This window comes from Paenibacillus ottowii (genome assembly GCF_050516475.1).
Taxonomy (GTDB): Bacteria; Bacillota; Bacilli; order Paenibacillales; family Paenibacillaceae; genus Paenibacillus; species Paenibacillus ottowii.
Genome location: NZ_CP191577.1, coordinates 2239992 through 2470677, shown reverse-complemented (window position 1 = coordinate 2470677; position 230686 = coordinate 2239992). Strand labels below are relative to the sequence as shown.

The 230686-nt window shown below is 46.8% G+C and carries 207 protein-coding genes and 2 riboswitches (2 of these 209 only partly in view); of the genes, 154 read left to right on the top strand and 53 right to left on the bottom strand.

Annotation, left to right across the window (positions count from 1 at the left end; genetic code table 11):
- From ACQQ6X_RS11760 to ACQQ6X_RS11750, 3 genes are all read left to right on the top strand, one after another.
- Window positions 1–1959 carry the 3' portion of a glycoside hydrolase family 127 protein gene (locus ACQQ6X_RS11760; protein WP_305165465.1) on the top strand. It extends 366 nt beyond the left edge of the window, so 1959 of the gene's 2325 nt are visible here — the last part of the coding sequence; its start codon lies off the left edge, out of view; its stop codon occupies window positions 1957–1959.
- Window positions 1960–2312: 353 nt separating this feature from the next.
- The gene (locus ACQQ6X_RS11755; RefSeq protein WP_305165464.1) at window positions 2313–3254 is read left to right on the top strand and encodes a stalk domain-containing protein; all 942 of its coding nucleotides are present in this window, start codon (window positions 2313–2315) and stop codon (window positions 3252–3254) included.
- Between the two features lie 4 nt (window positions 3255–3258).
- Window positions 3259–6540 carry a DUF5704 domain-containing protein gene (locus tag ACQQ6X_RS11750; RefSeq protein ID WP_305165463.1) on the top strand — a complete coding sequence of 1094 codons (3282 nt, stop codon included), beginning with the start codon at window positions 3259–3261 and terminating at the stop codon, window positions 6538–6540.
- A 258-nt stretch (window positions 6541–6798) separates the two neighbouring features.
- Here the strand turns inward: ACQQ6X_RS11750 and ACQQ6X_RS11745 are convergent, their stop codons facing one another.
- The 5 genes from ACQQ6X_RS11745 to ACQQ6X_RS11725 form a co-directional block, all read right to left on the bottom strand.
- Window positions 6799–7806: a DUF5643 domain-containing protein gene (locus tag ACQQ6X_RS11745; protein WP_305165462.1), complete on the bottom strand. Its 1008-nt coding sequence runs from the start codon at window positions 7804–7806 to the stop codon at window positions 6799–6801.
- Between the two features lie 65 nt (window positions 7807–7871).
- Entirely contained in the window at window positions 7872–8846 is a 975-nt protein-coding gene (locus ACQQ6X_RS11740; RefSeq protein ID WP_305165461.1) for a DUF5643 domain-containing protein, read from the bottom strand.
- A gap of 159 nt (window positions 8847–9005) precedes the next feature.
- On the bottom strand, window positions 9006–9587 hold the full coding sequence (locus ACQQ6X_RS11735; RefSeq protein ID WP_305165460.1) for a hypothetical protein: 582 nt from the start codon (window positions 9585–9587) through the stop codon (window positions 9006–9008).
- 61 nt (window positions 9588–9648) lie between these two features.
- Window positions 9649–10854, bottom strand: a complete 1206-nt coding sequence (locus tag ACQQ6X_RS11730) for a DUF4179 domain-containing protein (RefSeq protein WP_305165459.1) — start codon at window positions 10852–10854, stop codon at window positions 9649–9651.
- The gene (locus tag ACQQ6X_RS11725; protein ID WP_305165458.1) at window positions 10826–11410 is read right to left on the bottom strand and encodes an RNA polymerase sigma factor; all 585 of its coding nucleotides are present in this window, start codon (window positions 11408–11410) and stop codon (window positions 10826–10828) included. Before ACQQ6X_RS11725 ends, ACQQ6X_RS11730 begins: the two co-directional genes overlap by 29 nt.
- A gap of 367 nt (window positions 11411–11777) precedes the next feature.
- Between ACQQ6X_RS11725 and ACQQ6X_RS11720 the strand changes: the two genes are divergently transcribed.
- The gene (locus ACQQ6X_RS11720) at window positions 11778–14249 is read left to right on the top strand and encodes a rhamnogalacturonan lyase (protein WP_305165457.1); all 2472 of its coding nucleotides are present in this window, start codon (window positions 11778–11780) and stop codon (window positions 14247–14249) included.
- 320 nt (window positions 14250–14569) lie between these two features.
- Here the strand turns inward: ACQQ6X_RS11720 and ACQQ6X_RS11715 are convergent, their stop codons facing one another.
- On the bottom strand, window positions 14570–15610 hold the full coding sequence (locus ACQQ6X_RS11715) for a substrate-binding domain-containing protein (RefSeq protein ID WP_305165456.1): 1041 nt from the start codon (window positions 15608–15610) through the stop codon (window positions 14570–14572).
- 511 nt (window positions 15611–16121) lie between these two features.
- Between ACQQ6X_RS11715 and ACQQ6X_RS11710 the strand changes: the two genes are divergently transcribed.
- From ACQQ6X_RS11710 to ACQQ6X_RS11675, 8 genes are all read left to right on the top strand, one after another.
- The gene (locus ACQQ6X_RS11710; RefSeq protein WP_013369665.1) at window positions 16122–17084 is read left to right on the top strand and encodes an ABC transporter permease; all 963 of its coding nucleotides are present in this window, start codon (window positions 16122–16124) and stop codon (window positions 17082–17084) included.
- A gap of 15 nt (window positions 17085–17099) precedes the next feature.
- The gene (locus tag ACQQ6X_RS11705) at window positions 17100–17981 is read left to right on the top strand and encodes a carbohydrate ABC transporter permease (RefSeq protein ID WP_013369666.1); all 882 of its coding nucleotides are present in this window, start codon (window positions 17100–17102) and stop codon (window positions 17979–17981) included.
- Window positions 17982–18045: 64 nt separating this feature from the next.
- On the top strand, window positions 18046–19635 hold the full coding sequence (locus tag ACQQ6X_RS11700) for an ABC transporter substrate-binding protein (RefSeq protein ID WP_305165455.1): 1590 nt from the start codon (window positions 18046–18048) through the stop codon (window positions 19633–19635).
- Window positions 19636–19661: 26 nt separating this feature from the next.
- Window positions 19662–21125, top strand: a complete 1464-nt coding sequence (locus ACQQ6X_RS11695; protein ID WP_305165454.1) for a glycoside hydrolase family 32 protein — start codon at window positions 19662–19664, stop codon at window positions 21123–21125.
- Window positions 21126–21166: 41 nt separating this feature from the next.
- Complete coding sequence (locus ACQQ6X_RS11690) at window positions 21167–24421, top strand: GH32 C-terminal domain-containing protein (RefSeq protein ID WP_305165453.1); 3255 nt, start codon at window positions 21167–21169, stop codon at window positions 24419–24421.
- Window positions 24422–24650: 229 nt separating this feature from the next.
- Window positions 24651–26387 (top strand): ABC transporter ATP-binding protein, encoded by a 1737-nt coding sequence (locus tag ACQQ6X_RS11685; RefSeq protein WP_305165644.1) that lies wholly within the window; start codon window positions 24651–24653, stop codon window positions 26385–26387.
- Complete coding sequence (locus ACQQ6X_RS11680) at window positions 26368–28206, top strand: ABC transporter ATP-binding protein (protein ID WP_305165452.1); 1839 nt, start codon at window positions 26368–26370, stop codon at window positions 28204–28206. Before ACQQ6X_RS11685 ends, ACQQ6X_RS11680 begins: the two co-directional genes overlap by 20 nt.
- Before the next feature lie 152 nt (window positions 28207–28358).
- Entirely contained in the window at window positions 28359–29270 is a 912-nt protein-coding gene (locus ACQQ6X_RS11675) for an AraC family transcriptional regulator (protein ID WP_305165451.1), read from the top strand.
- Window positions 29271–29378: 108 nt separating this feature from the next.
- Here ACQQ6X_RS11675 and ACQQ6X_RS11670 read toward each other — a convergent pair whose 3' ends face one another.
- From ACQQ6X_RS11670 to ACQQ6X_RS11655, 4 genes are all read right to left on the bottom strand, one after another.
- Window positions 29379–30779 (bottom strand): sugar porter family MFS transporter, encoded by a 1401-nt coding sequence (locus tag ACQQ6X_RS11670; RefSeq protein ID WP_063212478.1) that lies wholly within the window; start codon window positions 30777–30779, stop codon window positions 29379–29381.
- A gap of 227 nt (window positions 30780–31006) precedes the next feature.
- Window positions 31007–32344, bottom strand: coding sequence for an AraC family transcriptional regulator (locus ACQQ6X_RS11665; protein ID WP_305165450.1), 1338 nt, complete (start codon window positions 32342–32344; stop codon window positions 31007–31009).
- Window positions 32319–33764, bottom strand: coding sequence for a sensor histidine kinase (locus ACQQ6X_RS11660; protein WP_305165449.1), 1446 nt, complete (start codon window positions 33762–33764; stop codon window positions 32319–32321). The genes ACQQ6X_RS11665 and ACQQ6X_RS11660 overlap by 26 nt, the downstream gene beginning before the upstream one ends.
- Window positions 33761–34759, bottom strand: coding sequence for a sugar-binding protein (locus ACQQ6X_RS11655; RefSeq protein WP_305165448.1), 999 nt, complete (start codon window positions 34757–34759; stop codon window positions 33761–33763). The genes ACQQ6X_RS11660 and ACQQ6X_RS11655 overlap by 4 nt, the downstream gene beginning before the upstream one ends.
- Before the next feature lie 217 nt (window positions 34760–34976).
- Between ACQQ6X_RS11655 and ACQQ6X_RS11650 the strand changes: the two genes are divergently transcribed.
- The 8 genes from ACQQ6X_RS11650 to ACQQ6X_RS11615 all read left to right on the top strand — a co-directional run bounded on the left by ACQQ6X_RS11650 (window position 34977) and on the right by ACQQ6X_RS11615 (window position 47658).
- Complete coding sequence (locus ACQQ6X_RS11650) at window positions 34977–36491, top strand: alpha-glucosidase/alpha-galactosidase (RefSeq protein WP_305165447.1); 1515 nt, start codon at window positions 34977–34979, stop codon at window positions 36489–36491.
- 588 nt (window positions 36492–37079) lie between these two features.
- Complete coding sequence (locus ACQQ6X_RS11645; protein ID WP_305165446.1) at window positions 37080–39242, top strand: glycoside hydrolase family 6 protein; 2163 nt, start codon at window positions 37080–37082, stop codon at window positions 39240–39242.
- 179 nt (window positions 39243–39421) lie between these two features.
- The gene (locus ACQQ6X_RS11640; protein WP_305165445.1) at window positions 39422–40357 is read left to right on the top strand and encodes a nucleoside hydrolase; all 936 of its coding nucleotides are present in this window, start codon (window positions 39422–39424) and stop codon (window positions 40355–40357) included.
- A 126-nt stretch (window positions 40358–40483) separates the two neighbouring features.
- Complete coding sequence (locus ACQQ6X_RS11635; protein WP_305165444.1) at window positions 40484–43159, top strand: PAS domain S-box protein; 2676 nt, start codon at window positions 40484–40486, stop codon at window positions 43157–43159.
- Window positions 43160–43321: 162 nt separating this feature from the next.
- Window positions 43322–43711: a GntR family transcriptional regulator gene (locus tag ACQQ6X_RS11630; RefSeq protein WP_305165443.1), complete on the top strand. Its 390-nt coding sequence runs from the start codon at window positions 43322–43324 to the stop codon at window positions 43709–43711.
- Window positions 43704–44606, top strand: a complete 903-nt coding sequence (locus tag ACQQ6X_RS11625) for an ABC transporter ATP-binding protein (protein WP_142611555.1) — start codon at window positions 43704–43706, stop codon at window positions 44604–44606. Before ACQQ6X_RS11630 ends, ACQQ6X_RS11625 begins: the two co-directional genes overlap by 8 nt.
- Window positions 44581–46680 carry a DUF6449 domain-containing protein gene (locus tag ACQQ6X_RS11620; protein ID WP_305165442.1) on the top strand — a complete coding sequence of 700 codons (2100 nt, stop codon included), beginning with the start codon at window positions 44581–44583 and terminating at the stop codon, window positions 46678–46680. Before ACQQ6X_RS11625 ends, ACQQ6X_RS11620 begins: the two co-directional genes overlap by 26 nt.
- A gap of 213 nt (window positions 46681–46893) precedes the next feature.
- The gene (locus tag ACQQ6X_RS11615; RefSeq protein ID WP_305165441.1) at window positions 46894–47658 is read left to right on the top strand and encodes a class I SAM-dependent methyltransferase; all 765 of its coding nucleotides are present in this window, start codon (window positions 46894–46896) and stop codon (window positions 47656–47658) included.
- A 58-nt stretch (window positions 47659–47716) separates the two neighbouring features.
- Here ACQQ6X_RS11615 and ACQQ6X_RS11610 read toward each other — a convergent pair whose 3' ends face one another.
- Window positions 47717–47989, bottom strand: coding sequence for a hypothetical protein (locus ACQQ6X_RS11610; protein WP_305165440.1), 273 nt, complete (start codon window positions 47987–47989; stop codon window positions 47717–47719).
- A gap of 101 nt (window positions 47990–48090) precedes the next feature.
- Between ACQQ6X_RS11610 and ACQQ6X_RS11605 the strand changes: the two genes are divergently transcribed.
- The 4 genes from ACQQ6X_RS11605 (at window position 48091) to ACQQ6X_RS11590 (ending at window position 52421) form a co-directional block, all read left to right on the top strand.
- Window positions 48091–49545, top strand: coding sequence for a PstS family phosphate ABC transporter substrate-binding protein (locus tag ACQQ6X_RS11605; protein ID WP_305165439.1), 1455 nt, complete (start codon window positions 48091–48093; stop codon window positions 49543–49545).
- Between the two features lie 148 nt (window positions 49546–49693).
- Entirely contained in the window at window positions 49694–50986 is a 1293-nt protein-coding gene (locus tag ACQQ6X_RS11600) for a hypothetical protein (RefSeq protein ID WP_305165438.1), read from the top strand.
- Window positions 50987–50999: 13 nt separating this feature from the next.
- Entirely contained in the window at window positions 51000–51869 is an 870-nt protein-coding gene (locus ACQQ6X_RS11595; protein ID WP_305165437.1) for an aldo/keto reductase, read from the top strand.
- Between the two features lie 15 nt (window positions 51870–51884).
- On the top strand, window positions 51885–52421 hold the full coding sequence (locus ACQQ6X_RS11590) for a mismatch-specific DNA-glycosylase (RefSeq protein WP_305165436.1): 537 nt from the start codon (window positions 51885–51887) through the stop codon (window positions 52419–52421).
- Window positions 52422–52517: 96 nt separating this feature from the next.
- Here ACQQ6X_RS11590 and ald read toward each other — a convergent pair whose 3' ends face one another.
- Window positions 52518–53648 carry an alanine dehydrogenase gene (ald, locus tag ACQQ6X_RS11585; protein WP_305165435.1) on the bottom strand — a complete coding sequence of 377 codons (1131 nt, stop codon included), beginning with the start codon at window positions 53646–53648 and terminating at the stop codon, window positions 52518–52520.
- 289 nt (window positions 53649–53937) lie between these two features.
- Between ald and ACQQ6X_RS11580 the strand changes: the two genes are divergently transcribed.
- The 7 genes from ACQQ6X_RS11580 to ACQQ6X_RS11550 all read left to right on the top strand — a co-directional run bounded on the left by ACQQ6X_RS11580 (window position 53938) and on the right by ACQQ6X_RS11550 (window position 63588).
- Entirely contained in the window at window positions 53938–55602 is a 1665-nt protein-coding gene (locus ACQQ6X_RS11580; RefSeq protein ID WP_305165434.1) for a PucR family transcriptional regulator, read from the top strand.
- Window positions 55603–55703: 101 nt separating this feature from the next.
- On the top strand, window positions 55704–57227 hold the full coding sequence (locus ACQQ6X_RS11575) for a copper amine oxidase N-terminal domain-containing protein (RefSeq protein WP_305165433.1): 1524 nt from the start codon (window positions 55704–55706) through the stop codon (window positions 57225–57227).
- A 197-nt stretch (window positions 57228–57424) separates the two neighbouring features.
- On the top strand, window positions 57425–58735 hold the full coding sequence (locus tag ACQQ6X_RS11570; protein WP_305165432.1) for a galactokinase: 1311 nt from the start codon (window positions 57425–57427) through the stop codon (window positions 58733–58735).
- 113 nt (window positions 58736–58848) lie between these two features.
- Window positions 58849–59766, top strand: coding sequence for a RecB family exonuclease (locus ACQQ6X_RS11565; protein ID WP_305165431.1), 918 nt, complete (start codon window positions 58849–58851; stop codon window positions 59764–59766).
- A gap of 145 nt (window positions 59767–59911) precedes the next feature.
- Window positions 59912–60571, top strand: coding sequence for an SGNH/GDSL hydrolase family protein (locus ACQQ6X_RS11560; protein WP_305165430.1), 660 nt, complete (start codon window positions 59912–59914; stop codon window positions 60569–60571).
- A 140-nt stretch (window positions 60572–60711) separates the two neighbouring features.
- Window positions 60712–62055, top strand: coding sequence for a hemolysin family protein (locus ACQQ6X_RS11555; protein WP_305165429.1), 1344 nt, complete (start codon window positions 60712–60714; stop codon window positions 62053–62055).
- A gap of 261 nt (window positions 62056–62316) precedes the next feature.
- Complete coding sequence (locus ACQQ6X_RS11550) at window positions 62317–63588, top strand: methyl-accepting chemotaxis protein (RefSeq protein WP_305165428.1); 1272 nt, start codon at window positions 62317–62319, stop codon at window positions 63586–63588.
- Between the two features lie 101 nt (window positions 63589–63689).
- On the opposite strand, the gene ACQQ6X_RS11545 is transcribed toward ACQQ6X_RS11550, so the two are convergent.
- On the bottom strand, window positions 63690–63902 hold the full coding sequence (locus ACQQ6X_RS11545) for a hypothetical protein (protein ID WP_305165427.1): 213 nt from the start codon (window positions 63900–63902) through the stop codon (window positions 63690–63692).
- A gap of 151 nt (window positions 63903–64053) precedes the next feature.
- On the opposite strand from ACQQ6X_RS11545, the gene ACQQ6X_RS11540 reads away from it, so the two are divergent.
- The gene (locus ACQQ6X_RS11540) at window positions 64054–64836 is read left to right on the top strand and encodes a TIGR02206 family membrane protein (RefSeq protein WP_305165426.1); all 783 of its coding nucleotides are present in this window, start codon (window positions 64054–64056) and stop codon (window positions 64834–64836) included.
- A 125-nt stretch (window positions 64837–64961) separates the two neighbouring features.
- On the opposite strand, the gene ACQQ6X_RS11535 is transcribed toward ACQQ6X_RS11540, so the two are convergent.
- Window positions 64962–65753, bottom strand: coding sequence for an SDR family oxidoreductase (locus ACQQ6X_RS11535; RefSeq protein ID WP_305165425.1), 792 nt, complete (start codon window positions 65751–65753; stop codon window positions 64962–64964).
- Window positions 65754–65956: 203 nt separating this feature from the next.
- On the opposite strand from ACQQ6X_RS11535, the gene ACQQ6X_RS11530 reads away from it, so the two are divergent.
- Together ACQQ6X_RS11530 and ACQQ6X_RS11525 are read left to right on the top strand one after the other, a co-directional pair.
- Window positions 65957–67390 (top strand): N-acyl-D-glucosamine 2-epimerase, encoded by a 1434-nt coding sequence (locus ACQQ6X_RS11530; protein ID WP_305165424.1) that lies wholly within the window; start codon window positions 65957–65959, stop codon window positions 67388–67390.
- Window positions 67391–67475: 85 nt separating this feature from the next.
- Window positions 67476–68147, top strand: a complete 672-nt coding sequence (locus ACQQ6X_RS11525) for an MgtC/SapB family protein (protein ID WP_305165423.1) — start codon at window positions 67476–67478, stop codon at window positions 68145–68147.
- 214 nt (window positions 68148–68361) lie between these two features.
- On the opposite strand, the gene ACQQ6X_RS11520 is transcribed toward ACQQ6X_RS11525, so the two are convergent.
- Window positions 68362–69039 carry a peptidylprolyl isomerase gene (locus ACQQ6X_RS11520; RefSeq protein ID WP_305165422.1) on the bottom strand — a complete coding sequence of 226 codons (678 nt, stop codon included), beginning with the start codon at window positions 69037–69039 and terminating at the stop codon, window positions 68362–68364.
- A gap of 329 nt (window positions 69040–69368) precedes the next feature.
- Window positions 69369–69626 carry a YqkE family protein gene (locus ACQQ6X_RS11515; RefSeq protein WP_305165421.1) on the bottom strand — a complete coding sequence of 86 codons (258 nt, stop codon included), beginning with the start codon at window positions 69624–69626 and terminating at the stop codon, window positions 69369–69371.
- Between the two features lie 131 nt (window positions 69627–69757).
- On the opposite strand from ACQQ6X_RS11515, the gene ACQQ6X_RS11510 reads away from it, so the two are divergent.
- Together ACQQ6X_RS11510 and ACQQ6X_RS11505 are read left to right on the top strand one after the other, a co-directional pair.
- Complete coding sequence (locus ACQQ6X_RS11510) at window positions 69758–70990, top strand: MFS transporter (protein ID WP_305165420.1); 1233 nt, start codon at window positions 69758–69760, stop codon at window positions 70988–70990.
- A gap of 87 nt (window positions 70991–71077) precedes the next feature.
- Complete coding sequence (locus ACQQ6X_RS11505) at window positions 71078–71257, top strand: aspartyl-phosphate phosphatase Spo0E family protein (protein ID WP_305165419.1); 180 nt, start codon at window positions 71078–71080, stop codon at window positions 71255–71257.
- A 98-nt stretch (window positions 71258–71355) separates the two neighbouring features.
- On the opposite strand, the gene ACQQ6X_RS11500 is transcribed toward ACQQ6X_RS11505, so the two are convergent.
- Window positions 71356–72255: a DMT family transporter gene (locus ACQQ6X_RS11500; protein ID WP_305165418.1), complete on the bottom strand. Its 900-nt coding sequence runs from the start codon at window positions 72253–72255 to the stop codon at window positions 71356–71358.
- A 155-nt stretch (window positions 72256–72410) separates the two neighbouring features.
- Here ACQQ6X_RS11500 and ACQQ6X_RS11495 point away from each other — a divergent pair, with 155 nt between their 5' ends.
- A complete protein-coding gene (locus ACQQ6X_RS11495; RefSeq protein ID WP_305165417.1) occupies window positions 72411–73271 on the top strand; it encodes a TrmB family transcriptional regulator in 861 nt (286 codons plus the stop codon).
- A 143-nt stretch (window positions 73272–73414) separates the two neighbouring features.
- On the opposite strand, the gene ACQQ6X_RS11490 is transcribed toward ACQQ6X_RS11495, so the two are convergent.
- The 3 genes from ACQQ6X_RS11490 to ACQQ6X_RS11480 form a co-directional block, all read right to left on the bottom strand.
- The gene (locus ACQQ6X_RS11490; RefSeq protein ID WP_149035628.1) at window positions 73415–74497 is read right to left on the bottom strand and encodes a bifunctional 3-deoxy-7-phosphoheptulonate synthase/chorismate mutase; all 1083 of its coding nucleotides are present in this window, start codon (window positions 74495–74497) and stop codon (window positions 73415–73417) included.
- Between the two features lie 456 nt (window positions 74498–74953).
- Complete coding sequence (locus ACQQ6X_RS11485; RefSeq protein ID WP_430493581.1) at window positions 74954–75118, bottom strand: hypothetical protein; 165 nt, start codon at window positions 75116–75118, stop codon at window positions 74954–74956.
- 107 nt (window positions 75119–75225) lie between these two features.
- Window positions 75226–75486 carry a hypothetical protein gene (locus ACQQ6X_RS11480; RefSeq protein WP_305165415.1) on the bottom strand — a complete coding sequence of 87 codons (261 nt, stop codon included), beginning with the start codon at window positions 75484–75486 and terminating at the stop codon, window positions 75226–75228.
- A 183-nt stretch (window positions 75487–75669) separates the two neighbouring features.
- Here ACQQ6X_RS11480 and ACQQ6X_RS11475 point away from each other — a divergent pair, with 183 nt between their 5' ends.
- Window positions 75670–75957 carry a hypothetical protein gene (locus tag ACQQ6X_RS11475; RefSeq protein ID WP_149035631.1) on the top strand — a complete coding sequence of 96 codons (288 nt, stop codon included), beginning with the start codon at window positions 75670–75672 and terminating at the stop codon, window positions 75955–75957.
- Between the two features lie 132 nt (window positions 75958–76089).
- Window positions 76090–77979 (top strand): sensor histidine kinase, encoded by a 1890-nt coding sequence (locus ACQQ6X_RS11470; protein WP_305165414.1) that lies wholly within the window; start codon window positions 76090–76092, stop codon window positions 77977–77979.
- A gap of 98 nt (window positions 77980–78077) precedes the next feature.
- On the opposite strand, the gene ACQQ6X_RS11465 is transcribed toward ACQQ6X_RS11470, so the two are convergent.
- Together ACQQ6X_RS11465 and ACQQ6X_RS11460 are read right to left on the bottom strand one after the other, a co-directional pair.
- Complete coding sequence (locus ACQQ6X_RS11465) at window positions 78078–78314, bottom strand: NHLP leader peptide family RiPP precursor (protein WP_149035633.1); 237 nt, start codon at window positions 78312–78314, stop codon at window positions 78078–78080.
- Window positions 78315–78389: 75 nt separating this feature from the next.
- On the bottom strand, window positions 78390–79325 hold the full coding sequence (locus ACQQ6X_RS11460) for a hypothetical protein (protein ID WP_305165413.1): 936 nt from the start codon (window positions 79323–79325) through the stop codon (window positions 78390–78392).
- A 191-nt stretch (window positions 79326–79516) separates the two neighbouring features.
- On the opposite strand from ACQQ6X_RS11460, the gene ACQQ6X_RS11455 reads away from it, so the two are divergent.
- On the top strand, window positions 79517–79996 hold the full coding sequence (locus ACQQ6X_RS11455; RefSeq protein ID WP_149035635.1) for a hypothetical protein: 480 nt from the start codon (window positions 79517–79519) through the stop codon (window positions 79994–79996).
- A 49-nt stretch (window positions 79997–80045) separates the two neighbouring features.
- Here ACQQ6X_RS11455 and ACQQ6X_RS11450 read toward each other — a convergent pair whose 3' ends face one another.
- The 3 genes from ACQQ6X_RS11450 to ACQQ6X_RS11440 form a co-directional block, all read right to left on the bottom strand.
- Window positions 80046–80540 (bottom strand): hypothetical protein, encoded by a 495-nt coding sequence (locus ACQQ6X_RS11450; RefSeq protein ID WP_305165412.1) that lies wholly within the window; start codon window positions 80538–80540, stop codon window positions 80046–80048.
- 86 nt (window positions 80541–80626) lie between these two features.
- Window positions 80627–81133 (bottom strand): DJ-1/PfpI family protein, encoded by a 507-nt coding sequence (locus ACQQ6X_RS11445; RefSeq protein ID WP_305165411.1) that lies wholly within the window; start codon window positions 81131–81133, stop codon window positions 80627–80629.
- A 244-nt stretch (window positions 81134–81377) separates the two neighbouring features.
- Window positions 81378–81731 (bottom strand): AbrB/MazE/SpoVT family DNA-binding domain-containing protein, encoded by a 354-nt coding sequence (locus ACQQ6X_RS11440; RefSeq protein WP_305165410.1) that lies wholly within the window; start codon window positions 81729–81731, stop codon window positions 81378–81380.
- A 203-nt stretch (window positions 81732–81934) separates the two neighbouring features.
- Between ACQQ6X_RS11440 and ACQQ6X_RS11435 the strand changes: the two genes are divergently transcribed.
- Window positions 81935–83329 carry a helix-turn-helix domain-containing protein gene (locus tag ACQQ6X_RS11435; protein ID WP_305165409.1) on the top strand — a complete coding sequence of 465 codons (1395 nt, stop codon included), beginning with the start codon at window positions 81935–81937 and terminating at the stop codon, window positions 83327–83329.
- Between the two features lie 193 nt (window positions 83330–83522).
- Window positions 83523–83777 (top strand): aspartyl-phosphate phosphatase Spo0E family protein, encoded by a 255-nt coding sequence (locus ACQQ6X_RS11430; RefSeq protein WP_305165408.1) that lies wholly within the window; start codon window positions 83523–83525, stop codon window positions 83775–83777.
- 201 nt (window positions 83778–83978) lie between these two features.
- Here the strand turns inward: ACQQ6X_RS11430 and ACQQ6X_RS11425 are convergent, their stop codons facing one another.
- Window positions 83979–85202, bottom strand: coding sequence for an acyltransferase (locus ACQQ6X_RS11425; RefSeq protein ID WP_305165407.1), 1224 nt, complete (start codon window positions 85200–85202; stop codon window positions 83979–83981).
- A gap of 207 nt (window positions 85203–85409) precedes the next feature.
- Here ACQQ6X_RS11425 and ACQQ6X_RS11420 point away from each other — a divergent pair, with 207 nt between their 5' ends.
- The 4 genes from ACQQ6X_RS11420 to hcp all read left to right on the top strand — a co-directional run bounded on the left by ACQQ6X_RS11420 (window position 85410) and on the right by hcp (window position 91145).
- Complete coding sequence (locus ACQQ6X_RS11420) at window positions 85410–86417, top strand: substrate-binding domain-containing protein (RefSeq protein WP_305165406.1); 1008 nt, start codon at window positions 85410–85412, stop codon at window positions 86415–86417.
- Between the two features lie 34 nt (window positions 86418–86451).
- A complete protein-coding gene (locus tag ACQQ6X_RS11415; RefSeq protein WP_305165405.1) occupies window positions 86452–88452 on the top strand; it encodes a cache domain-containing sensor histidine kinase in 2001 nt (666 codons plus the stop codon).
- The gene (locus ACQQ6X_RS11410) at window positions 88403–89704 is read left to right on the top strand and encodes a response regulator (protein WP_305165404.1); all 1302 of its coding nucleotides are present in this window, start codon (window positions 88403–88405) and stop codon (window positions 89702–89704) included. Before ACQQ6X_RS11415 ends, ACQQ6X_RS11410 begins: the two co-directional genes overlap by 50 nt.
- A gap of 148 nt (window positions 89705–89852) precedes the next feature.
- Entirely contained in the window at window positions 89853–91145 is a 1293-nt protein-coding gene (hcp, locus tag ACQQ6X_RS11405) for a hydroxylamine reductase (protein ID WP_063212429.1), read from the top strand.
- Between the two features lie 50 nt (window positions 91146–91195).
- On the opposite strand, the gene ACQQ6X_RS11400 is transcribed toward hcp, so the two are convergent.
- A complete protein-coding gene (locus ACQQ6X_RS11400) occupies window positions 91196–91543 on the bottom strand; it encodes a helix-turn-helix domain-containing protein (protein WP_305165403.1) in 348 nt (115 codons plus the stop codon).
- Window positions 91544–91752: 209 nt separating this feature from the next.
- On the opposite strand from ACQQ6X_RS11400, the gene ACQQ6X_RS11395 reads away from it, so the two are divergent.
- The 7 genes from ACQQ6X_RS11395 (at window position 91753) to mmsB (ending at window position 99283) form a co-directional block, all read left to right on the top strand.
- The gene (locus ACQQ6X_RS11395) at window positions 91753–92256 is read left to right on the top strand and encodes a hypothetical protein (protein WP_305165402.1); all 504 of its coding nucleotides are present in this window, start codon (window positions 91753–91755) and stop codon (window positions 92254–92256) included.
- Window positions 92257–92360: 104 nt separating this feature from the next.
- A complete protein-coding gene (locus tag ACQQ6X_RS11390; protein ID WP_305165643.1) occupies window positions 92361–93197 on the top strand; it encodes an AraC family transcriptional regulator in 837 nt (278 codons plus the stop codon).
- 105 nt (window positions 93198–93302) lie between these two features.
- Entirely contained in the window at window positions 93303–94520 is a 1218-nt protein-coding gene (locus tag ACQQ6X_RS11385; protein ID WP_305165401.1) for a multidrug efflux MFS transporter, read from the top strand.
- 18 nt (window positions 94521–94538) lie between these two features.
- Window positions 94539–95135 carry a hydrolase gene (locus ACQQ6X_RS11380; protein WP_305165400.1) on the top strand — a complete coding sequence of 199 codons (597 nt, stop codon included), beginning with the start codon at window positions 94539–94541 and terminating at the stop codon, window positions 95133–95135.
- A gap of 332 nt (window positions 95136–95467) precedes the next feature.
- Window positions 95468–96553: a multiple monosaccharide ABC transporter substrate-binding protein gene (gene chvE, locus ACQQ6X_RS11375; RefSeq protein WP_305165399.1), complete on the top strand. Its 1086-nt coding sequence runs from the start codon at window positions 95468–95470 to the stop codon at window positions 96551–96553.
- 32 nt (window positions 96554–96585) lie between these two features.
- On the top strand, window positions 96586–98136 hold the full coding sequence (mmsA, locus tag ACQQ6X_RS11370; protein ID WP_305165398.1) for a multiple monosaccharide ABC transporter ATP-binding protein: 1551 nt from the start codon (window positions 96586–96588) through the stop codon (window positions 98134–98136).
- Complete coding sequence (gene mmsB, locus ACQQ6X_RS11365) at window positions 98120–99283, top strand: multiple monosaccharide ABC transporter permease (RefSeq protein WP_305165397.1); 1164 nt, start codon at window positions 98120–98122, stop codon at window positions 99281–99283. The genes mmsA and mmsB overlap by 17 nt, the downstream gene beginning before the upstream one ends.
- Before the next feature lie 106 nt (window positions 99284–99389).
- On the opposite strand, the gene ACQQ6X_RS11360 is transcribed toward mmsB, so the two are convergent.
- The gene (locus ACQQ6X_RS11360; RefSeq protein ID WP_305165396.1) at window positions 99390–100295 is read right to left on the bottom strand and encodes an SDR family oxidoreductase; all 906 of its coding nucleotides are present in this window, start codon (window positions 100293–100295) and stop codon (window positions 99390–99392) included.
- A gap of 78 nt (window positions 100296–100373) precedes the next feature.
- Complete coding sequence (locus ACQQ6X_RS11355; protein WP_305165395.1) at window positions 100374–101126, bottom strand: MBL fold metallo-hydrolase; 753 nt, start codon at window positions 101124–101126, stop codon at window positions 100374–100376.
- A 157-nt stretch (window positions 101127–101283) separates the two neighbouring features.
- Here ACQQ6X_RS11355 and ACQQ6X_RS11350 point away from each other — a divergent pair, with 157 nt between their 5' ends.
- The gene (locus ACQQ6X_RS11350) at window positions 101284–101709 is read left to right on the top strand and encodes an Lrp/AsnC family transcriptional regulator (RefSeq protein WP_064795507.1); all 426 of its coding nucleotides are present in this window, start codon (window positions 101284–101286) and stop codon (window positions 101707–101709) included.
- A 63-nt stretch (window positions 101710–101772) separates the two neighbouring features.
- Here ACQQ6X_RS11350 and ACQQ6X_RS11345 read toward each other — a convergent pair whose 3' ends face one another.
- A complete protein-coding gene (locus ACQQ6X_RS11345; protein ID WP_305165642.1) occupies window positions 101773–102249 on the bottom strand; it encodes a GNAT family N-acetyltransferase in 477 nt (158 codons plus the stop codon).
- 132 nt (window positions 102250–102381) lie between these two features.
- Here ACQQ6X_RS11345 and ACQQ6X_RS11340 point away from each other — a divergent pair, with 132 nt between their 5' ends.
- Complete coding sequence (locus ACQQ6X_RS11340) at window positions 102382–103305, top strand: EcsC family protein (protein WP_305165394.1); 924 nt, start codon at window positions 102382–102384, stop codon at window positions 103303–103305.
- 112 nt (window positions 103306–103417) lie between these two features.
- On the opposite strand, the gene ACQQ6X_RS11335 is transcribed toward ACQQ6X_RS11340, so the two are convergent.
- Entirely contained in the window at window positions 103418–104686 is a 1269-nt protein-coding gene (locus ACQQ6X_RS11335; protein ID WP_305165393.1) for an MFS transporter, read from the bottom strand.
- Between the two features lie 416 nt (window positions 104687–105102).
- On the opposite strand from ACQQ6X_RS11335, the gene ACQQ6X_RS11330 reads away from it, so the two are divergent.
- From ACQQ6X_RS11330 to ACQQ6X_RS11310, 5 genes are all read left to right on the top strand, one after another.
- Window positions 105103–106872, top strand: coding sequence for an acid phosphatase (locus ACQQ6X_RS11330; protein ID WP_305165392.1), 1770 nt, complete (start codon window positions 105103–105105; stop codon window positions 106870–106872).
- A 273-nt stretch (window positions 106873–107145) separates the two neighbouring features.
- Window positions 107146–108552: a sucrose-specific PTS transporter subunit IIBC gene (locus tag ACQQ6X_RS11325; RefSeq protein WP_305165391.1), complete on the top strand. Its 1407-nt coding sequence runs from the start codon at window positions 107146–107148 to the stop codon at window positions 108550–108552.
- An 18-nt stretch (window positions 108553–108570) separates the two neighbouring features.
- Complete coding sequence (gene bglX / locus ACQQ6X_RS11320; protein WP_305165390.1) at window positions 108571–110829, top strand: beta-glucosidase BglX; 2259 nt, start codon at window positions 108571–108573, stop codon at window positions 110827–110829.
- Window positions 110822–112213 carry a glycoside hydrolase family 32 protein gene (locus ACQQ6X_RS11315; protein ID WP_305165389.1) on the top strand — a complete coding sequence of 464 codons (1392 nt, stop codon included), beginning with the start codon at window positions 110822–110824 and terminating at the stop codon, window positions 112211–112213. The genes bglX and ACQQ6X_RS11315 overlap by 8 nt, the downstream gene beginning before the upstream one ends.
- Before the next feature lie 215 nt (window positions 112214–112428).
- Window positions 112429–113262 carry an AraC family transcriptional regulator gene (locus tag ACQQ6X_RS11310; RefSeq protein ID WP_305165388.1) on the top strand — a complete coding sequence of 278 codons (834 nt, stop codon included), beginning with the start codon at window positions 112429–112431 and terminating at the stop codon, window positions 113260–113262.
- A gap of 194 nt (window positions 113263–113456) precedes the next feature.
- Here ACQQ6X_RS11310 and queF read toward each other — a convergent pair whose 3' ends face one another.
- The 6 genes from queF to ACQQ6X_RS11280 form a co-directional block, all read right to left on the bottom strand.
- The gene (queF, locus tag ACQQ6X_RS11305) at window positions 113457–113954 is read right to left on the bottom strand and encodes a preQ(1) synthase (RefSeq protein WP_007429143.1); all 498 of its coding nucleotides are present in this window, start codon (window positions 113952–113954) and stop codon (window positions 113457–113459) included.
- 435 nt (window positions 113955–114389) lie between these two features.
- Window positions 114390–115268, bottom strand: a complete 879-nt coding sequence (gene queE, locus ACQQ6X_RS11300; RefSeq protein WP_305165387.1) for a 7-carboxy-7-deazaguanine synthase QueE — start codon at window positions 115266–115268, stop codon at window positions 114390–114392.
- Complete coding sequence (gene queD, locus ACQQ6X_RS11295) at window positions 115261–115752, bottom strand: 6-carboxytetrahydropterin synthase QueD (protein WP_142611603.1); 492 nt, start codon at window positions 115750–115752, stop codon at window positions 115261–115263. The genes queE and queD overlap by 8 nt, the downstream gene beginning before the upstream one ends.
- Window positions 115745–116428 (bottom strand): 7-cyano-7-deazaguanine synthase QueC, encoded by a 684-nt coding sequence (queC, locus tag ACQQ6X_RS11290; protein ID WP_305165386.1) that lies wholly within the window; start codon window positions 116426–116428, stop codon window positions 115745–115747. The genes queD and queC overlap by 8 nt, the downstream gene beginning before the upstream one ends.
- A 135-nt stretch (window positions 116429–116563) precedes the next feature.
- Window positions 116564–116607: riboswitch (PreQ1 riboswitch) on the bottom strand.
- Window positions 116608–116692: 85 nt separating this feature from the next.
- Window positions 116693–117397, bottom strand: coding sequence for an AIM24 family protein (locus ACQQ6X_RS11285; RefSeq protein ID WP_142611605.1), 705 nt, complete (start codon window positions 117395–117397; stop codon window positions 116693–116695).
- Between the two features lie 24 nt (window positions 117398–117421).
- On the bottom strand, window positions 117422–117862 hold the full coding sequence (locus tag ACQQ6X_RS11280; RefSeq protein ID WP_305165385.1) for a hypothetical protein: 441 nt from the start codon (window positions 117860–117862) through the stop codon (window positions 117422–117424).
- 313 nt (window positions 117863–118175) lie between these two features.
- On the opposite strand from ACQQ6X_RS11280, the gene ACQQ6X_RS11275 reads away from it, so the two are divergent.
- The 3 genes from ACQQ6X_RS11275 (at window position 118176) to ACQQ6X_RS11265 (ending at window position 120378) form a co-directional block, all read left to right on the top strand.
- The gene (locus ACQQ6X_RS11275) at window positions 118176–118331 is read left to right on the top strand and encodes a hypothetical protein (protein WP_187360597.1); all 156 of its coding nucleotides are present in this window, start codon (window positions 118176–118178) and stop codon (window positions 118329–118331) included.
- Window positions 118332–118555: 224 nt separating this feature from the next.
- Window positions 118556–119323 (top strand): hypothetical protein, encoded by a 768-nt coding sequence (locus ACQQ6X_RS11270; RefSeq protein ID WP_305165384.1) that lies wholly within the window; start codon window positions 118556–118558, stop codon window positions 119321–119323.
- A 71-nt stretch (window positions 119324–119394) separates the two neighbouring features.
- Window positions 119395–120378: a helix-turn-helix transcriptional regulator gene (locus ACQQ6X_RS11265; RefSeq protein ID WP_063207609.1), complete on the top strand. Its 984-nt coding sequence runs from the start codon at window positions 119395–119397 to the stop codon at window positions 120376–120378.
- A gap of 40 nt (window positions 120379–120418) precedes the next feature.
- Here ACQQ6X_RS11265 and ACQQ6X_RS11260 read toward each other — a convergent pair whose 3' ends face one another.
- From ACQQ6X_RS11260 to ACQQ6X_RS11245, 4 genes are all read right to left on the bottom strand, one after another.
- Complete coding sequence (locus ACQQ6X_RS11260; protein ID WP_064795493.1) at window positions 120419–121090, bottom strand: 3'-5' exonuclease; 672 nt, start codon at window positions 121088–121090, stop codon at window positions 120419–120421.
- Between the two features lie 245 nt (window positions 121091–121335).
- The gene (locus tag ACQQ6X_RS11255; protein ID WP_305165383.1) at window positions 121336–123258 is read right to left on the bottom strand and encodes a 5'-nucleotidase C-terminal domain-containing protein; all 1923 of its coding nucleotides are present in this window, start codon (window positions 123256–123258) and stop codon (window positions 121336–121338) included.
- A 199-nt stretch (window positions 123259–123457) separates the two neighbouring features.
- Complete coding sequence (locus ACQQ6X_RS11250) at window positions 123458–123883, bottom strand: ImmA/IrrE family metallo-endopeptidase (RefSeq protein ID WP_305165382.1); 426 nt, start codon at window positions 123881–123883, stop codon at window positions 123458–123460.
- A gap of 11 nt (window positions 123884–123894) precedes the next feature.
- Window positions 123895–124368, bottom strand: coding sequence for a helix-turn-helix domain-containing protein (locus tag ACQQ6X_RS11245; protein WP_305165381.1), 474 nt, complete (start codon window positions 124366–124368; stop codon window positions 123895–123897).
- 278 nt (window positions 124369–124646) lie between these two features.
- Here ACQQ6X_RS11245 and ACQQ6X_RS11240 point away from each other — a divergent pair, with 278 nt between their 5' ends.
- From ACQQ6X_RS11240 to ACQQ6X_RS11110, 27 genes are all read left to right on the top strand, one after another.
- On the top strand, window positions 124647–125135 hold the full coding sequence (locus ACQQ6X_RS11240; protein ID WP_305165380.1) for an ArpU family phage packaging/lysis transcriptional regulator: 489 nt from the start codon (window positions 124647–124649) through the stop codon (window positions 125133–125135).
- 106 nt (window positions 125136–125241) lie between these two features.
- Window positions 125242–126096: an aminoglycoside 6-adenylyltransferase gene (ant(6), locus tag ACQQ6X_RS11235; RefSeq protein WP_305165379.1), complete on the top strand. Its 855-nt coding sequence runs from the start codon at window positions 125242–125244 to the stop codon at window positions 126094–126096.
- Window positions 126097–126420: 324 nt separating this feature from the next.
- Complete coding sequence (locus tag ACQQ6X_RS11230) at window positions 126421–126555, top strand: hypothetical protein (protein ID WP_305165650.1); 135 nt, start codon at window positions 126421–126423, stop codon at window positions 126553–126555.
- Window positions 126552–127412: a hypothetical protein gene (locus tag ACQQ6X_RS11225; RefSeq protein WP_305165378.1), complete on the top strand. Its 861-nt coding sequence runs from the start codon at window positions 126552–126554 to the stop codon at window positions 127410–127412. The genes ACQQ6X_RS11230 and ACQQ6X_RS11225 overlap by 4 nt, the downstream gene beginning before the upstream one ends.
- 10 nt (window positions 127413–127422) lie before the next feature.
- A complete protein-coding gene (locus ACQQ6X_RS11220; protein ID WP_064795486.1) occupies window positions 127423–127641 on the top strand; it encodes a hypothetical protein in 219 nt (72 codons plus the stop codon).
- A gap of 2 nt (window positions 127642–127643) precedes the next feature.
- Window positions 127644–129110, top strand: a complete 1467-nt coding sequence (locus ACQQ6X_RS11215) for a phage tail sheath family protein (RefSeq protein WP_305165377.1) — start codon at window positions 127644–127646, stop codon at window positions 129108–129110.
- A gap of 122 nt (window positions 129111–129232) precedes the next feature.
- A complete protein-coding gene (locus ACQQ6X_RS11210) occupies window positions 129233–129640 on the top strand; it encodes a phage tail tube protein (RefSeq protein ID WP_013369776.1) in 408 nt (135 codons plus the stop codon).
- Between the two features lie 99 nt (window positions 129641–129739).
- On the top strand, window positions 129740–130174 hold the full coding sequence (locus tag ACQQ6X_RS11205; RefSeq protein ID WP_007429164.1) for a phage tail assembly chaperone: 435 nt from the start codon (window positions 129740–129742) through the stop codon (window positions 130172–130174).
- Window positions 130175–130197: 23 nt separating this feature from the next.
- Complete coding sequence (locus tag ACQQ6X_RS11200; protein WP_305165376.1) at window positions 130198–130326, top strand: hypothetical protein; 129 nt, start codon at window positions 130198–130200, stop codon at window positions 130324–130326.
- Between the two features lie 20 nt (window positions 130327–130346).
- On the top strand, window positions 130347–132227 hold the full coding sequence (locus ACQQ6X_RS11195; RefSeq protein WP_305165375.1) for a transcriptional regulator: 1881 nt from the start codon (window positions 130347–130349) through the stop codon (window positions 132225–132227).
- Between the two features lie 16 nt (window positions 132228–132243).
- Window positions 132244–132885, top strand: coding sequence for a LysM peptidoglycan-binding domain-containing protein (locus tag ACQQ6X_RS11190; protein ID WP_305165374.1), 642 nt, complete (start codon window positions 132244–132246; stop codon window positions 132883–132885).
- Window positions 132882–133859 (top strand): XkdQ/YqbQ family protein, encoded by a 978-nt coding sequence (locus ACQQ6X_RS11185; RefSeq protein WP_305165373.1) that lies wholly within the window; start codon window positions 132882–132884, stop codon window positions 133857–133859. Before ACQQ6X_RS11190 ends, ACQQ6X_RS11185 begins: the two co-directional genes overlap by 4 nt.
- Window positions 133852–134259 (top strand): hypothetical protein, encoded by a 408-nt coding sequence (locus tag ACQQ6X_RS11180; RefSeq protein ID WP_305165372.1) that lies wholly within the window; start codon window positions 133852–133854, stop codon window positions 134257–134259. The genes ACQQ6X_RS11185 and ACQQ6X_RS11180 overlap by 8 nt, the downstream gene beginning before the upstream one ends.
- Window positions 134246–134716 carry a DUF2634 domain-containing protein gene (locus ACQQ6X_RS11175; protein WP_305165371.1) on the top strand — a complete coding sequence of 157 codons (471 nt, stop codon included), beginning with the start codon at window positions 134246–134248 and terminating at the stop codon, window positions 134714–134716. Before ACQQ6X_RS11180 ends, ACQQ6X_RS11175 begins: the two co-directional genes overlap by 14 nt.
- On the top strand, window positions 134716–135867 hold the full coding sequence (locus ACQQ6X_RS11170) for a baseplate J/gp47 family protein (RefSeq protein WP_305165370.1): 1152 nt from the start codon (window positions 134716–134718) through the stop codon (window positions 135865–135867). Before ACQQ6X_RS11175 ends, ACQQ6X_RS11170 begins: the two co-directional genes overlap by 1 nt.
- Window positions 135860–136534, top strand: coding sequence for a YmfQ family protein (locus ACQQ6X_RS11165; protein WP_305165369.1), 675 nt, complete (start codon window positions 135860–135862; stop codon window positions 136532–136534). The genes ACQQ6X_RS11170 and ACQQ6X_RS11165 overlap by 8 nt, the downstream gene beginning before the upstream one ends.
- 1 nt (window position 136535) lies before the next feature.
- Window positions 136536–139076: a hypothetical protein gene (locus ACQQ6X_RS11160; RefSeq protein ID WP_305165368.1), complete on the top strand. Its 2541-nt coding sequence runs from the start codon at window positions 136536–136538 to the stop codon at window positions 139074–139076.
- A gap of 13 nt (window positions 139077–139089) precedes the next feature.
- Window positions 139090–139701 (top strand): hypothetical protein, encoded by a 612-nt coding sequence (locus ACQQ6X_RS11155; RefSeq protein WP_305165367.1) that lies wholly within the window; start codon window positions 139090–139092, stop codon window positions 139699–139701.
- 58 nt (window positions 139702–139759) lie between these two features.
- Window positions 139760–140026: a hypothetical protein gene (locus ACQQ6X_RS11150; RefSeq protein ID WP_305165366.1), complete on the top strand. Its 267-nt coding sequence runs from the start codon at window positions 139760–139762 to the stop codon at window positions 140024–140026.
- An 86-nt stretch (window positions 140027–140112) separates the two neighbouring features.
- Entirely contained in the window at window positions 140113–140559 is a 447-nt protein-coding gene (locus ACQQ6X_RS11145) for a phage holin family protein (RefSeq protein WP_305165365.1), read from the top strand.
- Window positions 140560–140711: 152 nt separating this feature from the next.
- Complete coding sequence (locus tag ACQQ6X_RS11140) at window positions 140712–141680, top strand: glycoside hydrolase family 25 protein (protein WP_305165364.1); 969 nt, start codon at window positions 140712–140714, stop codon at window positions 141678–141680.
- A gap of 745 nt (window positions 141681–142425) precedes the next feature.
- On the top strand, window positions 142426–144081 hold the full coding sequence (locus ACQQ6X_RS11135) for an ABC transporter substrate-binding protein (RefSeq protein WP_305165363.1): 1656 nt from the start codon (window positions 142426–142428) through the stop codon (window positions 144079–144081).
- A gap of 29 nt (window positions 144082–144110) precedes the next feature.
- On the top strand, window positions 144111–145115 hold the full coding sequence (locus tag ACQQ6X_RS11130) for an ABC transporter permease (RefSeq protein ID WP_149035679.1): 1005 nt from the start codon (window positions 144111–144113) through the stop codon (window positions 145113–145115).
- A gap of 35 nt (window positions 145116–145150) precedes the next feature.
- On the top strand, window positions 145151–146062 hold the full coding sequence (nikC, locus tag ACQQ6X_RS11125; protein WP_305165362.1) for a nickel transporter permease: 912 nt from the start codon (window positions 145151–145153) through the stop codon (window positions 146060–146062).
- 211 nt (window positions 146063–146273) lie between these two features.
- The gene (locus ACQQ6X_RS11120; protein WP_305165361.1) at window positions 146274–147689 is read left to right on the top strand and encodes a deoxyguanosinetriphosphate triphosphohydrolase family protein; all 1416 of its coding nucleotides are present in this window, start codon (window positions 146274–146276) and stop codon (window positions 147687–147689) included.
- A gap of 71 nt (window positions 147690–147760) precedes the next feature.
- A complete protein-coding gene (locus ACQQ6X_RS11115) occupies window positions 147761–148705 on the top strand; it encodes an MsnO8 family LLM class oxidoreductase (RefSeq protein ID WP_305165360.1) in 945 nt (314 codons plus the stop codon).
- A gap of 22 nt (window positions 148706–148727) precedes the next feature.
- On the top strand, window positions 148728–149714 hold the full coding sequence (locus ACQQ6X_RS11110) for an RNA methyltransferase (protein ID WP_305165359.1): 987 nt from the start codon (window positions 148728–148730) through the stop codon (window positions 149712–149714).
- A 4-nt stretch (window positions 149715–149718) separates the two neighbouring features.
- Here the strand turns inward: ACQQ6X_RS11110 and ACQQ6X_RS11105 are convergent, their stop codons facing one another.
- Window positions 149719–150675 carry a D-2-hydroxyacid dehydrogenase gene (locus ACQQ6X_RS11105; RefSeq protein ID WP_305165358.1) on the bottom strand — a complete coding sequence of 319 codons (957 nt, stop codon included), beginning with the start codon at window positions 150673–150675 and terminating at the stop codon, window positions 149719–149721.
- A gap of 225 nt (window positions 150676–150900) precedes the next feature.
- Between ACQQ6X_RS11105 and thpR the strand changes: the two genes are divergently transcribed.
- The 25 genes from thpR to ACQQ6X_RS10980 all read left to right on the top strand — a co-directional run bounded on the left by thpR (window position 150901) and on the right by ACQQ6X_RS10980 (window position 182708).
- Window positions 150901–151467, top strand: coding sequence for an RNA 2',3'-cyclic phosphodiesterase (gene thpR / locus ACQQ6X_RS11100; RefSeq protein ID WP_305165357.1), 567 nt, complete (start codon window positions 150901–150903; stop codon window positions 151465–151467).
- A gap of 111 nt (window positions 151468–151578) precedes the next feature.
- Window positions 151579–152391: a cell wall hydrolase gene (locus tag ACQQ6X_RS11095; protein WP_305165356.1), complete on the top strand. Its 813-nt coding sequence runs from the start codon at window positions 151579–151581 to the stop codon at window positions 152389–152391.
- Window positions 152392–152557: 166 nt separating this feature from the next.
- Complete coding sequence (locus tag ACQQ6X_RS11090) at window positions 152558–153241, top strand: metal-dependent hydrolase (RefSeq protein ID WP_063207697.1); 684 nt, start codon at window positions 152558–152560, stop codon at window positions 153239–153241.
- Between the two features lie 463 nt (window positions 153242–153704).
- On the top strand, window positions 153705–158303 hold the full coding sequence (gltB, locus tag ACQQ6X_RS11085; protein ID WP_305165355.1) for a glutamate synthase large subunit: 4599 nt from the start codon (window positions 153705–153707) through the stop codon (window positions 158301–158303).
- Between the two features lie 324 nt (window positions 158304–158627).
- Window positions 158628–160265, top strand: a complete 1638-nt coding sequence (locus ACQQ6X_RS11080) for a sensor histidine kinase (RefSeq protein ID WP_305165354.1) — start codon at window positions 158628–158630, stop codon at window positions 160263–160265.
- 115 nt (window positions 160266–160380) lie between these two features.
- Window positions 160381–161025 (top strand): response regulator, encoded by a 645-nt coding sequence (locus ACQQ6X_RS11075; RefSeq protein WP_149035690.1) that lies wholly within the window; start codon window positions 160381–160383, stop codon window positions 161023–161025.
- A 286-nt stretch (window positions 161026–161311) separates the two neighbouring features.
- The gene (locus ACQQ6X_RS11070) at window positions 161312–162055 is read left to right on the top strand and encodes a YveK family protein (protein ID WP_305165353.1); all 744 of its coding nucleotides are present in this window, start codon (window positions 161312–161314) and stop codon (window positions 162053–162055) included.
- Complete coding sequence (locus ACQQ6X_RS11065; protein WP_064795464.1) at window positions 162039–162677, top strand: CpsD/CapB family tyrosine-protein kinase; 639 nt, start codon at window positions 162039–162041, stop codon at window positions 162675–162677. The genes ACQQ6X_RS11070 and ACQQ6X_RS11065 overlap by 17 nt, the downstream gene beginning before the upstream one ends.
- A gap of 42 nt (window positions 162678–162719) precedes the next feature.
- Window positions 162720–163610: a UTP--glucose-1-phosphate uridylyltransferase GalU gene (gene galU, locus ACQQ6X_RS11060; RefSeq protein WP_187360703.1), complete on the top strand. Its 891-nt coding sequence runs from the start codon at window positions 162720–162722 to the stop codon at window positions 163608–163610.
- Between the two features lie 16 nt (window positions 163611–163626).
- Complete coding sequence (locus tag ACQQ6X_RS11055; protein ID WP_305165352.1) at window positions 163627–164325, top strand: sugar transferase; 699 nt, start codon at window positions 163627–163629, stop codon at window positions 164323–164325.
- Window positions 164325–165260 (top strand): glycosyltransferase, encoded by a 936-nt coding sequence (locus ACQQ6X_RS11050; RefSeq protein WP_305165351.1) that lies wholly within the window; start codon window positions 164325–164327, stop codon window positions 165258–165260. Before ACQQ6X_RS11055 ends, ACQQ6X_RS11050 begins: the two co-directional genes overlap by 1 nt.
- Before the next feature lie 10 nt (window positions 165261–165270).
- Window positions 165271–166608 (top strand): O-antigen ligase family protein, encoded by a 1338-nt coding sequence (locus ACQQ6X_RS11045; RefSeq protein ID WP_305165350.1) that lies wholly within the window; start codon window positions 165271–165273, stop codon window positions 166606–166608.
- A 4-nt stretch (window positions 166609–166612) separates the two neighbouring features.
- Window positions 166613–167383 (top strand): WecB/TagA/CpsF family glycosyltransferase, encoded by a 771-nt coding sequence (locus ACQQ6X_RS11040; protein WP_063207728.1) that lies wholly within the window; start codon window positions 166613–166615, stop codon window positions 167381–167383.
- A 5-nt stretch (window positions 167384–167388) separates the two neighbouring features.
- The gene (locus tag ACQQ6X_RS11035; protein WP_369425855.1) at window positions 167389–168831 is read left to right on the top strand and encodes an O-antigen ligase family protein; all 1443 of its coding nucleotides are present in this window, start codon (window positions 167389–167391) and stop codon (window positions 168829–168831) included.
- A gap of 5 nt (window positions 168832–168836) precedes the next feature.
- A complete protein-coding gene (locus ACQQ6X_RS11030; protein ID WP_305165348.1) occupies window positions 168837–170216 on the top strand; it encodes a lipopolysaccharide biosynthesis protein in 1380 nt (459 codons plus the stop codon).
- 22 nt (window positions 170217–170238) lie between these two features.
- Window positions 170239–171078, top strand: coding sequence for a glycosyltransferase family 2 protein (locus ACQQ6X_RS11025; protein ID WP_305165347.1), 840 nt, complete (start codon window positions 170239–170241; stop codon window positions 171076–171078).
- Window positions 171065–172252 (top strand): glycosyltransferase family 4 protein, encoded by a 1188-nt coding sequence (locus ACQQ6X_RS11020; protein WP_305165346.1) that lies wholly within the window; start codon window positions 171065–171067, stop codon window positions 172250–172252. The genes ACQQ6X_RS11025 and ACQQ6X_RS11020 overlap by 14 nt, the downstream gene beginning before the upstream one ends.
- Complete coding sequence (locus tag ACQQ6X_RS11015) at window positions 172249–173397, top strand: glycosyltransferase family 4 protein (RefSeq protein ID WP_149035699.1); 1149 nt, start codon at window positions 172249–172251, stop codon at window positions 173395–173397. Before ACQQ6X_RS11020 ends, ACQQ6X_RS11015 begins: the two co-directional genes overlap by 4 nt.
- Before the next feature lie 28 nt (window positions 173398–173425).
- The gene (locus ACQQ6X_RS11010; RefSeq protein ID WP_064795460.1) at window positions 173426–174526 is read left to right on the top strand and encodes a glycosyltransferase; all 1101 of its coding nucleotides are present in this window, start codon (window positions 173426–173428) and stop codon (window positions 174524–174526) included.
- A 5-nt stretch (window positions 174527–174531) separates the two neighbouring features.
- Window positions 174532–175860, top strand: coding sequence for a UDP-glucose dehydrogenase family protein (locus ACQQ6X_RS11005; RefSeq protein WP_305165345.1), 1329 nt, complete (start codon window positions 174532–174534; stop codon window positions 175858–175860).
- Window positions 175861–176126: 266 nt separating this feature from the next.
- Window positions 176127–176384 carry a hypothetical protein gene (locus tag ACQQ6X_RS11000; protein ID WP_305165344.1) on the top strand — a complete coding sequence of 86 codons (258 nt, stop codon included), beginning with the start codon at window positions 176127–176129 and terminating at the stop codon, window positions 176382–176384.
- 261 nt (window positions 176385–176645) lie between these two features.
- On the top strand, window positions 176646–178019 hold the full coding sequence (locus ACQQ6X_RS10995; protein ID WP_305165343.1) for a sugar phosphate nucleotidyltransferase: 1374 nt from the start codon (window positions 176646–176648) through the stop codon (window positions 178017–178019).
- Between the two features lie 158 nt (window positions 178020–178177).
- Window positions 178178–178259: riboswitch (cyclic di-GMP riboswitch) on the top strand.
- A gap of 13 nt (window positions 178260–178272) precedes the next feature.
- Window positions 178273–179874 carry a glycosyl hydrolase gene (locus ACQQ6X_RS10990; RefSeq protein ID WP_305165342.1) on the top strand — a complete coding sequence of 534 codons (1602 nt, stop codon included), beginning with the start codon at window positions 178273–178275 and terminating at the stop codon, window positions 179872–179874.
- Window positions 179875–179921: 47 nt separating this feature from the next.
- Window positions 179922–182216: a hypothetical protein gene (locus ACQQ6X_RS10985; RefSeq protein WP_305165341.1), complete on the top strand. Its 2295-nt coding sequence runs from the start codon at window positions 179922–179924 to the stop codon at window positions 182214–182216.
- A gap of 309 nt (window positions 182217–182525) precedes the next feature.
- Complete coding sequence (locus ACQQ6X_RS10980) at window positions 182526–182708, top strand: hypothetical protein (RefSeq protein ID WP_149035705.1); 183 nt, start codon at window positions 182526–182528, stop codon at window positions 182706–182708.
- Window positions 182709–182759: 51 nt separating this feature from the next.
- On the opposite strand, the gene ACQQ6X_RS10975 is transcribed toward ACQQ6X_RS10980, so the two are convergent.
- Window positions 182760–183128 carry a helix-turn-helix domain-containing protein gene (locus tag ACQQ6X_RS10975; protein WP_305165340.1) on the bottom strand — a complete coding sequence of 123 codons (369 nt, stop codon included), beginning with the start codon at window positions 183126–183128 and terminating at the stop codon, window positions 182760–182762.
- A 327-nt stretch (window positions 183129–183455) separates the two neighbouring features.
- Here ACQQ6X_RS10975 and ACQQ6X_RS10970 point away from each other — a divergent pair, with 327 nt between their 5' ends.
- The 16 genes from ACQQ6X_RS10970 (at window position 183456) to ACQQ6X_RS10895 (ending at window position 200525) form a co-directional block, all read left to right on the top strand.
- Window positions 183456–184205, top strand: a complete 750-nt coding sequence (locus ACQQ6X_RS10970) for a YveK family protein (RefSeq protein ID WP_305165339.1) — start codon at window positions 183456–183458, stop codon at window positions 184203–184205.
- The gene (locus ACQQ6X_RS10965; protein WP_149035708.1) at window positions 184186–184863 is read left to right on the top strand and encodes a CpsD/CapB family tyrosine-protein kinase; all 678 of its coding nucleotides are present in this window, start codon (window positions 184186–184188) and stop codon (window positions 184861–184863) included. Before ACQQ6X_RS10970 ends, ACQQ6X_RS10965 begins: the two co-directional genes overlap by 20 nt.
- A gap of 84 nt (window positions 184864–184947) precedes the next feature.
- Window positions 184948–185646, top strand: coding sequence for a sugar transferase (locus tag ACQQ6X_RS10960; protein WP_149035709.1), 699 nt, complete (start codon window positions 184948–184950; stop codon window positions 185644–185646).
- Between the two features lie 33 nt (window positions 185647–185679).
- Window positions 185680–186618, top strand: coding sequence for a GDP-L-fucose synthase (fcl, locus tag ACQQ6X_RS10955; protein ID WP_305165338.1), 939 nt, complete (start codon window positions 185680–185682; stop codon window positions 186616–186618).
- Window positions 186619–186638: 20 nt separating this feature from the next.
- Window positions 186639–187628 carry a GDP-mannose 4,6-dehydratase gene (gene gmd / locus ACQQ6X_RS10950; RefSeq protein ID WP_063207772.1) on the top strand — a complete coding sequence of 330 codons (990 nt, stop codon included), beginning with the start codon at window positions 186639–186641 and terminating at the stop codon, window positions 187626–187628.
- 123 nt (window positions 187629–187751) lie between these two features.
- Window positions 187752–189095 (top strand): flippase, encoded by a 1344-nt coding sequence (locus ACQQ6X_RS10945; RefSeq protein WP_305165337.1) that lies wholly within the window; start codon window positions 187752–187754, stop codon window positions 189093–189095.
- A complete protein-coding gene (locus tag ACQQ6X_RS10940; protein ID WP_305165336.1) occupies window positions 189082–190350 on the top strand; it encodes a hypothetical protein in 1269 nt (422 codons plus the stop codon). Before ACQQ6X_RS10945 ends, ACQQ6X_RS10940 begins: the two co-directional genes overlap by 14 nt.
- Before the next feature lie 785 nt (window positions 190351–191135).
- On the top strand, window positions 191136–192350 hold the full coding sequence (locus ACQQ6X_RS10935) for a glycosyltransferase family 4 protein (protein ID WP_305165641.1): 1215 nt from the start codon (window positions 191136–191138) through the stop codon (window positions 192348–192350).
- Complete coding sequence (locus tag ACQQ6X_RS10930) at window positions 192347–193588, top strand: glycosyltransferase family 4 protein (RefSeq protein ID WP_305165335.1); 1242 nt, start codon at window positions 192347–192349, stop codon at window positions 193586–193588. Before ACQQ6X_RS10935 ends, ACQQ6X_RS10930 begins: the two co-directional genes overlap by 4 nt.
- Window positions 193566–194375 carry a WecB/TagA/CpsF family glycosyltransferase gene (locus tag ACQQ6X_RS10925; RefSeq protein ID WP_305165334.1) on the top strand — a complete coding sequence of 270 codons (810 nt, stop codon included), beginning with the start codon at window positions 193566–193568 and terminating at the stop codon, window positions 194373–194375. The genes ACQQ6X_RS10930 and ACQQ6X_RS10925 overlap by 23 nt, the downstream gene beginning before the upstream one ends.
- A 53-nt stretch (window positions 194376–194428) precedes the next feature.
- Window positions 194429–195769 carry a UDP-glucose dehydrogenase family protein gene (locus ACQQ6X_RS10920; RefSeq protein ID WP_305165333.1) on the top strand — a complete coding sequence of 447 codons (1341 nt, stop codon included), beginning with the start codon at window positions 194429–194431 and terminating at the stop codon, window positions 195767–195769.
- Between the two features lie 13 nt (window positions 195770–195782).
- Window positions 195783–196760: an LCP family protein gene (locus ACQQ6X_RS10915; protein WP_305165332.1), complete on the top strand. Its 978-nt coding sequence runs from the start codon at window positions 195783–195785 to the stop codon at window positions 196758–196760.
- 179 nt (window positions 196761–196939) lie between these two features.
- Window positions 196940–197374, top strand: coding sequence for a hypothetical protein (locus ACQQ6X_RS10910; protein WP_305165331.1), 435 nt, complete (start codon window positions 196940–196942; stop codon window positions 197372–197374).
- Window positions 197375–197488: 114 nt separating this feature from the next.
- Entirely contained in the window at window positions 197489–198409 is a 921-nt protein-coding gene (locus tag ACQQ6X_RS10905; protein ID WP_305165330.1) for an ABC transporter ATP-binding protein, read from the top strand.
- Window positions 198402–199184, top strand: a complete 783-nt coding sequence (locus ACQQ6X_RS10900) for an ABC transporter permease (protein ID WP_305165329.1) — start codon at window positions 198402–198404, stop codon at window positions 199182–199184. The genes ACQQ6X_RS10905 and ACQQ6X_RS10900 overlap by 8 nt, the downstream gene beginning before the upstream one ends.
- A gap of 255 nt (window positions 199185–199439) precedes the next feature.
- Window positions 199440–200525, top strand: a complete 1086-nt coding sequence (locus tag ACQQ6X_RS10895) for an AI-2E family transporter (RefSeq protein WP_305165328.1) — start codon at window positions 199440–199442, stop codon at window positions 200523–200525.
- Between the two features lie 39 nt (window positions 200526–200564).
- On the opposite strand, the gene ACQQ6X_RS10890 is transcribed toward ACQQ6X_RS10895, so the two are convergent.
- Together ACQQ6X_RS10890 and ACQQ6X_RS10885 are read right to left on the bottom strand one after the other, a co-directional pair.
- On the bottom strand, window positions 200565–201041 hold the full coding sequence (locus ACQQ6X_RS10890) for a bactofilin family protein (RefSeq protein ID WP_305165327.1): 477 nt from the start codon (window positions 201039–201041) through the stop codon (window positions 200565–200567).
- Between the two features lie 45 nt (window positions 201042–201086).
- Window positions 201087–202118 (bottom strand): M23 family metallopeptidase, encoded by a 1032-nt coding sequence (locus ACQQ6X_RS10885; protein WP_305165326.1) that lies wholly within the window; start codon window positions 202116–202118, stop codon window positions 201087–201089.
- Window positions 202119–202240: 122 nt separating this feature from the next.
- On the opposite strand from ACQQ6X_RS10885, the gene cls reads away from it, so the two are divergent.
- Together cls and ACQQ6X_RS10875 are read left to right on the top strand one after the other, a co-directional pair.
- Window positions 202241–203671 (top strand): cardiolipin synthase, encoded by a 1431-nt coding sequence (gene cls / locus ACQQ6X_RS10880; RefSeq protein WP_305165325.1) that lies wholly within the window; start codon window positions 202241–202243, stop codon window positions 203669–203671.
- A gap of 194 nt (window positions 203672–203865) precedes the next feature.
- Window positions 203866–204810 (top strand): YitT family protein, encoded by a 945-nt coding sequence (locus ACQQ6X_RS10875; RefSeq protein WP_081276708.1) that lies wholly within the window; start codon window positions 203866–203868, stop codon window positions 204808–204810.
- 69 nt (window positions 204811–204879) lie between these two features.
- Here ACQQ6X_RS10875 and ligD read toward each other — a convergent pair whose 3' ends face one another.
- Entirely contained in the window at window positions 204880–205782 is a 903-nt protein-coding gene (gene ligD, locus ACQQ6X_RS10870) for a non-homologous end-joining DNA ligase (RefSeq protein ID WP_305165324.1), read from the bottom strand.
- A gap of 211 nt (window positions 205783–205993) precedes the next feature.
- Between ligD and ACQQ6X_RS10865 the strand changes: the two genes are divergently transcribed.
- From ACQQ6X_RS10865 to ACQQ6X_RS10830, 8 genes are all read left to right on the top strand, one after another.
- Window positions 205994–207280 carry a sulfotransferase family protein gene (locus ACQQ6X_RS10865; protein ID WP_326402244.1) on the top strand — a complete coding sequence of 429 codons (1287 nt, stop codon included), beginning with the start codon at window positions 205994–205996 and terminating at the stop codon, window positions 207278–207280.
- Window positions 207255–209180 carry an asparagine synthase-related protein gene (locus ACQQ6X_RS10860; RefSeq protein WP_305165322.1) on the top strand — a complete coding sequence of 642 codons (1926 nt, stop codon included), beginning with the start codon at window positions 207255–207257 and terminating at the stop codon, window positions 209178–209180. The genes ACQQ6X_RS10865 and ACQQ6X_RS10860 overlap by 26 nt, the downstream gene beginning before the upstream one ends.
- A gap of 52 nt (window positions 209181–209232) precedes the next feature.
- A complete protein-coding gene (locus ACQQ6X_RS10855) occupies window positions 209233–209361 on the top strand; it encodes a paeninodin family lasso peptide (RefSeq protein ID WP_013369856.1) in 129 nt (42 codons plus the stop codon).
- Between the two features lie 133 nt (window positions 209362–209494).
- Complete coding sequence (locus tag ACQQ6X_RS10850) at window positions 209495–210544, top strand: dephospho-CoA kinase (RefSeq protein WP_305165321.1); 1050 nt, start codon at window positions 209495–209497, stop codon at window positions 210542–210544.
- The gene (locus ACQQ6X_RS10845) at window positions 210522–210824 is read left to right on the top strand and encodes a lasso peptide biosynthesis PqqD family chaperone (RefSeq protein WP_305165320.1); all 303 of its coding nucleotides are present in this window, start codon (window positions 210522–210524) and stop codon (window positions 210822–210824) included. Before ACQQ6X_RS10850 ends, ACQQ6X_RS10845 begins: the two co-directional genes overlap by 23 nt.
- 1 nt (window position 210825) lies before the next feature.
- On the top strand, window positions 210826–211311 hold the full coding sequence (locus ACQQ6X_RS10840; RefSeq protein ID WP_305165319.1) for a lasso peptide biosynthesis B2 protein: 486 nt from the start codon (window positions 210826–210828) through the stop codon (window positions 211309–211311).
- 50 nt (window positions 211312–211361) lie between these two features.
- Entirely contained in the window at window positions 211362–212684 is a 1323-nt protein-coding gene (locus ACQQ6X_RS10835) for a nucleotidyltransferase domain-containing protein (RefSeq protein ID WP_430493580.1), read from the top strand.
- Window positions 212685–212704: 20 nt separating this feature from the next.
- Window positions 212705–214564, top strand: a complete 1860-nt coding sequence (locus tag ACQQ6X_RS10830) for an ABC transporter ATP-binding protein (RefSeq protein WP_305165640.1) — start codon at window positions 212705–212707, stop codon at window positions 214562–214564.
- Window positions 214565–214582: 18 nt separating this feature from the next.
- Here the strand turns inward: ACQQ6X_RS10830 and ACQQ6X_RS10825 are convergent, their stop codons facing one another.
- Complete coding sequence (locus tag ACQQ6X_RS10825; RefSeq protein WP_305165317.1) at window positions 214583–215497, bottom strand: Ku protein; 915 nt, start codon at window positions 215495–215497, stop codon at window positions 214583–214585.
- A 172-nt stretch (window positions 215498–215669) separates the two neighbouring features.
- Between ACQQ6X_RS10825 and ACQQ6X_RS10820 the strand changes: the two genes are divergently transcribed.
- Window positions 215670–215909, top strand: a complete 240-nt coding sequence (locus tag ACQQ6X_RS10820; protein ID WP_305165316.1) for a hypothetical protein — start codon at window positions 215670–215672, stop codon at window positions 215907–215909.
- A 54-nt stretch (window positions 215910–215963) separates the two neighbouring features.
- Window positions 215964–216143 (top strand): H-type small acid-soluble spore protein, encoded by a 180-nt coding sequence (locus tag ACQQ6X_RS10815; protein ID WP_063207844.1) that lies wholly within the window; start codon window positions 215964–215966, stop codon window positions 216141–216143.
- Between the two features lie 154 nt (window positions 216144–216297).
- Here ACQQ6X_RS10815 and ACQQ6X_RS10810 read toward each other — a convergent pair whose 3' ends face one another.
- The 5 genes from ACQQ6X_RS10810 to ACQQ6X_RS10790 all read right to left on the bottom strand — a co-directional run bounded on the left by ACQQ6X_RS10810 (window position 216298) and on the right by ACQQ6X_RS10790 (window position 220622).
- Window positions 216298–216954, bottom strand: a complete 657-nt coding sequence (locus ACQQ6X_RS10810; protein ID WP_063207847.1) for a 3-oxoacid CoA-transferase subunit B — start codon at window positions 216952–216954, stop codon at window positions 216298–216300.
- On the bottom strand, window positions 216947–217615 hold the full coding sequence (locus tag ACQQ6X_RS10805; RefSeq protein ID WP_305165315.1) for a CoA transferase subunit A: 669 nt from the start codon (window positions 217613–217615) through the stop codon (window positions 216947–216949). Before ACQQ6X_RS10805 ends, ACQQ6X_RS10810 begins: the two co-directional genes overlap by 8 nt.
- Window positions 217616–217653: 38 nt before the next feature.
- Complete coding sequence (locus ACQQ6X_RS10800; RefSeq protein WP_149035732.1) at window positions 217654–218394, bottom strand: acetoacetate decarboxylase; 741 nt, start codon at window positions 218392–218394, stop codon at window positions 217654–217656.
- A 53-nt stretch (window positions 218395–218447) separates the two neighbouring features.
- Window positions 218448–219632, bottom strand: coding sequence for an acetyl-CoA C-acetyltransferase (locus ACQQ6X_RS10795; RefSeq protein WP_305165314.1), 1185 nt, complete (start codon window positions 219630–219632; stop codon window positions 218448–218450).
- A gap of 459 nt (window positions 219633–220091) precedes the next feature.
- Window positions 220092–220622, bottom strand: coding sequence for a cysteine hydrolase family protein (locus ACQQ6X_RS10790; protein ID WP_305165313.1), 531 nt, complete (start codon window positions 220620–220622; stop codon window positions 220092–220094).
- A 134-nt stretch (window positions 220623–220756) separates the two neighbouring features.
- Here ACQQ6X_RS10790 and tsaE point away from each other — a divergent pair, with 134 nt between their 5' ends.
- The 4 genes from tsaE to tsaD are packed head-to-tail and all read left to right on the top strand — an operon-like array spanning window position 220757 to window position 223669.
- Complete coding sequence (tsaE, locus tag ACQQ6X_RS10785) at window positions 220757–221236, top strand: tRNA (adenosine(37)-N6)-threonylcarbamoyltransferase complex ATPase subunit type 1 TsaE (RefSeq protein WP_305165312.1); 480 nt, start codon at window positions 220757–220759, stop codon at window positions 221234–221236.
- Between the two features lie 3 nt (window positions 221237–221239).
- Window positions 221240–222076, top strand: coding sequence for a tRNA (adenosine(37)-N6)-threonylcarbamoyltransferase complex dimerization subunit type 1 TsaB (tsaB, locus tag ACQQ6X_RS10780; RefSeq protein ID WP_305165311.1), 837 nt, complete (start codon window positions 221240–221242; stop codon window positions 222074–222076).
- Window positions 222077–222092: 16 nt separating this feature from the next.
- Window positions 222093–222608 carry a ribosomal protein S18-alanine N-acetyltransferase gene (gene rimI / locus ACQQ6X_RS10775; RefSeq protein WP_305165310.1) on the top strand — a complete coding sequence of 172 codons (516 nt, stop codon included), beginning with the start codon at window positions 222093–222095 and terminating at the stop codon, window positions 222606–222608.
- On the top strand, window positions 222605–223669 hold the full coding sequence (gene tsaD / locus ACQQ6X_RS10770) for a tRNA (adenosine(37)-N6)-threonylcarbamoyltransferase complex transferase subunit TsaD (RefSeq protein ID WP_305165309.1): 1065 nt from the start codon (window positions 222605–222607) through the stop codon (window positions 223667–223669). The genes rimI and tsaD overlap by 4 nt, the downstream gene beginning before the upstream one ends.
- Before the next feature lie 546 nt (window positions 223670–224215).
- On the opposite strand, the gene ACQQ6X_RS10765 is transcribed toward tsaD, so the two are convergent.
- Window positions 224216–226180, bottom strand: coding sequence for an ABC-F family ATP-binding cassette domain-containing protein (locus ACQQ6X_RS10765; protein WP_305165639.1), 1965 nt, complete (start codon window positions 226178–226180; stop codon window positions 224216–224218).
- Between the two features lie 268 nt (window positions 226181–226448).
- On the opposite strand from ACQQ6X_RS10765, the gene ACQQ6X_RS10760 reads away from it, so the two are divergent.
- The 7 genes from ACQQ6X_RS10760 to groL all read left to right on the top strand — a co-directional run.
- Window positions 226449–227096 carry a 5-formyltetrahydrofolate cyclo-ligase gene (locus ACQQ6X_RS10760; RefSeq protein ID WP_305165308.1) on the top strand — a complete coding sequence of 216 codons (648 nt, stop codon included), beginning with the start codon at window positions 226449–226451 and terminating at the stop codon, window positions 227094–227096.
- A gap of 45 nt (window positions 227097–227141) precedes the next feature.
- Window positions 227142–227630, top strand: coding sequence for a cyclic pyranopterin monophosphate synthase MoaC (moaC, locus tag ACQQ6X_RS10755; RefSeq protein WP_064795433.1), 489 nt, complete (start codon window positions 227142–227144; stop codon window positions 227628–227630).
- Between the two features lie 113 nt (window positions 227631–227743).
- Complete coding sequence (locus ACQQ6X_RS10750; RefSeq protein ID WP_013369877.1) at window positions 227744–228226, top strand: MogA/MoaB family molybdenum cofactor biosynthesis protein; 483 nt, start codon at window positions 227744–227746, stop codon at window positions 228224–228226.
- Window positions 228227–228328: 102 nt separating this feature from the next.
- On the top strand, window positions 228329–228589 hold the full coding sequence (locus ACQQ6X_RS10745; protein WP_149035740.1) for a twin-arginine translocase TatA/TatE family subunit: 261 nt from the start codon (window positions 228329–228331) through the stop codon (window positions 228587–228589).
- Between the two features lie 112 nt (window positions 228590–228701).
- A complete protein-coding gene (gene tatC, locus ACQQ6X_RS10740) occupies window positions 228702–229466 on the top strand; it encodes a twin-arginine translocase subunit TatC (RefSeq protein ID WP_064795431.1) in 765 nt (254 codons plus the stop codon).
- A gap of 250 nt (window positions 229467–229716) precedes the next feature.
- On the top strand, window positions 229717–229998 hold the full coding sequence (gene groES / locus ACQQ6X_RS10735; RefSeq protein WP_007429271.1) for a co-chaperone GroES: 282 nt from the start codon (window positions 229717–229719) through the stop codon (window positions 229996–229998).
- A 73-nt stretch (window positions 229999–230071) separates the two neighbouring features.
- Window positions 230072–230686: the beginning of a chaperonin GroEL gene (gene groL, locus ACQQ6X_RS10730; protein WP_063207884.1), read on the top strand. The gene runs 1014 nt beyond the window's last position; 615 of the gene's 1629 nt are visible here — the first part of the coding sequence; the start codon lies at window positions 230072–230074; its stop codon lies off the right edge, out of view.

The window sequence follows — 230686 nt, the reverse complement described above, 5'->3', positions numbered from 1 at the left end:
GGGAAGGAACTTTTTGAGGAGGTATCTGCCGGAAATATTCGTTCGAAGGGTTTTGACCTGAACGGTGCCTGGGCTCCTTTGTATACATTACACAAATTATTCGCTGGGCTGCGTGATGCATATCATTTGACAGGCTGTGACAAAGCAATAGATGTAGAACGCAAACTGGCGGACTGGCTCGAAGGAATTTTGAAGCCGATGAGCGATGATCAATTACAGCAGATGATGTTCTGCGAATACGGAGGCATGAATGAGGTATTGGCGGATTTGTATGCGGATACCGGGGAAGAGCGTTACTTGCAGCTGGCTGAGTGCTTCTGGCACAAGCTGGTGCTGGACCCGCTTAGCTCACAGGAGGATTGTTTACAGGGTATTCACGCCAATACACAGATACCGAAGCTGATCGGGCTTGCCAAGGAATATGAGCTCACGAATGACACGAAACGCCGGAAAACAGTGGAATTTTTTTGGGAGCGAGTGGTGAATCACCATTCGTATGTCATTGGCGGCAATAGCTTTGGAGAATATTTTGGCGCGCCGGATGGTTTGAATGATCGCATCGGACCGCATACGACGGAGACGTGCAACACCTATAACATGCTCAAGCTGACTAACCATCTGTTCCAGTGGAATGTTTCTGCCAAGGAAGCGGACTTTTATGAGCGGGGGCTATTCAATCATATTTTAGCTTCGCAGGACCCGGTTCACGGGGGCGTTACGTATTTTCTGTCGCTGGCTATGGGCGGACACAAGCATTTTGAAAGTAAATTTGATGATTTTACGTGCTGTGTGGGCACAGGGATGGAAAACCATGCGAGCTACGGTAGTGGCATATATTTTCATGATCACGACAAGCTGTATGTCAATCAGTTCATAGCTTCCACGCTGGAATGGAAGGATACAGGTGTTACGCTAAAACAAACTACGTCCTATCCGGACACAGATCATACCACGCTGGAAATTCAATGCGATCAACCTGCACCATTTACACTGCTCATCCGCTATCCTTATTGGGCTGAAAAAGGGATCACTATCTGTGTAAACGGTAAGGAACAGCCGATTGCATCGGAACCGGGTAGCTTTGTCTCTATCGCTAGAACCTGGCTTGACGGTGATGTTGTAGAGGTGACAATTCCGATGTCGCTCAGACTGGAGCAGATGCCAGATAATCCGGATCGGGCGGCTGTCATGTATGGACCGTTGGTGCTGGCAGGCGATCTGGGCCCCTTAGAAGATCCTAAAGCCAAAGAGTTCCTGTATACCCCGGTATTCATTCCTCCAACAGAAGAACTGGAACATTGGATACAGCCTGTGGAGGGCACAACGAATACATTCCGTACCTTGAATACAGGACATCCCCGAGATGTGGAACTATCTCCTCTGTATAAAATGCATGACCGTACGTATTCGGTCTATTGGGACATTTTTACGAAGGAAGCGTGGCAGGAGGCGGAAAGGGAATATATAGCAGCACGTGAAAAGCTGGCAATTCTGGAGCAGTGCACGATTGACTTTGCCCAACCCGGAGAAATGCAGCCGGAACGGGATCATAACTTCCAGGGAGATGCCTCGACCCGCACCGGATATGTGAATAACCGACCTTACCGGAATGCGGGAATTGACGGCTGGTTCTCGTTTGATTTGAAGACAGACCCGGTTGCTCCGATGCTGCTGGTGATCACCTACACGGCTACGCTGGAAATGCCCAACTGTAATTTTGATATTTTGATTAACGATCATCTGCTTGAACATTTTAGTGAAGGCTTTGATGAGGCTGACAAGTTTTACAACGTGAATGCCGCTATCCCAGCTGCATATCTGGAAGGTAAGGATAAAGCTACAGTGACCTTCAAAGCCAAGCCAGGACAGCGCATCCGCAGATTGTTTGGGCTGAGGATGGTCAACAAGGATGTGTATGAGCAGCTATATCAAGCTGGAAGTCCAGGTGTGCGTGAATGATCTTTTCTTTTGAGCTGTTTCGTGAGAAAAAGTAACGTTTGATTTTTAGGTAGTAATGATTTATGATGTAAGAAATATTGGATGATGCTGGAACAATCCATAGGATATAAACTGATATATTCATAGTTTTCGCGCGTGAAGCACACGGGCTGTTTCTTCCTTATAGGGGAGAGGCAGCCCTTTTTTGTTGCTATATTAGTCACTTTTCTTATAGATTTTGTAATTGGTAAACCCTATAATATATAAGTTGTATCCAGTATTTTCCGAAAGTGGGGATGCGATAAGTTTATGAGTTATGAGATTAGGGATGATATACATAGTTTGAAAGTTAAGTAGACAAAGGGGATCGAGAGATGCGTATGAAAAAATGGATATTGAGCTTGACCGCTGTCACATTACTATGGGCCAGTGCAACGATTCCAACGACAGAGGCGGCGAGCAATCCCAAACCGATTGAAGTCTTATTAAATGGGAAAAAAATACAGTTTCCAGATGCTAAACCTTTTCAGGATGGTAATGATTATGTCATGGTTCCAATCCGGTTTGTATCCGAGGCATTGGGAGCTAAGGTGGGTTGGGAGAAAACCGGCAGCCAGTTAGCCGTGTCGATTAAAAATGATGCACATGCCGTTAACATGACAGTGGGGCAAAATACCGCTACTGTGGATGGGCAGACCAAAATATACGAGACGAAAATTATTTTGAAGCAAAACCGTACTTTTGTGCCGCTGCGGCTAGTGAGTGAAGGTTTGGGACAGACGGTGGAGTGGGATAAGATCAGCCGCTGGGTCTGGATTGGGAAGAAGGAAATTGCTGCGCTGGAGGACAAGGGGCTTCAGGCGGTGAGTATTGAGCCGTATAAAAAGGCGATTGCTACTGTACCGAACCTCATTAACGATATTACAGGTAAACCATATGATAAAGTAGTACTATTTAAACAGTCTGACTTGCCTGTTAAGTTACTGCATGATATTTACTCTGTTGAACCCTACACGTCTCCAAAAGGTGTGCCCTATCTGAAAATTAGAGTAAAGACCACCTCCACTGCAGGGAGTATCTTCTTCCTGACCAAGGGCAAGGATACACGCCTTCGTTCTCCATTGAGAGAGATTACACAAGATAATGGAGACGGGACAAAGATGATATACTACCCAATTTATTCGTCTGATGATGAACTCTTTCAAGGCATAAAAAACTATAAATCCTTCAAACTGCAAGACATAGAATACATTGCATTTGACCTTGCATCAACGGAATATATCCCAATGATGATCAACCCGTGGCAGGATAACTAGGCCGATGAGCAAAGTAAAACAAATTCTGGCCGTATTACTGGTGGGGGTACTTCTCTTGTTGCAACTCCCACCTTTTTCTTTTCCCACCGACAAGGCGGCAGCCGATACAGAGATCACACCGCTATCCTATTTTGCTGATGGGAATGATCGCTACTTTGTAGGCATGATGTATTTTGACATGTGGAAGAATACCGCTGGGAATTGGGTCACTGATGGCGGGAAGCAGCCTGACAAAGACATGCAGGGCAAAGCTAAGTTCACCTACAAATTTATTTTTCCAGGTCGTAAAATCAAGAAGGTAACAGCTCGCTTGTATACAGCCGAAGACTATGTGAGTCATGGTGAATATTTTCTTAAGTCCCGTGCTGATAATTATATGGATTATGCACGTGCCATGAGTAAAGGAACAGATAATGAGAAGGACATTCATCCTTTTCAAGAACAGGGGATTGGAACGGATACCACCATTATTCCGATAACTGTAAATATAAGATTGAATGCAATGGTTCGAGCTGAAAATATCAAGGAACAGAGCTGCCCTACCTGTGCCAAAGAAGTAGAGGCATACCGCATTTACCAGCCCATTCTATTCAAAATTGAACTGGAGAGCGCACTCATCGTCAAGCATTTTACAACTGACGGAAAGTCTCTTAACAACGTATTTACACCATTAGAAGACGAGCTAAAACCTAACCAACTATATGATTTTACCCCGCCGACCAACCCCAGATATGAATATGTGGGTTACAAGAAAAGCACGACAGGTAAACCGCCTAGTGGAGATATTTTGCCGGGGATTGTACCTGGGTTTACCTATGACGGTTCTTTTGAGCAGTTTACCGCTTATTTATATTACAAAGAAGCTCAGGGCTGTCCGAAGCCTGGAGAAAGCCAAGAGGGAGTGTCCTCAGATTGCCAGGATAATGAACAGCCAACGAAAGGCGTTGTCTGCTCTCGTCCAGTCCCTGGGTTGCGCTTGGAAACTGCTGAACTCGACCCGTCAGTATCTGCCGTGATCAAAGCGGACCAGCGTGGTCGGGAACGATTTGACGTATCCAAAGGTATTCCTACCTCTGAAAGCCTGTATGGTCATGTGCAAACCAAGAGATACCTTTTTCAACATAAGTTTGTGAACATGACGGGCCAATGTACATATACGGTGAATGTAAAACGAGAATACCGGTTGAGCTGGCGGCCTAAGAAAAAATCTCGGCGGAATGAGACGGTGAAGCGAACTTATACTTACCAAATCGTCCGCTCATACTCCTATTGGAAGATAGACAATTTGGAGGTATATGGCATCAAGGAGGCTGCGCTCCGAAACTATGCGTTACCCAATGAAGCCATCACCCTGCGTCCGCAATCCTATACGCCCCCATCCTATATTGCAGCGACCCAGGGCAACTTTTATCCCCCTCCTGCACCAGGTACAGTGGATGGCGGCAGTCGCAGCAAAAACGGCGGCAGCAGCAAGCCGAGTGTACCCGATGACAGCAGTGAGCTGAAATCCAAGGCAGAGGAGGCCGTTAAGGAAATAGAGGTGGAAAACGATACTCTGACCTTTGAGAACAAGACCATTATGAATCCGGTGCGCGTCAAGGTAAATGGCCCTAAACCGGGTGTTATTCCCTCTTCCGGAGCAGTTGGGCCGGATGTGCTGTACAGTCCGGATCATGTGATTGATAAGCACAAGATTAATAAATCCAATACGCCCAGTAGCGGTGACATCACTTACGCTGTTCTTAAAGGGAATATCAATGGAGGTGCTGATAAAACGTTTCCGATCCAGGGAATCAATACAGTGACTGTCCATACTCCCGTAGTGAATCTGTCTAGTGTATCAGATGATGCTGCTCATAATCAGAAAACTCGACCTACGAAGGGGCGATCTGCGCTTATTTTGGAGCGTCCTTTCCGGGTAACGATTTCGACAGCAGGTCCGCATTTGAATATTCCTGGCTACGGTGATCGGGAGTATGCCAAATATGTACGAACCAAGCAGGTGCGCTTTCCGTTCGATGTGTATGACAAAGGGAAGACGCATTTTTATCCGCGAGATACTTGGATCGGCATTCCGGTGCTGCAGCTGGATACTGACTTTTATTTGCCCGTATGGGTCGATGAAGGCAATTATACAGTCGAGTTCCGCACCATTGCCGAAAATGCACCGGATGGATTCACTGAACAGCGCCATGCCAACAAGGATATTGCCCATCATGTTGCTAATGATGTGGTGAATATTGAGGTCATCGGACGAATGTATGATTTTCATATCACGGATATTGCAGATTACCATTGGGAGCGGGTATTTCGGCAGCGAAAAGGAAGTCCCGTGCATATCGGCTTGTCCTATTGGACAGGACTTGGCAATATTGACGGGCTGCCCAGAGGAAACCCGGAGCCTTTCACATTGCCCATTCGCCCTGGCAGTCACCCACATGAAGGTTACGCAAATGTGGCGGTCAAGACAGGCTATCATTTCAAGTTTGATCTCAAAACCAAGGGCAATATGTTCAGCGCCGAGGATGGAATTCGCATTATCCCGTCATTCTATTGGGTGAGCAAAGATGGGCGACAACGGGAAGAGGTGGATCTGTATACTCATTCCAGCAGCCGAAAATTTATCCGTCTGGGATCAGCGGAGGATCGGGAGAAGCGATATGTTATTTTGAATGAACGGCTGCGCAATGTCCCCGTGGAGGAAATGCAGGATACAGCAGCCTACCGATATCAACATGAACTGAGTGAGGAAGAGCGGAGTCAATTAACGCTGGAACGTTATATAACGCTGTATGCCCAGCGTATTACACGCAGCAAGACCTGGATTGGACGCTATGACTGGCTGGTGCTACCCGCGGCTGTACGTACCTTGATCGGTCCCAAGACAGACCTGCCGAATGGGGTTGATGCCGATCGTGCGAATGCGGCGATTCAGCGCTGGTACGGCGAATATAGTCTGCCTGCCGATGTGTATGCCGTCACCAAAGGGACGGATTTACGTAGTGAAAGCCGTAGGCAGGAGCTAAACGAGCATACAGATATATTCAAGAAGACGGGCTTTATTGTCGTTCGTTTTAATTTGGAGTCACTCCGTCAGGGGGATATCGAGCATCCACATTTGCAATATATTAATGGCCCACTACTGAACCAATGGCAACTGGAGGGATATCGCAGAGAGATAAAAGACCCGTACGGACACGCCTTTCATTTACAGGACGGAGATGTCATGTTTTATCATGCAGACCAGTCGAGTCGGGACGATTTTAGTTCATTTGTTCCTCACTAATTGGGGTTTAACCTTAACTTATCTCAACCGATGTGTACAAGTTTGACAAGCTCCTGTCAGAGCGTTCGATCGGTTTTCAGCTTTTTTCCCGATATTACTGGTGTAGTTGCAATGTGAGCGGATAATTGGAGCCACTTCGGCACTTGTATAACCAGTAGAATCAGTGAAGTAAGCAGGGGAAGGAATGGCTTAAAGTAAAATAAACAAAACGAGCAAGCCTGGATTCTCATTCAGGCTTGCTCGCTTTTTGCATGGATGTTATTGGGCTGGCACGGGAATGGTCATTTCGAGTTCCTTAATGTATGTTTTATCTCCGGTTTTAAATTTCCCGTCAGCCCCTTTGCCTTGACCGACAATACTCCAATCAGAGGGGTCAACTGTAAATGTATACGGTTTGATCGTCACATATTGGGGTTTGCTGCCTATAGCACTGTACAGCTCGTCAGTGTGATACTTTGTTCTAGGCTTTTTGTTTAAGAAGCCGACTTTCTGCTGTTGTAGCATTTTTCCCTGATCATCTACAATGTCATAATACATCATGGATGGAGCGTACTTTCCTGTCTGCTTGGAAGATGCAGGCACTTGACCTTCGCTATCCAGCACCAGCCGGGTTGTACGGGAGGCAATATCGAGCTGTTTGACTGTATAACTGAAATCCCCGCTCTTTTGGGTTTTATTCGGCTTGATACTCACCATATTACCGTCCTTTTTAACAGGGACTTTAAACTCAAAAGGCTTGCTGATTCGGGTAACCCCTACCTGGATAGTCATTTCAAAATCGTCTGGAAGTGCATCCAACTGATTGTATTCAGCTTCTACGGTGTTCTTTTGAGTTACTTTGTCTCCAAACATGGAGTGGCTGCTTTTCAATTTGTTCCCGTCTATCAGAACCTCGGGGGTCTTGAGATAGCCCTTCTTCTGATCTTTCTCAGGAACCATGCGTTTTTTGATTTTTTCATTAGTCTCTTTGGGATCTATTGGAAAATATGGGCTGATAACTTGTTCGGGTAAATTTTTGCCTTCCCGTTCGATCGAAAAGGACAGCCGCGTGCCATCATAGAACACATCGCCAAGCTTCAGTGTAACCCCGTCCTGCGTCAGGCTTAGATTGGAAGAGGCGGTTTTTACAGCTGCTTCGGCACTGGCGGCTGCTGCAATGGGGGAGATGAATTTTGGCATCGCTGCCCCTGATCCCAATATCGCGAAAGCCGATGTTGTAAGTAATACCCGTTTTAGAAATGTGGATTTTAAGTTTGTTTGTTGCATTAGACATTCTCTCCTCTCGAAAGCTTAAGATTTTTAAATTCATGTAATGAATAATAAATTTGTGATCAGTCATTCAGGGGAATCTTCATTTCGAGTTCCTTGATGTAAGTCTTACTGTCAGCCCCCTGGCTGACAGGTTTCCAATTTGAGGAATTGACTGTAAATGTATACGGTCTGATCGTCACATATTGGGGTTTGCTGCCTATAGCACTGTACAGTTCATCAATATGGTACTTTGTTTTAGGCTTGCTGTAGAAGAAGCCGGCTTTTCGTTGTTGTAGCGTTTTTCCCTGGTCATCTACGATGTCATAATACATCATGGATGGAGCGAATTTTCCTGTTTGTTTGGTAGACGCAGGCACTTGACCTTCACTATCCAGCACTAGACGGGTCGTATGAGAGGTAATATCAAGCTGTTTGACTGTGTAACTGAATGATCCGCTCTTTTGGGTTTTATTTGGCTTGACACTCACCATATTGCCGTCTTTTTTAACAGGGACTTTAAATTCAAAAGGTTTGCTGATTCTGGTAACCCCTACTTGGACGGTCATTTCAAATTCATCTGGGAGCGAACCTAACTGGTTGTATTCGGCTTGTACTGTGTTCTTTTTGGATACTTTATCTCCGAACGAGCCAAAGCCTTTAAATGCCTTCCCATCGATCAAAATTTCAGGTCTCTTGATATAGCCCTTCTTTTGATCTTTTTCAGGAACCATATACTTCTTGAGGCTTTCACTTGCCTTTGCATCCATTGGAATATACAGGCTCACGACTCCTTCAGGCAAATTTTTGCCTTCCCGTTCGATGGAAAAGGACAGCCGCGTGCCATCATAGAACACATCGCCAAGCTTCAGTGTAACCCCGTCCTGTGTCAGGCTCAGATTGGAAGAAGCGGTTTTGGCAGCTGCTTCAGCACTGGCTACTGCTGCAATGGGGGAGATGAATTTTGGCATTGCTGCCCCTGATCCCAATATCGCGAAGGCCGATGTTGTAAGTAATACCCGTTTTAGAAATGTTGATTTTGAGTTTGCCTGTTGCACTCTAAAATTATCTCCTCTCTGAAAGCTGTAATATTTAATCCTTACCATTGGATAATCCGGCGACTTTGCCTTGTCTCATCCGTCTGTATAACACTCCTGGTGTTGTACAGGAGAGCAATTGCGTAAGCTCTCCCATTGACCAGCACTCACGCATGATTCTCAGGAACCTTTGTTGACTTTTTTGACAGGGACCTTGAATTCAAAAGGTTTGCTGATTCCGGTAACGCCTACCTGGATGGTCATATTAAAGCTGTCTGGAAGTGAATCCAGCTTACTGTAGAGAGCTTCTACCGTGTTTTTTTCGGAAATTTTATCCCCAAACATGCCAAGGCTTTTCAGTTTGTTCCCGTCTATCAGAACCTCAGGGAATATTTTGATATAGCCCTTTTTCTGATCTTTTTCAGGAACCATATATTTCTTGAGGCTTGGATTGCTTAGGTTTTGGGCATTTATTTCAACATACGGGCTTAGGACTTCCTTAGGCAAATTTTTGCCTTCCCGTTCGATGGAGTAGGTCAGGCTTTTGCCATCATAAGACACATCGCCGAGTTTCAGTGTAACCCCGTTTTGCGTCAGGCTCATCTTAGAAGAAGCGGCTTGTGCGGGTTTCGTGTTACTAGCGGCTGCTGCAATGGGGGAGATAAATTTTGGTATCGCTGCCCCTGATCCCAATATCGCGAAAGCCGATGTTGTAAGTAATACTCGTTTTAGAAATGTAAATTTAAAGTTTGTCGGTTGCATTAGATATACGCCCTTTCATAAACGCTTGTGATGTGAAATTCCTGTATTAAATCATTTGTAATTAATTATTCAGGGGAATCTTCATTTCAAGTTCCTTGATATACGTTTTGTCGCCTTTCTTTACTTCGTTGCCATGCTCATCATTCACTTCGCCAACGATGCTCCAGTCGGCAGGCTTGACGGTCAAGGTGAACGGCTTAATCGTGACGTATTTCGTACCCGGCTTAAGAGCATCATACAGCTCATCCACATGGTATTCTGTCCTAGGCTTGCTGTGGAAATAACCGAATTGGCGCTGCTTAAGCATGTTGCCCTGATCATCTACAATGTCGTAATACATCATTGTTGGCGCATACTCTCCCGTTTGCTCCGGAGAAGCAGGTACTTCACCTTTACTGTCCAGCACCAGACGAGTTGTTGCTGAGGTGGATTTCAGCTCCTTCACGGTATAGCTGAAGCTGCCGCTGTTTTTTGTTTCATTCGGCTTGACAGTAATCATGGTGTTGTCTATTTTCACCGGAACCTTGAATTCATAGGGTTCATCAACACCCGTCATCGAAGTTCTGATTGTCAACTCAAACTCGTCCGGCAGGGAGTCCAACTGCGTGAACTCCCCTATGACTGAATTCATTTTTTTTGGATCATCACCATACAATTTTAGGTGAGAGTCTATATTTTTTCCATTAATCAATACTTCGGGGAAGTATTTAAAGTATCCCTTAAGCTGATCCTTCTCAGGCACTTTATGCTTCTTTAACCATTCCTTATCGCTACTTTCAGTTTTGACACCTGTAGGCAGATAGGGACTCACAGAGCCTTCCGGCATATTCTCGCCTTGACGCTCAATGGAGAAGGACAGGCGTGTACCGTCGTACAGCACATCACTCAAGGTCAGTGTAATCCCGTCATGAGACACAGTTTCATTAGGATGAGTGAGGATACCCTTATCTACAGCAGTCTGAATTTCATCTGCACTCAAACCATAAAAAATAGTGCCAATTCCGGGAATCTGCTTGAGTGTGGCCGCCATCGTGGGTGATACAAACCCGGCGCCTACTACTCCAGCCCCTAATATGCCAACTACGGATGCCGCCAGGACAGCACGTTTTGCAAATTTCGATTTCGTCGTCTTTGTTTGCATGGATCTTTCTCCGATCTTTTTCATAATTTGATCACTCATACTGCCTCTAGGCATGACTGATTCATTGATCCAATTTTCCAATTGGTCCATTTCGCGCTCATAAGGTGGTGTTGGATGTTTGTCCATTAACAAGTCCTCCTTTGCTTCTCTGGTCCAGCAGCTTGCGCCGAAGCCGCTCGTATTTTTTACGGATGGTTGCTGACTTTAAACCCATGATGTTGCTAATCTCCTCAAAGCTGTATTGCTCAACAGCTTTCAGTAGCAAAATATGACGCTCTTCCGGTGTAAGATAAGTCAGCAGTTCTTCAATGACAGTTTTATGAGGGGATACCTGAGCGATTGGCTCTTGTTCCTTGACCTGCTGAACCAGTTTGAGCCAGCGGCTGTGTTTCCTTTTGATGTTCATTAAGTGATGATAGGCCATCTTGTATAGCCATGCCGAGAAGCTGGTCTGTTTACTGTATTGATGAAGATTCTCATAAGCTCTGATGAAAATGTCCTGAACAGCGTCCTCTGTGGCTTCATGATTCTTCAAAATATAGAAGCAGTAGGTGTACATCTGCCGCTCGAATTGTCGAATAATGATTTCATAAGCCTGCTGTTCACCAGCCTTGACGCGCTCTACGGCCAGCTCAATCTGGCTGTATTTATCCTTTGTATCCCCGGGGATGGTTGCCTGCAAGAGCTCACCTCCTTGTATTTATGTCTATATAACAATCGCAACGGGTCGTTTTGTGACATCATTTTTGTGAAACCTTGATAGGTATGTATGTTTTGATCACAGCTCGTCCATTTTATCATCTTATGATATTCAGATATGCTCACTTCAACTAATATAGTTGGTTCACGAAATGGACCGTTAGTAGTGGGCTAATGGGATATTTTAATTGAAACGAACAACAACACGGATTTGTGTAGAGAAATACACGGATATTTAAACGCGTTTGGAGGAACGGCAAAACTATAATAATAAGGAATTTAAATTATGTAAGCGCAATCATTTTGGGTATTTGCTTGTCATCACAATACAATTGAGGAGGACGAATTGGATGGCTCAAAGGAAAGGCGCATGGCGAAAGGGAACCTTGACCGCCGCGTTGGCAGCGATGCTGGCGATGACAGGCACGACTGGAGGAGTGGCTGCGGAAGACTTGTCCGAACCCACGCTGCAGGCAGAATTATCAATCGCTGTAGAACAGAACCGTAGCGGCAGCATTCAGCTGGAAAAACTGGATCGCGGACTGGTAGCTGCTGCCACGCAAGAGGGTGTATTTTTAAGCTGGCGGTTATTGGCTCAAGAAGTGAATGGCTACAGTTCAACGGGGCTGACAGGAGCCGACTTTAACGTATACCGTGACGGCAAGAAAATCGCGACGGTGACGAACAGCACCAATTATCTGGATAAGGAAGGAAACCGAAATGCGGTGTACAGAGTCGCTTCAGTCGTTAACGGGAAAGAAAAGGATCGCAGTGCCAAAGTGAAGCCATGGCAGCAGGGTTATTATGAGCTTCCGCTGCAAAAGCCTGCTGATGGCGTAACACCTGCAGGTGAATCCTATACTTATTCGGCCAACGATATGAGTGTGGGGGATGTGGACGGAGACGGACAATATGAGTTTTTTGTTAAATGGGACCCTTCCAACTCCAAAGATGTATCTCAGAAAGGGTATACCGGAAATACGTATGTCGATGCATATACGTTCGAGGGCAAGCTGCTGTATCGGATTGACCTCGGTGTGAATATTCGCTCAGGTGCGCATTATACGCAGATGATGGTGTATGATTTTGACGGCGACGGCAAAGCCGAACTGATGTTCAAGACGGCTCCTGGAACCAAAACGATTACTTTTGACAAAAAGGGCAAGCCCAAAAAAGAAAAATATATTACCCTGCCCCGTGAAGATCGCAAAGCTGGAATTACACATAAGGATGATTATCGCTTGAGCCGCACGGATTATTATGAGCATGTAGTGAACATGTTCATGAACTGGACGAAGCATGAAGAAGTGGTTAAGGGGCAGTGGCCTGCTACGCTGGAGGAGTGCTTTGGCATTGCTCCAAAGTATAGCTACCCGTTATCCCGAAAGGATGCGGAAAGCCTGACGGATTACTTTATGGATGTGTATGCTCCTGCGCGGAGCGACAAAAACAAGCTGAGAGAATTTGAAGGCTTCATTGTAGATGGACCAGAGTATTTGACCATTTTCAATGGAAAAACGGGCACTGAGCTGGAGACGATTCGCTATGAGCCAGAGCGCCACGACGATGGTCTTATGTGGGGAGATTATGCCATGGCCCGGATTGAACCCGCTAATCGTGTAGATCGTTTTCTGGCAGGGGTAGCATACCTGGATGGACGTAAACCATACGCCGTATTTGCACGCGGCTATTATACTCGCTCCACCTTGGCTACTTACACGTGGGATGGTCGTCATCTCCAAAAACATTGGATGGTGGATAGTGGTTGGGCACCGATGACCAATCCGTTTAATGATAGCCCGCACGGACGGGATGGAACGGACCCGAAATTCGGCACCTTGACTACACAAGGAGCGCATTCGCTGAGTGTCGCAGACGTGGATGGAGACGGCAAAGACGAAATTGTATATGGCTCCGCCACGATCGACCATGATGGCAGCCTGTTATACAGCTCATTTGATGTTATGCCTCCTGAAAGCGCAATTCCAGGCCAAACCGCCAGATTAGGGCACGGTGACGCACTGCATGTGACGGATATTGACCCTGATCGGCCGGGAAAAGAAATCTTTATGGTGCATGAAGGCGGCACCTATGCCCCATATGGTTATTCGTTGCGGGATGCCAAAACGGGCAAAGTCATCTACGGTGGATATTCCGGTAAGGATACAGGCCGGGGGATGGTCGGTGACATAGACCCGGATCAGCGAGGACTGGAGACTTGGGCCATAGGCTTGTGGACCGCTGCCGGCAAACCATTGGATACCAAGATGCCGGGTACCAATATGAGTATCAAATGGGCTGCCGATATGACCACACAAATCGTGAACGGAGCGATCGACGTAACCCCAACCATTGAAGATTGGAAACGAGGCACGCTATTAACCGCATCAGGCACCAAAACGAACAATTATACCAAGGGAACGCCATCGTTGGTCGCTGACATTTTCGGAGATTGGCGTGAGGAAATGCTTGTCCGTACAGCGGATAGCTCGGCGATTCGTATCTATTTGAGCACCGAGCCTACAACGCATAAATTGTATACGTTGATGCATGACCCGCAGTATCGTGCGGATGTGGCGCGTCAAAATACTGGCTATAATCAGCCGTCCTACACGAGCTTTTACTTTGCTTCCGATATGGATTGGGCGAACGTGCCCATTCCCAAGCTCTATACACCAAAAGCCTTGATGAATGAAGAGAGCAGTGACGAAGCGGATGAGGTAGAGGCAGCGGAGGTAGATGAAAAAGAAGTGGATGAAACAAAAATTGATGGAGCGGAGGTAGAAGCAAAGAAAATAGAGGAAGAGCCAGCAGTCCTGTAGTTCCAACAGAGGGTCTATAAATGACTAGCTGAAGATTAAGACTTTATTTCTGCGTAAATTAGTTCATGGACTTAGAAAAATGGCAAGCCTCTGATGATTTAGAGGTTTGCCATTTTGTATTCTTAAAGTTTGAGAGTATAGACTATTCGATCTATGGTCGGCGTTTCTGGTTTTAGAACATTTCTAAAATAGCAAATTTGCTGGAAGCAGCGGAGAGGACGGCCACTAAGCTATTCAATAATAAAATCTGGATACAACAGCGATTGGAACAACGTTCCGCTCGCGGAGTGCCGATAGAACACCTCTATTACACTCACCATCTAGCTCAATGTCGGAGTCGATTCTCTAAAAATTGGCTCTGTCCTGATATGCGTAATCTGATAAGGTCTGGAAGGATCTTTGACCCGAGCCAATAGCATCTCAGCCGCCGTAACACCCATTTCGTTGTTGTAGATATGCACGGTGGATAAATGAGGCTCTACAATTCGGGATTCAGGAGCGTTATCAAACCCAAACACGGCAATATCCTCAGGAATTTTCATGTTTTTATTTTTGAGCGCTTTCATGACACTGACGGCGATAAAATCATTGGCACACACGAACGCAGACGGAAGCACGCTCATGCCCTCCAATTGTTTATCCATCCAATCCGATTCGGAGAAATAATTTCGGTCCTGATCAATAATGCAGCTAGATAAATCCACACTTAGACCTGCTTCGATTAAAGCACGGTTATATCCCACCCACCGCTCGTTGAAGCTTTTGCAATGTTTATAATCCCCGACAAAACCGATCCGCGTCAAACCACGATCAATCAGGCTTTTGGTAACAGAATAAACGCTATGTTCATTTTCCATCAACAATAAATCCGCTTTCAAATCAGGGTAAAAAATGTCCACCGAGCAATCAATAAAGATTGTGGGCAGTCCCAAACTCGTAATGAGCTCACTATACTGTGGATCAAACATTTCAATACAAATGATTCCATCAACCTTGGAGGCTTCAAAATTATTGGGAAGTGTCCCCGCTTGGGTTTCATTTTCCCGCACAATATGAATCGACAAATTATATCCTTCTGCACTTATTCTTTTTTCCAGCCCACTGATCAGAAAGGAGCCAAAATGCGAGCTGTTCGGCAGATTGCATGTAAACAGGGCAATGTTACCTTGGTTTTTAGGGATGATGCTGTCTGTTTCCACATAGGCAAATTGCTTATATTTGAGTTCGATCGCTTTTTTAATGACCTTGTTCCGAGTATCAACCGGAATGCTGTCACTACCGTTAATCGCTTTGGATGCGGTATTTCGGGAGATTCCCAAAGCGTCAGCAATGTCTTGAATGGTGACTTTTTCTTTCTTCATAGACAGGTTCCACCTTCACTTAATAAATGGATTGCCTGAGAGGTACAGTTGCCTCTGCCAGCTCTCCGTTCAGACCTAAATTGTATCCTAAATGTATAATAGTTCGCATAAAATAGCAATGTTAACTTTACAAATGCACAAATTATTTTTACATTTATATAATTATTTTATGACTTGTATTTGCTTTATCGAATTGAAAGTTCAACTTCAAAGTTATCTTCTAACCAGCAGAGGAACAAATGCACATAGGAAATATAAAATCTGAGTAATACCAGCTATATAAAACAATTATTGTTCATGAGCAACTTTAAAAATTCAGAATGTAGGATTGGATTGTATTATTTAAGGTTACAAAATCGAATTTTATCGAAAAATATTTTGGTCAAATGTAAATAATTTGTTTTACAAAAGTTATTGACGATGATAATTTGATTTGGTAAATTGAAGATGAAAATTGTAAGCCTTTTCAATTGTGTTATACAGACGGCTATTACAGATGGGGGGAAGGCAAATGGCCAACTTGGCTAAGGCAGCTCAGAGAAATGTCGCACTGGGGGAGCAAAGGACCATTCGCAGTAAATTAGACTATATTCGTAAGAACTATTTTCTTTACGTACTGCTGGCGCCTGCGCTGATTCTTACGATTCTTTTCAAGTATGTTCCGATGTACGGGGCGATTATTGCATTCAAGGATTTTAGCCCGCTCAAGGGGATTTGGGGAAGTGACTGGGTTGGACTGAAATACTTCACTAAATTTTTAGACTCGCCTAATTTTACGGATATTTTCTTTAATACGCTGAAACTGAGCTTTTATGGACTTGTACTCGGGTTTCCTGTACCAATCCTGTTAGCGGTGATGCTGAATCAAATCCGCAAGGCGGGATTGAAAAAGAATATCCAGCTTGTTTTGTACGCCCCTAATTTTATCTCGGTCGTTGTCATTGTGGGTATGCTGTTTATTTTCTTGTCTCCGACAGGGCCCCTGAATCAAATCATTGCATCGGTGACCGGAAACCCTGTGATCTTTATGACAGAGCCTGAATATTTCCGCTGGATTTATATCCTGTCTGGAATTTGGCAAGGGGCGGGGTGGTCTTCAATCATTTATGTAGCTGCGCTCGCTAATGTTGATCCCGAGCTGCATAATGCGGCAAGTCTGGACGGAGCCAACCTGCTTCAGCGCATATGGCATATTGATTTGCCAACGATTAAACCCATTATGGCGATTGTTTTTATCCTGGCAGCAGGAGGAATCATGTCGATCGGGTTTGAGAAAGCGTATCTTATGCAGACCTCCATGAATTTGCCTACTTCTGAAATTATTCCTACCTATGTGTATAAAGTCGGCTTGCAATCCGGCAATTATGCTTATTCTGCGGCGGTCGGGCTGTTTAATTCGGTGATTAATGTGGTTTTGCTGCTGACCGTTAACTTTATTGTCAAGAAGCTCAATGAGGGAGAAGGGCTTTATTAGGAAAGGAGCCTCTTTATGCATGTCAAACATTCCAATCTGGACCGCTTCATCCTAGGTGTGAATTATATTGTGCTCACTCTGGCTGTACTGATTATCGTAGTTCCCTTGGGTTATATCGTGATTGCTTCGTTTATGGACCCGACCGTTTTGTTAAGCAAAGGGCTATCCTTCCGTATTTCGGATTGGAGTGTGGAGGGGTATCGGAAAATTTTGTCCAACCCGGCCATGCTTCGTGGGTTTGCCAATTCGGTCTTCTATTCTTCGTGTTTTGCCTTGATTTCTGTGACCGTTTCGATTTGTGCTGGCTATGCCTTATCGGTGAACAGCCTGGTGGGGCGAAATTTCTTTATGACATTGTTTATTATCACCATGTTTTTTAGTGGAGGGCTGATTCCAACTTACCTGCTGGTCAAAAATTTAGGGATGCTGGATACCGTGTGGGCTATTCTTCTTCCCGGTGCGATCAATGTGTGGGATCTGATTTTGGCGCGAACGTTCTTTAAAGGTGTACCTAATGAATTAAAAGAAGCTGCCAATGTGGACGGAGCCTCCGACTGGACGATATTTTTTAGAATTGTCCTGCCGCTGTCCAAACCCATTATCTTTGTCATTGCGCTATATGCCTTTGTTGGTCAGTGGAATTCTTATTTTGATGCCATGATTTATCTGGATAATGCACAGCTGCATCCGCTTCAATTGGTGCTGAGATCGATCCTGATCCAAAATCAGACGATGCCTGGCATGATTAGTGATCAATTGGCGATGGCAGAACTAAAACGTCTTTCGGAAATGATCAAATATTCATCGATTGTCATCTCCAGTCTTCCGTTACTTGTGATGTATCCCTTTTTCCAAAAGTATTTTGAAAAGGGTGTTATGGTTGGCTCTTTAAAATAAAAGATGCCGCACACTTCATTTGCTACACGTGCATTTTACCTTTTATCCGATGGAGGTCATCTAGATGAAAACAGTCAAAACTGCCTCATTTGCCGCACTGGCGGCGATCTTGGTTCTTTCCGGCTGCGGCAGCAGCAATTCCTCTAATGAGAGCGATGCAACAGATGTGAATGGAAAAGTGACGCTTAACTTTATAACCCAAAGCTCTCCACTCGCTCCGGCAGACCCGAACGACAAGCTGATCAACAAACGGCTGGAAGAAAAAACGGGCATTCATATTCGTTGGAAGAACTTTACCAGTGACCAGTTTGTGGAAAAAAGAAATCTGGCCATTGCCAGCGGTGATTTGCCGGATGCGGTATTTGACGCGGGCTACTCGGATTACGATTTGCTCAAGCTGGCCAAAGACGGTGTCATTATTCCGGTGGAGGATTTGATTGAACAGCATATGCCGAATTTTAAAAAGGTATTGGAGCAATCACCGGAATATAAAGCGATGTTAACTGCGCCGGATGGACATATTTATTCCTTTCCGTGGATTGAAGAATTGGGAACAGGAAAAGAAGCAATCCAGTCCGTAGATGATTTGCCGTGGATTAATGTGGAGTGGCTGAACAAGCTGGGCTTGTCCATGCCGACAACGACCGAGGAGCTGAAGCAGGTCTTAATTGCTTTTAAAACCAAAGATCCCAATGGCAACGGGCAGGCGGACGAGATTCCATTATCGTTTATCGATAAGCCTGGCGGCGAGGATTTGGCCTTTTTATACGGGTCCTTTGGGCTGGGAGAGAACTGGGATCATACAGTGGTGACCAACGATGGGAAAGTCGTATTTACGGCAGCGGATAACGGATATAAGGAAGCCGTCAAATATATTCATGATTTATACAAAGAGGGACTGGTGGACATAGAGTCTTCCCAGCAGGATTGGAACACCTATCTAGCCAAAGGGAAAGATCACCGCTATGGTCTGTACTTTACATGGGATAAGGCTAATATTACAGGCCCAAATAAAAAATACGATCTCATGCCGCCGCTGGCTGGCCCGAATGGACATGTAAATGTTACACGGACGAATGGCATCGGCTTCGATCGTGGGCGCATGGTGATCACCAGTGCTAATAAGAAGCTGGAGGCGACTGCCAAGTGGATTGATCAGCTGTATGATCCGATCCAGTCCATACAGAACAACTGGGGAACTTACGGGGATACCAAACAGAAAAATATCTTTGAGTATGATGAGGCAAAGGGAATGTTGAAGCATCTTCCGCTGGAAGGCTCGGCTCCGGTGGAAATCAGACAAAAGACGAACATTGGCGGGCCGTTAGCTGTATTGGATGAGTACTACGGAAAATACACAACCCAGCCAGAAGATGCCACATGGCGATTGGGTTTGCTCAAAAAGGTGATGGTTCCTCATATGCAAGCAGATCATAATTACCCTAAAGTATTTTTCTCTATAGATGAGCTGGACCGCTTATCCACCATTGAAACCGATCTATTCGCCTATGTTCTCCGCAAACGTACGGAATGGTACCAGAATGGCAAGGTCGAAGAGGAGTGGCCGGAATATTTGCAGGAGCTGAATAGTCTGGGATTACAGGAATGGCTGCAAATCAAACAGGCTGGCTATGACAGAAACGTAAGTAAATGATTCTTATTTCGAGGGAGATGGAATATATGAACGTTGTTAGGCAAGAGAAATACCGCCCATCCTATCACTTTTCACCGAAAAACGGATGGATGAATGATCCGAACGGAATGGTTTATTTTGCAGGACGTTATCATTTGTTTTATCAGCATCATCCATTCGGCACAACGTGGGGTCCTATGCATTGGGGGCATGCGGTCAGTACTGACTTGGTGAACTGGGAGGAGCAGCTGATTGCTTTGGAGCCGGATGGGCTAGGAACGATTTTTTCCGGGAGCGCCGTGGTGGATGAGCGGGATACGTCCGGTTTTTTTGAAGGCAAGCCGGGGTTGGTAGCTATTTACACTCATCATTATTCGCTTCCAAACACGGATCAGATACGCCAATACCAGAGCCTTGCCTATAGTACAGATTCAGGTGAAAGCTGGATTAAATATGCGGGCAACCCTGTACTGGAAGATGAGCATTGCGTTGATTTTCGTGACCCCAAAGTGTTCTGGCATGAGCCTACAGAGCAGTGGGTGATGGTGCTGACCTGCGGTCAGACGGTTCGAATCTATCATTCTCCGAATCTGAAGGAATGGGTGTTTGCCAGTGAATTTGGACACGGTATCGGTAGCCATGACGGGGTGTGGGAATGTCCGGATTTATTTCCGTTATGGGTTGATGGGGAGAGGTCACAGGTAAAGTGGGTTATGCTCGTAAGTATCGGTGATAATCCGGAGATTCGGGAAGGGTCCAGAACACAGTATTTTACGGGTGAATTTGATGGGACGACATTTGTGGCAGATGTGGAAAGTGAAAAAGTCCGCTGGCTCGATTATGGCAGAGATAACTACGCAGGTGTGTGCTGGTCGGATATTCCGGCAGAGGACGGACGACGCCTGTTTATGGGCTGGATGAGCAACTGGAGATATGCCAATCAGACACCGACGGAACGCTGGAGAGGTGCCATGTCCATTCCGCGTGAACTCGCACTGGAAACGAGAAAGGGCACAGTTGCACTTATTCAGCGCCCTGTTCGGGAACTGAACGGATTAAGAACTCCTGTCCTGTCACTCACAGAGCCATCTTGGGAGGAAGTGCAGAACGCATTGTCTGCCTTGCAACTGGATTGCTACGAACTTGTGGCTGAATTTGCAACCACCGGAGACCTTGGTTTTAAGGTGCGGGTATCGGATGAACATGAACAAGAGACACTCGTCGGGTATACTTCCGCCACGCAGGAAGTATACGTGGATCGGACACGGTCAGGCTGTTCGGATTTTCATGAAGACTTTGCAGGCAGACATGGGGCCTCACTAGGAATCTTGCCAGATCGAATGGACATCCGCCTCTATGTGGATCGCTCGTCTATTGAAGTGTTTTTCAATCGCGGACAGGTAGTCATTACTGATTTAATATTTCCTGATGGAGAAGCTAAGGGTCTTGAAATATGCCCGGCGGAAGAGCAGGTCACTTTATTTTCACTGGAGCTTTATGCGCTGAAATGAGATTTTCTTCATAATCCGTACTGGAAGGTAGGAAATTGGCGATGAGGATAGAGCTCACATACACGCGAACGAACCTGACGGACTGGCAGATTAAAGGAAAGGGACGCATTGAAGATAACGTTCAAGGACTTTTGCTAAGATCGGAGCCACGGGAAAACGTGATGGCTATGTCTGGAACCACATCACAGGATTTTATTTTTGAAGCGGATGTGATGGTCACAGACATACAGGCAGATGCTACCCTCGTTTTCCGTTCCAGTGAGGACGGATGGTCTTCCTATATGCTTCAAATCGTGCCGTCTGCCGGATTGGTGCGGCTGCGGGATGCTGCTGGAGATATCGAAAGACTCAAAGAGGAACGGCCAGTGGAATTACAAGAAGGAGATATTTATCATCTCAAGGTGAAGGTAGAAGGCTCGCAGCTTAAAGTGTACTGGGATGAAGGATATCGCCCGATTATAGATGTGGTCGATACGACGTATGCCTCAGGATATTTGGGATTGAATGTCTGGAATGGATCGGCATTATTTCAAAACATTCAAGTCAGTGATATGGATACGAATGCAGGTGAACGGCTTTTGACCCGTGGGAAATGGCAACCGGACCTAAAAGGGCAGAGAGCCGAGGGAACCAGTATGGAAGGTGCGCTCAAAATATACGGTGTCGCAGCTGCTGACCTGGTGCTGGAAGGCAGTGTGACGCTGAATCCTTCCCAACCAGGCATGGAAGCAGGACTATTTTTCAGAGGGAATCAGGTGGGAACGGAGGGCTATATTGCTTCTGTGCAAGGAGAGAATCATCAGATCCGGGTACATCTGAAAAAAGCGAACGGAACGTTGATTACAAGCTCGGCGATGACGTATCCGGATACATCGGGCAGTAAGCACAGTTTGGAAATCATTGCACACGGAGAGCGGATTCGCGTGTTTGTGGATGGCTACACTCCTGCGGCGATGGACATCGTGGATAGCAGTTATTCCAGTGGTTTTACAGGCATGAAGGCAATTGAGGGGACGGCTTATTTTCAGGATTTCTACCTTACCTCTATCTCGAATTACTATACCGAAAAATATCGCCCGCAGTATCATTATTCCCCTGCCAGAGGTTCAGCCAGCGATCCGAACGGATTGGTATATTTCGAGGGAGAATATCACCTGTTCCATCAGGATGGTGGACAATGGGCACATGCGGTTAGTGTGGATTTGCTGAATTGGAGAAGGCTCCCTTTGGCATTAAAGTGGAATGATCTGGGTCATATCTGGTCCGGCTCGGCTGTAGCTGATCTCACTAATACTTCCGGCTTGTTCACCGACTATGGCGGGAAAGGGCTGATTGCTTATTACACCTCCTATAATCCTGATCAGCCCAGGGGAAACCAGAGAATTGGCCTTGCTTACAGCACAGACCGGGGACGGACATGGCAATACTCAGTAGACCGTTCGATTGTAATAGAGAATCCGGGTCAGAGTGAAAACGATCCCGGCAACTGGGATTTTCGTGATCCGAAAGTAGTATGGGACGAAATCTATCTGCGCTGGATCATGGTGGTGTCCGGAGGGGATCATATTCGTTTTTTTACTTCCACCAACCTGATAGATTGGAGCTGGACGGATAACTTTGGCTACGGCGAGTATATACGTGGAGGGGTATGGGAATGCCCGGATTTATTTCAGGTGGCGGTAGATGAGAAGGATGCCTATAAGTGGGTTTTGATGATTAGCACCGGAGCCAGCACGAATACTCAAGGTTCGGATGCGGAATATTTTATCGGTGAAGTGACGGCTGACGGGAAGTTTAAAAATGATCTTTCACCAGGTAAGGTGCTGAAAACCGATTGGGGGAAAGAGTTCTATGCCTCAATGTCTTTCTTTAATGTGCCCGGCGGGCGGCGTATTATGCTGGCATGGATGACGAATTGGGACTATCCGTTCAGCTTTCCGACTGCTCCTTGGAAGGGACAGCTCAGCATCCCACGCCAGTTATCGCTAAAAACAACCCGTGAAGGCATCCGTTTGATACAGCATCCGATAGCCGAGCTGACTTCGCTGCGTTCTCATTTATTTTCGCTAAAACATGAGCGTATCACGGAATCTTCTCCGAATATACTGGAAGGTTTGAAGGCGGGTGCCTATGAGATTGAAGCGGAGTTCGAATGCCCTTCCGTTAGGAGAGCCTCGACTTTTGGCTTTTATGTACGGGAAGGCGGTGAGCAAAGAACGGTAGTCGGCTATAAAACAGACGTCCAACAGATGTTTGTAAACCGTGCTGAATCAGGACTTACTGATTTCTCTACCTTGTTTTCAACACTTCATGAAGCATCGCTGGCACCGACCGGGAATCGAATTCAAATGCGTATATTTGTGGACGAATCCTCAGTTGAGGTGTTTGGTAACCATGGGGAAGTCGTATTTTCCAATATCATTCTTCCAGATTCGGCACGTAGAGGAATGAGCTTGTTTACTCAAGGTGGTGAGGTGAAAATTGTTTCTCTTCATGTGTATGCGCTACGCAATAGCTGGAGGGCTACAGAGGCTTCACCCATCAGACTGATGATGGATTACACCCAATTGGAGCTTGCGAAAGGACAGTCGAAACGTCTGTATGCGAGTGTGGAGCATTCTGTGCAAAAAGAACATTTGCTGAACTGGGAATCCAGCAACTCCGCAGTTGTCAAAGTGATCCCGTCCAATGAGGGCTTTGCGACTGTGGAGGCACTTTCCCCTGGAGAAGCTGTTGTTACAGCCACCATCACGGGAGATACGGTGAGAGCAAGTACCTCGGTTACTGTGTACGGAGGGATGTTTTATACCAATCTTTCAGGTTGGAAGGCGGATGTCTCTGCATCCCGCTGGATGGTGACGGCAGATGGTATACGCGGAAGCTGTATCAGCGATGCAAATTATATGGCTTCTGAGCAGGCGAAAGATTTTACGTATAGGGCTGAGATGAAGCTGGATGGAAATGGGAGTGCTGGTTCCATGATTTTCCGTGCCAACGCGGACGGGTCGAGTGGCTATTATTTCAATTTGGACCCGAACATGAAATCGATTCGTCTTTTTTATAAAAAAGAGGGTCGATTTGAGCAGCAACAGGTGCTCGCCAAGGTTCCAAGATTTGTATTGCCGGGAGTAATCTATGCTGTCAACATCCAGGCAGAAGGATTACGCCTGCGTATCGAGATAGATGGTGAACAAGTAATTGACCTGGAAGATGATACATTTGCCGCAGGGCATTTTGGTGTCAATGTATTTGGCGGGCAGGCTTTTTACCAACATGTACAGGTCGAGAAAGTCTGATTTGAATTTCGTATTTTTGAAAGAGAGCTGTATTTTACGAGCTCTCTTTTTTGCGTCTTTTTCGCTGGAGTCTCCAAATTGCTGGTTAAACGAAGCCGTTCAGAAGGGTATAATAAAATATAGGCTGTATAAAGTGCGTATATGGTGTTACGGCAGGTTTGGATTTATACAACGATTAGGCGCTGATCTGGAAGGACGGCTATGGGCAATTGGAGGAATGCTTGTGGGGATGATGTTCTCTTTTCTAAAAAAATATCGGGTTCCAGCTATCGCGGCGCTTGTGATGATGTTGCTGGAACTGACGGTAGAGTTATCGCAGCCGTATTTGATCTCCAAAATCATAGATGAGGGCATTCGGCAGCAGGATTTGCCTGTCGTCTGGTTATGGGGCGGTGTACTGGTGGGCAGTGCCGTTATCGCTTTTATGGCGGGAATATCCAGCTCTTTCTTTGCATCGCATGCAAGTCAGGGGTTTGGCTATGATGTGCGGGAAAAGCTGTATCAAAAGGTGCAATCCTTTTCTTATCCGGTGTTCAAACGGTTTGCTACTTCGTCGTTGATTACCCGCCTGACGGGAGATGTCACGCAAGTACAAGATACGGTGTTTATGAGCTTGCGATTTATGACACGGGTTCCGCTGGTGGTCATCGGCAGTATTGTAATGGCCCTGGTTGTACATTTTAGGCTTGGACTGCTGCTGGCGGTGATGGCTCCGGTGTTGTTCGTATTTGTGCTGGTAATGATGCGGAGGACGGTCACTTTGTTTAAGGGTGTTCAGCGGCGCTTGGATGATGTTAATGGAGTAATCCAGGAGAATCTGACAGGCATTCGGCTTATTCGGGTTTTTGTGCGGATGCGGCATGAAATTGAACGCTTTGCCCATTACGGAAGCGAGTTGATGAAAGGGACGGTGTCTGCTCTACGCTGGACAGAAACGACAATGCCGTTCATTTTATTTACGATGAATGCAGGGATTATTGCAGTACTTTGGTTTGGGCGCAATCAGATTTCCACTGGAGATGCCAGTGTAGGACAGGTGGTTGCCGTCGTCAATTATTCCCTGCGGACGATTGGAGCTTTGTCTGCCTTATCCGGTATCGTTGTTGTATTTTCCCGGGCAACAGCATCTACAGGGCGGATTCGAGAGGTTTTGGAAACGCCTAATGAAGAGGGACGCGAGCTGGAGGCTGTTCCAACACCTAACACACGGATTGAAGGACAGGTGGAAATGGATGGGGTGAGCTTTCATTATCCGGGCAGTGATTTGGCTGTATTAAAGGATATCTCCTTTAAGGCACGGCCGGGTGAGCGGATCGCTATTATGGGGGCTACTGGTTCGGGCAAATCCTCACTTGTGCAGTTGATTACACGTCTGTATGAAGAAGATGAAGGTCATGTGCGCTTTGACGGAAAGGACGCTCGTCAACTGGATGGTTCCATTCTCCGTGAGGCGATTGGTTATGTTCCTCAAGAGGTACTGCTATTCACAGGCTCGATTCGGGATAATATTGCTTGGGGGCTGGAAAATGCCAGCCTGGAGCAGATTCAGGAAGCCGCACGCATGGCACAAATCCATCCTATGATTGAACGCTTGCCGCAAGGCTATGACACCATGCTCGGGCAGCGTGGCGTTAATCTGTCCGGCGGACAGAAGCAGCGGCTTTCGATTGCCCGCGCACTGGTGCGCCAGCCGGCGGTGCTGATTCTGGACGACAGCACAAGCGCGCTGGATGTAGGGACAGAAACAGCATTGCTGAATGCACTCGATGGCCTGTCCTGCACGACATTTCTCATTACGCAGAAGATCAGCTCGACGGCTTCCGCAGATCAGATTTTACTGCTGGATGAGGGGCGTCTGATCGCAAGTGGAGATCATGAGCATCTCATGAGTAGCTCAGAACTGTATCGACGTATCTATAAATCACAATACGGAAAGGAGGAGTCGCATGCTCAAGGAACTCATTGAACCATTCCGTCAGCCTACACCGGAATCCGGTGTACTGCGAAACCCGGCAGGTGCTGAAGGACGACGCAAGGCCAAAGCGAAGAACTGGTCTGGTACGGTAGGGCGAATTTGGGCTTATCTGGCCCGTCGCAAGGCCAAGCTGATGCTGGTACTGTTCATGGTGTTGCTCAGCTCCGGGCTGTCGCTGCTGGGACCATATCTGGTCGGCGTAGCGGTGGATGATTTTCTCGAAGGTCCGGGTGGGCGCACATGGATTTATTTTCTCCTCGGATTAGCGGCTGTGTATCTGCTGAATTCGCTGACCTCCTGGCTGCAAAACATCTGGATGATCGAGATTGCTCAAGAGACGGTGTACCGCATGCGTTTCGATCTGTTTTCACATTTGCATCGACTCCCCATCCCTTTCTACGGAAAACGTCAGCAGGGAGAGATCATGAGCCGTCTGACCAATGATATCGAAAATGTCAGTTCTACGCTGAACAGCTCGGCCATTCAGATTTTTTCCAGCATATTGACGCTGATCGGTACACTCACGGTGATGCTGTGGTTAAGCCCGCTAATGACTTTGCTAACCTTTATCGTGGTGCCGTTAATGTCAGCCGGGATGCGCTGGATTACACGCCGCACCGGGCCTTTATATAAGGAAAAACAGAAGAACTTGGGTGAACTGAACGGATACATTGAAGAAACGCTGTCTGGTCAGCAGATTATTAAAGCATTTTCACAGGAAAAAAGAGTCATCCGTGGCTTTCGTGAGCGTAATGATCGTATTCGGCTGTCGGGCTTCTGGGCGCAAACGATTTCTGGCTTTATCCCCAAGCTGATGAACGGATTGAATAATCTCAGCTTTGCCATTGTAGCAGGGATCGGTGGAATTTTGGCCATCCACGGCTCGATTACTATCGGGACGATTATCGTATTTGTAGAATATGCTCGCCAGTTCACTAGACCGCTGAACGATTTGGCTAACCAGTGGAATACACTGTTGTCTGCTATTGCCGGAGCTGAGCGTGTATTTGAAATATTGGACGAAGATGAAGAGTCCAAGGATGAACACGGCGCAGTCAAGCTGAAGCATGTAGAGGGAGCTGTACGGTTTACGGATGTTTCCTTTGGTTATGATGAGGGAAGCGCTACACTGGAAGCCATCTCTTTTGAAGCTGAACCAGGTGAAATGATCGCGCTGGTCGGTCCGACCGGAGCAGGAAAAACGACACTGATCCAGCTTCTTTCTAGATTCTATAGCCCAGACAAGGGAACGATTACGCTGGATGGGCGCGACATTACAACCATAGAACGTGAAAGCTTGCGTTCCCATATGGCATTTGTGCTACAGGACACCTTTCTGTTTCAGGGGACCATTCGCGAAAATATCCGCTTCGGCAGGCTGGATGCCACCGATGAGGAGGTTGAACAGGCATCGAAGCTGGCTAACGCCCACTCCTTTATCATGCGGATGAAGGACGGATACGACAAGGTGCTGGCAGCGAACGGCAGTGGTATCAGCCAAGGTCAAAAGCAGTTGCTGGCGATTGCTCGTGCGATCTTGACCAACCCCTCCATCCTGGTCCTCGACGAGGCGACGAGCAGCATTGACACCATCACCGAGATGAAAATCCAGGAAGGACTGGAACGGCTCATGCAGGGGCGAACAAGTTTTGTCATTGCGCATCGGTTGAATACCATACGTCAGGCTGACCGAATTTTGGTCTTAAAGGACGGCCGTCTGGCCGAGCAGGGCTCTCATGAGGAGTTGGTGGCTCACAAAGGATTTTATAGTGATTTATATTATGGTCAGTTGAGAAAACAAAGCTCATAAGCAGGCTTGATCAACAGATTTACAGGCATATGTAGAAAGGACTATCTTGAGACTCCTTTTCTAAATTCAACTATGGTTTACACAGAGTAAAGGATTACGTAATGTATTATACGTTGCCATATTAGCTTGATCTATTTCGCGGAGGTGCGGGGATGAACGGAAGCCTGTTTGAGCCAGGACTGCGGGACGGGGATTATATTCCCCGTTTTTTTGCTTACTATTACAAGCAATGGCGTGATTATACCATGTCTTATCATGATCATCATTCCACTGAGATTATGTATATGATTTCCGGCTTGTGCAGGGTAGATGTACAAACCGGAGAAGATACGGAAGAGAGCATTACACTTCGCAAAGGCGAGTTTATTATGCTTGACGCAGGCGTCCCACATCGGTTGGTGGTGGAAGGAGAACAACCGTGCCGGATGCTGAATGTAGAGTTTGGCTTTAAGGAAGGGGTGAGGGTAGGCCCGTCTATCCAACAAATAGCTGCGGAGGAACAGGAGCTCACGGTCTTTATGTCGCGTCCATTCCCGTATCTGGTGCTATCAGACCCGGAAGAGGTATATTATGCGCTGAAAAGTCTCGTGCTGGAGCTGGATCAACGTAAAGAACAGCCAGGTGCCCTGGCAGAAATGCTTTTTATGCAATTGCTCGTACGAATTGCACGTCTACGGGAAGAAGCAGAGCGCAGCAATACGCAGCAAACAGATTTGTACATCAAGCGATGCATTGAGTTTCTTCATCTGAACTATGACCGGGATATTGCAGTCAAGGACATGGCCGCGGCCGTCAATCTGCATCCGGGGTATTTGCATCGAATTTTCAAAAAACATACAGGGCTAACGCTTACCGCATATTTAACGATGCTGCGAATGGACAAGGCCTGTATGCTGCTTCAGCAAACGGACATTCCCATACAAGAAATTGCTGATTATGTTGGCGTCGCAAGTAGACAGTATTTCCACATGTTGTTTAAAAAGCACACAGGTCAAACCCCTGTTGAATACCGCTCTGCCGTCGAGCGCGATGTGAGGAACTATGGGGAGGAGGGAGGAAGCTAATAACAAGAAGCCTCTGAACCATTGCCGATTTAGGTCGGTATGAATTCAGAGGCTGTGTGATTTCAAGCATTATAACACGTGTGGGGCTTCTTGCGAGCTAAAATAGTGTCATTTTCCGAGCCACATATTTTCCATCTGTTCAAGTGATCTCCCCTTGGTTTCGGGAACCTTACGCCATATAAAGACTACGACGAACAACGAAATGGCTCCGAATATCCAAAAGGTACTGGACGGACCGGCTGAACCCAGCAGGGGAGGGAATGCCTGGGACACCAGATAATCGCCGGCCCATAATGCCATCGAAGCAATGGCGACTGCTTTGCCGCGAATGCGGTTTGGAAAGATCTCCGAGATCATAACCCATACGATTGGTCCAAGCGATATGGCGTAAGAGGCCACGTAGATCAATATCATGATCAGCACGAGCGGTCCGGTAGTTAAACCCATTTTGAATGCGGCTCCAATAATGATCAAGCAGAGGGTCATTAACGAGGTGCCGATCATCAATAGAACCTTTCGCCCCACTTTGTCGATTAGCCATACGGACACGATGGTAAACAACACATTGATCAACCCGATCCAGATGGTCTGGGTCAGAGAAGCGTCCGTACCGAGTCCCATTCCTTTAAAGATAACTGGCGCATAATATAAAATGGCATTAATGCCGGTAATATGCTGCATAACAGCGAGCGCGATACCGATAAAGAGAGCGACCCGAATACCGGGTGCGAACAATTGTTTAAATGAGTTGTTTTCATTTTTGAATGATTCCTTGATATCACGCACTTCCTGCTTAGCGGCTTCTTCACCGTGAATTTTTAGCAGAATCGGCAAGGCTTCATAAGGTCGATTCTGTTTGATCAGCCATCTCGGGCTTTCGGGTATGAAGAGCATCAAGAGCATAAAGATTAGTCCGGGAACAGCCCCCACTCCGAACATCCAGCGCCAGGCGGTTGAGACACCCCAGGCTTCATCCCCCAAGCTGACGATCCACGAATTCTGAAAATAAACCAGGAAAATGCCCGTTACGATGGCCAGCTGATTTAAAGCAACCAAACGGCCTCGGTATTTGGCGGGAGCGATCTCTGCGTTATACACCGGACAAATAGTGGAAGTGATTCCTATGCCGACGCCGCCGATCATGCGAAAGATAACATACCCGGTGAACGAATCTTGAATCGCAGAGCAAATCGAGCCGACGACGAATAAAAATCCGGCAGCCAGCAATACCTTTTTTCTGCCGATTCTTTCACTCATGTAGCCAGAGAGAGCCGCTCCTGTGATACTCCCTACAATCAGACTCGACACCGCCCAACCAACCTGAAATTCGCTCAGCGAAAAACGCTGCTGTAGGAATTCAACTGCCCCCGAAACAACCGCGATATCAAAACCGAACAGTATGCCTCCAAGAGCAGCTACGATGGATACCAGCGTCACAAACAGCATACTGGGTTTTTCTGATTGAAGCGCTTTCTGTTTAGCGCTTTCATTATGGATGATTACTCCCATATGATCATCTCCCCTCAGATTCCTAGAACCTCATTCCGTTCTTCGAGGAGAAGTATAACACGCACCTGTAAAAGAAAGGTCGGTGATCGTCTTCAATAAACGGACCTTTTCATGCACGATTTTGACTTCGATTCCCGAATTGGAGATGAAGGGGCCAAAGCTAGCATTACCTTGTCATTTGAGCTTAAAAAAATCCATGTCGAGGGTCGACATGGATGAATTTTATGCTATTTTTGGCCTTTGAACTCTGTGGGAGGAACGCCCGTTATCTTCTTAAAGACGCGGCTAAAATAGTTCGGGTCCTTATAACCCACTTCAAAGCTGATTTCCTTAAGCGCAAGGTTGCCCTCCTTGATCAGAGCAATAGCTTTATCAATCCTTAGCCGGGTTACGAAGTCGATGAACGTTTCTCCGTATTCCTGCTTGAAGATTTTGCTGAAGTAGTGAGGATTCAAATGGACGAAATCAGCCACTTCTTCCAGTGAAAGATCATCGTTAAACCGTTCCTCGATATACATTTTTGCCCTGCCCAGCATAGTGTGTGTTTGAACCTCTCGCTGTTCGCGTATCCGTTGCAGTGCTGATATGACGTACGTTTGCTGAAGCATTCCTTTCTCCGCTTTGACGGCAGGCACGGACGCATTTCCAGTCTCTGAAGACTTTAGTTCGTCAAAGTAGCAATAACCTCCATCGCGCTTGCGTAGGGTAGAGGCAAAAACGGCTTCGAAATAGGACTTGCGAAGTCCTTCCTCGCCGCTATGCAGCGATCCGATTCCGATAGCCGCCTTGATACCAAATTGCTGCTGGGCAAGCTCGGAGAGCTGCTGAACAAGGTGTTTTAGCAGCTGCCGCCAGTCGTCCTCGCTAGTGGTAGGCGGCTTTTGTAAAAAAGCGGCTACATGATGGTCAATCAAGGAGCTTACAATGGAATTTGGACCATGTGTTTTTACATAGCTTCGAAAATGGTCGTAAATTTTCTTTTTATCCTGCTCGTCCGTATATCCGTCAAAGGCGGCAATGATGGCGCTTCCCTGATCAAGAGGGAAGTCCAGCCATTCCGACAGCTGGGAAGCACTCGAATCCACCGTCTGGTCGACCATAAGCATTAAGGCCAGCTCATTTTCTGCGAGTGGCATTAGCTGTGAAATTTTGTGCCTAAGCTCCAATTCTTCCGTACGTGTCCGCTTCTCGCACTCAATTTCTTCAATCAGTCGTTTCAATGTGCCGATGATGAGTTCTCGCTTTGCCGGCTTCAGAATATATTCTTTCACGCCCAAAGAGAGCGCCTCCTGGGCATAGGCAAAATAATCATAGGCAGTGACGAGCACAAATCGGGTATCGGGAAGACGCTCCTTTAATTCACGAAGTGCCCCAAGCCCGTCGATTCCGGGCATATTAATATCCAGAATGGCAATATGGGGACGGTGCTCTTCCGCACATTCGATTGCCATGCGGCCATTGCCGGCATGAATAAACCGGAATACCCCTGGCATCGCTCGTTCCACTGTTAATTCCAGTCCTTCCCTTTCCAAAGCCTCGTCATCCGCGATTAACAACCGATACATTCGTCTGCTCACTCTCCTGCTTGACTGGAATTCGTATTGTTATGGTAGTACCTCGTCCGGTACTGCTACTGATTTCAACCATTCCTTCTTTTCCGTAGAATAACTGCAATCGCCTAAACACGTTTTGCATTCCAAGTCCCGTGGAACTGCTGCTTTCAGCTCCGCCCTCAAGACGAAGCACAGACAGTCGGGTTTCCTCCGCCATGCCTTTTCCATTGTCCGAAATTTCAATTTGCACATCCTGGTCAACTCTCGACAGCGTCAATGTGATCATAGCTCCGTTTTCCATATCCGCCACACCATGAAGAAAGGCGTTTTCAATCAACGGCTGGATCGTCAGGGCCGGAATTTGCTGCTGTAGTACAGAAGCGTCAAAGTGAAAATCAAAGCGAATTCGGTCCCGGAAGCGCGCCTGCTGGATGGTTACGTATTCGCTTATATGATCCAGTTCCTCCTGGAGCGTTACGGGTTTGTCCAGCTTTTGCAGACTGTACCGTAGTAAATTAGACAGCGAAACGATCAGGTCGCTGGTCTTCTCCGCCCCTTCCAGGATCGCTAGTTTGGAGAGCACATTTAAGGTATTGAATAAGAAGTGTGGGTTAATTTGATTTTGCAGGGCCAGCAGCTCTAGCTCCTTCACAAGCCGCTGCATTTCCAGACTCTGTTTATCCTTTTCGATGAGGATGCTCAAGTCAGCGGACATTTGCGAAATGGCGTCCGCCAATACGCCTAATTCGTCATCCCGCCGCGGTTGGGGCTCGATATTCAGGTCACCTGTGGCGATCCGCTTGGCGAGTCCGACAAGTCTGCCGACAGGACCAGTAATGCTGCGCGAGACCCAGATTGCTAGCAAAACCCCCATCAGCGCGTTCATGCCGAACAACGCAACTCCCAAACCGTTCATTTGCTCATTCTTGTTCCGAATGTTCTCGATGATCGGCCGGTAATAAGCCAGTTCAGCATCGATTAGTCGCTGCCCCTCCTCATGAATATAGCTGACGGTTTTTTCCGCTTCAATATAATGTTCAAAAGCCGATTGAGGCTCTTGTGCCTTTGCATCCAGAACTGCGGCTTGTTTCTGCTCCAGAAATGTGGACAACAGATTCACGTAGTCCTCCTCGGCGAAAGAAGGGTCGGTCGAGTCGGAGACTTCCTGGATTTTGCCTTTCAACTGCTTTAATTGGTATTCTGTCGGTCCCTGTACATTCTTATCGCCTCTTGGATTGAGTAGAAAGGCATATAGGAGATTTAAGTTGCTCTCCGCCGCTTCGGAGGTTTGCTCGATGAGAAGAATGCGGCCAAGCATTTCATCGTAGCTTTGTTGTACGACCTTTCCGCTTTGGAATACAAAATAAGCGATGATATTGGCAAACACAACTAGAAGCGGGATGAACAGAAGCAGCTTCTTTCTGATCGTCATCGTCTGTCATCTCCGGACTTGTCGTCGGAAGTGTCTGCATGCACTTCATATACTCTGGTGTATGTTAATTCCTGAGGATGATTCCCCTTTAGATAATCATTTAGCAATTTTATGGCCTTGGCCCCCATTTCCTCTGGCTGTTGCACAATGGTCAGTTCGATTTTGCGATCTTTAATAGCTTTCAGCGTCTCGGCCATATCGTCAAAAGCGAATATCTGCAAACTCTGCGCTCCGCGCCGGTCCGAGGCCTCCAGAATGCCAAGGCCGTCCAGTGCACTGAATCCGACCATGTAGCGGATTTGCGGATACCGGGTGAGCATGTTCTGAGCTTGCTGGGCTGCCTGAAGCCGTGAAATATTGGAGGAGCGAATCTCCACAATGTGGAGATTGGGATAGCGGCTGATCACGGAACGAAAGCCGGCAAGCCTGAGGCGCTGATTCTCAACGCGCTCGTTGCTGATCATCACTCCAATGTCTCCATGCTCTCCAGAAGTTTTCGCCAACAGCACGCCCATCTGTTTTCCTGCTCCTTCATTATCCGTTCCGACGTAAGCCAGCCTCCGGGAGTCCGGCTCATCCGTATCGATCGTGATGACAGGTATGCCCAGTCCGGCCGCTTTGTTGATTAACCGGCGATACTCCGGATCATTTATCCCTTGTACTAGAATGGCATCCGCCTTACTGGCGATGGCTTTGTCCAGCAATTTGATCTGCTCGGACGGATTAATGCGGTCTGGTCCGATATAATCGAGCCGCATACCGTACTGCTTCGCTTCCTTTCGAGCTCCTTGTTCGATGGACCGCCAGTAATAATTATCTAACTCTTGTGATATCAATACCACTTTGGTATCGGGACCCCCGTCTTTTGGTGAAACCGTCTTCAATTGTTCAGCAAATTGATGAATTTGAAAAGAAGACAGAGTGAACTGAAACAACAGCCAGCCAAATAGCAGCAAGACGGGGATAAGGATAAATGTCCATTTACGGTTTGACATGTCTTGCTCCTTTAGGAATATTTAGAGACTCTACTCATTATACAGCAATAGAAGAAGCGTTCGCAGCTATCGTCAAGGCAAGCAGTATCTGTTGATGCGAAAGTTAGGATTTTTGACACCTAAGCACGAATCTGGTCATGATTTTGATAACGCTTTCTACTGGCATGTTGCTACAATGACGGTATATTACAATTCTAATTACCGGAGGTTGAATGCCGTGTCATTTAAAGTAGCTTTTATTGGAGCAGGGAGCATCGGTTTTACCCGTGGAATTTTGCGAGATCTGTTATCGGTACCAGAGTTTAACGATATTGAAGTAGCTTTTACGGACATCAGTCAGCACAATCTGGATATGGTTACTGAACTGTGCCAGCGGGATATTCGTGAAAATGGTTTGTCCATTCAAATACAGTCCTCTACGGATCGAAAAGTAGCTTTGAAGGATGCCAAATATGTCATTTGTACAATCCGTGTCGGCGGTCTGGCGGCCTTTGCGACCGATGTGGATATTCCGCTAAAATACGGTGTAGATCAATGCGTGGGCGATACACTTTGTGCAGGAGGCATCATGTATGGTCAGCGTGGCATCGCTGAAATGCTGGAGATTTGCAAGGATATTCGCGAGCTAAGTGCACCGGATGTGCTATTGCTGAACTACTCGAACCCCATGGCGATGATGACCTGGGCCTGCAACAAGTACGGCGGCGTGCGTACGGTTGGTCTATGTCATGGCGTTCAGAATGGGCATCACCAAATTGCCGAGGTGTACGGTCTGGAAAAGCAGGATGTGGACATTGTATGCGCCGGAATCAATCACCAAACATGGTACATTCAGGCGTCTCATAAAGGCAAGGATTTGACAGCCGGGCTGCTGGAGGCTTTTGAACAACATCCTGAATTTAGCTGCACCGAAAAGGTACGCATCGATATGCTTCGTCGTTTTGGCTACTACAGCACAGAATCGAATGGTCATCTTAGTGAATATGTGCCTTGGTATCGGAAGCGTCCGAGCGAAATTCTGGACTGGATTGATCTAGGGAGCTGGATCAACGGAGAAACGGGCGGTTATCTGCGTGTATGTACGGAAGGACGCAACTGGTTTGAAACAGATTTCCCCAACTGGATGAAGGAAGACCCACTGGAGTACAAGGCGGAAAATCGCGGTGAAGAGCACGGCTCATACATTATCGAAAGCCTGGAAACAGGACGTGTATACCGGGGGCACTTTAATGTCGTGAATAACGGTGTAATTTCCAACTTGCCGGACGATGCGATTATTGAAGCTCCTGGATATGTGGATCGGAATGGCATTTCCATGCCGCAAGTAGGAGAACTGCCGCTCGGTCCTGCTGCTGTGTGCAACGTTAGTATTTCCGTTCAGCGTTTGGCTGTCGAAGCGGCTGTACATGGTGACGATAAGCTGCTGCGCCAAGCGTTTATGATGGACCCGTTAGTGGGTGCGGTGTGTAATCCGAAAGAAATTTGGCAGATGGTCGATGAGATGGTGGTGGCACAGGAAGCATGGTTACCGCAATATGGAGCAGCGATTGCCGAGGCGCGCCAACGTTTGGCTGCAGGCGATCTGATTCCAACCCGGCCTTACGAGGGAGCAGCACGACTTAAGGTAAAGACGGTTGAAGAAATGCAATTGGATCGGGATGCCGCCAATAAAAATGCAGGACAATCCGACAAAGGCAAGGATCGCGAAAAAGTACAGAACAGCAATGCGTAACAGCTACTTGGTATAATCGCAGTAACGCTCATTCCATGGTCCTGTTTATGAGCAGAGATGGACTGGACAACAATAAAAGGGTGTTTTCATGGTCGTAGGCCTGGAACACTCTTTTTGCTATCGATAGGTTTAACGATTTTGGTGTAGCTGGTAACGTGAGGTTTAGCATTGTCGATTTGGGCTGACGGAAATTAAAGAATACAGTCTTGTTTTTTTAGAATTCGACTTTTTGACTGTCGACCCTGAATCTCCTGGGAGCTTATCCTAGCAGGGAAGTTCAACAAATGATAGAACGGATCGTAGAAAAAAAGAGGTCTTCCCGAACCGTCGTTGTGGCAATTCATAGGCCTAATTAATAAATGTACTCCTTAATTTATTCAATTTACAGGAGATTTCCAGCTCACTATAATCTAACATAGGAGGTGACAAAAAGGGGAAAATGTGAGCGCATGAACAAATAGAAAGCGCTTACCTTTTACAGCTATGAACGCCGCTTTTTTGTAGAAAGAGAGTAGGCGTAACACACATCTAATCATATAACAATCAGGTGCCGACATAGGAAGATTAACAAAATCTATGGAAAGATAGGTGAAGCAATTGAAAACAAAGCAAGTGCTTCGTAAAGGAATGAAGTATGCTTTTGCGCTATCACTCGTCGCAAGCAGCTTTCTACCAGGTGCAGGATTTACGGATAAAATACATGCAGAATCCCATGTCGATAATCCTTACCAAGGGGCGACAAAATACGTTAACCCTGATTATGCGGCTAGTGTCGACACATCGATTGCCAAGGTTACGGATGCGAACCTGAAGGCAAAAATGCAAACGGTCAAAACGTTCCCGACAGCCGTATGGCTTGATCGTATCGCTGCTATTAACGGTGGTGGGGGCAAGCTTGGCTTGGAAGCGCATTTGGACCAAGTATTGGCGCAAAAGAAAGGTAATACACCGATTACGGCGGAATTCATTGTGTATGATCTGCCCGGACGGGATTGTCATGCCTTGGCTTCCAATGGTGAATTGCCGTTGACCCAGGCAGGTCTGGAAACGTACAAAAAGGATTATATTGACAAAATCGCTTCTATCTTTGCGAATCCCAAATATAAGGATATTCGCATCGTAGCGATCATTGAACCGGACAGTTTGCCAAATCTGGTAACCAATCTGGATACTCCCCAATGTGGACAAGCCAAATCTACAGGAATTTATGAAGCTGGCGTTAAATACACAATGAATAAGCTGAACGAAATTCCGAATGTGTACAAATACGTGGATATCGGTCACTCTGGCTGGTTAGGTTGGGATAACAACCGTGCAGCAACGGTATCTCTGTTTACAACTATCTTCAAAGATACTAGCAAAGGTTTGTCCAGTGTGGATGGCTTTATCACGAATACAGCCAATACTTCACCGTTGACAGAACCGAATCTGCCTGATCCCAACCTGAATATTGGCGGGCAGCCGATCAAATCGTCCAAATTCTACGAATGGAATCCTAATTTCGATGAATCGGATTTCGCAGAGTCCTTGCATAGAGATTTTGTCAATGCAGGCTGGCCAAGCTCGCTCGGCATGTTAATTGATACCGGCCGTAATGGATGGGGAGGACCTAACCGTCCGACTTCCGCAGTCGGCAATGATATTAACTCCTATGTAAACTCAGGTCGTGTGGACAAACGTTCGCACCGTGGTAACTGGTGTAATAGTAGCGGAGCAGGGATGGGAACACCGCCACAAACGGCTCCGGCTGGCCATATCGATGCCTATGTCTGGGCGAAACCTCCAGGGGATTCCGATGGTTCCAGTTCACTCATTCCGAACGATGAGGGCAAAGGCTTTGACCGTATGTGTGATCCTACCTATACAACCAAGGATGGCACTTTAACGGATGCTTTGCCGAATGCACCTATTTCAGGAGCTTGGTTCCATGATCAGTTTGTAATGCTGGTACAAAATGCGTACCCTGCAATCGTGCCTTCCAGTGGTGGTGTGGACCCAGCGCCTACAGCTCCAGCTGTACCTACAGGCTTAAAGGCTGTTGTGGGTAATGCCCAAGTAACGCTGACTTGGAATGCGTCTACTGGTGCCGATAGCTACACGGTAAAACGTGCCACTAGCGAAGCAGGTCCTTTTACAACCGTTGCACCTCTTGTTACTGCAAGAGAGTACACGGATAAAGGGCTGACGAACGGAACAACTTACTTCTATGTTGTAAGTGCTACGAATGCAAAAGGAACTAGTAAGGATTCCGCAACGGTAAGCGCTGAACCAAAAGGTACACCGACCGATCCAACCGACCCTACTGATCCTACAGAACCAGCAGGTGATTTGGTTGTCATGTATCGGGCGGGGGACACCGATCCAGCGAATAACGCTGCCAAGCCTTTTTTTAACCTGAAAAATAAAGGGACAACACCCGTGAAGCTGAGTGAGCTTAAAATCCGCTACTACTTCACAAAAGATGGCAGCCAAGAGCTGCAATCTGCGGTAGACTGGGCGCAAGTAGGTAATGATAACGTACTGCGTACCATTACAGACAAGTATATCGAAATCGGTTTCAGTGCTGCTGCCGGTACGCTTGCTGCTGGGGCGCAAACAGGTGATATTCAGATCCGCATGAACCATAGCGACTGGTCTAATCTGAATGAATCCAATGACTACTCCTTCGATCCAACCAAAACCTCTTATGCTGAATGGAACAAAGTTACGTTGTTCCACAACGATAAGCTGGTATGGGGGATCGAGCCTTAAGATTTAGGTGGAATGTACATTGTACACTTGAGTAGTTGAAATTGTTAAAAAAGGTTGCGGCACAATTGCCGTAGCCTTTTTTAACGTCTTCGAATAAAGAATTCGATGACCAAGGGAATAAGCATTCAAATTGTGTATAATGAAAAAAAAGAATGCTGTTCTACTAATGGAGGGTCATCATGAGCAAAAAGTTAATTCTAGATGTAGATACGGGCATTGACGATGCGCTTGCTATTGCGTACGCGGTCCATTCGCCGGAATTGGAGCTGCTCGGTATTACAACCACCTTTGGCAACATTTCGGTAGAGGAGGCAACACGTAACTCACTGATTCTGCTGGAAAAACTGGGGGTAGAGGCTCCGGTCGTGTCTGGCGCTCATAAGCCGTATGCCCGAGAGCTGTTCAAGCCATATTCCCGCCATATTCATGGTGAAGACGGCATTGGCAACCAGCTAAAAGGAGCGCCGTCCCGTCAGGCAGCGTCTGGTGATGCGGCTGATTTTATCATTGGACAGGCCCGCCGCAATGAAGGGAAGCTGACTCTGGTAGCAGTGGGACCGCTGACTAATCTGGCGATTGCGCTGGATCGTTGTCCAGAACTGCCCCAATTGCTGGATCGCCTCATTATCATGGGCGGCGCGGTCACGGTGAAAGGGAATGTAACTCCGACGGCAGAAGCGAATGTTTATGCCGATCCAGAAGCAGCAGCCTATGTGCTGGGAGCAGGCTTTTCGCTTACGCTCGTGGGGCTCGACGTTACCATGCAAACCCTGCTTCCCCAGCAGGAAGTGGACAAGTGGCGTGAGCAAGGGACTGAGCTTGGCATATTTATGGCAGATATGACCGACTTTTACATGGAAGCCTATCGCAATTTCAAACCTGGTATTGCAGGCTGTGCATTGCATGATCCATTAGCTGTAGGGCTGGCTATTGACTCCAGTTTTGTGGAGACGCGTCCAATGCACATTGCCGTTGAGGTGGGGGATTCCGCTGAAGTAGGTCGCACTCGTGAGGTGCAGAATGAGAGTGAAGCTCAAGCACCGACTACGGTAGATGTGGCACTTCAAGTAGACGCAGAGCGATTTTTGCGTCATTTTCTTAGTCGGGTGGTATAAAAAAATAATCTAAAGATTGCCGATGAACCTGCATCGGCAATCTTTGTGCATATATGTTTTAATGACTTTCATATTAGAATAGGGCTAGTTAGAAAAACTGCCGGACCACAAAGGAGGAGATTCATTGTGTTTTCTGCTGCTCGACGACTGCCTTTGCTGGAACATATGTATAATCATGCCCCGACAGGAATCGTGATTTTGTCGAGGGAGGGGAAGTGTCTATACGTCAATCCCGCCTTTTGCAAAATGGTCGGATATGAGCAGGAGGAATTACTGGATATCCGATATTATCATCTTTTGTATCATGAGGCTCAGGATCAGCAAGGGTTAAGGGAGGCCTATGCAGGCTGGCTAAAGGCAACGGATCAAGTCTACAAGACAGAGCTGCGTTTAAAGCATAAACGGGGAACAACCGTCTGGCTAGCGCTGGAATTAACCATATTTGATGATAAGGCTACCGAGCAATCTTATTTGATTGCGTATGCAATGGATATCACGGAGAAAAAGGACATGGAGCAGGTGCTTTCGGACAATGAGGATTTGTACATGTTGATTACCGAAAATACGCCGGATGTCATCTCTTACAGCACGGCAGACGGCGTACTCCAATATATTTCTCCTTCGGTGGAAAAACTTCTTGGCTATACGAAACAGGAGATGCTTGGGAAAAAACGATTGCAATTTTACCATGTCGAAGATGCCGATTATATGCGTGTACATGGAATGTTCAAGGAAACAGGCATCATGAAGCGGCGTGTCCGTCATAAGGACGGGCACTATTTGTGGCTGGAAGTATCATTCCGCGTTATTCGGGATGAACAGGGCAAAATCAAGCGGGTTCTGTCCATTGGTCGGAATATCACAGAGCGGCAAAAGAGCGAGGAGAACCTGGCCAAAGCTCAACAGTTGGCGATGTTCGGCTCTTGGGATTGGGATCTGGTCAACAATGTTATGCATTTTTCCAAGGAATTTCGCAGTATATTTGGCTATCTCGTCAAGCCGGTTGAAACAAGTATTGATGCCTTCATGAAGGCGGTTCATCCCGAAGATACAGAACGGATGAAACAGATTATCAATAACGTTATCTTAAAGGGAATTCACGAAGAAACCTTTTACCGGATTGTATTGCCCAATGGGGAACAGAAGGTACTGCGTTCGATCTGGGAATCTGAGATGGACGAGCAGGCAGGCAAGCCTGTTCAAGTGGTCGGGATGATACAGGATGTTACAGAGCACCGGGAAATCGAGCAGCGTCTTCGTGAAAGTGAAAACCGTTATAAGTCACTATTCCAGCATAATCCGCTTGGGATATGCGCTATGGATATGGAAGGTCATATTTTGAGTGTGAATCCAAGTCTGGAGCAGCTTACGGGTTATACGAGGGATGAGCTGCTTGGATCTGAACTCCTTGTAATGGCTTCCTCTGAGGAACAGGACAAAATCAAGCGTCATATGGAACTGGCCAGGCAGGGGGAGACACAAACCTATGAATCGGAATTCATACATAAGGAGGGGGAGCGTCTATTCATCAAGATGACTAATATCCCGATTTTCGTGCAAGAGGACATTGTAGGCTGCTACGGGATTATAGAAAATGTGACCCCTCTTAAAAACTACATCGCTCAAATTGAAAAGCTCAGCAACGAGCATTCGCTGATTTTGAATGCGGTATCCGAAGGAATTGTGGGTTTGAGTACCGAAGGACATGTCCGCTTTATGAATCCGGCAGCTGTCGAGATGTTCGGCGTAGGCTCAGCCAACCCGCTGAACAGTTCATGTATAGACATGATTCGCCATGCTAACGAAATAGGCAGCCATTTTCCAGACGAGCAGGCTTCGATTCTGCAAGCGATTCGCAGCGGCGCTTCTTATCAGGCAGAGGAAGCTGTATTTTGGAAAAAAGACGGGTCCAGTTTTCTGGCCTCCTACCGAATCAGCCCTTTGATGGATAACGGTGAGCGAAAAGGAGCTGTGATGGTTTTTGTAGACAGGACGAATGAAAAGGAGATTATTCGGGCCAAGGAGTCGGCCGAACGTGCCGATCGGGCCAAGTCTGAATTTCTGTCTGTGATGAGTCATGAGCTGCGTACACCGATGAACGGCATTATAGGTATGGCAGGGTTGCTGGCAGACACCGAATTAGATGAGGAGCAGCGCAGCTATATTGATATTATTACCAGCAGTAGCAACGCTTTAATGCAGATATTGAATGAGATCCTGGATTTGAGCAAAATCGAAGCTGGCAAAATGTCATTGCTGCATGAGTCTTTTGTGCTGGAGGAAGTGGTTGGCAGTGTAGCCGACCTTTTCATGACGCAGGCTATGGAAAAAGGCATCCAGCTAGAATGGCATGTAGATCAGGAAATGCCAGGAATGCTGGTCGGTGACCATGTGCGTATCCGACAGATATTGGTGAACTTGGTGAGCAATGCGATCAAATTTACGGAGCGGGGGCGTGTAAATATTTTTGTGGAGAGAAAGGCTTACAGCCGCCGTAAAAAGAAATGCCTGATTGAGTTCAGTGTAACCGATACTGGAATCGGCATCCCGGCAGATCGTCAGCATCTATTGTTTCAGCCTTTTTCCCAGCTTCATCCGGCATTGAACCGGAAATATGGAGGGACAGGTCTCGGCTTGTCCATTTGCAAAAACCTGGTGAAGCTAATGGGGGGGGCTATTGGCGTGGACAGCGATGAGGCCAGAGGAGCAACATTCCGGTTCCAGCTGGACCTAAAGCTGCCGGAAGGGCAGACGCTTGCGAATATAGACCGTGATCAGCCTTATGATTCAAAGGAAGGCTAAAAAGAAATAGCCGTGATGCAACCTGCATCACGGCTATTTTTGTAAGAAAGCAGCAAAGAAAAGGTTGACAAACTGTTCTAACTGTACTATTAATGATAGTACAGTTAGAACAGTTGAACCTATATAAATTGAATTTGAGTCAGTGTTGAAAGGAGGAAGTCCATGTTCGAGCTGGATATCCGCAGCCGTAAGCCGATCTATGAACAGCTTATGGAAAAGGTCAAGGAAATGGTCGTGTACGGATCGCTTCAGCCGGATGAGCAATTGCCTTCTGTACGGGCGTTGTCCGCTCAACTTACGGTGAATCCGAATACGATTCAGAAGGCGTATCGCGAGCTGGAACGTGAAGGATATATCTATTCCGTTCAAGGCAAAGGCAGCTTTGTCACGCCTACCCAGCAGCAGCCGCAACAAATAAAGCGAGATGAGATCCGGGCGGCATTGTTAAAACAGATGATCGAAGCTGTCCATTTCGGTTTTACACAGCAGGAAGTGGACGACATATACGTGGAAGCTATGCAAACAAAGGAAAGGGGGATGTCCCTTGATTGAATTAAGGGAAGTCACAAAGACATTTACAGAAGAAAAAGCTGTTGATCAGCTAGCCCTTACGGTAAAGAAGGGCTCCATTTTTGGACTACTGGGCTCGAATGGGGCAGGGAAAACAACCTTGCTCAAAATCATTGCCGGAATTTATCGACCCGATGCTGGCAAGGTGTTAATCGGGGGACAGCCGGTATATGAGCAGCCTGAAGTCAAGCAGCACATTCTGTTTTTGCCGGATACCCCCTATTTCTTCCCGCAAGCGACAATTCGTCAGATGGCCAGGTTCTACCGCTCCATTTATCCAAGTTGGAGTGAGGAACGTTACAAACAGCTTACAGATATTTTCAAGCTGGACCCGAAGCGCAAGCTTCACCGTTTTTCCAAGGGGATGAAGCGTCAAGCTGCTTTTTTGCTTGCCTTGAGCTGTATGCCTGAGCTGCTGGTTTTGGATGAACCCATTGACGGTCTGGACCCGGTGATGCGTAGAATGATCAAAAATCTCTTGTTCCAAGAAACCGCTGCACGTGAGATGACTGTCGTAATCTCATCTCATAATTTGCGTGAGATTGAAGATATGTGTGATCATGTCGGCATTATGCACCAAGGACGGATGCTGCTGGAAAAAGAGGTTGACGACCTCAAATCTGATACGCATAAGGTGCAGGTTGCTTTCCGGGACAGCATGCATGAGGAAGCTGTCTGTGGTCAACTTTCGGTCGTACATAAGGAGCGAAGGGGCAGTGTTCTGCTGCTTATTATCCGGGGTGAGCGAGAGCGGATTACCGAGACGATTGAAGCGTATGAGCCGCATGTATTCGATTTGCTGCCGCTGACGCTAGAGGAAATTTTCATTTATGAAATGGAGGACGCAGGTTATGACATCCAACCGATTCTTCTGTAGCGGCGGCGTAATTCGCCAATGCCTGAGACAGCATGGCTGGATCGGTCTATTGTACTTGGTAGGATTACTGTTTACAGTACTGCTGCCATTGTTTATGAGCATTGGTGATGAACAGCCACGAGTGGTTTTAAAAAGCTTGTTCGATAGCACTAACTCGGGTAATGAATTGCAAAAATTAATTTTAATGACCGTACCCGTGCTGGCAGGTGTGATGCTGCTTCGTTTTGTTCAGCGACAGGGGCCATCCGATTTGTATCACAGCCTACCTTTGCGTAGAGAGCATTTATTAACATCACATGTAATTAGCGGTCTTATTCTTTTACTTGTACCTGTATGGCTGACTGCGGGAGTAACCGCTTGGGTTAACACGTCAGTCGAACTGCCTTATATTTTTCAAATTAATGACGTTGGATCGTGGGCTTTGGTCGTGTCCGTCCTTACGATTTTCCTATTTACTTTTACGGTGTTTGTAGGGATTTGCGTGGGACAATCGTTGCTACAGACCGTAGTAGTGTATGTTTTGCTCCTATTGCCTCAGTTTCTATTCATGATGATAGGGCGTTTTCTGGAACGTAATTTATACGGATATGTGCGGGTGCGAGAAACCGTTGTTCAATATATTAACGGCTCGGAGTTTCGCAGCAATAATAATGTTTGGGAAAACTTATCGCCGTTTGTACGCATTATGGACAACTTGCCGCAGCGTGCCTTTTCCTACATGGAGCTACTTGCCTATTTAGGTGTCTCTCTGTTGTTTGTTGCCTTGAGTTATGGTTTGTATCGTAAACGCTTGGTCGAGAAGGCGACTCAGGCCATAGCATTTCCTTTCTTACAGCCTTTGTTCAAGGCAGGAGTCACATTATGCGCCATGCTTATACTAGGCGATTATTTTTATAATGCAGGTACAAGAGGAGCAGCAAATTGGTCGATTTTTGGGTATGCACTTGGGGCTGTTCTAGGCTATATCGTTGTAGAAATGGTCATCCGCAAGACGTGGCAAATTGTGCGTGTTCGAGCTTTGGTGGAAATGGTCGTGTACGGTGTGATCATGGGGCTGGTACTATATATCCCGATATCAGGTTGGTTGGGTTATGAGGGGCGGATTCCAACAGCACACTCCGTAGAAAAAGTTTATGTCGGACGAGAGGAACCTCTAGGGGGAGATGCACAGACAGAAGCTTATTACTCCCAAGACAGGGCCTATATCGCCTCTGTGCTGAATTTACATCGTGAACTCGTACGTGCACATGCAGCTGGCGAGAAAACATTGTCCAAAAACCTGGCCGTCGAATCGGCATTCATAGTCTACCGTTTGGATGATGGTTCCACCATGACTCGGCGTTATACATTCCCGGAGAAGCCTTTCCGGACAGAGCTGGCTAAAGTGATGGAAGCTGAGCCTTATAAAACGGTAAGATACAAGCTGGATAAGCTACAAGAAAAAGCGGAGACGATTAATATCCAATCCGTAGATGATAATGAAAGACGAGTGGTTTTAACCAATCCAAAAGAAACTCGTGAATTTAAAGATATACTCAGAGAAGAAGTATTAAATATGAGTTATAGCGAAATGCAATCAGAGGAATATCCATTGGGGAGTATTTCTATTACAAATAAAGAATCATCTTCTACCCATAACGAACCGAGATGGCAGCGTGAAATTTCATTTAATTGGCCGGCTTCCTACCACAAGCTTACAGGTTGGCTAGAGCAAAAGGGGTATGCGGATAAGGTGACCATTAGTTCCAAGGATATTTTTTCGATACGGGCTGTTCCTATTATTTCTGAAGAGCTTGAGCCTTATCAACCCAATCAGTATATTGAAGACTATAAACTATTTAAAAGCATCCAACAGAAGCACAAAGCAATAACGATTGAAGATCCGAAGCTGTGGAGCACTGTACTGGAAAAGCGTAGATCTAATAGCTATACTCCAAATATGGCGAAAGGCACTTACCTGGTTCAGGTCAAGATCAAACCTTTATTTAGTTCAGATCCCCACACAGGCTATTACTATTTTACTCCAAACGATATGACACCGGAGCTTGCCAAGGCTTTACCAGCAGTTCCTTAAGCTCTAACGAAGGACATGATCTGGTTTGGATAGCATATGGACGGAGGTAGATGAACATGGGATGGTTCGGACACGATATATAACAACCTTATCGACGAGCAAGAGCTCCTCCACATCAGGGCTGACATCATAAAGGCACAGAGAGATATAACGTAGAACATATAAAGAGAAGAGTTCAATTATGTACAGTCCAATAGTGGAGGAGCAAAAAATATGAAATATACAGAAGATCGTGAATTTCTACAGTTGTTGGAGCATCATAGGCAGCCATTTTCCGGATGGGATTTTTCATTCATTTCGGATACGGGACGAGTGGCGAGCGAGCCTTTGGACTGGTCTTATACCAGCAAGGCTTTGGCATTGATCCATTCCTCCAAAGCGATGCTGGATATGGGCACAGGCGGGGGAGAGCTTTTGTCGCGGTTACGCCCTTTTCCAGAGATCGCTTGTGCGACAGAGGCATATGCACCAAACGTTCCTATCGCCAAGGAAAGATTGGAGCCGCTGGGTGTGCGCGTGATGGCTATACATGATGACGACTCCCTTCCGTTTGGCGAGGCCGGGTTCGATCTTGTGCTGAACAAGCATGAGTCATTTTCGCCAGCGGAAGTGCGCCGTATTATGCGTCCAGGAGGTACGTTTTTGACTCAACAGACGGGAGGTCTGGATTGTGCAGGCATTAACGCACGATTGGGAGCGCCTGATTACATGTATGCGGACTGGACTCTTTCTAAAGCACTTGCAGGTTTGAAAAGCAATGGTTTTGAAATCGTAGAGCAGCGGGAACAGTTTCCGACACAGCGATTTTACGATATTGGAGCGATTGTCTATTACTTAAAAGTAATTGAATGGCAGATTGCAGACTTCCAGCTAGAGAAATATATAGAACAACTGTATGGTCTGTATTTGGATATTAAACGTGATGGGTACTGGGACGTGAAGCAACATCGTTTTTTGATCCATGCCAGAGCAATATAAAGAAGATTCGATACCAAAAAGGCCTTTCCCGCGGGAGAGGCTTTTTGGGTTATACATATTAGGGTAAGAACAAGATCAGAAGCCACATGGCGGTTGGCAGTGATATACCAATGGCTATTGCTATATAGGGCAGGGGGGTTCTGAGGTAACTTTTAAAGTCCTCCTCCTTGTCCTTTTTCTCATGATAGAACGCTACCTGTGTTGCAAAGCTGTGAAGTAGCTTGAGTGCTTCGTCGCTGGGAAGGGGCTGTAGGGAATGCCATAGATCATCGTGTGCTTTTTGGAGCAATGTAGCATCTGATGTATGGTTTGGCTGATCGGTTAAGGACATTTTTACCATCCTTTCGTATACTAATCTTTACCATAATTGTACAATGAAGAAGCAATGGCTGACAGGCTCATTTTCATTTATAAGATTATAGGGGGATGTACATGTCTGAACCAAAGGGAGTTATAAGCAAGCCAGAAGAGGGCAATTCTGTGCGGATCGCATGGTTTTGGCCATGGCTGGTCGGCACGTTTATGTTTGGATTGTTTTCAGTCATGTTTAATGTTATTTGGAGTCTGCTTGTAGCACCTCAGGTACAGTATTTGCTGAGGCACGAAGGTGTGACAGATATAACTGTGATTGTAGTATTGCTGCTATATGCATGGCTGGTTGGTCTCATTTTTGCGGCTTATGGTGCTTTGAGTGCGCGTATGTCCAGCATGCATAAGCTTCCGCTGATGCTGACAGGGCTAGCATCATTATTATGCGGGCTGTGGTTGTGGATTATCGGAATACAAGGATCTGGTGGCCAACTTGCCGAAATGTCTGGGGGAGCGTGGGAGCTTTTTTCACTCTATCACGCTTGGGCGGAACCTGTACTGGAGGTATTGGGTTTATACACACAGCGTAGTGGAATTTGGTTTTTGCTGACTGCACTGCTACCCATAGCTGGCATGGTAGTCGGGGTTGGGGTAGACCGTTATCCTGCGGTGACCGACAAGCACGGCAAGGTGGATCATAGATGGCAATGGGTTGTAGCTGCAGTATCTGCTGCGCTCATCATTGTACTCATGATTACGATTATGCTTCCTCAACGTCCGTACATTGCGGAGAGGGATTTTCCGGTAGTAGATGGAGCTACAGCGGCCATTCCATTCGCGCAGGATATGCTGCATGAATTGACCGGGATGAGCAGGGTTCGTGCAGCCCACGAACTGAAATTCAACACAACACATCAGGCTTATGTCAATCTGATTGAAAAGAAGGCGGATCTCATTCTGGTGACGGGTCCATCCGATGAAGAATTGCGTCTGGCGAAAAGTCGAGGAATTCAAATGAAGCTCACACCCATCGGGTGGGATGCATTTATTTTTCTCGTACATAAAGGCAATCCGGTTACCGGACTTTCTTCGGAGCAGGTGCGCAGCATATATGAAGGATCTATTCGTAACTGGAGTGAGGTAGGGGGAAAGAATCAGCCGATCATTGCTTATCAGCGGGAGGAAAACTCAGGTAGCCAAACCTACATGCAGAAGAAAGTGATGAAAGGCCATGACATGGCTGAACCGCCTCGGGAACTCCGAATTGGTATAATGGGTGAAATGATTAATGCAGTTGCTGATTTTAACAAGGATCATAATGCGCTCGGTTATTCATTTTATTATTTTGCAAATGTGATGCATAATCGTCAAGAGGTCAAATTTTTATCTATTGACGGAGTGGTGCCCGACAAAGAACATATTCGTTCGAAACAATATCCATTCACAGCTCAACTGTTTGTAGTTACACGCGAAGGCGAGAAACCACGTGCGTCGATGCAACGATTGCTCGAATGGCTGCAAAGCGAAACAGGAACGCAGGCTATCGAAAAGGGCGGCTTTGTTCCTGTAAACTCGTAATCCTATATCGATAATCCTTATTCAGACAGTATCGTATTTTCACCATAAGAGTGAAACCAATACAGTAGGGTAATACATAGAGTATACTTTGCTGTGAATACATGACCCACGCAGCAAGTATATCAACAACATAAGGGGATGAACAAAAATGAAGAAAAAAACATCGGTTTGGGTGCTTTTGCTCGCCGTAGCCATAGTGGCAGCAGGTTGTGAAACAGGTTCACAAACAGGACAATCGGCTCAGAACAAACCAAAGGATTCTGCATCAGCACAAGTCAATGGTTCGGGAGCCACTGTAGCTACACCGGAACAACAGACTGCTTCTGACGGTAAAAATAGCACCACCCCGTCCAGCACTGGCAAACCAGTGGAGACAGGAGGACAGGCTTCGACAGGCGCTAATATAGCAAAGGTACGCATGGACAATATTACTGCATTGCGATTGATCGACGGCCAATCCGGCTGGATCGGCGGTAATGGATGGATTGCCCGAACAGACGCGGCTGCATCTGGCTCAGTCGGTTCGGCTTGGAATGTGCAGTATCAAGGCAAGGGTACAATCCAACAGATTTTTGCCTTGAATGGAGAGCAGGCCTGGGCTGTTGTGGAAGACAGCGGTTCATTGCTGGCAACTTCCGATGGCGGCAAGCGTTGGGAAGCTGTCGGGACTGTGCCTAAGCAAGGACAGGCGGGATTTTTACACTTTGTATCATCCAAAGAAGGATTCAGTGGCAACCAATATACCAAAGATGGAGGGCAAAGCTGGTCGTCGCTCCCCGTTCCTGACCACACGGTAGGGCAACCGTATTACCATGATCGGCAAAACGGCTGGGCGGTAGCTCAGAAAACAGAAGGTTCGATCCAGATTTTACATACCGTTAACGGGGGCCAAAATTGGACTACCGTCATGTCGCGAACATCCGAAGGACCTCTAAACGGAGTAACTATTCGTTCGGTAGAGCGGGGCAATGCATGGATTGAACTGGTTGGAGACACGGGGATGAATCAGACATCGTATTCGCTTTGGCATACTGCTGATCGTGGACAAAGCTGGCGCACTGTACTGGCAAATTCCACCGCTGGCGGCGGCCCGGCACCAGGTGTTAGCCAGCAAGACAACCAGGTTCCTAAAAATGAAGGGACAGCACCAGGCATGCTCTATGCGGTTAACAGCAGTACCGCATTGATGGGAGGCTACTGTGCACCGTGCGACAAGCCTAATACGATTGGTTGGACCCATGACGGTGGCAAGACGTGGAATAACGGCAAGCAAGGCTTTGATGGTTATGGCAATCAGCAAATCGGGATGGCCAATGCCAAGGAAGGCTGGGCTATTTTCTCGGATTCAGAGAAGGCTCCAATCATGTATACCACTTCGGATGGCGGTCAGCACTGGACGCAGAGTCATGTATTTGACAAGCCTGTGACACCAAGCTCCTAAGGAGGGAATGTATATGGGTCAAAGTCAACATAAGAAAAGTGCGATTACCTGGACGGACGGTCGTGAAGTACCACTCATCGGACAGGGCACGTGGAATATGGGTGAAAAAGCCTCGCTCCGGCAGGAGGAGGTACGTGCGCTTCAACTTGGCTTCGAGCTGGGGATGACACTGGTGGACACGGCTGAAATGTATGCGGAAGGCGGCGCAGAAGAGATCGTCGGGGAGGCCATTCGGGGCCGCCGGGACGATGTATATCTCGTCAGCAAAGCTTACCCTCATCACGCGGATCGCCAAGGATTGGCTCAAGCCTGTGAAGCGAGCCTAACCCGGATGGGAACTGAGTATGTGGACATGTACCTGCTGCATTGGCGCGGGAATATTCCACTGGAAGAAACAATACAGGGCATGGAAAAGCTGCGTGAGCAGGGCAAAATCCGTAACTGGGGCGTGTCCAATCTGGACAAGTCCGATATGGAGGAGCTATGGAGCCTGAGTGGGGGCGAAGCCTGTGCTGTCAACCAAGTGCTGTATCATGCAGCTTCACGAGGTATCGAATATGATCTGCTCCCCTGGAGCCGTACGCATGGGGTACCTGTAATGGCCTATTGCCCGATAGCCCAAGGTGGACGCCTGCGGCGGGGGCTGCTGGAGCATCCCGTTATGTTGGACATTGCTGCCAGCCATGGGGTAACACCATCGCAAATTGCACTCGCATGGGTCATACGGGACGGTGATGTGTGGGCAATCCCCAAGGCGGTGCAAGAATCGCATGTACGAGAAAATGCAGCGGCAGCAAACATTCGGCTCACCCCTGAACAACTTGAACAAATAGACAAAGCTTTTCCGTCGCCAACGAGAAAGCAGCCGCTGGATATGGTTTGAGGAAGGAGGGAGCCGATGACAGAGCCAGAGACTGAACTTCACGAGGTAGATGATCATCTCGACTATGGATTATCCGTTGTATTTATCGGTTTTAATCCCAGCTTGAAATCAGGCGAGGTAGGGCATCATTATGCGAATCCACGCAACCGCTTTTGGCGCATATTGGAGGGGGCTGGCTTGACGCCTCGCTTGTACGATCCATCGGAAGATCGAGAGCTGTTAAAGCTGGGCTACGGTTTTACCAACATTGTCTCTCGTCCCACTAGGGGAGTGGAGGACATTACCCGAGAGGAATACGCCGAAGGACGTCTGAAGCTGCATGCGAAGCTAATGGAGTATCGCCCGAAGGTCGCTTGCTTTGTCGGCAAAGGCGTGTACACCGAATATAGTAAAAAATCCAAAGCAGATTGGGGATTCCAGCCTGAACCGCTAATCCCTGAAATGTATGAATTCGTGGCACCCTCGTCTAGTGGATTGGTGCGCATGTCGCTGGAAGAAATCACAGATATTTATCGCCGTCTCCAAGCGTTCCTTTCGTCAGAAGCCGTCTAAATGCGGTTAAATATGTTAGATGCAGTTAGCATACAAAGAACCACACACTTCAACCCCTGTGGGAAAAAGTGTGTGGTTCTTTGTGCTGCTTCGATTCTATTGCAAGGCTTTAGTCTGCCATGCCTGTTCCGCAGGAACATAAGGATACCCCAGATCACGGGCGACTGCTTCGTAGGTGATATGTCCATTCAGGACATTGGCACCGCTAAGCAGCGGCTTGCTTCTGCGAAGCGCCTCTTGCACGCCAAGATCCGCGAGTTGGAGAGCATAAGGAAGCGTCGCGTTCGTCAGAGCGAGCGTGGAGGTTTGTGGCACCGCACCGGGCATGTTCGCTACTGCATAGTGAATGACGCCATGCTTTACATAGGTTGGCTGATCGTGTGTCGTGATATGGTCAATCGTCTCGACAATGCCACCTTGGTCAATGGCGACATCGACAATCACTGATCCGGGTTGCATGGTCTGCACCATGGCCTCTGTTACGAGCCGTGGGGCTTTGGCACCGGTGATCAGGACAGCGCCGATCAGCAGATCGCTTTGTGCTACGGCTTCCGCAATGTTAGAGGGGGTCGACACCAGCGTATGAAGCTGGTTGCCAAAAATATCGTCCAGCTGGCGCAGTCTTGGCAGGCTCAGATCGATCAGTGTAACATCTGCGCCGAGACCGATGGCGACCTTGGCCGCATTGGTGCCGACCACCCCTCCGCCAATAATAGTCACTTTACCGCGTTTGACCCCCGGCACACCCGCCAGTAGGATGCCTTTACCTCCCTTTGGTTTTTCCAACAGCTGTGCTCCGATTTGTACAGCCATTCGGCCTGCAACCTCGCTCATGGGTGTAAGCAGCGGCAGGCTTCCTTCAACATCTAGAGTCTCATAGGAAATGGCAGCTACACCGTTGTCTGTTAAAGCCCGGGCGAGTGGGGGCTCGGCAGCCAGATGCAGATAGGTGAATAAAATCAAACCTGGTCGAAAATACCCGTATTCAGAGGGGAGCGGTTCTTTTACCTTGATAATCAGATCCGCCTGGGACCACACATCTGCAGCTTGCTGTACAAGGGTAGCCCCTGCAGTGGCATAATCTCCGTCTGTAAAGCCGCTTTCAGCACCTGCACGGCTTTCTACAAACACATGATGTCCGTGTTGAATCATTTGAGCAGCCCCCGCGGGTGTCAGAGCGACGCGATTTTCATTGTTCTTAATCTCTTTTGGAATCCCGATTTTCATTTCGTTCACCTCTCCTAAAAAATAATTGTTATCCCACGGCAAATAATTCTTTTTAGGGCAGCTATGCTGCAAAATCAAAAATGGCACTATCATTTGTATGCAGTTTACCGATTAGTTACATGGACTCAAGCCGATAAATGCAATTCATGTTAGATTAGGTACAGTTTACAAGGGGGTAAACTCCTTGGCATCATACATTTTGTCGGATTATCTGACTTAAAGGCTCGACTTTTTGATGAATATATGTCATATAAAATGACATAAAAACATACACATAAGGAGAATGCCGATGAAGGGTAAAAAAACATTTACCATTGCGGATGTGCTGGAACGTCCTGTATTCCGGCGGGCGAAGCTGGCTGCTGGGGAACAGGGCGTGAATCGTCGGGTGGGCTGGGTTCATGTGTTAGAAATCACCAATGTATCCCCCTTTGTGAGCCGTCACGACCTGATTTTGACGACCGGTCTGTGGCTAACTCGGAAGGGGGAAGAACGCGCCGAGTATATGGAACAACTGATCCGCTCGGCAGCCGCAGGATTGTGTGTAGAGCTCGGCACGAGCATCCATGAGATTCCCTCGGAAATACTGGAGTTGGCGGAACGGCATCACTTCCCGGTCATCGTATTTGAGCAGCCGGTGCGTTTTGTTGAAATTACACAAGATATTCACTCCCTACTTATTAACCGACATCATGAACTGTTAAAAGATCTGGAGCGATTTTCACGTCAGCTTCAGCAGGAAACTCTGCGCAGCACCGATATGAACGCCCTCTTGCGTGTGCTTCATGACTATGCTGCCCGGCAGGTCATCTACATGTCCTCCATTGATACCAATCGATTCGTGCCCTCCGTCCAGGCGGATGTGGCAGACCATATTGCAGATTTTTACGCCAATGAAGTGGAATCAAGTATGACGGCCGATCGGGAAGGGCACCTGCTGTTTCACCTGAATGAATCCACTGCTGTCTTGTTTCAGCCTGTTGTATGCTTCGGTCAGGTGTTTTCTGCGGTAGGTGTGGTCCTGCATAGTGAAATGCCGACTGAAGAAATGTCGCTGCTCATTGATTACACAGCCAAGGCGGCCGCTACATTGGTACTGAGAACACAGTTTCTTGAAGACCGATTGCTGCGTAATCAAAATGAACTGATTCAGGATGTGTTGAACGGCCAGCTTCCGAGTGAAGAACAGGCCCAGACCCGGATGGGACTGCGATTGTTAACGAAGGGACGGTATTTATTTTGGGCAGGGGTCATTGAGGTAGAGCATCAGGACAAGGACGCCAGTCAGGTGCGCAAGGAATCCATCAATCAGGATGTATTAGTGCTGCTTCGTTCTCTGTTGAAAAAAGAAGCGTTGCACAATTTGTTAATGATGAAGGGAAGTCAGTGCTACATCCTTTGTGCCAAGGAGGAATTAACGCTGCGTTCCGCAGCACAGATGAAAAAGGTGCTGGCCCATACGGTCCAGTATATTCAAAACTATGCCGCAGGACAGCTTGATAAAGTGCGCATTCATGCAGGTTTTGGCAAGCTGAGACATCGCATGACAGGGATGGACCGTAGTTTTGAAGAGGCCTATCAGGTCATTGAAGTCGCGCGAAGCGTCCCGGTCATGAAGGATCAGCTATTTTACGACACCATCGGAATCTATCAATTGTTGAAAGCAGTGCCTCGTATTCCTTTTCTACAAGAATTTGTACAAGACCATTTGGGGGAGCTGATTGCACATGATCGTGAACACCATATGCAGCTTCTGGATACGCTGGATGCCTACTTTCAATGCCATGGCTCCAAGCGTGATACTGCCGGAATTCTGTATATTCATAGGCAGACCCTCTATAATCGGCTGGATAAAATCAACGAAATTGTAGAAGGAAATTTGACAGACCCTGATAAGCGCCGTTGCCTGGAGATGGCACTTCTGGCTTACCGGATGCTTCAGGCTGAAAATTGATCCTAAATGACTAGCTCTATTTTCCATTCTACTCATTTACAATGCGTATTAACACTGAGATAATAGAAGGGATCAGGGAAATATTTTGAAAGGGGATTAATATGAATATAAAAAAATGGATTGCCGTCCCTCTTATTCTGTTAATGGTAGCTTTGACAGGTTGCCAGGCAGTAGGCGGATTTGATGTAAGTAAAAATTTATTGGGAACACTTGATGTGAAATCCCAGCAAACAACGGAGAAGATTTCACTTAAATTAACTCCAAGAGAAGGAATCACACAAGGAGATCAGGAAATCATAAATTTGCTTAATTCGATTTCGGTGACTGTAGATGAAGCCAAGGTACAGTCGGAGGAAATTGTTTCTGCCAAGGGTACATTGCACATTGATAAGTATAATCTGCCATTTGAGCTTGCTTTGGATCGCCAAGGTATCGCTATTCAATTGGAAGGTGCTAAAAAACCTTATTACATATCTTTAAACTCGCAAGAGCGTTTGAGCGGTCTGCCTGCTGGGTTTGATCCGTATGTATATTCCAAAGATGTGAGAGCCCTGACCAAAACAGCGGCTGCACTTATGCTCAAACATGCTCCTAACCCTTCGACCATTTCTGCAACGTCTGTAACCGAAGAAGTGTACGGTGAAAAAGACAAGGTAAAACTGACTCGTCTCCATGCAGAACTGCGCGGTGATGAACTGGTTGCATTGGTAAAACCGTTTCTGGAAAATCTGGCCAAGGACGAGGCAGGCTTGAAAGAACTGATCAGTCAAGCCATTGATGTGACTAAAACGATCACTTCCGGTATGGCTATTGAGGGTAGTGATAAAGTAACAACGGAACTGAATGAAAACAAGGAAAAACTGGTCAACGAGGCTTATACCGAGGTTAAAAAGTATTTGGATCTGGCTGTGGCGCAGTATGATGCAGGAGTTAGCACTATGTATGCACAGGCACCTGAAATTAAAACAGTTCTGAGTGCAAACACGGTGCTGAAAAGCGACATGTATTTTGATGAAAAAGGAAATGTTCGCAAAGCGCTGTCAGACCTGACAGTTGCATTGCCAGACATCGACGGCCTCCCAGTGAAGTCCTTTACCGTTCTGACCGAGACTCAAGCCTGGAACGTCAACGGTAGTGTAACGGCCGATAAAGTAGATATTTCTAACGGTGTGATTGACTTGAATAACCAAGCTGAATTAACACCTGGAGCAACGCTGCGTAACTTTGAAACAAATTCTCCGATCTACAATATTTTAAAAAATGATTTGGAAATTACAAAAGTAGAAACCACTTTCGATCCTAAAGACGATTACTATGTCTTGGAGAATCGTAAAGGTACGGCTTTCATCCCATTGCGTGAACTGACAGGCGAACTAAGCGCAGAATTAAAATGGGATGCAGCTGCCAAACAAACAACAGTAATTGATGATATTACGGGTAAAACGATTAAGCTGAAAAGTGGCTCCAAGCAGGCTGTATTGGAAGGAAGCACATTGACGTTGCCACAAGCTCCATATACGGATGAATATGGCACATTGTATGTTCCTTTCAAATCTGTTGCGGAGGCGCTAGGCGCCACTGTAACTCGTAACAGTGCTGGAGAATATGTGTTGAAACGCGATTAAAAAGAAATTAAGCACATCTTGGAACCGGCCCCGATTGGGGGCTGGTTCTTTTTTAGTTATATTGGTAAAATGCTCAGTAAAGCGATTAAAATAAGCGCTTACAGATTGAAATTGTGCCATACTTTTACGTAGGGAAAATTGAGATAATTAAAGCATCATTCCGAGTGGAAGCACACATACAAGTAGGGGGATATACGATGAAAGATATGGAGCTATTGAATTCAAGCGAGGGACAGATTGTTCTCGCACGGATGTACGGCCGGCAACAAATTTCCGAGCAAACCTCTCGATATCAATCACTTATACAGGCGTATCAGGAGCATTTTGGTGTAGGAAATATTGAATTGTTTAGTGCTCCAGGGCGCTGCGAAATTGGAGGGAATCATACAGATCACAACCATGGAAAGGTGCTGGCCGGCAGTATTACACTTGATACGATCGCTGTGGCTGCTAAAGTAGAGGAATCCGTTATAACATTCTATTCTGAAGGCTATCAAACGAAATACGTCATTGATTTAAACGACTTGACGCCAAAACCGGAGGACGACGGTACGATGTTGCTGGTTCGTGGCATTGCGGCAGGTTTGCTTGAATTCGGGTATCGCATCGGAGGCTTTCAAGCTTATATATCAAGTAATGTATTCTCTGCTTCAGGTTTAAGCTCTTCCGCTTCGTTTGAAATGCTGATATGCACGATATTAAATCATTTTTATAACGAGGGCGCGTTAGACACTGTTGCTACATCCAAAATTGGTCAGTATGCGGAGAATGTCTATTGGAACAAGCCTTCAGGGCTGCTCGATCAGATGGCTTGCGCATATGGCGGCTTGATTTCCATCGACTTTGAAAATCCGAAGGAACCGATCATCAAACCAGTCCATTGGAATTTTGAGCAAAACGGATATTCCCTGGTTATTGTAAATACAGGTGGAAATCACGCTGATTTAACAGATGATTACGCAGCGGTGCCGAACGAAATGCGTGCTGTGGCCCAGTCTTTAGGCGCTTCTGTTTGCCGTGAGTTATCGCCTGAGGATCTGTATGCCAATCTCAAGTTGGTCAGGGAAAAAGCTGGGGATCGGGCAGTACTTCGTGCTTTGCATTTTTTTGAAGAAAATAAGCGTGTGGATGAGCAGGTGAAATCGCTGGAGGAAGGGCGCTTTTCTGATTTTTTAAAGCTTGTCACTGAATCCGGTAATTCTTCATGGAAATGGCTACAGAACGTATATAGAAGTGGGATTGATCGGGAACAAGATGTATCGGTTGCACTGGCCCTAACGGAAATGTATTTAAAATCAATTGACGACAGCGCATGCAGAGTACATGGTGGTGGCTTTGCCGGGGTGATCTTGACGATTCTTCCAAATGATCATGTGGATGATTACAAGGAGTGGATCAGCGAAATGTTGGGAACTCCGGTACTTGTAGTCAACGTCCGTGAGGATGGCGCGGTTAATGTAAGTGAATTGATCAATGCTGAACGGACTCGTAGCGGGTGTACTAACTAGTCAGTCGGAGACTTTAACCTATGGGTTAAAGTCTTTTGTCGTTTTTATAGCCGATACAGCTTAGGGATGCGTTATAATAGAGGGATGGAAGTTCTAATGAAGGAGGGCCTGTCATGGCAATATATCCGTCCTGGTCCTATTCACAATCGAGGGCCCAAACGTTCGATGAGTGCTTACGCAAATACTATTATCATTATTACGGCTCGCATAACGGCTGGAATTCGGCACAGGGCACTGAAGAGCAAGTGACGTTGTATCGGCTTAAGCAACTGAGCAACTTATATATTTTATTCGGAAATATTACGCACCAAATGTGTGAATCGGTCATACGCGGGTGGATGGAAAAAGGGGCAATCCCGCGCCCCGCATTTCTGGAGACAGCTATGAAGAACATGCTGAATAATAGCTACAAGGAATCATTACACCGTGAGCTATGGCTGCAAGATCCCAAAAATCGCGTCATGCTGGCAGAGATTTATTACGGAGACGAGGTGCTTCCGGAACGAATTGCCCGGATTAAGGAGCGACAGCACGCGGTAGTGCACAATTTGTACCGTACCGCCGTTTGGCGGGAACTGCAACAGGGTCAGGCTCGAATCGTTGAGGTGGAAAAATGGGATACGATGCTCCTACATGAAACGAAAGTATATGTCAAAATGGATTTGCTTTATCGCAGAGACAACGGAGACATGGTGATTGTAGATTGGAAAACAGGTAAGGAAGGCGACTTCTCCGACCAGTTATTTTTGTATGCTTCCTATGTTCAGGAGCACTATCAGCTTCCGTTGGAGAAGATTGAGGTGCGCGTGGAGTACCTGATGACAGGAGAGCATGAAGTATATCGCCCCACACCAGAGGAGATCGACAAGGTAGTTAGCAATGTAGGGCGTTACATCGAGGAAATGAAGTCCTGCCTTGATGACGATTACTATAATCGCCCCAAGCCTGAGTCTTTCTTTACGCCCATGCCTTCACGCAGGGTATGTGGAGGCTGTAATTTTCGCGAGGTGTGTAAGTACCGAGCGGTGTGAGAATGGATGGAATTTTTCCTAGAAGTTGCGGAATGAGCGATGGCGATCGCCTTTGCTCCCGGATTCCCTGAAACCGCTTTCCAATTTGGAGAATACGAGGTATGATAAGGGTATTATTGGAAATTGTGAAGGGGGACCATGGAAAATGTCGAGTACAGGACACACACGTATTCTTTTTCAAGGAGATTCCATTACAGATGGGGGAAGGGGACGGAATGAGGACGCCAACCATTGGCTGGGGCAGAGCTATGTGTATCTGATCGCTGGGGCACTTGGGAGCCGCTTGACTGCAACGCAGCCTGAATTTGTGAATCGGGGAGTTTCAGGGGATCGGGCTTCGGATTTGTATGCACGTTGGAATGAAGACACGTTTAGTCTACAGCCGGACTTGCTCAGTATTCTGATCGGAGTGAACGATGCCTGGCGGATCGTGGAGCAGGAGCCATCCGGGGTGACGGACCGATTTGAACGAGCCTATAGCCACCTGCTGGAGGAAACACGTGAAGTGATGCCTAATATAGGGCTGGTATTGTGTGAGCCGTTTATTTTGAAAACGGGAGCTACTGAGGCGCGCTGGGATATTTGGCAAGAAAAAATAACGGGATACCAGCGTATTGTACGTCAACTTGCCGACCAATATGGGGCCGTATTTGTGCCGCTCCAAAGCATGTTGAACGAAGCTGCTACGAAGGCGGACGCTTCCTATTGGCTGCATGACGGGGTTCATCCGACAGCGGTTGGGCACCAGCTCATAGCTGATCAATGGATAGATATCGTGCAAAAGAGTCCGCTGGCGATTCGTTAACAAAGTCATACATAGTCTATTCCTTGTCATTTTTGGGTAATACACGATTATGGGCATCATTATTCATACGATGATTCCATCCAAAAATGAATGTCAAAGGGGGTGCTTCTTGCTCGTCATCAACGGGGCAAGAGAGGGCTATGGAAACGATAAATATCATTCTAGTTATTTTACTTATCACCTTAACTGCTTTTTTTGTGGCCTCGGAGTATTCCATTATTCGTGTACGGGTATCCCGTATCAATCAATTGGCCTCAGATGGCAATAAAAACGCGAAAGCCGTTAAAAATATTCTGTCTCGGCTCGATGAGTATTTATCCGCTTGTCAGCTCGGAACTACACTAACTTCAATGGCGCTGGGCTGGTTAGGGGAATCTACAGTTGAGAAGCTGCTGCATCCCCTGTTTGTGTTGGCGCATATTCCGGCTGGATTAACGGGGGTACTCTCCTTTTTGCTGGCTTTTCTGATTTTGACCTATTTTGAGGTGGTCGTTGGGGAACTGGTGCCCAAAACATTTGCCATCCAAATTGCCGAACCGATGGCATTGTTTTTTGCCCGTCCCATTACAGTGTTCTATAAAATAACGTATCCTCTGAACTGGGTGCTCAGTCGCTCTTCACGTGTCATTACGGGTCTTTTTGGGCTGAAAAAGGTATCTGAAGAAGATGCAGCACTCAGTGAAGCTGAGCTTCGTCTGGCGTTATCTGAAGGCTTTCGTAGTGGTGAAATTACGCCGACGGAATATCGATATCTGAACAATGTATTTGATTTTGACGACCGTGCAGCCCAGGAAATTATGGTACCGCGCATCCACATTCGTTCCATTTCTCACCAGGCAACGGTAGCCGAGTTTATGGAGCTGATCGAGGACAAGGTCTATAATTTTCTACCTGTTGCTGAACATGGGGACCGGGACCGTATTATCGGGATGATTCGCGTGAAGGAAGCACTGCATGATTTGGCCCGTGGACATAGCACAGGGAACACAACGATGGCATCTTACATTCATCCAGTGCTTCAGGTGATCGAGACGGTTCAGGCTCGGGATCTGCTAATTCAGATGCAAAAACGACGTATTCCAGTAGCGGTGCTGGTGGATGAATATGGTGGTACCTCTGGGCTTGTCACCCTGGAGGACATTATGGAAGAGATTGTGGGAGACATTCCTTCTTATACAGATACCGAAATCCCTACAGCGCTAACACCACTCATTACCAAAAAAGATGATCATCGTTACATACTCAAATCACAGGCGCTTATTCATGAAGTCAATCGGCGCTTGGAGACGGATATTGAGGTCGGGGACGTATATACGATTGGCGGTTGGATGCTTTCAGAACGTTTTGATATCCGGCAAGGAGACAAGCTGACCAGCGGATTATGGGAGTTTACTGTACTGGAAAAAAACAGTCATCAAATAGACACAATTGAAGCGGTTAAAAAGGCGATTGTTGAGCAGGAAGACAACAATGATTCTCAATAATGGAAAATGGCATTGCGGAGCAATAGAGCGTTTTAGATGTGGCGAATAGCCTGCAACGTAAGCGGCAGCGCGATTCGTCCGCTTTTTTGGCGCAAATTTCTGTCTGAATAACATATTGTTTTTGTAGTTAGGTCAGGGGACTTAGGGACCTGCATCTTTATGCTTATAAATATAGGTGTCTGTGAAAAATACTACTAGAAATGTAGCAATTTTATGGTAAAATGGAATCAAATTTGAGTTTTTTGGGGTGGGCTACAGTACATGAAGATGTCACTAGGTACGAAAATGGTTACTGCATTTGTCTCAATTTCAGCAATAACCTATGGAACAAGCGCTTTTTTTATTTTTGTACTCAAGGACTGGCTTGCTCAAGGTACACAGGAATGGGTGTATACTTCGATCATTTTGTTATTGGGCGTCCTGTGGAGTGGCATTTTGGGCTGGTTGATCTCAAAATTACTTACACGGCCAATTGTTAGATTGGCTAAGGCGGCAGAGGAAGCTTCGGCAGGCAACCTGTCTGTCGTCATTCCAGAGCGTCGTTCTGATGATGAAATCAAAGTGTTGTACGATGCATTTCGGCATCTGATGCTGAACATTAAAGATATGTTCAATGAGATCTCGTATAGCACCAGAACAACTTCACAAAGTGCGGAAAATCTGAGCTTGGCTATTGTGCAGGCTACGGCGCAAATCGAGTCCATGTCTACGGTGGTAGAAGATATTCTGAATGGCGTGGAGCAGCAAAAGCAAGCATCTGCCCAATCTATTAAAACAGCGGATCGAATGCTGGGCGATTTTAAATTGATGCGCAACAAATCGGGGCATATGCTGGAACTGTCAGGCCACATGGAGCATTCCGTGGATTCGACACAGACTGTGTTTTCATCCCTGATGGATGGAATGGGTGAGCTGACAGCTTCACATAGCCGTTCACAGCAGGTGATTGCACGACTGGAAAAAGAAGCTTCTCAAATTGAAGCGATTACAAGCACTGTGAAGGATATTGCTGAACAGACCCATCTGTTGGCGCTGAATGCTTCCATAGAAGCAGCGCGTGCGGGAGAAGAAGGGAACGGCTTTGCTGTAGTGGCGCACCAAATCCGCGCACTTGCCGCCCAAAGTACGGAATCTGTACAGCAAATTAATGCCATCGTTAGCCGTGTACAGTCGCAAATCGTAGAGACCGTGGAGTTGATGCATCAGCAAACGTCCTTGGTCAGTGCTGAGGCGGAACGGACAAGCTCTGTCGATCAGACACTGAACCGTTTGAACGCCATTGTACGTGAATTTGTCGAAAGCATCCGCACCATGGAAGAAGCCGTAACAGAGCAGACGAATCGGGTGGATCAAACCTTTGAGCAGATTCATCGTATTCAACAAATGTCAGGGGCGTTCTCTGAGGGGGCTCACAAAATTTATAAGGCTGCTCATGAGGAGACGGCAATTATGCAGGAAATCTCATCTTCTTCCGAGGATTTGAAAGTGCTTACGAATAAACTCATGCTGAAAACACGCGGAATGCAGCTATAACTACAAGTGTCAAATGAGACATAATGCACACCAATAGAACAACTAAACTTAGCCGCTGTACACCGAAAAACGAAGCAGCATCGTTTTCCGGTGTGCGGTGGCTATTTTTTAATTTCAAAAAACTCACATTGTTTTCTGGAATGGTAGGCCAGATCACTGACGCTGGACTGCACAACGATGGTCTGATCGTCAAAACGGATAATATTCCCGCCCGAGCCAATCAATTGGTCATCTTGAAATACCCGGACACGAAGATGACGCTCCAGTGCTTCGCTGAAATCCTGATCTGTAATTAATCGGCGATTAATAGGCATGAGGGTTCTCCTTTGAATATGATATCTTTTATCATAAAGGTTAAGGTATGGAACAAGCAAGAAAGAGGGCTAGAACATGTTCAACTATTTGGTATAAAATGGAGGATATAAGGTATGAAGAAAAAAAGAGATCGATCGAAGGGGGCTTCCTATGGACTGGCTAGGGTCAGGGTCTTGGGTGGATGCATACGCGCCGGAAGGGTTCGAGGCTTTTACTCCGTCGCATGGGTTGGCTGTGTTGGGGCTTATTGTATGCGTTTTGCTGCTGTGGCTGACGCGGGGATGGATTGGGTCGCATAAGCCTGTAAGTGAGGGAATTCGCTGGCTATTAATTACGATCCTCATACTTTCAGAGGTGATATTGAATATATGGTATGTGGCGCAGCATATTTGGGATGTTCAGACCTCATTGCCCTTGGAACTGTGCAGTGTGACACTGCTGTTGTCTATCCTCATGCTTATTTTCCGCAGCCGCTGGTTATATCCGATAATCCTATTTGCCGGAATTGGAGGAGCGATTCAAGCAGTACTCACGCCTAATTTGGCTTATGCATTTCCGCACTATCGTTTTATCCATTTTTTCGTAGCTCATAGTGCTATTATTTTGGCCGCCCTATATATGACCTGGATCGCTGGATTCCGACCGACGTGGAAGAGCGTAGGGGGAGTTATGCTATTTCTCAATGGCTTGGCGTTGATGGTGTGGATTGTAGATCGTGCTCTCGGTGCCAACTATATGTTTCTGACCGGAAAGCCGTCGACACCGTCGATACTGGATGTCTTGGGGCCATACCCTGTTTATATTGTCGCAGAAGAGGTCATTGCACTGTTATTCTTTTCTCTTCTGATGCTGTTGTTTGAGGTGCTGCCAGGAGGTAGGCTGTATGTCCGCCTTCGCAAAGGAGCTGTGTATGGTGATGACGGAGTGCTATAGAAGCATGGTAAAGCCATGCACAAGTCATGCAAAAAACAGCCTTTTCCACTAGTAATGACTAGAGATAAGGCTGCTAGGAATGCCTAAACAATAGTTTACCTGGGTACAACGTTCTCCTTTAGACTTTAACGCAACAGGGATTCCGCTCCGTCTACATAGATTTCCGTACCCGATACATGTGACGACTCGTCTGAGGCGAGGAACAGGACCAGATTGGCCACCTGCTCTGGCTCACCTGGAGCATCCTCTAGCGGATGCTGTCCGCCCTTTGGAAATTCGACAGGGATTTGTACCTTTTTCAAGTCTTCGGTAGGGTACGTGTTATCATCAATTTTCGTGTCGATCGCTCCCGGACATATCGCGTTGACCCGAATTTTGTAACGGGCCAGCTCCAGCGCTGCCATTTTCATAAAAGCAACCTGAGCTGCCTTGGTGGAGGCGTAAGCTGAGAATCCAATACCCGAAAAGGTTCGGTTACCGTTGATCGAGCTGGTAATGATAATGCTGCCGCCGCGTTCTTTCAGGTATGGAACGGCATATTTAACGGTGGCGAAGGTGCCGCGTAGATTAATGTTCATCGTGCGGTCCCATTCCTCCAGCTCCATAGTCTCAATAGGGGCCATGGTGCCATTAATGCCTGCGTTGGCGAACACGATATCCAGCTTTCCGTAGGTTTCCACAACTTTAGCGAACCCCTGCTGAATCATGTCTGGCTTGGAAATATCACATTCCAGAACAAGTGCTTCACCGCCAGCCTGTTCAATGATTGCTTTGGTTTCCTCCGCGTGCTCGGGTGTCCGATCCAGCAAGACCACCTTGGCGCCTTGTTCTGCAAAACGAATAGCGGTTGCTTTACCGATTCCTGAACCTCCACCACTGACCACTGCTATCTTTCCCTGCAATCTCTGCTCTGCCATTGACTATTCCTCCTATTCGGTTCATAAGCTAAACCTGACTCGTTATTCCAATACCTCTGAACGCTAATGGTGAAACAGTAGCAGCTGTATTTCACCCCATTTGCGAAATATGGTAACATAGGCGAACCAGTACGAACATATAGCCCAAACCTATAGATTCTGAGCAAGTATCGGAGAAAGGGGAATGACGGAGGTGGATCGAATTGGACAATAAGCGAGATGACCGATCCGAATCGACAGGCGCTATAGCACAAATTGGAAAAATGAAGCCATGGGTCCTGAACGGCCCCAGTATTCAAATTGATCCGTTGTTTCCCTATTACGCCAATCGGTCGCGGGATAGCATAGCGGATGAGATCGCCCTTGCGGGCTACCAGACCGTGCATTATTTTGTTGTGCGTGAAAATGAAGTGGATGGAGCGCTTGTGGCTGCTTTTCAGCGCAGAGGCATAGCGGTGTGGGCGATGGTGCTGGGCAATGGTGCTTTTAGCGTGTCCCAGCTGCCGCCAGCGTGGAAGGAATGGCGTATGGAGTTGCTGCGCGAGCCGAACGACGGCTTTCAGCGGCTTTCCCATTTTGCACAGGAGTATGTGGAATGGAAAAAGAAAGCCGCTGCCCGGCTCGTCACCGATATTCCGTTTGACGGTTTTGAGGTGGCGGAGCCTTATTTCCCCGAATGGAATGGGCTATGTAGTGGAGTGTACGGGGATATTGGGCCACATGCACAGCGTGCCTTCCGCGCGCGCAGCGGTGAGGACATTCCGAATTTCCGCGATAAGCATGCGCGGAATTACTACCGGAAGGTCCCGAAGCTGTACGCGCAGTGGGTCGATCTGCGCGTGGACGCCGTGAACGGGCTTATCCGTGAACTGGTGAATAGCGCAGGCGGTGTACGTGATGTCCGGCCAGACATCTGCGTGGCGACATGGTCGCTTGCTGTGAGCGGGCGTGGCGATATTCCCGGTCAGCTGCGGGAATGGCAGGGTCTGGATGCGGTAGCCATGATCGGTTGCGTAGCCCCGGATATGCACGTACTCCAGACCCATTGGCCGGACTGGATGCGCCGCCGTCTGCCGCCACAGTATACTCGCGGCTACGCTCGCATCGCGCAGTCCATACGCGCCGATTATCCCGATCTGCCCCTCGGGGTGCAGGCGGATATCGGTTCACTCGCGCGGATGGTGCGGGACCGCGAGTGGACACGGCAGTTTGGAGCTGCCGCCCTGGAGGGCGACTACAACGCCTGGACTGCCTATGAGTACCATCTGGGAGGCTACATGTACGATGAACCTCCTGTGCCGCTTAAGGCAGAACGTTCAGCCGATGACGAAGTGGTTATTTCTTTTAGCAAGCGGATTGCAGCTCCGTCTGTGGATGAACTGCGTATTTGGAGTCGGGAGGACACAGCAGGTGCAACTCACAGTCTGGGTCACAGGCTAAGGAATGATTCATTAACATTACTAGAGCTTGTAGATGCAGCAGCAGACGGAAACCGTCTATGGCTGCGTGTACGTAATCTGCCATCAAGGGCGTTTAGCTTACGTCTGGATGGTGTGCAGGATACACCGGAGCTGTGGCTGCTCAAGGGCAGAAAGGCACATCGCAACCTTCCCGAGCATGAAGTGAAGGTTCCTTAAAGGGTTTGGGTAATAACTAAATAACAGCTGGATAAAGGCTCATTTGCCTGAGTATAAACATAAACAATAGTGGAGTGAAAAAAGTATGTGGGATTGGGATTACCTGATTCGGGTCATGTTTGCCGGGTTGTGCGGCGCGTTAATCGGTTATGAACGCAAAAGCCGGATGAAGGAGGCCGGCATACGCACGCATTTCATTGTCGGGATCGGGGCATCGCTTATGATGGTGGTATCCAAATATGGTTTTCAGGATCAAACGGTCTGGTCTAACCTGTCGCTGGACCCTTCCAGAATAGCAGCGCAGGTCATAAGTGGAGTTGGCTTTATCGGCGCAGGAATGATTTTCACACAAAAAAATAGAATCAAAGGGCTTACCACCGCTGCGGGCATCTGGACTACCGCCGGGATTGGGATTGCTGTCGGTGCAGGAATGTATGGGCTTGGCGCGGGTGTAACGCTGTTTATTTTGGCGGCTCAGTCCTTGCTCCATAGTCGTTTTTATCAAATGGCTACTCCCTCTACACGGCAAGTAGTTGTGCAGGTCGATAATGAGCCTGGCGCACTAACTCGAATCAAAGAGCTGCTAGAAGACAAGAAGCTGACCATTCACAGCTTTCACGCCGAGCGCATCAATAACGGTGAGCAATTGGTTGTTCATATGCTTCTAAAGCTGTCACGGTCAGAGGGAGTGGAGGAATTGTTGTCACTGCTGCAAGAGATGGAAGGTATTCGTTCAGTCGAGACCAAATCCAATTAGACGATTTTACTGCATAACTGGTGATTTTTGTCGAATGCTGACAGCCCATGTAACAGTAAAATACTCTAAAAATAATGATTGAAAACGCTTCCTTTTGTGTATATACTCTTACTACATCCTAGAGGCAGCAGCTTAGAAAGCATCAGGGGATCAGCAAAAACGACCTCATGCCTATGCACAAGGTCGTTGCTGTTATCCCGTTTTGAAAGACGGGTTATTTTACTTTGACGGGTTCTGGATATTTTTTACCCAGCGTATCAACAGTAACTTTTTTCATCGTAGCCGGTTTGATGGGTTTGTCATTGCTATCCCGCTTGGAGTTGACGATAGCATCGACCACGTCCATCCCGGACGTTACTTTACCGAAAGCGGCATATTGACCATCGAGGTAGTCCGCATCGGCAACCATGATAAAGAATTGCGATCCAGCGGAATCCAGATCCGCCGAGCGGGCCATGGATAATACGCCACGTGTATGTTTGAGTGTATTGTTAAAGCCGTTACTCTTGAATTCCCCTTTGATACTGTAACCTGGGCCACCTGTACCGTTACCTTGCGGATCACCACCCTGAATCATAAAGCCGGGGATGACGCGATGGAAAATGGTACCGTTATAAGCTCCCTTTTGCACCAAGGAGATGAAATTGTTAACCGTGTTCGGTGCTACTTCCGGATACAGCTCAAGCTTGATTTTCTTGCCATCATTCATGACAATCGTGACAATCGGATGTGAAACAGCCTTGCTTTTGTCTTTAGTTGCAGCGGGAGTTGTGGTGCTTGTCCGACTTGCAGCTTCCACATCGGTCGCTTTTGTGCCACATCCGGCAACCAGCACGAGCATGATGGCCAGCAGGCACAACGTGTACCATGGGCGTATCGATTTTCGGTTCATTGATATTCCTCCTGAAAGGTTGGATGGGTAACATCCTAATTTATAGTTTGGGGACAGCGCAGAACACTTTTCCATGTACTATCATACCTTTTTTGCTAGGAATAAGGAAATACGGGTTTGAAAGCCGTATTCTTGACCCATACTGCTGCTATTCCCAAGGAAAGGGGCAGGATCATGATGGAGGTAGACAAAAAGCTGGCTAAAGGTCTCATATGGGGTATGGCGTTCAGTCTGCCGGTTTGGATAGGGGTGTTGTACTCAGTACAACATATTCGTGACTGGCTATAACATAAAGTGTAAAGATAGGCCAAAACCGCAATGGTTTTGGCTTATTTATATTTGTGCCAGTCCAAATCGCTGTTATTCAACAGGTGTTCAAAGTTGTTGTCCAGCTTCTTTTGTTCAGCTTTTTTTGCTTCGAGGGCACGTTGTCGTTCGTCTTCTTTACGCTTATCCTGTTCTGCTTGTGCTTCATTGGCCTGAGCCTTAAGTTTGTTCAGCACGTCCTGACTTAATAGATCCTTTAGCGTAGCAGGTTTGTCCTGAGCTGCAGGAGCAGGGAAAGCCGAATTTCTCTTCTTAGCCATCTCATCATCTCCATTCCATTCGATTATATCAGCTTCTTCGTGGTTGTTCCACGATGAAAGGCTAAGGGTTACGGTAGACTTTTCTAATTTAGAGGGTAATAATGGAATGAACAGAAGGGACGTGTGGCAGCATGCATCTATATTGGAGGCGCAATCTGATTGTTTTGTGGATCGGTGTATTGTTTTGCAGCATGGCCTATTCCGTGTCGATTCCGTTTTTACCTATTTTTCTGAATACGGAACTGGGCGTAAACAATCAGCTGGAACTATGGTCAGGGATTGCTTTTGGAGTCACCTTTTTAGCGAGCGCGCTGATTGCTCCGTTTTGGGGCTCGCTTGCAGATAAGTATGGACGTAAGCCGATGCTGATTCGATCAGGCTTTAGCCTGGCGATATTGTACCTGGTATGTGCTTTGGTGACAGACCCATACGTATTTGTAGGAGTTCGTTTGTTTCAAGGACTCCTCTCTGGATTTATTCCTGCGGCGATTGCGCTGGTCGGAACGGGCTCACCTGAAGAAAAAACGGGCTATGCCCTTGGCATTATGGCGACTGCTGGAGCGACGGGCAGTATTATAGGCCCATTGATTGGCGGTGTAGTGAGTCATTATTATGGCAATCGGAATGCCTTTTATTTCTCTGCGGCTCTTGTATTGGTATCTGCGTTAATCGCGACATTTGGCGCTAGAGAGGATAGCTTCAAGGGGACCAGTACCCGCTCGCATGTGCGTGATGATATCAAAGAGGCTATTGCGAATCGGCCGCTGTACTTTTTGCTTATTCTCGCTGGGTTAAGCACCTTTTCCGTCATGATATTGGAACCGCTAATTACGGTGTATGTGCTTGAAATGGGTGTGGACCGCAGTCATGCATCTTTAAGCTCCGGGATTGTATTCTCAGCGGTAGGTATCGCGGCGGTGTTGATGGCTCCCCGATGGGGCCGGATTGGAGAGAAAATCGGTTTTGCACAAGTGCTGCTGATTGGGCTAATCGGTTCCGGAATCGGGAACATCTTGCAGTTTTTTGTAACCAATTTTGTTGGTTTTGGTGCGCTGCGGTTTGGATACGGATTGTTTTATGCGTCTGTGATGCCAGCGATCAATGCAATGACTGTGGAGGTCACCAAGCCGGAGTTTCGCGGACGAGCCTTTAGCCTGAATCAATCAGCTACCCAGCTCGCGACGATGGCGGGGCCGCTGATCGGCGGCATGCTTGGCAGCTGGATGCCCATTCGCTGGATCTTTGTATTAAACGGGGGCATCTTGCTGGTTGCAGCATTGTTGCTATGGGCGAAGGGAAAAAACGTTTTTATGGCTTCAGCCCAAAATAAAGCAACGGATCAGAATATTCATTCTGCCGGATAGGCGAATTAGATAATTATCCCAAACCCTTATTTTTAGTGTATTATTCATAACCCTTTACACTGATATTACGACAGGGAGGGATATATTATGATAAGAGACGACATTTTGCGTCAACAGCTTGAGAATGCTCGTCAAAAGCTGTATATTTTACAAGCAAAACATGGTTTTAATCATGCCAGTGTGCTTAAACAGTCTGTAATTATGGATAACCTCATCAATCAATATAACCACCTTTATTATATAAAAGAAAAAATGCCGACTGCATAGATATAACTGACTGGGCGAGAAACTTTTAGAAAGGCCGCTCGCCCTGGTATTGTAGGATTGAAACATATATTCAAACAGGACTAATCTGTAATATCGTTTCAGGTATTTTTTTGATGTGCACTCATGAGTACACCTATAATTACGACCAGACCGCCAATCATTTGGCGCCATGAAACTGTTTCATGCAATAGCACGACAGAGAAGATCACCCCGAATATCGGAACCAAATTCATTAAAGAAACGGAACTGCTCGGTGACAGCTTGATTAATCCGTAATTATAAAGCAAAAATGCGATAACAGAGCAGAACACACCCAGATACATAAGCAACATAAACGATCCCGTGGTCGGGGCCTGCCAGCTATCCTTTTCTAATAGGGCTAATGGTATGAAAAAGATACTCCCTGCAACGGTTTGATAAAAAGATAACGTCACTGGTGGATATTTGTCCACCACCTTGCGCGTCATAAAAGTATAAAACGCCCATGCAAATCCAGTTCCAATCAATATTAAATTTCCGATGAGTTGATTTTTGCCATCCGGGCTTTCGCCAACAGAGGTTAAGAAATATACCCCAATCATGGCCAGTGCTATACCGCAGATTTTATATTTGGATAATTTGACCTTGTACAAAATAAATTCAAGCAGTGATGTAATTGCGGGATACGATGCGACAATTAATGCTGCGTTGGAAGCGGTAGTCAGGCTAACCCCTATATTCTCCATTGAAAAATAAAGAGTGATTCCCAAAACTCCACTAAACGAAATCGTAGCCAAATCTTTTGGTTTTACTTTGACATGTTCTTTTTTGATCAGTAAAACGATACCTAATACAATAGAAGCTATTATAAATCTGGATAGACCCAAGGTTAGAGGAGGAAACGTCGTATAGGCTGCTTTGGTAGCAATAAACGAGGTGCTCCAAATTAATAGGGCTAGAATCGTAGAACTGTAGTAAATCCGGTTGCTTTCGCTGTGGTGAGCTATGACTTTGTTCAAGTTAAATCCTCCCTGAGGTCATCCCCTATGAAAATACGATAGTAGCTACTATAGTTACTACTATAAAAATACTATTAAAAAGATAGTTTGTATATCAGTTTTTGTCAAGGGGAAGTGATATAGTAAGGAAGAACATGAATTGAGGAGAAGACGTCATGAAATCAAAACCAAACATATTAGAAATTCTGCGTGATTTGAATTTTAGTGAATATGAAGCCAAGGCTTATGTGACCTTATTGGAAAGCTCTCCACTTTCGGGATATGCCGTTTCATTGAACTCTGGAGTCCCAAGATCCAAAATTTATGAGGTTTTGTCGGGGTTGGTCAACCGTGGCGACATCATGGTCAGTCAAGAAAGTACACCTCTGTATGTGCCGCTTCCTCCACATGAATTAATTGCCCAGAGAAAACGCAAAGCAGAGCAGATTTTTAATGTGGCGCAAGAGAGTCTGGAGCAGTACACAGCATCGTTTCAAAATAGAGAGAACATTTGGAATATTTCGGGGTATGAAGCCATTATCAACCGCATCAATGAAGGTGTGAAGGGAGCCAAACACCGAATTTTACTGGAAATTTGGAAAGAGGATGCCGAGGTGTTCCGAGATGCCCTGGAGCAAGTCGCTCAGCAAGGAATTGAAGTGGTCATTGTAGCATATGGTGATCTTAACTTTGATTTTGCTACCGTTTACCGCCATGATATGAGTGAGGAGATTACAGCCGAAATCGGTGGTCGGTGGATTGTGCTTAGCATAGATGATCGGGAGGTTGTGGCTGGCATACTTTCACTTGGGGATGACAGCCGCGCTGCCTGGACGCTGCATCCGGGTCTTGTGATGCCGATAACGGAAGTGATTATTCATGATATTTATATCATGGAAATCCTATATGAGTTCCGTGAAGAATTGGAGGCAAAATTTGGACCTAATCTAATCCACCTTCGCAATAAGTTCGCTATGGGTCCGAATGGAAAGGGATATTATGTTCCTTTGACTGAAAAAAGCATTAAACGTGTATAGAGATCGTGCGAGATCCAATTGCACAAATAAAAAGGCCCATGGATATGATTCCATGAGCCTAATTTGTTGAATGCTGTGTTTAGGATTATAACCTTTTATTTTAGGTATTCTTTTTATTGAAGGTTTTAGGTGGAAAATTAGTTTTACGCTTTGAACAAACCGGATTCTTTGACTTCAGACAGGAATTTGTGGAACTCAGGTATGTTCAGCTGTTGCTGGGCGTCGGACAAAGCGACCGCCGGGTTCGGGTGAACTTCTACCATGATTCCGTCGGCACCAGCTGCCAGGGCAGCTTTGGCGCAAGGGGCCAAGATGTCCTTACGTCCTGTAGAGTGAGTCACGTCCACCAATACAGGCAGATGGCTCTCTTTTTTCAAAATCGGAACCGCGGAAATATCCAGCGTGTTGCGTGTCCATTTTTCATACGTACGAATACCGCGTTCAATCAGCATGACTTGTGTGTTGCCACGGGAAACGATGTATTCGGCAGCATGCAGGAACTCCTCCATTGTCGCAGCCAGTCCGCGTTTGAGCAGAACCGGAGTTCTGGTTTCACCCGCAGCTTTAAGCAATTCAAAGTTATGCATGTTGCGCGCGCCAATTTGAATAATATCGATGTATGGGATGGCTTCCTCCAAATGTCTTGGATCGACGATTTCGCTGATTGTAGCCAGCCCGAACTCGTCGCCTACGCGTTTGAGGATTTGCAGGCCTTCAATACCTAGCCCTTGGAAATCGTACGGAGAGGTACGTGGTTTGAACGCACCACCACGCAGAATCGGTACACCGGCTTCCTTGAGAGCCGCACCTACCTCGCGCGTTTGCTGGTAGCTTTCTACCGAGCAAGGCCCTGCAACCATGATGGAGGCTTTGCCGCCCACCAGCGTATCCTTAACCTTGATAACCGTGCTATCTGGCTGATTTTTACGGCTGACGATCAGATGTTTTTTATGTTCCTCTTTTTGATAGTTCAGAGAAGCCTTAAAAATATCTTTGAACAACTGGCGAATCGTAGCATCGTCGAAAGGTCCACGATTAGCTGCGATCAGCTTGTCCAGCATTTGTTGCTCACGCACTGGATCAAAGTCAGGTACTCCTTGAGCTTCTTTCAATTTTCCAAGCTGTCCCGCCAGTTCAGCGCGTTGGGACAGCAGCTCCAGCAATTGCAAGTTGGTAGCATCGAGCTGTTCCCGCAACAGTTCCAAAGATTTTTCATTGGTTGACATACAGTACACCCTTCCCGAATTTAAATTGTTTTTTCTTTAAAGCCTAAAGACTTTTGCAGAAAATAACACAAAAAGGCACTCGTCGCAAGGGACGAATGCCGTGGTACCACCCTAATTACAGAAGTATACATACAAGTCGTCAACGTCATTCAATTGACGGCAGTAACCTCTGAGCTTGATGCCCATAACGGGGGCCTCCGGATGCCTCTACAGCGGACAAAGGAATGAATCCTTCTATCGGTTCAAGGCTCGACTCGGGAGTGAATTTCAACGCAGGATTGCGGTACGCTCTCAGCAATACGTACCTTTCTGTGGGAATCCGCTAGACGTTTACTTGTCTCCGTCCATGTCTTTGTTCATGGTATTCAAAAGATTTGACCTTATTTTAAACAAAGTGGATGCAGAAGGCAAGCCCTGATTTCCGATTCTAGTTTTTGCATTCCCTATCTGTCCTTTTCATTTTGCCTGATCTTTGGGTTCAGGCTCCGCAGATGCTACTCCTCGTGGGTTATCTCCGGTAGAGGTATCGTCGGTATGGGTTTTATCCGCAGTCCTGCGGTCGTCTGCTTCCACAGGATTCAGGACTTTATAGCGTTTGTACTCCATATCAGCCTGAGACATCGGATCTTTGTACATAGGAGATCGGTCAACTCCTTTCAGTGTATACCCTTCATTACCCGCAGAGCAGGAGGGACAACCGCTTTCTTGCCCCTTATAATGTCAAATGATTAATCCAGAATATCGTCGCTATCCAGTTGTTCTTCTTCATCCCCATCGGTACCGTTCAGCAAATCTGTACCATGCAGGAATTCAGCAGGCGCAGAGGGATCAGCAGGGCTGTTGGGAACCAGTTCATCAGCATCTGGAACGTCCTCCAGAGGTGTATCCGGTCCCTCGATCAGATTCTCCCAGTTTGTTTCTGCATTTTGCAGGGAAGGCTCAAAATCATGATCCTGTAGCTCCGTATTTGGATTGTCGCGATTGGCCATCTAACTCAGCTCCTTTACTTTTTGCTGCTTATTTCGACCTTACCCAAACCGCAGAACGGCTAAACCTTGTGTTAGTGTGTCTGCAAGAAGTTAAAATCATGCGATTAGGGAGTTGCTATTTCCCAATTCGCGTTTTTTTGATAAATGCTGTGATATGATAAAGAAGAGCTGGAGGGATATGAATTGGAATGGTACATGTTTGGTCCGATGATTAGCCGGATTCGAGTAGGTCAAAAGGCATCTACCCCAGGCTATTCGCGTACCGTTATTCGGCGCCCGGATGGTTTATACTGGACAGATGGCGGACAGGCAGGAAAAATAGTAGAAATACGCGATTATTTATTCTCTGATATTTGGACGATATATGAGGATGAAGAATGTGAACCTTGGATTAGAGTCAGAGATCAGATGGAGCGGCGTGAACAGGAAATGATCATTAATCAATATGAAGATTTTACAAATAATGATTAAAAAGAACATGATACCCTTATTATGAAGAAGGTATGAACATCATCGTATAGAATAATATAATTTTAGGACGAGGAAAATGTTAAAACATATACAAACTTGTAAATCCTACTATGTAACTTTGAGGTGCTTAATATGAGGCATGTGCCCAAAGCTGTCGCCGCTCTGCTAGCGGTCATTGTGATACTCTTGTCGCTGGACCCTACTGGCTATGCAGCCAAAATGACCCCGGAAATAGAGTATAAGATACCCTCCTGGGATATGAGATGGGGAGCAGAAAACGAGGATGGCTCTTTAGATGAGGTGAAGGATCCCAGTAAGGTGTGGACGCATATTGAAGATGATACACAACTGCTCAAGCAGCCGGGTAATAGAGGCACCGCGTGGATTCGTATTAAGTTACCTTCACTAAATGATGAGACACCAGCGGTACTTTTTGAAAATATTTATGGCAGACATATTACGCTGTATAAAGATGGTACCAATTTTTATGAATCCTACCGTGGATACAATTATGAGAATAATCGCATTCTGATTCCGCTGAAGCCAGATGACAGCGGCAAAACATTATACATATGGACGGAAAGTAGCAAGCATAGACTGGGCATTAGCGGTAATGTGTTGACCGGTGATTATCGTGACTTGTTGGGGATCTTGGTCAGAATTGATATTTTGGATATTGTTCTAGGCAGTACATTTATCTTTATCGCGTTGGTACTGCTAATCTGCTCGTTCTTCCTGTTCCGCCCGAGCATGGCCATGTGGCTGTCCCTAAGCGCGATTGTATTGTCTATCGGTCTGATGATCGTAACGTATTCGCCATTTTTGTACACGTTCTACCGCAGCTATGGCAAGCTGTATTTACAACTGTTTGATGTGGCGTTGTTTATTCTGCTGCCTTCCTTAGCCTTCTTTTTTGAACAAAATATCAATTCGATTATACTGATTCGCAAATTTAGAAAAGTGTTAACCGCCTACTCTTTGTTCTGCTTCACCATGATGATTGTGAATCTAGGAGCACAGGAACGGCTGAACGATATATATTATTTTTTCAGTGTCAATGTCCTCAGTGTATTACTCGTAGCTTTACTGGTACTTTTGGTATTCGCTTCGGTTCGCATGGCCCTTAAGGGAGACCGTGAAGCGATTATTTTATCAACAGGATTTGCATTTTTTGCTGTCATCTCTATTACAGAACTAAGTTGGTTCTTCATTCGGGACGGACACTACAATATGTTTCTATGGAAATGGGGCGTGTTTGGCTTTGTCCTGGCATTGATTGCGATCTTGGGCAGAAGGCTGGCGGAAAAGCACAAGCAGGTCGTTCGGTATTCCAGAGAACTGGAGATGTTCAATAATGAGCTTCAACGTTCAGAGAAAATGGAGATTATTAGCGATTTGGCTGCATCTGTAGCTCATGAGGTACGCAATCCGCTCCAGGTTACACGTGGATTTCTTCAGTTGATGAGCAAGCAGGAGGATGGTAAGAACAAAGACTATCTGCATATCGCTCTGGAGGAGCTGGATCGCGCTTCCGCGATTATTACCGATTTTCTGACTTTTGCTAAACCAGAGTTTGAACATACCAAAACGTTGACCATTTTGGATGAGTTCAAACATATTGAAGGAATCATCAGTCCGATGGCTAATTTGCAAGGTGGCAAAATTTCGCTGGATATTCCCCAGGAAATCAAAGTTCGTGGGAATTCTTCCAAATTCAAGCAGGCATTCATCAATATCATCAAAAACAGCATTGAAGCGCTGCGAGAACAGGGACATATTCATATATGGGCTTATGTAGACAATGGAGAAGCAGTCATTCATATTCGAGATAACGGTGAAGGGATGGATGCTCAGACCTTATCCAGACTAGGCGAACCTTATTTTTCAAATAAGACTAAAGGAACGGGTTTGGGGATGATGGTGACCTTTCGGATTATTGAGGCGATGAATGGTAAAATAACTTTTACAAGTGCAAAAGGGGTGGGAACAGAAGCAACCATCCGCTTCCCCGTAGCCGGATAAGATCCGGCTTTTTTGCGTTCGGAGAAAGCGGAGGATGCTTGCTGAGCCCACCCGCATGAGACTAAAAGGTATAGCTTAAATAAGCTGCAACGCACCAATTACCACTGGGAGCGAGGTTTCTGGGATGCAGCCAGCACGCCGGAAGGGTCTGGAGGGATGACCAGGTAAAACTGATCAGGCGTTTCCTCTACCGTTTTGATCTGGATATGATCGGGGATCACGACTCCTAACACATCACGAATTGCAGATTTAGGATCTGCCATCAGTTTTTCTCTGAAACTGGCATCCTCCCAAGCTTTTTGAATGACTTGTGTTTGAAGAACTTCAGTAGCCATCAAAAATCACCCTCTCATTCAATTGGTTATAATTACCTAGTTAGTATATCACGAAAGACTCGGAAAAATCTAGCGCTATTTCATATTTTTGGAGAGCCAATAGTCAAGGCCGCCTCTTCTCAAATGCGAGCGTCCGCCTTCAATTTCTGCCGCCTCTTCGCCCAGTTCTGCTGCGATGGAATGCGCAAAACTATGCAGATCATGGATGGAAGGCTCCATGGAATCCAACTGCCGGACTGCATGATCAGCAATGCTCACATAGCTGGCGAGCGCACCACGTACATAAATCGCTTCCTGAATTTGTTGGGGTCCTAGTCCTTCACAGTACGCTATCTTCTGTTCGGCACTGATATGGGACAATAGGCAGTTATAGCTATGTTCCACCAAATCTTCTGCCCAATCCGCCCAATCATCCGACATTTGGAGGACCAGCAGTGCTAAATCCGTCATATGGGTAACAGTTTGAATCAGATCAGCATGGCCTGCGAGTAGTAAAGCACCCGTACCAGCCATTTTAAGCGGGCTTGCTTTCAGTGCGACCTTATGTCGTTCCCCTTGAAAATAGTCCTCTGTTCCTTCGGATGTCACACTAAGGGCCCATTCGTTCACATATGTCCGGGCATAAGACCAAAAAGGAGAGGTTGCCGGAAAAAGGTCCTGATAAATGCTCAGACACTCGGTATAGAAAAGCTGGCTTAAGGCGAGTTGCATTTTACGGTTGCCTGCTGCTGTGTCCATCACGTCGTCTTGAATAAAATAGTGCGCCATGATGAACACGTTGCCGAGTGACAGCTTGCGACATGTTTCGGGGGAGAGTCCTGTGAGTTCCTGCAGCCAAAATGGAAGCAGATAGCATATATAATTACGCGTACTATCTTCCCGCAACGGATTAAACCGTGCCAGGAAGTCTAACCCCTCTTGTTGAAAGGGGACTGGAAATGCGGCCGTCCGTTCCTCCGCTTGGCGGAATACCTTTTCCAATTCTTCTTTGTATGCAAAATACCATTCCATGGCTATCACCCGCATCTCTTATAAATGTTTTTATAGCGACCTCTGGTTGTTACCCGCCATTATACAACAGATTGCAATTTTCAAGAATTTGTTATTTTTGCGTAAAGAATGTTGTGAAAAGCATATAAAATGAATAAAAAAAGCTGAAAGAGAAAATATAGATGAAAAAGGGTGAAAGAAGGGTCTGCAACATGAATAAACAATGGAAATTGACCGCTGCTATCCTCTATGGAGGAGTGATGATGTACAGTACTGCGAGTATTGCGGGAGCGTCCGGTATTGAATCGGTTACTTCGTTGCAAGTTCTCACTCCCAATGTTTCGGTCCAAGGAGAAGCCCGCCAGTGGAAGCTTGAACCACAGGACAACGATCATGATCACGGGCATGTGCACAGACATAGACACGGTAAAAGACCTGGCGGCTTGAATCACCATCTCAACGAGAAAGTAGCCAGACTGCTGGGGATCACACCTGTCCAGTTAGAAAAAGAGCTGGGACAAGGAAAATCGTTGGCCGAAGTCGCTAAAAGCAAAGGCATTCGAGAGGATCAGCTTATAGATAAATTGAAGAATGAAATGACCGTGGATTTGAAGCGGATTGTGAACCGTAAAGGTCCGATTACATTCGATCGTAAGTCTGGAACTTCGAAGGAAGCTCAATTGAAGCGATAGTCTGGGAGTAGGATCGTTTTATAAAAAAAAGGATGGGGAATACCCATCCTTAAATTGCCACTTCTTTATCCTGCACAATGTCATATTTAGTTACTTTACCAGTGAATTTGTCTACATAATAGAATCCATAAGTAGCAATGTGATCAGGAAAATCTTCGTATGCTCTTAAAGAGTATTTTGTTCCTTCGATCCCTTCAACCATTACGTGTAACTTATATTTAGTGGCTTCGTTTTTTATTTTATCCAAAAGAATAGTGATTGCTTGATTTTCTGTAATAATATTTTGCTGTTTACCTAAATACAGTTTATTACCATTGATGGTGATTTGTCTGCTTTCTGCAGTTCCAAAATCCTTAACAGAGATGTACGTGTTTCCGTTGTAAATTAAGCCCTCGGCAGTATTCTTTTTTGTACCCTCTAAAAATACATCAAACTTTTTCACAACAGCATTTACACTTGTTCCAGATGCAGCCATTGCAGTTGCACCCGTAATCATCATACCCACGATTAAGCCCACGAATAGCCCCTTTAATTTGTCCTTCATTCTAATTGCCCCTTTTATGTATGTAAATTTATTTATTAATAATATCCCAAATATCACCATGTATAAAGTGGTTGTTGTGAGGAGAGTCAGCTATCTTTAAAAAGCTTGAAAAAATCGATGGTTTCATTAAAATCTTCATCATCCGTATAAATGTTCATGACCTTGCCTATTTCGATTGCAAAATCTACATACTTATTGGGTTTAGCAGATATGATATTCTTGTGTATCTCCAGACCCGATGGATGACTCACATGGTTTTTAGAAGATACACCTGCTAGCTCCAATAGTTCAGTGGCAGAACAAATGGTCGCGATTACTTTATGATCATTATTCAGTGCATTAATGAGAGCTAGCAGCTGCTTGTTCGTCTTTAATTGAGTGTTATCTCCACCAGGTATAATCAGAAGTTGAATGTCCTCCGCAGACACTTCATCAAGGGCTACCGAAGGCGTAACTTTAAAATCCTCATAGGAAATGACAGGATCTTTGGTTACTCCAATCGTAACAATGTCCCCTTTGGTTTTCATAAAATAGGTCGCTAACATAATTTCAAAACTAACATAACTATCATAAATTAGAACATGTGACTTCATTGAACACCTACTCACAACGTTAATTTTTTTAGCTTCGAGTCTGGGAAATGCCTGTTTAGGAAGTTTGTATATAGACCGAATATATCATCTTGACGAGTTTAAATCCATATTTTGCAGCAATATCATTTAGAAGTTTTGGTGATTTTAACTTGTTAAATTTTGATAAGTATGGATTCGAAGTTAAAAAATAACCAGTCGCCTTGAGATAAACAGCGACTGGTTATTGGAGTTTACTGGGATCAAGTTAATCAATATGTTCAACCAAATGTTGCGACGATGATCGTTTTATGCTTTTCTCACTTTCTCCAGCTTCCTTAACAGCAAGAGCAGGTATTGGACATACCTCGATGTTTCCCTTCAACTCTTGTATGCATTTTTTACATAAAAATGAATCTCTGAAATAGCTTAAATCCTGGACCGAATGGCATAAGTGACAGCAGACACCAATATACTTCCGCATACTTAACAATCCGGTTTCAACATCCAAATAAAATTCTAAAGACTCGCCAGCTTGAATACCCATAGAGGTTCGCAATTCCTTTGGAATAACAATCCGGCCTAAAGAGTCCAAGGGACGTGTCATACCTGTATTTTTCAAGTGACCTTCTCCTATCATAATAATCTATCATCCAATGATCTCCTAATAAAAAGATAATAATCTTATAAAGTAAAAGTATTTATTGATGTTCCAAAAGATGGTATTATCATGAATGAAAAAACAGTAATTATACTATTTGTTTCAAAACTATATGAATTATTGAAAATGGGAATCTATGAAGATGCTGAAAGGGTGGTTTATCCATGGAAATCACACCTACGATACAGGCAGAAGTTCAAACCTATCTGAAACGAAAAGGCTTAACCATGACCGAGTTTGGTCACACGATCGATTTGAATGTAGGTACAGTTAGTGGTATTGTGACGGGCAACCGATCTATTTCTGTTCACCAACTGGATAGTATTACTGCGGGAATGAATTTACCACCGGATTATTTTTACGAACGCTACATTGAAGAATGCATTGAAGAATGTCCGCTCAACTGGAAAAAAATCAGTCCGTTCCTGTACCGATGTATTGAGCTAGGGCGATTGGACTGCTTGCAGCGAGTTGTCATTCTGTTATTGGATAATCCTAATTATCTGCCATCGCTCTTTGAAGTCGCCGAAAATGTATACAAAGACGGTTACAACGAAGCAGCCGCTTACTTATACAAAAAGGTAGCTGAAAGTGAGAAGCAGCAGCATTCAGAGCGATTGGCAATCTGCCAGTATCGCTTGTTCCAAATCAAAGTTGCACAGGATCGGGCTGTAAATCTTCAAGCTGCCATTGAATTTGCCCCCTTTGTGGATCGCTTAGACGAGATAGAGCAATTAGATGCTCTAAAAGATTTAGCGAATGTCTATAGGTCATTAAGCATGTGGGACAAGGTGTATGAATTTGCACATCGGATGGGTCAGTTAGGACAGCTTCAATATCATTTGGTTCACAATTCCAAGCGCAAAGGAACAGAACAACGAAAAAAGCTAAGCAGACCACTTTTTACTTACATAACGTACTCCGATCTACTGTGTGCTAACGCTTTCGATGCAAAGGGAGATCATGAGCAGGCATTAGATCACATTCATCGTTATGCCGATCTGAGTTGGGTGAAGGAAAGAGACACCGAGTCTCAGTACTGGAAGAAGCAATATCTGCAATGGGCGAAAATTAATACGTATGTGAATAGACTGATGTCTGGGGACATCAGTGTTCTCCCGGATTACGTGGAACATATGGCTGCCGAAGAAGAGATCTTTGCCGAGCTACTGAACGTCCTTGAAGTGGCTAATCGATACAATGTAGATGTAGATCATATTCTTCAGCGCTTTAAGCCCCAAATTGAAGCCTATCAAGAACCGTCATCTTCAGACATGTATACACAGCAGGTTTTACCGGAAGAATACGTACGATTCTGGTACAAAATGGCTAAGTACAATCTGGATAAAGGCAGATATTCTTATGGTTTCAAATGTCTATTAAATGCTTGGAATAAGGCTGAAATTCTTAATAAAGGGCTGCTTATGCATAATTGTGCAATGCTATTTGAACGCTTCAGGGCTTATGCCGTTCCAGAAACAGAAGATAAATTGCAAAGTCTATGGGAAAAAGTCGATCAAAAAGATGGCTTTCTTCTTGATGGTAAAACTTATTACTGATCATTGTGCTAGCTTAAGTGTAAAAAAATTTGAGGACATGTTGGTGGATCTTGATCAAGCACTAATTCATTTACTCTAGGCCAGCTTAATGCTGGTCTCTTTTTGTATTATTTTGTAATTTTTTGCTTCAAAATTGATCCTGACGTATTTGTACATCCTTTCTTAAAATGAGATTCAAGAGGAGGTATGTAGGATGAACAAGGATGAAAAGAAAACGTTAATTCAACAAATGGAATTCGCCAGACAACGCCTACATGATCTGTACACAGAGTATGGCTTAGGAAATGCTTGTGTACTGGAACAGTCTATGCTTTTGGATGAACTGATTAACCAGTTCAACCGTATGTTTCAGACCAGGAAGCAGCCTCACCAAGTTGTGGATCAGATCATGAGCAGCGACAATGGTATGTTGAGTTCATCCCCCCATTCTTTTTATGCAAAAGTGTGACTTCTCCCACGTAATGCTTATGATTATTCTATATAATGACTTATTTTAAAATAAAATACATATCCATGTCATAAAATGTTAATCAGTTTGGGATATGATTTAGCATACTTTGACAACAAAAAGCAGAGCTCAATACATGAGCCCTGCGAAAGTCTTTTGATGTAGCTTGGAATCCCTATGCTGAAACGCTGAGACAGAAGATTAGCCAAGCTCCTGTGTGCTTTTGGAAGCACGTTTGGAGGAGAGAAACTGAAAATGAAGCCGCCAGTTCAATCGCTGTCTGCCTTTGGAGCCAACAATCCAGTTGCCGCCGGGCAGATGGGCAAAGAACCAACTGATGCCCAGAGAAGCACTTGCCACGACGACAAACGTAATGAGCGTAGCTGTAAAATGATGATCCCCCAGTGCAAGCGGACGGGTATAGTAGGATATAAAGGACAGCACGAGCGCATGGACCAGGTACCCTCCAAAGGAATAGCGTCCGATCCAGTTCAGCATACGGCGAAACGGCTCGGACCGCTGGTCTTTTTGCAAATGAAGCAGTAGTCCGTACAACAAAAGCAACTGGGAGACAATCAGCACAAAGGTGCTTGGCTTCAGATAAGTAGAAATATTGAGATTGATCGTATCACCCGACTGGATCAGCATGGTGTGACCCATGAGCATGAACAGACCGATAAAGACAAATACATTCCACGGCAACGTCTGTTGGGCCAATCCCCGCCAGGTGTCCGTCATATAGGCGCACACGGCGCCCAGCATAAAATAGAAAAAATACATAACAAAGTTATACGTACGGTAATCTAACAGAGTCTGCCCAAAAGACGGCAACCAAGTGCTCCATGCAGACATGTCGTAGTAGGACCAATGTAACAGCAACGCATAAGCCGCAGCAGCAATCAGCATCACAGCCAGAACAAGCTGCTTGCGCCTTTTTGTGCTATAACGACGTAGAAACGTCCGAACCTGCTCGGTTGCTTTTGCAAATAAAGGAAACCAAATATAAAACTGAAAGATCATAACCACAAACCATAGATGATATCCGCTGACAGGGATAATCATTTCCTCGAACATGCCTTTATAAAAGGATATATTTCCCCACTGCGCGGTTGACCAGTTCTGAGTACATACCCAATAAACAACCGTCCAGCAGAGAAAAGGAACATAAATATCTCGAAACCGTCTGCCAATATAACGGGAATAGCCAATCGATTTATTACCATTATAAAATAGCAGCGCCGCAGACAGGAAAACGAACGTCGGTGTGCCAAAACGTGTCAAATGGTACAGCATCGCGAGCATAACGGAATCCGGCTGTTGGATGTCGCTGCGATAAATATATTCGCCAATGCAATGCTGAAGCACGACAGCGAGGTAGGCAAGGCCCCGTAGTTCTGTCCACTCCGCGATACGCGGCTTGCTCATCCATATCACTCCTTTTTCTCAAGATTCGCACCTGTATTCCCCAGCACAATTGTAGGTATTGTACCGCAGGAACATTAGTGCAAGATTAACGCTACCTGAAAGTATGGAGAGTGAAGTGGTTCCAATTTGATATGATTGCGTTTACAATCTAAATGAAAACAAAGTAAATTTAAATTAAAGGATACGCATAGGAAGAGGAGAGGAAGGATGAAAAAAACGCTGCTGGTGTACATGCTGTTAATTGCGGCCTTTGCTCTCTATGTGTTCAGATATGAACAATCCGAGCGGTTGAATGGAGCTTGGGAGGAAAAAGGGCTGCGAGGCAGCATCGGAGAAACGTATATGATGATTACGTTCCAGTCCGGTTTGGAGTATTGGAAAAGCGGGCTCAAAGGCTTTGAGGATGCTGGGGATGCCTTGGGAGTAACTGTGGAGTACCGGGGGGCTACCCGGTATGATGCTCAAGAGCAGATGACTGTCATTGAGCAGGCGATTGCTCGTAAACCCGCAGGCATTGCCATATCAGCGATTGATCCACACTCCCTGATCCCGGTCATTAATAAGGCGCTGGATGCGGATATTCCTGTAGTGCTGTTTGACGCCGGAGCGCCAGGGAGCCGGGCGTATACATTTTTGGGCACGGATAATTATAAGGCGGGCGTGACCGCTGCGGAAAAAATGGCAGAGCTGCTGGGACGTGAAGGCCAAGTTGCTGTTCTGACACTGCCGGGGCAGCAGAATCATGAGGAACGCTCGCGCGGCTTTCGCGATACCATTCAGCGGCAGTATCCTGCCATGAAGGTGGTGGAAGTGGTGGATGGTCACGCTGACGTGATGATGTCCAGGGATGAATCACTAAGGCTGATGAAAGCTTATCCGAAACTGGCGGGTATTTTTGTGACCGAAGCCACCGGAGGAACAGGTGTGGGGGAGGCAGCACTAAGCCAAAAAAACAGTCATCCGCTGAAGATTATTTCTTTTGATACGAATAAAGCGACACTCGATATGATTCGTGATGGGACGATCTCGGCCACAATTGCGCAAGGGACATGGAATATGGGCTATTGGTCACTCCAATATCTGTTCCATCTGCATCATCATTTGACGGTTCCTGCACCTTCTTCATCCGGAGATAACACCCCGCTGCCCGTGCGGGTGGATACCGGGATTTCCGTAGTCACCCAAGCGAATGTAGATGATTATTATGCAAAATAAATATTGGAAGCGTATCCAATTAGAGATGCATCAAATGATGCCAAGGTTACGCTTGCGCAATATGCCTTTACGTTATCAGCTCATGCTGCTGTTCCTGCTGTTTGGCATCGTGCCTTCGCTGGGACTAGGCCTGTTGGTGAATTGGACGGTGGAGCGGATTGTGGAGCGGCAGGTGGAAAACCATACGATGCAGTTGATTGGCAAGGTGAACGAAGCACTCGATACCAAAATGGAAAATTTGCAGAACATGACGTATCTGATTGCGTTTAACCCTGAAATTGGGGAGTTCTGGAAAGGGTGGACGCTGGCTGATGGCCATGCGGGTCATACAAGTGGTGCTACGACAGAAAATCAAGGGAAGCAAGCACAGCAGCCCCTCCTTAACCAGGCTCCAGGCTCCAAGCAGGCAGTAAGTTCCGTACAGGAGCAGGATACACTGTATGAAATGAAGCAATTTTTGCAGGGTTTTACCACCTTATATCCTGAAATTGCCGGAATTCTGATCGTGAACGAAAAAGGCGATTATATCAGCAATGAAATGTATGCTCGAAGTACGCGCAGCCTGACGGAAGAAGACTGGTACACACAGGCGGCGCAGCATGTAGGGATATTCACGGTGCTGGGACAGCCAAGTCACCGTAATGTGACCACTCATGTCCGGTATAAGGACAGCGAAATTGTATCTGTCGTTCGCTCGGTCACGGACTCGGAGACGGGACATGTACTGGGTGTGATTATGATCGATCTCAAGCTGCGGGCAGTGTCGCAGGCCGCCAGAGATGTAACCTTGGGCAAAAGCGGGTATGTCATGGTGACAGATGCTGAGGGACGCAGTGTATACATGCCGGATATGCCTTTGATTGAACGCATTCCGCCGCAATGGTTTGGCACAGGGGACAGCGGGATGTTTACCCGTGAAGCCGGAGGTAGGGAATTGCTGTTCATGTTTCAGGCTTCTGAGTTCACGGGCTGGAGAACCGTGGGAGTATTCCCAGCGCGCGAGTCTACACTGGAAGTGCGGCAAATTCAGTTCTATGTCGTTTGTTTTGTTTTCATTGTATGCCTGTTTGGCTTAACGGCATCCTTGCGATTGTCCAGTTCCATCGCGCAGCCGATTTTCCGGCTTATGTCTTATATGCGTAAGGCAGAGACAGGGGATCTTACGGTTCGCCAGTGGAGTGAGCGCGGGGATGAGATCGGAATGCTGGGCCGGAGCTTTAACCGGATGCTGGAGCAGATCCGCCGTCTTATGTCGCTTAGCGAACTGAGGGAACGGCAAAAACGGGATGCCGAACTGCGCAGTCTTCAAGAGCATATTAAGCCGCATTTTCTATACAATACGCTAGATACCATTCATTGGATGGCCCGAAAAAATGGAGCAGACGACGTATCTGACATGGTGGGGGCGTTATCGAAATTGTTCCGCCTTGGGCTATCCAAAGGGGATGACTTTATTCCGCTGCACTCCGAGATTGAGCATATTTCAAGCTATATGCAAATCCAGCAAACCCGTTATCGTGACCGGCTTCGCTGGGAATTGAATGTTCCCGACGAGCTGAAGGATCTATTCGTATTGAAGTTGATGCTTCAGCCTGTGGTGGAAAATGCCATTTATCACGGTATTAAGGCCAGACGCGGTCCAGGCACGATTTGCGTAGAAGCTAAAGCCGAGGACGACAAGCTGCTGCTGACGGTACGTGACGACGGTGCAGGGATGACAGCGGAACGTCTGCGTGAGCTGCGTGAATGGCTGGAAAGGCCACTGGAAGCGATGGAAGGAAGACAGAAACAAAAGGGAGTTCGTGCAAATGGCAGGAGCTACGGCATGCTAAATGTGCAGGCGCGTATCCGATTGTCTTTTGGCGAGGAATATGGAATTGCATTGGACAGTAAAGAAGGGGCAGGTACCTGCGTAACAATCACTCATCCGTTGCTGCTGGATATGGCGCAACTGAAGAAGCCTTATGACAGAGGAGAGGGTCAGGATGACGAAATCCAAGGGAACAGACAACGCGACAACGGCGAGTCTGATTGACCAAGCCATACCAGAAGTAGGCATAGCCACGGCCAAACGTTATCAAGTACTGATCGCAGATGATGAGCCGATCATTCGTGAAGGGATTCGAGATTGCCTCGACTGGGCGGCTCTGGGCATGGAGGTTGCAGCAGAGGCAGAGGACGGTGAGGAAGCGCTGGAGCTGGTTGCTCAGCTTGGCATCGACATCGTACTGGTCGATATGAATATGCCGTTTATGGACGGGATTGAACTGATTCGGCGACTGCGGGAAGAACGCCCGGAGTGCCGTTGCCTGATCATTTCCGGGCATGATGAATTTGCTTATGCACAGGAAGCTGTCCGGCTTGGCGTAGAGGATTATATTTTGAAGCCGGTACATGCAGAGCAGCTTCACGCTGCATTGTCGCGCCTTCGTGAACGACTGGACGAGGAGCGCAAGCGTGCGGTGTATATAGAGCAAGCTGCCGGGCAGATTGAACGGAATATTCCGCTGCTGCGCCAGCGGTTTTGCCTGGAATGGCTGGAAGGACAGCACACGGGAATAGACATCATGGAGCAGTTAACGTTTTTACGTCTTCCATCCCGGCCGCCTGCTCAGATCGGTGTGGTACGGTGGCCAGCGGTAGAGGCGCGGCAGACGATGATGCGCGAGAATGATCGCCAGTTGTTTCTTTTCGCCGCCGAAAATATTATTGGCGAACTGCTGGAGAACCGATCGCATGTGTTGTTCCGCGATGCGAACGGGCTGATCGGTATATGCCTGTGGCAGGAGGCGCACGAGACGATCGGTGCTTCCATAGAACAGGCCATTGGACGCTATCTGAATATAGCGGTTCACACACATGTGGAGCCCAACACGGGTGGGCTCGAAGGCGCAATCGATGCGTATCGGATCAGCCGGGATCGGGTGCACGGTGAATCGCAGCTATCTCCCATCGTGCGCCGGGCCCGCCAGCTTATTCAGGAAGGTTATGCTGATCGGGAACTGACGCTGGAAGCTCTGGCCTCGCGTCTACAGGTCTCTGCTGTATATCTCAGTCGTGTGCTCAAAAAGGAGCTCAACGATAGCTTCGTGACCCTCGTCACGCGTGCCCGTATCCGCAAAGCAGTGCAGCTGCTGGACTCTACGACGTTGTCTGTGCTTGAAATAGCAGAACGCACGGGATACGACAGTCAGCACTATTTTAGCACTGCTTTTAAAAAGGCTATGGGCGTGTCGCCTGTGCAGTACCGTAAGAACGGAGGAATTCAGGAAAATTCGTTGGAGTAGGAATGGAATGTTGGAATGCGGAATTGCCCTGCACCGTCCCATGATAATCTGTGCTAAAAAGTGTGTGTGTAATCACACCCGCGCATTCAGGGGTTTGTTACGCTGTAGATAACGAACAAATATCTATCAATATTTGGAGGAAAACAATATGTTTTGTTATCAGTGTGAACAGACGCCGAGTGGCGGGTGTAAAGTCATTGGAGTATGCGGAAAAAATGAGACGGTAGCGAGTTTGCAGGATACAATGATTTTTGCATTAAAAGGCATTGCTGCCTATGCTACACATGCACGTCAGTTGGGGTATAGCGATCCTGAGGTGGATCGGATCACGCATGAAGCGTTATATATGACCTTAACTAATTCTAACTTTAATGTACAAGAGCATTTGGAAATGGCGATGAAGGTCGGAAATGCAGCTGTACGGATCATGGATGTGCTGGATCGTGCGCATACAGATCGTTTTGGCATTCCACAGCCGATTACCGTCAGCCAAAATAAAATCGAAGGCCAATGCATTGTCGTGACCGGACATAATTTGTACGCGCTGGAGGAATTACTGCGGCAGACCGAAGGAAAGGGCATCAACATCTACACTCACTCAGAAATGCTGCCTGCCCACGGTTATCCGGCGTTAAAGAAATATGCACATCTCAAGGGCAACATCGGCAAAGCCTGGTACGATCAACGCAGATTGTTCGAGGAATTCCCGGGCGCGATTCTTGCCACGACCAACTGTGTTATGCCGATTAAAGGCACCTATGCAGACCGCTTCTTCTCATATGAAGTAGCAGGGCTGGAGGGTGTTGCTAAAATTGTGAACGACGATTTCTCTCCACTGATTGAACGCGCGTTGGCCCTGCCAGCCGCAGATGTAGACTCTGAACAGGTGCTTACGACAGGATACCATCATGAGACAGTCATCGGGCTGGCACCTGAGATCATTCAGGCAGTCAAAGACGGACATATCCGCCGTTTCTTCGTCATCGCGGGCTGCGACGCACCAGGCAAAGGTGGCAACTATTACCGCGAGCTGGCGACATCCTTGCCGAACGACACGGTCATTTTGACCACGTCATGTGGTAAATTCCGCTTTAATGATGTGGACTACGGCACTGTTGGAGATACTGGCATTCCGCGTTATATTGATTTGGGGCAATGCAACAATTCGGGTTCTACTGTGAAAATCGCTCTGGCATTAGCAGATGCGTTCGGCTGTACAGTGAACGAGCTGCCTGTTAGCATCGTGCTGTCCTGGTTTGAGCAAAAAGCGGTTGCCATCCTGCTAGGCTTGTTCAGCCTGGGCATTCAGGATATTCGCATTGGACCAAAGCCGCCTGAGTTTATTTCTTCTGGTGTACTGGATGTACTGGTGGAGATGTTTGGCTTAAAGCTCATTACGACTGCAGAGGAAGATATGAAAGCGATGCTGGCGTTATCGTAAGGAATAGAGATGGTGGGGGAACTGCAAAGCGCAGTTCCTTTTTTTCTGCTTCATCGTTGATCGATTCTCATAAAAATGTCTGTAAGAATCTTTAAGGCCAGTTCAGTATCTTTGGATTCACGAGTTCTTAGGAGAGACAAAATGGCTTTTATACTCGAATCTTCTTCGGTAAGCTCATCATTTTCCTTCACATATGTAAGTAACTGATAGACGCTCACGTTCAATGCCTTTGCTATTTTCTCCAGATTTTTTAAAGATATATTTCTCTCCGCACGCTCGATGAAACCAATGTAGCTCGAATTGAATCCTGCTTGTTCGGCTAAAGCTTCTTGGGAAAGCCCTTTAGACTTTCGAATATCTCGAATACGTGTACCGACTAATTCTAAAAGTTCTGACATGTTTACACCTCTCTATAGTTAGAAGTGTAGAGAAAGAGTTACATCTAATTAATATGCGTTAGTAAGTAAATTGAATTAAAAACTACTATATAGTAATATTCATTATGAAGCTTGTCCGATAGCTAGAAAATTATACATTTTAGTGGTCCAATGATATGCTACGTTGCTCACACTGTTTGTGAAATTTTAATTCAGGAGTTGATTCCCCCATGAAACATTACTCCTTAAGCAACCAACTACATAGTGAAGCTGATTTCAAATTGCCTAAGTATAGCGATACCCACATATTGAATTGCATGCTGGATTTTCAAAAGCTTGCCCAATACCAAATGCAGCTTGCCCAGATGATGCGTGACCATAATCAATGGCTAAACTGCCTCATTCTTTGTGATCGTGCCATGTTTTCTATGGCGAAGGCCATATATGTACATCGAAATCAAATCATACCTTTATCCATTAGCCTATCCATGAACGATCTGCTTAGGCTAATTCGCTCGGATGCGGAGCCGTGTTTAGATGTGGTGCTGTTTATGGGCACCGTGCATTATCTGGTTTCCGGAGAGGATGAAGCATCTGAGGAGTCGATGAAACAGGAGGAAGTAGACATGTTGCTTTATAAAACAGACTCTATTCTAGAGCGTCTATCGCGGCGGATTGTAACGAATCCATCGAAGCGGTATCCGTCTATTTTTAAAGAAAACCCGTTGCATTAAAATGTTAAATTCTTTAACCTCACATTAGAAAGGGTGTTATTTGATATGACTACATACAACAAGCTGGTGCGAGACCGGATTCCAGGAGCGGGTGTTCTTAATTGATGCAGATGAATATCAATAAACTTTACTTTCACATTCACTACTGTAATGGCAGGAAATTCAAAGAAACCGGAAAAATTCTGAGAAATTTTACGAGAACCCTCTCACATCATGAGTTCGTTCTTGTTACCGAAGGGGCGGGTAGTATCGCCATCGGGGGAAAAACCTATCTGCTCAAACAAGGAATGCTGTTTTACATTGGTCCGGGCGTGCTGCATTCTTTGCAGCCAGATCCGAATGAACCTCCCCGTTTCCTAACTGTACATTTTAGCTATGCGCGAGTGAATTTCAATGACGGCCAATGGGACATTACAGATGAGCCTCGAATGCTTCCCCTGCATGCTGCCCAAGAATTAAAGGATAGTTATTCTATTCAGGATATTTTCCATAAATTAGTGGACTGCTGGGATGCAAAGCTTCCGGGGTACGAACTAATGAGCAGGACTTTGCTTCAGCAATTAGGTGTTTCCATTTTTCAGAGCGTAAGAAAGCAACAGTGGAGTGGCTCCAATTCTCGAAAAATTGAAAACATCATTCAATACATGCATCAACATATAAATAGTAAGGTCACCTTGACTGAATTGTCGGAGATGGTACAGTTAGCGCCTACGTATCTATCAAGGACTTTTAAGGAGACTACAGGATACTCTGTCATTGAATTTTTTAATAAGATTAAAATGGATAAAGCTAAAGAGCTACTGATCGAAGGGGATAAAAAAGTAAAGGAAGTGGCACAAGCGCTTGGATATACGGATGAATTTTATTTCAGTAGAATATTTAAAAGAATGGAAGGCATAAGCCCGTCAGAGTATTATAGCAAAAATGTCCATGGAGTTTAATATTGTGCATGGTATAAGGCCGAACCACAAGCTATTATGAGGGTGTTATTGTTCATGATTTTTGTACAGGGACACTTGCATATGGTAGAGGGGAGGTCTTTATTCATGCCGATGTGGAGACGGAATTTAATCGTTTGCTGGTTCGGAATGTTTGTAACAGGACTGGGGATGAGCCAGGTTGCGCCGATATTGCCGCTTTATATCAAGCAGCTTGGAGTTCATAATACAGCCTTAATTGCACAATTTTCCGGAATTGCGTTTGGCATTACCTACATCGTTTCAGCTGTTTTCTCACCCATTTGGGGGCAGGCCGCTGACAGGTTCGGACGCAAACCAATGCTCTTGCGGGCAAGTCTCGGGATGGCTGTAGTCGTAGGCTGCATGGGTTTTGCACACAATGTATATGTATTGATCGGGCTCCGAATATTGCAGGGTGCTATCACAGGTTATAGCACAGCTTGTACTACGCTGATTGCAACCCAGACGGACAAGGAACACGCGGGTTGGGCCTTGGGTACACTTTCAACGGCCAATATTGCCGGTTCTTTGCTCGGACCTACGATCGGCGGGTTTATAGCAGAGCACTTTGGATTACAGGATTCATTTTTTATCACAGGCGTGCTGCTGATGATTGCTTTTTTGACGACCCTTTTATTTGTACAGGAAACGTTTGTCCGTGAGCACCAAAAAACGCTTGGGATCAAGGAAGTATGGAGCATTGTTCCTGAAAAGAATTTGACGCTTACGATGTTTATCACTTTTTTTGTATTAACGGTGGCCTTATATTCGGTAGAACCCATTATAACCGTGTATATAACGGAATTATCCGGCAATACCCATCATATCGCTCTGTTAGCTGGATTGGCCTTTTCGGCATCAGGGCTGGCGAATATCATTTCAGCACCAAGACTTGGGAAACTCTCTGACAAAATAGGAGCACATAAAGTGATATTAGTGGCCCTTATAGCGGCAGGACTCATTTTCATCCCACAAGCCTTAGTACAAAATGACTGGCAGTTCATAGGTTTACGCTTTTTATTTGGATTAGCAGCGGCCGGATTGATCCCCTCTGTTAATATCCTGATCAAAAGAATTACACCGGATGCTCTGACCGGCAGAGTTTTTGGTTTTAACATGTCGGCAGGGTATTTGGGCGTATTCGCAGGTTCTATTTTAGGCGGACAGGTGGCAACCTGGTTTGGAATTCGATCTGTATTTTGGATTACAAGTGTGTTGTTACTGATCAATGCGGTCTGGGTTTATTTTAAAGTATATCTAAAGCTAAATCACCATGAATTGGCTTTAGGACAAAATGCAGACTAGATGAAGGGAGAAAACAATATGGAACATGTAAAATCAACGGAGGCGGAAAAGTTAAACGCAGAAAAGACGGCACTGGTAGTTATAGACTTGCAAACGGGGATCGCAAACAGCGGTCGTTTGCTAGCCCCTTATACGGGGGAGCAGGTTGTTCAGAAAGCCAGTAAATTAATTGATGCATTCACGCAGAAAGGCGCGTTTGTGGTTTTGGTACGAGTTTCGTCGGTAGATGGGAAAGATATGTTAAAGCCATATACAGATATGGAAATGAATCAGATGCAATGGCCAGAAGGCTGGGATCGTTTTGTACCAGAAATAGCTGATACCCAAATTGCTCATACGATTACCAAACGACAATGGGGTGCATTTTTTGGTACTGACCTTGATTTGCAGCTTCGTCGTCGTGGAATTGACACTATTGTACTTTGCGGTATTTCTACTTCCATTGGCGTGGATACTACAGCAAGAGAAGCCTACCAGCATGGATATCACCAGATTTTTGTGGAGGATGCCATGACAGCTTCTACGAAAGAGGAGCACGATTATGTTTGTAAATACATCTTTCCGAGAATAGGCCGGATTCGAACAAGTGAAGAAGTCGCTTTGTCATTAAGATAAAATGGATAAAGAATGAAAAAAAAACTTTACCAGATCTAAACTGGTAAAGTTTTTTTATTTCTTTCTTTTCATACCATTGTCCACCTTAACCACCCCATTCCTCCTCCCCCCATCACAAAGGTTAAAATTTTATAAAAAAAGTTCAAAACCTGCAAAGACCTTCCCTAGCCTGGAATGATACCATGTGTTTGCACATAAAAAAAGAGAGGTGCTCATCGCCTCACTTATGTAAGCGCTATCTAATTTCTAGTCTAATTAGCACTGACTTGAGGATTTTCTCAAAATCCTTACCTTCAAATGACCTGCATCACATGAGGAAAGGGGAACTTCATATGAAAAAAGGAGCTGTTGTCGTTTGGCTTCTGATTTTGGCCTTGATGCTTTCGGCCTGCAATCTGGCGGAGAGTGGAACGGGCAGCAAGGAAAAAGGCTATGTGGGTATTTCCATGCCGACCAAATCGTCCGAGCGTTGGGTAGGGGACGGGGAGAATATGGTTCGGTTGTTTCAGGAGCAAGGCTATAAAACGGATTTACAATATGCCGAGGACGTGGTGGAAAATCAAATCTCCCAAATCGAAAATATGATCACCAAGGGCGTCAATGTCATGGTCATCGCTTCGGTCGATGGGAACACGCTGACGGATGTAATTCAGAAGGCACATGACCGAGGGATTCAGGTCATTTCTTACGACCGTCTGATTCGCAACACACCGTATCTGACGTATTATGCGACCTTTGATAACTTCAAGGTGGGCGTATTACAGGCGGCATATATTGAGAAAAAGCTGGGTCTCAAGGAAGGCAAGGGACCTTTCAATATCGAGCTTTTCGGCGGATCGCCAGATGATAATAATGCCTACTTCTTCTTTAATGGTGCGATGTCCGTACTTAAACCATACATTGATTCCGGCAAGCTGGTCGTACGCAGCAAGCAGATGACAATGGCGCAGATCGCTACGCTGCGGTGGGACGGAGCTTTGGCACAGTCGCGGATGGATAATCTGCTGAGTGCCTACTATTCAGGGGCCAATCTGGACGCGGTGCTCTCCCCGTATGACGGCATTAGCATCGGTATCATTTCATCCCTGAAAGGGGTCGGATACGGAACAGCGAACAAGCCGTTGCCGATCATTACGGGACAGGATGCGGAGCTGGCTTCGATCAAGTCTATTGTGGCTGGAGAGCAGACCCAAACCATATTTAAGGATACCCGCAAGCTGGCTGAGCAAACGGTCGTGATGGCCAATAGCATTTTACAGGGCAAGCAAGCAGAAGTGAATGATGTCAAATCCTATAACAACGGGAAAAAGATAATCCCTGCTTACTTGCTTGATCCAATCTCGGTGGATCGGACGAATGTAGAGAAGGATATTGTAGGCAGTCACTATTACACCAAAGAGCAAATTGGACTCAAATAAGAGTAGGAATCCAACCGAAAGGAGTGTAACCCATGACTGGAATCATTTTGGAAATGAAGGGAATTACCAAAACCTTTCCCGGCGTAAAGGCATTGGAAAATGTAAATCTCAAGGTCAAGGAAGGCGAGATTCATTCGCTGTGCGGCGAGAACGGTGCAGGCAAATCGACGCTGATGAAAGTACTGAGCGGTGTATATCCGCATGGAACCTACGAAGGCGATATTATTTTCCAGGGCAAAACATGTGAGTTTAAGGATATCAAGCAGAGTGAGGAATTGGGCATCGTCATTATCCATCAGGAGCTGGCATTAATCCCGTATCTCTCGATTGCGGAAAATATTTATCTGGGCAACGAACGCGCCAGCGGCGGTGTGATTGATTGGAAAGAGACTTTTGTGGGGACACGCGAGCTGCTGTCTAAGGTCGGTTTGAGTGAAAATCCCAATACCTTGGTTACGAACATCGGGGTCGGCAAGCAACAGCTAGTCGAAATTGCGAAAGCGCTCTCTAAAAAGGTAAAGCTGCTTATTCTGGATGAACCGACAGCCGCCTTAAATGAGGATGATAGTGAAAATCTGCTTAATTTGATGCTGGAATTTAAAAAACAGGGCATTTCCTGCATTCTCATCTCCCACAAGCTGAATGAGGTCGCCAAGGTGTCGGATTCAATTACGATTTTGCGGGATGGGAAGACGATTGAGACGCTGGATATGAAAAGGGATGAGGTCACAGAGGATCGGATCATTAGCGGGATGGTTGGACGCGATCTGACCAGCCGTTATCCAGAGCGCCATGCCAAGATTGGCAAAGTCATTTTGGAAGTGAAGGACTGGACGGTGTATCACGAGCATCATGCAGACCGCAAGGTGCTGGATCAGGTGAATCTGAACATCCGCCGTGGTGAAATTGTCGGTATTGCCGGGCTGATGGGTGCAGGACGGACTGAGCTGGCGATGAGTATCTTTGGCAAGTCATACGGACGCAATATCTCGGGTCAACTGATTAAGGACGGCAAGCCGATCCAGAACAACACGGTTACGGACGCGATTAACAACGGCTTTGCCTATGTGACGGAGGATCGCAAGGAGTACGGACTTATTTTAATGGATGATATCAAGCGTAATATCTCGCTAACCGGTCTGAGCAAGCTGGCGAAGGGCGCTGTGGTCAATGAGCAGGAGGAAGTCGTCGTTGCAGAGGAAATGAAAAAAAGCATGAACATCAAAGCACCGAGTATTTTACAGAAAACCGGTAATCTGAGTGGCGGAAATCAGCAGAAGGTAGTACTGAGCAAATGGATTTTTGCCGGACCGGATATTCTGATTCTGGATGAGCCGACGCGCGGGATCGATGTGGGTGCCAAATATGAAATCTACACGATTATTCATCGACTTGCCGCTGAGGGCAAAGGCGTGCTGGTCATTTCGTCTGAGCTGCCAGAGGTGCTAGGCTTGTGTGACCGGATTTATGTCATGAATGCCGGGCGGATCACCGGAGAGGTTAGCCGTGAGGACGCTTCGCAGGAAACGTTGATGAGATATATGACCAAGTCAGGAGGCGTGAAGCATGGAAACCATAACTAAACTATTTAAAAATAACATCCGCCAATACGGCATGATGATTGCGCTGGTCGTTATTATGATTTTGTTCGAGGTGCTGACAGGCGGTCTGCTGTTGAAGCCGATTAATATTACCAATCTGATTTTGCAAAACAGCTACATTCTCGTGCTGGCGATCGGGATGGTGCTGGTTATCATTACTGGGCATATTGATTTGTCCGTCGGCTCCATAGCCGCTTTTGTCGGTGCAGTTGCCGCCATTATGATGGTCGATTGGCAGCTTCCAGCGTGGGTCGCTGTGATTGCAGCTTTGCTGGTCGGAGCGTTAATTGGGGCATGGCAAGGGTTCTGGGTCGCTTATGTACGGATTCCGGCATTTATCGTTACCCTGGCGGGAATGCTGCTCTTCCGCGGATTAACAATGATCGTGCTGGAAGGTCAATCGATCTCTCCTTTTCCAGGGGGATTTCAGAAAATCAGTTCAGGCTTCCTGCCGGATTTTTCAGCTACCGGTTATAACCTGGTATCCGTCATTGTAGGGATTGCACTTACGGTATGGTTTATTGTGAATGAACTTCGTGAACGCCGCTCTCAGCTTAAATATGGATTCGAGGTTCCTTCACAGGCGTTATTTATACTCAAATTGATCGTAGTGGCTGCTGTGATTAATCTGTTCACCTTCATGCTCGCAAGCTATGCGGGGATACCGAACATTCTCGTCCTGCTGTTCATCCTGATCGTGGTATACTCCTTCGTCATGAACCGCACGGTTATGGGCCGTCATGTGTATGCGCTGGGTGGAAATGAAAAGGCAGCGGGCCTGTCTGGTGTCAAAACGAAAAAAGTAACATTCTGGGTATTTGTCAACATGGGCGTATTGGCTGCTATTTCCGGTCTCATCTTTGCTGCACGTCTGAACGCGGCTACGCCGAGAGCGGGTACAAACTTTGAGCTGGATGCCATCGCGGCTTGCTTTATCGGTGGAGCTTCAGCGTCAGGCGGGATCGGCACGGTTTTTGGAGCGATTATCGGTGGCTTGGTTATGGGCGTACTGAATAACGGCATGTCTCTGATTGGCCTCGGTATTGACTGGCAGCAAGGCATCAAGGGCTTGGTACTACTGCTGGCGGTTGCCTTCGATATATACAACAAAAACAAAAGATCAGTCTAAGCTTATATTCAATATGGTAAAATAAGCAAACCTCCAGTCCCACTTAACTTGTGGATACTGGAGGTTTGCTTGTATGTTAGGCCTTATGGCTATTAGCCAACTCCAACTATGTCGTCACCATTTGTCCGCCGTTCACATGCAGCGTTTGGCCAGTAATGTAGGAGCCATCATCCGAAGCCAGCAGGACATAGGCAGGAGCCAATTCATAAGGCTGCCCGGCCCGCTTCATCGGCGTATTGCTGCCAAAGGTGCGGATGACTTCGGTCGACTGTGTGGCCGGATTCAGCGGAGTCCAGATCGGACCGGGAGCAATGGCATTCACGCGAATACCCTGATCGACCAGATTGTTAGCCAAAGCGCGCGTGAAGCTGACAATGGCTCCTTTGGTAGCTGAATAGTCGATCAGATTCTTTTGCCCAACATAGGCTGTAACTGATGCCGTATTGACGATACTGGCCCCAGCCCGCATATATGGCAAGGCTTCTGTGGTCATATGGAAGAAGGAAATAATATTCGTATCAAACGTATCACGAAGCTGCTGCTCGCTGATGTCCAGATACGATTCACGCACAAACTGAACCCCCATATTATTAATGAGGATATCAATTCGACCGAAGGTTTCCATCGTTTTTTGAACAACCAGACAGCAGTTGCTTCTAAGCCTTAGATCACCTGGAATTAGCAAACAACGTCGGCCAAGCCGGTGAATGACATCACGGGTTTCCATAGCATCTCGATGCTCATCGAGATAGGCAATGACCACATCGGCCCCTTCCTTGGCAAATGCCACCGCAACCGCGCGACCAATGCCACTGTCTCCGCCGCTGATAATAGCCACCCGATCCTGGAGCTTTCCCGTGCCGATATACTTTGGATTATCAAAGATAGGGCGTGGAACCATTAGATATTCCAGCCCCGGCTGTCTATATTGATGCTGGGGAGGAAAAGCAATTGGAACTTCTTTACATTGGGTTTCTGTACCATAATAAGGATGTTGATATTGCCAATTCATTTAATAATCCCTTCTTTTAGGCGTTTTGAAATCCAATATATGCAAAATGGGCGCAAACGGTGACTCAGGATGATCGCCTTATGCCGAAATTGTCGCTCCATCCACCGGAATATGGACTTGCTCCTTCAAACCTTCACGGTGGATATGTTCTGTAAGCTCGGAGCGAGTCAGTATACAATGGTTGATTGCTTCCATATGGACAGCAACGACTTGGGTGTAAGGGGCATGCTGTGCAACAGCTGTTACATCTTGGGCAGTCATAATAATAGGATCGCCCACTATAAACCGCGCTCCTCCAGCGTTCACGATCGTCCAGTCAGGACGGTATTTATCCAGTGCTTCCGCAACTTCACTGCACCAAATGGTATCCCCAGCCACATAGACGACAGGCTCGCCTGGAGCCTGAAATACAAAGCCGGATACGGGTCCCATCTGTTCCCCGATTTCTCCAGTTCCGTGATGCCCGGTTGTACGGATAATCTCGATTTTCCCGACTGAGCCAGCCACTGCAATCGGAGTAACCTGTGTAAAACCGTCGGCTGTGATTTGTTCTTCATTTCCGGGCTGGCAGAATACAGGGATTTGCTTGTCCAGCCAGCGTACTGCCGCCGGGTCCCAATGATCCAGATGCAAATGTGTGACGATGACTACGTCAGGCTGGCCAAGCGTCTGCCATTGCGGCGGCAAGGGAACGAGCGGATTACGGCGGGTATTTTCTGTGTTCGGAACTGGTGGGTTTATCCCAGCATCACTTAGCATCGGATCAATCAGAAATTTCACTCCAGCGTATTCGATCCATAGGGTTGCGTTGCGGATTAGTGTGATTTTCATATATCGAAGCTCCTTTGATCGTAATGTTTTTTGACCGACTGTATTTTCGGCTGTTCTTTGTTTCTGCTACAATCATACATGACGCAAGAAGATGCAGGCTACGGCCTGCTGAAAGGAAAACCAGCATTCTCGTTTCATCATGAAAGGAAAAATAACTATGGAACTATTCGTACCTGATGAGACCGACCTGCGCATCCTTCATCATCTGATTGAAGACAGCTCTTTAACGCATAAGGAGGTCGGTCAGCTTGTTCATTTGACGGGTCAAGCAGTAGGGGCACGCGTTCGAAAAATGCAGGACGCGGGCATCATCGAGGGTTATACGTTGCGCTGGAACCCTGAAAAAATTGGACAGACGATCCATGCCTTTATTACGGTTTTTTTAAATTCAGGAACGACTCACAGTGCTTTTCAGGCTTTTGCACGGGAGCATCCCTCTATTGTCGAAATCCATCGGGTGAGTGGGGAGGGCTGTTATTGGATGCGGGTACGCATGTCTTCACAGTCAGAGTTAAATACGATGCTGGATGAGCTTACGAAGTTTGGTAACTACAAATTGAGCTTTTCCATTGGCGAAATTTGAGGATAAAAGCTTTCGGCGTTTGTGCCGAAAGCTTTTGTTTTACGAGGGCAAACGAAGTCAGCGTTATAGGCACATTTTAAAAATATGCTGCAAGCCGTGTTGTCCCATTTTAGTGTTACCTTCATCGATAAAGCCGCATTTGAGATATAGACTTTGAGCAGAAAGATTACGGGCATTGACGCCCAGTACAATCTCGCGAATATGTGGAAAGTGTGTAGAGATAAACTGTGGTAGCAAAAGCAGTCCTTGTTTAGCAAACCCTTGTCCTTGATCTGCGTAGTTAATTGAAAATGCACGCAATAGCAGTGCCTCAGAAGTATTCGTATAGTTTGCTAATTCATCTCCATCATATAAAATGAAAAATCCAACCGGTCTTCCGGTAGCCGTAATCACGACAGGATGGCGATGCGGGTCTTCCTGGGCCAGTGCCAGCATGTCATCTGGCATTCCAGTAAATTGCTTTTGCTCCTCAGGCAAATAAAAGGTATGTAAAATAGCATCATGCTCACAATGGTAAGGAACAAGCTCTATATTATTCATCATTACACTCCGATCTGAACAAATTTTAATCTACTATATCAATCTTGTTTGCTAAAAAAAGAACCTGAACTCGTCTTACTTACGTATTATCCATACATAAACTAGCATAGTCAAAAGGAGACATCTACGCTTATGAAGCCGCTGATAGAATATCGTGAAAGTCAGGATATATTGCACCGAGAGCTAAAGCAGATTGAGAAGTGGGAGAAGGAGCAGAAGGATATTTTTTTCTGGGAAAAAATCGGCAGGTGGCCCTTTATGCTGCTGGATCGGCTGACGCCGAAAATCATTAAAGACAAGCTGGAGCAACTGCTAAACGAGCTGGGCAGCTTCATTCAGAATGGCGGCAAATATTTGGTGAAAGAAGAAACGATTCTGAGCAGGCTGAACAAAACGGCACGTGAATATATGATTAAGCAAAATGGTATAGATTCCGTCTTAGATACGGAGGATCAGCCCCGTGTCGGGGAAAATGCAGTTGCGGAGCATAGTGACGATTCTGTGTGGGATTTGAAGCAGGTGGCTGAGCTACCGCTAACGATCATGGATCAGACGGCGGACGATATAACGTCAGGGCGTATTACCTTTGCCACCGCTCAGGGAGCAACCACGGGGATTGGCGGTGTGTTTACGATTGCGGCGGATATCCCTATTTTGCTCGGCTTGTCACTCAAGGTGCTTCAGGAAATCGCTTTGTGCTATGGCTTTAACCCCCAAGATAAGCAGGAACGCATTTTTATTATTAAATGTATGCAATTTGCTTCATCTGATATTGTGGGGAAAAAGGCTGTATTAGAGGAACTGGCCTTGTTCGATGATCCTTCACGTCAGGCACAGGTTTTTTCCCAGATGCAGGGTTGGAGAGAAGTCATTAACACCTATCGCGATCAGTTCGGATGGAAAAAGCTGCTGCAAATGGTCCCAATTGCGGGTATATTGTTTGGCTCCATGGCCAATCGAAGTGCTATTCATGACGTAGCTGAAGCGGGGAAAATGCTGTATCGGAAGCGTCGTATTTTAAAGCGTTTGTCAGAAGTAGAGAATGGGTTGGAGTAGAAGTAAGGAATGAAGGAGAGGTGAAGAGTAGGGAAGAAGTGAGGAATGTAGTTTGAGTTAGTTGTTTATGAAGGTGTGCAGCGGCCAATGATAGCCGCCGCACGTTAGCCTGTTACACTTCGGCTCCATTTTCTTCCGCCCAGCGATTGAGGGTTTTGTCTGTAGGAAGCAGAAATGTTAAAATGCCGAGCAGTGGCAAAAAGCCACACAGGAACATGATGTTGGTAATGCCTACTTTGTCGATCCAACTGCCGAGCACAAGTGCGCCCACCCCACCCAGACCAAAAGCCAAGCCTGTAATGAGACCAGACACCGTTCCGATTTTGCCAGGCACGAGCATCTGTGCATATACGACTGTGACCGAAAAGCTGGACAACATAATAAATCCGATAATCGCTAGCAGGATTGCCGTCCAGAATTGGTTGGCATAAGGCAATAGCAGGGCCAGTGGTGCAGCTAATACCATGGACAGAAAAATCATATTGCGTTTACCAAACCGGTCTGCCAGCGGGCCGCCAAAGAAGGTGCCCAGCGCTCCAGCTCCGAGGAACAGGAAAATGTACAACTGTGCATCTGCCAATGGCATTTTAAATACTTCCATCAGGTAAAACGCATAGTAGCTGCCGACCGAGGTCGAATACCACGAACGAACAAATACCAGCAGAATGAGGACAATCATGGCAAACATAATACGGCTGCGCACCTCGGGCTTCATGCGGCGTGTTGCCGCTTTTTTGCGTGCAATGCCCTCTGTACGCAGGACGTTACCGTACCAGCGGGCAATGAACGATTGCACTACAATCCCGGCTGCCGCAATACCTGTGAACCAGATGGCGCCAAATTGCCCCAACGGGATAAAAATCCAGCTTGTGAGCATCGGTGCCAGTGATTGACCAGCATTGCCGCCGACCTGGAAAATGGATTGTGCCAATCCCCGGCGTGATCCTGCCGCCATATGGGATACGCGCGAGCCTTCCGGGTGAAAGGCAGCTGAGCCTAGACCCACGAAGATGACTGCGACTAGCACCGCTTTATAATCGGCAGCATAGGCGAGCAGCAGCATACCAGTCAGCGTAAAGCCCATACCGATAGGAAGGATAGCGGGCGTAGGCCGTTTGTCCGAAAACAAGCCAATTACAGGCTGCATGATCGAAGCTGTGAAGTTGATGGCGAATGAAATCCAGCCGATCTGCGTGTAGTTCAGACTCATAGAATCCTTCAGGATCGGAAAGATCGCTGGAATGACCGATTGAATCGAGTCATTGAACAGATGAACGAAACTGATCGCAATCAGAATCGCAAAAACGGTGCCTTTCGCTTGTGGTCCCGGGAGGGGGAGCGATTGGCCCGTTTCTTTTTTTGTAGCCGATTTAGTAGTCATGGCAACCTCCGGGTATGTATGTATATTTTAAGATATAGGAAGCAATCCACTTGCAGCAAATGGCTGAAAGGGGGATAAAGCCCCCCTTTACTCCTCGCTGCTTGCCCATTCTGCTGGATACTCTTTATTGCTCGATCCTTTAATTCACAACAGATTAACTTGCCCTGAGTGTATTATATCTGCATAAAATATCCTTTACTGATCAATTTTACTCTCTAATATGCATGAATTGGTTTCATGTTGAATGTTGTTGATATTTTTTTACATATAAATAAGCAAGCAGAATTTAACAGAACGAAGCTCTTTATTTAACAAACTTAAGATATGATTCTTTATGTCATACATCTTGTTGTATAGATAATAGCTCCGTAGAAACAGTATGCAGAGCACAAGAGAAGAGAGGATCTGATTTGAGAATGAAATTGCTAAGGAAACCACTATCAGTTGCGTTATTATCTTTACCTTTACTTCTAGGTTCTCTAGGTGGAAGTTATGCGAGTGCGGCCACGCTGCCAACAACAGTAACTCCAACAGAACCGTCATGGGGGTATTTTGTAGATCATTATAAAAATAATAGTGCCGCTAATAAGACGGAAAGCTCCAATCCGACTCTCGGATTGCTTTCTGAATTTAATAAGCTTTGGACTCCCGGCGCTACCTGGGACACAGGCACCAAGCTAAACAGCAGTGTACTGGACGCTAATATTCAAAAGGTGATCGATATCGCTGCCCGTCGCACTGCCAGTGAGGCCGATGCGGCTTATTTGGATGATCGCCGAAATCAGAGCTACAGTGTAATCGACGGTCTGGGTTCGCTTACTGATATATATCGAAAGAAGGCAGGCGCGACGACAACAATCAACGACGTCCCGGCCGATGCCACAACTAAAAAATATGAAGATGAGGGAACGAATGCAGGGGACACAAGCTCCAGTCTTGGTAACATCGTGAAACTGGTCAATACCTTGCGTGGGGATTACTCTACGACCAACCCGGCTAAATCTTACTTTAGTTATCCTCGTCCGTTTCGCTGGAGCGATAATTCAGTGGTTGTCCCGAGTCTGATCCCTGCGCTCAAATCTGATGCTACTAATGATGGCGGCTTCCCAAGCGGTCATACCAATGCTGCGTATCTCAGTTCTATTGCCATGGCCTATGCCATGCCAGAGCGTTATCAGGAATTGCTGACACGAGCTTCGGAGCTGGGCAATAACCGCGTTGTTGCTGGCATGCATTCCCCACTTGATGTTATGGGGGGACGAGTCATGGCAACAGCGATGGCTGCTGCCATCCTGTCTGATCCAGCCAATAGTAGCTTGAAGAAAGCAGCTTATCAGGATGCTCATACGCAATTGTTGTCCCAAAAGGGTACAGCCCCAGATCGATACAGCAACTATGCCACGAATAAAAAGAATTATAATGAACGATTAACGTACGGATTCAGCCTAATTAATCCAACGACGAAGCCAATGACAGTGCCTAAGGGAGCGGAGGTATTATTGGAGACACGCCTGCCTTACCTTGATAGCACACAACGCCGTTGGGTATTGGCCACTACAGGTCTTCCATCTGGATATCCTGTGCTTGACGATACCGAAGGATGGGGACGATTAGACCTGTTTTCCGCTGCGGATGGCTACGGTGCTTTCGTCAATAATGTTACAGTCAATATGGACTCCTCCAAAGGCGGTTTTAATGCATTGGATCGCTGGCGTAACAATATTTCAGGGGTTGGAAAGCTGACTAAAAAGGGCACAGGCACGTTGAAGCTCATAGGTAACAATACGTATTCCGGCGGTACACAGATCGATCAAGGCATACTTGAAGGGAATTCGGAGACAGCTTTCGGAAGTGGCGATGTTACAAATAACGGGGGAACTCTTCTTAAAAACAATTCTGGAAAGCTGGTTGTTGGCGGGAATTACAAACAAACTGCCGAGGGAAAACTTGAGCTCAACCTGCAAAGTAAAAATGATGTGCTCAAAATTAAGGGTACAGCCCAACTTAACGGCAAATTACGCCTGAATTTTTCTAACAAATATGTACCAGCTAACGGTGCAACCATTTTAACCTACGGTAAACACAATGGGACATTCTCTTCCATTGATGCAGCAGGTTTACCAAGCAATTATAAAGTGAAGGTGGTCTATACAGCTAATAGTGTTCAGTTGAAAGTCACGAAGTAAAATAGGACAATTAAAGGTGCACCTTTGGAATACATCGGATCAACTATGAAGTTATCCAGTGCTCATTCTGAAGGTGCATTTTTTATTCCCGTACAAAGCCGATTTCTCGAAGTTATTTATAGCCAAGGGTATAAAAAGGTCAAAATTTGACCTTAATGTAGTAAAATAATCGCGCTGTTTGAAAGCGCAGTCATGTTATTCTTAAGAGGCATATTAGTCCAAGTTTTAAAGGTTCAGACTAACTAAGAGGAACAGAGGAAAGGAAGAAGACCGATGAGTCTTGAGAAAGAATACGTTAAAATAGCCCAGGATGTCATTAAAGGGCTTGGCGGAGAAGACAATATTATTTCTATGGCACATTGTGCTACACGGTTGAGATTGATTGTAAAAGACAGAGAAATTATTGATGATGAATTTATTGAGAATATTGATAAGGCAAAAGGGGTGTTTTTTACCTCCGGACAATATCAAATTATTTTTGGAACCGGTACCGTGAACAAGGTTTACGAAGCGATGGTCGGCCAGAACGTATCTGCGACATCAAAGGCAGAGCTGAAAGAGAAGGCCTCAACCCAAGATGATAACTTTTTCAAAAGAATGATCCGGGTTTTCGGAGATGTATTTGTTCCCATTATCCCTGCATTGGTAGCTACCGGCTTGTTTATGGGAGTTAGGGGCTTGGTAACTCAGCCTGCACTGCTTCAGTTATTTGGACTTACACCGGATGATATTTCTGCGAATTTCATATTATTTACGCAAATACTGACTGATACCGCGTTTGCCTTTTTACCTGTGCTGGTATGCTGGTCAGCATTCAGAGTGTTTGGCGGGTCGCCGATCTTGGGGATTTTACTTGGACTCATGCTGGTAAGTCCTTCTTTACCTACATCCTGGGATGTCGCTCAACATGTGAAGGAGCCCCTTTTATTTTTGGGCTTCATCAAAATCGCAGGCTATCAGGGCTCCGTTCTGCCGGCGTTCATTATAGGGATCGTGGGAGCGATGATGGAGAAAAGAATCAGGAAATCCGTTCCCGAAGCACTGGACTTGATTTTGACACCGTTTCTGACATTATTGCTCACACTGGTACTGGGCTTGTTCGTGATTGGTCCCATCTTCCATGAAGTAGAGGTTTTAATATTATCGGCAGTTACAGCTATTTTGAAGTTGCCGTTTGGCATTGGCGGGTTTATTTATGGTGGCATTAATCAGATTATTGTTGTTACCGGGCTGCACCATGCGCTCAACCTGATCGAAATACAAATGCTGGTAGATGGCGGCTGGAATATGGTTAACCCGATTAGCTCGGCATCTATTTGTGCACAAGCGGGTGCGGCGTTAGCTGTCGGCCTGAAATCCAAAAGATTAAAAACCAAATCTATTGCTTACCCGTCTGCCGTGTCTGCACTGCTCGGCATTACAGAACCGGCTATTTTTGGGGTGAACATTCGATATGGCAAACCATTCATGATGGGCTTGATTGGGGGAGCGGTTGGAGGATTCTTTGCACGTATCTTTAATGTTCAGGCCACAGGCATGTCGATTACAGCTATACCTGGTTTGTTGTTGTATCTGAATAATCAGATTTTTCTGTATGCTTTCGTTTGTTTAATCGGTTTTGGTGTCGCATTTGCGTTGACGTGGATCTTTGGATTTAAAGAAAAAGTAGAGAACAAATAAAATTTAGTGGAGAGAATCATGGACAACAAAACATTGCTTCGAAAATTGAACACCCTTTCAATAGAAGAGAAAATCGGTCAGCTTATTCAACTGACCGGTGATTTTTTTGAAGGAGACATGGATACGGTTGTGACGGGCCCTGTGAAAAAGCTGGGGCTAAATACGGACTATAATATTTATAATACCGGCTCCATATTGAATATTACCAACCCGGAAAAAATAATTCGATTGCAAACCGATTATTTGGAAAAATCGGCTCATAAAATCCCACTGTTATTCATGGCAGATATTATCTATGGATATCGAACCATTTTCCCGATTCCGATCGCTCAAGCGTGTAGCTGGAACTATGAGGGGATAGAGAATGCGGCTTCGATTGCTGCCCGGGAGTGCTACGAGGAAGGCATTCATGTAACCTTTTCCCCTATGGTAGATTTGGTGAGAGATCCTCGCTGGGGGCGGGTGATGGAATCGCCTGGTGAAGATCCCTTGCTGGCAATGAAATATGCCCAAAGCGTAGTGCTGGGAATCCAGGGAAGCAACTTGGAAGGTGGAGCCGTACCAGCCCATAAAATTGCTGCTTGCGTCAAGCATTTTGCCGCTTACGGAGCACCTGTCGCCGGACGGGAATACAATGCCGTGGATCTATCGGAGCATGCATTGCGAGAATATTATTTGCCCGGATATCAAGCTGCAATAGAAGCAGGTGCTAAGCTTGTCATGACGGCTTTTAATACGTTGAATGGGATCCCTGCGACCGGAAACGAGTGGCTTAACCGTAATGTATTAAGACAGGAAATGAATTTTGACGGTGTATTGATCTCGGATTACGCCGCTATTGAAGAGCTAATCATGCATGGTTATGCCGAAGACGAGGCCTCTGCTGCCAGGCTGGCACTATTGGCAGGTGTGGATGTGGATATGAAGACGGCAGTGTACGCTAATCAATTGAAAAATGTAATATCAGGTAACGATTATATGCTGGAGCTTCTGAATGAAGCTGTATACCGTATCTTAAAGCTGAAAAATGATTTGGGGCTGTTTGAGGATCCATTCCGCGGATTACAGGAAATCGTTAAACGTTCAACAAGCAGCATTTTGTCAGACGATCATAAACAAGCGGCATTGTCCCTGGCAGAGGAATCTGTGGTGCTGCTGAAAAATGAAAATAATGTATTACCGTTATCAAAGGAAATGAAGGTTGCTTTAATTGGTCCCTATGCAGAAGAAAATTCTACCCTGGGCATGTGGGCGATTAAGGGGGAGGAGACAGACACTATAAATTTGAAAACGGGGTTGTTACAGCTGGTTGACCCCGACAATCTCTCGGTATGCAGGGGAAGTTATCTGCTGCCTGTTGATGCAAGGAAAACGTTCGATAAATATGCGGACAAACTGGCGGTGGAAACAAGCTCGGAAGAAGATCTACTGCAAGAAGCCATTAGGAATGCAAATGAAGCAGAAGTCATAGTCCTTGCCTTGGGAGAAAGTATTTATCAGAGCGGAGAAGGTGGATCACGAACGAACCCGACGCTTCCAGAGCCGCAGTTGAGACTACTTCATGAATTAAGCTTATTGGGCAAAAGGATCGTTCTGATCGTATATAGTGGAAGACCTTTGATCCTTACCGATGTTGCTGAAAAGGTGGACGCGATTGTTCAGGCCTGGTATCCGGGAACGATGGGCGGAGAAGCGCTGGCCAATATACTGTATGGAGAAGTAAATCCGTCTGGGAAATTAGCGATGACCTTTCCACGTAGCGTCGGTCAGATTCCGGTATACTACAATGAGCTGAATACAGGCAGACCAAATTTAAAGGAAAATGGCTCTTACCGCTTTGCGTCCCGATATATAGATGAAGTGAACGAACCCTTGTATCCGTTTGGCTCTGGCCTATCCTATACCTCATTTGAATACAGTCTATTAACCGTCAGCCAAAAGGAAATGAAAACAAATGAGTCAGTGGATATCCGCATTTCTGTATCCAACACTGGAACGTATGATGGGAAAGAAACGATTCAATTATATATTCGCGATAAATTTGCAAGTGTGGCAAGGCCAGTGAAGGAATTAAAAGACTTCAAAAAAGTATTTTTGCACAGCGGCGAGACTACAATTGTGGATTTTTCAATAGATGAAGACATGCTTAAATTTTATGGACGTGAAATGGAATATAAGAGTGAGCCTGGCGAATTTGAGGTTTATATCGGTTCAAGCTCGCAGGAAACTTTGCTAAGCTTTAGTTTTACTTTGTTACGGGAGGATCAACATGAATAAAAGCGACGCTTATCATCTTAAATATCATATTACTCCTTCCTACGGGCTATTAAATGATCCTAATGGACTTGCCTTTTTCAAGCATCAATATCATGTGTTCTATCAGTGGAACCCCAAAGGAACCGAACATCGAAATAAATGCTGGGGTCATGTTGTTTCCAGCGATCTGGTGCATTGGCAAAGGAAAAGTGTTGCGCTAGAGCCTTCGGAATGGTATGACAAGGACGGCATTTATTCCGGCGGGGCCATAGTTCATCAGGGAAAGCTGTATCTGTTTTACACAGGAAATGTAATCAGGGATGACGGTGTCAAGGAGAGCTATCAATGCGCAGCCATCTCGGAGGACGGGGAGCATTTTCAGAAAATGGGCCCCTTATTCGAACATCCCAAGGGCTATACCAGACATGTCCGAGATCCAAAAGTATGGAGAGATCGGAACGGGAGCTGGTGGCTGATCGTGGGCGCTCAAAGAGAGGATTTGATTGGAGATACGCTTATCTACAAATCCACAGATTTGTCTGTTTGGGAATGCCAAGGATCATTTTTGGAGCATGATCGTGAATTCGGGTATATGTGGGAATGTCCTGATCTACTTCATTTTGCGGAAAATGATATTTTTGTCTTCTCTCCTCAGGGTTTACCGGAAGCAGGCGAATATTATAGAAACCCTAACCAATCGGGATATATTGTTGGGAAATTTATGGATACAGGAAAATTTAACGGGAACCTTGCCCATTTTAAAGAGCTTGATCGGGGGTTTGATTTCTACGCGCCACAGTCATTTAAGGTGAATGACAGAACCATTATGTTTGGGTGGATGAGCGGCATGAATGAAGAAGCAGAGAGGGCTGTTCCCACCATTCAGGAAGGCTGGATTCATGCGCTGACTTTACCTAAAGAAATAGTGCTATCTAACGGTGTGCTCTACCAGAAACCATTGCCGGAATTACAATTGTTAAGACTGGATGGTGAACATTCCCAGAAGGACATACACAAAAATGGGGTTTGGCTGCTGCCTTCTTTGCAGGTGGAATGCATTGTTCATTTTTCGAAGCTTACAGAAAACTTCAAAATGATAATAAGAAATGCTGTGGAAATTAACTATGATTCGGCAGAAAACAGTATAACCGTATGGAGAACAAACTGGTTGACCAACCAGAGGGAATACAGAAAAGCAATGTTAGCCAATCAACTTGCAGACATGCAAATATTTATAGAAAGCTCAAGTCTGGAGATTTTTCTGAACGAAGGCGAGGAAGTATTTACTCTGCGGTATTTCCTGGAGGATACGGAACAACGCAGTGTGGTACTTGAAGCAGGAGATAATGAAGGGAAAATTGAGATTTATCAGCTGCAGGAATGTGATGTCATAATCCATCCTTAAAACGATATGAGTATCTTTCACCTGTAGAGCTACAAGCAGGCAAGAAAAGGCTGTTCAAGACTCCGTTTGCGAGAAGAACTGCCTTTTTTTGTGTTGGTCGACTGAATAGATTTCAGCTTGTGTAGGCATTTTACTATCGGTATAGTATGAGTATTAGAGTATATGACTGAATATAATTACTGTTGATTACTCATAGCTGGTTACTGAGGTGTCGTATGAAAAAAATATATGAACATATCGAAATAGACAGAAGAAAAATGATTAACCTCTTTATGTTTCAATCGACAGATACAGAAAGAGTCATCCCTATGCATTTTCACAGCAATATGGAATTAATCTATTGTACAAGTGGAAGTTTGAAGGTGTGGCATGAAGGAAAGATAACCATTTTGAAGGAAAAGGATGCACTGTTTATTAATAGCAATGTACCGCACTCCACCCAAAGCATCACGGAAAACCAAGTCGTTGTATTGCAGTTTCCAGCTACCTTTTTTGCCAATGAACAAGTATTCATTCAATTAAACACGCAAGAGCGAGAAGTTGAACATACTATACTTTCTAAATTAAGAGAGTTGTTTATGGATATATATAACCTGCATGTTTCCAAAGGCAAATATGACTATATTTTAGAGCAAAGTCGAATTATTGAACTTAAGTATTTGCTTGTTAATCATTTTAGTCAGGCCGCAGACTTACAGCCAGAAATATTTAGTGAAAAGCAGCAAAAGATAAAGACCATTATGGATTTTATTAAAGAGCATTATGCTGAAAATATTAGCCTGGCGAAAACAGCTCGAATCTGCGGCTATTCGGAGGCCTATTTGTCGAGAATGTTTCATGAATATACAGGTCAGACGTTTACGGAGTACAAGCAAGTTCTTTGTTTGGAAAAGGCAATTGATTTATTGGAAACAACGAATAAGCCACTTACAGAAATTTCTTACGAGGCTGGCTTTCCAAATGAAAAATCATTTAGAAAAGCTTTTAAGGAAGTTATGGGCAAAACCCCTTATGAATATAAAAAATCAAAATTTGATCTGAGTGTGTAAACGTCACAAGTACGACCGGCATCTTGAGTTCATGTTCTGAAGTCCATTTTTGCCAAATTCCAAACCTATAATTTTATGAGTGCATAAATTCATCCTCCTTTTTGTAAATACCAAAGGGCTGTCCCTGAGTCATTTTAAGACTTTTACAGGACAGCCCCTTGGTATTTTTACGCTGTGTCAGGAAACCTATAAGCTTATCGGTTATCTACAGTCTCCGGGTACATATCATGGTTCATCATGCGATGCTCGGCCATTTGCTCATACTTGGTTCCCGGTTTGCCATAATTTGTATAGGGGTCAATGGAAATGCCGCCGCGTGGCGTGAACTTGCCCCACACCTCGATATAACGCGGGTCCATCAGCTTGATCAGGTCATTCATGATAATGTTGACGCAGTCCTCGTGAAAATCACCGTGATTGCGGAAGCTGAACAGGTACAGCTTAAGGGACTTGCTTTCAACCATTTTAATATCAGGAATATAGCTGATGTAGATGGTTGCAAAATCAGGCTGCCCTGTAATCGGGCACAGGCTGGTGAACTCCGGGCAATTAAACTTCACAAAATAATCCCGGTACGGATGTTTATTATCAAAGCTTTCGAGAATGGCAGGATCATAAGCAAAAGTGTATTGTGTGCCTTGGTTGCCAAGCAGGGTAACGTCGGTCATTTCTTCGGGTTTTCTTCCGGTCATATTGAGTGAGGCTCCTTAAAGTTGATTTAGTGGTAAAAAGGTAGGGAGTTATGGTGGTGGAGAGGTCGCTCCGCGAAGGATTTGAGCTTCCGATCGCTGTTGAAATGGGATTCTCGCTGATCATTTAAAAGATGCATAGGTTATAATCCCATTTCAAAGGCGAACGCTATCGCTTCTCCAGCTTCAAATCCTCCGCTCCGCTGGCCGACCGCCGTCATCACCATAAAGTCCCTGCTCGTTTGCTTATATAGATTGGTGTAGAAGAGAATAATGCACGCTCCTATAAGAAAGGAGCAATATACTGAGAGAAACCCCGTCCTCACGGACGAGGGTTTCTCTTGTTTTATAGCTTTGAGGTGTCGAGGGTGTACTCGACTAATTTGGCGTATCTTGTGTATCACATACCGCTCATATGGAATATATTATATATGCATGTTATACGCCGCGTTTGTTGCCCCATACGAGGGTGTGGAGCTGCGGGAGGACTCTTACATCGTTGAGCCGGGTATCGTCCATGACTCGGTCGATAAGCCATTCATAACGATGTAAAAGAGACTCTGCGATCTGTCCAGTATTCTCCGTGTTCACATCTGGATTACCCGTCTGGAGGAACAACGGTATATGTGGATAGCGCTCGTGAATGGTGCGGGCATAGGCGAGATCGGTGTCGTCGAAGATGACGACCTTCAAACTGCATGCTCCAGTGTAGAGTCTGACTGATTCATCCTTCGATTGCTTGCTGCACGTTGTGATTGAGACGTTTGACGCAGACTTGGACGCTCCAGCTATCTTTTGGCTTGACAGACGGGCTACGATATCATCCAGCACGTCCCAGTTGGTCGTCATGCCAGAGCTGGGCGGCTTCGGGGATAAGGTCACCTCATCGATATCGTACAGCCATTCCTGCCAACGGGAGCCTTGCGTTTCGACGGCGATGGCCATGCCTTGACTACGTAGCAGGGTAACTAGCGCCCCAAGCTGTGGCAGCAGGGCAGGATTACCTCCGGAAAGGGTCACATGCGAGAACCGTTCGCCGCCGATGGACTGTAGTTCCTGCCATATCTCAGTGGCACTCAGACGGCGGATTTGATCTTTGGCGCTGCCGTCCCAGGTAAAAGCGGAGTCACACCATGAGCAATGGTAATCGCAGCCTGCGGTACGCACAAACATCGTTTTACGACCAATGACCATCCCTTCGCCCTGAACAGTGGGACCAAACACCTCCAGCACAGGAATAAGGGCTGCTTTAGCCTTGTCGGGTGTAGTCATAGGTTGGTGCGTATTTATGGTATTAGCAGTTATAGTATTACTCATCGAACATCCACTCCCGTCGGAACTCGGCGTAGCTGGTAGGTGTCTCGAACAGCCGTACAAACTCGGTACGTCCCCCTTCAACACGATTGCAGTATACATCCGAGGTCAAGGCTGACTCCATTTGTTCAAAAATCCAGACGACCATATTTTCCGCCGTTGTATTCATTGGAGGAAGCGTCTCATTCAAGTAACGGTGGTCCAGAAAAGGCTCAATTCGCTCTTTCCAGATCGTTTTGATATCGCCAAAATCCAGCGTCAGCCCTGTTTCTCCCGGTATACCGCTTATGCCAAATACGACGACATAGGTGTGACCGTGCAGGTTTTTGCATTTGCCTTCATAACAGTGCAAATGGTGTGCTGCATCGAACGTAAATTGTTTGCTGACGAGTACACGTTTGCGGTGATACCGCAGCTGAGAGCGCTCAATGTCTGTCCCAAACTGCTGGAGCTTGTCGACAATACGAAAGGTACCTGGCTCACGCATGGCCTTCAACTCCCTGGGATGAAGCGCCGCGAACCGTGAGATACTGCTCCAGTCCGGCACGGCGGAGATTGCAGGCAGGACATTCGCCACAGCCATCGCCAATGATGCCGTTATAGCATGTTAATGTACGGGTTCTTACAAATTCAAAAGCCTTCAGCTCATCGGCCATTTGCCAGGTTTCGGCCTTATTCAACCACATGAGCGGGGTATGAATCACAAAGGGATAGTCCATTGAAAGGTTCAGTGTAACGTTCAGCGATTTAATGAAGGAATCCCGGCAATCGGGATAGCCGCTGAAATCTGTCTCGCATACGCCTGTAATAATGTGGCGCGCTCCTTTTTGCTTGGCGAGAACCGCTGCAAAGCTCAGGAACAATAGGTTGCGACCGTCTACAAATGTGCTAGGCAGTTCGCCTTCCTCTTGAGTAATATCAATGTCGGTGCGTGTGAGGGCATTCGGGGCAAGTTGATTGAGCAGGCTCATATCCAGTACCGTTTGCGGAACACCTAGCTCTTTGGCAATTCCGGCGGCAACTTCGATTTCCTGCTTGTGGCGTTGACCATAATCGAACGTCACAGTTTCTACTTCGGCAAAATGTTTTTTTGCCCAAAATAAACAGGTTGTGCTGTCTTGGCCGCCGCTGAATACGACGACTGCTTTTTCGTTTGCAAACATAAAAAAACCTCTCGATCTTCTTGGAATGGTGTAAGACACAGCGTCTTGTCACTTGGAAGAAAGAGAGTTCTTGAACCGGCTTCAACAAAAAACAGGCCTTGCCCCGCAAATTCATTTTTCAATGCGGAGGACAAAGCATCGTTAGTTTTTTATAGAGGGAGTTCGCGAACCTCTCCCATGCGCTAAGCATGGATTTTCTTCATTAGCATCTGTCACGAGGACAGACCGCTTCATTGATAGCATTGCCATTATAGCATGGCAGGGCTATTTGATAAACACTCCACCAAATGGAATGACTTCCCTTAAAAATCGTTTGATCACGCCATCGTCATTCATATCCTGCTGAAGCCGCCGATGATGCTCACCGGCATGAAAAAGTACGGTACCGTGTCCCGTCATTTTAAACTGGTAGTTCATATGCTGGCTGGCCAGATGATTACCGTATACGGTTAACTCCAGCTTGGCGTTTTCGGGATAGGCGATGACGCTGCTCGCATCGACATAGATCGGCTCTGACGGATGAAGCTGTTCTTGACATACCAATCCCTGTGTCAAAATACCAATGTGACCTGTCCCGTCAAATTTCATTTTAATGACATCACGGCTAAACAACATGTTTTTCATGCTTAGCAGCTTGGTACGCATCTGGATGCCGGAGCTGTACCAGAACAGGTTGCGAAAATCGTATAAGAGATCATCGCTTCCTTCAAGCTTGATCATCTTCAAACTAAAGCCAGGAGGAAGGGCGGCAATTAGCCGGCAAGCCCCTGTGAAATCGGCCTGAATCAGTTTGTGCTTGCGATACATGCCTTTAATATTCATCAGCTTATCACTGCGGCCTGAACTGGGTCCGCGATATGCGATGATTTGCTGCGGATGCAGAACATGCAGCTTCTCTCCTTCAGCCAGATCGAGCGTTATGACCGAACCGACGCTTTCATCATGGTGTTGTCCTGCTTGTATATCCATGCAGACTTTTCATCCTTTCAGGCGTTAGTATCTTCCCGAACGTCGACGCATCCCGTAACGCAACAGTCGGATACCGATAAAATAACCAGCCAGCAGAATGATAGCCGTGATGATGAGCATTTTATTTCGGTGTGAAGCCTGATCGCGCTGGGCTTGCAGATTTTTTAGTTCTGTAACGGTGTTATTCAGCTTTCGGTTTTGCTCCAGCAGCTGGGCGTTTTGCTTCTGATAGGTTTCAATGCTGGAACGGGCCTTTTCCAGATCTTCCTGGGTTTGGCGATAGCTTTCCTTGAGTTGGTACACATCGCCGGGCAAGCGTGAAAACTGCTCAAAGCCTTGATATACATCATCCCAATAAGCAGCATGAACTTCGGGTACACGGGTGACTCCAAAAATAAACAAAAGCGCTATAGCAGCGCAGACAATGCGGCGGTATAAAGCAAAGCGACAAGTTGCTCGTGCCAAGAGATATCCCCCTTTTGATAAACCAGGATGTTAGATGATATAGATCATTACCCACATCACATGGTTACGTACTATATCAGGATTTGGGTGCAGATTTAGAATATACAAACGACAAATTCGGGAAAAGATGATCAAAAAAACTCGATATATTAGTTTAAGTGTACCCTAAAACGGGTATATCAAGGAAGCGGCAACATTCCGGCATTTTTCCCAGCAAACGAGTCAAGAATAATCCGCACCTGATCAGGGCTTGAATAGAAATATGTATGAACTGAAATATATGAAAAATAGATATAAAAGGAGATTTTGAAAGATGAACGAAAGAGAACAAAACTATACCATTTTAAAAATTACTGTCAATGGAAAACCATTATCAAAGGAGCTTATCGTGGACAGCACTACTTTTGCTCCTATATCCGATATTTGCACAAAGACGAATGTTTCTTTAACAGAAACTACAATTTCATAATTTAAAATATATGAAGTAGAATATCATGTAGCCCGGCTTTTGCCGGGCTATTTTTGCGTATTTATGCAATTGAAAAGGATTAAAATGTTATTTTACGAATTAGGTCCCCTTTCATAAAGATTACCATGTATAATTTTCACAATCAAACGTATGTTCCCTGACAATATAGTGTCAGATAACACTGTTAATTTAGAGTTACATGTTCTTTTAGGGGGAATTTACCAGTGGTGAAGTCAATGCTCAATGTAACGTATACATGGGACAAAGAGTCTATATCTGCGAATGGGTCCAAACAAGTAAATCTACTGATAGAATGGGGCTATGGAGCTATACGTAAAAGAAAAGGGAACCTAATACCGAAGGCAGCGGGATGTGACCTTCAACTTCAGTTCAATCCAGAAAACGGGGTAAATCTATTAAAAGCTGAAGGGGTGAGGCTCGGGTTTAAACAATCAGAAAACGGTGATTGCATGATTGTTCACTGTGGCGATGTGCGGCGGGGCAAATATAGACAAGCTATTTTGACGTTTTCTATCCCGGCTCACGCGTCCGGAAGACATACGATTGGAATGATCGAGTGGAGCTGGCGCAAGCCATCGCAGGAAAAGCGGACGCTGATCCGGACAGACCAGCTCTATATCCATTACACGCATCATCTGGGTTTGCTGAGCATGCCATCCAACCCGAAGGTGGAAAAATACATAAAGCTGAATGAGACGTCCCCAATTGTGAAAAAGGCGTTGCGTATGTACGAGAAAGGGGAGCCTGAGCGAGGGGCGTTCATCCTTACGAGACAAGCAGATGAATTGCTTATATGTGCAGCCAGAAGCGAAGACATGGATTATCTGGAGGAAGCCGAGTTACTTTTGTGCATACGCAATAAATGGAGTGGGTCTTTTGTATCTTTTAAAGCGTATAGTTCTAAAGTCTTTTTTAATAAGGAAATATCGATAGGAGATGTTCATTTTACGGAGAATGATAGGTTGAGATAGATAATTATGCTAGTTTATTTGTGCAAATTAGTGAGTCTAATTTACTATCTTTTTGTAAAGGAGAGACTTCCTTGACTGATCGGTTGATACGTTTAATGCGGATTATTACTATTGTTCAGGCAAATCCAGGGATATTGGCAAGAGAGCTTGCCGAACGTTGTGAAACATCAGAACGTACCATATACCGAGATATGGAGGCGCTAAGCGCCATGCATATTCCGATCGCGAATATGGGGCATGGCAAGGGGTACATCTTTATTAGCAATTTTGCTTTGTATCCTCTAAATTGGACAGAAGAAGAGGCAGAGGCTTTTACCAAGCTGGGAGAGATTATGGAAACGATCAAGCCTCTTTTACCGCCAGCTTTTGAAAGTGCTTATGAGAAAGTGATGGCCTCTAGTCAGAAAAAAAAGATGGACCAGACGAGCTTCGCGCAGGAAATGAAAAATATCATCCGGCTCGGCTCGACACTTGATCGGGAAAACCAGCCCTATCTGCTCAGGCTGATTGTTTTGGCGAGTCTTACGCAGCAGACAATTGAAGCGGAGTACAGCTCGCCTCAAAATGAAGATGTGTCATTGGTGCAAGTAGATCCTTATTGTTTGGTTCCTCAAGACCGGCGGTTCTATATGCTTGGTTTTTGTCATAAGCAATCCGCTATGAGAACCTTTCGGATCAGCCGCTTTCGGAATATGAGGATTTTGCCGTATACGTTTCAAAAAAATACATCTGAAATGGAAATGTTTTTTAAAGGTACCTGGTCGGTGACCAAGGGAAACCAAAATATTCGGTTTGTGGTACGTTTTTCTGCCAATTCTGTATATCGGGTCAAAGAAGAGGAACTGTTCATCAAGCCTCTTCTAAAGGACTTGCCGGATGGAAGCTTGTTGTTTGAGGTGACGGTTAATCATGACCGAGAATTTCTGGATTGGCTCACATCCTATGGAGCTGAGGCTGAAATTCTGGAACCTTTACGTTACCGCAAACGTATGCAAGAAATGCTGCGAACCTGGGGGGCGTTTTATTTCGACAAAAAGGCAGGAAATCAGGAATAACAGGGGGAGATTCCCCGGAACGGGCCGGGGAGCTATCTGCTTAACGGTCCTTAAACAGGTTGGCGAGATTGCCGAAGGGACTGTACTGTTCCTGTTCTTCTTCTGGTGAAGAGTAGACGAGCTTCGAGCCGCGGCTTTCCTCATCGTCAGCAGCATTATGAACTAAAGTAATACGATCAAAATGGTGCATGAAAACCTGAGCGGTGTTCACGGCATCATCCAATGCCCGATGCTGTTGACCGTCAAAGTCAATGTTGCACAATTCCAACGCCTGAGACAAGCTCAATTGACGATACTTTCCATTGGAACTAAACAGACGGGAAATTTGCTTCTGTATATCATTTGTATTATGAATCCAGCCGAGATCTACATGATGGGTACGACAATGGGACACCAGCTTCTGACGGTCATCCGGACCCCATGCGCATAAATAATAAGGCGAATCCGTACCGAGCCAGGCAATAAATTGCTTCACGGCTTCAGGAAAGAGTGGAGCAGCATCAATGTCTCGTTGAGTAATACCCGTGAATTGAACGGTATCTGTAGAGAGCACAGGCCGATTCGATGGTCTTACAAAACTGTGAAATGTATCTGCAACGAATAGGCCATCGTCTCCCTGAATAACTTTGACGGCACCGATATCAATGATTTCAGAGGAATATCTGGCGTTACGGCTAACAGTAAATTCAAGATCATAAATAATGTATTGCATTTAATGAACTCCTTCCACACACATAACTGATCCCGACGGATAACAGGACAAATGTTCACTGCCCGAATGACTCTTCTCCATCATACCTCTCGGTTCACAACTTGTCAGCGGTTAAAAGGCTTGCTTTCAAAAAAAATATGCGATGTCCAAATGGGCTTGGACTATCGCATATCTATAAACTCCCTGACATACAGCAGCATCCAAAATCACTTGGATTTCGAATGCTGCTTATACTAGCTATGGAGTTAGGCCGGAAGGTCTAACTTTTGTCCTGGATAAATACGGTGAGGATTTTTCAATTTATTCAACTTCTGAAGCTGTTGCCAGGTGGTACCGTGTTTGCGAGAAATGGCATACAGTGTATCCCCGGATTTTACAACATATACATGGCTTTTTGCAGCTTGTGCAGCAGCCGATGCCTGCTGTGGCTTGGCGGTTTGAGGCTTTGCAGGTGCCGATTTCGCAGGTATCGATTTCGCAGGTGCTGGTTTTACAGCCGCTGTGGAATCGGATTGTGGTTTCTCCTGCTGAGGTGCCGGTGTCGCGGCTGGAGCAGACGGTACAGTTTGCGTGGCAGGGACAATAGCTTTTCCATCTGCCTTGGCTTCTTGGATACGGCCGTCTGCTTGTACTTGCAGGCTAGTAGAGCCGGTCTTTTGCATATAGCGGATTAACGCTTCATCCAACGATCCGAACATACCTGCTTGTGGATATTTAGCGAACATCGTATATTGGTCACCGCCTACGGCAGTAAAATCATTGGTAGCCAGTGTATAGGTTGCCTCAGGATCAAGGGCTTTTCCACCGATCAGGATGGAGTGAACACGGCTGCCTTTGGCTGCGGAGGTGTCTATTTTGAACGAGATACCGGACACCTGTGGGAAACCCCCGCTTGGTTCCGGGTAGGCGGCTGTGCCATTTTCCAGTGCGGCCTGAAGGTCAGAGCCCTTTACTTTCAAGGTAACAATTTGGTTGCCGAAAGGCAATACAGTGATGATGTCTCCCTTGGTAACCGTGCCTGCTTTGATGGAAGCGCGTATACCGCCACCATTCGTTAGAGCCACATCTGCCCCCGAAACGTCACGCATAGCATCGGTAAGCAAGTCGCCGAGATTGGTTTCACCCGCACGCACCTTTTCGCGTGCTCCTTCCAGATTTACACTCGTTTGTGCTACCACCTCTTTAAGAATAGGTTCTTGATCTTTCTGAATGGAGGAGATTAATGCAGCAATTTCAGCATTCGGCTGAACGTCGGGAGCTTGAGTCGAATCGATCAGCTTCGCTTGCTTTTGGACAACCTTACCGCCGTCTACCCATAGATCCACCACACCCAGATACTTGGTGTATTCACCTGCACTGGCGATCAACGTGCCGTTATCACCGATCAGGCCTTTTTCGAGTACGGTATGGCTGTGTCCGTCGATGAAAATATCAATGCCAGGCACTTCCTTCACGACCTTAAGGCTGGTATCTTTGCTGGACGCATCTTGCCCCAGATGACCCAGAGCCACGACGACATCTACTTTGCTGCGAATTTCGTCTACGGCCGCCTTGGCTTCAGCCGCAGGGTCAGTGAACTGAATGCCTTCCACATTTTTAGGGTTGGTTTTATATGCCGTTTCAGGTGTAGTCAGACCGATAATGCCGATTTTAACGCCGTCGACTTCTTTAATAGTATACGGTTGGAACAAACGTGTTCCGTCCGTTTGCTTAATGTTGGCGCTCAGCACAGGGAACTGAATCTCCTTGCTCAATTCAACCAGATGCTTCCAGCCGTAATTAAACTCATGGTTCCCCGGAACCATTGCATCATAGTGCAGCTTGTTAATTACTTTCACAATACTCTCACCGTTAACCAGGGTAGCGAAGGTCGTTCCATGAACGGTATCCCCATCATCCAGCAGCAATGTATTGGGATTAGCAGCGCGGTATTGGTCGATGATTCCTGCCAGCTTGGCGAAGCCCATTTCCTTGTCATTGGCCACCACGTGAGCATGGGTATCATTCGTATGTAGGATGGTGATGTGTTTGCCGCTGACTGGAGTCGTTGTTGTCCCCGTTCCCGCTGTCCCCGCATTGGTAGCTGGGTCCGCTGCTGCGGTACCGAGACATCCGAACAGAAGCGCGGCGGTCGTCAAGATCGACGAGAGTTTTTTCCATGAGTTCATGTTGTTCCTTCAACCTCCCATAAAATGAATGAATTAGAGAAACCGCTTACGTCCACATTTTATCAGATGATTGTAAAAATAACTTCTATTTTATATCAAAGCACTACATTTTTTTGATCTATCGGTTGTTAAAGCTATCGTCAAATTGCCTACTATTATAGAGGAGTAATAAAATGAACAGGAACTCATAGAATGGGAACTAACGTTCTGATTTGTAGTCAAAAAAAAGGGCGGTCTCTTTAGGCAGCCCGATCCGCGGTAAATAGTGATCCAATGTTTCGTCAGCCAGCGGCGGATTCCCTTCACTCAGCAACAGTACGGCAAAGCGATTGGCCTGCTGTTCAAATTTGCCGGGGGAAAAGTAGGAATGCTCTTCCATAAAAAAGCGGCTAATCCCTTTATGCAGTCGATCATGGCCCAATTCATGCGCACAGACAAAACGTTCCCATTCTGGTGTAAGTCCATTGTGAATGACGATAAATCTCCTGCGTAGCTTGTGATAATACAACCCTTTGGTTGTGGAGCCCAGATCGCAGTAGCGGATATGGATGCCTAGGGCTTTCGCAATATCGAAAGGGCAATTGGTACGGTATTTTCGGACAAGTTTGTGAATGAGTTCGTTCATACGTTCACCTACTATCCCTGATCTTTGCTCGCACCGGGGTCGGCGGGCTTTTTATGTTTGTTCATTTGCTTGGCTTCCCAGAACAGGCCTGTCAGTACGTCCTTGATCCGTTGACGGTCTTTTTCATCCAGTGGAATGCCATCAAACATTAATTCGTCGTCTTCCTCCAGCATTTTTTTAAAATCCCGGCGGTCTTTGGGGGTTGCCCATTCCGGCACAGTAGAACGATAAAGTTCATGCGGATTATGCTCGATTGAATCATCGTCAGTCCAATATCCAGCCGCCTTCATCATTTCAGTATAGGATACGCTGAGCGCGTCCGCTATTTTACGGAGAGTGGAGGGTTTGGGAACGCCGCGAAGTCCATTTTCAATGCGGGAAATTTGTGAATTACTAATACCTGCGGCATCTGCCAATTGGTTGATGCTCAATTGCTTGTGCTCACGCTGCTGTTTTAAGTAAGTTCCGAATGCTGGCTGTTCCACAATGGAGCTCCTTTCTGCATTAGAATCATAGGTTTAGCTTTATTATACCATTAGGCAAATAGTAAAAGCACGTAATATGCCAAAAGGCATAGAAAAATAGAGCGAATATCCTGTTTTTGGGGCTATATTGCTTTTTTTCACGATGGATACCTATCCTAAATAATGTTATGTTATACTCAAGATGCGAACAAAAGGGGAACATAATGTAAACAAACGCGTTTTTCTATTTTAAAAATACATCATTGTCAAAAGGCATAATATAAGGAGTGTTGTTTTTTATGAGAAATAACTTACCCGAATTAGACCGACGCAAAACGCAGAATGCATTGGAGGGTGTGTTTGAGAAATACCGGATTTATAAAACAATAACCTTTATGGATCGGGAAAGCTTTATCACTGCTGGCTATACGGATCGCCCGAACGGACCCACGAATGTGACAAGCGACCCAACGGCCCGGACTGCCGTATATAATGTAGATGCTCCTGCCGCCCGCTTGGCCTATTGCCAAATGGTGGATGCGGTAGTGAGCCGCTTGAATGAACGTGAACAGCTGCTTATCCGTGAACGTTATTTAAAGGATGACGATGTGTTCGATTACAAGGTTTACAATTATGTGTTGGACCCACCAGTCAGCAAGGATACGTATACGAAGCTTCGTACGCGTGCTTTTTACAAAATGGCGCTAGCACTTGCAGACCAAGGTGTTTTGAATCTGGCAGGCTTGCAGAAGAGTGCGGATCGAATACTGGGTTCGGTAAATGCATAGGGGTCACAGCCTGTGGCTCTATTACCTAGATAGCAAGGAGTATGTACCACAACGGCGAATAAGAAGCATAGGTTCGTAATTAAGATGGGAACGGAGGAAGGATGCATTGAGAAGTGAACAAGAAATGCTGGATATGCTTGTAAAGTTTGCTATGAACGATGAAAGAATACGCTTGGTCACGCTGGAAGGATCGCGTACAAACTTCAATATTCCTCCCGATTCATTTCAAGATTATGATATTTCTTACTTTGTAACAGATATGGATTCTTTCAAGGAGAGTGATCAATGGCTTCACGTTTTTGGGAATAGGCTTATGATGCAAAAACCCGAGGATATGGAGCTTTTTCCATCAGAGCTAGGCAACTGGTTTTCATATATCATTCTTTTTGACGATGGGAACAAATTAGATCTGACACTGATCCCCATGAACGAGGTAGAGGATTATTTTACGAATAGCGATGGTTTAGTAGAGGTTTTGCTTGATAAGGATGCACTGATCCAAGAGGAAGTGATCGCAAACGATCGTCAATATTGGATTAAAAAGCCGACGGCCAGGGAATTTGATGATTGCTGTAATGAGTTTTGGATGGTTTCGACTTATATCGTAAAAGGATTGGCGAGAAAGGAAATCCTGTTTGCTATCGACCATTTAAACGAGATTGCACGACCTAATTTGCTGCGCATGATGGCTTGGAAGATTGGATCAGAGCAAGGGTACACCTTTAGTGTAGGAAAAAACTATAAATTTATAAATCAGTATCTTCCTAATGAAGATTGGGAAAGCCTACTATCTACTTACTCTGAGAACGGCTATCGAGAAATGTGGCAGTCTTTACTTACTTGCTATGCATTGTTTAGAACATACGCTAAGGCTGTGGCCAGCAGTTTGAAATATGAGTATCCAGATTACGATGAAGCCATCACTAGATATACTGAAAATATTTATAATTCATTAAATTGAATGATATCCATAACCGCTCTTTTTAAAGGGCGGTTATTTTTTTTTGTGCAGCATTAACAATGAGATTAAGCGTGTTTTAATGAAGGGAACTAGTGTTCGCAAAATACCACCTAACTTCATCCCTAGTCTCTGCTTTTATCGTCCATTTCCCCGGCAGCGCATTCGTTATTAGGGTGTAAGATTATATCATCGGGAATCAAGACAAGAGGACATACCGAAGACACACACAGTCAAACGTTAGCCGGCCAAAAGGGCCGGTTTTTTCATGCGGTCATCGTCTTTGTCACTTCCCGGGAATTCGATGTATAGAAAGGAGGAGTCGTGTTGCCTAAGCAAGAGATGCTGCAATGCATGAGTACGAGGCTGCGCCGTGTGAGAACATGGAAGTGGAAAAAAGCCTGGCTAAACAGTTACAACATGCGAGCACAAGATACGCAAGGGTGGCATGCCACAGGATGAGACAGGCCTTTAAGCAAAAGCTCATTGACATTATTCCAGCGCTGCAAGGGCGTGTATACGATGTTCAGCCACCCTCGCAGACGGCAGAGGAGCCGTATGCGGTTATGGCACTGGGCGAGGAAATCTGGAAATCTTCCTGGGCCGGTTACCGGCAGATTGTCCGCATCAAGCTGTACGCAGGACAAGCGGGACTGGCGCAGGCAGATGTATGGGCGAATGCCCTGATTGCCGGGCTGCACCGGACACCGGTGACAGGCAAAGGTGAGGATACGTCAGCTTTTACCGCACATTATTTGGGTGTGCGGGATGCAGAAAAGCTGGACACGGTTACGGGCAAGGCCTATAGAACATTGCGTTTTGGCGTATATGTGCCTGAAACCGAAGGCGGTTCTGCTACTCCAGCATCTAATGCAGCACAGCCGGAAGAGTGGCTGGCAGCGTTGGTCCACTGGACGCAGAAGCAACTGGGCGAATCATGGTCGGTATACGCCGACGCATGGCCTGCTCAGCCGGGAAGCCATGCGGTATTATGGCGGCTGAGCGGCTGCGAAACCCGGATGGCGGGAGCTTCCATGTATGAGCTCCGCAAACGGTTTATCGGGCATATCATCGCCCCGGATACCACCGAGGAAAACCACGCAGCTTCCGCGCTGGTTGAGGGCTTTGCCGCTCAAATCCAGCTTCCTCTGGAGCAGGACAAGGGCCGTTATATGTCTATGGCTGAAGCTTCAGCTGATTTACAGGCAGATGCCATTTTAGACGGTCAGCTTAGGTTGATGCTTGTACAACGGCGTATGCGTCCGGCTGAGGAAGCGGCGTTGATTCGCAGAGTGGAAATTCATCCTATTTTGAAATGAGGTGGTCTGAGTGACCTTGGAAAACCATGAGAAGAGCCTGCTAAATGCAGGGCAGGAAGCAAGTGACCCACGCTACACGCTGGAGGAACTAAAGGAGCACGCAGAATCATTGTTTTCTGTAAAAGAAGAAGTGCTGGCAGGCGCCTTTTTTGGCACACAGGACAAGCTGTTTACGGTAGCAGAAGCACACACTAAAATCGAACAATTTATGAAAGCGAAGGTGGATTAATTATGGCAGGCGGAACATGGGAAAACACGAATAAACCGGTATTACCGGGTTTGTATATGAATTTTCAGGCAGCAGCAGCTTCAGCGATTCAAGGTGGATCGCGCGGTACGGTCGTTGTACCCGTTAAGGCGAATTGGGGCCCTGTACGTGAGTTTGTAGAGGTTGGCAGTGAAACGGCGATTAGCCAAATCTTCTCCGGTGACAGTGAGAATGGTGCGACAGCATATTCCACGTTGTATCTGGCTTTGCTGGGAGGTCCGAAAAAACTGCTCGCTTACCGGTTGGCAGATGACACGGCTGCTGAGGCGTCTGTAACGCTAAAAAGTGGTGGCGAGACCCCAACCGATGTGCTGCGTTTGAAGGCTTTGTACACAGGTAGCCGCGGTAATGGTTTTGCCGTAACGGTACAGCCGACTTTGGGCGACGAACAAGCTCGAGAGGTGCGCCTGTATGAAGGAACCAAGCTGCTCGGTACGTACAAAGGCAGCGACGGTACGGCTGCATCGATTGCCAAGGCGATGAACGAGAACAGCGAAAACGTATGGGTGAAGGCTGAGGTTGTCGGCGAAGGCGGCATCCCGGTGGATGTTAGCGGCGTACACCTGACAGGCGGCAATAGTGGCAATAGCAAGCTGGTTAATGCCGATTACATTGCGATGCAGGAAGCACTTGAAGGACAGGATTTTAATGTGCTGGCCCTGGATTATGCAGCCGATCTGGCGTTGCTGCAAAGCTTTGCTGCCTGGATCAAACGTGTCCGGAATGAAGGCAAAGGCGTCATCGCTGTATTCGGCGGTTCTGCCGCGGACGATGTGTCCAAAACGGCTGTTAGCTTGGCCTCTGCACGTTCCCTGGCACTTAATCATGAAGGTATCGTGAACGTGGGTACAGGCGTACGTCTGGCAGGTACAGACTATAGTTCCGCCCAAACGGCTGCCTATGTAGCCGGACTGATCGCAGGCCAACGTTTGAACCAATCCGCAACGTATGCAGTTACGCCTTTTGAGGATGTAACCCGCCGCTGGACACGTTCCGAGCAGGAACAGGCTGTCCGTAACGGGGTTTTCCTCCTGTTCTTCGACGGCCGTCAAGTTAAAGCACTGCGTGGAATCAACAGCTTGGTGAACCCGTCTGCCGGACAAAACAACGCATGGAAGAAAATCCGTTCCATCCGTGTCATGGATGCTATTAACGCTGACTTGCAGCGTGCAGCCGAAGAAACTTATATTGGCAAAATCAACAACACGGTGGAAGGCCGTCTGGCACTCATCGGTGCGATCAAAGAATACCTGGCACAGCTGTCCCTGAGCAACGTAATCGAGGCAGATGGCTACGATGTCATTCTTGACCCAGCCTACTACGGTGATGCGCCAGTCATCAAACCGGAGCCAGACCAAGTGTTCCTGCAATGGAATGTGAAGCTCACCGACGTGATGGAGCAGCTGTTCGGCACATTTTACGTGCAATAAATCAGCGTTTTACGCTCATAAGCAATTTGCAGGTGATCAGTAGGAATAAAGTAGCTTTTTAATAACGAGGATTTTGTGAAATCTCGAACTATATTATGAATTATTTTGAGGAGGAAAAAGAAATGTTGGATGCTTCAAGAGTTATTTTAGGTACGTTTGGTCAGGCATATATTGATGGGGTATGGCAGACACATATTAACAAGCTGGAAGCTAGCGTGGAAATTGATAAAAGAGAACTGAATTTGGTAGGTAACACGTGGAAAGTCCATAAAAATGGAGCTAAAAAAGGTACTGGAACAATGAGTGGTTACAAAGTAACTTCTGATATGATTCGTCGTGGTTTTGAGAAATTTGATATTATTTCCAAGCTGGACGATCCCGAATCTTTTGGGCATGAACGTGTTCGTTTGATTCGCTGCATGCCGGATAAAATTCAATTGGCTAACTGGACTGCAGGGGAAGAAGTGCCAGAAGAAACTACTTTCACCTTCGAAGGCTATGAACTGTTGGATCCGATTGTAGCGAACTAAATTGGTTAACGGGGAATGGGATGCTGTCAGGTGTCCCGTTCCCCAAATGCATATAAGAATTTGTGAAATTCTGAAATAAACAATAAGGGAGAATGACTTATGAGCTTGAATGAGAATATGACAGAAGAACAAATTTTGGACAGTCTGTTTGAAGCCGCTGAAAAACTACCGGAAGAAACGGTTCGTATCAAGCGCCTCGATATGAAAATTGTGCTGCATGGTCTGACCTCCAGTAAGGTAGATAGCATTCGTGAGCGTTGCACGATTCGTCGAACCGTGAAGGGTGCCGTTGATGAAAAAGTAGATACCGAAACGTTCAACGCCTTGTTGATTTCGGAAGCTACCGGAAAGCTGGAAGTGAAGGGCCTGTCCCTTAACGGCTGGGGAGATCCTCGGATTACAAGCCGCTTGAAGCTGTCCGGTGGCGAACAGTCTGTCCGCCGTATGCTGCTGGCGGGTGAACTGGATGCAGTAGGGGATAAAGTGCTGGAACTGTCCGGTTTTGGCGTTGAGATTGCAGATCTAAAAAACTAATCGGCTCCGGGGGAATGACGACGATGCTGTATCACTTGTGGGTCCGGCACCACCTTCGTCCCGGAGACTTTTGGCGGCTTCCCCGCGGTGAGCGCATACTGCTGCTGGCGTTTGCTGAAGAAGAACTAGATGCTCTAGCAGATAATATGTAGTAGTTAAAGGAGGTGTAGGTGTGGATGATATTTTGGATATAAGAAGTTTAAGTAGAGTTAATAAAGAATTAAAAGCTATGGATCGATACTTTGAGAGTATCCAGAAGAGGACAAGAAATTTTGGGCTTAGTAGTTTCCAAAGACAAAAGATAGTTATTGACCAAACTACGGAGTCAGTTAAGCGACTTTCTAATGCGTTGAGTAATTTAACTTCACGTTTATATAAAATAAATCGCCTGACCCGAAATTTATCTGGAATTAAGATTGCTGTTAAATGTTCCTGTTCCAAGGACTGCTCGAAATGTAAGATGACAACTTGCACTAAGAATGGCGGTTCCTATTGGTTTAATCATTCCTTGATCGAACAGCAAAACAAAATTAGTATCCAACAAAAAAATCAGAAAAATGGAAAAAATAATAATGTTGCAATCCCTAACATACCTTTAGGGTCTAAAATATCCAGCAATCTTGGTAAGTCTCAAATTTCTCAAAGTTCAGCGAGTAAAAATAATGAAAAACAGAAGATTGTTATAAAAAAACCTGTTATGGATCTTATGAACTTCTTTAAGTTTTTTAATAAGCCGAAAGACTTTGTAGAATCACTAAATAAAACTGTTAAAGCCTACAGGGCCATTACTCTGTCACAAGTTGCTGCAATGCCTGCATGGTTAAAGAATACTAAAACTTGGATCGACGATGTAGCAAATCAAATTAAAACATCTACTGTATACACGCAAGCAGCTTCTATATTTTCCAGTACTCCTTCTTGGCTGAAAACAGGATTAAAAGGTGCAGCGAAATATGGAGGAAAAGCTATTGGGTTTGCTGATTTAGGCTTTGATATAAGTGAGATTCTTAATGCTAAGGGAGAAGAAAAATATAAACTGATTGGGAAATTAGTTGCAGGAAAAACCGGAAATATTTTAGGGAAATCCTTTGGTATGCAAGTCGGTTCAAAAGTTCCCTATGCCGGAGTTGTGTTAGCTCCTGTCCTTGGTTATATATTTGGAGAAATAGGTGAAAAATTGTTTGAGCCGTTAGGGGAGAAAGGAATGGAGAAAGTTTGGTATGCCAAAACGCATCTTAAAGGCTGGACAAAATCTTTAAAGGAAAGTATCGATCAGACTACACAAGACTTCAAACAAGGTATGATTGGTTTTAATAATGAAGTAGCTATAAAAGTGAACAACATAAAGGCTGCTACTCCTACTACAATTGATCATTGGAGTAAACAACTCGAAAGCTTCATCGGTAATCAGACGGGGAATCTGATGTGGGGAGTTGACAACTTGACCGAGAAAATATCAAGAAAAGTACCTGCTTCTAATAAAATACTGAATAACGTGAGAGAGCCTCTTAAAAATAAGATTAATGTTACAGGGAATTATCTGAAAAATAGTATTCCAGGTCTCAGTGAAGGGGTCAAGGAGAAAATCAACAATATTAGTGAAGGGACTAAAAATTTCTCTAATAAATTGAATAACTTTGTTCAGAAAAATGCTGACCCTTTTAAAGAAAAGGTTAAAAAAGCAACATCAAAAGCAAGTGATTTCCTTCAAATGATCTTGGATTCTCCAGAGAAATTGGACTGGGAGCTTATTCAGAGTACAGAGAAAACTGCTGCTAAAAAAAGTACTCCAAATAAATATTCTCGGAATTTAGTTGCAAGTTCTAGAACATATCGTGCAAATGATAGACACAGAACGGCAGCAGTCCATTCAGTAAAGAACACAAATAGAAATAAATCAAACATGCAAGTGAATATGCCAACAGGAGCAATTCAGGTGGCTGTTGGTGAACGTGTTAATTTTGATGCTTTGGCTTCAGAAGTAGGCAAACGCTTCGTAGCAGGATTCCGTCAAGCTATGGATAACAACAAGACAGCGAGGGCCCTAGTGTGAGTAGGAGGTGAATAGTATGGAGTTTAGTTTGACGGATGGTAAAGGGAAAAAGTTTCAGTTTCCAGTAAATCCTGAGGAAGTAACAATTTCACGGCAAAAAGGATTTGATACAACGACAATTTTGTCCTACGGGGAGTTTGATTTTCCGCAAGGAGAGAAGGTGAAGGAAATCTCCTTCTCTTCTTTTTTTCCGAAAGAATACAATCCAGCGTATTGCACATATGAAGATATCCCTGATCCGCAGGAGGCCATGAACACGTTGAATGGCTTTTTGTTATCCAAGAGCCCGCTACGCTTTATCATTACAGAGACAGCCGTAAATGTACCTGTAATTGTGGCTTCTCATAATTCAACCTTTCGGGGCGGGGAATATGGGGATGTGAATTTTGATTTGTCACTGCGAACCTGGAGTGAAATGAAAGTAGCCAAAAAAGCCGGCAGTGGGGCAAAGACTGCTACAGTGAACAAGAAGCCTCGCACGGATATGAAAGAAAAAAAGAAGACTTACACGGTTAAATCGGGAGATTCCTTGTCCAAAATTGCCAAGCTGGAGTTGGGGGACAGCTCGCAATGGAGTCGCATTTATCAGCTTAACAAAAAGGTCATTGGGCAAAATCCAAATTCTATTAAACCGGGTCAAAAGCTGGTGTTATCATGAGCTACAAAGTCATTTTACAGGATAAATATGATTTATCTCCTCTCGTAGAGAACATTAATTTAAGGGATTCGCTGGAGCAAATCGCTTATCAGGGTACGGTCAATTTGGTGGTTACGCCGGATATGCCGCCCATTTCTCCAGGGATGTCGATTCGGGTAAGTGGGATTCCTTATGGTAAAAAGGATTATGTCCCGTTGCTGTCTCCAGCCGTTATTTGGGAAGTAGAAACTTCGAACAATGGGCTCAAACGTATGACGCTGACGATATATGATCGCACCGTATATTTGGACAAGTCCGAGGATGAATATTTGCTCCCTGCCAAACAGACAGCTACCCAGCGTTTTCAGAAGTATGCGAGGGACTGGAAACTAAAAATCGCTTCATTGCCAGACACAAAAAAGCAGCTCGGGCGCGCTGTATACCGAACACAGTCCATTTACTCCATGATGCTGGGAGATCTGCGGGAAACGGCCAAGGCGGGCGGCAAGCTGTATCATCCACGGATGGTTACTTCCGGTTTGGAGCTTTATGAACTGGGCACGAACAAAGATGTGTATATTTTGGAAAGAGTGACCGATACGACACAATCCCTTACGCTGGAAGGCGCGGCCACGAGAGTGAAGGTGCTGGCTACGGCGGCAAGCGAGACGGGCAAAGAGGTTCCTTCCAAAGTGATGGCACTTGAAGAAAAGGACATTGCCAAATATGGAACCCTTCAGGTAATCGTGCAGGATGACGAGGTGAAGTCGGGGGCAGCGGCACGCGAGTTGGCCAAAAGTAAGCTGAGAGGCATACAGCAGACGATATCGGTAAATGCGCCAGATATGAACACGATTCGAGCAGGAGACGCGGTAATGTTAGGTTCTATGAAGCTGTTGGTGATTTCAGTGAGCAGGGAATTGGGCAACCCCGGCAGTATGTCGTTGGAGCTCGGAACGTATGACGATGTAAAAAGGAGGTTTTACCTTGAATAAGGACCCCTATGGGCATTTAGCCACTGCGCTGCAATCTTCATTTCTTAAACACACCAAGCATGCGCTGAGCGGAGTAGGTGCAGTATTAGGTACTATCACCTCCACGGGACTCAAGCTGGATGATTTTAAACATGAGCTTCAGGATTATCTAGTCGCCGAGCTGCCGGGTCTGCTATCTGTACCACGTCATATGTACAAAGGTACCTCAACCTCGGTGGAATCAGAAAATTGGGAGGGCAAAGAGCTAAAAACTTCCTTTTATATCGGGGAAGATGAGCTGGAGGATGTAAATCTGAGTCTGAACAAAGGGCTTAAGCCGGGGGATCGTGTACTGGCGGTGCGGGTGAATAGTGGTAACGATGTGGTGGTTGTGTGTAAGGTGGTGAATGGACGTGGCTAATTTATTTCCCGAAACAGATGATATGATTTGGACAGACACAGATGTGACCGATCCAGATGTGCTGGAGGATAACCGTGCAGTATTTGGGCGAAGCTGGAGGTTTGATTTTGAAGCCGGCGAGTTTGTTATGAGCCCTAGCCGTAAAATCGTGACTACAGGTGAGAAAGAAGCCTGGGTACAGTGGTGTGAAAAAGCGATTCGCACTCCTCGTTATCGGCATGTGATCTATTCGCCTGACTATGGAAGTGAGCTGGAGGAGCTGATTGGCAGCAGCTATGGGCACGGTGTGCAGGAAAGTGAAATTAAACGCATGGTCACAGAGGCGTTGCTAGCAGATGCACGTACGGCGAGTGTGGATCAGTTTATGTTTCGCTGGGAAGGTGAGGCATGCTATTTTAGCTGCCAGATTACGAACGTGCGAGATGAAACGGAAATTGTGGAAAGTGTGGTGATCTAATGGCAGACTTGCCGGAATATTTGGTAGACCAGACGGAAGAGGAAATCTTAAATCGAATGCTGGAAAAAGTGCCTTCGGACATTGATAAGTCCGAGGGCTCTTTTATTTGGGATGCGCAGGCGCCGGTAGCGTTTATGCTTTCTGAAGCCGCAATCTGGGCGCAGGAGCTGCTGCGTCGAGGCTTTGCCAGCACAGTAGCCAGCGATAACCCGGATTTTCGCTCGCCAGAGCTGGATTTGCGGGCAGCAGAACATGGAGTGACTCGGCGGGAAGCCGTTGCGGCCTCAGGGAAGGTCAAGTTCACAGGCACAGCGGGGACAACTGTCCCAGCGGGAACGTTGGTGGCGACACCGGCAGATGATGTGTCCGGAGAAGCCTCCATTGAGTATGCGACCACGGCCTCGGTCACGCTGGATGAGCAGGGCACAGGGGAAGCAATCATTCGGGCGGTCAACCCTGGGCGCCGCGGCAATGTTCCAGCAGGCGTCATCCAGGTGATGGCTACTCCGATTAGCGGGGTTTCCTCCGTGATCAATACGGAGGAAACCAAAAGCGGCACAGACGTTGAGAGCGACCAGCTGTTACTGGAGCGTTTTTATGCCAAGGTGCGGAACCAGGGCACAAGCGGCAACAAGGCGCAGTATACCCAGTGGGCAAATGAGATTGCTGGAGTGGGTGGCGTAGAGGTTGTTCCGCTCTGGAAAGGACCAGGAACAGTGGGGTTATATGTGCTGGATACGGATAAACGCGCTGCCAGCCCGGATATCGTGGCTGCGGTGCAGAAGTATATTGATCCGACTCAGGATGGGCAAGGGGAAGGGCTGGCACCAGCGGGTCCCGTGGTGACAGTCATGCCCGCGGCTGAAGTAGTAATAAACATTTCGGTCAAAGTACAGCGCACCAAAGAGAAGCCATCCACACTGGATGAAATCAAAAAGCTGATTGAAAACGGTGTGCGGGCGTATTTGAAGCAGCTTGCTTTTTACAAGGCAGATCCGTTGGTACGGTACACCCGGATTTCTGCTGTGCTTCTGGACATTCCAATTATTATTGATTTCTCTGAACTGAAAATCAATGGACTGAGCAATCAGAATATTGAGATTGGATCAGGTCAGGTGGCCGTGCTGGGGACGGTGAGCGTCAGTGAGTAACAGCGGAATGAACAGTTTTGAAGAGCTTTTGAATAACCCAGACGAGGGAAAACGTACAAATCGTAGTGACACTTTTGTTAATCGAGTAACTCTAGCGGAAGATGGACTGGGCCAAATGAGCAGCGAGCGGGGACGCGAGCTGCTTTCCTATTTGCCTGCCTATTATGAAACCTCACGTGTGATGCGTTCTGATATGGATGCTAAAGGAAGCGAATTGGACGCTTTGTATCTTGCAATGGATGCAACGGTGGGACAGTTTTTCGTACGTACTGCCACCTGGGGGCTGGAACGCTGGGAAATGGAGCTGGGGATCGAAACCGACCTGGCGAAGCCATTGGATCAACGGCGCGCCGTGGTGGAATCGAAGCTGCGAGGGGCAGGAACTTTTTCCGGCCAGCTTGTTAAAAATGTAGCTGAAGCGTATGACGGAGGCACGGTAGAGGTTACTTTTCATCCTGCCGAATGGGGATTTACGGTCAAATTTATAGATACCATCGGGATTCCCCCCAATGTGGATGATCTTAAAGCAGCCATTGAGGAGATCAAGCCCGCTCACATGGCAGTGGAGTATAAATTACGTTACCTGACCATTGCCGAAGTGGAGTCTATGACTCTCTATGAAAATGAACATACAACACAGGATAGATATTTAGGAGGTGGCGCATAACATGGCAAGCGAAAAAACACCGAATCTTGGTTTAAATCAAATTGACCGCACATCGCCCAAAACGACGTATTTTGATTTGGAAAAGTATTTGGATCAAAACTGGCGGTCTGTTGATGAATTTGCTGGTGGTGTAAATGATAGTGTAAATGAGATTAAGAAGCGCCTGGATACGACGGAACGTAAGGCGGTAACTTTAGAACCCGGAGTACAGATTGTTCATGCGGAAAAGGCTGCGCCATTTTCACTGACGGGGCTAAGCGGACGTACGTTGGTGAATTTGTTGGGGCGGGCAGGCTCTTGTGACCGAATCGACAGCCTTTTAGGTTGGGAAGCTGATCTTGCAGTGGATACATCTAATAAGGCACAGGGTACGGGATCTATCAAGGTTACTGCAAAGAATGCTTCCGGTGTATATAACGTGTATGGTACCGGATTAAAGCTTACTGGTGGAAGATACTATATCGCCCTAGCTGATGTTAAAAACATCAATGCCTCAAATAATATCTATGTAAACTTTTCTACAGGTGGTAATAAGGCGCTCAAACAGTCCAAAGATCAGAGTCGATTTGTAACAATCTATACAAAATGTGCACCGACAAACGATACTACGACGAACTTGGAAGTTGCATCAATTTCAACAGCAACTGGTCAAGCTTTTTATGCAGACGCTATTCGTCTTTATGAGATTAACGCTTCAGATTATGCTGCCTTAGACAGCATGACCGCTGAACAGGTAGTTACCAAATATCCATATGTGGACAGCATAATGCCTGTTCGTAATCCGTATGCGATTAGATATGGGGAGAATATGTTGCCTTCTCTCTTTGAGTGGTCAGCCAAACAGGGAACACCTATTATAGTGGACGAAAAAAGCATTACTGTCACGTTGGATAACAAAATAGTACACACTGTATCGCCGCTAGTGCCCGGACAAAAGTACACTGTATCAGTTCAATCGGGTGGGGCGACTGGAAGGGTTACGGTTACGGACGATCCTGAGTCCGCTATTATAGTTGAGGCAGTAGGTTTGGGGTTGTTAAGCGCCACATTCACAGCAACGAGTCGAGCTGCTAATATCCGATTGCTAGGGACATCATCGACAGCCGTTACCATGACAAAGCCAATGCTCAACATCGGCAGCACAGCTAACGCATTCAAGCCGCGCGAGGATTCCATGTTGGCATTGCAAACAGACCTGTACGCTGATCCAGTTACAGGAGCTAATGCGGATACAGTGTTTGAACGTGATGGTCAATATTTCAAAGTGAAACGGTTTGAAAGCGTCCTGTTAGATGGCAGTAGAATAACTAAAGTGAATAATGTAGTGTCGGGGACAGGCTTCAAAGCCCTTTATCCTGTAGTGTCCGGTGTAAATTATGCGTTTGTCGGCAATGGATCGGCAGTAAAGTTTGACGGTAAGATACTATTGTGGGGTGGTCAAGACACAACAGCCGACAGATGGGGGATAGATGCGACTTCGCCCAATTTTGCAATCTCTGTACCTGTTTCAGACAGTGGATGGGCTGATAGCTACCCACCTACATTAGACGACATCAGAGCCTACTTTTTCGGGTACAAGGCCTATGACGCTAATACCCTAACACCAGCACAAGCACAAGCAGCAACTACGGCAACTTGGAACGGTACGGGTACAAAGTATTGGGTTCAGCGTGTGGGCGCACCTAACTTCACGCAATCCGTACCGCAACAATCCTATGCAGGGTATACGCCGTATCAACTTGTATACCAGCTTGCAACGCCTACCGTGGTGCCTATTGTATCCGAGGGGCAACTATCATTTGTTGAGGGTGACAATCAGGTTGAAGTAGGTACGGGGATTGTATTACGTGAAAACTCTGGCATTAACACAATCGCGGGTGCTTATGCCTATATTAACGCGGAATACCCATTAAAATACAAACCAAGAAATATCGTTGCTGTATACAGGAATGGTAAAAAAGATTCAAGGTGGGAAGTCATTATCAGACCAGGATCAGATGTATTCTCACCAATAGGCGTAGCATTCGCGCGGTTGGTTGTGGGGCTATATGATCCAACGGATAGCTTTTCAACAACCTACTTTATGACAGCTGACTCACCGTCCGCAGCATTCACAGGTAGTTACGCTGCCAATGAAAAGACGCTGCTGACGGACTTGGTGGACAGTGTGCAGGAAAACACAGCGCGTGTGAGTGTACTTGAGAACAAGAAGGCTGACAAAGATAATCCTGCATGGCTTACGCCTACATTGCTTAATGGCTGGACGGGGGATGTGCAGTATTTGCGCTTGTCAGATAACTTAGTACTGTTTAGGGGGGGGATTAGGGAAGGATTTGCTACACCAGGTACGCACCTATTTACTCTGCCTGTAGGATATCGACCTAAAAGCAATATGGAAATAAAGGTACGAACCTCAGACGGAGCTAATGACGCACCTAACTCCACGATTATAATAAATGTATCAGGCAGGGTGGTTACTCAAAATGCTTGGTTTAACAAGGGTGCCTGGTTTGACGGACTGTCATTCCTAGCTGAACAATAAGGAGGTCTAACACATGAAAGCAGTACCTAAAGTAAATACAAACGGCCTCTATCTCGAGGACGAGCTGGTGGACGATGCCTTTATGGGTGTCGCCCCTTTTTATACTCCATCTTCGCCTACGCTATCTGATACAAACCAGCAACTAGACACCCATCGGCTTGCTGACAGTAGCGCCAGTACCACAGATGGAACAAGTTCAGAAAGCATCCCTGCTGGTTATACAGTAGGGATTCCAGTACCATTTGGTCTATACCATCCTCGTTTTGACATCCAAGGTTGGCTGGCCTATGAAGCAGAATACGAAGAAAAACTGTTAGAAGCACAAAAAGCCTATGATCAGTTGAACAACGAATCCCAAGCTTTATTTCAGAAGCAGCATGATGAATGGCAAAACAAACCTGAAAACGAACGTGGAGACGAACCTGTATATTCTGCTCAGACATTCACGGCTCCAGAACGAAGAGACCCAACAATGTTCTGGAGTGAAGGGTTGAGTGAGGAAGCAATTAAGGAACTGGCACAAACATCAGAGCAACAGCCAAGTGAGACAGATCAACTGAAGCAGCGGATTGCAGATCTCGAAGTGACGTTGACCCAGCTCATGCTTAGTAACACTGGAAAATAACGTGTACTGACGATGATATGTAACAACAATCTTTATAAAAAGAGGTGAAGTCATAACCATGGCAGCTTTAACAGAGGCTCAAATACGTATTTGTGCTCATGCTTGCATCACTCGCTATGAGCGGGGTGAGGGCGATATAGCAACAATTATGGGAAGCTACGCTTTAAATGAAGAACAGCGTGAACAAGTAGTGAAGATTATTTTATCCGAGCGTTCTGATCTAATAGCGGGCAACGTAGAAGATTCGCCATCAACCGATGCTCCGAATGAACAGGAAGAAACGGTTAAATGGTATAATTCTATTTTCCGTAAGAAAACAGTATAGAGAACAAAATAAAAATCGTTGTTTTTATGCCCTTGGATCAACCAAGGGCATTCACTTTACACCTAGGTTCAAAAGGGGGAACAAACATGCATGAAAGGATCGATCAGATTTGGCTGGGGTTTTCCACGGGGACCTTGATCGGTTATTTTTTCGGGGGGTGGACCACAATGTTGACGTTGCTGTGGTGGATGGTCGTTATCGACTTTTTCACCGGATGGGCAGCGGCCTGGATCAATGGGGAACTGAAAAGCCGCCAGGGGTATTACGGTATTTTCCGCAAGGTTACCGTGTTTTTGCTCATTACAGTAGCTCATCTAATTGACGGTATTCTCGGGGATGCACATTACTTCCGGGATGCCGTCGTTTTCTTTTATTTAGCGAACGAGCTGTTGTCCATTATAGAAAATGTGGGCAGAATGGGAGTGCCGATGCCGGATATTTTGCGGAATGCGGTAGCCATTTTTGAGTCCAAATCGAGTGGGGAAAAAATAAAGCCAACCGACCCTTCCGACAAAGAAAATAAAGCTTCATAAAGTGCTGACCGTCGCCATTGCAAAAAAAGGAAGATGATCTTCTCGCCTTTTTTCGGCATAAAAGTGGAAAAGCCCATACCGGTTCCATGGTCCAAGCATATATAACAGAGACAGAGTGCTACAACATTATGAATGACAGGGGGGAGCGCCTTATGCAAAGTCGCAGCCCTAACGCGGCCGAAGGCATTGACGTGTCCCGATATCAGGGAACGATTGATTGGAAACGTGTGCGAGCCGATGGCAAATCATTTGCATTTATTAAAGCAAGTCAAGGACAGCGTTACATTGATCCGACATTTATCACGAATGCAAAAGGGATCAGGGCAGCCGGAATTCTACTTGGAGCTTACCATTTTGTAGATGCGACCACTGTAAACGCAGCCAAAGCGGAAGCCAGGCATTTCGCCGAGGTGCTGGATCAGGTAGGGGGTGCGAAAGCGCTAGACTTGCCAGCGGTCATGGATTATGAAAACAATCCGGGAGGGCTTAGCTCAGCTGCAATTCATGAGATTGCACTGGCATTTTTGACGGAATTTGAACGAGTCAGCGGCCGCAAGCCGATGGTATATACGGGCAATGCTTTTGCTGCCCATTTTAAAGCCCCGTTGGGTAGTTATAAGCTATGGATTGCGCGTTACAGTAGTACACGAGTGCCCAGTGATACCACACCATGGAAGAGTTGGGATTTCTGGCAATACAGCGATAGTGGACGGGTTGAAGGCATTCAAGGGCCAGTTGATCTGAATGTATATGCTGGAACAGAGGCTGAGTTACGCCAAGCATTTGCAGGAGAAGAGGGGGAAGAACCCATGACAGCGGAGGAAAAAGCAGCATTTAAGGCCCTGCAGCAGCAGGTGGTCGTCCTTGAAAACAGCAGAGATGTGCTCAAGCAAACATTAAATGAACAGAGTGCTTATATTAAAAAGGTGGATCAGCGAGTAGCTGAACTGGAGGCGCGTCAGGCTATGCCTGTACCGGCCTGGGCCAAGGAAGCGATGGCTGCTGCTGTTGCCGTTAATCCGGCAAGCCCGATTGTGGATACGAAACTGCCAAGCAGTTATGACTTTTATCGTTTGCTGGTCGTGTTGAACCGTCTGGGTGTGTTTAAAACCACCAATTAATTTACTAGAGCGCTTTAAAAGTGTGAATCATTGGGTGAAAATGCAGCATATCTACCAGCCGGATCGAGCTGCGACGACTCCTGTATGTATGTTTGTTTACTTTAGAACATAGCTGGGAGCTGGGATTTAAAGGATGGAAGCGGTGTTGTAAGAGGCAGATTTTACTTATAAAGGGCCTGTGATATTTTTTCATCGTAAAAGGAGTCAGGCCGTGTCTGTAGGTTTAGTGATGAATACTTCTTTGAGAAAGATCAAGCTCCTGCTTGTAGGTTTACGACCACAAGCAGGAGTTTTATTTGATATGAACGTGTAAGTTGATTTGTGATGTTAATTAACATGGTGCATAAAAACATATTATAATGTATGCAAAACCCCCTTGCCTGCTTCCAGATTTTATAGTAAAGTATCCAATAATCAACTATTTTTGAAAGTAGTATTCACTATCTGTAAGTATATATCACACATTCTCCATGATCTAACATAATCCTCCCTTTTATGACATTACATCTATTCAATTTTCCTACTACATCTCTTACACCACTAGATTATGAGTGCTTCTGCCAGTATTTTACGATAAAAGCCTGTCCAGAACCCCCTATACTTTCCCTACTACTACACCTATTTGATGAACTCGGAACTTGGGACTACAGCTTGAGGACAAGCTTGTCATACCAATCCATAGGATTTGGTATTCATCTGGTATCAACGAATTAACAATATATAAGGTGTGAAAGGGGCTTGCTGCATGGGCAAAAAATACGCAAAACACAACATCTGGACGGTACTGCTGGTACTTGCGCTAGGAGCGGTTTTGGTGCTTTCCGGTTGTGGAGAAGCAGGTAAAGGTGCAAAACCAGAGGCGGGAAAATCGCCAGGCGGAGCGGGGAAAGGCGTGCAGGACACGTTAATTTATGGGCGTGGTGGGGATTCCGTGGCACTGGATCCTGCCATTGTAACAGATAGCGAATCCCTAAAGATTGGACATCAGGTATTTGATTCCCTGTTGGAGTACAAGGACGGTACAACCACAGTACAACCCGGATTAGCTGAGAGCTGGGAAGTGTCTCCAGATGGTTTGGTGTATACATTCAAACTGCGGCAGGGTGTAAAATTCCACGACGGGACTGACTTTAATGCGGAGGCGGTCGTGTTTAACTTCGAGCGCTGGGCTAATACGAGAAGTCCCTATAAATATGAGGGAGACTCATTTGACTATTATGACTCCATGTTTGGTTCCGAAAAAAGTCGGGTGATTAAATCGGTCAAGGCAGTAGATGTCAGCACCGTTCAATTTACATTAAATAAACCGCAGGCTCCTTTTCTGCAAAATTTAGCTATGACTTCCTTTGGGATTGCTAGTCCCAAGGCTGTGCAGGAGAAAAAGGCTGATTTCAAGAGCAATCCGGTGGGTACAGGACCGTTTGTATTTAAAGAATGGAAGCGGAATGACTCCATTACACTGGAGAAAAATCCGAATTATTGGAAGAAGGGACAGCCGAAGCTGGCTAAGGTCATTGTGCGCTCTATCCCCGACAATACTGCGCGATATAATGCGCTGCAAAATGGGGAAATTGATCTGATGGAAGATATGAACCCGGATGATGTGAAGCAGTTAGAAGGTAACAGTGAGTTGGTGAAAATTGAACGTCCACCTTTCAATATTGCGTACATTGGGTTTAATTTGAAGAAAAAGACATTCGATAATCCCAAGGTGCGGCAGGCATTGAACCACGCAGTAAACAAGCAAGCTATTATTGATGCATTATTTGCCGGCCAGGCCAAGCCAGCAGTTAATCCGATGCCACCTACGTTATGGGGATACAATGACGGCATTCAGGACTACGCCTATGATCTGAATAAGGCTAAATCTTTGCTGGCAGAAGCGGGTTTCCCTAACGGGCTTCCAGAGCCATTAACCTTCTATGCCATGCCTGTATCTCGTCCATACATGCCTGACGGCAAAAAGGTAGCAGAAGCCATTCAGGCGGATTTTGAGAAAATAGGCGTCAAAGTCAACATTCAATCCCCGGAATGGGCTACGTATCTGGATGATCTTAAGGCTGGAGAGAAGGATGATTTGTACATGCTGGGCTGGAACGGGGACAACGGCGATCCGGATAACTTCCTGTACACCCTATTGGACAAGGATACAATTCCAGGTAATAACCGCAGTTTTTATGCGAACGAGGAACTGCATAAAATTCTAGTAAAAGCTCAAACGGAAGTAGATCAGGACAAACGTACTGAGCTGTACAAGCAAGCGCAGGAAATCATCAAAAAAGATGCGCCCTGGATTCCACTGGTACACACGACACCTTTAATGGCAGGGAAAACTAATCTTAAAGGGTTTGTTCCTTCTCCAACAGGCACCGAATCGTACAGTAATATTTATTTTGAATAGCCTAAACGCAAGCAGGCGGTGAATAGTATATGAACTCATATATTGTAAAAAGGCTGGCTATATTGATTCCAGTATTGCTGGGTATGACGCTTATCGTGTTTTCGATTATTCATGCTATTCCCGGTGATCCGGCGGAAACGATACTGGGGGATAAGGCCACGGAGCAGTCCAAGCAGGCGCTGCGCGAGCAATTAGGGCTGGATAAGCCGTGGTTACAGCAGTATGGGACCTATCTAAGTGAGCTGGCACGAGGGGACTTGGGTGATTCCATTCGCACCAGGCAGCCGATTGCCCGGGAAATGGTCCCTTATCTGGCGGCTACGCTGGAGTTGACGGTAGCAAGCATGTTTTTTGCCGTTGTCGTGGGTATGAATGCAGGGATTGTGAGTGCCTGGAAGCGAAATTCCTGGTTTGACTACGTCAGTATGGTGATTGCCCTGGTCGGAGTATCGATGCCGATTTTTTGGCTGGGCTTGATGGAGCAGTGGATCTTTGCTAATAAGCTGCATTGGCTCCCTTCCATCGGACGCATGAATTCCCGTGATCCAGTGGAAGCTGTGACGCATTTAGCGGTGATTGATGCGTTCATAGGTGGACGTATGGACCAAGTGTGGACCGTCATCAAGCATTTGATCCTGCCCAGTATCGCACTGGGCACGATTCCAATGGCGGTCATAGCGCGTATTACCCGTTCCAGCATGCTGGAGGTGATGGATGCGGACTATATCCGCACCGCTCGGGCGAAGGGGCTGGCATCTTTTCAAGTCGTGTACAAACATGCGCTTAAAAATGCCGCTATCCCCGTACTTACTGTCATCGGTCTTCAGACCGGCTCTCTACTAGGGGGCGCCGTACTGACAGAGACCATATTTGCCTGGCCCGGCATTGGACGGTACATTTTTGAAGCGATCAGCTCACGGGACTATCCGGTTATCCAAAGCGGAATTTTGATCATTGCGTTCCTGTTCGTCATCATTAATCTGATTGTCGATTTGCTGTATGCCGTTCTCGACCGGCGTATCCATTATCATTAATCAAGTCGTCAATGGGTCAGAGGGGAGGTTGTCCGATGTCACAATTTTCAATGCAACCCAATAACATACCGGCGACACGCAGTCCATTGGCGTATTCGCCTGTCGTGTCAGGTCCTTGGAGAGATGCATGGAGAGCTTTTCGCCACAACAAGATGGCTTTAGTCGGTCTGGGCATTATTATCTTCTTTGTCATCATTGCTTTGATCGCGCCCTGGATTGCTCCTTTTGACTATAAAGAGCAAAATTTGGTGAGCCGCTTGCAGTCTCCTTCCGTAGAGCATTGGTTCGGTACCGATGATCTTGGTCGAGATTTACTGACCCGTACGCTGTATGGCGCCAGAATCTCGTTATGGGTCGGTCTCTTGTCCGTTATTGGTTCAATGATTGTAGGAACTGCTCTGGGATTAATCGCGGGTTTTTACGGGAAATGGGCTGATATGATCATCTCACGCCTATTCGACATCTTGCTGGCGTTTCCGGGTATTTTGCTGGCAATTGCTATTGTAGCGATTCTCGGGCCTTCGTTGGAAAATGCATTATACGCCATTGCCATTGTCAATGTGCCTACGTATGGACGTTTGGTTCGCTCCAAGGTGCTGAGTGTTAAAACGGAGGAGTATATTACTTCTGCGCGGGCGCTTGGGGCTAATAATCGGCGCATCATACTCCGTTATATTCTGCCTAATAGCCTGACACCGATCATCGTACAGGGAACATTGGGGATTGGAACGGCCATCATTGAAGCAGCAGCACTCGGATTTCTCGGCTTGGGTGCACAACCTCCTGAGCCTGAGTGGGGTAAAATGTTGTCCGATTCGCGGCAATATATCCAAAATGCGCCGTGGACGGTTATTTTTCCGGGTATATCCATTATGCTGACTGTTTTGGGCTTTAACCTAATGGGGGATGGCCTGCGGGATGTTTTGGACCCGAAAGCAAAGCATTAGAACTTGGTTTCGTTTTCTGAGGTGTTCCCTGGCCTGAATATGCGGCTGGAGGGACACCTTTTTATTATGATATTTCTCGTTGTTTCGGCAAATCACCCGTCTGTGCAATGGCGCCAAAAATAACTTTTCATTGCTGAAAGTCATGTAAACTTTCCTGAGGCGTGAAAAAAATGTATAATCACTCCAATTGAGTACGTAGGGAGTGGGCTTTATGACATGGCAAAACAAGAGAGAACATCGGCAATTTGCGGAGCAGACACGAAGCGACGCTTCACGGGCAGCATATGAACGGGATTATTCCCGATTGATTCATTCACCGACTTTTCGTCGGTTGCAGGGTAAATCACAAGTATTTGGCGCAGGTACAGGCGACTATTATCGCACACGGCTGACACACTCTTTGGAGGTAGCGCAAATTGCGCGTGAGGCAGCACGAAGCTTGCTGCGCCGTCATCCAGAGGTAGAGTTGGAACAGGCGGATAACGCAGGACTGATCATTGACCCTGAGGTGGTGGAGTGTGCGTCGATCGCACATGACTTTGGACATCCACCGTTCGGGCACAAGGGAGAAGAGGTACTGGACGGGATTTTGGATCAACTGATTGAGACAAAGGTCGAAAAGATATCCGCAGCTGGCGGCTTTACGCCAGAGTCCAAGCGTGGACTTGAGGCCTATGCGCGTGAGCGACAAATTTATGAGCATTTTGAAGGGAATGCGCACAATTTTCGGCTGATTATGTTTTTGGAGAAGCGTGAAAATGTGGATGGTTTGAATTTGTCGGACGCGGTGCTGCTCGGAATCAACAAATACCCGTATCCAGGAATTTTGAACAAAAAAGGGTTGTATCTGCATGAGTGGGAATATATACGTTCGATCCGTGAGGATTGGGGCATTCCTGAGGGTAAAAAAACGCTGGAGGCCCAGCTTATGGACCTGTGCGACGATATTGCTTATTCAGCGCATGATCTGGAGGATGGGATTAAGGCAGGGAAAATTGAAGTACACGAGCATTTCTTATATGACCCATATTTAATTCGTCTGATTACGGAGAAGATCACTACGCTGGAGGATAGCTTCTGGCAAGGCTGGCAACTGGCTGAGATTGAACAGAAGGTAGCAGCAGTGCTGAGCGAATTTTTGAAGGTGTGGAATGGCAAGATGCCGATCTGCGAACACGACTATTCTCGCACCCGCCGTGAGGTGAAGGCATACTGGGTCAGTCTGTTTGTCAGCAGTTTAGGTGTAATTGATGATGGAAACTGGAAAAAGGTAACCTTTGTACGGGATGGAAGCGAGGATTTGGATATGCTGCGTACGGTGAGTGTGTTAAAAAGCTTCGCTTGGGTCACCATGATCCGCGATCTGCGCGTGCAGCGTCTGCAAAAACGCAGTGAATGGATGCTCAGACGGTTATGGCTGGCTTTCCTGGACCCTGAAACATCCAAGTCTATTATTCCAACCGATTGGCTCCAGCGCTATGAGCGCGACCAAGCCAAGGCAAAACCGATCTGGACATGGGAGCATATGGTCATTGATTATATTGCAGGCATGACCGATGCTTTTGCTGAAAAAATTTATAATGAGTTATATGGTCTGAAGGTGGGTTCCATTTATGACCTGGACTAACACTTTTATTTAACCCTATATAGTAGAAGAAACTTGTTGAGAATGGATAGAAGTGAGGGGGGAAGGCGTAGATGCAACCTCAATCTTTAGCTATTAAATCGTTGAATCTCGGTGTACTTGATATGGTACCACTGCTGCCCGGCAACCGCCCGGAGCAAGCGGTTCGATGGGCAGCGGAGTTGGCGAGACAGGCGGAAGCGTGGGGATATACACGCTATTGGACCTCCGAGCATCATGATATGGAGGGGCTGGCTTCCTCCAGTCCAGAAGTACTGCTGTCTCATATCGGGGCAGTGACGAGGACAATCCAGTTGGGGGCGGGTGCTATTTTGCTCCCGCATTATAGTCCAGTCAAGGTCGCCGAATGGTTTCATCTGCTGGCCGCTTTATATCCGGGCAGAGTCGAATTAGGTTTGGGGAGGGCCCCTGGCGGGGGACCTCATGCTTCGATGGCTCTAAGCGGCAATTTTCTCCAACATGTGACCGAGCTGCCACAGAAGATGGAAGCTCTATTGGCTTTATTGGAAGGCACATATGAATATGAGCAGACCCCTGTGGTTGCCCGTCCAATGCCAGAACAGCCGCCAGCACTGTGGATGCTGGGTACCAACCGAAAAAGTGCCGAATATGCTGCAAGGTATTCAATAGGCTATGTATTTGGCCAATTTATGAGTGAGCAGCAAATGGAAGAAGTGCTAAGCATTTACCGCTCCCACTTTCAGCCATCCACCCCGATGGACAAGCCGCGTACTATGGTTGCTGTAGGAGCAGTATGTGCTTTGACGGATGAGTTGGCGCAGCAATGGGCTGCTCAGATTTCATTAGGCGATCCGGCGATACGAGCCAGTTGGCTGGTGGGGACACCAGCGGTTATTGCTGATCAGTTGCGTAGTTTGCAGATCAAATATGATAATAATGAGTTTCTACTGGTCACACCCATTCCCGATTATGAGCAGCGGCTTCTTTCCTACCGACTAATAGCGGAGGCTGTGAATTCCAGTCTGGATTCCAAATGAAATGATGAAAAGAGATTCTAACATGAATAAACACAAAACGAATATGAGTGAAATGAAATCAAGCTACATCTATATCTATGCGTGTCATGAAACCGAGCGTGAGCTGTGTCTTTTGGAACTAAAATGCTTATTTGGTCAGGAGCCCATGCATAGTTCCATGCTGTTGTCCCATCTTCGGCTGGAGCCGGGAGTCAGCCCGTTTATCCATCTTCGTCTGGATATCATCATCAATGCGGACACGCTGGAGGAACTATGTGAAGCGGCTTCCATGTTACAGCTGGAGCAAGGAAAGACCTTCAAGGTGCTATGCTTAAAAGAAGGGGACAATGAGGCCGACTATGATGAACGACGCGGAATAGAACGCCGGATTGGCGCACGTATTCAGGGGCAGGCGCAAATGAAGACACCGGATGTCACTCTTGGGGTTATACGGGTAGGAGAACGATGGCTAATGGGTATGTGCGAGTATAGCGACAGATCGTGGCAGGAACGTCGTCAGAAGCCGCAAAATTATTCTACTGGACTCCCCGTTTTGGTAGCTAGAACACTTGTGAATTTGGCAGCAACGGATCTAACTGCCTCTAAGGGAAAATCAAGGCCCTTAAAACTGCTGGACCCATGTTGTGGTATGGGCAATGTAATAATTGAGGCATTGAGTATGGGCAAGGATATTCGCGGCTGTGATATCAACCCGTTGGCGGTACGTGGGGCACGTGTGAATTTACGTCATTTTGGATATGAAAAGAATCTGGTGAAGCTCGGAGATATGAATATGCTCACAGGTACTTACGATGCAGCTATATTGGATATGCCCTATAACCTGTGCTCCGTGCTCCCTTCTGACGAACAAAAAAGGATGCTGCGCAGTCTGCGACGTCTGGCCGCGCGGGCAGTGATCGTGAGCACGGAGCCGATGGCAACATTGCTATCCGAGTCAGGCTGGACCGTTACGGAGCAATGCCGCATCCATAAGACAGGTATGAGTCGGGAAATCTGGATCTGTGAGTAGGTTGTTAATACTGAGTTTTGTAGTTAACCAAATTCAGCGGCAGCTTTTGACCCGTAGCATAGGCTTTTAAATTAGCAAGAAAAATGTCCACCGCTCGTTCAGCATATCGATCTGTATCCCCTGCAATATGCGGCGTAATTAGCACATGCTTCAGGCTCCATAGTGGATGTGACGCAGGTAGCGGTTCTTCCTCGAATACATCCAGCCCGGCAAAGGCAATATGTTTCTGCTCCAGTGAACGTACCAGGGCATCTGTATGAACAGTCTTGCCGCGACCGACATTAATGAAGAAGGCTCCTTTACGCATAGCTGCAAATGCTTTTTCGTCAAAAAAGTGATGGGTCTCTTCTGTGAATGGCAAAATATTTACCACAATATCTGCAACGCCCAATGCTTCATGCAATTGTTCGTTGGTGTACATGTGTTCTACATGGGGAGCTTCCTTGCCAGAACGGCGAACCCCGATCACGCGCATGCCGAAGGCTTCTGCAATCCGGGCGGTTTCACGGCCGATTTCGCCAACGCCTGTAATCAGCAGCGTTTTACCACGTAATTCCGTCAGTTGACCTTCCGGTGGCTGCCATGTTTTCTGACGCTGTAAGAGAGCTGCTTGCTGTAAATAACGGGTATGCGATAGCAGCATTCCAAAGATCTGCTCCGTGATTGGAATCGCATGCACACCGCTCGTATTCGTGAGTGCAATGTCGCGCTTTTCCAGTTCGGTAAGCGGCAGCTTATCAATCCCAGCCGACCAGGTTTGTATCCATCTCAGTTTGCTGTCTGGATGTAATGCCTCCTCGGCAATATGCTTGGACCAGCCTAAAATAACCTCGGCCTCACGGATTTGTTCAGACTCCAATTCCTGGGCTTTGCTAATAATCAGCTCGTAGCCTGGAGCCGCTGCACGAACCTGTTTTTTTTGATCTTCCGTCAGCTGATGTAAACTTAAAATGCTTCCCATGATTCATTGCCTCCTTGATGTTTGATTCTTTGGAGTTTCCAATATATTCTGGCGAACCATCCCTTCAAGGATAACAGATTGCCGGAAAATTTGCATAAAATGGGTAGAAACAAGCTTGTGGTGTCATCATATATAACAACAAGTGGCTTTACCCTGATTAGGGACCAACCAAACAGCTATTTTTTGGGATATCCACGGATATTCATAAGAAAGGAGAAGAGGTTGATGAAAAATGAATCGCAAAGGCTTTTTACAGCGATAGCTTTGCCGAACGAGCACAAGAAGAAGTTACGTCATTGGGTGGAGCAGGATTTAAATCATTTGTCTTTTCGCAAATGGAGTGACTTCAGAGATTACCACGTGACCCTACAGTTTCTGGGTGATGTGGCGACCTCGGTTATTCCACAACTTGAGCAGGCCCTAGCTCATGCTGCGGCTGAGCATCGTCCGTTCACGCTCGGCATAGGTGAGGCAGGCTTTTTTGGACGTGAACAATTTCCGCGTGTACTGTGGAGAGGAGTGACCGGGCAGCGAGAATCGCTAGATCAGCTATTCCAATCCATACTTCGGGCTACCAAACCGCTAGGGTTTAAACCCGAGGAAAGACCTTATCGACCCCATATTACCGTAGCGCGTTCGTATACAGGAGAAGAGCCTGTTTCAGCGTCAGTGTGGCAGTCAAATGACCGAGGCGGCGAGCCATGGGAAGTGGGGGAATTTGTGTTATATGCAACACGAATGGGGCAAAAACCAATGTACCAAATAATTCAAACATTCCCATTAATGAGGTGAAACCCTTGATCTATCAGCGATTTTAGTGATATAGTGTTTCAGCGTTATTCAAAAAGCGCATTTTGGGTTACATATCAGAGGAATGTGCTTAAAGTTAACGGGAGGAACATTATGGAAATTATTAAAGAACATCGTTGGTTTGCACCTCTTTTGAGTGTGCTGCTTGTTTGTATATTGGGGATAGGCCTCTACGCTGAGGTTGAGCAAACACAGAATAATCATAAAAATGCACCTATGAAATCTCTGAGTTGGTCAGGGAACACTTCAGTTCCTACATATGGCGACAGGATGGGGACCCGTAACGGGTCAAACAGGACAAGCCCCATCTTTGTCGCTGCTCATGGGCAGCCAAGCTGGAAAGAAATCATGCCGACTCCGTTACCCGCTTCCCAGATGAAGCAGGTGGAACAAGCTCGGAATAACGCTGTTACAGGCAAGAAAAAGCCTGAGGTCCAGCATAGCAAGTCCGCAATCCTAACCCCTCCTACAACCATCTACTTTACGAAGACAAAAATGCTCACTCAGAACGACAAGGCGTTGTCTACCTGGAGCTATCCTGTCTCCGCTAAAGAACTGCTCCTGCTGCAAAAAATAGTGATGGCAGAAGCAGAAGGCGAACCGTACGAAGGCAAAGTGGCAGTTGCCAACGTTGTCTTAAACCGGCTGCGGTCAGCCTCATTTCCCGATACGATTCAGGCAGTGATTTATCAAAAAGCGCAATTTAGTCCGGTTGCGAACGGGCGTCTTCGTCGTGTTCAGCCTAATCAGGACAGCATCCGTGCAGTTACAGCTGCTTTGAATGGCCATAAAGCCGTGCCTGATAACACCTGTTTTTTCCTTTCGCTTACGTTGGCCCAGGACCTTACGGTTCATCATTCGCGTACCAAGGTAAAAACAATCGGTCATCATACCTTTTATAAATGAGTATTTTGCATAAATCCCAAAAGCGACAAATAACAGCCCTTTCTAAACAACGGGTTCAGCTTCGTGAACGTATTTAGTGTGTGCGTGAAGCTGGCATGCAAAATAGGTATAATAGGTAAAGGAAGATAATCTTAATATTGAAAGTGACAAAGGAGGCGTAAATGTTATGAAAATCACATATTATGGACATTCAGTTGTTTTGGTGGAGGCAGAGGGAAAACGGATTATTATCGATCCTTTTTTGACAGGTAATCCTAAAGCAACCGTACAGGCCGAAGATATTCAGGTCGATGCAGTGTTGTTGACACACGGTCATGCCGATCATTTTGGGGATGCAGTTGACATTGCCAAGCGCAATGATTGCCCTGTGATTGCGGTGGCGGAACTGGCTGAATATTGTTCATCTTTGGGGACCAAAGCTCACGGTATGAATCTGGGTGGTGGCCACCAATTTGACGGTTTTCATGTGAAATTTACGCTGGCGTTCCACAGCTCCTCTTTGACAGTGAATGGACAGACGATCTACATGGGAGAGCCAGCAGGGATTTTATTGACCATGGGAGGCAAAACATTTTTCCATGCAGGGGATACTGGCTTGTTTGGCGATATGCGTCTTATCGGGGAAACCAACTCCATTGATGCCGCAGTATTGCCGATCGGTGATGGTTATACAATGGGACCAGAGGATGCCTTATTGGCAGCGAAATGGCTGCGGGCAAGCCGCGTGATACCGGTGCATTACAATACTTTCCCCGGTATAGAGCAGGATGGAGATGGCTTCTGTGACCGTCTTCATAAAGAAGGTATTGAAGGGAAAGCATTGAAGCCAGGCGAAAGTCTCGAATTTTAATACGAATTGTCAATTTGCAGGCATACACTTGATGGACCGTAGGTTCATCAAATCTCCTTTGTCAGCCTTTTCTGTTCCTTGGAGGGATAGAAAAGGCTGATTTTTTTAATGAATATTTATACATAAAAATGATATATTTTTGCATTGGTACGTTGCTGCTGTAATGTAAAAGATTTATTATCACAACCATAAAAACTTTGAATTGCTAACACTATAGGTCAATGATAAAATGATAGAACTAATTAGATTCATCAGTGGAATCGACGTGTTTTTCAAGTCAAGCCATTGCATAATTATTGAAAAACATGCGTATTCGGCGGACCGTACCGCCTTGAACACGTCTTATGTTTTTGTCCCCCATTCCTCGTAGTTGTTCTTTGTTTTACCTCTTGTTGCCACTGTCTTCTATTCGGCCGCCTGTACTTCAGGCCAGCATGACTTTATAACAGAAAGGTTGCGTTCCATGAGACAGACAGGTTTACCACCCAAACAGGGACTATATGATCCCCAATTCGAAAAAGATGCCTGCGGCATGGGCTTTGTTGCCCACATCAAGGGAAAACCATCGCACGATATTGTCAGTCAGGCTTTGACCATGCTCGTAAATATGGAGCATCGAGGCGGTCAGGGAAGTGAACCAAACTCCGGTGACGGAGCAGGGATCATGATTCAGGTTCCTCATCTGTTTTTTCAAGAGGAAGCGGAGCGATTGGGCTTCAAATTGCCAAAGGCCGGACATTACGGCGTGGGTATGCTTTTTGTATCCAATGATCCAAAAGTTCGTGAAATGCATGAGCAGAAGCTTAGAGACATCATTATGGACGAAGGTCAAAACTGTTTGGGCTTCCGCGATGTTCCTACCTATGACGAAATGCTGGGTAAATCGGCCAAAGCAGCCAAACCTGGCGTGCGTCAGGTATTCATCGGCCGCAGTAGCGATTTGAAGAAAGAACTGGACTTTGAACGAAAACTGTATGTCATTCGTAAACGTGCAGAGCTTGCTATTCGCTATAACCAAGAGGATCAGAATGGTGAGTCGTTCTATATTCCAAGTTTGTCCTGTCGCAAGGTTGTATACAAAGGAATGCTGACAACGGAGCAGGTAGGGCAATTTTATTTGGATTTGCAGGATGAGCGGGTGACATCGGCGATCGCGCTGGTCCATTCCCGTTTTAGCACGAATACGTTCCCGAGCTGGGATCGTGCGCATCCTTATCGTTTTATGATTCACAACGGTGAAATTAATACCATGCGCGGCAATGTAAACTGGATGCATGCACGTCAGACACAGTTTGAAAGCGAAGCGTTTGGCAGCGACATCAAGAAGGTTAAACCAGTCATCAACCCAGATGGCTCGGATACAGCCATGTTTGATAATACGCTGGAGTTTCTGTATCTGAGCGGACGTTCGCTTCCTCATGTAGCCATGATGATGGTGCCTGAGCCGTGGAACAAGCATGAAACTATGGACCCGAAGAAGCGGGCATTTTATGAATATCACAGCACTTTGATGGAGCCGTGGGACGGACCTGCTGCGATGGCGTTTACAGACGGTATCCAAATCGGGGCCATTCTCGACCGCAACGGTCTGCGTCCTGCACGTTACTATGTGACCAAGGATGATCTGATTGCACTGTCATCTGAGGCGGGCGTATTGGATATTGCTCCTGAAAATGTGCTTTATAAGGATCGTCTCCGTCCAGGGCGTATGCTGCTGGTGGATACCCAAGAAGGCCGCATCGTTTCTGATGAAGAGTTAAAGGAACGTATCGCATCCGAAGAACCTTATCAGCAGTGGCTGGATGAGCATTTGATTGATCTGGATGATCTGCCTGAAGCACTGGAGCAGCCAGAGCCGAAACATGAAAATGTAAATCAGCTGCAGCTCGCATTTGGTTACACGTTTGAAGAACTGCGCAAACTTCTGGAGCCGATGGCGCTTACAGGTGCGGAACCGATTGGCTCAATGGGGTACGATGCTCCACTGGCGGTATTATCTGACCGTCCGCAACGTTTGTACAATTACTTTAAACAAATGTTTGCTCAAGTTACCAACCCGCCGATTGATGCTATTCGTGAAGAGATCGTAACGTCCACTGCAACGACGATTGGACCAGAGCGCAATTTACTGCACCCAGAACCGGAGAGCTGTCGTCAGATTCGGTTGGATTCGCCGGTGTTGTCGAATGAAGAGTTTGCCAAAATTCGTCACGTACACCGTCCTGGCTTCAAATCGATGACCATTCCGATCTTCTTTGAAGCTAAGAAAGGTGCTGAGGGCTTATACCAAGCACTGGAAGGACTGTTTGAGGCAGCCGACCGTGTCATTGACAAAGGTCATAATATTCTGATTTTGTCTGACCGTGGAGTGGATGCGGAAAATGCAGCCATTCCGGCGTTGCTGGCTGTTTCCAGCCTGCATCACCATCTGATTAAGCAGGGTACACGCACACGTGTGAGCATTTTGCTGGAATCCGGTGAGCCAAGGGATATTCACCATTATGCGGTGCTCCTGGGCTACGGTGTGAGCGCGGTTAATCCGTATCTGGCGTTTGAAACGCTGGATGTTATGATTCAACAGGGCTTGCTGCGCGGTATCTCACACGAAAAGGCAGTTAAAAATTATATTAAAGCGGCCACCAAGGGTGTCGTTAAAATATTGTCCAAAATGGGAATTTCCACGATTCAATCCTACCGTGGAGCGCAAATTTTCGAGGCTGTAGGTCTGAAACAGGATTTTGTTGACCGTTATTTCACCTGGACCCCTTCCCGTATCGGCGGTATTGGTCTGGAGGAAGTGACAATGGAAGCGCTGGCCCACCATAACCGTGCTTTCACGGATAAGGACGGCAACGACAAGGTGCTTGATTCGGGCGGTGAATACCAATGGCGTAACGATGGAGAAGAGCATTTGTTTAACCCGCAAACAGTGCATTTGCTCCAGCAGGCGGTACGCTCGGGAGACTACGAGCTTTACAAGAAGTACGCCAAGCTGGTACAGGGTGAATCTGAACAGTATTTGACGATTCGCTCCATGCTTCAATTGAAGCCTGCTGGTGAGCCTGTGCCACTGGATGAAGTGGAATCTGCTGCATCGATTATGCGCCGCTTTAAAACGGGGGCTATGTCTTTCGGCTCTATTAGCCAGGAAGCGCATGAAGATTTGGCGATTGCGATGAATCGAATCGGCGGCAAGAGCAACACGGGCGAGGGCGGGGAGAACCCTGCGCGTTTCATCCCGGATGCTAATGGTGATTCACGCCGCAGTTCGATCAAGCAGGTGGCCTCTGGCCGATTTGGTGTAACGTCGAACTACCTGGTGAATGCCGACGAAATTCAGATCAAAATGGCGCAAGGCGCGAAGCCGGGCGAAGGTGGGCAACTGCCAGGACGCAAGGTGTATCCTTGGGTCGCCGAGGTACGTGGTTCAACGCCGGGAGTAGGCCTGATTTCGCCACCGCCGCATCATGATATTTATTCTATCGAGGATTTGGCAGAGCTCATCTACGATCTCAAAAACGCCAATCCACGTGCTGACATTAACGTAAAGCTGGTATCAGAGGTAGGCGTAGGCACCATTGCTACAGGGGTAGCCAAAGGCCGTGCTGACATTATTCTGGTCAGCGGTTATGACGGTGGTACAGGCGCTTCTCCGCAAGGCTCCATCCGCCATGCGGGTATGCCTTGGGAGCTGGGGCTGGCTGAGACGCATCAGACGCTTATGCTGAACAACCTACGCGACCGCGTGGTATTGGAGACAGATGGCAAAATGCTGTCTGGACGTGATTTGGTCGTAGCTGCCCTGTTGGGTGCGGAAGAATACGGCTTTTCCACAGCGCCGCTCGTGGCGTTAGGCTGTATTATGATGCGGGTATGCCAAATGGATACCTGCCCGGTTGGTGTGGCTACGCAAAATCCGGAGCTGCGCAAAAATTATATGGGTGACCCTGCCCATGTGGTGAATTTTATGCGCTTCATCGCAGAAGATGTGCGTGAAATTATGGCAGAGCTGGGATTCCGTACGATTCAAGAAATGATTGGTCGTTCGGATTGCCTGGATACTGTGAATGCTGATTCACACTGGAAGAAGAAAGGCGTAGACCTGAGCTTGCTGCTGCATGCTCCTGAGCTGGAAGACGGAAGTGTACGTTACCGTGTACAGCGCCAAAACCACGGACTGGAAGAAACACTAGATATGCTGAAGCTTGTACCGATGGCTGCGGAAGCACTGGAGAGCGGAACGCCTGTTGAGGGGACCTTGCCTATTACCAACGTAAATCGTGCAGTAGGTACGATTCTGGGCAGCGAGGTCACACGTAAGTATGGGGCGGCAGGTCTGCCTGAGGATACGATTCGCTTTAACTTTATTGGATCGGCAGGTCAAAGCTTCGGGGCCTTTATTCCGAAAGGCATCACGCTGAGCGTGGAAGGCGATAGCAATGACTATGTTGGTAAAGGTCTATCTGGCGGTAAAGTTATTGTAAAGAAATCTCCCAAAGCGACCTTTAAGGCAGAAGAGAACATCATTATCGGAAATACAGCCTTGTATGGAGCGACCAGCGGTGAAGCTTACATTAACGGAATCGCAGGCGAGCGCTTTGCCGTTCGTAACTCCGGCGCACGTATTGTTGTTGAGGGCGTTGGTGATCACGGCTGCGAATACATGACGGGCGGACGTGTAGCTGTACTGGGTGGAACCGGACGGAACTTTGGAGCCGGGATGTCGGGAGGTATTGCATACGTCTATGATCCAGAGGGAACGTTCCTAAGCCGTTGTAATCTGGAAATGGTGTTGCTGGAAGATGTGGAAGACCCTGCGGAAGAAGCGGAATTGCGCGGCATGATTCAGCGCCATGTTACTTACACAGGTAGTGAAGCTGGTCAACGTATTTTGGATGAATGGCAGACTGCGATTCATCAATTTGTACGGGTGATTCCAAAGGATTACAAGCGTATGGTTGAACAGATCCAAAAAGAAGAGGCGACCGGTTTGAGCGGAGATGAAGCTCTACTGGCAGCGTTTGAAGCCAATATGCGTGAATTGGCGCGTACCGGGGGCTAAAAGGTAGACCGCCAAATTCACTAAAAAGGACTTGTTGAATACCGCTGTTATAGTCACGGCGGTACCAGCAAGTCCTTTTTTCAGGTTGATCAAAAAAATGTGATTTATCACCTTGACAAACGTCATGAATTCTGACATTACCCCCAAAATGTTTTCCTGAAACGGTAAATATGTTATAAAAAGTACCAAATTTTTTGGAATGTAACCGTTTACGTAAGAGTTTATGTCTTGTTATTTATTTTTGGATTGGTTATGATTTTTTAGAGTACACAAACAAACCTAATATGCCCATCGTCCCTTCAAAACACAGAATAGGGTGACAGGATGAAGTTGAAGAAGTCAGCAGAAGACAAAATGATTTTTTTATACCGTTATGTATCTTTATCTTTAACATCACTTGTTTTTCTGTTCGAAACATCTAGATTAATGGTATGGCAAAAGCTATTACTGATTGTTTTTCTATTTTTATCCGTTACAGCCTTTACTTGGATTTACCGTAAATACAGACTTCATGATATGGTATTGAAATGTAGTATTGCACTAGAAACGGCAGGGATTATTTTGCTGCTGTTCCCGACCGGAGGGATCAATAGCCCGTTCAAATGGTATGTGATTACTCCCATGTTGGTAGCTTGTGCTCATCTATCTATGAGGTACAGCTGGACGCTCCTACTTTCTTATATCGGTTTGGTGCTCACATTTTGTTATATCTTTTTTACACCAGGTCAATATTTTTTGTGGGATCTTATATTGCAGAACATTAATTTGTTTCTGGTATTGATCGTAACCACGATGGCAATGCAAGTTATTCGCGTCATGAAGGACGAACTGAAGGTGGCTAAAGATCAAGCCAATGAGACGATGGATCATATCAAGTCGATTTACCACATCATGGAGACGGCCAGCCATAATGAGGCATTAAATCTGGGGCAGATCATCTCGGATTATACTGTCAAGCTAACCAAGCAAAGTCGTGCATTTTTCTGGCTGGATAGTCAGGAGGAGGATGCACCGGCAAGCAGCCAGACAGGCTGGACAGTAGAGGAAGAGGAGCAGCTATTTGAGGAACTGGGGAATTACCGGGAGGAGTTCAGGGAAGAGCGCGAGCCATTCTTTCGACATCTACCGGAATGGGGCGACTTCCTTATGATCACTGTACCGATGACGACCCGCTTTGTAGCGACGATTGGCCTTAAGCTGGGACCGGATCAAAGCTTGACGGGGAGACGCTGGCTCGTACAGCAACTGATATTCCTAGCTGAGCTGAGTGCTGTGTTTTTGGAGCGGTATGAACTGGAGCGTATCGAGAATCAGTTGATTGTGACGAATGAGCAGAACCGGATTGCCAATGAAATGCATGACAATGTCTCACAAAGTCTTTTTGGTATTGTGTACGCAACGCATTCTCTCCGGCAGACTTGGTGCCATCAGCCTAAGGAGCAGGTGGAGGAACAAATTGATTTAATTCAGCAATCTGCAAACCAAGCGGTTAGAGAGCTGAAAGGGGCAATTCATAGTCTAAGCTCGAAAAAAAGCGGAGGCTCAACTTGGTTGGGGTCAGTGAAAAGTCATTTGCATACACTCTCCAAGCTGAACCATGTACAAATTGATTTTGACATCCATGGTGATCATTATTCACTTCCGTATTTGTACCAAAAGGCTTTGTTCCGCATCATTTCCGAAGCGGCGGGGAACGCAATCCGTCATGGATTGGCCAAGCGAATTGATGTGAAGTTAAAATTGACGCCCCAAGTGATTAGACTGTCTATTCATGACGACGGAGTAGGATTTGAGACGGCGAGAATGGTAGCAGGAGGTGAGGCGGTCAGTGCAGGCGGGGGCCTGGGCATGATGAATATGGAATATTTAGCTCAATCGATGGGAGGCGAATTTGATATTTCGAGTCGAATCGGAGAAGGAACACAGATTCGATTGTCCATTCCGGTAAATGCTTATGAATGAGGATTTTGCAAATCCTTGAATACAATGTGTGAACATTCTGCAATACAAAATCTGCGGTAACAATCGGATACATAGGGATTATGCAAATCCTGAACTGTAGACAGGAGGCCGAATCATGAAAATTGTCATTGTCGATGATCATCCTTTAGTACGGAAAGGACTCGCTGCAGTTATATCCATGCAGCCCAATGTTCAGTTCGCGGGAGAGGCCCAGAATCAACAGGAAGCGCTTGTAGTGATCGAGGAAACGGATCCGGATTTGGTGCTGCTGGATTTGAAATTAGCTGATGAATCAGGTCTGGATATTATCAAGATAGCGCGCGGACGCGGGTTCAAAAGCAAATTTATTTTACTGACCTCTTCTGCAACACGTGAAGATTTTCTGAAAGCGGAGGAAGCCTCTGTGGACGGTTATGTACTTAAGGAGGCTTTGCCTGAGGAATTAATTTACGCGATTCATCTTGTCAACAAAGGACGCAAATATTATGATCCGGCTATTCTCGAAAATAAACTGCGTGAAGATGCAGGCAATCTCACGGACGACCTGACACCCAAGGAAAAGGAAGTGCTGGTTGAGCTGGGGCAAGGGGCTTGCAACCGTGAAATAGCATCCCGGCTATTCATCAGTGAGTTCACCGTCAAAAAGCATGTTAGTCAGATCTTGGCCAAGCTGCGATTGGCAGATCGTACGCAGGCAGCATTATATGCGAATGCGATTGGTCTAGCGAAATACGAGCCAACCAATATGATGATGCGCTAACCCCATATGCAACGCAATAATTTCATATTCGACTGGTATGGGATAAGTAGAAAAGGCCTTAAAATCACCAAAACTGGTGGTTTTAAGGCTTTTTTTTCTTTCGTTTTTCCATAATCGACAAAGTATGGTACAAAAGTATACCATGCCGTGTCCAAAAGTATACATCCCCCTTCCCCTGTAGTGAGGGAGAAAGTGCCGTTCGGTTCCATGTCGTTCATACAACGGATTGTTACAATTAGATCATACTTAAAATAAGAAGAGAAATTGTATGGGAGGGAGGATTTTTGTGGAGAAAACCATTTTGGATTATTTAGTCCTGATCAAAAAAAGATTGTGGCTGATTGCGATTTTTGTCATTCTCTCATGTGTAACGACTTACATTGTGAGTGACAATGTCGTAAAGCCAGTCTACTCCGCTTCAAGCCAACTGCTGGTTAATCATATTTCCGCCAAGCAGGGGAGTAACAATCTGAATGACGTCAACACAAGTCTTAATTTGGTGGAAAGCTACAAGCAAATTCTCACTTCACCTAAAATTATGGACGCTGTGGTAGCGACTCATCCTGAGTTCCATTTGACGTCGCAAAAGCTGGCAGAAAAGCTGCAGATTAAATCCTCGGATAAAAGTCAGGTGATCGGCTTGACGTTTGAAGCGGGTAGTTATTCTCAGGCCGCAGCGGTTGTAAATGCAGTAACCCAGAAATTCGTGCAGACGGTTCCGGGATTGATGGAATTGAATAATGTCAAAATTTTAAATGAAGCGGACCCGCAGGCCAATCCTGACCCGATTAATGGGAATCCGCTCATGAATATTGCGATTAGTTTTCTCGTATCGCTCATGATTGCGCTGGGCACGATTGTGTTCCTGGAAAGCATTAACGGCACGCTGCGCACGGAAAAAGAAGCGGATGCAGACATCGGCATTCCGGTAATTGCATCGATTCCTTTCATTCGCAAGAAGGACATCGATGGAGTGGCCGGAAATTCCAAAGAACGGGTAGGGGAGCGTAAATATGCTGCGATTGAATGACATGTTGATTACAGAAAGTAATCCATCATCGTATATCTCGGAATCATTTCGATCCCTCCGTACATACATCCGGCAGCAGGTGATTGGACAAAAGGACCGTGGGACGGTTCTTTTGCTAACCTCGCCGGAAAGCGGAGCGGGGAAAACAACACTGATTGCCAACATCGGAGTTTCCTTTGCTCAAGAAGGCAAAAAGGTAGCCCTGGTGGATTGCAATCTGCATAAGCCAGCGCTGCACGAGATATTCGGAATGGAGAATACCGGGGGTCTATCGGCTTATTTGCGCGGTGGGGCTTCTTCCAAATCTATCGTTAGGCATGGTGGACTGGAGCTATCGGTTATTCCCGGTGGGGACAGTCTGTATAACGCGGCAGATCTGCTTGGTAGCGAACGCATGGCAGAGCTGTTGGAAGAGCTTAAACGTGAATATGACATCATCTTGCTCGATTCGGCGCCAGCGCTGAATTATACAGATGCCCGCCTGGTTGCAGGCTTGACGGATGGTGTGATTCTCGTGGCCAAGCATGGCCGGACCAAGCGGGAAGATCTACGCAAAACAAAGCAACTCATGGAGCAGGCCAGTGCGACGCTGGTTGGAATTGTGATGAATCAGGTGAAGTAAGCAACGCCAAAATTCGATGAAGCAAGGAGAATGAGTGCGATGATGAAAAAAGTGAAGAAGGCCATTATTCCAGCAGCAGGATTGGGAACGCGCTTCCTCCCTGCCACCAAGGCAATGCCTAAGGAAATGCTTCCAATTATCAATAAACCTACGATTCAATATATCGTGGAAGAAGCGATTGCCTCTGGTATCGAGGACATTATTATCGTTACGGGTAAAGGGAAACGTGCCATAGAGGACCACTTTGACAACGCATTTGAGCTGGAATCCAAACTGCTTGAGGACGGTAAGCTGAAGCTTCTGGAGGAAGTACAGCGTTCTTCTGGAGTGGAAATCCATTACATTCGTCAGAAAGAACCTAAAGGTCTTGGACATGCGGTATGGTGCGCAAGACGCTTTATCGGGGACGAGCCATTTGGTGTGCTGCTGGGTGACGATATCGTAACAGGTCAGACACCTTGCCTGCGCCAGCTGATGGATCAATATGAAGAAACACAAAATTCTGTTATCGGCGTTCAGCGGGTACCACAGGAATTTACGAACCGGTACGGCATCATTGAACCGGATCAGCAGGACGGACGATTGTACCGAGTGAATAATTTTATTGAAAAACCGGCTCCAGGCACAGCACCATCCGATTTGGCTATTATGGGTCGTTATGTGTTCTCGCCGAAAATTTTCAAATATCTTGATCTTCAGGAAAAAGGAGCTGGCGGCGAAATTCAGTTGACGGATGCGATCCAAAAGCTGAATCAGAGTGAACGTGTATACGCTTATGACTTTGAAGGCACACGTTATGACGTAGGTGAACGTCTTGGATATATTTTAACCACTCTTGAATTTGCACTTGCCAGTGATGATTTGAAGTATCCGGTTATGGAGGCTATGAATGAATGGCTAAAAAAGACCGAGAAAGCAACCACAGTGGGTTGAGAGGAGGTACGTCAGCATGAGCATGGAAAATTTACCGGAGGATGGCGAGGCTGTCATGTCAGGTAAAGCGTTTTACATGCCATACGGAAATACACAAATTCAGGATAAAACGTCCTACCTGGTCACAAAACGTCTCCTTGATGTGCTGCTGTCTTTCGTGGGCTTAATCGTTTTGCTTCCGCTTTTTGCAGTGGTGAGCATTCTGATTAAGCTTGAAGACCCAAAGGGAAGCGTATTTTTCAAGCAAATTCGGGTGGGCAAGAATGAGAAGTTATTCAATATGTATAAATTCCGTTCAATGGTGTCCAATGCCGAGGAATTGAAAAAGGACTTGATGGAGCTGAATGAAGTGAGCGGCGCCATGTTCAAAATTAAGAACGATCCTCGGATCACGAAAGTTGGCAGTTTTCTGCGCAAGACGAGTATTGATGAGATTCCGCAGCTGTGGAACGTGTTGGTTGGAGACATGACTTTAGTTGGTCCGCGGCCGCCGTTGCCCAGCGAGGTTGAGCAATACTCCGATTATGACAAGCAGCGCCTGATTGTAACCCCAGGATGTACGGGTTACTGGCAGGTGAGCGCGCGTAACAGTGTAGGCTTCGAAGAAATGGTGCAAATGGATTTGAAATATATTCATGTTCGCAATACGTGGCTCGATCTGAAAATCATCATGAAAACAGGCGTTAAAATGCTGTTCTCCAAGGATGCTTACTGATGGATGCATTTAAGCGAAGTCCCGCAGTGTCCGTCGTTATTTGCACCTATAACCGGGCGGACCTGCTGGAGAAAACGTTAATGTCTCTGCTGAAGCTGGAAGACCTTGCACTGGCTGAGATCATTGTGGTCGATAACCGATCCACCGATCATACAGCAGCAACGATCAAAAGATTTACCGTTGCACATGGCCAAGATATTCATCTTCGGTATCATTATGAGCGCGAACAAGGACTGTCTGCTGCTCGTAATGCCGGCATTACGTTATCAAAAGCAGACGTCATTGCTTTTCTGGATGATGATGCAATTCCGTGTGTTACATGGCTGCAAACGATTATGTCGGCCTTTGGGAACAATCCCGAGCTGACGGCTATGGGTGGGAAAATTGATCCTAAGTTTGAGACGGAACGGCCGAGCTGGTTGACGGGTCCGCTTGAACTGCCTTACACGATTATTGATCTGGGGAAATCCGTCCGTGAATATCCGGCGGGGCTGAATCCATTTGGAGCGAATATGGCTATGCGCAAAACAGCTTTCGCCGCCGTCATGTTCCCGCTCCACTTGGGCAGAAAGGGAGATATCCTACTATCTGGCGAAGAATCGTGGGTGTTCGAGCAAATCCGTAAAAACGGTGGAACGATTATGTATCATCCGAACATGGCTGTAGAACATTTTGTTCCCGCTTCACGCTTAACAAGAGAATGGATTATGAACCGCTACTATTGTCAAGGCATGTCTAACGCTGCTCAGGCCGCAGGTCTGCGCGGGAACGCGATGCTGATGGCAAAAGTGGCAGCCAAAGCATTATACATCATGGTGGATTCCCTGCTGGCACGTACTGAGGGCAGGAAGCTGTTGAACCGGTGCAGGCTTGAAAATATCCGCGGAACGCTGGATACACTGCGCAACCGGAAAAGCGAGTCAGCTGCGGGGTGAAAAATTGAACATGAGTAACTATCCTTGGACTTCTAGAATAAACACCATACAGCATGTTTTTATTTTTCTACTGGGCGCTCTTGCTGTAGGAATTGCAGCTACCTATCAACCTGTGGTCAGTATTGCTGCGGTATGCTTACTGCTTTTGTTGGCTGTATCTATCCATCATCCTGAGCGCATCAGCTATGCAGTGTTGCTAAGCACAGCGGTCTCGGTCGATTCTCTGTACCAGGGTGGCGTGTTTGGCATTGAGATCTTGTCATTGTACAAATTGGGCATTTTGGCTCTGCTAGTGCCATGCATGCTCGTATATGGCATTCGTCTCAAGTTTAGCTATCCGGTCTGGGCATTGGTGATCATGCTGGGGATTACATTTGGATTTTCGGCATGGCTGCCTTTGTTAACGACCTCGATTGCCGTCAAGGCGTTCGTGGGACTATCTCTTCCCTTCTTTTTTTTACTGATCCAGTGGAAAAAAGATGTGGCGGAAAAGCATATTCGACTGATCAGCCTGTTGCCGATTATTAGTGTGGTCATAGGATTAGGTTTGCAGGTTTTAGGGTTGCATTCCTTTACAGATGTGGAATTTACGGGCGCAGTCAGAGTACAAGGAGCGAATATACCGCCGCATTTGGCAATGCTCTCCTTTCTCGGAATTGCTGTCTCTCTGATTGAGATCAAGCGCAAACCTAAGCAAGCTACCTTTTATTACACAGTATTGGCACTGAACTTTCTAATTTTAATCACCACCGGTACACGTGGGCCGATTCTGGCGTTGTTATTAATGCTTGCTGTGTACCTGTTTGATATTGCCCGTCAGTACCTCAAGGGAAAAGTCAATTATTTGCTACCGCTGGCCGGATCGTTTTTGGTTGCTCTGGGGGCGGTGGCCCTGCAATGGAACAATTTAAAAAAACGCTCCTTCGAACGGGAGACCGATACAGGCATTGACCTGTCGGGACGCTCGGAGGCATGGGAATATTTTTTGAACAGAGTACATGATTACCCTTGGTCAGGAAGAGGTCTTGGCGCGGTAACGGTTGCGAACGACGGGACGTTATTCAATGGCTTTGTTGTACCGCATAACGAGTATATACGCTTTTATTTTGACACCGGATATATCGGTTGCGGGCTATTAATGCTTTCATTGCTGATCGTGTTCGCTCTTATTTACCGGTCACTTGCCAAGTCTATCAAACCTTATTTTGCAAGTTTAATTGCAGGGTTTCTGATCTACTCGTTTTCAGATAATACGTTGTCGACGGTTCAGATGATTATCCCGTTTTGCTGGTATTTGAACGCGTTATACCAGACATCTACTCAAACCGATTTTCGCAAAGAGAAGTGATACGATGAGCAGAGTGAACATGTTCGATGTCAACTTTGATAATTATGATTTTAATGATCTACTCGAATTTATAGATACTTCTATTGAGCATCAGCGTCATTCCTACATTTTGACCTGTAATGTCGATCATGTGATCAAGCTTCGCAAGGATGATGAATTCCGCAAGGTATATTCGGATGCCGGAGCCGTAGTGGCCGATGGAATGCCTATCATTTGGGCATCTAAGCTACTGAAAAAGCCCCTCAAACAAAAGGTGTCAGGGTCCGATTTGTTCACCCGGCTTGGAGAGGCTTTTGAGGATCGAGGCTACCGTTTGTTTTTTCTGGGTGCAGCTGACGGTATTCCTGAGAAGGCTATGCGCAATCTCCAGGAATCCTATCCGAACATGAATGTGGTGGGCTGCTATTCTCCCTCTTATGGTTTTGAGAAAAACGAAGAGGAGAATAGATACATTATCCAGTTGCTTCAAGAGGCTCGTCCAGACATCGTTTTTGTAGGTGTAGGAGCGCCGAAGCAGGAAAAATGGATTTACAGATATTATGAGACTTACCGCGCTCCGATTTCGATTGGGGTAGGAGCGACCTTTGATTTTCTGTCAGGAAATGTAAAGAGAGCACCGGAGCTGATGCAGAAGACAGGATTTGAATGGTTTTGGAGATTGTCTCAGGAGCCTAAACGATTGTGGAAAAGATATCTGATTGAGGATTCCCAGTTCCTCGTTCTGCTGTTTAAAGAGATGTTCAAGCGGAAACGGGTGAAGGGAGGCCAGGGGTGAGAAACATAAGTCGGTTGGCAGATCAGCAGCTTTCCGTCTGGCTAGGAAATCGGCGCGGAATCGGCATGATCTGCATGGGGGTGCTGGCTTGTATGCTGCCACTCGGCATCGGATTTGCCAGCGCCAAGATGAATCCTACCATGAGTCAACAGGGAGCCATACTGTTGGCGCTCGTTTTTCCGGCCTTCCTGCTGGCAATCTTGCAATCACGGCTTCTGATTCCTTACACACTGGTGGTGTGGGCAGTAGGCCCGGAAATCCGCCGAATTGCAGATTGGATGGAGGGAACGTATCACTCGGTGTCCCTGCTGAGCGTGGCGCCACTGCTGGTAAGCAGCATGTTGATTATTCCCGTGCTGCGGGGTATTCATCTGGCGGAAAAGCCATTAACTCGAATTGCTGTATTTTTCGGCATAGAATTGGCCTACGGAAGTGTGGTCGGGTTATTCAAAAATGGCATCGTTTTTGCATATGATTTGGCCAATTATGTGGTTCCTTTGCTTCTATTGCCTTATCTAGCGATTAAGCCAATGAAAGCAAGAGAGCTGGACCGATTGCTGTATTCATATGCTAACATTGCTGTCTTTGTCGCGATATACGGCATTATTCAGTACTTGACGGTGCCTCCTTGGGATGCATTTTGGATGAATCATGTGGAAATGAACTCCATTGGTGTGCCAGAACCGATTCAAATCAGAGTGTTTTCTTCCATGAACTCGCCCGGCCCATGCGCTATTTTCCTGGCAATGGCACTTGTACCGATGCTGATGGAAAAACGGTGGCGAGGCACTTTGGGATGGGTTGGAGTCCTGCTGACAGTCGTGTGTCTCTTGGTCACGCTGGTACGTTCTGCCTGGCTGATTGCATTCGTCATGTTGCTGGCTTACATCCTCAGCTCATCCTCCAAAGGAAAGTGGAAGACCCTGTTTCAACTGGCTGTCGTCGGCCTTCTTCTCTACTTTATAGTTCCAAAACTTCCGGGGGCAGAAGGTTTGGTGGCTCGCATGCAGACGTTGACAGATATTCAACAGGATCATTCGTACAATGAACGTCTGGATTTACTGCATACGATGCTTCCGGCGATTACTAGCAATCCGGTCGGGCAGGGGATCGGGAGTGTAGGAATTGGAACCAAGCTTGATAACGGCGGCGATCTCGGTGAACTTGGGATTATGGATAATGGATATATAGCCATTTTCCTCACCTTCGGTATTTGCGGAGCATTCTTTTTCTTCGGAGGTCTGTTCGTTATCATCAAGCGCCTTCTCGTCCGTATTGCCGAACGGAATTCCAGTCAGCCTTATATTAGACTGGCGTTGGCTACATGGGCCGGAGCTGTAGCCAGTCTCATATCGGATAACGGTTTCCCCGGTATGCGCGGCTATTTGATCTGGATGATGATCGGAATAGGACTATGGGCAAAAGACGTCATCGCGGAAAGAAGGTAAAGGCTGTGCAAAACTTACAAGCATTATCCGCACCTGTCCGGACGCTATGGTCCACGGTGATTCGGTTTGCCAAAAGCAAAAATAACAGCTCTGCAGCAGTAAAAACGATGATATTCAGTATGCTGATTCTCGTCGTGAATATGCTGACTGGTGTGCTGACGGCACGATTCTTGGGTCCGACTGGACGCGGGGAACAGACAGCGATGGTGAACTGGTCCCAATTTCTTGCCTTCTGCATGAGCTTCGGTGTTCCGTCTGCATTGATTTACAATGCCAAAAGGAAGCCTGAGGAAACAGGCAAGCTGTATGGTCTGGCCTTGCTGCTGGCTTCGGTGTTCGGGGGTCTGGCGACACTCATCGGGGTATTTCTAATTCCTTATTGGCTGCGCTCTTTTTCTTCATCGGTCATACTTTTCGCGCAGTGCTCCATGATGATGTGTCCGCTTATAGCGATTTCACAGATCAATAATGCGTTGCTTCAAGTTCGCTCGGAATATAAACAGTACAATTTATTCCGGTATCTGGTACCCCTAAGTACGCTGCTGGGTCTGGCGATTCTGATCCTGACAGGGACGATGAATCCGTACACCTCAGCATTGGCCTATTTACTGCCAGGCATGCCGATCTATATCGGCGTCACGATACGAATGATTCGGCTGTACAAACCGAAGGTAAAGAACAGCTGGACGCAATTTAAAAATCTCTTTACCTACGGTATGGGTTCATACGGAAATGATCTGATGGGGCAAGTTTCCACATACATTGACCAGATTTTGATTGCGGGTCTGCTCAGACCTGCTGATCTCGGGTTATATGCGGTAGCGGTCAGCCTGGCCCGGATGGTGAATGTATTTTCAACCTCGATCATTGTCGTGCTGTTTCCCAAAGCCTCTGGTCTGGATAAGGAAGAGGCGGTAGCCATCACCTTTCGGGCATTTCGAATCACTTCAACGGCAACCTTTTTGGCTGCGCTGATGTTAATGCTGATTGCTCCGTTCGTATTTACTTTGTTATATGGTCAAGAGTTTAAACAAGCGCTTACGGTATTCCGGTTTCTGGTGCTTGAGGTTGCTATCAGTGGAGGTACCATGGTGTTGGCACAACAATTTATGGCGTTGGGCAAGCCAAAGCTGGTTACCATTCTACAGGGTGTCGGATTGGCGCTCGTCATTCCATTGCTGTCCATACTCGTGCCGAGATATGGATTGACGGGTGCAGGGATAGCAATGTTGTCTTCGGGGATTTTACGGTTCGTTTTCATTTTATGTAATGTTAAATTCGTTCTGAAAATGAAAATTCCAAGACTGCTTATTTCCAAACAAGATTTTCAATGGCTCCGATCAACGATGTCACATTACATCCGGAAAAAGCCAGTTAACGGTTAGATAAAGAAGGAGGCACCCGCTAATGAACCACATGTCTAGCGTTCCCGCGGACAACCGGATATCCGTAGTTATTATCGCTCAGGATGATGGCATTCGAATCACAGCTGCCATTAAATCCTGCCAGCCCTTTGCGGACGATATCGTCGTCATTGACGGAGGGAGCAAGGACAATACGATTCAGGTAGCTGAATCATTGGGCTGTCGGGTGTTTTCCAACCCATGGCCCGGTTATGCCAAACAGCGCATGTTTGGTGTTGATAAAGCGGAATTTGATTGGATTTTTCTGATAGATACAGACGAAGTAGTGGATGCAGAGTTGCTTGGTGAATTGTTGAAAGTAAAGGAAACGCTCCACGATCCTGCCAAAGCCTATTCCGTATTTCGCATTGGCGATTTTCTCGGCAAATGGATGAACAAGGGTGAGTACTTGGTTCGTTTGTACAATCGGCAAATTTATGGCATTACCAATAGCCTTGTTCATGAAATGCCGGATGTAGCCTCTTCCCAGATCGTCAATCTGGAGGGCGTGTTATGGCACTATGGCTTCCGCAGCATCAGTGATCATATGACCCGTTTCAACAAATATACAGATCTGGAAGCAGAGACGGCATTTAACAAAGGGAGATCCTTTCGGATTACCAGACTATTGTGGAGGCCTCCGGCCCGTTTTGTACAGAAGTATTTTGTTCAAGGCTTATATCGCAAGGGGTTAGCGGGTTTTGCAGTAGCCGTTTTCTGGGTCATGTATGAGTTTCTCGTCTGCTTCAAGCACTATGAGCTAACCAAGCGGAGAAAAAAGATAGAAATCGTAGATGACGGACAGACCGAGCAGAAAGGAGAAACCAGCTATGTCGTACAATAACGGATTTCGTATTGCCGCCACGGGGCTCAGCTGGCCGTCACTGCAGGCGGGCGGTCTCAACACCTATTTCAAGTCCATCTGTGAGCAGCTTACGCTAGAAGGCAATACGCTGGATGCTCTCATCTGTAGTGATGAGCAGCCGCAGGCGCAAGACCGTATTCGGATTCATTCGATTGGCAGCAAGCAGCAATCTATCTGGAAGCGCAGAGATCTGATGCAAAAATATGCAGCAGAGCTGTTCGACAAGCAACCGATCGATGTGCTGTATTCCCACTTTGCTCCCTATGGTGTCGGGCCGGCACTAGAGGCGAAAAAAAGAGGAATCCCCGTCGTTACCACTTTCCACGGACCCTGGACGGAGGAATTAAAGATTGAAGGACAGGGAATTAAGCATTTTCTAAAAACGACGTTGGCCAAATCCATTGAAATGAAAGCTTATGGTCTGGCGGATAAATTTATAGTGCTAAGCGAGACTTTTCGCGATATTTTACATGAGCACTATAAAGTTCCACTTAGCAAAATCCATGTGATTCCCGGTGCGGCAAATGTAGAAAGATTCCATCCGGCAGAGGATCGGGCAGCCGTACGAAAGCAGCTGAATTTGCCACAAGATGCGACGATTGTGCTAACCGTTCGTCGTCTTGTGAATCGCATGGGACTGCTGCAACTGCTCGAAGCATGGCGACGAGTAACCGAGCGACATCCTGATCATCTGCTGCTGATTGGGGGGAGAGGTCCCTTGATGGAGGAATTGGCTTCCAAGGTGGCGGAATACAATCTTCATAACCATGTAAGGCTGCTTGGTTATGTGTCGGATGAGGAGCTGCCCCTGTACCATCAAGCCTCGAATTTGTTTGTTGTCCCAACACAGGCGCTAGAGGGTTTCGGTTTGATCACCGTCGAGGCGATGGCTTCGGGACTGCCTGTACTGGCTACTCCTGTAGGCGGCAACAAGGAAATTTTAAGAGGTTTCCGTCCTGAGCTACTGTTCCAGGGGACGGACAGTGAAGCCATTGCTGAAGGGCTGCTGCGTGTCCTGGATCATCGTGAACTTCTACCGAATGCACAGGAATGCCGGGACCATGTCCTGAGCAGATACACATGGGGACATGTAGCGGAACAGGTGGAAGAAGTGTTCCGACAGGTCCTTGACAGAAAGGCGGCGGCGAAATGATGAGAGTGGCTTATATTGACCATACGGCAAGATGGAGCGGCGGCGAAGTCGCTTTGTATAACATCCTGACGAATATCGGAGAACATATCGATCCGCTCGTTATTTTGGCGGAGGAGGGCGATTTGGCGGATCGGCTTCGCCAGCGTAATATTGATGTGCGTATCGTTCCCTTAGATGATTCGATTCGTAATCGGGGACGGAATGCCGTTAATCTGGGTGCGCCTGCAGCAGCCTTTCGCTTGCTGGCTTACGGCAGAAAACTCGCGCCATTGCTGCGTGAGGAAAAAGTCGTGTGTGTCCACACGAACTCACTCAAGTCTGCACTATATGGTGCAGTAGCGGCCAAATCAGCGAAGTTGCCATTGATCTGGCATATCCGTGACCATATCGGTCCGCCGTATCTGAAGCCGATTGTGGCCAAAGGGATTCGGCTGATGTCCCGCTTTTTGCCCAACGGAGTGATTGCCAATTCCAAATCCACGCTGAGTGCGTTGGAATTACCTCCGGACAAAAAGACGCTTGTCGTCTACTCCGCTTTTGCCAAAGCAATTACAGCTCGTGATTCGGCTGCGCATGTACGTGGCGATGACTCGTTTAACGTTGTATTGGTTGGCAGATTGGCGGAATGGAAAGGACAACATATTTTACTGGAAGCGGCCCGCTCTTTTTTACCAGATCAGCGTGTGAAATTCTGGCTGGCTGGAGATGCGTTGTTCGGAGAAGAGGAATACAAACAACGTTTGGAATCCACGATGCGCGAATACGGATTGACAAACGTCAATCTGATGGGACACGTCGATGACATTCAGGGCCTGATGCAGCGCTGTGATTTGCTCATTCATACCTCCATTACACCGGAACCATTCGGTCAGGTCATTATTGAGGGCATGGCCGCAGGCTTGCCCGTGATTGCTTCAAATGAAGGTGGTCCCAAGGAAACGGTAGTACCCAATGAAACCGGGCTGCTCATTGAACCGGGAGACCCAGCCAAGCTGGAAGCAGCCATCCGCTGGATGCTGGAGCATCCACAAGAACGTCAGCAGATGGGTGAGAAAGGGATGGAACGGGTCAAGAAGCATTTTGTCATCGAGAACACTGTTAAGGATATAGTTCATTACTATAAGGGTTTGTTGGCAGGAGTCTGACCGACATTCGCGTTAAAGGATGATTCAGATGAAAATAGCGATAGCACATGATTACTTAATCCAAATGGGCGGAGCGGAAAGGGTAGTGGAGGTATTCCATGATATGTATCCGGAGGCTCCCATCTTCACAACAGTGTTCAGCGATGAGCGTCTGTCGCGTAACTTGAAGGATGCGGATATTAGAGCCACTTGGCTACAAAACATCCCAGGAGTGAAGGCCAACTTCAAAGGAGTGCTGCCGCTGTATCCCATCGCTATCCGTGATTTTGATTTTAGGGATTTCGACATTGTTTTAAGCTCCAGCAGCGCATTTATGAAAAGCATCCAGGTACCAAAGCATACGTTTCACATTTGTTATTGTCACACACCGATGCGGTTTGCCTGGGATTACGATACATATATGGCCCGGCAGTCCAAATCCAACCTGCTCAAAAATATGCTAAAGCTGTACATGAACAGGCTGAAAACATGGGATGCCAAAACTTCTCGCAACGTAGACCAGTTTGTCGCCAATTCTTCCGTCGTCAAGCGGAGAATTCTGCACTATTACCAACGGGAGGCAGATGTTATTTTCCCTCCTATCAATACATCCCGTTTTAAACGTGCTACAAGCATCGGTGACTATTATTTGATCGTATCCCGATTGGTGTCTTATAAGCGCATTGATCTCGCGATTGAGGCATTCAAACGTAACGGTCTCAAGCTGCGCATCGTTGGCGAAGGACCGGATCGTAAACGACTCGAAGCCATGGCTGCCCCGAACATTGAGTTCCTCGGCAGACTTGAGGATGAAGAGGTTAACAAGCTGATGGCGGAATGTCGGGCGCTCGTTTTTCCAGGGGAAGAGGACTTCGGTATTACGCCTTTGGAGGCGAATGCGGCCGGACGGCCGGTTATCGCTTTTCAGGGCGGGGGAGCGCTGGATACGATTGTTCCTCATGTGAACGGCGTATTTTTCCGCAAGCATCAGGTAGACGATGTGCTGGAGGCCGTCGCAAAGGTTGAGCAACATGCATGGAATGTGGACGATATCATTAACCATGCTCGCAAATTTGATGAAGATAACTTCAAGGATCAACTAAAAAAGTATGTAGAACAAGCCTATGTGAACTTTCTAAAAGGAGGATGAACGGAATGAAGCTGGCTGTAATTGGTACTGGATACGTTGGGCTCGTCTCGGGTGTATGTTTTGCGCAAAAAGGTAATGAGGTGATTTGTGTCGACCTGGAGCAGTACAAAATCGACATGTTGAATCGTGCGGAATCTCCGATTTATGAACCGGGTATTGAGGAATTGATCGCGTTGAATCTGGAAGCTGGTCGTTTGGAGTTTACCTCGGATTTGGCCGATGCGGTACGCCGATCGGATGTCATCATTTTAGCGGTAGGTACACCTTCACTGGCTAATGGCGAGGCGAATTTGTCCTACATTGAACAGGCGGCCGCTGATGTCGGGAAAGCCATGAACGGGTACAAGATTATTATGACCAAGAGTACCGTACCTGTCGGAACGAACGAAAAGATTAAGGATGTAGTCGCTCGTCATACGAGCTTGTCGTTTGATATTGTATCCGCGCCGGAGTTCCTGAGAGAAGGTTCAGCCATCAATGATACGCTTTATCCAGATCGAATCATTATTGGTTTGGACAATACAGGTTTGCGTGAAACGATGGTCACTCTGCATCAAGTTTTCACAGATAAAATCTATGTGACGGATATCCGCAGTGCTGAAATGATCAAATATGCCTCCAATGCGTTTCTGGCAACTAAAATTTCCTTTATTAACGAAATTGCTAATATTTGTGAAAAGGTTGGCGCTGACGTTACCTGCGTGGCTGAAGGTATGGGTATGGACAAACGGATCGGTTCCTCTTTCCTGCAAGCAGGGATTGGATACGGGGGCTCTTGCTTCCCGAAAGATACGAATGCGCTCATCCAAATTGCAGGTAATGTAGACTATGAGTTCAAGTTGTTAAAATCGGTGGTCGAAGTGAATACCGACCAACGCTTTATGATTGTATCCAAGCTGCGTGAATCGCTGGGTCAGCTAAACGGCGTATCCATTGGCATTTGGGGCCTCGCCTTCAAGCCTAATACAGATGATATCCGCGAAGCTCCAGCACTGGAAATCGTAGAAACGCTCATTCAAGCAGGAGCTGTTGTCAAGCTATATGATCCGATTGCGATGGATAAATTCAAGGAGCGCGTGGATCATCCGAATATTGTATGGTGCTCCTCCCCGCAGCAAGCCGCCGAAAAAAGCGATGCTGTCTGCCTGCTGACGGATTGGGAAGAGTTCAAAAAAGTCGATCTTGTGCAACTGGGCTCCATTCTACACAAGCCAGTTCTGATTGACGGTCGTAACGTATTCACCGAAGAGCAGATTCAAGGCTCTGGGCTGGAATACTATTCCGTGGGTCGTCCGCGGATGAGTGGGTGGAACAGAGATAAGGTGGAAGTTTAAAAAGTGACCGAAGTGACGATTAAAAAGTGACTGTGGCTGTGGCGGGGGTGAAGACGCTACGCGTTCCATTTGATCTTCCGATCGCTGTTGCAGTGGGATTCTCTGGATTATAGAACATTCCAAGGTAAGAATCCCACTGCAAAGGCGAACGCTAGCGCTTCTCCAGATTCAAATGGACCGCTCCGCTGCTTTTCCACACAGAGTCACGGTTTTTAACCTCCCATCTTATGGGATGGGAGTAGGAAGGGTGGATCAGAAGGAGCGGCATGATTGAGCCGCTCCTTCTGATCAAGGACGCCATGCGGCTATGCCCAGCGTCCCCTGTGGAGCAAGCCTACCATGCGGCTATGGCCCAGTGCCCCCCTGTGGAGCAAGCTTACCATGCGGATATGCTGCTCCTGTATAGTAAAGACGCCATTGCGATTGTCACAGCAATCTTGGCAAGACGTTACGAAACCTCGATTCTAGAAGCTTGCAAGCACAGCGGGCAAGCGCCGAGCTCCCGAACGTTTTTTACAGGCTGACCGGACTTAATAATGTCCGGTCGTGCCTTTTGCACCACAAGGTATGATCGTATGATGCATTTTTGAGTAGCGCAGGAATGGATTTGAATCTGGAGAAACGGAGCGGTCGCCTTTGAAGTGGGATTCTTACATATAAATGTCTTACACAATCCGAAGAATCCCACGACAACAGCGATCGTAAGATCAAATCCAGCCCGTAGCGGGCTACTCAACCTAGCCCCATTCGATCACCCACACATAATAGAGAGGAAGTGGAGAGATATGAAGCTCGTACTTTTGTCTGGTGGTTCCGGTAAAAGATTATGGCCGTTATCCAACGATTCCCGTTCCAAACAATTTTTGAAGGTCCTGGAGAGCCCGGAAGGGATTTCGGAATCTATGGTGCAGCGGGTATGGAGACAATTGGGAGACAACGGATTATCCGAATCCTCGTTTATTGCGACAGGAAGAGCGCAGGTCGAAATGATCCAGAGTCAGGTCGGACCGAATACGCGCATTATTGTTGAGCCGGAACGCAGAGATACCTTTCCTGCGATTGCACTGACAGCGACTTATCTATATTCCATTGCAGGTGTTTCGCCTGATGAAATTATAGCTATATTGCCTGTAGATCCTTATGTAGAGGATGCTTTCTTTGCTTCCGTAGCCCAACTGGAACATACACTTCAGGAGAGTGAAGGAAAGCTTGCACTAATCGGGGTTGTCCCTTCCTATCCTTCAGAGAAATACGGTTATATTATTCCAAAAAACGATGCCATTCAAGGTAGCACAGGCTACCGTGAAGTGAGCCATTTTCAAGAGAAACCCGACCGGGAGCAGGCGGAACGTCTAATGGAACGCAATGCTTTATGGAACTGCGGGGTTTTTGCATTCAAATTAAGCTATTTGCTGGATATTTTGGCAGCCAAGGGCTTGCCGCTGAATTATGAAGAAATGCAAAAGCAATATGCTTCTTTGGAAAAAATCAGCTTTGACTACGAAGTAGTCGAGAAGGAAAAGGATATCGTCGTTCTTCCATACAATGGTTTTTGGAAGGATCTAGGAACCTGGAACACCCTCACAGAAGAGATGTCTCATCAGCAAGTGGGCAGAGGGGTAGTAACGGAGGATTGTGTTAATACGAGTCTTATTAATGAGTTGGACATTCCGGTGGCGATCATTGGAACGAATGATCTGATTGTAGCTGCTAGCCCAGATGGTATTCTTGTGACCAATAAGGCAGAAAGTCCACGCATCAAGGAAGTGCTCAAGGCTCATGATCAGCGTCCAATGTATGAAGAACGTCGTTGGGGGCAGTATCGGGTTGTAGACTATGTAAAGTATGACGAGGGTAATGAGGTTCTGACCAAACGAATCCGCGTACGCAAAGGTAAAAATATCAGCTACCAGCTTCACTTCAAACGGAGCGAAATCTGGACTATTATTAGCGGCGAAGCAGAAATTATTTTGAATGAGAAGCTGCACAAGGTGAAGGCTGGTGATGTCGTCCGCATCCCTGAAGGGACGAAGCATAGCATTTTAGCTGTGACCGATGTGGATTTGATTGAAGTGCAGACTGGCTCTGAGTTGGTTGAAGAGGATATTGTACGCTTTTGTATGAATTGGAATGAAATTTCTCGTCATCAATTTATCTGATAATTATTTTCGTAAAAACGTAAAAAAGAAAATTTGATGAAAATTTATGACCTAAACTGTCGAAATTGGGCGAAAACCTGTAAATTTATGAACATGACCTATTAAATTTTGGTAAAAAAAAGTCGATACTTAGGTTAAGAAGGAATCCAAACTCCTTCCAACGATAAACGCAGCCCTGTCGAAAGGCAGGTACGCAAAGCTAAAGGGCCTTCCCGTAAGGATGGCAGCCTAGCTACCGAAAGGAAGAGCAAAAGTGAGATTCAAATTTATTCCTCTGTATCGACTGATACGTCATGTGCTCCCCGTTGTTATGCTTTTTTCTTTGTTTCCCGTCGGTTTTGGTGGTTTTTTGTCTGTGGTAAATGCCGCTTCATTACAACCTGTTAATTCGGACGCTTCTACTCAGGCCCGTGAACTATACAATTATTTACTCAGCATCTCTGGAAAAAAAACAGTCACTGGTCAGCATGATTATTTGGAGAGCCCAGATGAACTAAGCAACAAGGTCCATAAAATCAGCCAGGCGTATGTGGGTCTGCACGGCTATGAGATGGGAGCCATCTCTGGTCAATCTGACACTATAGAAGCAGCACAACGTAAAAATGTCGTTGATAGCGCTATTCTTTGGAGCAGATCTGGCGGTATTGTGACGATGACTTTTCATGAAGCGCTGCCGGGTAGGCCGCTGACTTGGGCCAATGTGCAGGCAAAAGTAAGTCAGGCGGAGTTCAATAAATACGTAACGCCAGGCACTACGCAGTATAACCTCCTTATTGCCGATCTGGATAAGGTCGCTGTATCGTTAAAGCAGCTTCGTGATGCAGGGGTTCCGGTATTGTGGAGACCTTACCATGAAATGAATGGCGACTGGTTCTGGTGGGGAAACAAGAACAATTTCAATCAGCTATGGACTATCATGTACGACCGTTTTGTAAACACGCATCAATTGAACAACCTGCTGTGGGTGTGGAGTCCCAATGCTCCTAATTCTTACACTGTCCCGTATACTCCGAAATATCCGGGGGATGACAAAGTGGATATTTTGGCACTAGACATTTACAACAATGATTTTAAGCAAAGTCATTATGAAGGATTGCTCGGACTGGCACGGAATAAGCCGATTGCCATTGGGGAGCATGGTGAGATGCCTAGCTCTGAGGTGTTGCAGGCTCAGCCGAAATGGGTATATTCCATGACGTGGGGCAACATGTTGACCGAGAATAACACAACCAATCAAATACAGGATTATATGAACGATCCAAGGAGTTTGACACGGGATGATGTGAAAAAAGGGCTGGCAGCAATGCAACTACCTGGGACAGACATACCGACCTTACCGGGTGAGGGACAAAGCGAGCCTATCCCTGCTCCCCCAGTAGTGGTCGTACCCCCAGCTCCGACTCCTCCTTCCGTGCCTGATGTGGTATATGTGAACGGGCTGCGGGGCGAATATTTCAACAATATGAATTTGAGCGGCAATCCTGTTTTGATTCGTACAGACAGCAAGCTGGATTACAACTGGCGCGCTGTTGCTGCTGATCCAAAGGTAAATGCCGACCAGTTCTCGGTTCGCTGGACAGGTAAAGTCAAACCACAATACAGTGAAACCTATACGTTTACAACGATATCCGATGATGGTATCCGCGTATGGGTAGACGGCACGTTGGTAATTGACAGTTGGTTCAAACAAAGCTGGACAGAGCGTAAAGGTAGCATTGCTTTGGAAGCAGGTAAAATGGTAAATCTAAAAGTGGAATACTATGATGAAAAAGGCGATGCGATGGCTCGTCTGATGTGGGAAAGTCAGCATGAAGCGAAAGCGGTGGTTCCCGGAAACGCTTTGTTTCTTCCTTGATAGAACTCTTTCCCGGTCAAAAATTTTGAGGAGAGAGGGTGTATCATATGATGAAAAAATGGATGACCCATAGGTATGCGGTCGTATTATCCGGACTACTAGGTATCGCAGCTCTAGCCATGATCGTTTGGTTTATATATCCGCCTTCAAAAAGTGCAGAATTGCAGACAGATAAGGTAGCGGCAGCCAGTCCAGTGTGGAAGCTGGGTCAGAGGGATGACTCTTCAGCGGAATTTAAAGGGGGGGTCGGTAGGGATAATATCGATATTTCTGCAGCAGCAACTTCTACCGAATCATCTGGTAAAGCAACATTGTCGGCGATGTCGGAAGCAAAGAATACAACAGTTCCGGTATTGCTCAGCAGTGGAGATGTTCCTCCCGGATTGAATGCATCGACGAATCCAGAACTGACACTCCAGTATAAGCTGAATCAGATTCCTCCCAATGGTATGATATTCCGCGTTCGGATTTTGGATGCGGGCAAAGCTGTGCCGCAGATGGCTGTTTTTTCAAATCATCAGTTGTCCGGAATTATTCAGATTGCCGGGGTATCCGGCACTGGGAGTACCTATAATTTCAAAGATAACTACGAGCTGTATATCCCAAAAGAACAATTGCAAAGCGGTGTTAACGTACTCAAGCTAAAGACAGCGCGCTGCCTATACTGCTCCTCTGCAGAAGATAAAAATGTGTGGTGGACTTGGGATGACTTGAGCTTGGAGACGTTAGCTTCCCCTGCGACCGAACCGGTACATGGTAAATATATACTGACCGGTACGAATGTGAACAATAAAGAATTTTATTATGATCAGGGTGCAGTTAAGCATCTGCCATACGTTCTCAAATGGCTGGGAATTGCCTATAGCGGCAACATCATGAGGGTCACCTGTGCTAGTAATGTGGGCAAGGCATGCACAGACGTGGATGATTACTATCAAACGTTAAAGCAGTATAATATGCAGTCGTCTGCTTTGTATCTATACACAGGTGATATTAAGCTGCAAAAAGACGGGACTCTGCCAGAGACGGCCAAGCAAAAGTTGCGTGATTATGTAAAAAAATACGGTTCATACCTTCAATATTATGAAGTAGATAATGAACCTGGTTTGTTTAACCGTTCCAAGGCGGTAGATCTGGCTGTGGCTAAGTGGTTGAATACGGAAGGCAAACAATTGGCACCGCATCTCAAAACTGTAGCGCCGGGTTGGGCCTACTGGCCGACATACTCTACCAAGGCGTGCAAAAATCAAACCGGAGGGACACAAAAATGTGGTGATCCGGATGGATGGGAACGGGACCCTGCGCAGCGTAAACAGCTGGAAGAAGTCACCGACCTGACCAACGGACACGCCTACGGTGAATCGTATAATGAAGAGGGCGGGGGCAGCTTCGTTCAAAATTTGAAAACCTTTGGTGGTTCGAGCGATGGACTAGCGAAAAAAATGCTAAATACGGAGTTCGGCACTAACGATACGCATCGAGATAACCCTGATTACGGGGCCAGTCAGCCACAAGCTGCCGCATTCGATCGGATTATGCGCTCGCAAATCGGGTTTGCTGATATGTTTATCCAGCATGCAGCTTTTTATAAGGATTACACGCTGTTTAAAACAGGCTTTGATCTACAAAGCCACAATCCGGCTAATACGGAAATCTATCCGTTTGGGCAAGGGCAGGACACCCGCGTTAAGATCATGAGACGCCTAAGTCTAGCTTATGCCACGCATGGCAAACCGCTGACTTATACCATTCTGAATCCAGAGGATACCAAGGATAAAATGGTTTATGTTCGCGCGGTCGATACATCCAAGCTTAAACCGCTGGCAGGCAGCGGCGCTACCTCGAACAAATTGCTGGTGAATCTAGTCAATTTTGAATCCACCACGCAGACCGTTCGTGCAAGGGTGACGATGCCAAAAGCCGGCTTGTACACGGGGGAACGTTTTGGAGCGGGTTCCACCTACAGTCAGGCGCAGCGTTCCATATCAGGGCTCAAGGCATCGCCTGCTCTTGATTTTGAAGAAAAGCTGGGGCCTGGCGAATCGGTACAATATATCTTGGAATTAAAAAGCACAGACCAGGCCGCAGCCTCTGCTCCAACAGAGGTCAAAGCCGCCTCTATTCAAGATGGAGCGGTGAAGATTAATTGGCTTCAAGCAGAAGGCGTATCCTCCTATGATGTGCTGCGTGCCGACCAGACAGACGGTGCCTACCAGGTGATTGCCTCGCAAGTAGCAGGAAGCACGTATACGGATCGCACGGTAAAAGACGGAAGTCATTACTTCTACAAAGTCCGAGCGACCGGGGGGACTCAGGTTTCTCAGGCAGCCGAGGTTGCTTAATCACACCTGAATGCATATAGGACCTTACCTAATGAATACCTAACATCAATTCAATAGAAAGCAAAAAAGAACCTATCAGGAGAAAATAGGACCTGGCAGGTTCTTTTTTATTTGCAAATCGTTCTGAATTGCCAATACTTTACGTATAATGGAGAAAAAAATAAGAAAATCCTTTTATATTCTCGTCATAAGACGACAACATTGCAGCTATGTATTCATATATAATAGTTTTGTTCATGACTATACATACATGGTTTGTAAGGAATTTCTTTCCGGTGACCAAGAATAATAAAGTGAGGTTAATGCTGAATGAATAAGGAAACAGAATTAGGGGAGAACAGCCCTCTTATTCGAAACAACGCACGGAAAGCAGGCGAAGCTGTCATCCACTTGGACATCCGGAACATTTTGCTCCAATGTGGGATCACGACACCGGAATGGCTGAATGGCGATGTAGATGACATCAAGTGCCGGAAGGACAAGCGCATGTAAATTTCAGTTGCTGGTCCTACTTGATCCAAACACCGAGCAGCAGCGTTTTCATTATTCCATCATTCGTTCCATTCGAACAAACGCGATAAAACGCTTGGCTTCTTCCTCAGTCAAGGTGCGTCCGTCAATCGTCAGGTTAAAACGTTGCAGGATATCCTCGTCGGACAGTTCAAGCTGATCCACAAATTCCCTCACATCTGAATCTAATATGGCTGTCGGCTGGCTCGTACGTCCCACCAAGTAATCGATGGTTACTTCGAAAATATCAGCGAGCTTGGTCAGGGTCTCAAAGTCTGGCTTGCGTCTATTTTTTTCATAGTGAGAAAGAGCCGCCCGCGTAATTCCGAGGGATTGCGCTAATTCCTCTTGTTTTAATCCCTTAAGTTCTCGTAATTCAGCGATGCGGGTTCCATAATTCATCTGTTTTTCCTCCTGAAGGCAAGGTTAAGAAAGGTAAAAAGAGCAATTTTACGCTTGACAAGATACAATTTGTATCATAAATTGATTATGTAAGTTACATAACGTATCCGCATTTCATAGTTTTCACTTATATCTTCATTAATATACCCTAAGAGGCCACCGATGATTGAGCATTTCGTGCTTATTCGCTGGCTAGACCTTCTATGCGCTATTATACAACATTTTACTATAGATTAGAGGGTCATGCATCGTTCTTTTCCCGTCATGCAGAGGATCAGTACAAGCGTTATGCCATCGAAAACAAGTCAAGCAGGGAGGACTGGTCTTGTGCAGTTGAAAGAGTACATCCGTTTGATCCGCAAAAGAATGTGGTTGATTGGCAGTATTGTACTGCTGGTGTGTACTGTAGTAGGCATAAAAAATGTATATTTTACCCCGCAGGTTTATGAAGCTACTGCAAAGCTCATTATTAACCAGACGCCACGACCGGATCGTGCAGGTGTTGTCGATTACAGTGTAGTGCAAACCAACATAGCCTTAACGAACTCCTATAAGCAAATTATGATCTCCTCGGCGATTATGGATCAGGTGGTCGCCAGCTTCCCCGATCTCAAGGTTACTCCGTCAGCTTTGGCGCAAAAATTGAGAGTAACTACCGCAGGTGATTCACAGGTCATGGATGTTACAGTCCGCGACTTGTCGTATACAAAGGCTGTGAAAACCGTCAATGCGGTAGCCAAAGTATTCAAACGGCAAATCCCCTCTATCATGAAAATGGACAATGTCACCATCCTAAGCGAAGCCAGTTTGAATGATCCAGCAGCTCCTGTGAACAATAATCCCGCTATACAGATTTTTATTGCTTTTGCCATTTCTTTATTGCTAGGAATAGGCTTGGCGTTTTTGCTGGAGGTATTGGATGATACATTTAAGAATGAGGAGGATGTTGAAAAAGAGCTCGGTCTGCCTATATTATCCCTAATTACAAAAATGAAAAAAGAGGATAGACGCTCTGACAGCTCTACTACAACTCCTAAACAGGTAGGTGAGGGACAATATGCCGCGATTAATCAATAATCAGCTCGTTACATCCTTACATGCTCAGTCTTCCGTTTCGGAGGAATACCGCATGCTTCGCACTAACATCCAGTTTTCTTCTGTAGACGAGCCAATTGAAGTGATGATGGTGGCTTCTGCTCAGGCGGGTGAAGGCAGAACAGTCACGATTAGCAATTTGGCTGTAACCTATGCGCAAGAGGGGAAAAAAGTGCTGGTTATGGATATGGATCTGCGTCGATCCTCCTTGCATCATATGTTTGGTTTGCGCAATCATACGGGACTGACAAGAGTACTTGCCAATCAACAGACATGGCAGGAGGTGGTTCAGGAAACCGGGATTGATCATCTGCATGCAATCACAGCTGGACCGAATCCACCCAACCCGTCCGAGATGCTTAGTTCCCGTAGAATGAAGGCTCTACTAGTTGACCTAAAAGAACATTATGACGTGATTTTGATGGATACGCCCCCATTACTGTCCTTTCCGGACGGTCTCATTGTAAGTGCCATGTGTGATGGTGTCATTTTGGTAGTGCAGGCAGGGAAGGTCAAAAAGGACGTCGTTAAGAAGGCGAAGGCAAATTTGGAAAGAGTAAAGGCGCGCATTTTGGGTGTAGTGCTCAATAACGTGAAGCGCCGCACCGATCGTGGTATGGAGGAACGCAATCTGACATGAATAAATCGGAGGAAATAAGAATATATAAAATTCTCCTAACAATGTATAAATAATATTTGTAAATAAGGAGCGAGGTGATGAGACGTGTCTTCTTCCCGCTCGAACGAGGCAGAAGCGTTGGGCGCGTCAGTGGATGTATATTCGGTCACTCATGGGCTTGAACGACGACAAGGATGGAGCATATATCCGTTCGTAAAGCGAAGTATGGATATTATATTGTCTTTTATTGGAATTATCGTACTGTGCCCGGTATTTCTGCTCGTCATTTTGTTGATTAAGCTGGAGGACCCCAAAGGAAGTGCATTATTTTATCAAATACGTATTGGTAAACATGAGCGGCCGTTTCGTATGATCAAATTTCGCTCCATGGTATCTGACGCCGAAGCCAGATTGTCTGCACTGCTGGTGGAAAATGAAATTGAGGGTGCGATGTTTAAAATGCGGGACGATCCCCGCATTACCCGTGTCGGTCGCTTTCTTCGCAGAACGAGCATCGACGAACTGCCGCAACTCTTCAATGTACTGCGTGGACATATGAGTCTTGTAGGACCCAGACCCCCTCTGCCAAGAGAAGTCCATGATTACACCGTGAGGGATAAGCTGCGTCTGACGGTTACACCGGGCTGCACTGGACTATGGCAGATCAGCGGTCGCAATCATCTAAGCTTTGACCAGATGGTTGAACTGGATTTGGAGTACATATCTAGACGCAGTTTCCGCACGGATATGATCATCATGCTGAAAACATTTCGTGTGCTGCTGGGCTCCAAAGATGCATATTAAAGTCAATTTAACAAAGAGGGGTAGGAGAGAAGGATGGAGCTTCATTCCAACATCTATGTGGCAGGGCACAATGGACTGGTAGGTTCCGCGATTGTCCGCGCGCTTCAGCAAGCGGGATATCGTCATATTATTACTCGCACAAGCCGTGAGCTGGATCTGCGTGATAAAGAGGCTGTAGATCATTTTTTTGAAACAGAGCCCGTGGATTATGTATTTCTGGCAGCGGCCAAGGTGGGCGGAATTTTGGCAAATAACGAATATCCGGCTGATTTTATCCGTGACAATCTGCTTATACAAACCAATGTGATTGACGCGGCATACCGGGCGAATGTAAGCAAGCTGTTATTCCTCGGCTCGACCTGTATTTATCCCAAATTTGCTCCGCAGCCATTGCGCGAGGAATATCTGCTTACGGGTGAGCTAGAGCCTACCAACGAGGCCTATGCGATTGCTAAAATTGCCGGAATTAAAATGTGTCAGTCCTACAACCGTCAGTACGGAACCCGTTATATTTCCGTGATGCCAACGAATCTATATGGGCCGGGCGACAATTTTGATCTTCAAACCTCTCATGTACTGCCTGCGCTGATTCGCAAGTTTCATGAGGCTAAGCTGAATCACTCTCCGACGGTAGAAGTATGGGGCTCCGGTACGCCTCGCCGGGAATTTCTTCATTCGGATGATTTGGCTGATGCCTGTCTATTTCTGATGAATAGCTATGAGGGAAATGAGATTGTCAATATTGGTGTGGGTGAGGATATTTCAATTCGTGAGCTGGCTGAACGAGTTAAGAATGTAGTCGGCTATGAGGGCGAAATTACTTTTAATACATCCGTTCCTGACGGAACGCCGCGTAAGTTGGTGGATGTATCCCGGCTTTCCGGGCTGGGCTGGTCGGCGCGTATTTCACTAGAAGAAGGATTAAGGGCTGTGTACCAGACGTTTCAAGGTCTGGATCTGGTTGAACAATAATTAACGGTGGGGGAATTGGGATGAAAAAAGCGCTGATCACAGGGATTACCGGGCAAGACGGGTCTTATCTGGCTGAGTTTCTGCTGTCCAAGGATTATGAGGTGTATGGGATGCGCAGACGAACCAGCACACCAAACTTTGAAAATGTATCGCATATTCAAAATGAAATTCACTGGCTTTCCGGTGATATGACTGATCTGGCTTCGCTGATCGAAGCCGTCCGTCAGTCCGATCCGGATGAGGTCTACAACTTGGCCGCTCAATCCTTTGTAGCGGCTTCATGGCCGCAGCCCTTGGCTACAGGGCAAATTACAGCGTTATCTGTCACCAATATGCTGGAGGCGGTTCGGATTGCCAAACCGGAAGCACGCTTTTATCAGGCGTCAAGCAGCGAGATGTTCGGTAAAGTACTGGAGACACCGCAGACAGAAACGACCCCGTTTTACCCACGCAGTCCTTATGGTGTCGCCAAAGTGTACGGCCATTGGATTACAGTCAATTACCGCGAAAGCTTTGATATGTTTGCTTGCTCTGGTATTTTGTTCAACCACGAATCGCCCCGCCGTGGGCTGGAGTTTGTAACACGCAAAGTGTCGGATGCAGTAGCTCGTATCAAGCTGGGATTGCAGCAGGAGCTGCGCATGGGTAATTTGGATTCACTGCGAGACTGGGGATTTGCAGGGGATTATGTAAAGGCGATGTGGCTGATGCTTCAGCAGGATCGACCAGATGATTACGTGATTTCAACGGGAGAAATGCATTCTGTGCGGGAACTGCTGCAAATCGCTTTTTCTCACGTAGGTTTAAATTACGAGGATTACGTTGTTATTGATCCGCAATTTGTTCGACCGGCAGAGGTAGATCTATTGCTTGGTGATTGTGCCAAGGCGAAAGAAAAGTTGGGCTGGCGATTGGAAGTCGGCTTCGAGCAGCTTGTTCGTATGATGGTGGATGCAGACTTGGAGCGTGTAAAAAGGCAGGCTGCAGTCGAAGCTTCCGTCGTCGTGTAAGAGGTGAAAGAGGCCACCCGCTGGCTGGGGGGTCTCTTCGTTGTACACGATTTCAGCTGCATTAACAGATCAACAGGTTATAAAGCTGTGTTTGAGGTCATTTTTCAAGATGGAGTAGAACCTATGACATTAGTCAAGAAACGTGTCAAACCGCGCAGAAGCTTGTTGGTGAATACGTCCTGGCTGTTCGGTGACAAAATGATCCGCATGGTGTTCGGGCTAGCAGTCAGCATTATCATGGCGAGGGTGTTGGGACCAGAGGAACTGGGAAAATGGAATTATGCGGAATCCTTTTTCGGAATGTTTCTAATTTTTACGACTCTTGGCTTTGATTCAATATTAGTACGCGATCTTGTCAAAGATCCCAAGGATGAGCACGAGCTATTGGGCACGGCGGTTCTGCTGAAGTTGTTAGGTACTTTGGTAGCCATTGTATTGTCCTATTCCTTTATTTCACTGCTCAGACCGGAAGACAGTTCAGTACGGTTAATCAATCTGATTCTGGCTACAGCCTCGGTATTTCAGTTGTTTGATATTATCGACTACTGGTTCCGTGCGCAGATGTTGTCCAAATATACGGTCGTTGCCAAGAATACCGCCTTTGTCCTCGGTTCCACCGCCAAAATCATTTTACTGTTGTCCGGTACTCCAATCTGGACAGTGGCGTTGTGTGCTCATGGAGAGTTTCTGCTGGGGAGCTTGCTGCTGCTGTATTTCTTCCATAGGGAAGGACGGCGTGTGAACAAGTGGACGTTCCGCTTCACGACTGCTCGGCGAATCATGGATCACAGCTGGCCGCTTATTTTGTCCTCCTCCGCTGTGTATGTGCAGGCACGGATCGATCAGGTCATTATCGGTGAAATGTTAGGGAACGAAGCGGTCGGGCAATACTCCGTTGCACTCCGACTCATCGAAGTGCTGGGCTTTATCCCGGTCGTTCTGACGACAGCCTATGCTCCAGTGGTAACGCGTTCCAAGCAAACAGGAAGCGATGAATACAGACGGACGTTGTCTAACGTGTATCGGCTGATGTTTATATGCTTTCTTGTGACTTCAGTTCCCTTATTTTTTCTATCCCAATGGGTAGTAGTTGTGCTGTATGGGAGAGAGTTCACTGAAGCAGGTTCGCTGTTGTCACTGTTTGCGATTCGTCTATTTTTCACCAACTTTAGTGTCGCCAAAAGCTTGTTTATCACCAACGAAAATTTGTTCAAATATACGCTGCTGACCTCGGTAATAGGTGCGGTTACGAATATCGCCTTCAATTACGCGCTGATCCCATGGCTTGGGGTTCGAGGGTCCTTAGTGGCGACGATTTTGTCCTTTACGATATCTGTATTTCTAATGGATTTGTTGTTTAAGGAAGTCAAAGCCAATTTGGGTTGGATGATGAAGTCCATTCTGACCTTCTGGCATGTTCATATTACAGTACTGAAAGTTGGAGAGAACAATCATGATACCGATTAAACCGTTTGTTCGGCATGAGGAACAGTGCCCGCATTGTGGAGGTACGTTACATGGTGGAGAGGTGCTGTGGCAGGGAATCCACGTATGTGTCAGTACTAAATGTGAGGGTTGCGGACGTGAATACCTTGAGGACATGAGGGTGGGTCATGCGACGTATTCGCCTTATCGTGTAGAAATGCCTGACTATACGCTGACCGGTGATGCGAAGTCAAGAAAATGGCTCGGAGAGCCTTTGCGGCAATCCTTGATGAATCCTTCCTATGATTTAGCAGTCGGTATGACCGTGTATAAAAAGAAAGCTTCTTCGCGTGTAGTCATTGTCAACACTATAGATTATTTGTATGGCCATGCATTGCTCAAGCTGCTGAATGTTCAGCGCGAATATGAGCAATCACCGGAATTAGGGATCATTGTTATTGTGCAAAAGTCGCTGGAGTGGATGGTGCCGGCATATGTATCTGAGATTTGGACGGTTGATGTGCCATTCAGCAAGGCACGAAATTTTTATCCTATGCTACATCATCGGATGATTGAGGAATTGGTGCGATTTGATGAGGTGTACGTCAGTCCGGCATATTCGCATCCCAACCAGTTTGAAATTGAGCAATTTACAGGTGTTGCGCGTTATGACGAGGAACGTGAACCGAATCCACGCATTACCTTTGTATGGAGGGAAGACCGCTTGTGGAGCGGCAACCATCATATGGCCAGAGTGGTGCAAAAGTTTCCACAGCTCAAACGTGGACTGAAACCGCTAATTTATCATCAACGGAGCAAAATCATCAGGCTGTTCCGCAGGCTGAGAGAAAGCTTCCCTGATCATCGTTTCACAGTCGCGGGACTTGGGCGCACAGGGAGCTTCCCGGCATGGATTTCTGACGAGCGTGTATCACGCTTCGACCGGGAAAGTGAGCTGCGGGTATGCGAAATATACGCAGCCAGCCGATTAGTCATCGGCATTCATGGCTCCAATATGCTGCTGCCTTCTGCACATGCAGGTATGACGATTGATTTGATGCCTAAGGACCGATGGGGCAATTATGCCCAAGACATTTTATTTCACGAAACGGATCATCGGCTTACAGCCTACAAATATCGCTTTGTGCCGATGGAATCAAGCGTGATCTTGGTAGCGGATATGGCAGCCGCTCAGCTTAAAGGGGCAGACCATTTTAATATGCAGATGATGGAGGAAAGACAGCGGCAGGGGGAACATCCAAGCTGGAGGGGAAAGGCCGCTACGGGACGGGGTTGATCTGGAGCGGTTAATGTGGATGGCAGCCCGCTGCGGGACGGATTTGATCTTCCGATCGCTGTTAGCGAGGGATTTCCTGGATTAAATAAGCCCTGTAAACGGGCGGAATCCCACGGGGAATATGCTTTCGAAGCGAGCTTTCCTTCGGAAAGCTTTGAGGCGAACGCTGCGCTTCTTCGATTCAAATCCTTACCCTCCGCTACGTTTCACCGTCACCAAAAAGAATTTCCCCCAGCCATAAGGTGGGGGAGGTAAAAGTCACCCGGCGATAGCTACGCCCTATCGCCGCGAACTTCATACCTAGCATGCATGCCGGTGTAATTAATACTCTGTATAGCTCTCTCAAGGCGAAAGAGCTTGATGAATAGTACTCACGGCAAGCAACAAGCAAGCCCTAGTTAAGACATCTTGGTCAGCCTAGCGGTAGTATAGCCATCTTGCTTGTGAGCGTGCCATAACCTGCCAAGATTACAAGTTGTTTGACGAAGCAACGCCCTGTATGTATTCGCACGCGCAAATCGCGCAGCAATGGCACTTTATGCCCAGCATTCCCTTTTTTAAGATGGGGTGACTTTATGGTAACAGCGGTCAGCAGCGGAGCGGTCTATTTGAATCTGAAGAAGCGCTAGCGTTCGCCTTTGCAGTGGGATTCCTACCTCGTAATGTTTTTTTTATATATCCGGGAATCCCACTGCAACAGCGATCGGAAGATCAAATGGAATGCGCAGCGCCTCTAACCCCGCATGCCATAACTCACCCAATATGAAATGGCAGGAGCACTGATGATGATTCCAAAAATATTGTATCTTCGCAACTTTGCCAGCAAGGTGAATGGAGCCTCATACAATTTGCAGGAAGTTGGCTTGGGTAAAGCGCTCGTCCGTAAAGGCTACGATTGCGATATTGTTTACTACAACGATCGTAAGGAGACCCATCTGGAACGGATTTACCAGCACGAAGGATGCACCTTGCGTATTCTCTGGCTGCACGGGTTCAAGTTTTTAAGCAACAGCATCTACAGGGAGGTTCTCAAAGATTCTTTTCTGAAAGCATATGACCTGGTCATTACTACAGAATACAACCAGATTATGACCTACCTGCTTTCCCGCAAATGCCCCGACAAGCTGGCGCTGTATCACGGACCATACCGGGATAACACGCATGCACTGATCCGCAAGCTGTACGATGTTATGCTGCTGCCTAAGGTGACAAAGTCTCTACGCCGAACCTATGTTAAATCCGATCTGGCCAAGCGCTATCTGGAGAATAAAGGCTTCAACAACGTAATAACGATCGGAGTCGGACTGGATCGCAGCAATGTAGAGAACGGATTCAACAGTGACGACAACAGTGGAGCGCGCGAGGAAAACCGTGAGGTTGCGAGTGAGCTGCGTCGGATCGGAGATCGCCCGGTGCTGCTGTATGTCGGTGTACTGGAGGAAAGAAGAAATATACGTTTTATGCTGAATACGTTCAAAAGAGTACTCCAAAAGCATCCTGGCTGTCTTTTGTTAATGGTTGGGAATGGACGGAAAGTAGATACGGATCGTTATTGGGCATATGCCCAGCAATTGGGGTTGACGGATAGTATTATACATTTTCCAAGAGTGGAGCAACGTCATCTGTGGCAGATCTACGGAGCGGCGGATGTGATGCTGTTTCCGACGCAATACGATATTTTTGGCATGGTGCTGCTGGAAAGCATGCTGTTCCGCGTTCCGATTATTTCCTCGGTGAACGGTGGCTCGGTTACCTTGATTGAGGACGGGGTGAGCGGAGTGATGCTGAGAAGCTTTTCGGAAGAGGAATGGGCAGGTCGTATAGGCACGCTGCTGGAGAATGCTGAGCTTAGACGAAGCCTGGCCGAGCAAGCATTCCTTACGATCGAGCGGATGTCATGGGATCGGATTGCGGATGATATCGTAAGCCAGCAGCGGATCAAGCCTATGAGTTCCAATCACGCTATGCAATCAACACAGGAAAGAGGGGCGGCCACGTGAGCCAGCAGGTTAGCAGACGAATAACCCCGCCTGTGAACAAAGTACTGATCATCCATAACTTTTATCAGCAAAGTGGGGGAGAAGACAAGGTTGTCGAGCAGGAATCGGCTATGCTGCGTTCCAGAGGAATAGAGACGGAGCATTACTATGTGCACAACGACAGCATTCAAAGCAAAGGTTTGGCCAACATGGCCAAGCTGGCGGTGGAGGCGGCATGGTCCTTCCCGGAATTCAAAAGGATCAAAGAGCTGCTCTTGCGGGTGAAACCGGATGTGGTACATGTGCACAATTTTTTCCCGGTCATATCCCCTTCGGTCTATCATGCCTGTGAACGGCTGGGGATTCCGGTGGTCCAGACCCTGCATAATTACAGGCTGATTTGTCCGGCGGCAACCTTTATGCGTGGGAATGAGGTTTGTGAAAAATGCTTGCACGGCTCGCTGCTGCATTCCATCCGTCATGGATGTTACCGAGGCTCGCAGCTGCAGACGATTCCGGTGGCGGCGATGATTAAGTTCAACGAGCTGATTGGCACATGGCAGCACAAGGTAAGTCGCTATATTGCACTGACGGAGTTTGCACGGGACAAATTTGCCGAAAGTGGCCTTCCGCTGGACCGTATCGCAGTGAAACCGAATTTTATCCATCATCAAGCAGTGAAAGCCAAGTATGATTCCAAAGATCGTTATTTGTTATTCGTGGGGCGGATTTCTGCTGAAAAGGGGGTTCGCAATCTGCTGCAAGCCTGGTCACAGCTGGAAAATCGGGACGGATTGAGACTACTCATCATTGGAGATGGTCCGGAAAAGGCTGAACTGGCTGCTGCTTATCCGCAGGAAGATATTCGGTTCCTCGGCAAGCAGGATGGAGACACGGTGCTGGACTGCATGAGCCGGGCCATGTATGTCATGGTGCCTTCCATTTGGTATGAAGGTTTTCCGATGACGATTGTAGAGTCCTATTCGGTGGGAACGCCAGTATTGTGCAGCCGAATCGGCGCACTGGAGGAAGTCGTAGAGGACGGGGTGACGGGTTTCCATTTTCAACATGATGATCTGGAAAATATAAAGACCGTGATTCGCCATGCAGTTGCCTATGAGGACTATACAGCTATGCGGCAGAAGGTGGCGGAAAACTATGCAGCACACTACACGGAAGAAGTGAATGTGAAGCAACTGTTGGCGATATATAGCGAGGCCATGGAGGAATGTGACAATGAAGCAGCCGCCCCAGTATAGAGTCGGAAGGATTACGAGCACAGATGTTGCAGCACTGACATTTCAGGAGACGGTACATACGCTGGAACAATGGGCAGTCGGACGAAAGGACAGTTATGTATGTATTTGCAACACCCATTCCATTGTCACGGCCGGGAATCAGCCCGAGTTCCACGAAGCGCTCACTCAAGCTGATTTGTGTACTCCAGACGGTATGCCACTGGTATGGGCGCTCAAGCTGTACGGGTTTAAGCGTCAGGATCGGGTGGATGGTCCCAGTTTGATGCTGAAGTTGTGCGAACGTGCGCCACAAACGGGGGTGAGCGTATATTTTTACGGCAGTACGCCGGATACGCTGGATAGCTTAAAAGACAGGATAGGGCAGGATTATCCTGGAATTCGTATCGCGGGCAGCTTTTCACCGCCATTTCGTGAACTTCAGCCAGCTGAGGAGAAGCGGATCATTGAGGAAATCAATGCCTCAGGTGCGCATATCATATTCGTTAGTCTGGGCTGCCCGAAGCAGGAAATCTGGATGCATCGTAACAAGGACCGCATCCGAGGCGTGATGATCGGAGTAGGGGCTGCCTTTGACTATATTACAGGCAAGGTTCGCAGACCTCCGCTAGCGATACAAAGGCTGGGACTGGAGTGGCTCTACCGTCTGCTCTGTGAGCCAAAGCGTTTGTGGAAGAGGTATGCGTATAACAATCCAATGTATATCTATCGTTTTCTCAAATCCTATCGGCATAATAAAAGGCTCACGCTCTATCATAATCGGCATACAGGGAGAGGCATAGAGAAGTAAAACGGAGCAAAAGTACGATGCAATGAGACAGCATGTATAAGGGGGAATTGCTTTTGAAGCTATGTGTGGTAGGTGCCGGATATGTCGGACTGGTGTCAGGGGTCTGTTTTGCCGCGCTTGGAAATACCGTCGTCTGTATCGACCAGAATGAAGATAAAATTCGGCAGTTACGTGCAGGCGGGGTACCGATTTATGAACCAGGCTTAAAGGCTCTAATTAAAGATAATGTGGAGCAGAGGCGGCTGAGCTTTACAACAGATATCGCGGCCTCGGTGCAAGCAGCTGATATTGTTATTTTGGCGGTAGGTACGCCTTCATTGCCGAGTGGGGAAGCCAACCTATCCTATATCGAAGAAGCAGCGTGCGAGGTGGCAGATGCCATGAATGGCTACAAGATCATTGTCACCAAAAGCACGGTGCCTGTCGGAACGAACGAGCGTATTCAAAACTGGATGGCGAGTCGCACGAACTATCCTTTTGGCATCGCTTCGGTTCCTGAATTTTTACGAGAAGGCTCGGCAGTGATAGACACCCTACAGCCAGATCGAATCGTCATTGGAGCTTCTGATCCGCATGTGGCGGCGGTGCTAACTACTCTGCATGAGCCGCTGACAACGAATATCTTAACCACGGATATCCGTTCGGCCGAGATGATCAAGTATGCGTCGAACGCTTTTTTGGCGACCAAAATTTCGTTTATTAATGAGATTGCGAATATTTGTGAAAAAGTGGGCGCAGACGTTACACGCGTGGCCCACGGTATGGGGCTGGATCAACGGATCGGTTCCTCCTTTTTGTCCGCCGGTATTGGCTATGGAGGTTCGTGTTTCCCCAAGGATACACAGGCTTTAATTCAAATTGCAGGCAATGTGGATTATGAATTTAAGCTGCTGAAATCGGTAGTAGAGGTGAATCAGGGACAACGTTTTAACGTGATTCGCAAGCTGAAAGAGGCACTGGGTGAGCTGGAAGGAGCTACGATTGGCATATGGGGGCTGGCCTTTAAACCAAATACAGATGACGTAAGAGACGCCCCGGCGCTGGATATCATACAGTCGCTGCTGGAGGCAGGGGCGCACATTCGTGCGTATGACCCGATCGCTACCGCTAACTTCCGCCGATTGCTGGACAGCCCGGAAATAACGTGGACCGATAGTGCGCGGGAAGCAGCGGAAGGGTGCGATGCATTGTGTCTTTTGACGGAATGGGAGGAGTTTGGTGAGGTCGGATTAGGTGAACTGAACGAGCTGATGAAGTATCCCATTATGATTGACGGGCGCAATGTATATAGGGAAGAACAAATCAGACAATCTGCCTTTGCATACTATTCTGTCGGTAGGCCACAGTTGAACAATCTGGATATAGATCGTCATCAGTCTGTAGTGAATCCGTAAAGGGAGGCTGCGTATGAAACGATGGCTGAAGGTGACGTTGGGGGCTGTGGCGTTATTGGTGGTAGGAGGGGCAGCCTATACCACCTATGTGTATCATTCCTTTAAAACAGCGGCGAATGCGATGTATCATCCGCGCAGCATCGTGCAGCCCGGAGCCGTCTCTACCCTTGCAACGGGCCGATCGGGGCGCTCCGTAGGTACAGACACTGGAGCGAGTACACCCAATCCGGCAGCCATCTCCCAGTTCAAGCCGTTCACCGTGCTGGTGCTGGGTGTAGATCGGCGGCCGCACGATCCAGGTCGATCCGATACGATGATCGTTCTGTCTGTGAATCCTGCCAAGGGTTCGATGTTGATGTTCAACATTCCTCGTGATACGCGAACAGAGCTGGTGGGTAGGGGACGTGAGGATAAAATCAATCACGCGTTTGCTTTTGGAGGCGTGGATATGTCGATCCGTACGGTAGAGCATTTTTTGAACCATTCGATAGATTACTATGTACAAATGAATATGGAAGGGTTTGCGAAAATGGTGGACCTTGTGGGGGGAGTCGAGGTTTACAATCCGTTTGATTTTCAGTATGAGGGGCATCATTTTGCGCAGGGGAATTTGAACTTGAACGGAACTGAAGCATTGGCCTATGCCCGTATGCGATTTGATGATCCGCGTGGGGATCTCGGAAGGAACGCCCGCCAGCGAGAGCTGCTCAAGCAAATTCTGGCCCAATCCATCAGCAAAGAAGGGCTGTTGCGAGTAAAACCGATCCTGGAGGCAGCAGGGGAACAGATTCGCACAGACATTAACTTTGACGATATGAAGACCTTTCTGACCCGGATCGGTCCATCCCTTAAGCAGACGGATACCGTTGAGATCAAGGGACATGGGAGCAAAATCAACGGCGTGTATTATTACATCGTAGATGAGCCGGAACGCCAACGCATCCATGGAATATTGGAGAAGCACTTGCTCACAACTGCCCCATCGCCTTAGGAAAGATCGTAGCAGGCGGGTGTCCTTCAGGGAGACCCGTTGTTCTCTTCTAAACTCCTCTTGTCCCACATACATCTGTAGAGTATTCGGTACAGTCCGACAGAGGGAGGGGCATGTATGCTGCTTAGAAGGAGAGCAGCTTCGGCGTTCGTCCGTAAGTTGCTGTATTTTGCAAGCATATGTGGGTTGCTATTCTGCTGTGGATGGGTCTGCGTGGGGTAATGTCTACGGGGGAAGGGGATCAAGCCGTAAAAGTGCTGAATGATTTCTATACGATGGAGCAATCGGGGAATTTTGGCGGCTCATGGGAGCTTTTTCATTCACAAATGAAGAAGAAATTCGAAAAGTCCACGTATGTACAGCAGCGTGCGCACGTTTTTATGCAGGATATGGGGACGGATACGTTTACGTTTGAACTGGGGGAGCCACAGGCTGAGTACGACATTCGTACTGATCCGAATGGAGAAGAGCTAGGCAAGGTCTACCGTATTACGGTCACTCAGCATTACAAGACTCGTTTCGGCACTTTTGATATCGTACAGCCTTGTTATGTGACGCAGGAAGATGAGGAGTGGAAGGTGCTTTGGATATACAAGGAAAAGGAACAGCCATAATAAGGTGCCCCAAAGGTGTCTCTGAAAGGATAAATATGGTACAATACTTCCAAAACCGGAAATGTACAGTAAAAAAGATGATAGCTTCACTCCGGGTGGAAGGAGTTTCATAGCATGCAGCAAGCGGCAGGGCAGGTTCCCGTTATACGTATGGAGGGTGTGAGTAAAATCATTTCCTCAAAAGCGATCGTAGACAATCTGACACTGGAGGTTCCGGCCGGACAGGTATTTGGTTTCCTCGGACCCAACGGTGCGGGAAAAACGACCACTATTCGTATGATGGTTGGGCTGATTTCGATCAGCAAGGGTGATATTCATATTTGTGGAGACAGCATCATTACCGATTTTGAAAAGGCTGTTTCCCATGTTGGTGCGATTGTTGAGAACCCGGAAATGTACAAGTTTCTGACAGGCTATCAAAATTTGCAGCATTTTGCACGCATGTCTCCCGGGGTGACCCAAGAGCGTATAGATGAAGCGATTCGTCTGGTAGGACTCGGAAACCGAATTCATGATAAAGTCAAAACCTATTCGCTCGGAATGCGGCAGCGACTCGGGGTAGCTCAGGCAATTTTGCATCGACCGAAGCTGCTTGTGCTGGATGAGCCGACCAATGGCTTGGACCCGCAGGGTATTCGTGAACTGCGGGATTATTTGCGTCAATTGACCCGTACGGAAGGAATTACCGTATTTGTATCAAGTCATTTGTTGTCCGAAATGGAGCTGATGTGCGACCGTGTGGCTATTATTCAGAGTGGGCGGTTGGTCGATATCAAGCAGTTGAAGAATTCAGAGGGAGAAGCGCAGACGGCGGAAATCGCTTTTGAAGTCAATGATGCCGAGCAAGCTTATACCCTTGCTGGAGCAGGGCGCATCGAAGGCAATCAACTACTGCTGCACCTGGGGCGGGAACAGATTGCAGAGATGAACAGTCTGCTGGCTGCAAATGGAGTCAAGGTGTATGCCATTCGCCCGGTTGCCCGTACGTTGGAAGATCAATTTTTGGAAGTGACGGGAGGCGGGTCCATTGGCTGATTTCTTCAAGCTGGTACATAACGAAAATCTTAAAATCTACTTGCGTGTGCGCACTTGGATTATGCTCGGACTGCTGGCGGTCATCACCGCTGTGATTCCAATGCTGATTTCTCTGGTTTCCGATCAGGTCAGTGTGTGGGATGGCATCGCATTGACAACGTTGTTTACATTTTTTCTCAATACGACGTTTACGGTTATTGTAGCTGCCGATTCAGTGGCTGGCGAATTTACATGGGGGACGATTAAGCTGCTGCTCATCCGACCCTGGACTCGCAGCAAAATTTTGTTGTCCAAGTATATATCGGTGATTTTGTTCAGTTTGCTCGGAACGATCATTTTGGTCTTGATGGTTACGCTGTCCTCCTGGCTGATGTTATCGAAGGACACACCAGCAGGCTCTGTTCCGCTGTTCAGTGATCCAATCTCTTACGTAACGCTAAATTTCTTGTATAGCTATATCGCCTTATTCGTAACTATGGCCTTTGCATTTATGTTATCTGCGGTGTTTCGGTCCAGCGCCTTGGCGATTGGCTTGTCCTTGTTTATGATGTTCACCAAAACCATTTATAACTCGATTGGCTTGTTCAGTTCAGATCGTTTTGAATGGACCAAATACGTACTCTTTACGCATATGGATCTGAAAAAATATCTGGATATGCCGCCGGGTACAGTAAGTTCCGATCTAATCTTTTCGCTCGCCGTGCTGGCCGCTTATTATGTGGTTTTTATCGCAGTTGCCTGGGTGGTTTTCGTAAAACGGGATGTTTCAACCTAGACATGTTTCTCTTAGAATGAATGATTTAATCATACGAGGATTTTGGCAAAATGCTGAGATCAAAAAGGAAGTCCAATGCTTAGGCATTTGGACTTCCTTTTTTATATGTTAACACTGTTCATGCAGTATTTATGTCATTTTTGCTACATATTCTGTAAGTGTGGGTATATTGTAATCTATTTTCAGCAAGAATCAATCAATAGGGTCGGTTTGCGTTTAAAGAAGTAGAGAGAAACAGAACAGGGGGCGCATGATATGCTGCAAAATAATCGTTTTTTTCGTCTGACTTCAGGAATCGTCATGCTACTGCTCATCATTTACTTGGGCACCAAAGTAAGTTTTATATTCAGTCCTCTCGTATCCTTGGTCAGCCTGCTGATTGTACCGCTGATGCTATCTTTTTTCCTCTATTATTTATTGAGACCGATCGTAGATGTTATGGAACGGAGAAAAATCAAACGATCGATTTCCATATTGCTGATCTATTTGGTCATTGGCGTGCTGCTGTTCCTTTTCTCATGGGGAGTGTGGCCTACGCTCCGTGATCAGGTAACCAATTTATTTGAGAATGCGCCGAAGCTCATTAAAAGTCTGGTTGATCAATTGAGCCAGTGGCGGCATAATCAATCCTTGAGACAAGTGCTGCCTCCAGGTGAAGACCCGCTGTCACAACTGTCAGATACCTTGAATGAAGCCTTTTCTGCGCTGTCAGATTATTCGGTAAAGCTGGTATCGTTTGTATCCTACTTTTTTATCGTATTGGCTACCTTCCCGATATTGCTCTACTATATGTTGAAGGAAGGGAGCAAGTTTGGCCCCACAATGCTAAACTTCTTTCCTAAAAAATATCACAAGGACGCGCTGGAGGTGATGGAGGATATCGATAGTGCGCTTAGCAGCTTTATCGTCAGTCGGGTGCTGATCAATGTCGCATTGGCCTTGATGATGTTCCTTGGATTTTTGATTATTGGTTTGCCTTATGCCTTGCTGCTTGCCGTTATTTCGATTTTCCTTAATTTTATTCCCTATGTGGGGGCAGTAGCTGCTTCTATACCTGTGGTTATCATTGGATTTCTCGAATCGCCTTCCATGGCGCTCTGGTCGCTGGTAGTGGTGATCGTTGCCCAGCAAATTCAGGATAATTGGTTATCGCCGATTGTCTTTGGCAAGCAGCTGGATATTCATCCGTTGACTGTCGTCATTTTATTGCTGGTTGGTGGCGACCTGCTCGGGATCTTGGGGATCATTTTGGTGATTCCATTATATATGTGCGGCAAAATCGTCATACGCAAGGTGTATCATTTATTTTTGGAACGCAGAGTGGAGGATATCATGGAGTGAATGGAGGATGTACTGGATATAAAAGGAGTATAAGCCGATCTAGCCTGCTTCAGGTTGTAGGGTGGCTTCGCTGTCCTCTTCGTCTTGGCTGAAACTGGATTGGTTTTCATCATCGGATTTATCTGTAGCCGTCGGGGATTCTGCCTCTATGGCTTGGTTCATCGTGGTTTGGTTCATTTGACTGGTGCCGTTCAGGATGCCGCCTTCAGAAATGACCAGTGTGGGGGTCGCCGTATTTCCATACAGTTCGCCTGTGGGTGTAATGGTCAATCGTCCTTCTGTGTTGATGCTGCCGAACACCTTGCCGGCCAGAATGACGTCCCGTGCAATGATGTCCGAGCGTACAACCGCAGATTCTCCAATGACGACAGTATGAGTGCTGTAGATATCGCCCTGAAAGTGACCGTCGATGCGAATATTGGCCTCTGCCACAATCGTACCTTCAAAGCGGGTGCCATTTGCGAGCAGTGTATCTGTAGCCGGGGTGGGGAGCTTTTTCTTGGATTCCTTGAACATAAGCGTTTGCCTCCAATCCTATATTGTCAGTATTTTGCAAAATCCTCATTGTACATACAGTAATGGATCGACAGGTTGGTTATGCTTGACAATCTGAAAATGAAGATGAGGTCCTGTGCTTCTTCCGGTACTTCCTAGCAGGCCAATGGTCTGTCCTTTGTGGACACGGTCCCCCGGAGCCACCTGCATACCGCTTAGGTGCATATACCAGCTCTGGAGTCCGTCAGGATGCTGAATGATGATGCACTTGCCGCGGGCTCCGCTGGAAGCGGCCTCCAGCACAGTGCCTGCCCCTGCCGCATAGACAGGATCGCCGGATTGACCGGCAATGTCCACGCCGGAATGAAAAGCGGATCTACCTGTAAATGGGTCGCTGCGATAGCCAAAGCTGGAGGTCATGCGCCGCGAACCCGCAGGCCAAATCGAGGGTCTCCCTTGTTCAGTAAGTTCGAGTCTGCGGGTCTGGAGCAGCTGTGCGGCTTGTTTGCGCTCCAGGTTCTGCTGGACGGCGTTTGCTTGTTGAATCGAGCTCGGAACCGTACGCTCCACGGTGTCCAGCAGAGCCTCGATTTCCTGAAAATCATCCATGGCCTGGCGGGCTAAAAGGGCTGTATTTTCATGCACTGCGATCAATTCGCCTCCGATATGATCGGAAGCATTCCAGGAGAGCGGAGTAATGGTTGATTTATGGCTGCTTGCGCTGGAGGAATTTCCGTATTTACGAATGAATTGCTGCATTTGTTGTTCCAGCTCGGTTACGCGCTGGAGACGTTCGCGAATACTAGTGGCTTGATTCGTCAGCTCCATGACTTCCTGTCGCAGCCGCCCAATAGCTGCGTCTTTGTCTGCTACCGTGACCTCCATCTGCAAACTCTGAACAGCAAGATTGGTTTCCATTTGGGAAATAATATGGGAAGAACGGATTTGCAGCCCGATCACGAGCGTAGAGATTGATGCGATCACAAGGGTCGGGACGAGAATGACAGCGGCTGTGGAGCATTGTAGCTGCTTGGGCGGTTGCTGTGCATCCCGAATGACAAGCAGGGTCATCCGGCGATTTAGGCTTCCTTTTTTCATAATCGCTCCTTTCCGGACATCGCTCCTATAGTGCTTGGTTACTATCTATTCAGTTTAAGAGGCAAACATGTCAAAAAAATTGGAGCTTTGTATAAAACGTAGATATATAAGGAGGCTTAAACATGCTGTGGTTGCTGTTGGTTTTAATTGTTTTTATTTTTCAGACCGGGACGATTCTGCTATTCGAATTTCGCAAGCCGTCCAAAGCGGTAGCCTGGCTCTTTATTTTATTTTGCTTCCCGCTCATTGGTTTTGTGGTGTACTATTTTGTCGCACAGGATTACCAGAAGCGTAAAGTGGTTCGTAAAGCAGGATCACAGCTATTTCGTGAATTCCGTGAACGCCTGTGGGCACAAACCAGGGTGATTGAAAATGTAGAGCAAATGCACAATCCCCATTTCAAGCATCAGGAGCGTCTGTTTAATCAGTTAATTCGTATGTCGGAAAACCCGTTGACTGGCTGCAACCGCACTCGTGTGCTTACGAATGGAGAAGAGACCTTTGAGGCCATGCTGACAGCGATGGAACATGCACAACACCATATCCATGTGGAATTTTACATATTTCGAGCAGACGAAATCGGAAAGAAATTTCAGGAGGTCATGATCCGTAAGGCCCGTGAGGGAGTGAAGGTGCGATTCATTGTGGATGGCGTAGGAAGCTACAATTTGCCCTATTCATTTATTCGCACCTGTAGTGAGGCTGGGGTGGAATTTCATTATTTTCTACCGCCTTTTTTTGCCACGCTGGATCGCCGGATTAACTATCGTAATCACCGGAAAATCGTGGTGGTGGACGGTACGATCGGATTTGTGGGGGGAATCAATGTAGGCGACGATTATCTCGGAAAATACCCTAAAGTGGGATTTTGGAGGGATACACACTTGCAGATTGAAGGAGATGGCGTTTATTTTCTGCAAAATGTGTTTCTTAGCGACTGGAAACTGGCTTCAAAAGAGCGGCTGATGGATGTAAATTTATTTCCCCCACATAACTGTACAGGGATTGAGGAAGTACAGATTTTGAGCAGTGGTCCTGATCAGGTGTGGGACACGATTCAGGAATTGTGCTTTGGAGCACTCTCGGTTGCCAAAAAGCGGATTTGGATAACGACGCCGTATTTTATTCCCGATCCGGGGATTTATGAGGCGCTGAAGCTGGCGGCCGTCAGTGACATCGATGTGAAAATTATTATTCCTTACCAATCAGATTCAAAACTGGTTCATCTGGCCTCACTGTCCTATGTGCAAGAATTACTTGAGGCAGGAGTGGAGTTCTACCAATATCGAAAAGGATTTATTCACGCCAAAGTGGTGATTGTGGATGATTTGCTTGGCTCGGTCGGGACCGCCAATATGGACATGCGCAGCTTTTTCTATAATTTTGAGTTGACTGCTGTACTTTTTGCCACTTCGGCGATAGATCGGCTTTCTGCAGATTTTGTAGAGGACATTTCCAACTCTTCAAAAATAGAATTGAATGTGTTTCGCAGACGTCCTCGATCTCAAAAAATAGCTGAAATTCTAACTCGCATGCTCTCTCCTCTCCTTTAAAGGCGGTTTTCGCCGTTTTTATCAATATAATCCCGCTTTATTGTGATTTATGTGCTCTTTACTAACTTTTTTGCGCAAAATCACAGTTTTGTGATATACTATTCGTATAACTAAGCGCCGTAAAGGAGAGGGGACTGCGGGGAGCAGCCCCTTTTTCGGTCTAATATACCATACTGTAACGGGGGGATTTATATATGAGTGTAGTGAGCAAGGAAGTCCAAAATCTGTCTGAGATCACAGATGTAACCGGAGAGTTGACCAAGATCAGCAAAATTCCAGCTAATCCAAAGAACAAAGTAAAACGCTTATTCCAGCGTGCAGCCATGATTGTGGTTGGTGCAGCGCTGATGGCTGTGGGACTGGAAATATTCCTGGTTCCTAATGGCGTTATTGACGGAGGCGTTACAGGTATTTCCATTATGGCCTCCAAGATTACTGGTTATCCGCTCGGTATTTTCCTGACCCTGTTGAACCTTCCATTTTTACTTATCGGCTACAAACAAATCGGTAAAACCTTCGCTTTATCCACATTATTCGGCATTGTCGTTATGTCCATCGGAACTGCGTTACTTCACAATGTAAGTGCATTGACTCCAGGGGAACCGCTGCTCGGCGCGATCTTCGGAGGTGTCATTCTTGGCGTTGGGGTGGGTCTTGTGATTCGATCCGGCGGCTCGCTGGATGGCACGGAGATCGTGGCTATTCTCGTCAGTGAGAAAACTCCCTTTTCGGTCGGTGAGATCGTACTGTTTGTGAATATTTTCATTCTGGGAAGTGCGGGTTTTGTGTTCGGTTGGCCTAATGCCCTGTATTCCATGATTGCTTATTATATTGCTATGAAAATGATTGATATTACGATTGAGGGTCTGGATCAGTCCAAATCGGTCTGGATTATTAGTGAGAAATACCGTGATATCGGTGATGCCCTGACGGACCGTCTTGGACGGGGAGTAACTTATCTGGAAGGGGAAGGCGGCTTTACAGGCGAGAGCAAGAAAGTGATTTTCGTCGTCATTACCCGACTGGAGGAAGCGAAGCTGAAGAGCATCGTTGAAGATTGGGACCCGCACGCCTTCGTTGCGATCGGTAACATTCACGATGTGAAGGGCGGACGTTTTAAGAAAAAAGGAATACACTAGCGCAAGGGGACAATTTCTCAGCCTATGGCTGCGGGGTTCGTCCCCTTTTTTGTGCTCTCCAAGCATGGATCAGGTGGGGGAAGCCTTGGTGCGCATATGCTGGAGGATGTTTTCGACCGGCTGGGGAGGGACCTTGGCGATCAAGTCGCCTACCTGGTTTAACCGTTCCTCAATATTCAGCAAATGATAGTCAAGTGGCGACACATCCTGCCGTACCTCCTCCCAGGTTAGCGGAGTGGAGACTGTAGCGCCGGGACGTGCCCGTGGAGTATATGGAGCAGCTAGGGTTTTTCCCTGATAATGCTGCAGATAATCAAAATAGATGGCTGTTCCGCGATCCTTCTTTAATCGTTCCAGAGTGAACAGATGCGGGTGCTTTTCCGTCACAAATTGTCCAACCAACAGTCCGATGCTGCGCAGCTCGTCAAAGGTTACGCCTGTACGGATCGGAACGATAATTTGTACACCTGTCGCCCCGGAGGTTTTGGGGACCGAGTCCAACCCAAGCGAAGCCAAAACTTCGCCTACAATGGAGGCGGCCTCCATAATACGTGGCTCGACCTCTCTGGATGGATCAAGATCAATCATCCATTCACAGGGCAGTTGGCTTCCTGCTAGGTGCAGAGAGGGATGAAATTCCAATGCAGCTTGATTACCGAGCCAAAGTAGCTGGGGCAGCTTGCCAAGCACGATATACTCAATGCCATCATGCAGAGCGGTTTCAATGTAGTCTGGCCGCGGCTGTGGGGCATTTTTCTGATAAAAAAAATCCCCGTGAATCCCATGTGGCCAACGGATGACAGTCAATAGACGCTGATGGCAATATTTGAGCAGGAAGGGGGCCAATACCGCAAGCTTGCGAAGATATAGCGCCTTAGTTACACCCGCTTCGGGCCACAACGGTTTATCCGGGTTTGTGATCGCAATTTCATGACCTTCGATCGTAATCGTACCTTTAACAGCTCGTCCCATAGCGCTAAGCTCCTTTGGCTAACATGCAGCAGGATCAATTTACAGGCAACTGGCTAGACTTCTAAATCTACATAAGGTTTAACATGAACATGCAGCACAGAAATTATCCATCAAAGGGATTGACAAGATACACTATGTATCATAAATTATAATAAAAATACGATGTGTATCTATCAAAACATCTCTGAGCAGAGATAGAGGAGGAGTGTGCTTGATTGACAAGCAAGGCGGAAAGCTCGTATTTCTATTGAGTGTCCCTCGAAGTGGAAGCTCGCTGCTAACCGCTATTTTGCAAAACCATTCCCGCCTGTTTGCCACACAGGAAATGTGGTTCCTGCTCAGTTTATATGATCTTCCCCTGTCGCATGCCCGGCCATATGGAGGAACAGGAATACTCCGGCAATTTTTTAAAGGCATGGTCCCTCCACAGGTATTAGAACAGGCCTCCCGTTCGTATGCACTTGAAATCTATAATGGCCTGCTTCAAGGGACAACCGCTGATATGCTTATTGACAAATCACCGCGTTACTATACCGTGCATGAATTTTTAGATCGTTTATTCCCCGCTGCCCGCAGAGTGTGGCTTATCCGTAATCCTTTGGCCATCGTGGCCTCGTTTAAAAAGGTCAATCAGCTCCGGGGTGAATCCTTTCATCTGCTGAAGGAACTGGGGAGTTCGCATTTTAATATGAAAATGACAGATATTACGGTTGGTTTGTTCCGTTACGCTCATTATTTTGCCACACCTCATCCACTTGCATACCCGCTTATGTATGAACAACTCGTAGCTAATCCAATGTTGGAGATCGAGAAGCTGTGTCATTTTCTGGGGGTCCATTATGAGCCGGGGATGGAAAGGTACGGGAACTTTGCGGATACGCCTCAATCCAGTCTTTTTTATAGCATGGGAGCGGGTGATCCATTTGTCATAGAGCATGAACAGGCGCATCAGAATTCGGTACATAGCTGGCAACATCTGTTGAGTACAATGGAAATTGAACTGTATTGCAGAAGTATTGGAGCTCGCTTGTTTAGGCAGCTTGGTTACGGGGAGGCGCTGGAACAGGCTGAGCAGCTGACTGGAGTCCGCTTTGAAGATGACCCGGATGTAGAGCTGTTGAGTCGACGTACACACCAATTCCTCCAACAAAGTGGCTTTGAATGGAAGACAGCTTATCGAATGCTGGAAGAACAGGATGCGTATAACAAAGACTTAATGACAATTGCAACTCATCATGTTGCACCTCACACCACGGCAGAGATGGACATGGCACAGATGGTGAGTAATAGACGCATTCAATCGCTGGAAAACAGACTGGCACAAAGCTTGGAGGAGCGGAACCGGCTGATCGCGCAGCTCCAAAGCTATCAGTGCCCAAGCCGAGGTATCCGATCCCATCTATTGACCCGTAAGCTCAGGCGCTGGGCGTCTATAGTGTTATCAAGTATCAGAAAAGAAAAGGGGGGAGAACGTGAGTGCAATTGCCGGAATCTATAGATTTGGGCATGAGGCTGTATGTGCTGAAGAAGGCGAGAGAATGATGCAAACCTTGCAAAAATATCCCGCCGACCGCGTGTGCGTTTGGCATGAAGGTTCCATTTTTTTGGGATGTCATGCCCAGATTGTGACTCCTGAATCTATACATGAGCGTCTTCCCTTTTATGATGAGCTAAGGGATTTGGCCATCACGGCCGATGCGATCATTGACAATCGTGCTGAGCTGTTTGAACGGCTGGGAGTTGGGCAGGGGCAGCGGCAAGATATCACAGACAGCGAGTTGATTTTGCTGGCATACGACAAATGGGGTGTAGATGCAGCGGGCTATCTGATAGGTGATTTTGCCTTTGTCATTTGGGATGCTAAAGAACATCGATTATATGGTGCTAGAGATATGACAGGCAATCGTACGCTGTACATCTACCAACATGACGGAGGATTTGCATTTAGCACGGTAATCGCTCCGCTATGGGCTCTGTCATCACTGAGAAAAGAACTGCATGAACCCTGGCTGGCCGAATTCTTATCGATCCGTGCGATGCAGGAATCGGTCGATATCGGGACGACCGTCTACAAGCATATTAACCAGCTGCCTCCCGCACATTGGTTCACCATGGAAGAGGGAAAGCAATCGCTCCATAAATATGCATGTCTGGAAGAGGTAGAGCCATTGCGGCTCAAAACAGGGGACGAATACATAGAAGCTTTCCGCGAGGTATTCTCACAGGCGGTGAATGCCCGGTTACGGACGCATCGGGCTGTAGGGGCTGCCCTGAGCGGGGGATTGGATTCCGGAGCAGTTGCCAGCTTTGCCGCGCCATCGCTGCACTTACAACATAAACCGCTACATGCTTACAGCTATATTCCTGTTCAAGATTTTACAGATTGGACACCGCCTACATTGCTGGCGAATGAACGCAGCTACATTCATTCCACGGCTCGCTATGTGGGCAACATTCAAGAAAATTATATGGATTTTGAAGGGAAAAGCCCGTTTTCTGAAATTGATATGTGGCTGGAATTGATGGAAGCTCCCTACAAATATTTTGAAAACTCCTTCTGGATCAGGGGTTTTTATGAAAAAGCGCAGGAACACAATGTCGGTGTTCTGTTGACTGGGGCACGCGGGAATTTTACCGTATCGTGGGGGCCTGCGCTGGACTATTACGCCCGTCAGTTTCGTCGTTTGCACTGGCTGCAATCCTTGCAGGGGGTGTGGCAGTACAGCAAGCTTACAGGCAATCGTATGTCTCATCTACTCCCCGTGGTGTTGAAAAAAGCCACTTCACTTGAAGCCTGTACATGGTTGCGACACAGCCATCGAAGTCCGATTCCATCACTGATTCACCCGGAGTTTGCCAAACGGATGAATGTAGAAGATATTCCTGTATTGAGTGGCACAGGTTGGAGAAAAAATGCTGATCAGACAAGAAAAGAGAAGTTTTCAAATTTGGCGATTGCCAACAAAAATGGTGTCATGGCGACCAAGCTTTCACTCCGTTATGGCCTGTGGGAACGTGATCCGACCGGAGATAGCCGTGTCATTCGCTTTTGTTTATCGGTGCCATTTGAACAATATGTACAAAACGGTCGGGACAGGGCCCTCATTCGTAAAGCTATGCGTGATCATCTTCCTGATGATGTTCGATTGAATCAGCGAGTACGCGGCGTACAGCCTGCGGATTGGCTACATCGTATGCTTCCTTGCTGGGAGACGTTTATGGGAGAGCTGCAAGTGATGTGTCATGATTTGCGAGCTGCTGAATATCTCAATATGGGCTATATTAAGTCGGTTATGACGAACTACCGACATCCCCGTCCGGAGCAGGCATCTGATCCGAATATACGACTGTTCATGCATAGCTTGATCGTGTACCGTTTTCTCTGTGGATTGAACTGATTCTTATTTATCCGGTCAGACGGGTGCCATTTGTGAGAGGGGAGGTGATGAGATGAGTAAAAAGGAATGGCAGGAACCGACAATTGAGGTGCTGGATATTAACCAGACTATGGCGGGTAAAGGCTGGAAGCAGATTGACTGGGTGTCAGACCACGATGCCGATTTGTATAATCCTAGCTAATAGCATTATACATGGGCCATGCTGGGCTGAGAGCCAAATAGCTTTATGATCACGAGCCGTCTTTATTTCTTTGGGGGTAGGTTGGACCCAAAGAAATAAAGACGGGATTATAAGAACAGGGGAGTGGTCCTTCGTGCATGACAGGAGTACCCATATCCATCGGGTGAGATATACAGCCTTTGGGCTCAGGATTGCCAGTGAGCTGACTTTACCTGAGCTCATCCCGGCAGAGCCGGGAGTGAAAGAGGATGTAGTCATTCGACAGGCTGATTTGTCAGCATGGCGGGAGCAACTGGAGCAGACCAATTTTGTAATGCAGGGTGAACGCTTTATGTTCCAGATCCCGGGCACGGCCATTTATGCGATCAGAGAAGGCAAGGAAATCGAGGTAAGTATGCTGCCCGGGGCTGATCCTGACACTGTGCGGTTGTATATACTGGGTACATGTATGGGGGTTCTACTGCTGCAAAAACGGACTTTACCTATTCATGGAAGTGCGGTCGTCATCGGAGGCCGGGTCTACGCATTTGTAGGTGAATCCGGCGCGGGAAAATCGACGCTGGCTGCTGCGTTTAGACAGGCAGGCTATCAGATGGTTAGTGATGACGTAATTGCTATAAATGTTACGGCTTCCGCAGCTATCGTATATCCGGCATATCCGCAGCAAAAGCTGGGGCTGGAAAGCTTGCTTCAATTGGAGGCTCTACAGGAGAAGCATGTACGACATAAAGAGCACGTTCTTTCCCTAACGGACGGCAATCCTGCAATGCCACAATACCGAGATTTGCGTAAGATTGCAGGTGAGTTCAATAAATATGCGGTGCCTGCTGTGAATGAATTTTATAATGATCCGCTTCCTCTAGGCGGCGTATTCGAGCTTGTGAACGATTCATCAAACGGTGAGCTGATGCATGAAGGGGAGCCAGTGATGGTTACGGAACAGCCCTTGAACAAACTGGAGTGCTTGCATACATTGCTACAGCATACATATCGTAGGGTAATCATTCCGCGAATGGGTTTGGGTGAATGGTATTTTGATACAGCGGCCCGGATGGCTCAGAAGGTGGAAGGCTGGCGGCTGCTGAGGGACAGCTCCTTCTTCACGGCGTCCGAGGTTGTACAGCGAGTACTTGAACTCATTCATAAGGAGGAACAGAGTTATGGCAGCCACGAATTCAGCTAAGGATCATTATCGCGTCACGTACGGTGAAGAGGTCTATGTAAGTGATATGGATGGGGAAAAAGTAATGATAAGTATTCATACCGGAAAGTATTATAATTTGGGCTTCACAGGAGGACGAATCTGGGAACTGGCAGAATCCAGTCCTTCACTTGGAGAGATCGTAACTGTCCTGACAAATGAATATGAAGTGGACGAGGAACAGTGCAGGCAGCAGGTACATACTTTTATAGCTGAATTGGAGCGGGAAGGATTGTTGAGACTCCTGCCGGAGTCGGACTGACATGCGGATACAACGGCTTTTTCTCTTGCCTCCAAAGGTCAGGAGATTGTTGCCGGAAGCCTGGCTGGAGCTGGGATGTGCGAGGTTTCGCCAGCGCCGTTCTTTTGGAGATTACTCAGGGGCTTGGGGAATCTGTATGGAAGAAACCTCTTGGCAGTGCGAGGACGGGCAGGAGGAGTATATCCGTCACATTTCACAAGCGGTGGATGTGGCCAGTCGTTATACTCCTTGGCGCAGTAGCTGTCTTGTACAAGCCGCAGCCGCTATGACGTTGCTGGGACGCAGAAAACTGGACTGCACCTTGTATCTGGGCACAGCTAAAAATGCTGCGGGCCGATTGGCAGCACATGCATGGGTACGCAGCGGACCGATCTATGTTACGGGAGAACGAGAGATGAAAGAATTCACCGTGGTGGGGATATTCGGAAGACACGCAGTGACAGCTACAAATACGAAGATAGCGGATAAAGGCAGTTCTCTGTTTTAGTGCGATACAAAAGAACAAAGAACGTTCAAAGAGTCAAAGGAGAAGAATCCATGGCCACCAAGTCTATTTGGGAACTTGCTAACTGGAACGAGGATCAGGAATTAACATTATTACTCTCTCTACTTCGTAAAGACGTCAACCTATGGCAGGATACGGCGACTCTTTCCCAGTTACAGGAGATGGATTGGTCCCGCTTGCTGCGTCTGACAGAACATCATCGCGTGGTGCCTACGGTGTATCTCCAGCTAAAAACGTCAAATCATCCGTTCATTCCCGCAGAATTGCTGCGATACCTTCAGGGGCAATATCAACGAAACACGCTGCGCATGCTCCAGCTTCAAGCAGAAGCAGAGCGTCTGACCAGGCTGCTCACAGCTCACGGAATCCGTGTCCTGATGCTAAAGGGGCCTGCTCTGGCGCAGCAATTGTATGGAGATGTTTCCCTGCGTACCTCTAAAGACATCGATTTACTCATCGCCCCGGATGACATGGATGAGGCGGAGCATTGGATGATGGAAGCCGGATATGCGTCCAAAAGCGGGGAAGTGCGCGTCCTTGGCAGCTGGAAGTGGAAGGATCATCATGCCTCCTTCCTACAGCTGCAAAAGAGAGTCGAAGTCGAGTTGCACTGGCGGCTTCACCCGGATGGGGGGCGGGAGCCCTCCTTTGACGAGCTTTGGGACTGCCGGCAAATGAGTAAAGCTGCAGGCGAACAAGCCAGTCGGATGGCATCAGCGACTTCTGTAGAGTGCAGGACGGTGACGACGTCCTGTATGTATACGCTTGGCAGCCAGCATCAATTTTTATACTTGAGCGCACACGGAGCGCGTCACGGCTGGTTCAGGCTGCGCTGGTTAGTTGATATCGACAGGCTTGCTGTGCGCGCAGTCGATTGGGGGGCGCTGCTTCCTCTGCTGCGCCGTTACGGAGGCCTGCCTGCGGGCGGGCAGGCTTGGGCGCTGGCCGCTGCGCTGCTGGGTACGCCGATCCCGGAGCCGATGCGTCCAATATCGGCTACCCGACAGGCACACAGGCTTGCGCTGAGCGCGCTGGCCTTTATGCAGTCCAGCGTACCCGCGCCGTACCCGGTTGCCACTGGGACGGGTACAGACAGACTCGCTCGATCAGAGCTGTTGCCCAGCGTAGCTTTGACCGAGCCGATGAAGACCCCCCCTACAGGGGGCGGTACTTCGGTTAGCCGCGCTTACTTGCTTTCCTTAAAGGAGCCGAGACATAGATTATGGTATTTCATCAGCCGTTTGTTTCCTTCTACGAGGGATTCAGTCGTTTTTCCACTGCCTCGCCAGCTACATTTTTTGTATATTCCTTTACGTCCATTTCTTTGGCTGAAGCGGAGATTTTCAAAGCACTGATCTGATAAGGAGTGTACATGATGACTAAAATGCGATTATATATGACCAAGCTGTATGGCGTGAACGGCGGGGCGTTATTTCTCAATATTGGATGTATGATTATCGTCAGCCTACTGGAGAGTGTCGGCATTTATATGCTTGTTCCGATGCTGGCGGCCATCGGCGTATTCGGCGGTCATTCCGAAATGCCATTTCTGTCGGATACGTTTGATTATCTGTTACCGCACATTCCTAAAAGCTGGCTGTTGCCGGGGATGTTACTGCTTTTTGTAGTGCTGCTTACAGGGCAGGCTTTGCTTCAGCGTTACCAGTCCATTCTCAGCTCGCGGATTCAGCAGCGTTTTATGCGTTCCCTTCGCATAGACGTATACACTTCCTTTATGAAGGCGCAGTGGGCTTTTTATTTGCGTCAGCGCAAATCTGATTTTAGCCATGTGATGACGACCGAGTTGGCGCGCGTCAGTCAGGGAACCAATTTGCTCCTTCAACTGGTCACAGCCGTCATGTTTACGCTAATCCAGATTGCGCTGGCTTTTTGGTTATCCCCTTCTTTAACCGGGCTGGTGTTTCTGAGTGGATTGGTGCTGTTTGTCGTGTTCCGTCGTTCCATCCGAAATGCCAAACAATTAGGTGATCGTACTACTGAGCTGTCACAGGCTTATTTTGCCGGAATTACGGATCATATGAACGGGATGAAAGATATTAAAAGCAATCTGCTAGAAGTGGCGAATATCCGCTGGTTTCACTCCCTGACGCAGCGCATGGAGGATAATACGACTCAGTTTGTTCGGCAAAACGCGACCACACAGTTTTTTCATCGCATAGCGGCAGCTATTTTTGTCGTTAGCGTCCTATTTGTGTCGCTCCAGTGGCTGCATGTTACACCTGAAAAACTGATTGTGCTCATCCTTATATTTTCCCGCTTATGGCCCAGGTTTGCCCTTATCCAAGCGAGCCTGGAATATATCATGTCTATGGTCTCTGCTTTTGAAAGTGTAACTAAAGTACAACGGGAATGTGAAGCATTCTCAGATTCCTCGTTGATTGGGCTTACTTCCTCTGAGACTCACGTTCAATTCGATTCATCGGAACATCAGCTAGCATCTGTATCTGTGCGGCAACCCTTGTCTCTTCATAATGGAATAGAATGCACTCGTCTGGATTATTGCTACGAGGGTGCAGCAGAGCCTGCGCTGCGTCAGATTAATTTGTTTATACCCGCCCGGGGAATGACCGCCATTGTTGGGAAATCAGGAGCAGGTAAAAGCACCATGGTCGATGTGCTGATGGGTTTTTTACGCCCAACGAGGGGGCAGATTCAGATCGATGGGCATGTTTTGGACGACGAATTGCTGCCGCTGTGGCGACAGTCCTTTGGCTATGTATCACAAGACCCATTTCTGTTCCATGCGACCGTCCGCGAAAATTTAAAGCTGGCCGATAAGGATGCTACTGAACAGCAGCTATGGGAGGCGTTACATTTTGCAGCCGCAGACCACTTTGTATCCAGACTGCCAGAAGGGCTGGACACAGTTATTGGTGATCGCGGGATTCGTCTGTCCGGGGGAGAGCGTCAACGGCTGGTCCTTGCGCGGGCTATCTTGCATCATCCTCCTGTACTCATCTTGGATGAAGCAACAAGTGCGCTGGATGGTGAGCATGAAGCCGCAATTCAGGCAGCATTGGAACGGATGAAAGGTCAGATGACGTTGATCGTGATCGCTCACCGTCTGTCAACGATCAGACATGCGGATCAAATTGTTGTCCTGGATCAAGGCGAGATCATTCAGCAGGGGAACTACCACCAACTGGTAGAAGAGGAACGGGGGGCGTTCAGTCAGCTGCTTTCGTACCAAAGCACTGTCAGCGCCGCCCCTTAGTCAGACTTTTCTGTAAGCTCAAGTTTCTTTACGTTTAGCAGGGCTTCTTCTCTTTTTGACTGGAGCTGGAGAGACGTCGTCGCCTGCGACAGCCTGCTGTGCTGTCACGGCAGCTGGCTTACGCGCAGCGCGTTTTTTCGCACCAGGACCGGGGTCGGTAACGACTGGCTTTACTGCTTCGATACTGGCTTGGAGGGCAGCCATCAAATCTACCACATTCGTTTGAGGCTGTGTTGGGGCAATGCGCACCTCTTCTCCAGCTACTTTATGCTGGATAAGATCCAGCAGTCGCTCGCGGTACTGATCCGTATACTTTGCTGCATCAAAAGGGGTAGACAGCTGCTCAATCAGCATTTTTGCCATGGTCAGCTCCTTTTCTTTAACCTCCTCCTGTCCGGGCAAGTTGGGAACTTGTGCAATGGGACGAATTTCGTCCGGGTAAAACATAGTTTCCACCGCCAAGCATTCATCCAGTACGCGAATGGCGGCCAGGCTGCTTTTCGAACGAATGGAGATTTGCGCAATCCCGATTTTTCCGGTATCCTTCATAGCATTCATGAGCAGCTTATACGCATTGGAGCCAGCCTGGTCCGGGGACAGATAATACGTTTTCTGAAAGTAGATCGGATCAATTTCCTGTAAATCCACAAAATCCAAAATCACGATATTTTTATCGGCTTGTCCGCTAACTTGCTCCAGTTCCTCCTTGTCAAACATGACAAATTTTCCCTTTTCATATTCGTATCCTTTTCCAATTTCCTCCCATTCAACTTCCTTATCACAAACAGGGCACTTTCGTACATAGCTGAGTGGGCTTCCACACTCCTTGTGAATATAACGCATGGAAATGTCCTTGTCTTCAGTAGCTGAAAACATTTTAACTGGCACATGAACCAGCCCGAAGCTGATCGCGCCTTTCCAGACCGTATGCATACCGCCAGTCCTCCTTTTTTAATCCGCATTTTTCATTTTTCACTTAGTATGCTTCGTACAAAAGATTGTATGAGGGGCAAATGAAGGCTGCGAAATTGCTTTGATTTGCGCATGGTTTCGGCTTTTTTGGTGAATGTTAAGCCATATCCGATTCAAAGGAGGTACACAATGGATGCCTAGAAAACTCTATCCTCGGCAGATTAGTCATCGTGTGGGTCAAAGTCACATTGCCTTTCGAGGGCCTGCTGGAGGCGAACAGGATGCATTGCCGCCCGAGTTTGCCCTTTCACATGGAACACAGCCGCCTTTTCCTGTAGCTGTGGCTCATGTAGACATGGAGGCTGTAGTTTCAACCTCGCCTTCTGATAGCTTTCCTTCATTAGATGTTGAACGGATTATAGATGAAGATTAGGTCACAATATTTCTAAATATGTTGTACAAAAACAAGCAGCCAGGAGGAAAACAGATGAACGTGGAACGAGCAAAAGCCATTTATGATTCATCCGACACGATTGCCGTCCAATTGGATGGTAAACCGATTTGGATTGAGCATGTAGATGAAGCGAATGGTATGGCAACGGTACAGATTGGCAGCAGACCCGGCGATACACAAACTGTTCGTGTAGATCGATTAGAAGAGCAGTAGGAGAGGGATACCAAACTAAAAAGGCTCGCAATTGCTCAATGAGCAATTAGCGAACCTTATTTATATCCTAAACGCGATCTGAAGATGGAAAGACAAGTTAAACGCCAGACAAGTTAATTTGAAAGGTGGAGATGGTGTTCCATGTCTACATCTTTTACACTGCCATGGTCTTCAAATGTGGTGAAACGATCAGTTCAGCCTCTGTTGCCTTTTGAACATCTTCCACCGACAAACCTGGAGCAATTTCCTTGAGCATGAGCCCTTTACCCGGAATAACATCAATGACAGCCTTTTCAGTTACGATGGTCTTTACAACATTTACAGCGGTGAGGGGCAGCTTGCATTGTTTTAGTATTTTTGGCGCCCCATTTTTGTTCACATGCTCCATGGCTACAATCACTCTCTTGGCTCCAACCACCAAATCCATTGCTCCGCCCATGCCAGGCACCTTTTTCCCTGGGATCATCCAGTTAGCCAGGTTGCCTTTTTCATCGACCTCCAGGGCACCCAAAACAGTAACATCCACATGCCCTCCACGTATAATGGAGAATGAAAGCGCACTGTCTAGAAAACAGGCTCCTTTCACGGTTGTAACATAGTTTCCGCCTGAATCGATACAATCGACTCTTTCTTTTCCCGGGGCCGCTTTGGGTCCAACGCCGACGATCCCGTTCTCCGCCTGCAGCATAATATTAACGTTTTCAGGGATGTAGTCCACTGCCATTGTAGGCAATCCAATGCCAAGGTTGACCACTTCGCCATCTTTGAATTCCTGGGCTATTCTTCTAATAATCAATTCTCTGTTATTCATTGTCTTCACCCACCTTTACAATCGCATCGACAAATATTCCAGGAACGTTGATATGATTGGGGTCAATTTCCCCGGCCTTTACGTATTCGTCGGTCTGCGCAATTACATACTCGGCTGCGGTGGCCATAACCAAATTGAAATTGCGTGAAGTGCCGTTGATGACAAGGTTCCCCGCTTCATCAGCTTTATGGGCTCTGATGAGCGCCACATCGGCTTTCAGCGGCAGTTCGAGCAAATATTCTCTTTCGTCAATTTTGATCTTCTTTTTTCCTTCCTCTACAATGGTGCCTACACCTACAGGGGTTAAAAAACCACCCAAACCGGCTCCACCTGCACGTATTTTTTCAGCAAGCGTTCCTTGCGGGAAGAGTTGAACCTCAGCTTCTTTTGTCATCAGGAGTCTTCCCGTTTCCGGATTGGAGCCGATATAGGATGCAAAAATCCGTTTGACTCTGCCACTTTTCACAAGTCTATAAATAGATAATTCCGGTGTGCCTGTATCATTGGAAATAATCGTAAGATTGTCAGCGGAATTGGTGTCGACAAGCGAACGCACCAGTTCTTCCGGAATGCCTCCTTGCAGAAAACCTCCGACCATCACCGTATCTCCGTTTTTGATTTTCTGAACTGCTTCTTCAGCGGAGTTTACCTTTTTATTCATGGTTCCGTCTCCTTATCTATTTTTTAGGAAAGCAAACTTTATTGGAGATAATCGTAGAGAACTCTTCCATATGGAAGTGTTAAATCGGCAATAAAATGTTTTCCGCCAATATAAGATTTAACCGGCAAATCTGCCACAGGAGCATTGACATGTGGGATCAAGCTTAATCTAGCAGGCCCTGACCAGGCGCCTTTTACGGTAATATTTTCAATATTGTATGCCACTAGCTGAGCAATTTTAGGAGTTCCGTCTACATCAGGAATTAATTTCAAATTAACTTGCGTTTTTGCGATAGCTTTAGCCGTCTCCTTTTCATCAAGCACGTTATATTTGAAAGGGGTGGTTCCCATGGCTACCAGGACGTTATTGTAATGCAAGGTACCCGTCAGCGTCTCAGTATCCTCAACGACCAGGCGAGGTTTCGCCCATTTTTTCGGAAATCCCCAGATCTCACGTCCCCCCAGAATAGCAGGTGCATTATCCAAATACATTTGGGCAACAAAATTACACGGTTCTCCCTGATAAGTACACGGAATGACAATACCGCTTTCCTCATAGCTTCCCAAACCGGATGAATCGGGCATTTTGATCCATTCATAGGAGACCGTATTGCTTCCATCTGGCTGAAGGGGTTCCGGGACCGCCTGTCTAATCGCAGCGGGATCGGATTCATAGGTAATAATAAAGAATTCCCGGTTGATGAAGCGGCATGGCGGGCGTCCATAACTACCACTGGCCGCAGGCATGGATTGGAGTGAAAGTACATCTTTTTGATTCATAGCGATCTCCCTTCGTTTATAAGAGGTATTTTTACAAGTCACCTTGGAAAACTTTAAATGAGAGCATTTTCAACCAGCATGGCTATTCCCATTCCCGTTCCAATGCATAACGAGACTACGCCATAACGTGAAGATCTGCGCACCATTTCATGAACTAACGTAACCAATACCCTAGCACCGCTTGCACCAACAGGATGACCGATTGCGATCGCGCCGCCATTGACATTGACCTTCTCTGGACTAACTCCAAGCTCTTTTTGCACCGCTAGTGCTTGTGCAGCGAACGCTTCATTGATTTCAAAAAGATCAATAGAATCAATCGACATTCCCTGTTTCTGCAGCAGTGACGAAATGGCTTTTACCGGTCCCATTCCCATATATGCAGGGTCAACACCAACAAGCGAGTAACCTTTGATATAGGCCAACGGCTTTAACGCATGTTCCTTACATTTGTCTTCCGACACGACTAACATAGCCGCCGCACCATCATTGATGCCCGAAGCATTTCCGGCAGTAACCGTTCCGTTCTCTTTAAACGCAGGCTTTAAGTTTGAAAGTTTTTCTTTCGTCGTATTTTCTCTTATGTGTTCGTCCTCTGTGAAATAAGTAGTTTCTTTTTTGTTTTTGATCATGACCGGAACAATTTGCTCTTCAAAAAACTTGTTGTTTTTTGCTTCGGAAGCCTTTATCTGGCTTTCATAGGCGAATGAATCTTGCTCCAGTCTTGAGATTCCATATTTTTCGGCAACATTTTCTGCGGTAATTCCCATATGGTAATGGTTGATTGGGCATGTTAGGCCGTCGGCCACCAGGGAGTCTACCAATTCACCGTTGCCAAGCTTGTAGCCGTTTCTTGCATTTTTTAGCAAATAAGGGGCGTTCGACATGCTCTCCATGCCTCCAGCCATGACGATGTTTCCTTGTTCCGCCAATATTGAATCGTAAGCTAACGCGACGGCATGAAGTCCTGAACCGCAAACCGTGTTTATCGTTGATTCAGGTACATCAATGGGGATACCTGCTTTTAGTGCCGCCTGTCTGGCAGGATTTTGACCATTGCCTGCTTGAAGAACATTTCCCATAAAAATTTGATCAATCAAAGAAGGCTCTAATTTACTTTGCTGAAGGCATGCCGTCATTACGGTTGCTCCCAGTTCAGGAGCGCTCAAGGGCGCAAGGGTTTTATTAAACGAACCGACCGCTGTTCTCAACGGGCTTACTATAGCTACTTTTTTCATAAAAACTCACATTCCTTTCGCTGTGTTCGAGGACACAATACATCCATGACTGCACTTCAATTTGTAATTTCCGGTTCTAACCTACGAAACGCAGAGACTGCAAGATACATTTACATGCGGGCATATCATGGTGTCTAGACAGTGAGTATGACGGTCCGATCGCCTTCTTTCCTGGATGGAAATTAAAACCAGAATTATCATAGTTCTAATACAGTTTTTGCTCAATGTTCAAATTTTTACATAAATCTAAATACAGATGTTTATGGAGCCATATCATTCATAATAATTAGGCCATTCTAACGTTTTCTGTTAATTACTTTATTTTTCTGAAAGTTGTGATCAAAAATTGAATTTTCTGTTAAATATGAAATTTCAAATCAAGCTATGAAAAAGTTTTCTTGAACAAAAAAGAAGCCGATTGCTTGAAAGCAATCGGCTTGGAGCATAAACTTCAAAAACTCAAGAAAAATGTACATCTGCTGTCGCAAGCAAACGTGCAAAACGATTCCCTAGCGTTGCATTGTGGTGAGCTACAATCTGTTCGCCGCTCAGCGCCTTGCTATCAAATGTACTATGCGCATCTGATACAAGTACGTTGTGCTGGTATCCCAGACTATAGGCGTTTCGGCAAGTCGTGTCGAGACAAAATTCAGTCTGCATCCCGGCAATAATCAACTGATCTGCCCCCAATTCCTGGAGCACATCACCCAATTCAGTCTGGTAGAAGCTGTCCCAGGATGATTTACGGACAATTCGTTCATGAGGAAGAGGACGCACTACGTCGGCGATAGCCCAGCCTATACTGTTTTCCCGGAAATCCTCATCTACTTCATCAGTATGCTGCACAAAAATTACCGGTGTGCCGGCAGCTCTGGCTTGAGTCAAAAGCTGTTGCAAATGTGCGACAACCTCCTGCTCACGATATAGCTTCTCATCATACATGAACATAGCCTGCTGAACATCAATCAAGAGTAAAACGGTTTGCCCCATCGGTTCGATTCCCTCCCTGTGTGTATTATCTAACTACAATAGCATGTCTACATGCCTTGCGGCGACATAAGGTGAACTATATAATAAAGAACAAGTTGGAACGGTCCGATGCGGACGAAAGGTGATTAAAAGAGATGACAATTTCGCAGGAACAGTGTGTATTCCGTTCAGTCTCAGAGGCACAGACCGGGACACTAGCAGGCTTTTTGGCAGCCAAAGCGGTTCCCGGAACCGTAATTGTGCTGGATGGAGATCTGGGAGCGGGTAAGACTGCTTTTTCCAAGGCTTTTGCCAGCCATTTAGGTGTGCCGGGTATCGTAAATAGTCCAACCTTTACCCTCATTAAGGAGTACGAGGGTCGATTGCCTTTGTATCATATGGATGTATACCGGATTTCCCAGGACGAGGCGGAGGATCTTGGGCTGGACGAATATTTTTACGGGACAGGAGTATGTCTGGTGGAATGGGGTAGTATCATACCGGATATGTTGCCGGATCACCGGCTTCACATGTATATAGAAACAACGGATGTAGGGGAGCGCTTGATTCACCTGACCGGGTACGGCGAGCCTTATGAACAATGGTGCCGCAGTTTGCGGGAGAATGGAGTTTGAACCATGCAAAGAGAGCATACAGATGTAAATGAAAAGCCGCGTGAGCGGTTTTTGGCGTTAGATACAGCGACGACCGTAATGGCGGCTGCCCTGATGAATGGAAAAGAGCTGCTGGGAGAAAGTAACGTTTTGGGTGAACGCAATCACTCGGTGCATGTTATTACCGAGCTGGAACGGCTCTTGAATGAATCAGGACTGACACGCGATGATGTGGACGGTCTTGCCGTAGGTGTTGGACCGGGATCTTACACCGGTATCCGAATTGCGGTGACAGCAGCCAAAACATTAGCTTGGGCCTGGGGAGTGCCGGTGACTTCCATTTCCACTTTGCAGGCTTTGGCATGGGGTGGATCGAGCCGTGGTATCGAGCTGAAGGGGCAAGAAGGTAAACATGAGTCTGTGCATAACGGCTCGTCTGGGGCCCAGACAGCAGACTGGATTGTGCCTGTGCTGGATGCGCGCCGTGGTCAGGTGTACACGGGACTGTTCGCCGTGAATACTGTTAACGATATCGGCAGCCCGCAGCGGTTAGAGCCGGATGCCATCCGGTTGATGACTGCGTGGACGGATGATCTGCTGCAACGTTTGGAGGCATTGCCTGCCAAAGAACGTCCTGCGGTTATTTGGCTCGTCGGTGAAACGGCAGTTCACGCCGAAACAGCCGAGCGTTTGCGTGCATGGAGCGAGCTTCGTATTGTACCTTATGAGCTGGAAGGAAAATGGGTTGGCCGCCTTGGGGCGGATAAGCTGCTTCGTCAGGAACATGACGAGCTACATACGCTGGTTCCGAATTATACCCAGCTGGCGGAGGCGGAAGCCAATCTGCTTCGCCAGCGCTGAAGAGGCGGTGAGCAACATGGCAAAGAACATACAGCGGGATGAGAAGCTTGAGTTTCGCTTAATGCAACTGGATGACATCCCCGATGTGCTGGAGATTGAGCATGAAGCGTTCACGTTGCCGTGGACGGAGGAAGCCTTCCGCAATGAGCTGACGATGAATCATTTTGCTAAATATATGATTATGGAACTTAATGGACGAGCCATTGGGTACGCAGGCATGTGGACGATTATGGATGAGGCCCATATTACGAATATTGCGGTCCGCGAGGCATATCGCGGACGCAAGTTTGGAGACAAGCTGTTGGATGAGCTGATGCTGACCGCCTCTTATTTAGGGATGGAACGTATGACTCTGGAGGTACGGGTAACGAATCGGATCGCGCAGGGCTTGTATGAGAAAAAGGGCTTTAAGCCTGCAGGTGTGCGCAAAGGCTATTATTCGGATAATAACGAGGATGCTGTGATCATGTGGGCGGATCTTCCCGCACACGGGGCATCCGGTGAACAGGAAGGAAGCGTGCAGGAGCAATGACGCAAGCGGAAAAAACAGGTACAGGCTCTGCCAGCGGTGAGCCTTGCTATATACTGGCAGTGGAGACGAGTTGTGATGAAACAGCTGTGTCCGTCGTGAAAAATGGCACAGAGGTGCTTTCGAACCTGATTTCTAGTCAGATTGAAACACACAAAGCCTTTGGCGGGGTTGTGCCAGAGGTAGCATCACGCAAACATGTGGAAAGCATTACTTATATGCTGGACGAGGCTATGCAAACATCGGGAATCAGCCCCCGCGAGATTTCAGCAGTTGCAGTGACACAAGGACCAGGATTGGTTGGCGCATTGCTGGTTGGAATAGTGGCCGCCAAGAGTGCGGCTATGGCGTTCGGCAAGCCGCTAATCGGAACGCATCATATTGCGGGACATATTTATGCGAATCAGTTGGAGCATGATATTGTGTATCCCTGCATTGCTCTCGTGGTATCAGGAGGGCATACTGAGTTGGTACTGATGGAGTCCGAGGGTCATTTTCAGCTCATTGGTCGTACAAGAGATGATGCGGTTGGAGAAGCCTACGACAAAGTAGCGCGAGCCATCGGATTTCCGTATCCTGGCGGTCCGCATGTGGACCGTGTAGCCCATGAATCGGAGGAAGTGGTTACTTTGCCACGCGCATGGCTGGAGCCGGATTCTTATGATTTTAGCTTCAGCGGCTTGAAATCTGCAGTGCTGAATGTAATTAACCAGACGAAAATGCGCGGAGAAACCGTTCATGCGGGGGCGATTGCAAGAGGCTTTCAAGAGTCGGTCGTAGAGGTGCTGGTGGAAAAAGCGATTCGCGCTATGCGTGAATACGGGGCGAAGCAACTGCTGCTTTGCGGCGGTGTTGCTGCTAATCGTGGATTGCGTACAGCATTGCGGGAGCGCTGCGAGCGTGAAGGCATCGAACTGCTTATACCATCCATGAAATACTGTACAGATAATGCAGCGATGATCGGTGCAGCGGCATACGCCAAGTGGAAGCGTGGAGAATTCACCTCATTGGACATGAAAGCTGATCCAGGGCTGTCTCTGGAAGAGTGGTCTGTTCAAACTTAATTGAACGAATAGGAAGGACACGACACGTCTTTAGGGTCGTGTCTTTTTTGTTTCGCGCTATACATATATAAAAATATAATTTCAAGAGGATAAAATACAGGAGTTTGAGCGCATGAATGCCAGTAGCTTATTTCCTCGCATGATTCGTCACAATGGTTTACGATTTTTCATGATCCAGCAAAAAAATATGAAAATTTGATACTGCCCGAATAATGATGTGATTTGTCAAGTTGTGAACAAAGTTATCCACATATACCGTCCGAAATGTGAATAAACAAGCTGAAAGCAAGCAGGCTAAGACTTTTAAGAGATAGCCGGATGGGGGATATATCATAGCTATAGCGAATGTGAAATCTGTGGATAATGTGGATAAAAGAGTGGATAAATTTGGTTTTCATTTGAAGTTGGCGTTTTATCAATAAAAAAATGGCCTAAAAGGCCATTTTTCAATATCGTTCATGCACAAAAGCTGTGGATATTCTTGTGTACAAAAAATAGAAGAGGAAAATGTGAAATTTTTATGGCTAGGATTTTATGCAGCAGCTTTTATACCTCAAGCAGTTCCTCCCAGGATGCATAGGTTTCGGTCAATTCCTGTTTATGGGTGTCGAGTTGTGCCTGAATACTCTGAAGCGCCGTGTAATCCTGATAAATCTCAGGCAGAGTCATTTGTTCCTCTAAACCTGCAATTTGTTCTTCCAGCGTTTTGATCTTGTTTTCCAATGCCTCCAGCTTGCGTTGACGGCTGCGTTCCTCGCTTTTGGCTTGTTTGTCTGCCGCATAGGTGGCCGCACGTGATTTGGGGGTGGTCTCGTCTGTTGCTGATGCAGAGGAAGACGATGTTTTGCCACGACTGCTCTGACTTGCTTCGAGAGCTTCCTGCGCTATTTCTTCCAGCTCTTGTTTTTTGGCTACATAGTCATCATAATTCCCCAGGAAATGTTCTATACCTTCAGGATGCAGTTCGATAACACGCTCAGCCATTTTGTTAAGGAAATAACGGTCATGGGAGATGAACAGCAGTGTACCGTCATAGTCCATCAACGCCGCTTCCAGCACTTCTTTGCTAAACAGATCGAGATGGTTGGTAGGCTCATCGAGAATTAATACGTTGGCTTCACGCAGCATTAGTTTGGCCAGGGATACGCGTGCTTTTTCTCCTCCGCTTAATGAAGCTATCTTTTTCAGTACATCGTCACCGCTAAACAGGAAATTACCCAGCACTGTCCGAATCCGTGCTTCTTCCATATGAGGGTACTCGCTCCACAACTCCTCCAGTACGGTATTGGCGGGGTTCAGGTTTGTCTGCTCCTGGTCATATAAGCCGATTTTGATTTTTGTCCCCCAATGGATAGACCCGGCAGCCGGTTTAAGTGAGCCGGTCAGGCATTTAAGCAGCGTCGATTTACCGATCCCGTTCGGACCAATCAATGCCACCGTATCTCCTCGCTTTAAGTCAAAGGAGGCATGCTGGAATAAAGGCTTTTTGCCCTCATACGCTACGGAAAGATCGCGCACCTCTAATACTTCTTTACCCGACATATAGGCGGTTTCAAAAGAAAAATGGGCTTTTTTTAAATCGCCCATAGGTCGATCCATGCGATCCATTTTATCTAGCTGCTTGCGGCGGCTCTGGGCACGTTTGGTTGTAGAGGCTCGCACGATATTGCGCTGTATAAATGCCTCCATACGGGCGATTTCTTCTTGTTGCTTTTCGTAATGCTTGAGATTTGTTTCGTACTCCGCAGCCTTTAGCTCCATATAGCGGCTGTAATTGCCTGTATAGCGAGTGGAGCGATGGCGTTCGATTTCAACAATCGTTGTCACCAGTCGATCCAGAAAATATCGGTCATGTGATACGACCAGCAGTGAGCCGGAGTAGCCGCGCAAATAGTCTTCCAGCCAGGTCAGTGTCTGAATATCCAGATAGTTGGTAGGCTCATCGAGCATAAGGACATCTGGAGCGAGCAGCAGGATGCGTGCTAGCGCAAGCCTGGTTTTTTGACCTCCGCTCAGGGTGACTACAGGCGTCTCGGGTGCAAATGAACCAAAGCCCATGCCGTGCAGCACACTGCGAATACGGGTCTCCATTTCGTAACCGCCGTGATCCTTGAACCAGTCTGAGCGTCGTGCATAGCGTTCGAGCAGATCGGCATAACGCTTTTCGTTCTGCGCATTGGCCGGATCGGCGATTTCCTGCTCCATTTGCCGAAGCTCTCGTTCTGCTTCAATCAGCGGTGCGAACACCAGCATCATTTCATCCCAGATCGAACGGTCAGAATCCAAACCGCTGTTTTGCGCCAAATATCCGATGCTGGTTTCCTTTGCTTTAAAGATTTGTCCACTGTCATACGATATTTCACCAGCAATGATTTTGAGCAGGGTCGATTTGCCTGCACCGTTCACACCTACTAGTCCAATACGTTCACGTTCCAATATTTGAAGGTTAATCCCGTCCAGAACGGGCTCAATTCCATAAGATTTCGTAATTCCGGTTACTTGCAATAGCATAGCGTATCGTTCCTCCATTACAATTTGCACAGTTCTGCCTGCCTTTTTCGCAGGTACCTTCCTTCCAGTTTACATGAAATTACCCACTATTGCACTGCTTTCACTCCCCAAACCCTTGAGCCTCGTGTAGTCAATTTGTATAAACAATGATAAACTTAAACGAGAAGTGAAAAAGAATGAAAAAAACTTGCAACGTACAGCACTTACTGACAAATGAACTATTGTAACGTTTGGATGATTATCGACGATTGTGCGGGAGGGCGGATATGTGGATGTCTGTAATGTGAAGAACGCGCTGCGTGTACAGCAACGGGAAGCGCGTGACTCCATGGACCCGCTGACAAGGCAGAAGGCATCGGCTGTGGCCTGTCGGCATGCAATCGAGGCATGGGAGCAGCTTAGAATAGACAGAAATGGGGATAAGCTAACCTTATTTAGTTATCTCTCTTTTGGCAGCGAGATTTTGACGACTCCCCTCATTGAGCATTGCTGGTCACAGGGAGATCGTGTCCTGGCCCCGAGAGTGGATTCGGTAACCCGAACTATGGAGCTGAGGGAGATCAATCAGTACGGAAATATGGTGCCCGGCGTATGGAACATCCCTGAGCCTGCATTGACATGCAAGGAATGGTTGCCTGAAATGTGGACGGGAATCGACTGGGTGGTTGTCCCCGGCTTGGCCTTTGATCGTCGTGGAGGCAGGATCGGCTATGGCGGAGGTTACTATGATCGCTTTACCGCACAGGTAGAGGCAGAGAAGCGTAATAACGGTTCCGTAGGTCCGCTGTATGTCTCGCTGCTGCTACCGGGACAATTGTTAGCACAAGTACCCATGGAGCCAGGAGATTTGCGAGTGGACGTGCTGTTTACACCGGAAGGACGCTTCGATTGTGATCATGGCAAAATCGACAAATGATGAATGAAGTAAAGTTGGGTATGTGAAAGGAGCTGTGAGGGAGTCGTGGATTCCTTTACTCATTTTAACGAACAGGGACGAGCTCGTATGGTAGATATTTCGGGCAAAACGTCTACGGTTCGTACAGCAGTCGCCGTGACTCAGATTACGATGGATCCGGCTACATTGACGGCTGTAAAAGAAGGAAGAATTGGCAAGGGTGATGTTCTTGCTGTAGCCCAGGTCGCAGGGATTCAAGGTGCGAAAAAAACGTCAGACTGGATACCGATGTGTCATCCGCTGGCGCTAACAGGCGTGAACATTACTTTTTCCGATAATGGACATGATGTGCTTCATATTGAAGTTGAAGTGAAGACCGAGGGTAAGACAGGTGTAGAAATGGAAGCTTTGACAGCGGCTTCAGCCGCAGCGTTAACCGTGTATGATATGTGCAAGGCGCTGCAAAAAGATATGATCATCGGCCCTACCATGCTGCAATCCAAAACGGGTGGCAAGCATGGGGATTTTCAAAGGGAGGACCACCAGAAACCTTGACATAGACAACATTGTCGCCGAGAGGGTACTGTGATGTGATGGAGGATGCAGCGCGGCTGTTTCTGATTTTCAGAAGAGAAAGTATTCTTTCATGATAGGAGAAGGGTGATCTTATGGTGTGGAAAACGGCGATCCTAACAGCCAGTGATAAAGGGGCAAGGGGAGAGCGTGAGGATACAAGCGCACAGGTCATCCGGGAACTCGTCGAAGAAGAACTGGGCGGAGAGATTGTGGAATACCGGATCGTTCCCGATGAACCGGATGAGATTATTGCGGCTTTAATCGAAATGACCGATTATTTTCATGCAGACTTGGTGCTAACTACAGGCGGAACCGAACTGGCGATCCGTGATGTGACACCTGAGGCGACCAGACGGGTCGTGGAACGGGAAGTGCCAGGTATGGCGGAAGCCATGAGAATGATCGTGATGCAGAAAAATCCGGCGGCCATGCTATTTCGTGGAATCGTGGGGATACGCGGACGTACGCTGATTGTCAATTTGCCAGGAACGCCCAAAGGCGTGCATGAAAATTTGGCAGCGATTATGGATCAACTCCCGGAAGCGTTGCTAATGGTGACAGGTCAGTTCCGGTAGAAGGCAGCCCGTGTGTGTGGTATGATACCTGTAAGAATTTTTAAGGCCGTATACGGACATAGGTTTTCATTTTGTTCGTCAATATAAGGAGGATTACTACACATGCCCAATATTGGAGCACCGGGTTATATTTTGTTAATTATTCTGGCGCTGCTGCTCTTTGGTCCGAACAAGCTGCCCGAGCTGGGCCGAGCTGTAGGGCGTACATTCCGTGAATTTAAAAACGGGGCACGCGATATTTTATCTGAAGATGAACGGACTGAGCGTAAAGAAAGCAAAGATAGCAAAGATAGTGTGGTCCAAGCATCACAGACGACGTCTTCAGAAGTTCAACCTCAGCCCGAGGATAAACGCTTGTCATAGATTTAGTTATTTATTATTGCTGTTTGTATAACGAACATGAGCCTCTTCTTCAGTGAAGGGCTTTATTTTTTAGGAGGCGCTGCTGCGTCCCGTTCAGAAAGGAGGAATGGACTTGTCCCCACCAGAGCATGAAATGCCGCTAATGGAACATCTAGGTGAGCTTCGTCGCAGAATAATTTATGTGCTGATTGTATTTGTATTGGCACTGGTTGGTGGTTTGTTCGCGGCGGGTTCTGTCTATGACTGGCTTATTCGATCCGGTTCGGCTCAAGCTTTTCAGTTAAACGCATTTTCCTTTTGGGACGGGATTGGTATCTACATGAAGATCGCTATGATCATTGGCATTGCAGTGGCCTTGCCGTTTGCCTGCTACCAATTGTGGAAGTTTGTCAGCCCGGGATTAAGGCCGCAAGAACGGAGTGCAACTTTGCGATATGTGCCTTATGTGCTGCTTTTGTTTATGATTGGCGCTGCTTTTGCTTATTTCATTATTTTCCCGATGGCGATTCAGTTCACATCGTCCGTCACCAAAAGCATGGGATTGCAGGAAACGTACGGTATTGCACAATATTTCACCTTTATGTTTAATATTGTGCTGCCTGTAGCGCTGCTGTTTGAACTCCCCCTGCTGATTATGTTTCTGACAGGGATTCGTGTACTCACCCCGATGCGGCTTCGCAAGTGGCGGAAGATTTCTTATTTCCTGCTTGTTTTTGTCGCTGTTGTGATCACTCCGCCGGATTTTATATCCGATTTTTTGGTGGCGATTCCGTTGTTGGTGCTGTATGAAGCGAGTGTATATCTGTCATCGGTCGTGTACCGTAGACAACTGCGTGCACAGGAAGAACGGGAAGCCCAATTGCGTAATTTTTCTTAAATCTATCAGCATTGCTGTCTTAAAAATAACCATTAGCCTTGAGTTAACGGTTATTTTTAGGATAGGTGGATATAATCAGGAATGGCTGTCCATAAAAATTCCCATAAAAAATACATTAGGGACTTGAAATTCAATCTCAAGTTGAGTATCATAAAGTTGGTTGTTAGCACTGACGACTGTTGAGTGCTAATACATACAACATAACAACCAAATTACAGAATAAAACACTTAATAAGGAGGCTATTTTTTCATGATCAAACCTTTGGGTGAACGCGTATTGGTGGAAGCAATTGAGCAAGAAACAACGACTTCCTTTGGAATCGTACTTCCTGACTCTGCCAAGGAAAAGCCGCAAGAAGGCAAAATTATCGCGGTTGGCGCAGGCGCATTGAAAGACGGTGCCCGTATTCCTCTGGAAGTAAAAGAAGGCGACCGTGTTATTTTCTCCAAATACGCTGGAACGGAAATCAAATATGAAGGTAAAGAATATTTGATTATGAAAGAAAGCGATATCCACGCGATTATCGGTTAACCGGAACCCGGACAAGACCTAAATATAGGAATTGAAACAAATCATTCATAATCCATAGGGAGGTTTATCACAAATGGCTAAAGACATTAAATTTAGTGAAGACGCTCGCCGCTCCATGCTGCGCGGGGTAGATGCATTGGCTAACGCTGTTAAAGTAACACTCGGACCGAAAGGCCGTAACGTTGTACTGGAAAAAAAATTCGGTAGCCCGCTCATCACTAATGACGGTGTAACGATTGCAAAAGAAATCGAGCTGGAAGATGCGTTCGAAAACATGGGAGCTCAACTGGTTAAAGAAGTAGCAACCAAAACGAACGATGTAGCTGGTGACGGCACTACTACGGCTACGGTTTTGGCTCAAGCCCTCATCACTGAAGGTTTGAAAAACGTAACTGCTGGCGCAAGCCCAATCGGTATCCGTAAAGGGATCGACAAAGCGGTTAAAGCAGCTGTTGCTGAACTGCAATCCATCTCCAAACCAATCGAAAGCAAACAATCCATTGCTCAAGTAGCTGGTATTTCCGCTGCTGATGATGAAGTAGGCGAACTGATCGCTGAAGCTATGGAAAAAGTGGGCAAAGACGGTGTAATCACAGTCGAAGAATCCCGCGGTTTTGCAACAGAACTGGAAGTAGTTGAAGGTATGCAGTTTGACCGTGGCTACATTTCTCCGTACATGATTACAGAT

What these genes read in the sequence shown, in the direction of transcription:
- ACQQ6X_RS11755 (WP_305165464.1), top strand. Translation starts at nt 2,313, where the DNA reads ATGCGTATGAAAAAATGGATATTGAGCTTGACCGCTGTCACATTACTA.
- ACQQ6X_RS11750 (WP_305165463.1), top strand. Translation starts at nt 3,259, where the DNA reads ATGAGCAAAGTAAAACAAATTCTGGCCGTATTACTGGTGGGGGTACTT.
- ACQQ6X_RS11745 (WP_305165462.1), bottom strand. Translation starts at nt 7,806, where the DNA reads ATGCAACAAACAAACTTAAAATCCACATTTCTAAAACGGGTATTACTT.
- ACQQ6X_RS11735 (WP_305165460.1), bottom strand. Translation starts at nt 9,587, where the DNA reads ATGCAACCGACAAACTTTAAATTTACATTTCTAAAACGAGTATTACTT.
- ACQQ6X_RS11730 (WP_305165459.1), bottom strand. Translation starts at nt 10,854, where the DNA reads ATGGACAAACATCCAACACCACCTTATGAGCGCGAAATGGACCAATTG.
- ACQQ6X_RS11720 (WP_305165457.1), top strand. Translation starts at nt 11,778, where the DNA reads ATGGCTCAAAGGAAAGGCGCATGGCGAAAGGGAACCTTGACCGCCGCG.
- ACQQ6X_RS11715 (WP_305165456.1), bottom strand. Translation starts at nt 15,610, where the DNA reads ATGAAGAAAGAAAAAGTCACCATTCAAGACATTGCTGACGCTTTGGGA.
- ACQQ6X_RS11710 (WP_013369665.1), top strand. Translation starts at nt 16,122, where the DNA reads ATGGCCAACTTGGCTAAGGCAGCTCAGAGAAATGTCGCACTGGGGGAG.
- ACQQ6X_RS11705 (WP_013369666.1), top strand. Translation starts at nt 17,100, where the DNA reads ATGCATGTCAAACATTCCAATCTGGACCGCTTCATCCTAGGTGTGAAT.
- ACQQ6X_RS11700 (WP_305165455.1), top strand. Translation starts at nt 18,046, where the DNA reads ATGAAAACAGTCAAAACTGCCTCATTTGCCGCACTGGCGGCGATCTTG.
- ACQQ6X_RS11695 (WP_305165454.1), top strand. Translation starts at nt 19,662, where the DNA reads ATGAACGTTGTTAGGCAAGAGAAATACCGCCCATCCTATCACTTTTCA.
- ACQQ6X_RS11690 (WP_305165453.1), top strand. Translation starts at nt 21,167, where the DNA reads ATGAGGATAGAGCTCACATACACGCGAACGAACCTGACGGACTGGCAG.
- ACQQ6X_RS11685 (WP_305165644.1), top strand. Translation starts at nt 24,651, where the DNA reads ATGATGTTCTCTTTTCTAAAAAAATATCGGGTTCCAGCTATCGCGGCG.
- ACQQ6X_RS11680 (WP_305165452.1), top strand. Translation starts at nt 26,368, where the DNA reads ATGCTCAAGGAACTCATTGAACCATTCCGTCAGCCTACACCGGAATCC.
- ACQQ6X_RS11675 (WP_305165451.1), top strand. Translation starts at nt 28,359, where the DNA reads ATGAACGGAAGCCTGTTTGAGCCAGGACTGCGGGACGGGGATTATATT.
- ACQQ6X_RS11670 (WP_063212478.1), bottom strand. Translation starts at nt 30,779, where the DNA reads ATGGGAGTAATCATCCATAATGAAAGCGCTAAACAGAAAGCGCTTCAA.
- ACQQ6X_RS11665 (WP_305165450.1), bottom strand. Translation starts at nt 32,344, where the DNA reads ATGTATCGGTTGTTAATCGCGGATGACGAGGCTTTGGAAAGGGAAGGA.
- ACQQ6X_RS11660 (WP_305165449.1), bottom strand. Translation starts at nt 33,764, where the DNA reads ATGACGATCAGAAAGAAGCTGCTTCTGTTCATCCCGCTTCTAGTTGTG.
- ACQQ6X_RS11655 (WP_305165448.1), bottom strand. Translation starts at nt 34,759, where the DNA reads ATGTCAAACCGTAAATGGACATTTATCCTTATCCCCGTCTTGCTGCTA.
- ACQQ6X_RS11640 (WP_305165445.1), top strand. Translation starts at nt 39,422, where the DNA reads ATGAGCAAAAAGTTAATTCTAGATGTAGATACGGGCATTGACGATGCG.
- ACQQ6X_RS11630 (WP_305165443.1), top strand. Translation starts at nt 43,322, where the DNA reads ATGTTCGAGCTGGATATCCGCAGCCGTAAGCCGATCTATGAACAGCTT.
- ACQQ6X_RS11620 (WP_305165442.1), top strand. Translation starts at nt 44,581, where the DNA reads ATGACATCCAACCGATTCTTCTGTAGCGGCGGCGTAATTCGCCAATGC.
- ACQQ6X_RS11615 (WP_305165441.1), top strand. Translation starts at nt 46,894, where the DNA reads ATGAAATATACAGAAGATCGTGAATTTCTACAGTTGTTGGAGCATCAT.
- ACQQ6X_RS11610 (WP_305165440.1), bottom strand. Translation starts at nt 47,989, where the DNA reads ATGTCCTTAACCGATCAGCCAAACCATACATCAGATGCTACATTGCTC.
- ACQQ6X_RS11605 (WP_305165439.1), top strand. Translation starts at nt 48,091, where the DNA reads ATGTCTGAACCAAAGGGAGTTATAAGCAAGCCAGAAGAGGGCAATTCT.
- ACQQ6X_RS11600 (WP_305165438.1), top strand. Translation starts at nt 49,694, where the DNA reads ATGAAGAAAAAAACATCGGTTTGGGTGCTTTTGCTCGCCGTAGCCATA.
- ACQQ6X_RS11595 (WP_305165437.1), top strand. Translation starts at nt 51,000, where the DNA reads ATGGGTCAAAGTCAACATAAGAAAAGTGCGATTACCTGGACGGACGGT.
- ACQQ6X_RS11590 (WP_305165436.1), top strand. Translation starts at nt 51,885, where the DNA reads ATGACAGAGCCAGAGACTGAACTTCACGAGGTAGATGATCATCTCGAC.
- ald (WP_305165435.1), bottom strand. Translation starts at nt 53,648, where the DNA reads ATGAAAATCGGGATTCCAAAAGAGATTAAGAACAATGAAAATCGCGTC.
- ACQQ6X_RS11580 (WP_305165434.1), top strand. Translation starts at nt 53,938, where the DNA reads ATGAAGGGTAAAAAAACATTTACCATTGCGGATGTGCTGGAACGTCCT.
- ACQQ6X_RS11575 (WP_305165433.1), top strand. Translation starts at nt 55,704, where the DNA reads ATGAATATAAAAAAATGGATTGCCGTCCCTCTTATTCTGTTAATGGTA.
- ACQQ6X_RS11570 (WP_305165432.1), top strand. Translation starts at nt 57,425, where the DNA reads ATGAAAGATATGGAGCTATTGAATTCAAGCGAGGGACAGATTGTTCTC.
- ACQQ6X_RS11565 (WP_305165431.1), top strand. Translation starts at nt 58,849, where the DNA reads ATGGCAATATATCCGTCCTGGTCCTATTCACAATCGAGGGCCCAAACG.
- ACQQ6X_RS11560 (WP_305165430.1), top strand. Translation starts at nt 59,912, where the DNA reads ATGTCGAGTACAGGACACACACGTATTCTTTTTCAAGGAGATTCCATT.
- ACQQ6X_RS11555 (WP_305165429.1), top strand. Translation starts at nt 60,712, where the DNA reads ATGGAAACGATAAATATCATTCTAGTTATTTTACTTATCACCTTAACT.
- ACQQ6X_RS11550 (WP_305165428.1), top strand. Translation starts at nt 62,317, where the DNA reads ATGAAGATGTCACTAGGTACGAAAATGGTTACTGCATTTGTCTCAATT.
- ACQQ6X_RS11545 (WP_305165427.1), bottom strand. Translation starts at nt 63,902, where the DNA reads ATGCCTATTAATCGCCGATTAATTACAGATCAGGATTTCAGCGAAGCA.
- ACQQ6X_RS11540 (WP_305165426.1), top strand. Translation starts at nt 64,054, where the DNA reads ATGGACTGGCTAGGGTCAGGGTCTTGGGTGGATGCATACGCGCCGGAA.
- ACQQ6X_RS11535 (WP_305165425.1), bottom strand. Translation starts at nt 65,753, where the DNA reads ATGGCAGAGCAGAGATTGCAGGGAAAGATAGCAGTGGTCAGTGGTGGA.
- ACQQ6X_RS11525 (WP_305165423.1), top strand. Translation starts at nt 67,476, where the DNA reads ATGTGGGATTGGGATTACCTGATTCGGGTCATGTTTGCCGGGTTGTGC.
- ACQQ6X_RS11520 (WP_305165422.1), bottom strand. Translation starts at nt 69,039, where the DNA reads ATGAACCGAAAATCGATACGCCCATGGTACACGTTGTGCCTGCTGGCC.
- ACQQ6X_RS11515 (WP_305165421.1), bottom strand. Translation starts at nt 69,626, where the DNA reads ATGGCTAAGAAGAGAAATTCGGCTTTCCCTGCTCCTGCAGCTCAGGAC.
- ACQQ6X_RS11510 (WP_305165420.1), top strand. Translation starts at nt 69,758, where the DNA reads ATGCATCTATATTGGAGGCGCAATCTGATTGTTTTGTGGATCGGTGTA.
- ACQQ6X_RS11505 (WP_305165419.1), top strand. Translation starts at nt 71,078, where the DNA reads ATGATAAGAGACGACATTTTGCGTCAACAGCTTGAGAATGCTCGTCAA.
- ACQQ6X_RS11495 (WP_305165417.1), top strand. Translation starts at nt 72,411, where the DNA reads ATGAAATCAAAACCAAACATATTAGAAATTCTGCGTGATTTGAATTTT.
- ACQQ6X_RS11490 (WP_149035628.1), bottom strand. Translation starts at nt 74,497, where the DNA reads ATGTCAACCAATGAAAAATCTTTGGAACTGTTGCGGGAACAGCTCGAT.
- ACQQ6X_RS11485 (WP_430493581.1), bottom strand. Translation starts at nt 75,118, where the DNA reads ATGTCTCAGGCTGATATGGAGTACAAACGCTATAAAGTCCTGAATCCT.
- ACQQ6X_RS11480 (WP_305165415.1), bottom strand. Translation starts at nt 75,486, where the DNA reads ATGGCCAATCGCGACAATCCAAATACGGAGCTACAGGATCATGATTTT.
- ACQQ6X_RS11470 (WP_305165414.1), top strand. Translation starts at nt 76,090, where the DNA reads ATGAGGCATGTGCCCAAAGCTGTCGCCGCTCTGCTAGCGGTCATTGTG.
- ACQQ6X_RS11465 (WP_149035633.1), bottom strand. Translation starts at nt 78,314, where the DNA reads ATGGCTACTGAAGTTCTTCAAACACAAGTCATTCAAAAAGCTTGGGAG.
- ACQQ6X_RS11460 (WP_305165413.1), bottom strand. Translation starts at nt 79,325, where the DNA reads ATGGAATGGTATTTTGCATACAAAGAAGAATTGGAAAAGGTATTCCGC.
- ACQQ6X_RS11455 (WP_149035635.1), top strand. Translation starts at nt 79,517, where the DNA reads ATGAATAAACAATGGAAATTGACCGCTGCTATCCTCTATGGAGGAGTG.
- ACQQ6X_RS11450 (WP_305165412.1), bottom strand. Translation starts at nt 80,540, where the DNA reads ATGAAGGACAAATTAAAGGGGCTATTCGTGGGCTTAATCGTGGGTATG.
- ACQQ6X_RS11445 (WP_305165411.1), bottom strand. Translation starts at nt 81,133, where the DNA reads ATGAAGTCACATGTTCTAATTTATGATAGTTATGTTAGTTTTGAAATT.
- ACQQ6X_RS11435 (WP_305165409.1), top strand. Translation starts at nt 81,935, where the DNA reads ATGGAAATCACACCTACGATACAGGCAGAAGTTCAAACCTATCTGAAA.
- ACQQ6X_RS11430 (WP_305165408.1), top strand. Translation starts at nt 83,523, where the DNA reads ATGAACAAGGATGAAAAGAAAACGTTAATTCAACAAATGGAATTCGCC.
- ACQQ6X_RS11425 (WP_305165407.1), bottom strand. Translation starts at nt 85,202, where the DNA reads ATGAGCAAGCCGCGTATCGCGGAGTGGACAGAACTACGGGGCCTTGCC.
- ACQQ6X_RS11420 (WP_305165406.1), top strand. Translation starts at nt 85,410, where the DNA reads ATGAAAAAAACGCTGCTGGTGTACATGCTGTTAATTGCGGCCTTTGCT.
- ACQQ6X_RS11415 (WP_305165405.1), top strand. Translation starts at nt 86,452, where the DNA reads ATGATGCCAAGGTTACGCTTGCGCAATATGCCTTTACGTTATCAGCTC.
- ACQQ6X_RS11410 (WP_305165404.1), top strand. Translation starts at nt 88,403, where the DNA reads ATGACGAAATCCAAGGGAACAGACAACGCGACAACGGCGAGTCTGATT.
- hcp (WP_063212429.1), top strand. Translation starts at nt 89,853, where the DNA reads ATGTTTTGTTATCAGTGTGAACAGACGCCGAGTGGCGGGTGTAAAGTC.
- ACQQ6X_RS11400 (WP_305165403.1), bottom strand. Translation starts at nt 91,543, where the DNA reads ATGTCAGAACTTTTAGAATTAGTCGGTACACGTATTCGAGATATTCGA.
- ACQQ6X_RS11395 (WP_305165402.1), top strand. Translation starts at nt 91,753, where the DNA reads ATGAAACATTACTCCTTAAGCAACCAACTACATAGTGAAGCTGATTTC.
- ACQQ6X_RS11390 (WP_305165643.1), top strand. Translation starts at nt 92,361, where the DNA reads ATGCAGATGAATATCAATAAACTTTACTTTCACATTCACTACTGTAAT.
- ACQQ6X_RS11385 (WP_305165401.1), top strand. Translation starts at nt 93,303, where the DNA reads ATGCCGATGTGGAGACGGAATTTAATCGTTTGCTGGTTCGGAATGTTT.
- ACQQ6X_RS11380 (WP_305165400.1), top strand. Translation starts at nt 94,539, where the DNA reads ATGGAACATGTAAAATCAACGGAGGCGGAAAAGTTAAACGCAGAAAAG.
- chvE (WP_305165399.1), top strand. Translation starts at nt 95,468, where the DNA reads ATGAAAAAAGGAGCTGTTGTCGTTTGGCTTCTGATTTTGGCCTTGATG.
- mmsA (WP_305165398.1), top strand. Translation starts at nt 96,586, where the DNA reads ATGACTGGAATCATTTTGGAAATGAAGGGAATTACCAAAACCTTTCCC.
- mmsB (WP_305165397.1), top strand. Translation starts at nt 98,120, where the DNA reads ATGGAAACCATAACTAAACTATTTAAAAATAACATCCGCCAATACGGC.
- ACQQ6X_RS11360 (WP_305165396.1), bottom strand. Translation starts at nt 100,295, where the DNA reads ATGAATTGGCAATATCAACATCCTTATTATGGTACAGAAACCCAATGT.
- ACQQ6X_RS11355 (WP_305165395.1), bottom strand. Translation starts at nt 101,126, where the DNA reads ATGAAAATCACACTAATCCGCAACGCAACCCTATGGATCGAATACGCT.
- ACQQ6X_RS11350 (WP_064795507.1), top strand. Translation starts at nt 101,284, where the DNA reads ATGGAACTATTCGTACCTGATGAGACCGACCTGCGCATCCTTCATCAT.
- ACQQ6X_RS11345 (WP_305165642.1), bottom strand. Translation starts at nt 102,249, where the DNA reads ATGAATAATATAGAGCTTGTTCCTTACCATTGTGAGCATGATGCTATT.
- ACQQ6X_RS11340 (WP_305165394.1), top strand. Translation starts at nt 102,382, where the DNA reads ATGAAGCCGCTGATAGAATATCGTGAAAGTCAGGATATATTGCACCGA.
- ACQQ6X_RS11335 (WP_305165393.1), bottom strand. Translation starts at nt 104,686, where the DNA reads ATGACTACTAAATCGGCTACAAAAAAAGAAACGGGCCAATCGCTCCCC.
- ACQQ6X_RS11330 (WP_305165392.1), top strand. Translation starts at nt 105,103, where the DNA reads ATGAAATTGCTAAGGAAACCACTATCAGTTGCGTTATTATCTTTACCT.
- ACQQ6X_RS11325 (WP_305165391.1), top strand. Translation starts at nt 107,146, where the DNA reads ATGAGTCTTGAGAAAGAATACGTTAAAATAGCCCAGGATGTCATTAAA.
- bglX (WP_305165390.1), top strand. Translation starts at nt 108,571, where the DNA reads ATGGACAACAAAACATTGCTTCGAAAATTGAACACCCTTTCAATAGAA.
- ACQQ6X_RS11315 (WP_305165389.1), top strand. Translation starts at nt 110,822, where the DNA reads ATGAATAAAAGCGACGCTTATCATCTTAAATATCATATTACTCCTTCC.
- ACQQ6X_RS11310 (WP_305165388.1), top strand. Translation starts at nt 112,429, where the DNA reads ATGAAAAAAATATATGAACATATCGAAATAGACAGAAGAAAAATGATT.
- queF (WP_007429143.1), bottom strand. Translation starts at nt 113,954, where the DNA reads ATGACCGGAAGAAAACCCGAAGAAATGACCGACGTTACCCTGCTTGGC.
- queE (WP_305165387.1), bottom strand. Translation starts at nt 115,268, where the DNA reads ATGAGTAATACTATAACTGCTAATACCATAAATACGCACCAACCTATG.
- queD (WP_142611603.1), bottom strand. Translation starts at nt 115,752, where the DNA reads ATGCGTGAGCCAGGTACCTTTCGTATTGTCGACAAGCTCCAGCAGTTT.
- queC (WP_305165386.1), bottom strand. Translation starts at nt 116,428, where the DNA reads ATGTTTGCAAACGAAAAAGCAGTCGTCGTATTCAGCGGCGGCCAAGAC.
- ACQQ6X_RS11285 (WP_142611605.1), bottom strand. Translation starts at nt 117,397, where the DNA reads ATGGATATACAAGCAGGACAACACCATGATGAAAGCGTCGGTTCGGTC.
- ACQQ6X_RS11275 (WP_187360597.1), top strand. Translation starts at nt 118,176, where the DNA reads ATGAACGAAAGAGAACAAAACTATACCATTTTAAAAATTACTGTCAAT.
- ACQQ6X_RS11260 (WP_064795493.1), bottom strand. Translation starts at nt 121,090, where the DNA reads ATGCAATACATTATTTATGATCTTGAATTTACTGTTAGCCGTAACGCC.
- ACQQ6X_RS11255 (WP_305165383.1), bottom strand. Translation starts at nt 123,258, where the DNA reads ATGAACTCATGGAAAAAACTCTCGTCGATCTTGACGACCGCCGCGCTT.
- ACQQ6X_RS11250 (WP_305165382.1), bottom strand. Translation starts at nt 123,883, where the DNA reads ATGAACGAACTCATTCACAAACTTGTCCGAAAATACCGTACCAATTGC.
- ACQQ6X_RS11240 (WP_305165380.1), top strand. Translation starts at nt 124,647, where the DNA reads ATGAGAAATAACTTACCCGAATTAGACCGACGCAAAACGCAGAATGCA.
- ACQQ6X_RS11225 (WP_305165378.1), top strand. Translation starts at nt 126,552, where the DNA reads ATGAGACAGGCCTTTAAGCAAAAGCTCATTGACATTATTCCAGCGCTG.
- ACQQ6X_RS11215 (WP_305165377.1), top strand. Translation starts at nt 127,644, where the DNA reads ATGGCAGGCGGAACATGGGAAAACACGAATAAACCGGTATTACCGGGT.
- ACQQ6X_RS11210 (WP_013369776.1), top strand. Translation starts at nt 129,233, where the DNA reads ATGTTGGATGCTTCAAGAGTTATTTTAGGTACGTTTGGTCAGGCATAT.
- ACQQ6X_RS11205 (WP_007429164.1), top strand. Translation starts at nt 129,740, where the DNA reads ATGAGCTTGAATGAGAATATGACAGAAGAACAAATTTTGGACAGTCTG.
- ACQQ6X_RS11200 (WP_305165376.1), top strand. Translation starts at nt 130,198, where the DNA reads ATGCTGTATCACTTGTGGGTCCGGCACCACCTTCGTCCCGGAGACTTT.
- ACQQ6X_RS11190 (WP_305165374.1), top strand. Translation starts at nt 132,244, where the DNA reads ATGGAGTTTAGTTTGACGGATGGTAAAGGGAAAAAGTTTCAGTTTCCA.
- ACQQ6X_RS11185 (WP_305165373.1), top strand. Translation starts at nt 132,882, where the DNA reads ATGAGCTACAAAGTCATTTTACAGGATAAATATGATTTATCTCCTCTC.
- ACQQ6X_RS11175 (WP_305165371.1), top strand. Translation starts at nt 134,246, where the DNA reads ATGGACGTGGCTAATTTATTTCCCGAAACAGATGATATGATTTGGACA.
- ACQQ6X_RS11170 (WP_305165370.1), top strand. Translation starts at nt 134,716, where the DNA reads ATGGCAGACTTGCCGGAATATTTGGTAGACCAGACGGAAGAGGAAATC.
- ACQQ6X_RS11160 (WP_305165368.1), top strand. Translation starts at nt 136,536, where the DNA reads ATGGCAAGCGAAAAAACACCGAATCTTGGTTTAAATCAAATTGACCGC.
- ACQQ6X_RS11155 (WP_305165367.1), top strand. Translation starts at nt 139,090, where the DNA reads ATGAAAGCAGTACCTAAAGTAAATACAAACGGCCTCTATCTCGAGGAC.
- ACQQ6X_RS11150 (WP_305165366.1), top strand. Translation starts at nt 139,760, where the DNA reads ATGGCAGCTTTAACAGAGGCTCAAATACGTATTTGTGCTCATGCTTGC.
- ACQQ6X_RS11145 (WP_305165365.1), top strand. Translation starts at nt 140,113, where the DNA reads ATGCATGAAAGGATCGATCAGATTTGGCTGGGGTTTTCCACGGGGACC.
- ACQQ6X_RS11140 (WP_305165364.1), top strand. Translation starts at nt 140,712, where the DNA reads ATGCAAAGTCGCAGCCCTAACGCGGCCGAAGGCATTGACGTGTCCCGA.
- ACQQ6X_RS11135 (WP_305165363.1), top strand. Translation starts at nt 142,426, where the DNA reads ATGGGCAAAAAATACGCAAAACACAACATCTGGACGGTACTGCTGGTA.
- ACQQ6X_RS11130 (WP_149035679.1), top strand. Translation starts at nt 144,111, where the DNA reads ATGAACTCATATATTGTAAAAAGGCTGGCTATATTGATTCCAGTATTG.
- nikC (WP_305165362.1), top strand. Translation starts at nt 145,151, where the DNA reads ATGTCACAATTTTCAATGCAACCCAATAACATACCGGCGACACGCAGT.
- ACQQ6X_RS11120 (WP_305165361.1), top strand. Translation starts at nt 146,274, where the DNA reads ATGACATGGCAAAACAAGAGAGAACATCGGCAATTTGCGGAGCAGACA.
- ACQQ6X_RS11115 (WP_305165360.1), top strand. Translation starts at nt 147,761, where the DNA reads ATGCAACCTCAATCTTTAGCTATTAAATCGTTGAATCTCGGTGTACTT.
- ACQQ6X_RS11110 (WP_305165359.1), top strand. Translation starts at nt 148,728, where the DNA reads ATGAATAAACACAAAACGAATATGAGTGAAATGAAATCAAGCTACATC.
- ACQQ6X_RS11105 (WP_305165358.1), bottom strand. Translation starts at nt 150,675, where the DNA reads ATGGGAAGCATTTTAAGTTTACATCAGCTGACGGAAGATCAAAAAAAA.
- thpR (WP_305165357.1), top strand. Translation starts at nt 150,901, where the DNA reads ATGAAAAATGAATCGCAAAGGCTTTTTACAGCGATAGCTTTGCCGAAC.
- ACQQ6X_RS11095 (WP_305165356.1), top strand. Translation starts at nt 151,579, where the DNA reads ATGGAAATTATTAAAGAACATCGTTGGTTTGCACCTCTTTTGAGTGTG.
- ACQQ6X_RS11090 (WP_063207697.1), top strand. Translation starts at nt 152,558, where the DNA reads ATGAAAATCACATATTATGGACATTCAGTTGTTTTGGTGGAGGCAGAG.
- gltB (WP_305165355.1), top strand. Translation starts at nt 153,705, where the DNA reads ATGAGACAGACAGGTTTACCACCCAAACAGGGACTATATGATCCCCAA.
- ACQQ6X_RS11080 (WP_305165354.1), top strand. Translation starts at nt 158,628, where the DNA reads ATGAAGTTGAAGAAGTCAGCAGAAGACAAAATGATTTTTTTATACCGT.
- ACQQ6X_RS11075 (WP_149035690.1), top strand. Translation starts at nt 160,381, where the DNA reads ATGAAAATTGTCATTGTCGATGATCATCCTTTAGTACGGAAAGGACTC.
- ACQQ6X_RS11065 (WP_064795464.1), top strand. Translation starts at nt 162,039, where the DNA reads ATGCTGCGATTGAATGACATGTTGATTACAGAAAGTAATCCATCATCG.
- galU (WP_187360703.1), top strand. Translation starts at nt 162,720, where the DNA reads ATGAAAAAAGTGAAGAAGGCCATTATTCCAGCAGCAGGATTGGGAACG.
- ACQQ6X_RS11055 (WP_305165352.1), top strand. Translation starts at nt 163,627, where the DNA reads ATGAGCATGGAAAATTTACCGGAGGATGGCGAGGCTGTCATGTCAGGT.
- ACQQ6X_RS11050 (WP_305165351.1), top strand. Translation starts at nt 164,325, where the DNA reads ATGGATGCATTTAAGCGAAGTCCCGCAGTGTCCGTCGTTATTTGCACC.
- ACQQ6X_RS11045 (WP_305165350.1), top strand. Translation starts at nt 165,271, where the DNA reads ATGAGTAACTATCCTTGGACTTCTAGAATAAACACCATACAGCATGTT.
- ACQQ6X_RS11040 (WP_063207728.1), top strand. Translation starts at nt 166,613, where the DNA reads ATGAGCAGAGTGAACATGTTCGATGTCAACTTTGATAATTATGATTTT.
- ACQQ6X_RS11025 (WP_305165347.1), top strand. Translation starts at nt 170,239, where the DNA reads ATGAACCACATGTCTAGCGTTCCCGCGGACAACCGGATATCCGTAGTT.
- ACQQ6X_RS11020 (WP_305165346.1), top strand. Translation starts at nt 171,065, where the DNA reads ATGTCGTACAATAACGGATTTCGTATTGCCGCCACGGGGCTCAGCTGG.
- ACQQ6X_RS11015 (WP_149035699.1), top strand. Translation starts at nt 172,249, where the DNA reads ATGATGAGAGTGGCTTATATTGACCATACGGCAAGATGGAGCGGCGGC.
- ACQQ6X_RS11010 (WP_064795460.1), top strand. Translation starts at nt 173,426, where the DNA reads ATGAAAATAGCGATAGCACATGATTACTTAATCCAAATGGGCGGAGCG.
- ACQQ6X_RS11005 (WP_305165345.1), top strand. Translation starts at nt 174,532, where the DNA reads ATGAAGCTGGCTGTAATTGGTACTGGATACGTTGGGCTCGTCTCGGGT.
- ACQQ6X_RS11000 (WP_305165344.1), top strand. Translation starts at nt 176,127, where the DNA reads ATGATTGAGCCGCTCCTTCTGATCAAGGACGCCATGCGGCTATGCCCA.
- ACQQ6X_RS10995 (WP_305165343.1), top strand. Translation starts at nt 176,646, where the DNA reads ATGAAGCTCGTACTTTTGTCTGGTGGTTCCGGTAAAAGATTATGGCCG.
- ACQQ6X_RS10985 (WP_305165341.1), top strand. Translation starts at nt 179,922, where the DNA reads ATGATGAAAAAATGGATGACCCATAGGTATGCGGTCGTATTATCCGGA.
- ACQQ6X_RS10980 (WP_149035705.1), top strand. Translation starts at nt 182,526, where the DNA reads ATGAATAAGGAAACAGAATTAGGGGAGAACAGCCCTCTTATTCGAAAC.
- ACQQ6X_RS10975 (WP_305165340.1), bottom strand. Translation starts at nt 183,128, where the DNA reads ATGAATTATGGAACCCGCATCGCTGAATTACGAGAACTTAAGGGATTA.
- ACQQ6X_RS10965 (WP_149035708.1), top strand. Translation starts at nt 184,186, where the DNA reads ATGCCGCGATTAATCAATAATCAGCTCGTTACATCCTTACATGCTCAG.
- fcl (WP_305165338.1), top strand. Translation starts at nt 185,680, where the DNA reads ATGGAGCTTCATTCCAACATCTATGTGGCAGGGCACAATGGACTGGTA.
- gmd (WP_063207772.1), top strand. Translation starts at nt 186,639, where the DNA reads ATGAAAAAAGCGCTGATCACAGGGATTACCGGGCAAGACGGGTCTTAT.
- ACQQ6X_RS10945 (WP_305165337.1), top strand. Translation starts at nt 187,752, where the DNA reads ATGACATTAGTCAAGAAACGTGTCAAACCGCGCAGAAGCTTGTTGGTG.
- ACQQ6X_RS10940 (WP_305165336.1), top strand. Translation starts at nt 189,082, where the DNA reads ATGATACCGATTAAACCGTTTGTTCGGCATGAGGAACAGTGCCCGCAT.
- ACQQ6X_RS10935 (WP_305165641.1), top strand. Translation starts at nt 191,136, where the DNA reads ATGATTCCAAAAATATTGTATCTTCGCAACTTTGCCAGCAAGGTGAAT.
- ACQQ6X_RS10925 (WP_305165334.1), top strand. Translation starts at nt 193,566, where the DNA reads ATGAAGCAGCCGCCCCAGTATAGAGTCGGAAGGATTACGAGCACAGAT.
- ACQQ6X_RS10915 (WP_305165332.1), top strand. Translation starts at nt 195,783, where the DNA reads ATGAAACGATGGCTGAAGGTGACGTTGGGGGCTGTGGCGTTATTGGTG.
- ACQQ6X_RS10910 (WP_305165331.1), top strand. Translation starts at nt 196,940, where the DNA reads ATGTGGGTTGCTATTCTGCTGTGGATGGGTCTGCGTGGGGTAATGTCT.
- ACQQ6X_RS10905 (WP_305165330.1), top strand. Translation starts at nt 197,489, where the DNA reads ATGCAGCAAGCGGCAGGGCAGGTTCCCGTTATACGTATGGAGGGTGTG.
- ACQQ6X_RS10895 (WP_305165328.1), top strand. Translation starts at nt 199,440, where the DNA reads ATGCTGCAAAATAATCGTTTTTTTCGTCTGACTTCAGGAATCGTCATG.
- ACQQ6X_RS10890 (WP_305165327.1), bottom strand. Translation starts at nt 201,041, where the DNA reads ATGTTCAAGGAATCCAAGAAAAAGCTCCCCACCCCGGCTACAGATACA.
- ACQQ6X_RS10885 (WP_305165326.1), bottom strand. Translation starts at nt 202,118, where the DNA reads ATGAAAAAAGGAAGCCTAAATCGCCGGATGACCCTGCTTGTCATTCGG.
- cls (WP_305165325.1), top strand. Translation starts at nt 202,241, where the DNA reads ATGCTGTGGTTGCTGTTGGTTTTAATTGTTTTTATTTTTCAGACCGGG.
- ACQQ6X_RS10875 (WP_081276708.1), top strand. Translation starts at nt 203,866, where the DNA reads ATGAGTGTAGTGAGCAAGGAAGTCCAAAATCTGTCTGAGATCACAGAT.
- ligD (WP_305165324.1), bottom strand. Translation starts at nt 205,782, where the DNA reads ATGGGACGAGCTGTTAAAGGTACGATTACGATCGAAGGTCATGAAATT.
- ACQQ6X_RS10855 (WP_013369856.1), top strand. Translation starts at nt 209,233, where the DNA reads ATGAGTAAAAAGGAATGGCAGGAACCGACAATTGAGGTGCTGGATATT.
- ACQQ6X_RS10845 (WP_305165320.1), top strand. Translation starts at nt 210,522, where the DNA reads ATGGCAGCCACGAATTCAGCTAAGGATCATTATCGCGTCACGTACGGT.
- ACQQ6X_RS10840 (WP_305165319.1), top strand. Translation starts at nt 210,826, where the DNA reads ATGCGGATACAACGGCTTTTTCTCTTGCCTCCAAAGGTCAGGAGATTG.
- ACQQ6X_RS10835 (WP_430493580.1), top strand. Translation starts at nt 211,362, where the DNA reads ATGGCCACCAAGTCTATTTGGGAACTTGCTAACTGGAACGAGGATCAG.
- ACQQ6X_RS10830 (WP_305165640.1), top strand. Translation starts at nt 212,705, where the DNA reads ATGACTAAAATGCGATTATATATGACCAAGCTGTATGGCGTGAACGGC.
- ACQQ6X_RS10825 (WP_305165317.1), bottom strand. Translation starts at nt 215,497, where the DNA reads ATGCATACGGTCTGGAAAGGCGCGATCAGCTTCGGGCTGGTTCATGTG.
- ACQQ6X_RS10820 (WP_305165316.1), top strand. Translation starts at nt 215,670, where the DNA reads ATGCCTAGAAAACTCTATCCTCGGCAGATTAGTCATCGTGTGGGTCAA.
- ACQQ6X_RS10815 (WP_063207844.1), top strand. Translation starts at nt 215,964, where the DNA reads ATGAACGTGGAACGAGCAAAAGCCATTTATGATTCATCCGACACGATT.
- ACQQ6X_RS10810 (WP_063207847.1), bottom strand. Translation starts at nt 216,954, where the DNA reads ATGAATAACAGAGAATTGATTATTAGAAGAATAGCCCAGGAATTCAAA.
- ACQQ6X_RS10805 (WP_305165315.1), bottom strand. Translation starts at nt 217,615, where the DNA reads ATGAATAAAAAGGTAAACTCCGCTGAAGAAGCAGTTCAGAAAATCAAA.
- ACQQ6X_RS10800 (WP_149035732.1), bottom strand. Translation starts at nt 218,394, where the DNA reads ATGAATCAAAAAGATGTACTTTCACTCCAATCCATGCCTGCGGCCAGT.
- ACQQ6X_RS10795 (WP_305165314.1), bottom strand. Translation starts at nt 219,632, where the DNA reads ATGAAAAAAGTAGCTATAGTAAGCCCGTTGAGAACAGCGGTCGGTTCG.
- ACQQ6X_RS10790 (WP_305165313.1), bottom strand. Translation starts at nt 220,622, where the DNA reads ATGGGGCAAACCGTTTTACTCTTGATTGATGTTCAGCAGGCTATGTTC.
- tsaE (WP_305165312.1), top strand. Translation starts at nt 220,757, where the DNA reads ATGACAATTTCGCAGGAACAGTGTGTATTCCGTTCAGTCTCAGAGGCA.
- tsaB (WP_305165311.1), top strand. Translation starts at nt 221,240, where the DNA reads ATGCAAAGAGAGCATACAGATGTAAATGAAAAGCCGCGTGAGCGGTTT.
- rimI (WP_305165310.1), top strand. Translation starts at nt 222,093, where the DNA reads ATGGCAAAGAACATACAGCGGGATGAGAAGCTTGAGTTTCGCTTAATG.
- tsaD (WP_305165309.1), top strand. Translation starts at nt 222,605, where the DNA reads ATGACGCAAGCGGAAAAAACAGGTACAGGCTCTGCCAGCGGTGAGCCT.
- ACQQ6X_RS10765 (WP_305165639.1), bottom strand. Translation starts at nt 226,180, where the DNA reads ATGCTATTGCAAGTAACCGGAATTACGAAATCTTATGGAATTGAGCCC.
- ACQQ6X_RS10750 (WP_013369877.1), top strand. Translation starts at nt 227,744, where the DNA reads ATGGTGTGGAAAACGGCGATCCTAACAGCCAGTGATAAAGGGGCAAGG.
- ACQQ6X_RS10745 (WP_149035740.1), top strand. Translation starts at nt 228,329, where the DNA reads ATGCCCAATATTGGAGCACCGGGTTATATTTTGTTAATTATTCTGGCG.
- groES (WP_007429271.1), top strand. Translation starts at nt 229,717, where the DNA reads ATGATCAAACCTTTGGGTGAACGCGTATTGGTGGAAGCAATTGAGCAA.